Origin of the sequence: Vibrio sp. 1-2 (7-a) (assembly GCF_013048515.1) — a bacterium.
GTDB lineage: Bacteria > Pseudomonadota > Gammaproteobacteria > Enterobacterales > Vibrionaceae > Vibrio > Vibrio diabolicus.
Map to the genome: position 1 here is coordinate 1 of NZ_VHSQ01000002.1, position 230,686 is coordinate 230,686.

General features: G+C 44.3%; 195 protein-coding genes and 6 tRNA genes (1 of these 201 cut by a window edge). 66 read left to right on the plus strand and 135 right to left on the minus strand.

Annotated features, from left to right (window positions below):
• Positions 1-132 precede the first annotated feature (132 nt).
• From FKN08_RS07670 to FKN08_RS07705, 8 genes are all read right to left on the minus strand, one after another.
• Entirely contained in the window at positions 133-318 is a 186-nt protein-coding gene (locus FKN08_RS07670) for a hypothetical protein (protein ID WP_033905308.1), read from the minus strand.
• 213 nt (positions 319-531) lie between these two features.
• Positions 532-1,668: a zonular occludens toxin domain-containing protein gene (locus FKN08_RS07675; protein WP_170891710.1), complete on the minus strand. Its 1,137-nt coding sequence runs from the start codon at positions 1,666-1,668 to the stop codon at positions 532-534.
• The gene (locus FKN08_RS07680) at positions 1,665-1,979 is read right to left on the minus strand and encodes a DUF2523 family protein (protein ID WP_170891711.1); all 315 of its coding nucleotides are present in this window, start codon (positions 1,977-1,979) and stop codon (positions 1,665-1,667) included. Before FKN08_RS07680 ends, FKN08_RS07675 begins: the two co-directional genes overlap by 4 nt.
• A 1-nt stretch (position 1,980) precedes the next feature.
• Positions 1,981-3,612 (minus strand): DUF1542 domain-containing protein, encoded by a 1,632-nt coding sequence (locus tag FKN08_RS23795; protein WP_249373385.1) that lies wholly within the window; start codon positions 3,610-3,612, stop codon positions 1,981-1,983.
• A 132-nt stretch (positions 3,613-3,744) separates the two neighbouring features.
• Positions 3,745-3,975, minus strand: a complete 231-nt coding sequence (locus tag FKN08_RS07690; RefSeq protein WP_169573061.1) for a phage coat protein — start codon at positions 3,973-3,975, stop codon at positions 3,745-3,747.
• 7 nt (positions 3,976-3,982) lie between these two features.
• The gene (locus FKN08_RS07695) at positions 3,983-4,228 is read right to left on the minus strand and encodes a hypothetical protein (RefSeq protein ID WP_017636224.1); all 246 of its coding nucleotides are present in this window, start codon (positions 4,226-4,228) and stop codon (positions 3,983-3,985) included.
• 11 nt (positions 4,229-4,239) lie between these two features.
• A complete protein-coding gene (locus FKN08_RS07700; RefSeq protein WP_017636225.1) occupies positions 4,240-4,575 on the minus strand; it encodes a hypothetical protein in 336 nt (111 codons plus the stop codon).
• Position 4,576: 1 nt separating this feature from the next.
• Positions 4,577-5,656 (minus strand): replication initiation factor domain-containing protein, encoded by a 1,080-nt coding sequence (locus tag FKN08_RS07705; RefSeq protein ID WP_170891713.1) that lies wholly within the window; start codon positions 5,654-5,656, stop codon positions 4,577-4,579.
• Between the two features lie 129 nt (positions 5,657-5,785).
• On the opposite strand from FKN08_RS07705, the gene FKN08_RS07710 reads away from it, so the two are divergent.
• The 4 genes from FKN08_RS07710 to FKN08_RS07725 all read left to right on the plus strand — a co-directional run bounded on the left by FKN08_RS07710 (position 5,786) and on the right by FKN08_RS07725 (position 8,316).
• Positions 5,786-6,136, plus strand: a complete 351-nt coding sequence (locus FKN08_RS07710; RefSeq protein ID WP_017636227.1) for a helix-turn-helix transcriptional regulator — start codon at positions 5,786-5,788, stop codon at positions 6,134-6,136.
• A gap of 162 nt (positions 6,137-6,298) precedes the next feature.
• Positions 6,299-6,583: a hypothetical protein gene (locus FKN08_RS07715; RefSeq protein WP_249373387.1), complete on the plus strand. Its 285-nt coding sequence runs from the start codon at positions 6,299-6,301 to the stop codon at positions 6,581-6,583.
• 374 nt (positions 6,584-6,957) lie between these two features.
• Entirely contained in the window at positions 6,958-7,797 is an 840-nt protein-coding gene (locus FKN08_RS07720) for a LysR family transcriptional regulator (protein ID WP_170891714.1), read from the plus strand.
• Positions 7,798-8,103: 306 nt separating this feature from the next.
• Positions 8,104-8,316, plus strand: coding sequence for a hypothetical protein (locus tag FKN08_RS07725; protein WP_012842272.1), 213 nt, complete (start codon positions 8,104-8,106; stop codon positions 8,314-8,316).
• A gap of 106 nt (positions 8,317-8,422) precedes the next feature.
• Here FKN08_RS07725 and FKN08_RS07730 read toward each other — a convergent pair whose 3' ends face one another.
• The 10 genes from FKN08_RS07730 to FKN08_RS07775 form a co-directional block, all read right to left on the minus strand.
• Positions 8,423-8,812 (minus strand): universal stress protein, encoded by a 390-nt coding sequence (locus tag FKN08_RS07730; RefSeq protein WP_046875460.1) that lies wholly within the window; start codon positions 8,810-8,812, stop codon positions 8,423-8,425.
• 928 nt (positions 8,813-9,740) lie between these two features.
• Positions 9,741-9,902, minus strand: coding sequence for a YoaH family protein (locus FKN08_RS07735; protein ID WP_005394474.1), 162 nt, complete (start codon positions 9,900-9,902; stop codon positions 9,741-9,743).
• A gap of 41 nt (positions 9,903-9,943) precedes the next feature.
• The gene (locus FKN08_RS07740) at positions 9,944-11,065 is read right to left on the minus strand and encodes a conjugal transfer protein TraF (protein WP_170891716.1); all 1,122 of its coding nucleotides are present in this window, start codon (positions 11,063-11,065) and stop codon (positions 9,944-9,946) included.
• A 60-nt stretch (positions 11,066-11,125) separates the two neighbouring features.
• Positions 11,126-12,007, minus strand: a complete 882-nt coding sequence (locus FKN08_RS07745) for a DUF2861 family protein (RefSeq protein WP_005394478.1) — start codon at positions 12,005-12,007, stop codon at positions 11,126-11,128.
• 6 nt (positions 12,008-12,013) lie between these two features.
• Positions 12,014-12,676: a response regulator transcription factor VxrB gene (vxrB, locus tag FKN08_RS07750; protein ID WP_005394480.1), complete on the minus strand. Its 663-nt coding sequence runs from the start codon at positions 12,674-12,676 to the stop codon at positions 12,014-12,016.
• Positions 12,651-14,105 carry a sensor histidine kinase VxrA gene (gene vxrA / locus FKN08_RS07755; protein ID WP_005394482.1) on the minus strand — a complete coding sequence of 485 codons (1,455 nt, stop codon included), beginning with the start codon at positions 14,103-14,105 and terminating at the stop codon, positions 12,651-12,653. The genes vxrB and vxrA overlap by 26 nt, the downstream gene beginning before the upstream one ends.
• Positions 14,106-14,260: 155 nt before the next feature.
• On the minus strand, positions 14,261-15,637 hold the full coding sequence (gene pntB, locus FKN08_RS07760) for a Re/Si-specific NAD(P)(+) transhydrogenase subunit beta (protein ID WP_145535089.1): 1,377 nt from the start codon (positions 15,635-15,637) through the stop codon (positions 14,261-14,263).
• Between the two features lie 8 nt (positions 15,638-15,645).
• A complete protein-coding gene (locus FKN08_RS07765; RefSeq protein ID WP_005394487.1) occupies positions 15,646-17,202 on the minus strand; it encodes a Re/Si-specific NAD(P)(+) transhydrogenase subunit alpha in 1,557 nt (518 codons plus the stop codon).
• Between the two features lie 435 nt (positions 17,203-17,637).
• Positions 17,638-17,919 (minus strand): HlyU family transcriptional regulator, encoded by a 282-nt coding sequence (locus tag FKN08_RS07770; protein WP_005394488.1) that lies wholly within the window; start codon positions 17,917-17,919, stop codon positions 17,638-17,640.
• Between the two features lie 41 nt (positions 17,920-17,960).
• Positions 17,961-18,329, minus strand: coding sequence for a late competence development ComFB family protein (locus tag FKN08_RS07775; RefSeq protein WP_053808402.1), 369 nt, complete (start codon positions 18,327-18,329; stop codon positions 17,961-17,963).
• A gap of 254 nt (positions 18,330-18,583) precedes the next feature.
• Between FKN08_RS07775 and FKN08_RS07780 the strand changes: the two genes are divergently transcribed.
• Positions 18,584-19,822 carry a GGDEF domain-containing protein gene (locus FKN08_RS07780; RefSeq protein ID WP_012842268.1) on the plus strand — a complete coding sequence of 413 codons (1,239 nt, stop codon included), beginning with the start codon at positions 18,584-18,586 and terminating at the stop codon, positions 19,820-19,822.
• A gap of 24 nt (positions 19,823-19,846) precedes the next feature.
• Here the strand turns inward: FKN08_RS07780 and FKN08_RS07785 are convergent, their stop codons facing one another.
• A complete protein-coding gene (locus tag FKN08_RS07785) occupies positions 19,847-20,839 on the minus strand; it encodes a Solitary outer membrane autotransporter beta-barrel domain (RefSeq protein ID WP_170891718.1) in 993 nt (330 codons plus the stop codon).
• Positions 20,836-21,795, minus strand: a complete 960-nt coding sequence (locus tag FKN08_RS07790) for a diguanylate cyclase (RefSeq protein ID WP_012842266.1) — start codon at positions 21,793-21,795, stop codon at positions 20,836-20,838. The genes FKN08_RS07785 and FKN08_RS07790 overlap by 4 nt, the downstream gene beginning before the upstream one ends.
• Before the next feature lie 273 nt (positions 21,796-22,068).
• On the opposite strand from FKN08_RS07790, the gene FKN08_RS07795 reads away from it, so the two are divergent.
• Positions 22,069-22,506 carry a DUF3069 domain-containing protein gene (locus FKN08_RS07795; RefSeq protein WP_005394495.1) on the plus strand — a complete coding sequence of 146 codons (438 nt, stop codon included), beginning with the start codon at positions 22,069-22,071 and terminating at the stop codon, positions 22,504-22,506.
• Between the two features lie 71 nt (positions 22,507-22,577).
• Here FKN08_RS07795 and modC read toward each other — a convergent pair whose 3' ends face one another.
• From modC to FKN08_RS07815, 4 genes are all read right to left on the minus strand, one after another.
• Complete coding sequence (modC, locus tag FKN08_RS07800; RefSeq protein ID WP_104970716.1) at positions 22,578-23,684, minus strand: molybdenum ABC transporter ATP-binding protein ModC; 1,107 nt, start codon at positions 23,682-23,684, stop codon at positions 22,578-22,580.
• The gene (modB, locus tag FKN08_RS07805; RefSeq protein WP_170891720.1) at positions 23,684-24,370 is read right to left on the minus strand and encodes a molybdate ABC transporter permease subunit; all 687 of its coding nucleotides are present in this window, start codon (positions 24,368-24,370) and stop codon (positions 23,684-23,686) included. Before modB ends, modC begins: the two co-directional genes overlap by 1 nt.
• Before the next feature lie 27 nt (positions 24,371-24,397).
• Complete coding sequence (gene modA / locus FKN08_RS07810) at positions 24,398-25,153, minus strand: molybdate ABC transporter substrate-binding protein (RefSeq protein ID WP_047009192.1); 756 nt, start codon at positions 25,151-25,153, stop codon at positions 24,398-24,400.
• Between the two features lie 69 nt (positions 25,154-25,222).
• A complete protein-coding gene (locus FKN08_RS07815) occupies positions 25,223-26,674 on the minus strand; it encodes a cobyric acid synthase (RefSeq protein WP_170891722.1) in 1,452 nt (483 codons plus the stop codon).
• Between the two features lie 155 nt (positions 26,675-26,829).
• On the opposite strand from FKN08_RS07815, the gene FKN08_RS07820 reads away from it, so the two are divergent.
• Both FKN08_RS07820 and FKN08_RS07825 read left to right on the plus strand, forming a co-directional pair.
• Complete coding sequence (locus tag FKN08_RS07820; RefSeq protein WP_012842261.1) at positions 26,830-27,204, plus strand: NirD/YgiW/YdeI family stress tolerance protein; 375 nt, start codon at positions 26,830-26,832, stop codon at positions 27,202-27,204.
• Positions 27,205-27,357: 153 nt separating this feature from the next.
• A complete protein-coding gene (locus FKN08_RS07825) occupies positions 27,358-27,894 on the plus strand; it encodes a hypothetical protein (protein WP_005394515.1) in 537 nt (178 codons plus the stop codon).
• 113 nt (positions 27,895-28,007) lie between these two features.
• Here FKN08_RS07825 and FKN08_RS07830 read toward each other — a convergent pair whose 3' ends face one another.
• The 3 genes from FKN08_RS07830 to FKN08_RS07840 all read right to left on the minus strand — a co-directional run bounded on the left by FKN08_RS07830 (position 28,008) and on the right by FKN08_RS07840 (position 30,903).
• Complete coding sequence (locus FKN08_RS07830) at positions 28,008-28,691, minus strand: ATP-dependent zinc protease (protein ID WP_005394517.1); 684 nt, start codon at positions 28,689-28,691, stop codon at positions 28,008-28,010.
• An 11-nt stretch (positions 28,692-28,702) separates the two neighbouring features.
• Positions 28,703-29,890 (minus strand): amino acid aminotransferase, encoded by a 1,188-nt coding sequence (locus FKN08_RS07835; protein ID WP_170891723.1) that lies wholly within the window; start codon positions 29,888-29,890, stop codon positions 28,703-28,705.
• Positions 29,891-30,045: 155 nt separating this feature from the next.
• Positions 30,046-30,903, minus strand: a complete 858-nt coding sequence (locus FKN08_RS07840) for an AraC family transcriptional regulator (RefSeq protein WP_134645680.1) — start codon at positions 30,901-30,903, stop codon at positions 30,046-30,048.
• 120 nt (positions 30,904-31,023) lie between these two features.
• Here FKN08_RS07840 and FKN08_RS07845 point away from each other — a divergent pair, with 120 nt between their 5' ends.
• Positions 31,024-32,409, plus strand: coding sequence for an MATE family efflux transporter (locus FKN08_RS07845; protein ID WP_085343790.1), 1,386 nt, complete (start codon positions 31,024-31,026; stop codon positions 32,407-32,409).
• Positions 32,410-32,493: 84 nt separating this feature from the next.
• On the opposite strand, the gene nrdG is transcribed toward FKN08_RS07845, so the two are convergent.
• A complete protein-coding gene (gene nrdG, locus FKN08_RS07850) occupies positions 32,494-32,964 on the minus strand; it encodes an anaerobic ribonucleoside-triphosphate reductase-activating protein (protein WP_005394529.1) in 471 nt (156 codons plus the stop codon).
• Between the two features lie 84 nt (positions 32,965-33,048).
• Positions 33,049-35,169 (minus strand): anaerobic ribonucleoside-triphosphate reductase, encoded by a 2,121-nt coding sequence (gene nrdD, locus FKN08_RS07855; RefSeq protein ID WP_170891724.1) that lies wholly within the window; start codon positions 35,167-35,169, stop codon positions 33,049-33,051.
• A 309-nt stretch (positions 35,170-35,478) separates the two neighbouring features.
• On the opposite strand from nrdD, the gene FKN08_RS07860 reads away from it, so the two are divergent.
• The gene (locus tag FKN08_RS07860; RefSeq protein ID WP_021821699.1) at positions 35,479-36,345 is read left to right on the plus strand and encodes an endonuclease/exonuclease/phosphatase family protein; all 867 of its coding nucleotides are present in this window, start codon (positions 35,479-35,481) and stop codon (positions 36,343-36,345) included.
• Positions 36,346-36,433: 88 nt separating this feature from the next.
• Here FKN08_RS07860 and FKN08_RS07865 read toward each other — a convergent pair whose 3' ends face one another.
• From FKN08_RS07865 to FKN08_RS07885, 5 genes are read right to left on the minus strand one after another with little or no spacing between them, the layout of a single operon-like run.
• Entirely contained in the window at positions 36,434-37,489 is a 1,056-nt protein-coding gene (locus FKN08_RS07865) for an efflux RND transporter periplasmic adaptor subunit (protein ID WP_005460933.1), read from the minus strand.
• Entirely contained in the window at positions 37,486-40,794 is a 3,309-nt protein-coding gene (locus FKN08_RS07870; RefSeq protein WP_170891726.1) for an efflux RND transporter permease subunit, read from the minus strand. Before FKN08_RS07870 ends, FKN08_RS07865 begins: the two co-directional genes overlap by 4 nt.
• 28 nt (positions 40,795-40,822) lie before the next feature.
• Positions 40,823-41,281, minus strand: coding sequence for a YeeE/YedE family protein (locus FKN08_RS07875; RefSeq protein WP_005460965.1), 459 nt, complete (start codon positions 41,279-41,281; stop codon positions 40,823-40,825).
• 10 nt (positions 41,282-41,291) lie between these two features.
• Positions 41,292-41,711 carry a YeeE/YedE family protein gene (locus FKN08_RS07880; protein WP_170891727.1) on the minus strand — a complete coding sequence of 140 codons (420 nt, stop codon included), beginning with the start codon at positions 41,709-41,711 and terminating at the stop codon, positions 41,292-41,294.
• Positions 41,712-41,739: 28 nt separating this feature from the next.
• Positions 41,740-42,048, minus strand: a complete 309-nt coding sequence (locus FKN08_RS07885) for a metalloregulator ArsR/SmtB family transcription factor (RefSeq protein ID WP_005460911.1) — start codon at positions 42,046-42,048, stop codon at positions 41,740-41,742.
• Between the two features lie 178 nt (positions 42,049-42,226).
• Here FKN08_RS07885 and FKN08_RS07890 point away from each other — a divergent pair, with 178 nt between their 5' ends.
• Together FKN08_RS07890 and FKN08_RS07895 are read left to right on the plus strand one after the other, a co-directional pair.
• Entirely contained in the window at positions 42,227-42,412 is a 186-nt protein-coding gene (locus tag FKN08_RS07890) for a DUF2892 domain-containing protein (protein WP_012842250.1), read from the plus strand.
• A gap of 71 nt (positions 42,413-42,483) precedes the next feature.
• Positions 42,484-44,187, plus strand: a complete 1,704-nt coding sequence (locus FKN08_RS07895) for an FAD-dependent oxidoreductase (protein WP_170891728.1) — start codon at positions 42,484-42,486, stop codon at positions 44,185-44,187.
• Positions 44,188-44,263: 76 nt separating this feature from the next.
• Here the strand turns inward: FKN08_RS07895 and FKN08_RS07900 are convergent, their stop codons facing one another.
• The 4 genes from FKN08_RS07900 to FKN08_RS07915 all read right to left on the minus strand — a co-directional run bounded on the left by FKN08_RS07900 (position 44,264) and on the right by FKN08_RS07915 (position 49,148).
• A complete protein-coding gene (locus FKN08_RS07900) occupies positions 44,264-44,959 on the minus strand; it encodes an aspartate/glutamate racemase family protein (protein WP_170891730.1) in 696 nt (231 codons plus the stop codon).
• A 145-nt stretch (positions 44,960-45,104) separates the two neighbouring features.
• Positions 45,105-45,905, minus strand: a complete 801-nt coding sequence (locus FKN08_RS07905) for a PhzF family phenazine biosynthesis protein (RefSeq protein ID WP_170891732.1) — start codon at positions 45,903-45,905, stop codon at positions 45,105-45,107.
• Between the two features lie 141 nt (positions 45,906-46,046).
• Positions 46,047-46,526, minus strand: a complete 480-nt coding sequence (locus FKN08_RS07910; RefSeq protein ID WP_170891734.1) for a DM13 domain-containing protein — start codon at positions 46,524-46,526, stop codon at positions 46,047-46,049.
• Between the two features lie 297 nt (positions 46,527-46,823).
• Positions 46,824-49,148, minus strand: a complete 2,325-nt coding sequence (locus FKN08_RS07915; RefSeq protein WP_170891736.1) for an FdhF/YdeP family oxidoreductase — start codon at positions 49,146-49,148, stop codon at positions 46,824-46,826.
• A 665-nt stretch (positions 49,149-49,813) separates the two neighbouring features.
• On the opposite strand from FKN08_RS07915, the gene FKN08_RS07920 reads away from it, so the two are divergent.
• The 10 genes from FKN08_RS07920 to FKN08_RS07965 all read left to right on the plus strand — a co-directional run bounded on the left by FKN08_RS07920 (position 49,814) and on the right by FKN08_RS07965 (position 63,176).
• Positions 49,814-50,698 (plus strand): LysR family transcriptional regulator, encoded by an 885-nt coding sequence (locus FKN08_RS07920; protein ID WP_005460961.1) that lies wholly within the window; start codon positions 49,814-49,816, stop codon positions 50,696-50,698.
• A gap of 53 nt (positions 50,699-50,751) precedes the next feature.
• Entirely contained in the window at positions 50,752-51,582 is an 831-nt protein-coding gene (gene fdhD, locus FKN08_RS07925) for a formate dehydrogenase accessory sulfurtransferase FdhD (protein ID WP_145472954.1), read from the plus strand.
• Positions 51,583-51,988: 406 nt separating this feature from the next.
• Positions 51,989-53,383, plus strand: a complete 1,395-nt coding sequence (gene uhpT / locus FKN08_RS07930; RefSeq protein WP_104970731.1) for a hexose-6-phosphate:phosphate antiporter — start codon at positions 51,989-51,991, stop codon at positions 53,381-53,383.
• 138 nt (positions 53,384-53,521) lie between these two features.
• Positions 53,522-54,130, plus strand: a complete 609-nt coding sequence (gene uhpA / locus FKN08_RS07935) for a transcriptional regulator UhpA (protein WP_104970830.1) — start codon at positions 53,522-53,524, stop codon at positions 54,128-54,130.
• Positions 54,130-55,632 carry a signal transduction histidine-protein kinase/phosphatase UhpB gene (gene uhpB / locus FKN08_RS07940; protein ID WP_170891738.1) on the plus strand — a complete coding sequence of 501 codons (1,503 nt, stop codon included), beginning with the start codon at positions 54,130-54,132 and terminating at the stop codon, positions 55,630-55,632. The genes uhpA and uhpB overlap by 1 nt, the downstream gene beginning before the upstream one ends.
• 6 nt (positions 55,633-55,638) lie before the next feature.
• Positions 55,639-56,979: an MFS transporter gene (locus FKN08_RS07945; RefSeq protein WP_005376086.1), complete on the plus strand. Its 1,341-nt coding sequence runs from the start codon at positions 55,639-55,641 to the stop codon at positions 56,977-56,979.
• Between the two features lie 124 nt (positions 56,980-57,103).
• The gene (gene manA / locus FKN08_RS07950; RefSeq protein ID WP_170891739.1) at positions 57,104-58,339 is read left to right on the plus strand and encodes a mannose-6-phosphate isomerase, class I; all 1,236 of its coding nucleotides are present in this window, start codon (positions 57,104-57,106) and stop codon (positions 58,337-58,339) included.
• 264 nt (positions 58,340-58,603) lie between these two features.
• Positions 58,604-59,866 carry a hydroxymethylglutaryl-CoA reductase gene (locus tag FKN08_RS07955; protein ID WP_124007951.1) on the plus strand — a complete coding sequence of 421 codons (1,263 nt, stop codon included), beginning with the start codon at positions 58,604-58,606 and terminating at the stop codon, positions 59,864-59,866.
• Between the two features lie 406 nt (positions 59,867-60,272).
• Complete coding sequence (locus FKN08_RS07960; RefSeq protein WP_170891740.1) at positions 60,273-61,841, plus strand: DUF1800 domain-containing protein; 1,569 nt, start codon at positions 60,273-60,275, stop codon at positions 61,839-61,841.
• A 9-nt stretch (positions 61,842-61,850) separates the two neighbouring features.
• On the plus strand, positions 61,851-63,176 hold the full coding sequence (locus tag FKN08_RS07965; protein ID WP_170891742.1) for a DUF1501 domain-containing protein: 1,326 nt from the start codon (positions 61,851-61,853) through the stop codon (positions 63,174-63,176).
• An 86-nt stretch (positions 63,177-63,262) separates the two neighbouring features.
• Here the strand turns inward: FKN08_RS07965 and FKN08_RS07970 are convergent, their stop codons facing one another.
• The gene (locus FKN08_RS07970; RefSeq protein ID WP_170891743.1) at positions 63,263-64,357 is read right to left on the minus strand and encodes a ketoacyl-ACP synthase III; all 1,095 of its coding nucleotides are present in this window, start codon (positions 64,355-64,357) and stop codon (positions 63,263-63,265) included.
• A gap of 162 nt (positions 64,358-64,519) precedes the next feature.
• On the opposite strand from FKN08_RS07970, the gene trxC reads away from it, so the two are divergent.
• Positions 64,520-64,954 carry a thioredoxin TrxC gene (trxC, locus tag FKN08_RS07975; RefSeq protein WP_139059427.1) on the plus strand — a complete coding sequence of 145 codons (435 nt, stop codon included), beginning with the start codon at positions 64,520-64,522 and terminating at the stop codon, positions 64,952-64,954.
• A gap of 176 nt (positions 64,955-65,130) precedes the next feature.
• Complete coding sequence (locus FKN08_RS07980; RefSeq protein WP_012842235.1) at positions 65,131-66,291, plus strand: MFS transporter; 1,161 nt, start codon at positions 65,131-65,133, stop codon at positions 66,289-66,291.
• Positions 66,292-66,339: 48 nt separating this feature from the next.
• Here FKN08_RS07980 and FKN08_RS07985 read toward each other — a convergent pair whose 3' ends face one another.
• Both FKN08_RS07985 and FKN08_RS07990 read right to left on the minus strand, forming a co-directional pair.
• Complete coding sequence (locus FKN08_RS07985) at positions 66,340-66,729, minus strand: nitrous oxide-stimulated promoter family protein (RefSeq protein WP_005394584.1); 390 nt, start codon at positions 66,727-66,729, stop codon at positions 66,340-66,342.
• Positions 66,730-66,742: 13 nt separating this feature from the next.
• Positions 66,743-67,252 carry a GNAT family N-acetyltransferase gene (locus FKN08_RS07990; RefSeq protein WP_150916495.1) on the minus strand — a complete coding sequence of 170 codons (510 nt, stop codon included), beginning with the start codon at positions 67,250-67,252 and terminating at the stop codon, positions 66,743-66,745.
• A 136-nt stretch (positions 67,253-67,388) separates the two neighbouring features.
• On the opposite strand from FKN08_RS07990, the gene FKN08_RS07995 reads away from it, so the two are divergent.
• Positions 67,389-67,580 carry a DUF2986 domain-containing protein gene (locus FKN08_RS07995; protein WP_012842232.1) on the plus strand — a complete coding sequence of 64 codons (192 nt, stop codon included), beginning with the start codon at positions 67,389-67,391 and terminating at the stop codon, positions 67,578-67,580.
• Positions 67,581-67,629: 49 nt separating this feature from the next.
• On the opposite strand, the gene FKN08_RS08000 is transcribed toward FKN08_RS07995, so the two are convergent.
• Both FKN08_RS08000 and FKN08_RS08005 read right to left on the minus strand, forming a co-directional pair.
• On the minus strand, positions 67,630-69,801 hold the full coding sequence (locus FKN08_RS08000) for a TonB-dependent receptor (RefSeq protein WP_170891745.1): 2,172 nt from the start codon (positions 69,799-69,801) through the stop codon (positions 67,630-67,632).
• A gap of 89 nt (positions 69,802-69,890) precedes the next feature.
• Complete coding sequence (locus FKN08_RS08005; RefSeq protein ID WP_104970740.1) at positions 69,891-70,628, minus strand: siderophore ferric iron reductase; 738 nt, start codon at positions 70,626-70,628, stop codon at positions 69,891-69,893.
• Positions 70,629-71,048: 420 nt separating this feature from the next.
• Here FKN08_RS08005 and FKN08_RS08010 point away from each other — a divergent pair, with 420 nt between their 5' ends.
• A complete protein-coding gene (locus FKN08_RS08010; RefSeq protein ID WP_005394592.1) occupies positions 71,049-72,380 on the plus strand; it encodes an anaerobic C4-dicarboxylate transporter in 1,332 nt (443 codons plus the stop codon).
• Positions 72,381-72,468: 88 nt separating this feature from the next.
• On the opposite strand, the gene FKN08_RS08015 is transcribed toward FKN08_RS08010, so the two are convergent.
• Positions 72,469-72,957: an NYN domain-containing protein gene (locus tag FKN08_RS08015; RefSeq protein WP_170891746.1), complete on the minus strand. Its 489-nt coding sequence runs from the start codon at positions 72,955-72,957 to the stop codon at positions 72,469-72,471.
• A 117-nt stretch (positions 72,958-73,074) separates the two neighbouring features.
• Between FKN08_RS08015 and FKN08_RS08020 the strand changes: the two genes are divergently transcribed.
• Complete coding sequence (locus FKN08_RS08020) at positions 73,075-73,515, plus strand: DUF4174 domain-containing protein (protein WP_012842228.1); 441 nt, start codon at positions 73,075-73,077, stop codon at positions 73,513-73,515.
• A gap of 13 nt (positions 73,516-73,528) precedes the next feature.
• Here the strand turns inward: FKN08_RS08020 and cobA (FKN08_RS08025) are convergent, their stop codons facing one another.
• The 4 genes from cobA (FKN08_RS08025) to nirB (FKN08_RS08040) form a co-directional block, all read right to left on the minus strand.
• Entirely contained in the window at positions 73,529-74,287 is a 759-nt protein-coding gene (cobA, locus tag FKN08_RS08025; protein ID WP_170891748.1) for a uroporphyrinogen-III C-methyltransferase, read from the minus strand.
• Positions 74,288-74,459: 172 nt separating this feature from the next.
• On the minus strand, positions 74,460-75,311 hold the full coding sequence (locus FKN08_RS08030) for a formate/nitrite transporter family protein (protein ID WP_065646042.1): 852 nt from the start codon (positions 75,309-75,311) through the stop codon (positions 74,460-74,462).
• A 196-nt stretch (positions 75,312-75,507) separates the two neighbouring features.
• Positions 75,508-75,831: a nitrite reductase small subunit NirD gene (gene nirD / locus FKN08_RS08035; protein WP_046875391.1), complete on the minus strand. Its 324-nt coding sequence runs from the start codon at positions 75,829-75,831 to the stop codon at positions 75,508-75,510.
• A 13-nt stretch (positions 75,832-75,844) separates the two neighbouring features.
• Entirely contained in the window at positions 75,845-78,409 is a 2,565-nt protein-coding gene (gene nirB / locus FKN08_RS08040; RefSeq protein ID WP_170891749.1) for a nitrite reductase large subunit NirB, read from the minus strand.
• Positions 78,410-78,938: 529 nt separating this feature from the next.
• Here nirB (FKN08_RS08040) and rnk point away from each other — a divergent pair.
• The 3 genes from rnk to FKN08_RS08055 all read left to right on the plus strand — a co-directional run bounded on the left by rnk (position 78,939) and on the right by FKN08_RS08055 (position 82,802).
• Positions 78,939-79,346, plus strand: coding sequence for a nucleoside diphosphate kinase regulator (rnk, locus tag FKN08_RS08045; RefSeq protein ID WP_005394604.1), 408 nt, complete (start codon positions 78,939-78,941; stop codon positions 79,344-79,346).
• A gap of 238 nt (positions 79,347-79,584) precedes the next feature.
• Positions 79,585-80,538, plus strand: a complete 954-nt coding sequence (locus FKN08_RS08050; protein ID WP_053808498.1) for a diguanylate cyclase — start codon at positions 79,585-79,587, stop codon at positions 80,536-80,538.
• A gap of 479 nt (positions 80,539-81,017) precedes the next feature.
• Positions 81,018-82,802 (plus strand): Ig-like domain-containing protein, encoded by a 1,785-nt coding sequence (locus FKN08_RS08055; RefSeq protein ID WP_170891751.1) that lies wholly within the window; start codon positions 81,018-81,020, stop codon positions 82,800-82,802.
• 57 nt (positions 82,803-82,859) lie between these two features.
• Here the strand turns inward: FKN08_RS08055 and FKN08_RS08060 are convergent, their stop codons facing one another.
• The gene (locus tag FKN08_RS08060) at positions 82,860-84,455 is read right to left on the minus strand and encodes a hypothetical protein (RefSeq protein WP_005398290.1); all 1,596 of its coding nucleotides are present in this window, start codon (positions 84,453-84,455) and stop codon (positions 82,860-82,862) included.
• 679 nt (positions 84,456-85,134) lie between these two features.
• Between FKN08_RS08060 and FKN08_RS08065 the strand changes: the two genes are divergently transcribed.
• The gene (locus FKN08_RS08065; protein WP_249373389.1) at positions 85,135-86,421 is read left to right on the plus strand and encodes a DUF11 domain-containing protein; all 1,287 of its coding nucleotides are present in this window, start codon (positions 85,135-85,137) and stop codon (positions 86,419-86,421) included.
• Between the two features lie 72 nt (positions 86,422-86,493).
• Here FKN08_RS08065 and FKN08_RS08070 read toward each other — a convergent pair whose 3' ends face one another.
• From FKN08_RS08070 to FKN08_RS08080, 3 genes are all read right to left on the minus strand, one after another.
• Positions 86,494-88,176, minus strand: coding sequence for an Ig-like domain-containing protein (locus tag FKN08_RS08070; protein ID WP_170892044.1), 1,683 nt, complete (start codon positions 88,174-88,176; stop codon positions 86,494-86,496).
• Positions 88,177-89,158: 982 nt separating this feature from the next.
• Positions 89,159-89,232: transfer RNA gene (locus tag FKN08_RS08075), tRNA-Cys, on the minus strand.
• A gap of 37 nt (positions 89,233-89,269) precedes the next feature.
• A tRNA-Leu gene (locus FKN08_RS08080) sits at positions 89,270-89,356 on the minus strand.
• Positions 89,357-89,657: 301 nt separating this feature from the next.
• Here FKN08_RS08080 and FKN08_RS08085 point away from each other — a divergent pair.
• Together FKN08_RS08085 and FKN08_RS08090 are read left to right on the plus strand one after the other, a co-directional pair.
• A complete protein-coding gene (locus FKN08_RS08085) occupies positions 89,658-90,587 on the plus strand; it encodes a CHAD domain-containing protein (RefSeq protein WP_053808370.1) in 930 nt (309 codons plus the stop codon).
• Between the two features lie 68 nt (positions 90,588-90,655).
• Positions 90,656-91,444 carry a lipase gene (locus FKN08_RS08090; protein WP_053808369.1) on the plus strand — a complete coding sequence of 263 codons (789 nt, stop codon included), beginning with the start codon at positions 90,656-90,658 and terminating at the stop codon, positions 91,442-91,444.
• 74 nt (positions 91,445-91,518) lie between these two features.
• Here FKN08_RS08090 and FKN08_RS08095 read toward each other — a convergent pair whose 3' ends face one another.
• The 4 genes from FKN08_RS08095 to FKN08_RS08110 form a co-directional block, all read right to left on the minus strand.
• Positions 91,519-91,773: a hypothetical protein gene (locus FKN08_RS08095; RefSeq protein WP_012842214.1), complete on the minus strand. Its 255-nt coding sequence runs from the start codon at positions 91,771-91,773 to the stop codon at positions 91,519-91,521.
• A 130-nt stretch (positions 91,774-91,903) separates the two neighbouring features.
• The gene (amyS, locus tag FKN08_RS08100) at positions 91,904-93,427 is read right to left on the minus strand and encodes an alpha-amylase (protein ID WP_053808368.1); all 1,524 of its coding nucleotides are present in this window, start codon (positions 93,425-93,427) and stop codon (positions 91,904-91,906) included.
• Positions 93,428-93,735: 308 nt separating this feature from the next.
• Positions 93,736-93,809, minus strand: a tRNA-Cys gene (locus tag FKN08_RS08105).
• 36 nt (positions 93,810-93,845) lie between these two features.
• Positions 93,846-93,932: transfer RNA gene (locus tag FKN08_RS08110), tRNA-Leu, on the minus strand.
• 552 nt (positions 93,933-94,484) lie between these two features.
• Here FKN08_RS08110 and FKN08_RS08115 point away from each other — a divergent pair.
• The 4 genes from FKN08_RS08115 to FKN08_RS08130 all read left to right on the plus strand — a co-directional run bounded on the left by FKN08_RS08115 (position 94,485) and on the right by FKN08_RS08130 (position 98,887).
• Positions 94,485-96,116, plus strand: coding sequence for a methyl-accepting chemotaxis protein (locus FKN08_RS08115; protein WP_170891753.1), 1,632 nt, complete (start codon positions 94,485-94,487; stop codon positions 96,114-96,116).
• A 189-nt stretch (positions 96,117-96,305) separates the two neighbouring features.
• Complete coding sequence (gene alr / locus FKN08_RS08120; protein ID WP_139060618.1) at positions 96,306-97,535, plus strand: alanine racemase; 1,230 nt, start codon at positions 96,306-96,308, stop codon at positions 97,533-97,535.
• A 315-nt stretch (positions 97,536-97,850) separates the two neighbouring features.
• Positions 97,851-98,582: an AzlC family ABC transporter permease gene (locus tag FKN08_RS08125; protein ID WP_139060619.1), complete on the plus strand. Its 732-nt coding sequence runs from the start codon at positions 97,851-97,853 to the stop codon at positions 98,580-98,582.
• Positions 98,579-98,887: an AzlD domain-containing protein gene (locus FKN08_RS08130; protein WP_005396412.1), complete on the plus strand. Its 309-nt coding sequence runs from the start codon at positions 98,579-98,581 to the stop codon at positions 98,885-98,887. The genes FKN08_RS08125 and FKN08_RS08130 overlap by 4 nt, the downstream gene beginning before the upstream one ends.
• A 140-nt stretch (positions 98,888-99,027) precedes the next feature.
• Here the strand turns inward: FKN08_RS08130 and dld are convergent, their stop codons facing one another.
• From dld to FKN08_RS08160, 6 genes are all read right to left on the minus strand, one after another.
• Positions 99,028-100,734: a D-lactate dehydrogenase gene (dld, locus tag FKN08_RS08135; protein ID WP_139060620.1), complete on the minus strand. Its 1,707-nt coding sequence runs from the start codon at positions 100,732-100,734 to the stop codon at positions 99,028-99,030.
• A gap of 384 nt (positions 100,735-101,118) precedes the next feature.
• Positions 101,119-102,021 carry a LysR family transcriptional regulator gene (locus FKN08_RS08140; protein ID WP_139060621.1) on the minus strand — a complete coding sequence of 301 codons (903 nt, stop codon included), beginning with the start codon at positions 102,019-102,021 and terminating at the stop codon, positions 101,119-101,121.
• Positions 102,022-102,257: 236 nt separating this feature from the next.
• Positions 102,258-102,333, minus strand: a tRNA-Gly gene (locus FKN08_RS08145).
• 36 nt (positions 102,334-102,369) lie between these two features.
• Positions 102,370-102,443, minus strand: a tRNA-Cys gene (locus FKN08_RS08150).
• Between the two features lie 206 nt (positions 102,444-102,649).
• Positions 102,650-104,104, minus strand: a complete 1,455-nt coding sequence (viaA, locus tag FKN08_RS08155; RefSeq protein ID WP_170891755.1) for an ATPase RavA stimulator ViaA — start codon at positions 104,102-104,104, stop codon at positions 102,650-102,652.
• 9 nt (positions 104,105-104,113) lie between these two features.
• Complete coding sequence (locus tag FKN08_RS08160) at positions 104,114-105,775, minus strand: ATPase RavA domain-containing protein (RefSeq protein WP_005396405.1); 1,662 nt, start codon at positions 105,773-105,775, stop codon at positions 104,114-104,116.
• Between the two features lie 268 nt (positions 105,776-106,043).
• Here FKN08_RS08160 and FKN08_RS08165 point away from each other — a divergent pair, with 268 nt between their 5' ends.
• The 5 genes from FKN08_RS08165 (at position 106,044) to FKN08_RS08185 (ending at position 110,816) form a co-directional block, all read left to right on the plus strand.
• Positions 106,044-106,559, plus strand: a complete 516-nt coding sequence (locus tag FKN08_RS08165) for an NUDIX hydrolase (RefSeq protein WP_170891756.1) — start codon at positions 106,044-106,046, stop codon at positions 106,557-106,559.
• A gap of 22 nt (positions 106,560-106,581) precedes the next feature.
• Positions 106,582-107,586, plus strand: a complete 1,005-nt coding sequence (gene ltaE / locus FKN08_RS08170; protein ID WP_005396402.1) for a low-specificity L-threonine aldolase — start codon at positions 106,582-106,584, stop codon at positions 107,584-107,586.
• Between the two features lie 79 nt (positions 107,587-107,665).
• Complete coding sequence (locus FKN08_RS08175) at positions 107,666-107,986, plus strand: cytochrome c (protein ID WP_005396401.1); 321 nt, start codon at positions 107,666-107,668, stop codon at positions 107,984-107,986.
• 203 nt (positions 107,987-108,189) lie between these two features.
• Positions 108,190-109,722 (plus strand): putative basic amino acid antiporter YfcC, encoded by a 1,533-nt coding sequence (gene yfcC, locus FKN08_RS08180; RefSeq protein ID WP_170891758.1) that lies wholly within the window; start codon positions 108,190-108,192, stop codon positions 109,720-109,722.
• Positions 109,723-109,820: 98 nt separating this feature from the next.
• Positions 109,821-110,816: a succinylglutamate desuccinylase/aspartoacylase family protein gene (locus FKN08_RS08185; protein WP_170891760.1), complete on the plus strand. Its 996-nt coding sequence runs from the start codon at positions 109,821-109,823 to the stop codon at positions 110,814-110,816.
• A gap of 198 nt (positions 110,817-111,014) precedes the next feature.
• On the opposite strand, the gene FKN08_RS08190 is transcribed toward FKN08_RS08185, so the two are convergent.
• Positions 111,015-111,548 carry a lipocalin family protein gene (locus FKN08_RS08190; RefSeq protein WP_104970757.1) on the minus strand — a complete coding sequence of 178 codons (534 nt, stop codon included), beginning with the start codon at positions 111,546-111,548 and terminating at the stop codon, positions 111,015-111,017.
• A 314-nt stretch (positions 111,549-111,862) separates the two neighbouring features.
• Between FKN08_RS08190 and FKN08_RS08195 the strand changes: the two genes are divergently transcribed.
• Entirely contained in the window at positions 111,863-112,243 is a 381-nt protein-coding gene (locus FKN08_RS08195; protein WP_005396397.1) for a cystatin domain-containing protein, read from the plus strand.
• A 56-nt stretch (positions 112,244-112,299) separates the two neighbouring features.
• Here the strand turns inward: FKN08_RS08195 and FKN08_RS08200 are convergent, their stop codons facing one another.
• The 22 genes from FKN08_RS08200 to tagH all read right to left on the minus strand — a co-directional run bounded on the left by FKN08_RS08200 (position 112,300) and on the right by tagH (position 141,215).
• Positions 112,300-115,356, minus strand: a complete 3,057-nt coding sequence (locus FKN08_RS08200) for an SMC family ATPase (RefSeq protein ID WP_170891762.1) — start codon at positions 115,354-115,356, stop codon at positions 112,300-112,302.
• Between the two features lie 9 nt (positions 115,357-115,365).
• Positions 115,366-116,499, minus strand: a complete 1,134-nt coding sequence (locus FKN08_RS08205) for an exonuclease SbcCD subunit D (RefSeq protein ID WP_012842192.1) — start codon at positions 116,497-116,499, stop codon at positions 115,366-115,368.
• Between the two features lie 323 nt (positions 116,500-116,822).
• On the minus strand, positions 116,823-117,662 hold the full coding sequence (locus tag FKN08_RS08210; RefSeq protein ID WP_170891763.1) for an NAD/NADP transhydrogenase subunit beta: 840 nt from the start codon (positions 117,660-117,662) through the stop codon (positions 116,823-116,825).
• On the minus strand, positions 117,663-117,953 hold the full coding sequence (locus tag FKN08_RS08215; protein ID WP_139059995.1) for a PAAR domain-containing protein: 291 nt from the start codon (positions 117,951-117,953) through the stop codon (positions 117,663-117,665). It abuts the gene before it with no gap.
• Between the two features lie 11 nt (positions 117,954-117,964).
• The gene (gene tssI / locus FKN08_RS08220) at positions 117,965-119,800 is read right to left on the minus strand and encodes a type VI secretion system tip protein TssI/VgrG (protein ID WP_104973741.1); all 1,836 of its coding nucleotides are present in this window, start codon (positions 119,798-119,800) and stop codon (positions 117,965-117,967) included.
• Between the two features lie 48 nt (positions 119,801-119,848).
• Positions 119,849-120,328 (minus strand): type VI secretion system tube protein Hcp, encoded by a 480-nt coding sequence (locus FKN08_RS08225; RefSeq protein ID WP_005375967.1) that lies wholly within the window; start codon positions 120,326-120,328, stop codon positions 119,849-119,851.
• Between the two features lie 208 nt (positions 120,329-120,536).
• Positions 120,537-123,104: a type VI secretion system ATPase TssH gene (gene tssH / locus FKN08_RS08230; RefSeq protein ID WP_170891765.1), complete on the minus strand. Its 2,568-nt coding sequence runs from the start codon at positions 123,102-123,104 to the stop codon at positions 120,537-120,539.
• A gap of 10 nt (positions 123,105-123,114) precedes the next feature.
• Positions 123,115-124,080, minus strand: a complete 966-nt coding sequence (tssG, locus tag FKN08_RS08235) for a type VI secretion system baseplate subunit TssG (protein WP_046875360.1) — start codon at positions 124,078-124,080, stop codon at positions 123,115-123,117.
• The gene (tssF, locus tag FKN08_RS08240) at positions 124,077-125,900 is read right to left on the minus strand and encodes a type VI secretion system baseplate subunit TssF (RefSeq protein ID WP_170891767.1); all 1,824 of its coding nucleotides are present in this window, start codon (positions 125,898-125,900) and stop codon (positions 124,077-124,079) included. Before tssF ends, tssG begins: the two co-directional genes overlap by 4 nt.
• Positions 125,897-126,361, minus strand: coding sequence for a type VI secretion system baseplate subunit TssE (tssE, locus tag FKN08_RS08245; RefSeq protein ID WP_012842186.1), 465 nt, complete (start codon positions 126,359-126,361; stop codon positions 125,897-125,899). Before tssE ends, tssF begins: the two co-directional genes overlap by 4 nt.
• Before the next feature lie 7 nt (positions 126,362-126,368).
• Positions 126,369-127,163 (minus strand): type VI secretion system accessory protein TagJ, encoded by a 795-nt coding sequence (locus tag FKN08_RS08250; protein ID WP_170891768.1) that lies wholly within the window; start codon positions 127,161-127,163, stop codon positions 126,369-126,371.
• Positions 127,164-127,173: 10 nt separating this feature from the next.
• A complete protein-coding gene (gene tssC, locus FKN08_RS08255; protein WP_085343743.1) occupies positions 127,174-128,685 on the minus strand; it encodes a type VI secretion system contractile sheath large subunit in 1,512 nt (503 codons plus the stop codon).
• 52 nt (positions 128,686-128,737) lie between these two features.
• On the minus strand, positions 128,738-130,231 hold the full coding sequence (gene tssC, locus FKN08_RS08260; RefSeq protein WP_005396386.1) for a type VI secretion system contractile sheath large subunit: 1,494 nt from the start codon (positions 130,229-130,231) through the stop codon (positions 128,738-128,740).
• Complete coding sequence (gene tssB, locus FKN08_RS08265; protein ID WP_005396385.1) at positions 130,231-130,761, minus strand: type VI secretion system contractile sheath small subunit; 531 nt, start codon at positions 130,759-130,761, stop codon at positions 130,231-130,233. Before tssB ends, tssC (FKN08_RS08260) begins: the two co-directional genes overlap by 1 nt.
• 15 nt (positions 130,762-130,776) lie before the next feature.
• A complete protein-coding gene (gene tssA, locus FKN08_RS08270) occupies positions 130,777-131,895 on the minus strand; it encodes a type VI secretion system protein TssA (RefSeq protein ID WP_170891770.1) in 1,119 nt (372 codons plus the stop codon).
• On the minus strand, positions 131,888-132,682 hold the full coding sequence (locus FKN08_RS08275) for a protein phosphatase 2C domain-containing protein (RefSeq protein WP_170891771.1): 795 nt from the start codon (positions 132,680-132,682) through the stop codon (positions 131,888-131,890). The genes tssA and FKN08_RS08275 overlap by 8 nt, the downstream gene beginning before the upstream one ends.
• A 9-nt stretch (positions 132,683-132,691) precedes the next feature.
• Positions 132,692-133,387 carry a type VI secretion system-associated protein TagF gene (gene tagF / locus FKN08_RS08280; protein ID WP_170891773.1) on the minus strand — a complete coding sequence of 232 codons (696 nt, stop codon included), beginning with the start codon at positions 133,385-133,387 and terminating at the stop codon, positions 132,692-132,694.
• Positions 133,369-136,887, minus strand: coding sequence for a type VI secretion system membrane subunit TssM (gene tssM, locus FKN08_RS08285; RefSeq protein WP_170891774.1), 3,519 nt, complete (start codon positions 136,885-136,887; stop codon positions 133,369-133,371). The genes tagF and tssM overlap by 19 nt, the downstream gene beginning before the upstream one ends.
• Before the next feature lie 16 nt (positions 136,888-136,903).
• Complete coding sequence (tssL, locus tag FKN08_RS08290) at positions 136,904-138,196, minus strand: type VI secretion system protein TssL, long form (RefSeq protein ID WP_047009243.1); 1,293 nt, start codon at positions 138,194-138,196, stop codon at positions 136,904-136,906.
• An 11-nt stretch (positions 138,197-138,207) separates the two neighbouring features.
• Entirely contained in the window at positions 138,208-139,533 is a 1,326-nt protein-coding gene (gene tssK / locus FKN08_RS08295) for a type VI secretion system baseplate subunit TssK (protein WP_080955952.1), read from the minus strand.
• A 21-nt stretch (positions 139,534-139,554) separates the two neighbouring features.
• Positions 139,555-140,010, minus strand: coding sequence for a type VI secretion system lipoprotein TssJ (tssJ, locus tag FKN08_RS08300; RefSeq protein ID WP_005395676.1), 456 nt, complete (start codon positions 140,008-140,010; stop codon positions 139,555-139,557).
• Between the two features lie 11 nt (positions 140,011-140,021).
• A complete protein-coding gene (gene tagH / locus FKN08_RS08305) occupies positions 140,022-141,215 on the minus strand; it encodes a type VI secretion system-associated FHA domain protein TagH (protein WP_047009245.1) in 1,194 nt (397 codons plus the stop codon).
• Positions 141,216-141,527: 312 nt separating this feature from the next.
• Between tagH and FKN08_RS08310 the strand changes: the two genes are divergently transcribed.
• From FKN08_RS08310 to FKN08_RS08320, 3 genes are all read left to right on the plus strand, one after another.
• Positions 141,528-143,678 (plus strand): serine/threonine-protein kinase, encoded by a 2,151-nt coding sequence (locus FKN08_RS08310; protein ID WP_047009246.1) that lies wholly within the window; start codon positions 141,528-141,530, stop codon positions 143,676-143,678.
• 429 nt (positions 143,679-144,107) lie between these two features.
• Entirely contained in the window at positions 144,108-144,443 is a 336-nt protein-coding gene (locus tag FKN08_RS08315; protein ID WP_047009247.1) for an Hpt domain-containing protein, read from the plus strand.
• 34 nt (positions 144,444-144,477) lie between these two features.
• On the plus strand, positions 144,478-144,669 hold the full coding sequence (locus FKN08_RS08320; protein ID WP_170891776.1) for a hypothetical protein: 192 nt from the start codon (positions 144,478-144,480) through the stop codon (positions 144,667-144,669).
• A gap of 32 nt (positions 144,670-144,701) precedes the next feature.
• On the opposite strand, the gene FKN08_RS08325 is transcribed toward FKN08_RS08320, so the two are convergent.
• The 4 genes from FKN08_RS08325 to FKN08_RS08340 form a co-directional block, all read right to left on the minus strand.
• Entirely contained in the window at positions 144,702-145,115 is a 414-nt protein-coding gene (locus FKN08_RS08325; RefSeq protein WP_246833655.1) for an ATP-binding protein, read from the minus strand.
• Between the two features lie 107 nt (positions 145,116-145,222).
• Positions 145,223-146,416, minus strand: a complete 1,194-nt coding sequence (locus FKN08_RS08330) for a SpoIIE family protein phosphatase (RefSeq protein ID WP_170891777.1) — start codon at positions 146,414-146,416, stop codon at positions 145,223-145,225.
• A gap of 29 nt (positions 146,417-146,445) precedes the next feature.
• Positions 146,446-146,706 carry a hypothetical protein gene (locus FKN08_RS08335; RefSeq protein WP_005395662.1) on the minus strand — a complete coding sequence of 87 codons (261 nt, stop codon included), beginning with the start codon at positions 146,704-146,706 and terminating at the stop codon, positions 146,446-146,448.
• 213 nt (positions 146,707-146,919) lie between these two features.
• Positions 146,920-147,534 carry a glutathione S-transferase gene (locus FKN08_RS08340; RefSeq protein ID WP_047009249.1) on the minus strand — a complete coding sequence of 205 codons (615 nt, stop codon included), beginning with the start codon at positions 147,532-147,534 and terminating at the stop codon, positions 146,920-146,922.
• A gap of 145 nt (positions 147,535-147,679) precedes the next feature.
• Between FKN08_RS08340 and FKN08_RS08345 the strand changes: the two genes are divergently transcribed.
• Positions 147,680-148,255 (plus strand): TetR/AcrR family transcriptional regulator, encoded by a 576-nt coding sequence (locus tag FKN08_RS08345; protein ID WP_005395660.1) that lies wholly within the window; start codon positions 147,680-147,682, stop codon positions 148,253-148,255.
• Position 148,256: 1 nt separating this feature from the next.
• Entirely contained in the window at positions 148,257-148,661 is a 405-nt protein-coding gene (locus FKN08_RS08350; protein ID WP_170891779.1) for a PPC domain-containing DNA-binding protein, read from the plus strand.
• Between the two features lie 98 nt (positions 148,662-148,759).
• On the opposite strand, the gene nirD (FKN08_RS08355) is transcribed toward FKN08_RS08350, so the two are convergent.
• From nirD (FKN08_RS08355) to FKN08_RS08405, 11 genes are all read right to left on the minus strand, one after another.
• Positions 148,760-149,095 carry a nitrite reductase small subunit NirD gene (gene nirD / locus FKN08_RS08355; RefSeq protein ID WP_170891781.1) on the minus strand — a complete coding sequence of 112 codons (336 nt, stop codon included), beginning with the start codon at positions 149,093-149,095 and terminating at the stop codon, positions 148,760-148,762.
• Positions 149,096-151,615, minus strand: coding sequence for a nitrite reductase large subunit NirB (nirB, locus tag FKN08_RS08360; RefSeq protein ID WP_170891783.1), 2,520 nt, complete (start codon positions 151,613-151,615; stop codon positions 149,096-149,098).
• Between the two features lie 10 nt (positions 151,616-151,625).
• Complete coding sequence (locus FKN08_RS08365; RefSeq protein ID WP_104973758.1) at positions 151,626-152,462, minus strand: ABC transporter ATP-binding protein; 837 nt, start codon at positions 152,460-152,462, stop codon at positions 151,626-151,628.
• An 11-nt stretch (positions 152,463-152,473) separates the two neighbouring features.
• The gene (locus FKN08_RS08370; RefSeq protein WP_005375889.1) at positions 152,474-153,439 is read right to left on the minus strand and encodes an ABC transporter permease; all 966 of its coding nucleotides are present in this window, start codon (positions 153,437-153,439) and stop codon (positions 152,474-152,476) included.
• Positions 153,440-153,519: 80 nt separating this feature from the next.
• Complete coding sequence (locus FKN08_RS08375; protein ID WP_170891784.1) at positions 153,520-154,884, minus strand: CmpA/NrtA family ABC transporter substrate-binding protein; 1,365 nt, start codon at positions 154,882-154,884, stop codon at positions 153,520-153,522.
• 265 nt (positions 154,885-155,149) lie between these two features.
• Positions 155,150-155,731 carry an ANTAR domain-containing protein gene (locus FKN08_RS08380; RefSeq protein ID WP_170891786.1) on the minus strand — a complete coding sequence of 194 codons (582 nt, stop codon included), beginning with the start codon at positions 155,729-155,731 and terminating at the stop codon, positions 155,150-155,152.
• Between the two features lie 73 nt (positions 155,732-155,804).
• Entirely contained in the window at positions 155,805-156,722 is a 918-nt protein-coding gene (locus FKN08_RS08385; protein ID WP_170891788.1) for a dienelactone hydrolase family protein, read from the minus strand.
• A 170-nt stretch (positions 156,723-156,892) separates the two neighbouring features.
• The gene (locus FKN08_RS08390; protein WP_109169038.1) at positions 156,893-157,846 is read right to left on the minus strand and encodes a glycosyl transferase family protein; all 954 of its coding nucleotides are present in this window, start codon (positions 157,844-157,846) and stop codon (positions 156,893-156,895) included.
• Positions 157,843-158,748 carry a uroporphyrinogen-III C-methyltransferase gene (gene cobA / locus FKN08_RS08395; RefSeq protein WP_170891789.1) on the minus strand — a complete coding sequence of 302 codons (906 nt, stop codon included), beginning with the start codon at positions 158,746-158,748 and terminating at the stop codon, positions 157,843-157,845. Before cobA (FKN08_RS08395) ends, FKN08_RS08390 begins: the two co-directional genes overlap by 4 nt.
• A 20-nt stretch (positions 158,749-158,768) precedes the next feature.
• Positions 158,769-161,414 carry a nitrate reductase gene (locus FKN08_RS08400; protein WP_170891790.1) on the minus strand — a complete coding sequence of 882 codons (2,646 nt, stop codon included), beginning with the start codon at positions 161,412-161,414 and terminating at the stop codon, positions 158,769-158,771.
• A 292-nt stretch (positions 161,415-161,706) separates the two neighbouring features.
• Entirely contained in the window at positions 161,707-162,141 is a 435-nt protein-coding gene (locus tag FKN08_RS08405; protein WP_170891792.1) for an N-acetyltransferase, read from the minus strand.
• A gap of 381 nt (positions 162,142-162,522) precedes the next feature.
• Here FKN08_RS08405 and FKN08_RS08410 point away from each other — a divergent pair, with 381 nt between their 5' ends.
• The 5 genes from FKN08_RS08410 (at position 162,523) to FKN08_RS08430 (ending at position 169,154) form a co-directional block, all read left to right on the plus strand.
• The gene (locus tag FKN08_RS08410; protein ID WP_048625130.1) at positions 162,523-163,779 is read left to right on the plus strand and encodes an aromatic amino acid transport family protein; all 1,257 of its coding nucleotides are present in this window, start codon (positions 162,523-162,525) and stop codon (positions 163,777-163,779) included.
• Between the two features lie 616 nt (positions 163,780-164,395).
• Positions 164,396-166,309 carry a tetratricopeptide repeat-containing diguanylate cyclase gene (locus FKN08_RS08415; protein ID WP_170891793.1) on the plus strand — a complete coding sequence of 638 codons (1,914 nt, stop codon included), beginning with the start codon at positions 164,396-164,398 and terminating at the stop codon, positions 166,307-166,309.
• 7 nt (positions 166,310-166,316) lie between these two features.
• Positions 166,317-166,658, plus strand: coding sequence for a hypothetical protein (locus tag FKN08_RS08420; RefSeq protein WP_012842508.1), 342 nt, complete (start codon positions 166,317-166,319; stop codon positions 166,656-166,658).
• A 249-nt stretch (positions 166,659-166,907) separates the two neighbouring features.
• Positions 166,908-168,686 (plus strand): S8 family peptidase, encoded by a 1,779-nt coding sequence (locus FKN08_RS08425; protein ID WP_048625132.1) that lies wholly within the window; start codon positions 166,908-166,910, stop codon positions 168,684-168,686.
• 12 nt (positions 168,687-168,698) lie between these two features.
• Positions 168,699-169,154 carry a hypothetical protein gene (locus FKN08_RS08430; RefSeq protein WP_054868032.1) on the plus strand — a complete coding sequence of 152 codons (456 nt, stop codon included), beginning with the start codon at positions 168,699-168,701 and terminating at the stop codon, positions 169,152-169,154.
• 144 nt (positions 169,155-169,298) lie between these two features.
• Here FKN08_RS08430 and FKN08_RS08435 read toward each other — a convergent pair whose 3' ends face one another.
• The 3 genes from FKN08_RS08435 to FKN08_RS08445 all read right to left on the minus strand — a co-directional run bounded on the left by FKN08_RS08435 (position 169,299) and on the right by FKN08_RS08445 (position 172,198).
• Positions 169,299-170,228: an SRPBCC family protein gene (locus tag FKN08_RS08435; RefSeq protein ID WP_170891795.1), complete on the minus strand. Its 930-nt coding sequence runs from the start codon at positions 170,226-170,228 to the stop codon at positions 169,299-169,301.
• Positions 170,229-170,316: 88 nt separating this feature from the next.
• Positions 170,317-171,558 (minus strand): HAMP domain-containing sensor histidine kinase, encoded by a 1,242-nt coding sequence (locus FKN08_RS08440; RefSeq protein WP_065646685.1) that lies wholly within the window; start codon positions 171,556-171,558, stop codon positions 170,317-170,319.
• A complete protein-coding gene (locus FKN08_RS08445; RefSeq protein ID WP_005395631.1) occupies positions 171,530-172,198 on the minus strand; it encodes a response regulator transcription factor in 669 nt (222 codons plus the stop codon). The genes FKN08_RS08440 and FKN08_RS08445 overlap by 29 nt, the downstream gene beginning before the upstream one ends.
• 90 nt (positions 172,199-172,288) lie before the next feature.
• Here FKN08_RS08445 and FKN08_RS08450 point away from each other — a divergent pair, with 90 nt between their 5' ends.
• Complete coding sequence (locus tag FKN08_RS08450; RefSeq protein ID WP_170891797.1) at positions 172,289-173,488, plus strand: DUF5666 domain-containing protein; 1,200 nt, start codon at positions 172,289-172,291, stop codon at positions 173,486-173,488.
• Between the two features lie 158 nt (positions 173,489-173,646).
• Here the strand turns inward: FKN08_RS08450 and FKN08_RS08455 are convergent, their stop codons facing one another.
• Positions 173,647-174,696, minus strand: a complete 1,050-nt coding sequence (locus tag FKN08_RS08455) for a Preprotein translocase subunit SecY (protein WP_170891799.1) — start codon at positions 174,694-174,696, stop codon at positions 173,647-173,649.
• A 438-nt stretch (positions 174,697-175,134) separates the two neighbouring features.
• Here FKN08_RS08455 and FKN08_RS08460 point away from each other — a divergent pair, with 438 nt between their 5' ends.
• Positions 175,135-175,596, plus strand: a complete 462-nt coding sequence (locus tag FKN08_RS08460) for a hypothetical protein (protein WP_054868028.1) — start codon at positions 175,135-175,137, stop codon at positions 175,594-175,596.
• A gap of 93 nt (positions 175,597-175,689) precedes the next feature.
• On the plus strand, positions 175,690-176,163 hold the full coding sequence (locus FKN08_RS08465) for a copper chaperone PCu(A)C (RefSeq protein WP_005395626.1): 474 nt from the start codon (positions 175,690-175,692) through the stop codon (positions 176,161-176,163).
• Between the two features lie 302 nt (positions 176,164-176,465).
• On the opposite strand, the gene yegD is transcribed toward FKN08_RS08465, so the two are convergent.
• From yegD to FKN08_RS08480, 3 genes are all read right to left on the minus strand, one after another.
• Positions 176,466-177,818 carry a molecular chaperone gene (gene yegD, locus FKN08_RS08470; RefSeq protein ID WP_170891801.1) on the minus strand — a complete coding sequence of 451 codons (1,353 nt, stop codon included), beginning with the start codon at positions 177,816-177,818 and terminating at the stop codon, positions 176,466-176,468.
• Between the two features lie 112 nt (positions 177,819-177,930).
• Positions 177,931-178,554 carry a hypothetical protein gene (locus tag FKN08_RS08475; RefSeq protein WP_005395624.1) on the minus strand — a complete coding sequence of 208 codons (624 nt, stop codon included), beginning with the start codon at positions 178,552-178,554 and terminating at the stop codon, positions 177,931-177,933.
• Between the two features lie 325 nt (positions 178,555-178,879).
• Positions 178,880-179,200: a DOPA 4,5-dioxygenase family protein gene (locus tag FKN08_RS08480; RefSeq protein ID WP_005375836.1), complete on the minus strand. Its 321-nt coding sequence runs from the start codon at positions 179,198-179,200 to the stop codon at positions 178,880-178,882.
• A gap of 656 nt (positions 179,201-179,856) precedes the next feature.
• On the opposite strand from FKN08_RS08480, the gene pdhA reads away from it, so the two are divergent.
• Genes pdhA through FKN08_RS08495 form a run of 3 tightly spaced genes read left to right on the plus strand, consistent with a single transcriptional unit; the run spans position 179,857 to position 183,072 of the window.
• Positions 179,857-180,951 (plus strand): pyruvate dehydrogenase (acetyl-transferring) E1 component subunit alpha, encoded by a 1,095-nt coding sequence (gene pdhA / locus FKN08_RS08485; RefSeq protein ID WP_012842500.1) that lies wholly within the window; start codon positions 179,857-179,859, stop codon positions 180,949-180,951.
• Positions 180,944-181,927, plus strand: coding sequence for an alpha-ketoacid dehydrogenase subunit beta (locus FKN08_RS08490; protein WP_005395620.1), 984 nt, complete (start codon positions 180,944-180,946; stop codon positions 181,925-181,927). Before pdhA ends, FKN08_RS08490 begins: the two co-directional genes overlap by 8 nt.
• Entirely contained in the window at positions 181,924-183,072 is a 1,149-nt protein-coding gene (locus FKN08_RS08495) for a dihydrolipoamide acetyltransferase family protein (RefSeq protein WP_047009272.1), read from the plus strand. The genes FKN08_RS08490 and FKN08_RS08495 overlap by 4 nt, the downstream gene beginning before the upstream one ends.
• A gap of 66 nt (positions 183,073-183,138) precedes the next feature.
• Here the strand turns inward: FKN08_RS08495 and FKN08_RS08500 are convergent, their stop codons facing one another.
• Positions 183,139-184,104, minus strand: a complete 966-nt coding sequence (locus tag FKN08_RS08500) for an FAD-binding protein (RefSeq protein ID WP_170891802.1) — start codon at positions 184,102-184,104, stop codon at positions 183,139-183,141.
• 138 nt (positions 184,105-184,242) lie between these two features.
• Here FKN08_RS08500 and FKN08_RS08505 point away from each other — a divergent pair, with 138 nt between their 5' ends.
• Entirely contained in the window at positions 184,243-185,904 is a 1,662-nt protein-coding gene (locus tag FKN08_RS08505) for an electron transfer flavoprotein-ubiquinone oxidoreductase (RefSeq protein ID WP_170891804.1), read from the plus strand.
• Between the two features lie 159 nt (positions 185,905-186,063).
• On the opposite strand, the gene FKN08_RS08510 is transcribed toward FKN08_RS08505, so the two are convergent.
• Complete coding sequence (locus FKN08_RS08510) at positions 186,064-194,310, minus strand: VCBS domain-containing protein (protein WP_170891805.1); 8,247 nt, start codon at positions 194,308-194,310, stop codon at positions 186,064-186,066.
• A gap of 353 nt (positions 194,311-194,663) precedes the next feature.
• Here FKN08_RS08510 and FKN08_RS08515 point away from each other — a divergent pair, with 353 nt between their 5' ends.
• The 3 genes from FKN08_RS08515 to FKN08_RS08525 all read left to right on the plus strand — a co-directional run bounded on the left by FKN08_RS08515 (position 194,664) and on the right by FKN08_RS08525 (position 198,585).
• Entirely contained in the window at positions 194,664-195,977 is a 1,314-nt protein-coding gene (locus tag FKN08_RS08515; RefSeq protein WP_170891807.1) for a TolC family outer membrane protein, read from the plus strand.
• A gap of 5 nt (positions 195,978-195,982) precedes the next feature.
• Entirely contained in the window at positions 195,983-196,600 is a 618-nt protein-coding gene (locus tag FKN08_RS08520) for an OmpA family protein (protein WP_170891809.1), read from the plus strand.
• Between the two features lie 329 nt (positions 196,601-196,929).
• Positions 196,930-198,585: an ABC transporter substrate-binding protein gene (locus FKN08_RS08525; RefSeq protein WP_170891811.1), complete on the plus strand. Its 1,656-nt coding sequence runs from the start codon at positions 196,930-196,932 to the stop codon at positions 198,583-198,585.
• 74 nt (positions 198,586-198,659) lie between these two features.
• Here the strand turns inward: FKN08_RS08525 and FKN08_RS08530 are convergent, their stop codons facing one another.
• From FKN08_RS08530 to artP, 5 genes are all read right to left on the minus strand, one after another.
• Positions 198,660-199,232, minus strand: coding sequence for a protocatechuate 3,4-dioxygenase (locus FKN08_RS08530; protein ID WP_124008021.1), 573 nt, complete (start codon positions 199,230-199,232; stop codon positions 198,660-198,662).
• Between the two features lie 139 nt (positions 199,233-199,371).
• Positions 199,372-200,040, minus strand: coding sequence for an arginine ABC transporter permease ArtM (gene artM / locus FKN08_RS08535; RefSeq protein WP_170891812.1), 669 nt, complete (start codon positions 200,038-200,040; stop codon positions 199,372-199,374).
• On the minus strand, positions 200,037-200,726 hold the full coding sequence (artQ, locus tag FKN08_RS08540) for an arginine ABC transporter permease ArtQ (protein ID WP_170891814.1): 690 nt from the start codon (positions 200,724-200,726) through the stop codon (positions 200,037-200,039). Before artQ ends, artM begins: the two co-directional genes overlap by 4 nt.
• Position 200,727: 1 nt before the next feature.
• Positions 200,728-201,471 (minus strand): arginine ABC transporter substrate-binding protein, encoded by a 744-nt coding sequence (locus tag FKN08_RS08545; protein WP_170891816.1) that lies wholly within the window; start codon positions 201,469-201,471, stop codon positions 200,728-200,730.
• Between the two features lie 88 nt (positions 201,472-201,559).
• Positions 201,560-202,288, minus strand: a complete 729-nt coding sequence (gene artP, locus FKN08_RS08550) for an arginine ABC transporter ATP-binding protein ArtP (protein ID WP_104970792.1) — start codon at positions 202,286-202,288, stop codon at positions 201,560-201,562.
• Positions 202,289-202,715: 427 nt separating this feature from the next.
• On the opposite strand from artP, the gene FKN08_RS08555 reads away from it, so the two are divergent.
• The gene (locus FKN08_RS08555) at positions 202,716-204,950 is read left to right on the plus strand and encodes a hypothetical protein (protein ID WP_170891818.1); all 2,235 of its coding nucleotides are present in this window, start codon (positions 202,716-202,718) and stop codon (positions 204,948-204,950) included.
• 141 nt (positions 204,951-205,091) lie between these two features.
• Positions 205,092-206,087 carry an ABC transporter substrate-binding protein gene (locus FKN08_RS08560; RefSeq protein ID WP_170891819.1) on the plus strand — a complete coding sequence of 332 codons (996 nt, stop codon included), beginning with the start codon at positions 205,092-205,094 and terminating at the stop codon, positions 206,085-206,087.
• An 82-nt stretch (positions 206,088-206,169) separates the two neighbouring features.
• On the opposite strand, the gene FKN08_RS08565 is transcribed toward FKN08_RS08560, so the two are convergent.
• The 7 genes from FKN08_RS08565 to FKN08_RS08595 all read right to left on the minus strand — a co-directional run bounded on the left by FKN08_RS08565 (position 206,170) and on the right by FKN08_RS08595 (position 213,958).
• Positions 206,170-206,547: a nuclear transport factor 2 family protein gene (locus tag FKN08_RS08565; RefSeq protein ID WP_005390944.1), complete on the minus strand. Its 378-nt coding sequence runs from the start codon at positions 206,545-206,547 to the stop codon at positions 206,170-206,172.
• A 143-nt stretch (positions 206,548-206,690) separates the two neighbouring features.
• Positions 206,691-207,422, minus strand: coding sequence for a DUF3726 domain-containing protein (locus FKN08_RS08570; RefSeq protein WP_170891821.1), 732 nt, complete (start codon positions 207,420-207,422; stop codon positions 206,691-206,693).
• A complete protein-coding gene (locus FKN08_RS08575; protein WP_170891823.1) occupies positions 207,419-209,155 on the minus strand; it encodes a hypothetical protein in 1,737 nt (578 codons plus the stop codon). Before FKN08_RS08575 ends, FKN08_RS08570 begins: the two co-directional genes overlap by 4 nt.
• Before the next feature lie 101 nt (positions 209,156-209,256).
• Entirely contained in the window at positions 209,257-210,858 is a 1,602-nt protein-coding gene (locus FKN08_RS08580; protein WP_005390956.1) for a BCCT family transporter, read from the minus strand.
• 109 nt (positions 210,859-210,967) lie between these two features.
• Positions 210,968-211,957 carry a membrane dipeptidase gene (locus FKN08_RS08585; RefSeq protein ID WP_170891825.1) on the minus strand — a complete coding sequence of 330 codons (990 nt, stop codon included), beginning with the start codon at positions 211,955-211,957 and terminating at the stop codon, positions 210,968-210,970.
• 69 nt (positions 211,958-212,026) lie between these two features.
• Positions 212,027-213,487 (minus strand): aldehyde dehydrogenase family protein, encoded by a 1,461-nt coding sequence (locus FKN08_RS08590; RefSeq protein WP_012842493.1) that lies wholly within the window; start codon positions 213,485-213,487, stop codon positions 212,027-212,029.
• A 72-nt stretch (positions 213,488-213,559) separates the two neighbouring features.
• Positions 213,560-213,958, minus strand: coding sequence for a RidA family protein (locus FKN08_RS08595; protein ID WP_005375789.1), 399 nt, complete (start codon positions 213,956-213,958; stop codon positions 213,560-213,562).
• A gap of 155 nt (positions 213,959-214,113) precedes the next feature.
• Between FKN08_RS08595 and FKN08_RS08600 the strand changes: the two genes are divergently transcribed.
• Positions 214,114-215,004 carry a LysR family transcriptional regulator gene (locus FKN08_RS08600; RefSeq protein ID WP_170891827.1) on the plus strand — a complete coding sequence of 297 codons (891 nt, stop codon included), beginning with the start codon at positions 214,114-214,116 and terminating at the stop codon, positions 215,002-215,004.
• A gap of 105 nt (positions 215,005-215,109) precedes the next feature.
• On the opposite strand, the gene FKN08_RS08605 is transcribed toward FKN08_RS08600, so the two are convergent.
• The 14 genes from FKN08_RS08605 to FKN08_RS08670 form a co-directional block, all read right to left on the minus strand.
• On the minus strand, positions 215,110-216,495 hold the full coding sequence (locus FKN08_RS08605; RefSeq protein WP_170891828.1) for an FAD-binding oxidoreductase: 1,386 nt from the start codon (positions 216,493-216,495) through the stop codon (positions 215,110-215,112).
• A 527-nt stretch (positions 216,496-217,022) separates the two neighbouring features.
• Positions 217,023-218,126 carry an NADH:flavin oxidoreductase gene (locus tag FKN08_RS08610; protein WP_170891830.1) on the minus strand — a complete coding sequence of 368 codons (1,104 nt, stop codon included), beginning with the start codon at positions 218,124-218,126 and terminating at the stop codon, positions 217,023-217,025.
• A 217-nt stretch (positions 218,127-218,343) separates the two neighbouring features.
• Entirely contained in the window at positions 218,344-218,757 is a 414-nt protein-coding gene (locus FKN08_RS08615; protein ID WP_249373393.1) for a hypothetical protein, read from the minus strand.
• Between the two features lie 123 nt (positions 218,758-218,880).
• A complete protein-coding gene (cyoE, locus tag FKN08_RS08620) occupies positions 218,881-219,801 on the minus strand; it encodes a heme o synthase (RefSeq protein ID WP_085343639.1) in 921 nt (306 codons plus the stop codon).
• Positions 219,762-220,073, minus strand: a complete 312-nt coding sequence (cyoD, locus tag FKN08_RS08625) for a cytochrome o ubiquinol oxidase subunit IV (RefSeq protein ID WP_170891832.1) — start codon at positions 220,071-220,073, stop codon at positions 219,762-219,764. Before cyoD ends, cyoE begins: the two co-directional genes overlap by 40 nt.
• Positions 220,073-220,675: a cytochrome o ubiquinol oxidase subunit III gene (cyoC, locus tag FKN08_RS08630; RefSeq protein ID WP_170891834.1), complete on the minus strand. Its 603-nt coding sequence runs from the start codon at positions 220,673-220,675 to the stop codon at positions 220,073-220,075. Before cyoC ends, cyoD begins: the two co-directional genes overlap by 1 nt.
• Positions 220,665-222,701, minus strand: a complete 2,037-nt coding sequence (cyoB, locus tag FKN08_RS08635) for a cytochrome o ubiquinol oxidase subunit I (protein WP_170891836.1) — start codon at positions 222,699-222,701, stop codon at positions 220,665-220,667. Before cyoB ends, cyoC begins: the two co-directional genes overlap by 11 nt.
• Before the next feature lie 5 nt (positions 222,702-222,706).
• A complete protein-coding gene (cyoA, locus tag FKN08_RS08640; protein ID WP_005388604.1) occupies positions 222,707-223,588 on the minus strand; it encodes a ubiquinol oxidase subunit II in 882 nt (293 codons plus the stop codon).
• A gap of 791 nt (positions 223,589-224,379) precedes the next feature.
• Positions 224,380-225,138 carry an SDR family oxidoreductase gene (locus tag FKN08_RS08645; protein WP_074190874.1) on the minus strand — a complete coding sequence of 253 codons (759 nt, stop codon included), beginning with the start codon at positions 225,136-225,138 and terminating at the stop codon, positions 224,380-224,382.
• Between the two features lie 110 nt (positions 225,139-225,248).
• Positions 225,249-226,154, minus strand: coding sequence for a 3-hydroxyisobutyrate dehydrogenase (mmsB, locus tag FKN08_RS08650; RefSeq protein WP_005390978.1), 906 nt, complete (start codon positions 226,152-226,154; stop codon positions 225,249-225,251).
• Positions 226,155-226,165: 11 nt separating this feature from the next.
• Positions 226,166-227,305 carry an enoyl-CoA hydratase/isomerase family protein gene (locus FKN08_RS08655; RefSeq protein ID WP_170891838.1) on the minus strand — a complete coding sequence of 380 codons (1,140 nt, stop codon included), beginning with the start codon at positions 227,303-227,305 and terminating at the stop codon, positions 226,166-226,168.
• A gap of 8 nt (positions 227,306-227,313) precedes the next feature.
• On the minus strand, positions 227,314-228,099 hold the full coding sequence (locus tag FKN08_RS08660) for an enoyl-CoA hydratase (RefSeq protein WP_170891840.1): 786 nt from the start codon (positions 228,097-228,099) through the stop codon (positions 227,314-227,316).
• A gap of 38 nt (positions 228,100-228,137) precedes the next feature.
• Positions 228,138-229,292, minus strand: coding sequence for an acyl-CoA dehydrogenase family protein (locus FKN08_RS08665; protein ID WP_170891841.1), 1,155 nt, complete (start codon positions 229,290-229,292; stop codon positions 228,138-228,140).
• Positions 229,293-229,311: 19 nt separating this feature from the next.
• Positions 229,312-230,686, minus strand: partial view of a CoA-acylating methylmalonate-semialdehyde dehydrogenase gene (locus FKN08_RS08670; RefSeq protein ID WP_124008052.1) — the 3' portion only. Its footprint extends 119 nt past the window's final position; 1,375 of the gene's 1,494 nt are visible here — the last part of the coding sequence; the start codon falls outside the window, past its right edge; its stop codon occupies positions 229,312-229,314.

Below are 230,686 nucleotides of genomic sequence, written 5' to 3' on the forward strand. Positions count from 1 at the left end.
GGCTCTCACTTCAAAGCGATTCTCTTTCCTGGCATGTACGGCAAGCCGACAATGAGCAAGTCTCTCGCCCACCCTTTGTACGTTCTAGGCCAAAGGCGAACCACTCAACATAACACTCACCCATAATGCGCACTAAGGGTCTAATAAATCATCATCAGGGTCAGTAACATCATACCAACTACATTGGCCACAATAGTCATAACGACAATTATCTGAATCAACAAAAACCAAAAACTCAGATAGCTGCTTGCATTCTGGACAGGTATCTTCGTATTTTCTTAAAACTGTAAGATCTTCAGTATCTAAAGTTATCGACATTTCTATTTCCTCGCTAATCTATCAAATAAATCCCGTGTGAACGTGCCAAAGGTTGGCTGAATACATGTTCCGCTTCCTCGAAGCGATTTTCGCAAGCTCAATATCACTTCTTGCGGCGAGCGGTCTAACTAGAGGTTGCCCATCTAAATAGCATTATTGTTCCCCAGATGCAGAAGCCCCAGAACAAGGTCCAAAGAATGTTTATCAGCATGGCTATATCTGAACAGGAATATTTTGCTGGAGAATATCAGTTGGCTTTTCACGTTGGCCGCAAGTGAAGATCCTTTCTGAATCCTCCCAAGCTACCCGATAGACACAATCCGAAAGAACTTCAAACTGATAGCCAATATCAACCAAATCTGTATGGTCGAAACTAAAAAGCTTATCCGTACCATCGTAAACATCGATGTATATCTTATAGAAAGTCAGGTCACGGTTTAGTTCTCCCATTGATTTCAAGCTAGTAGTAAGCGCGATTTGCTTAGCGTAACCAGTGATAAAAAAGTCGTAACCATCTAAAGGACCAAAACCGGAACTGTTCTTTTTCTTGGGTGAAGTCTCCGTTCCTTGAGCTGTTGGCGTGCCAGCTGGAATTTCTACGTTAACATTTTGCTGCTTTACTGGTTCCGGTGCTTTTTCGGGTTCAGGCCACCAAGCCATGATGTTGATAGGCAAGCCAACACCCAAAAGCAAAGCAGTACCTATAACAGGCCATCGCTTCCAGAAAGGTCGAATGTCTTTTGCTTGCGCTTCCTGCACATGCTTGTTCGATTGAGAGTGGCTTTTGTAAAACGGAAAGTACTCTGATTTGTAAGAACGTATTGAAGTATTGACAACCTCACCGTTGCAACCATCTTGCACCTTTTTCGTGTATGAGTTGCTTGAGCCCATAGCCGTGTTTTTCGTGCATCGATAGGTCACTTCAATCATGTCCTTAATATCTCGATGCACTTTGCGGATGTTCTGAGTAAGCAGAATGATATCAACACCATAATGACGATGAATCGAGAACCACTCAAGAATCGCAGCAGGAAGCCCGCGAGACGGCAAACTCATATGAGCCTCATCGACAACGTACAAAGGCCCCTGTCCTTTCTCATTTCGCCATTCATCCGAGTAATCACCAATCTGACTAAATGGACGACTTGTAGAACCAAAATCCGTCAAACGACCATCAACAATCTTGATTAGGTCGCGAACGTGCTCACCAAATATCTTTACAAACCAATCAACATTAAGCGTAATATTGGTGATAACTTTGCGCCCTTCCTTGATGGCCGGAATGATGTGATAAGCCACGGCCTCGTAAGTCTTACCGCCTCCTGGTCTACCTGCTATTGCATAAATCATGAGCCTAACCTCGTAAACGGAATCAGTTGAAGCATTAAGCGAACCGTGATTGCTGCAAGAATGATAGAAAGGCACTGAGGTAAACCAACCGCAGCCATAACCCAAGACACTGTTGGAGGGATTGAAGTCATATACTGACTCATATCAACAGGCGCAAAGAGCGCGAACACGCCAGAAAGCAGCATGTTAACCATCTCCATGACCTGATCGACCGCCCAGAAAAATAAGTCCTTGAGCATGTTAAAAAGCGACACTAAGAGCTGATACAAAAAGACCAAAAGCTTATTAAATAAATCGACTAACCAATCCATATTAACCCCCAAAAATGATGCGACGTGCTGCAAAGATGGACGACATAATCAGAACTGCACGAACAAAACCGAAAACCCAATCAAAACTGATGTGCTCTTCAAAACTGAAGTCACCAAAGAACGGGACTGGAAGAACGAAAGAAGGACGCTGAGCATTAGATAAATCTATGTTGCCGAATGAATTAACAAAGTCGTCAATCACACTGGTTTTTAGATCATTCAGTTGACCAGACACCAAACCGCCTAACCCATCAGGATAAGCAGATTCATAAAAGCCAGTACAATTGCCAGCCTCGATACAAGTGCCGCCCGTACCAACGCCGGACGTATCAGTGTTGGCGATACCGTCCAGTGTTTCAGAAATACCAGCGACATCCTCAGCAATACCATCCATTGCGCCAGCAATTTGTTCAACATCATTACCAACACCGTTAATCGCATTGGTATTTTTATTTACCGCTGTTGTTATGTCAGCATTGGCCTGTTGAATCAGAGACTTTGTTTTACGATAGATTTCATTGTCGTTAGCTTGCTGCTTTTGAATGGCCTGCGTATTGGTGACAACTGAAGCATTAAGCGCAATGATTTGATTCTGAACGTCAGCACTTGCCTGATTAATGTCAATGTTCATCTCATTGAGCGCCTTGTTTACATCCTTATTCATTCCCGTTATTGCGCTAACCACTGCCGTATCTGTCGATTCATCTGTTGGAGGGTCCTCAACATCAGGTTCATCTGTTGGAGGGTCAGGAACGACAACATCATTGTCTGAATCTGGTAAAACGCTAGGGTCTTCGATGTCGCCACCTGTTGGGTCGTCAGGGTCATGAGTTGGGTCTGTATCTGGTTTTTCTTCAGTATCAGGGTCTTTAAAATTGGTACATAAAGGGTCGGAACAAAAGGAAGGACCGTTTGGAACGTCGCACGCAGGGCCAATAACCGTGTAGCTAGCATAACACCAACCCGACTCACCACACCAAGAGCTAGAGCTGTCAATTGAAGCACCGCAACCGCCGCCTTTTGAAGAACAAAGATAACTAGCGGGAGATGAATTGCCCCATATAGATGAATCCCAGGCGACAGAATCGTGTTCGCCCTCAACATCAGAGCAGTCACCACCATTACATTGAGATTCCCATGACTCAGTTTCATCACTACAGGAAGAAGAAAATTGTCTGCCTTGTGATTCACACTGAGTTCGGGCCGCATCTATAGCATCAAGTGTTGATTGACGCTCGCAATAAGGAAGAGGTGGTTCTTCACACCTACCAGTAGAAGGGTCATAAGTAGTACCGGAAGGACAGCTATCAGTCCTAACATAAAGCGTATCACCGAAAGACGTCCAGCCAGCATTACACTCACGATAATTTGACAAATAAACACCAGACCCCGTCCAACTTGCAGAAACGACACGAATCGTATGACCAGAAGGAGTACCAACACAACCCTTAGCTATAATCTCCTCAATCAACAAATCAGGAGTTGGTGCGCTTAAGCCATAAAAGGCCTGAAAATAGTTAGAAGGCTTAGTAACACTTGAGGAATAGACAGTGTAGTAAGGAGTTTGGGCAAAAGCACTAAATGAAAAACTAAGCAAAATAACCAATGACGCAATGCTTTGTTTAATACTCATATATAAACCTAATTAAAAAAGGGGACCGAAGCCCCCTATCCTCTAAAGTTTTGAGAGGCCACAAATCCAGCCATGCCACCCAAAAGCACAAAGACGATGAGAATGACGTCGTGAAGAATGGCCAACATAAACTTAAGCCTTGTTCACAGCACGCTTAGCAAGAGTGATGGATTTAAGAGCCATAGCGATACCAACAATTAGCAAGCCAGCCGCACCGATTTTGGTCGCAACGCCAGCAAGGTCGATTGCACTGAATGGGTCAGCACCTGCCTCACTTGCGAAAGCAGCACCAGAGAAAGCAGCCACAGCAACAGTAGCAGCACCACGTTTTGCGAATTTCTTCGCTTGATTGATGTATTTCATAAGTACCTCAGAGAAGTTTGATTAAACGTAAAGCCATCTTGATGGCATAGGTAGAAATGAAGCCCCCAAAGAACACCAAGGAAAAACCAAGGCCGAACATTTGAGTGGCTTCAGGGCCAGTAACCTGAGTGAAATCCATCAGCGAACCGTATTCTTGAGCCGTAACCATGACGTAACCGCTACAAGAAGCAGCATCAACCTCAGGAACGACAGCAATGAAACCGTCAGCGTTTGGAAGTGCGCACACAGGCATAATTAAAAACCTTACTTAGCTTTGTCAGAGACAGGATTGTCGAACAGGCTGCGAATCACTTTGAAGTCACAAACCAAGTTGCGGCGAGGGTCTTCTGGGTCAGGTTCGTACTCGAACTCAACAAGAGCCGGACACATCGTTGTTTCGAATTTAGCGAGAAGTGCATCGTTTGGCGCAAATGGAACCTCAACAGATTCAATACCAAACGCAATTTGAGAGCCGTTTTCGTTTTCCCAAGGCTTCAGCGCCTTACCAGCAAACAAACGACCAATTTCATATTTTTTACCAGATTGCTTACCAACGCCTTTTGAGTAAGTGCCACCTGTTAGAACGTAACGAACAGCCATGCTAATTCTCCATTATCTCTTTGATTAAGTGTTTGTATGTATCAGGCAAGTTGAGCAAATCACCCTGCGTATCCTCAGATATGAGCAACCCGAAAACTTTCTCCAAGTCACCATCCAAGTACTTAGCAATATCCGCTAACGTGCGGCCAACTTGACGACGAGCCCAACGAATGCGCCCGTGCATATCGAGCGCAACTTGTTTCTTTTTTGTAACCACCTTTACTGGAGAGCTGGATACGATAGATGCGCTATACGCACAAATTCCGGCGAAGTAACCGCTGATATTGAGAAGCACATCGATCGGCATCTCCTTCAGCTCACACTCACTTCTAAACCAAAACATATCGAGCCCAAGCTGAGCAGCCTTGTTATAAATACGCCAGTAAATACGAGATTTGCGGTTGCCAACCTCGAAGGATTCATTGATAACCTTGCCGGAAGGTTCAGCGAAATAACGCTCACCTGCACTAGGGCCGCAACCCCTATCAGATGTGCGAAACGCATTATCGGCATAGGCTTTTTTTGCATACTCACGACCGAACAGGCCGTGGAAGTCATCGACTGCAAGGTCGATTCGAGATAGACGGTTACAGTCGAGAAGCTCTAACCACCAATGCAAACGGAATGCACTTGTGTGCTCAAAAACGTGTTTGCACCCTAGCCCCTCAATTTGGAAATAACAGGTTCCACGGTTGCCACCCAAAGCAACAAATCCAACGTGCTTATTAGAGTGTTTGGTCATCAAGTGACATGAATCCTCGTAACCGTATAACCCCTTACCACGCCAAGGCGACATGCGAAGGCCAAGAACGTGCAAGCAAAAAACCTCCAAACGTTCCATCATTGCAACGTTCCATTGTTGTTTGTATCGCTCGATTAACTTTTCTTTTTGCTCAGGAGTTTTAGCCATGCGGTAATTTGGCTTAGGGATTGGAGCCCAGATAGCAGATGAAAGGTCGGACTTATGAGCGTGACGCAAAGATGAGTAAGGGATTGTCCAAGACAGGTAATCAACAAAAACAAAAGGACTCGCCTCAGTATCGATTTCCAATTCTTCAGGGGTGAATACTTGTTTTTTCATGTTCTCTGAAAACCTGTCAAGAGTAAATTTATTGCATATCTTGGGTAAATATTTTTACCTTGTCAAGATACTGTATGAAAAAACACTCCTTATAATGAGAAAAAACATGGACTCAATAAGGGGTTTAACATGCTAAATGAGAACATTAAGAGACTCCGAGAGGAAAAAGGAGTCACTCAACTTGAAATGGCTAAATCTGTCGGAGCATCGGCAAAAACCGTTATGAACTGGGAATCAGGCAAGACTGAGCCAAAAGCATCAGAGCTAGTTTTAATAGCTAAAAGACTTGGGGTATCAGTTAATGAAGTACTTGGAAGAGAACAGAATCCGCACGAAAGACTGATAGAGAAAATTAGTTCAGCGATTGGAGATTTCAACGACGCGGAGATCGAATCACTGTCGATAATGGTCGAAGGTTTGTATTTGAGGAATCAAAGCAACAGAGCTAGAAATAATTTCTCCTCAGATAAGACTCGCTAACGCTCAAACACTGGCGCGCTACGCTTGCGAATACACGGAGAACACTGATGGTTCAGTGGAATTTACCCCCGTAATACTAGACGGGGGTTTGGCTCCGCTTTTAGGTCCCTCCCGCTAAGCGGGCCCCTCCCAAAATGCTCGCTAACCGACGAAGTTATGACGATGAAGAAAATCATATTATCAATGGCCTTAATGAGCTCAAGTTCATTGGCAGACCCGACGATGGGCGAAATCATTGGTCGTGAAGAAGATCCAAACCGACCACTTGAAGAAGTCTATGGCAAGGAACGCATAGACAAAATCAGAAACGGTGATGATCTCTGCATGTATGAATACAAAACCGATGAAAGCGGAAAAATAAAAAGTATCAAACTAGAAGGAAGACCAGAAGACTGCAAAAGCCTCATAAACTACTTCATGTTTAAACACAAAGACAAACTAAAATGACATACTCAACGTTTGGTATGTCATTTCATTAGTGCAGCATTATGTGTGTTATGTTACGGGCTCTCACTTCAAAGCGATTCTCTTTCCTGGCATGTACGGCAAGCCGACAATGAGCAAGTCTCTCGCCCACCCTTTGTACGTTCTAGGCCAAAGGCGAACCACTCAACATAACACTCACCCATAATGCGCACTTTAGAGTTAGAAGATTAGCATTGAAGATGATAGCTTGGTGACGCCGTATTTGGCTTTTCGCTTTATAGACTGCAGTAGCCGATTAAGGTCCTGCACTGTATTGTCCCCCTCCGTTGATGCAAGTTATACTTTCCCTCCCGTTAAAAGACAACGTGACTCAGAGTTGCAAAAAGGTAACAATCATGGAATTGATGAACAATGAGCTGATCTGCTTTGCAGCCATTTGTAAACACCTCTCTCTTACAGAGGCATCAAAAGAACTTAGAAAGTCGAAAGCTCAAGTCAGCAGGCAGTTAGCGGCATTAGAAAAACAACTTGGTGTAACACTCGTCCACAGGACAACAAGAAAACTCGTTTTAACTGATCATGGTGAAAGCATTAGAGAGCTTGCCATAAAAACGTTAGAGAGCTTGCAGGAGTTAAATTACAGAGCTAGCTCGTTGAGTGAATGCATTAATGGAAAGTTTAAAATTACAATGCCCAACTCTATAGCCTCTTCTATTTTTGGTTCTGTTCTTAAAGGCTTACAAGAGCGATATCCAGCAGTGAACTTTGAAATATCATCAAGTAACAATGTTGAGAATTTATTAGAAAGCAACGTAGATTTAGCGATTAGGCTTAATAATATTATTGATGACACTCTGATTGCACATAAAATCGGTGATTATAACGATGTTTTAATATCTACAGTTAACAATGCCAATAACAACACGCTATTAATCTACAAGAATCACTCGAATAAGGAATCAATTAAAAAGCAGTACACTGACGTTATCGAAGTTGATAACACCTCTATTTTAATAAACTTTGTCTCTGAGGGGGTTGGGGTTGGCGTCATTCCAAATTACCTTGTAAAAGGTAACCATATAGACAACAATATCCAAATTTCACAAAATTTTGATATAGAACGCTCCATGTATATCGCCTACCCTTATCAAAACCCTTTACCAAGAAAGCTAGCTGAAATATCTACTTTTATTAGGTCTGAGTTATCAAAAATATTGAAAAATGAATCACTTTAGGATGGCTTTTCAGGTTTATAATTTTCCTTTGATAACTCATGAGATCTAGCGAGAAGCTTTGTAACGTATTGTTTCAAAGAGCCTCGTTAGGCATTTATGAAAATCCCCAACTTTATGCTTGTTATCACAACATGAGATGCTATACCGTTTCATTATCAAGGCTTTGCGTGGAATAAATCACGTGGGTTAAACGATAGATTGACTTACATTAAAAATTTAATCGAAAGCAGCTTTATATTAAATTGATTTCATAACGTTCTGCGTGTATCTTCTACCCATATCCCTACAATAACCAAGGAGAATGCCATGGATAAGCTACTCGCGTCTGCACTAGAAATTAAGCAGCGAACTATGGTGACTGGCTTTTTTGCTAGAAATGGATTCAAAATTGCTATGACCGATTTTGATGATGTCACTTTTGAGCGAGAAGGTGTGCAAGTTAACGTGCATTTTGATTTGCAGTCAAACGCAGAGTCTGCATCTATTTTATCCCAAGAGGCATCTGCCATTCCTGGTTAATTATTTTGTTGTCAATCATACATACGTAAAGCCGAACACAAACGTTCGGCTTTTTAATATACGAAAAACGGGATTACAGAAGATGTGGCACAAACCTGCGTTACTGTTACTCATCCAAGTAAACAATCAATAAATCCGCTTCAACCTCATTCGCTACCTTTGGTACCGATGAAAAGAAACGGCTCAGTAAATTATGATGATGACCGCAGACTACGAGGTCTATTCCCTCTTTTTTTACGATTCCCGACAATTTGATATGCAGGTCGCCGATAACTGCCATCGTCTCGTGTACTGGATATAGGCATTTATCAGCGAGTTCTTGTAGCTCCTTTTGCAACTTTTGTTCTTCTTTCGGCTCCATGATCACACGATCAACATCCACATAAACGAATGAAAGTTTGGCGTTCGAGTTCTTTGCTTGAGTTATTGCTTTTTCGATAACGACTTGGCTAGATTGAGATAAATCAACAGCGACTAAAACGTGCTTGTAACTCATTCTTTCTCTCCTAGTTAGTTTTCATGTGCTTATAGTAAGTCTAGTTCACTAAGAGCGAATGCAATGTCTAAACTCATATTTCATGAAAATATGGGAGTTTGATATAAGAATGTGGAAACAGCCGAGCGATCAGCTATCTAATAGCCATTGAAGGCTCGTGAAGTCAACTAGTGACTTAGGAACCAGTTATTGATATGTGGCCCATTTTGTTCTCCTCCTTAAGATGTACATAACTATGTAACTAAAGCAAACAAACCCACGTTACGCCGTCACTACGCTTCTAAACCCTGTCAATTTCTATTGCAGCTTGTTTTATATTCCTAATTACAACGTCGCCTAGTTTAGTAAAACCACTTGGCAATAAGTAATTTTTTCGTGTAATCCATCGATCAAGATTAAGAGTTATTTCATAGACAACACTGAATTAAAGACAAGATTTAGAGTTAAAACAGAGTCCAACACTCCTATGTTCAACCTAAAACCGACATACGTCTGCGAGCACTTACTGTCTATATAACGTCAACTATATAACTATATTCAGATTTTATTTTTCTGTTACAACGTGTCTTTTTTATCTTCACAGCATAATCCTCTACTTGAAAACATACCCAATCATCATCTTGTAATTTAATTACACAAAAAGATGATCGAAACATAACCACAAGACAAAAAACCAACACAAGTTACTGATTTTATTAATTTTAATTTAAAAAATGGCATTTCACCCCATATTCGTTCAAGCCAGAACGCATCAAGGTTAACTTAAGCAAGTAAAATTTTACTAACTGCTTAGTACAGAATAGAGGAAGTTGAATAAATTGAAAGGTATAGAAATAACGTTACGACGTAACTACGTTAAGGTATGAAAATATTTGAGGATAAATATGAGACCAAAAAAAAACAGGGCCAAAGCCCTGATATGAATTAATTAGTTTTGTTGCTGTTGTTTTTCTGCGTACTCAGATCGAATCTGTTCGGCAACAATTTTGATGGCTTCTGCTGTACTTGTGCCCTTCGCCATCAATTCTTGAATTTTCTCTACAGCTTGTTGTTGCTCTTGGTGAGATAGAGGGGGTAAATCGTCAAACATAAAAAGCTCCTCATTTTGAGGAGCAGACTATAACGATTCAATTAATAGGTCGCAAGGAAATTAATGGATGCCCCCATTGCGTTCTCGTTCGTGTACTGAGCAGCAATATCTAATTCGATCAACTTAAGTGGAGACAGTCCAATACCTGCAGTAATGGTACCTTCGTCGCTACTTCGAGCTAAGTTTTTCATATAACCCGCTCGCAATGCCATTTGACGCAAGATATCAAATTCAATACCAGCTCGAATCATTTGTGTATTATCATCAAAGGATGAAAAACGTTTTTCTTCATTAAGATCGTAGTCGACACTCATAGTAAAGTAATCGGCAACAACCCCTGCCCCGACCGTATATACGGGACGCATGCTGTATTCGTATGATTTTATCGTATCACTGCCATACATGAACGATTTTGTTTTAACGTCTCTTCCGATCAAGTTTTTTGCTGAAATACCGACACGATATGGGCCAAAGAACCAAAGCGCGCCCGCATCCAAGTTAAACATCGTTTCCGCTGTCTCATGTTCACGTAAGTCTTTGGTATCGAAATTCTGAAAACTCGTGGCGTAAGAGTACGTATAAATACGCTGAAGTTTAGGCGTAACACCAAATGAAAGGTGTTGATTCATAAAGTTGGTGTATTTAGCAAGTGATACACCTGCTTCAGCAACACCAATAGAAACACCTTGTACGTAGCTATCGTCTAACGGATTAGTACCTGACGTATCTACTTTTGGTTGTACGAATGATTCAGTGTATAACTTACCATATGCAGTTGCAGATAAAAATTTATTAGGAATACCTATAGCGACAACGCCACCAAGATCAAAGTCAGTTTTTTTTCCATCTATGGCATTCATCGATTTTTTGATTTCATCGACATCGGTCAATTTGCTGATGCGTTCGATTTCATCGACAAGATCATATTGATCATCGTAGTTGCCACCAAAACTTGGCACGATCATTCCTGCATCATCGTTTCGGCGATAAATTGCAGTAAGTGCGGGGTTGAAAAAAGGAGCAGTCAGATAAGTTGCTGATACCGTACCAACACCACCCATCGCATCGCTACGAGCTTCTATCGCATAAGTGGCAGCCGAAGCAAAGTTTGCGAAAAGTGTGGTGGCAACAGAGGTGGCTAGAATTTTATATTTGGTTTTCATACTACACTTGTGATTTTAGTTCTTCCTGAACCTTTATCGGCACAAATGGTATTTCTTTAACTATTCTTCTTGGGAAAGATCATAGGTTCGGCTAATAGTTTGAGCTTGCTCAACAATTATATCGCCCTGCCAACGACGACTGTTGATACTCACTGCTAGCACGTATCTATCATTTGGGACGCCCGCAAGCTCTAGTGAATTGGGATAGTTAGACTCGTAAGTCTTTTTCCACATTTGCTCGTATTGACCATCAATGTAGTCATATAAACCAACTTCAAGTTGCGGTAATGGACAATGGGGATTACGAAGTGCGCTCTTTTCTACTTTCCAATTCTCTTTAGATGTCCAACGAACATATTGCGAAGAATTGGAATCTCCTAATATTACCCAAGTTCGATACTCTTGTTTATCTTTAGAAACAATAGTTAAGTGATACAAGCCTGCTTCAAGCTTACCCGTGAGGTTATAGCGTTTCGAATAACTACGCTCATTGGCTAATTCCGTACCGCTCGGCTGTTCTTCATAACTGAATGAACTGTCTGCGGATATAGAATCATCCACCCATCGATTAAATGAAATATTTTCGATGTCAGTTGTAGCTCTTAGCTTGATCACTAACCTAAATGTATCTCGCCCAGGGCTTTGGATAGTCTGACGAATAACGTTCACGCCACTTATCCATTCAGGCAGCGTTACACCAGTGAGAGACTTGCCACAGTTTTTAGATAGTGACTGACCAAGAAGGTCATTGAGATGAGGAGTCAAATCTTTACTTGGTTCCGTTTGCCACAGTTCAACAAGAGAGTTGAACATACCGGCAAGATCATCTTCAAGTAAGTGTTGATGTGCCTGCGTTAAAGGCGTGTTAGTTTGAAACCAGTCCATTGCATGGACTGGTTTCACTAACGCTAATGAGAGAACTACGGGGAGTAGTGTTTTCATTATGACTTATGCTTTCATCTTGTAGCCAACACCGCGAAGTGTTTCAATTTCCAGTCCTGGCAGTTTTTGACGAAGCTGCAATACGTGCGTATCCACAGTACGTGTTGTTGGGAAGTGATTATAACCCCAAACGTGGTCAAGTAGCTCATCACGAGTAAACACGCGACCTAAGTTCGACGCTAAAAATAGCAGTAGATCAAACTCTGTACGAGTTAACGTAATTAGCTCATCTTTATAGGTAACTTCACGAGTTGAACGATCAATTTCTAAGTCTTTTGTGATCACTTTATCAGCGCTGCTTTGCTCTGCTGAATCCGGTGCTCGTAGCTGTGCACGGATTCTCGCAAAGAGTTCCGCTTCAGCAAAAGGCTTCGTTAAGTAGTCGTTCGCGCCGGAATCAAGGCCTGCAACTTTATCTTTTACGGTAACAAGTGCCGTTAGCAAGATAACTGGTACGTCTTTAATCTGTTTCCATTCTGGGAGACATTGTACAGAGTCACCATCTGGGAGTTGGCGATCGAGAATAACCAAGTCAGCTTTTTTCCATTGTGGTTCTACGTCTGCAATACGTTCCACATGTAAACACTCATATCCTGCTTGTTCCAGGCTTACTAACAGGCCATCAGCCAAGTTTTTATCGTCCTCAACGAGAAGCAGTGTCTGTTTCACAAGGTATCTCCAATATAAAAGTTGTAGGTGGTCCCATCAGGGACATTTTTCCGCCCATGCGGCCTACCATAGATTCAACGATTGTTAACCCAAGTCCTAACCCGCTCTTACTGACGAACGGTTTCTTCAAATTTGCCCAATCTTTAGCCGTTAGGCCACCAGCATCTCGGACTTGGAATACTATTTTTTCTTCACTAGTTGAAACATCCAATTCAACTGGTGCAATACCGTACTTAAGCGCATTACGAAGCAAGTTATCGATACAAGTTCCTAACCAGTACACATTAACTTTAGCAGCCACATCTTCATTGATGTTGAAAAGCACGGCACTATCAAATTCTTCTTCGATCTTAAATTCTAACCAGTCTGCGACAGACGGAACCCAATCTGTTGCAAGCATTTGGTTATCAGATTGCAAATAATCTTTACTCGCTTCTGCCAATTGACGCAAACGACGTGTATCTTCACACAATCTGCGGAACTCGTCATATACGCTTTCAGGTAGATGCTCGAATTCTCGGCGAAAGCCCTCAACCGTCAGTGATAGAGATGCAATCGGTGTTCTGAGCTCATGCGTTAAAATTTGCAACACAAGCATTCTACTACGGAGCTCTTCTCGCTTACTATTCCAGCGGTATACAGCCCAACCAATCACTAGAAGAATATTTGCGATTACCAGTATGATCATACTGATCCGCAAAACTTGTGAGTGATCTTCTACATCCCAACAAATATTGCCTCGTTTAACAAAGCAACTTTTGCTTTGAGACGCTAGAGCGTACGACAGACCCGCATTAGCGACGTTTTCTTCCCAGATATCTTTCTCGAAAACAAAGTAACGGTCACCACGTCGTAACCAAAGTTCGTTACCTTCGATAAACATGCTCGCGCCTGCAATCAAAGCATTAATGGCGTCGTCGTCCATGTTTTTCAAGCTTTCTAGCAACTCATCCCCTTCCTCATTGTCACGCTCTTTAATATGCATGTATTGAGCAAGCTTGGGTTTGAGTTCTGGATACTTATCCACATAGCGTGCAGCATAAGTCCCACCACCAGGGTGAATGAGGCCACTACGCGAAAACCAACGTGGTGTCAGTTGCGTCCCTTTACAGATAGCTCTTGTAAATACTAACGGCTCAGTAATTAAAGGACTTAGTGGCAATTTACCACGACAAGTATTCGCTAAGCTGTAAAGCTGTTGTATATCTTTTAACGGATAGTCAGACGTTTGCGGCAGAAGCGAATCTGGCGCAAGTAACTTGGTAGGATAATTTGATTGCAGAATACGAATATCATACGATTTAAGAGCTACTTCATAATTAAATAGCTCTGTAAACGTATCTATTCTTTCTGGTAGTGAATCGGAAAATGCAGGTGCCGAAAAAAGCGGCAATACAGTTGCAAAACCGAGCAAAAACTTTTTAATCAAACTGTTACCGTCACTTGTTACATTAGCCAAAACTATACATCAATCTACAAGCAATTGACATCTGCTAACAGAAGGATTTGCATTACTATAACATTGAAACGGAACAAAAAAGGGCCAGCGATTGCTGACCCTGTATAGTTTTAAATCAAGAATGGTTAGAGTGCTTTAAAAATAGACTCAACGCTTTCCTTCGCATCACCAAATAGCATTGATGTATTTTCTTTGAAGAACAGTGGGTTCTGTACACCTGCGTAACCAGTATTCATTGAACGCTTGAATACCACTACATTTTTCGCGTTCCAAACCTCCAGTACAGGCATACCAGCAATCGGGCTGTTCGGATCTTCCAGAGCTGCTGGGTTTACCGTATCGTTAGCGCCGATAACCAGTACTGTATCTGTTTCAGCGAAGTCATCATTGATTTCATCCATTTCAAGAACGATATCATACGGTACTTTCGCTTCAGCAAGTAACACGTTCATATGTCCCGGAAGACGACCTGCTACTGGGTGAATACCAAAGCGAACCTCAATACCTTTTGAACGAAGTACGTCAGTAATTTCATGCACTGGATACTGCGCTTGCGCTACAGCCATACCATACCCTGGGGTGATGATTACTGATTTTGAGTTCTTCAGCATTTCAGCGACTTCTTCTGCCGTTGTTTCGCGGTGTTCGCCCTGCTCTTCGTCACCTGAAATTACAATCTCTTGACCAAAGCCACCAGCAATAACACTGATAAACGAACGGTTCATGGCTTTACACATGATGTAAGAAAGAATCGCACCTGAAGAACCAACCAACGCACCTGTTACGATTAATAGGTCATTTGCGAGCATGAAACCTGCTGCTGCTGCTGCCCAACCTGAATATGAGTTCAGCATTGAAACTACAACTGGCATATCAGCACCACCAATTGAAGCAACTAAGTGGTAACCGAACGCGAACGCAATCAGTGTCATCACAATCAGAGCGAACATGCTGCCATCTGCTTTTACGAAGTAGATCATAAGAAGCGTAGAAATCACAACCGCTGCAAGGTTCATTTTGTGCTTGTGGCGAAGGTTAAGCGGCGAAGAAGAAATCACACCACGTAACTTACCAAATGCAACAATTGAACCCGTGAAGGTTACGGCACCAATGAAGACACCCAAGAATACTTCTACAAGGTGGATAACATGTTCAGCATGAGTTGCTGCTTCTGGCGCATCAAGGTAACTGTTGTAGCCAACTAAAACCGCAGCTAAACCTACAAAGCTGTGCAGTATCGCAACCAGTTCTGGCATTTCGGTCATTTCTACTTTCTTCGCATAGAAAATACCGATCGCCCCACCTATCGCCATCGCAATAATGATCCACCCAAAGCCTTGAGCATCAGGGCTGAAGATCGTCGCGATCAGCGCGATCGTCATACCTGCGATACCATAGTAGTTACCATTACGAGCGGACTCTTGCTTTGAAAGCCCCGCCAAACTCATGATGAAAAATAATGCAGCAACAATGTAAGCTGCTTGTACTAATCCTGCAGACATTGTAACTCCTATTTATCTTTGCGGAACATTTCAAGCATACGCTTGGTGACGGTGAAACCACCGAAGATATTGATGCTGGCGATCAATACAGCAATAAAGGATAGGAATGAAACGACCCCATTACCTTGCCCAATTTGCAGTAATGCACCAACCACAATAATGCCGGAGATAGCATTCGTTACCGACATAAGCGGAGTATGAAGTGCATGGGTAACATTCCAAACCACGTAGTAGCCGACAACACAAGCTAAAACAAATACAGTAAAGTGAGAAAGGAACGCTGCCGGCGCAACCGATGCAATCCAAGCAAAAGCACCTACTGCCGCGGCTACACCAATAATTTTCTTCGTTGGAGAGGTAGGTTCTTCTACTTTAGGCTCTGGTTTCGCAGGTTGCTCTTGTTTCACTTGCGGCTGCGCTGAAACCTGGATTGGTGGCGCAGGCCATGTAATTTCACCTTCTTTAACCACGGTGACACCACGGATAACAACATCTTCGAAATCAATATTGATGTTACCGTCTTTTTCTTTACACAGCAGTTTTAGAAGGTTAACAAGGTTTGTCGCGTAAAGTTGAGAAGATTGCGTTGGCAAACGGCCGACCATGTCAGTGTAACCAACAATTTTTACGCCATTATCTGTCATGATAACTTGGTCTTTAACTGTGTATTCACAGTTACCGCCATTAGCAGCTGCCAAGTCAACAATGACACTGCCCGCTTTCATGCTGTCGACCATTTCCTTGGTGATCAGCTTCGGAGCAGGTTTGCCAGGGATTAGTGCCGTTGTAATAATGATATCAACATCTTTAGCTTGCTCTGCATATAACTCTGCCGCTTTTTTGTTGAAGTCATCGGACATTTCTTTTGCGTAGCCGTCACCAGAACCAGAGTCTTCTTGGAAATCCACGGTCAGGAACTCTGCTCCCATGGACTCAACTTGTTCTTTTACTTCTGGGCGAACGTCAAATGCACGAACAATAGCCCCTAGGCTACCCGCAGCACCGATTGCAGCCAAACCAGCCACACCCGCACCAGCGACCAATACTTTCGCTGGTGGTACTTTACCGGCAGCCGTGATTTGACCTGTAAAGAAACGACCAAACTCATGAGCTGCTTCAACAACCGCACGATACCCAGCGATGTTAGCCATCGAAGAGAGCGCGTCTAAGGCTTGTGCACGAGAGATACGAGGAACGGAATCCATGGCAAGAACGTTAATGTTCTTACTTGAAAGTTGTTCCATCAACTCTGCGTTTTGAGCAGGCCAAATAAAGCTAACAAGCGTTGCACCATCTTGTAGTAGTGCGATTTCGTCAATGCCTTGTTCTTCATCTACGATTGGCGCATTAACTTTTAGAATAAGACCAGATGCCCAAACTTCTTCACTAGAAACGATTTTCGCACCAGCAGCTTCATAAGCAGCATCATCGAAACTCGCAAGCACCCCCGCTTGGGATTCAATCGCGATATCGAATCCCAACTTTATTAACTGCTCAACCGACTTCGGCGATGCAGCTACTCGCGATTCACCCGCAAGTATCTCTTTAGGTACACCGATTTGCAAAACGCATACTCCTTGTATACATATCAATAAATTAGTCCCAAAACAGAGCGTCGCTCTACTCTAACTCTTTTTTATTTCTATCTGTTTACCACGCAAGACAATTGCAAACGAAAGATGGTGTTTGGGGCCACCCATTTGCACAATAACACCTTGACTAACAGCCCTGTTATTATTCTGTTTGTATCGAACGCGTCTCATTACTTCAAGTGTTTTGTAATTTAAATACTAAATTTCATTACATATAACGCTAAGTAATGAATGATTGTCGCTCTGAGCACGAAAAATAACAACGCCATGCCTTACTAGACTGAGGTCTAACCAGATCATAATTAAATGCTGACTTAACAAACATTTAAGCTCTAAAAAAGAAAGAGCCATCAGCATATACACTAATGGCTCTTTTTAAGATGATTGGAATCAAGTTGCGGTGAATTGTTAGTCGAAGATTTTATCGCCCATTTGATCGATAAACATTTGAGATTTCTTCAACATAAGTTCATTGGCATCTTGTTCCGAGCCGAGCAAATCTGAACGAATAAATCGATGCGTTTTCACTTCATCGTCGTATTGCTTTTCTATTCGACCAGCAATGCGGTATTGCCCACCCTCTGAAAGGCTCTCTTGGTAAATAAGGAAACCTTTGTACTCAACTGGTTCCACAGTTTTTACTTCAGCAGTCTTTTCACTACCACCAAACAAACGCGAAAAAAATCCCACGGTTCCTCCTTGGGTAAGCTCATCGATAGATTAAGCTTGTATCACTTAATATTGACATTGAGGATTGGTTTTTCATACCAGTCCAATTCTTTGTCTTCATCATAACTGGTATGGGTAAAAATTACAGGTACATCATGATCTCGGTTTTTACGCCGGTCTTCTTTCACCATTTCTGTCGCGTTCTTCACCGCGATATCCGCACTTTGCTTAAATTGGGTGAGCTTTTGTTCCGGAAGCGAAGATAAAAAATCAATATCATGACGAATATAGACAGGTTTAAGCTGAATAAGTGCAAGGCACGCAATATCTGCGAGCTGCTCGTTGTCATACTGCTCTACAAACTGAGGCAAACTGAGCACTTGTCCAACAAGTGTTTCCATGTAGTTATGCACATCTGAACTTATCTGCATTGGCAAATCTCCCTTGTTCTATGAAAACAAGTATAGCAACGACTTGTTTATAACAACTTATTGATTGCTCTTAATTTAATCAATCTCTCTCTTTTTGTCGTAATGTCTCCCAAAATACTTGGGAAAATGAGCAAATAGACGTATTCTTGCTAGTTCTCGAAGCATGAAAATCGATAGCAGATTAATATCTATATTGATGAAACGCTTAACCTAACCAATTATATAATCAACTATTTTCAGGCAATTTGTAATAGATGTCCTCATCATCAATGACTTCATCAGGCTTTCGATTCCTTTTCCCATTTATGTTGCTGGGATTAGTGAGTTCGAGCATGAACAACATCATTCAGATGACTCAGTCAAACTGGGGTATTGCCGCAAATTTGCCGTACATACTGTTAGGCTGTGCACTGCTCCTTTGCTATTCATTTAAGCAAGGTAGGGAGTCAATGGTGTGCTTAGCGACGTTACTGGCCTATTTCGTGATACAGCACAGGCTACAAGTTCCACTTCAAAGTGGTACAGCCTTACTTGAGCTGACCATTTTAGCCACGCTACTTCCTGTTTCTTTTCTTGCGGTATTTTTGTTTAGTAAAGACGGTTTCGACTCAAGAGCGATGTTTACTTACCTCTTGATGTTAACGATGTTCGTTCTTTGGTCTTACCTTACGTTAGCGTATTACGTTGAAGGTGGGTTTGAACAATGGACAAGCGGCATTTTATTTATCGTACCTACGGTTTCTAAACTGCCTTTTATTCTAGTTTTATATTGTGTGGGTATTGTCTGCTTCCTCGGAATTCTTGTTTTAAAGAAGAATGAAATCATCCATGCTATGACCTACTCTGCAATGGTGCTGGCGTCCGCGACGTTCATTTTCTTTGATGTGCAATACATATCTAGCACCATGTTTACCCTAACGGGATTGCTTATCATTATTTATGCTGCCTCTGCCAGCCATCAATTGGCTTTCACAGATAGCTTAACGCGGGTCCCGAGTAGGCGCGCACTCGACCTTGACTTAAAACACATGGGCAAAAAGTTCACGATCGCAATGCTTGATGTTGACCACTTTAAAAAGTTTAACGATACCTACGGTCACGATACGGGTGATGACGTATTAAAAATGGTCGCTTCGCGTCTAACTAAAACTCCCGGTGGCGCAAAAGTATATCGATTTGGCGGAGAAGAATTTACCATCGTCTTTAAAGGCAAGTACGCAGATGAGTGTAAAGAGTTTTTAGAAGAAGCACGTAAATCCATTGCAGAGTATGAGATGATTTTACGTGATGAAGAATCCCGCCCAGATAACCATAAACAAGGTCAAAAAAAGCGTGGTAACGACAGTTCGAGGAGAAAGTCGGTCTTTGTTACCGCAAGTTTCGGAGCGGCCGACAGCAAAAACGGGCAAGCACCTCAGGACGTGATTAAGTTAGCGGACGAAGCGCTTTACAAAGCGAAAAAAGCTGGACGCAATTGCGTGAGGCTTCATTAATCCCCCAGAGCGAAAGTTAGCTGACTAATCTTGATTAAAGAACAAGACTAAGCTTCCTCCTTTTAACGCACTGCCATAATTGATCGTTAATCCGATCCCGATATTATCTATCCAATCGGAGTCAAATGGTGGTGTCATTAACCATCCAACACTAGCTTCGTAGTAGTGTACAGTATTCATGGGTTTTCTTGTATCACCACCAATATCAACTCGATTGAAGCTCGAATACACTGACTGCACAGTATCTCCAATGTGGGTAAAATCATAAAACACCTTTATTCCATTGACCCAATACCAGCCTTCCGGATTGCCAATATCACCATTATTTGCTTTACCCCAGCCAGTGCCATAAAAATAGTGAGGAGCCGACCAGAGGTACCATTTCCCCCACGATTCATGCTCTAGGTATTTGAGCTTTGTGTTGACTTCTCCAACAACGGCCCAAGCACTGGTGTTTAGGTATACACCTTCTAGAAATGGTTTTAGGTCATTCAGTGCATTACTACGATAACTATAATCGTTTTGATAGTACATTAAGTGTGAGCCGATTGCGCCACTAAGCGTTAGCTTATCAGTGAGGTGTTTTTCTCCAGCAAACTCAATATATCCGCCCATGACTAACTCTTTACTTTTATCTGGAATCTGTCCTTTTTGGTCTACATACACATCTTGCTCTGTACTTAAGGCATAAACTCGGCCATTTAATAGATCGTGAGTTTGTATTCCCTCTTGTTCAAACAAATCAAAACTAAATGGTAGCGTTGATACAGCGATCTTCTTTCTGAGATCAACCGAATCTTGAGTACCAATGTCTTCGTTATCTATGTTGAAGTATTCGTTCGGATCGAAATCATGAAATCCTACCGTAAAGACATCGCTATCTGACAGAACGATCCCAATAGCAAAGTTCCTTTCATACTCTTTTTGTATCTGATCTTGAATCGAATTAGCCTTAGAACATAATGAAAAAAGTGACAGTGTAGCTAAGGCATAACTATTGATAACAGTTTGTTTCAACTTGCATTTACCACCGTATGTGTATTTCTTCCTAAAGACTTTGAGGTATACAGCGCTCTATCCACCGTCGCATACAAATCAGACTGCTGCTCTTTTCCCGTTGGTTGAAAAACAAAAACACCCTGTGACACTGTCACCCTATTGGACACGCTAGAATACTCATGTGGGTAATCCAGAAAATACATGGCCTCTTGTATACGTTCTGCTTCTCTCTCTGCGGTTTGGGCGTCTGTGCAACCCAGTAACACCACAAACTCTTCTCCGCCATAACGCCCTACGTATTCGCCAGAGCGACAAAATGTTGCTTTAAGTTGGTTCGCAATAGCTTGCAAGCAACGATCTCCTTCTATATGGCCGTAATTATCATTAAACGGTTTGAAAAAATCGACGTCCAATAAAATCAAAGCCATTGGCATGTTGTGACGGCCATGCCATGCAACCATCGATTCTAACTTATGATCGATATAACGACGGTTATAGAGTTTGGTTAAGCCATCTTCATTCGCTTGCTGGGTCAAAAGTTGATTCACTTTCTCCAATTGAGCTGTCGCTTGTTTAAGCTCTCGTCTCATATGGGCAATACGCTGCATTGCGATAAGCTTAGAGTTCAGTACGAGTTTATCTACGGGTTTAATTAAATAATCATCACCGCCGGCCTCTATGGCCTTTGCAATCATTTCTGGTTCTTCGTGACTGCTCAGGAAAATTATTGGGATCCAGTCGGGAAAGGTTTCTCTGATATGAAGAGAGACTTCAAAACCGTTCATATCTGGCATCGATATATCGAGTAATACCAGTTCAGGATCAAAACTCTCGTAGGTGTTTAGTGCTTCTAGCCCACTACCCACCGCTTTTACAATATGTCCAAGTTGCTTAAGACGAATAGCCAACTGCATCCTATCTAGCTGAACATCGTCAACCAGGAGGATTCGCATTGATGTCCCTGTCGGTTGCATAACGCGTTCCATTTCTTATTTTGTCTTTATTAAACATATACCATACTCAAAGAGTTGTTGCATTCGACTCATAATTAAGTGCTATATTTTTGTTTAAATGTCACGGAATCAATTGTCTATAACGATTACACTGAAAATTGCCCTACCAAAACATGACCAACGAACGTTAGTTCAACAAACTCACGTGTTCTGGTCATCTTGCGGACACATGGGTATAGCTATTTGATGCATTTGGTATTAATATTCCCGCCTTTTTGTAATGAGAGACACACCATGTCAGAAGCAACTAACAGCGAAAGCAAAAAAATCGATCTAGCAACCATTTCTCCTGAACTACGTAAAGTTATCGAGTTTGACGAAGTTCCAGAGCAAATGTTCGAAATGGTTACCTCTATCCATGAAGTGTCTGAAGAAGCAGTGCGTGAGTCTTGGGACGAAATGCCTGCAAGTGCTCAGAACATTCTAGATAACTTCGAGCAATTTCATGCTCTAGTTTCTGTTGGCCAAGCATTTGCTGGTATCAACGTGATGGAAGAATTCCCTACTCTTAATCTGCCAGAAAACATGACAGATGAAGATAAAGAAGAATACCGCGCTCAATTACTTGATAATGTGCTTCACAACTGCGTGAAAGACATGGTTAAGCAACTTAAGAAAGCACGTCGCGACCCACTTCTTAAACGCGAATTCAAAGAAGTGTTCGCAAAATAACGTTTTTCCGACAAAATAAAGGCCGCGTTTGCGGCCTTTTTTGATCATTAAGCGTGCGTAGCTTTAAACGATTAATGCGGCGCTAATGCCACGTCTTTTTGCGTGACACTGACACCTTTAATTTGTGCGAATACACTATCACCTGCCTTTAAGTCGAGATCATCAAGCGCCCAAGGTGTTATCGTTGCCCACAAATAACATCCCTCATCTAGCTTTAGCGATACATTAATACTCTGTTTATCATCAGCCGCGTTAAACACCTCGATTGAATCGACCGTCGCAGGCAGGATATTTCGAATAGAAGTCGCCTTAGGTTGCTCTAGCGTAATAGAAACGTCGTTGGCACGCACTTGTAAGCGAATTGGCGTCTCTGGCTCACCATCAATCTTTTGCACCCATAGTGATGCATTAGGTGCAAGGCTGACACAAGTCAGCGCATAACGCTCATGATGTTCAGCAATTCGGCCTTCAAATAAGCTGCTTTGATCCGAGAAAGACTGCCATGGACGCATCGCATGAGAAGCCCACACTTCTTCAAGCTTACCTGAACTCGTAATTTTACCTTGATCGATAATAGCGAGGTGTTGAGCGAGTCTTAAGATCTCCTGCAGGCTATGCGTGACATAGATAATCGGAATATTAACCTTATCCGACAATTCCTCCAGAAATGGCATCACCTCACGTTTTCTCGGCATATCAAGCGACGCAAGTGGTTCATCCATCAAAAGCAAGTTGGGTTTTGATAGTAATGCGCGCGCAATCGCAACACGTTGCTTTTCACCACCAGACAGTGAGATCGGGAAGCGCTTTAGTAACGGTTTGATAGACAAGAGTTCGGTGACTGCATCAAAGTACTCGTCATCTTTTTCTTTAACGCCATACAACAAATTGCCTTGAACCGAATAGTGAGGAAATAAACGTGAATCCTGAAACACGTAACCAATACCGCGCTTGTGTGTTGGTAAGTTGATCCCCTTTTCACTATCAAACAAAACGTGATCACCAATCGCAACATGTCCCTGTTTTGGTGCCACTAATCCGCTGATAATATTAATTAACGTGGTTTTTCCCGCACCAGATCGCCCAAACAAAGCGCTAATTCCGTTACAAGGTAACTCAAGTTTGATATCGAAATCAGTATCACCAAGCATTTGTTTAAATTGAACTTTAATCGTCATTACTTTGCACCCAACCGACTTGCCGCTTTGCGATTTAGCCATTCAGAGATCATTAATGTAGACAAAGCTAGCGCGATAGAAATGATACATAGGCGAGCCGCCTGCATTTCCGCGCCTGGCGTTTCAATAAAGTTGTACATTGCCAGTGGAATCGTTTGGGTTTCTCCCGGAATGTTAGAGACGAAACTGATCGTCGCCCCGAATTCACCAAGACTACGAGCAAAGGACAGCATCGTCCCAGTAATAATTCCGGGAATGGTCAGTGGTAACGTAATGGTGAGAAAAGCTTTTAAAGGAGAAGCGCCTAACGTTGACGCGGCATGTTCCAGTTTAGGGTCAACGTTCTCTAAACTTAACCGCACAGACCGAACCATCAAAGGCAAGGCCACCACAATACAAGCGACTACTGCTCCTTTCCAATTAAAGCTAAAGACTAGCCCTACATGTTCATAGAGCCACTTTCCAAGAAACCCTTGCCGCCCAAGAGAAATCAACAACAAATAGCCGATAACCACTGGCGGCAATACCAGTGGTAAATGAATTAAGCTATCGAGAATCGATTTACCGAAGAACGTTTTTCGAGAAAGTAGCCAAGCAAGAAAAACGCCGAGAGGAATGAGCCAAAGTACTGCGTACGCGCCCACTTTGAGGCTTAACATTAAGGCTTGGTATTCCAGTTCTGTCACGCTTCGTTCCTATTATTGAAAGCCGGTTTATTGCTGAAAGCCATATTGAGCAAAAACGCGTGCGGCTTCGTCCGATTTTAGGTACTGGAAGAACTGCTCGGACTCAGTAGAATCATTCACAACTGCAGCCGGATAAACAATAGCCGCATGCGTATCACTCGCAAATTCACCGACAATTTTGACTTTGTCGGTTAACTGCGCATCGGTTTTGTAGACCACGCCTAAAGGTGCTTCTCCACGTTCAACCAACGCCAAAGCTAGGCGCACATTCTTTGCTGGTGCGATTTGAGTTTGAATCTCTTTCCATACACCCAGTGTAGTCAGTGATTCTTTCGCGTACATACCAGCAGGCACTGACGTCGGATTGCCTAACGCAAGGCGATTTCCATACAATGCCTTCTCCCATGCTGTTGCATCAGAGAAGTTAAATGAGGTTAATTCTGAAGACTGAGGAGCAATCAACACTAAGCTATTGCGCACCAAGCTTGTGACATTGTCACGAGAAATAACGTCTTTATCGACCAAATAATCCATCCATTTAGTATTCGCAGAAATGAATATATCCGCTGGTGCGCCGTTGATAATTTGTCGAGCGATAGAAGAAGAACCACCATAAACGGGAGTGATAGAAACGTCATACTTTTCTTCAAAGTTTTGTGCGATTTCGTCGATCGCATTCGTCATCGAAGACGCCGCATACACTTTGAGGTTCGTAGCTGCGTTAGCTGAAAATGAAATGCTTAATATTGCCGCGAGGCAAGCATGCGTTTTCCATGCTTTCATAGAGAAACTCCAATACAAGGCAAGCGAAAGAACTGGTTATTTGGGTAGAAAGTTCAATCAGTTAATGTGCTATTTAAACAAAAAATCAAGGTTCATATGTTGTTCTATCGCATCTGCAATACGATTAATTCCTTGCTCCTTTAACTCTTCAAAGTCTTGTTGTTTGATTTGAGTGCCGTTTACCCATTCTGACACCAGGCTTAAGACATCTGCCTCATCAAAGAACCCGTGAAGGTAGGTTCCCATGATTTGGCCACACTTGCTGATAGCCCCCTCTGCTTCACCGGAACTCAATATAAGAGGTTGAACGCCCTGCACTTCACTTTGTCCTACGTGGATTTCATAACCCTTTACATTGGCTGTTTTGCCATTAAGAGAAAGCTGTGCTTGCGTATTTGTAAGCTGTTTGCTGTTAGTTAGCGTCGTGGTGATGTCTAGTAAGCCAAGCCCTTCGCTTTGACCCGGCTGGCCTTCGACGCCATTTGGATCATCAATCAAGCTTCCAAGCATCTGGTAGCCACCGCAGATACCAATCACTTTTCCACCAAGACGAATATGACGTAAGATATCTTTATCCCACCCTTGGCTTCTTAGATACTCTAAGTCGTCTCTAACTGATTTGGTCCCAGGCAAAATAACAAGGTCGGCTTTATCTATTTTCTCGCCTTTGCCTACATAACGTAGATTGATGTCGGGATTCAATCGCAACACATCAAAATCAGTATGATTACTAATCCGGGTTAAAACAGGCACAACGACATTCAGTTTTACCTCAGAGTACAACTCTTGCTGCGCGGTGATCGCATCTTCTGCTTCTAAATTCAAACCATGAAGAAAAGGAAGCACGCCGAGTACAGGTTTGCCTGTTTTTTCTTCTAGCCAGTCGAGGCCCGATTGCAATAAACGAATATCACCTCGAAAACGGTTGATAACAAATCCTTTTACTCGCGCTTGTTCAGATTCAGAAAGTAACACGAGTGTTCCGTACAAATGTGCAAACACACCACCACGATCAATATCAGCAACAATGATCACCGGAACATCAGCGGCCTCCGCAAAACCCATGTTCGCAATATCGCCTTCTCTTAAATTGATTTCAGCAGGACTCCCTGCGCCCTCGATCATGATCGAATCAAATTCTTGAGTCAGACGGGAGAAGGAATCTAACACCGTATCCATCGCAACTTTCTTGTAATCATGAAAGCCAGCCGCATCCATATTTGAAAGCGCCTTGCCCTGCAAAATGATCTGAGCACCTGTATCACTGTTAGGTTTAATCAAAACCGGATTCATATGTACGGTTGGCTCAATATTACACGCCTGTGCCTGAACTGCCTGAGCTCGACCTATTTCACCGCCATCTCTGGTTACCGCACTATTTAGTGCCATGTTTTGTGGCTTAAATGGGGCAACGTTTATCCCTTTTCTCGCTAATACACGGCATAAACCTGCCACAAGGACACTTTTTCCGGCATCCGAAGTGGTGCCTTGAACCATTAAAGATGGGATCGCTGATTTCATGAACATTTGTAAGGAATAGAGGAAGATGAACAATCATAACGTCATCGTCCCCACTTACTCAAGCAAATGAATAGAATATGAATGTTGAAATCATCATTGGTTCAAACAAGCTCTGTTTTAATGAACCCATCAAAACAAACCGATGAGGATGTAACATGAAAAAGAATACAATTATCGCAACAATCGCCGCCTTAGTTATTGCTCCTTCTATCGCGTTCGCGAAAGATCACGCTCAAAACCAATCAAACTTGCAGTTTAATGGTCCTGTCACTGTGGAAAAATTGGACGCCTTGCTAAACGACTCCAATATGTTTACTGAAAAAGATGTAGTCGTTGAAGGTAACTTATTACGTCAAGTTCGCGCGGATAAGTTTGTCTTTAGCGATGGTTCCGGTGAAGTCATGGTCGAACTGGATGACGATATCCGACTAAACTCTCCGATTGATCACACGACTAAAGTCCGTCTGTTTGGCGAATTTGAAGGCGGAAATAAGCCAGAAATTGAAGTCGAGCAACTGGTGATCATGTAAAGCAACCCCAATTGCTTTGGATATCAGCATGATGTGGTGACCATTACAGCTAAATGGTGACGGCAAGCACTTAAAATGATAGCTTTATCAATCTTGGTCTGCTTTTTGCAGACCATTTTTTTGTTCATTTTAATCATCTTGCCCGGAGACACCATGCTAGGTAAAGCTCTAAAGGTTGCAGCCTTTGGTTTGTGCGCTGTTTTGCCACTTTCCGCACATGCAAATAATTTCAACTACAACACGATGGAATTTCGCATGGGCACTAGCCCTGGTACATTTGGTGGCGAGTTCAATACCTACTTTACGGAAAACACCCACTTCATTGCTCGCGCAGACAGTGAATTCAGCGGAGACTGGGACATTGCTGGTGGTATTGGCTTTAACGGTCCAGCAGGCCAATTTGCAGATATTTATGGCCAAATGTTAGTACACAACATTAAAGAAAACGGCAGTGATAAAGTGGGTGACGAGTGGCGCACTGAGGTGAATATTGGTACTCGTATTTGGTTCATGCAAAATGTTGAGCTACATGCCCGTATCGGTCAAATAATGGATAACGACGATTCCAATACCGTTTATAATTTTGGCGCAAGATTCCACTCTACTCAGCAACTATCACTTGGCGCGGATTTCAAAAATAATGGTGTCTATGGCCAACAAATTGTGATGTCTGCTCGTTTTGCATTTTAATTAAGTAACTAAGCAGTTGCATTAATAAGTGTGTGATTCAATAAAAATGGCCTCCGGTTTCGGAGGCCATTTTTGTTAAGTACCGATTGTTAGCAGGAACTAGTAACAAGGCTTTAATTTTTGCCGGATTTTTTAGGTTTATCTTGGACATACTTTTTCGATACATCCACAACGGCGATATCTCTAAAAAAGCTTCGACCAAGTAAAATTGGAAACTTCATATGCCCACGCTCAGCTAACGTAAACTCTGTCTTTTCTTTGTGGTCACCGACGGTAATATACGCTTTTACTACCGCTCGTTTATCCACCTCTTCTGACGATGACTGCTTGATTTTAGCCCAGCGCTCTACAGGTACTTTAAACTCTTTAGTTTCTTTATCGCCCAAGTCGATCTTAAACTGAACCCAATCTTTACCATCACGCTCAAACGGAACAATGTCTGTCGCGCTAATTGATGATGTTGTCGCCCCTGTATCGACCCTAGCTTTGAAGGTTTGATCAATTTCAGGAACGTAAACCCACTCTTCAGAACCAAGAATCAACATGCCGTCTGGTGTCTTTGTCACTTTGGCTGGTTTTGTCGGTTTTGGCTCGGGCTTTTTCTCAGGTTTTACTTCAGGCTTAGGCTCAACCTCAGGCGTTGGATCAACCTCTGGTTTCACTTCTGGCTCTACTTTGACAGGTTCTTCGACCTTCGGCGACTCAGGCTCAGCAGGTTCCGGCGTCGTTTGAGTTGACGTACAAGCAATTAAACTGCCGCTCATCATAAGCGGCAGAATCAGTTTCCAGTTTTTCATCCACACTCCAATTAAGCTTGAGATACTTTCTTAATTGCGTCCGCTACGTATGGAATATGAGTTTCGGTAAGTCCAGCGATGTTAATTCGACCATCGCCAACACCATAAATGCCATAATCTTCACGCAGTTGCGCCATTTGGTTTTCACTAAAGCCTAGCACAGTAAACATGCCTTTGTGACCCTCAATGAAGTCAAATTGATCGGTATTATGGTTGTTTCTCAATTCGTTACACAAACTTTGACGAAGACTAACCAAACGATGTTGCATTTCACTCAACTCTTGCTTCCAAACGGAAGTCAGGTTGTCATCTTGAAGAATCGTCTTAACCAAAGCCGCTCCATGATCGGGTGGCATCGTGTAAGTAGAACGCGCTAACGTAAGTAACTTGCCTTTTGCGTTGGCCACGTCTTGCATGTTCTTACCAACGACAATCGCCGCACCTGTGCGCTCGCGATATAGGCCAAAGTTCTTCGAACATGATGTCGTAATTAACATCTCTTCAACGTTATCTGCCATGAAGCGAAGCCCTTTTGCGTCTTCCTCTAGGCCATTACCAAAGCCTTGGTAGGCAATATCAACAAATGGTGTGAAACCGTTCTTCTGTGACAATTCCGTAATGGCTTGCCAAGCAGAAAAATCGATATCTGCGCCTGTTGGGTTGTGACAACAACCATGCAGCAATACAACATCAGAAGGCCCTGCTTTCGCAAGATCATCCATCATTTTTGCTGTGTCTACTTGTTTCGTTTCTGGAGAAAAGTAATGGTAGAACTTAACTTTAAGACCTGCCGCTTCCATCACTGGTTTATGGTTTACGTAGCTAGGGTTTGAAATCCAAACCGTCGTATCTGGCTGTGCGACCTTCATCAGGTCACCTAACATACGCAGCGCACCACTTGCACCTGGCGTTTGAATGGCAGCAACACGATCTATTGCTGACGTTCCCGTCAGTAGCAAATCGATCATGCTTTTATTAAATTCTTCGCAACCCGCAAGACCAACATAAGATTTGGTTTTTTGAGTTTCAACAACGACATCCTGCGCCATTTGAATGGCTTTCATGATCGGCGTTTCGCCTGCGCTGTTCTTATAGACGCCAATACCAAGGTCAACCTTGTTTGGACGGTCATCGTTACGGTATGCAACGGATAGAGATAAAATAGGATCTAATACGGGAGTTGGGAGATTAGAAAACATGAAAGTCATAACCCTTTGAAATTCAAGTACCGAACCTCACGTTAACACCATCGCAAAAAATGGCGAAATGATTTTTCACTTATTTCATCAATTAGAGAACAAAATTCTGGGTTACGATAAGTTTTGTGCGCTCTATCGGTTATAAAAAGAACGATTCACTCCTCAATATACCAATCCACTCTTCCGTTTTTCCTAAATTCTCTTGGCGTCATGCTCGACCACGCTTTAAAACGTGTACTAAAGTTGGCACTAGTTGGATATCCGACTATCTCTCCAATATGTTGAATCGGCCATTCTGTTGAACGAAGTAGCCTAGCAGCGTATTCCATGCGCATACGTGTTAAATGTGCCATCGGGCTTCGACCAAACTGCTTTTGAGTCAGACGGTGCAAATGTGGCTCCGAACATGGATATAAAGCTGCCACTTGCTCGACACTCCAATCCTTATGCAGCTGACGCTGGACAAGATCGAATACGCGCCGAAGCCTCAATTGGCTGCGTGATATCGACTCTGAGGGCGGCATGTTTAACATCAGCTCTAACTGAGCCACGCTATGTGCACCAACCGCACCACCATAATCAATAGGAAGATTAATACTGCGTAACAACGTTTGGATACACGCATACATCACCTCAGGTGCAGATGTGAGCTGGTAACTAATATTACTCTCTATCATTGGCCATGCTCTATCAGGAGCAAGAAAAAGCCATGCGATCTGCCAGGGTTCCTCTTCCATACCAAAACCGTTTTCAACACCTGCAGGCACCGTGATCAACGAGCCAGGCTCCAAATCATATCGACACGCCCCACTTTCTAACCAACCTTTACCGCGCACGGTGTAAAGCAGCATGTGTTTTTTTTGGTTTTTACGATAAACAGAGAAGAAGTCACGACAGGTTGCAATTCCGCACTGCACAATGCCTCTCTCCTCCAATGCCAGTACTCGACTGTGATCAATAAACTCTTGATAGGTTTTTTCTGAAATCGCGTAGCGTTCTTGTTTATCTTCCATGATTTATTGGCTCACATATACACTAGTGGAGAGTTTTACAAAGGTTTTGGATGCCTTTGAAAAATACACCGCCAAATCATAGGGATAAACTACTCGCATTAATCTTTAAGGAGAAATGCGATGCTCTTAACACGCGAATACATCGATAAAGCATTTTGGCAAAAGCTGATTGCGATTGGCCTTCCTGTTTCACTTCAATCCATGCTTTTTGCGTTACTCGGCGTCGTGGATATTTTCATGGTGAGCCAACTCGGCGAATCCGCCACTGCAGCCGTTGGAGTCGGAAATCGCATTTTTTTCTTTAACCTTGCAGTCATTTTCGGTCTTTGCGGTGCAGTAACAGTGCTGGCTTCTCAATATTACGGTTCAGGGAATCTCGCAGGAATCCGCAGAACGTTGGCGCAATCTTGGTTTATTTCCATTTTAGTGACGCTGCCGTTTATTGTTCTTTATGCGATTTTTGATAAAGAGATCGTCTCTTTCATGTCAGACGATCCCGAATACGTCACTTATGCACGTGATTATCTTGTGGTTACGGGCTTTAGTCTCATTGCAACGGCGATAGTGGTACCTATTGAAGCGGTATTGCGCTCCGTAGGCCAAACCAAACTGGCAACCAACGTTAGTATCTCCGCGATTGTCGTGAACGTCGTGCTTAATTATGTTTTGATTTTCGGTTTATTCGGCTTCCCTCAATGGGGCGTATTTGGTGCAGCCGTTGGCAGCTTTGTTTCTCGATTTTTCCAAACGGCAGTGTTGATTTACTTTTTCTGTAAACGCTACGCATACCTTATTCCGACCAAGTTCGATTGGGCGCAAGGCCGTTTAAAGCAGTATCGTCAAAAATACTTTAAGGTTTCTCTACCCATGCTGGTCCACGATGCGCTCTGGACTGGTGGACTGATCGTTTACAGCATCATCTATGGTCAATTGGGCGTTTCAGAACTTGCGATCATCTCATTCTTATCACCAATTGAAGGTGTACTGATTTCAACCTTTATGGGATTTGCGGTCGCAGCATCCGTTCTTCTTGGTAATGATATTGGCGCAAAACATTATGACCGGGTCGAGAAAACGGCATGGTGGTATGTGTTAACCAGCGCAATCTTAGCCACCTTACTGTTTTTCCTAGTGTGGTTGAGCTCGCCTTTGATTCATCATCTATTGGTACTAAGCCCATTAACCGATGCAGAAATGGCACTTAACGTATGCTTAGTCATGGCGCTGGGTATGATTTTGAGAGTGTTTAACATGGTAGGGATTGGCGGCGTACTAAAGAGTGGCGCAGATATTCGCTACAGCATTTTTATTGATACGTTCGGTCAGTGGGCTATTGGTATTCCCCTTACCTATTACACTGGTATGGTACTCGGGTTGCCTTTGCATTTTGTCTTGATGTCTTTGCTAGCTGAAGAATTTGTGAAAGGCGTACTGACGACTTATCGTATCCAATCTAAACGTTGGATAAACAATATGGTCGAAGATGACCAAACAGTGACAGCGTAACTGAAAATACACTGACGAACTCACACCAAAAGGGCTCACACGTTATGCACGTGTGAGCCCTTTTTATGTTTGGAGAATGCCTGATTAAATATCCGTAAAGCGATGAATGATTTGGTTTGAACTGCCACGCCATTCGAGATTGAGATCTTTCTTGTCTTGTTCAAACTTACCATCAATCAAAACATCGATGTATTGCACCACTTCTCTTTGCGCGTCATCCAGTTCAGCCAGTGTGTAGCCTGTCCAAACCCAGATGTCTTTACCGGGACACTCTTCTCTCACCCTTTTCACGATCTTTAAAATATGAGGTACATTAGCAGGATGAAGCGGATCTCCGCCCGACAACGACAAACCGCGACGCTTAATGCGCGTGTCATTCAAGTCATTGATGATCTTGTCTTCCGCTTCTTGCGTGAACAACACTCCCGAATCCAAGCGTTGCGTCGACTGGTTGTAACAGCCACGACACTGATGTACACAGCCCGACACAAACAATGTGCAGCGCGTACCCGGTCCGTTAACAACGTCAATTGGATAATATTGGTGGTAGTTCATAATGCGTCTCTTTGTTATCGCGAAAAAGAAAATCAACCTAAAGCAGGTTGATTTTCAAAGTGTTGAATCGAGTGGTAATTAACCTTATAGGTGTTTCACTCGACGTTTAACTTCTTCTTGTTTGCCGAAGTTAAACGGACGTGCATCTGGGCTGCCCAAGTAGCCACATACGCGACGTGTCACCGATACTTTGGTTGAATCGTGGTTGCCACAACTTGGGCAAGTAAAGCCTTTGCTTGTACATTCAAACTCACCGGTGTAACCACATTCATAACACTCATCAATCGGAGTGTTGGTTCCGTAGTAAGGAACGCGGGTGTAACTGTAGTCCCACACGTTTTCTAGCGCTTCTACGTTACGTTGCATGTTCGGGAACTCACCGTAACAGATGAAGCCACCGCTTGAGATTTCTGGGTAAGGCATCTCGAAGTCGATCTTGTCGTAAGGGTTAACCTTCTTCTCAACATCCAAGTGGAAGCTGTTGGTGTAGTAACCTTTGTCTGTTACGCCTTCAATCAAACCAAACTCTTTGGTGTCGATGCGGCAGAAACGACTACATAGGTTTTCACTTGGTGTTGCGTACAAGCTAAAGCCATAGCCAGTTTCGTCAGCCCATTGGTTCACCGCATCTTTTAAATGTTTGATGATCGCGACCGCTTTTTCACGCAATACGGCATCATCGTAAACGTGCACTTCAGTACCAAACAACGCGTTGATAGTTTCATGCACGCCAATGTAGCCTAGAGAAATTGACGCACGGCCGTTTTTGAAGATTTCTGCAATCGAATCGTCCGCTTTCAAGCGCACACCACATGCACCTTCCATATATAGAATTGGTGCAACGCGCGCTTTTACGTTCTCTAGACGAGAAATACGCGTTTCCAGTGCTTTACGAGCAAGACGTAGACGATCATCAAGCAGTTCATAGAACTTCGCTTCGCTGCCTTTTGCGCGAAGTGCGATACGTGGCAAGTTCAAGCTAACTACACCAAGGTTGTTACGACCTTCATGGATAAGTTCGCCATCCTCTTCGTAAGTACCTAGGAAGCTACGACAACCCATAGGTGTTTTGAATGAACCCGTTACTTCCACGACTTTGTCGTAGTTAAGAATGTCTGGGTACATACGTTTTGAAGCACACTCAAGTGCAAGCTTCTTAATGTCGTAGTTAGGATCTTCTGCCTTGTGGTTTAGACCGTCTTTAATACCGAACACCAATTTAGGGAATACGGCGGTTTTACGGTTTTTGCCAAGACCAGCGATACGGTTTTTCAAAATCGATTGCTGAATAAGACGAGACGCCCAGCTTGTACCAAGACCAAAACCAAACGTTACGAATGGGGTTTGCCCGTTCGCCGTGTGTAGTGTGTTTACTTCGTATTCAAGAGATTGGAATGCGTCGTAACACTCTTTCTCTGTGCGCGCTTTAGCAAACTCTTCTGGCTCAGCAATGTTCCACTCTTTCGCGATTTCTAAATGCTTTTCATAGCTCGTGATGACGTAAGGTTCTAACACTTCGTCAATACGGTTGATAGTTGTACCGCCATAAATGTGGCTCGCTACTTGAGCAATGATCTGTGCCGTTACTGCTGTTGCTGTTGAAATTGATTTAGGAGTATCAATCTCAGCATTACCCATTTTAAAGCCGTGCGTTAGCATGCCTTTAAGATCGATAAGCATACAGTTAAACATTGGGAAGAACGGAGCGTAATCCAGATCGTGGTAGTGAATGTCACCCACTTCGTGTGCTTGAACCACATCACGAGGCAGGATGTGCGTTTTCGCGTAGTGCTTCGCCACGATACCCGCTAAAAGGTCACGCTGAGTTGGGATAACTTTACCGTCTTTGTTCGCGTTTTCGTTGATCAAATCAAGGTTACTTTCTTCAATCAAGCCTTCAATTTCACGAGTTAGTGCACTTTGCTTTTCACGCGCGATGTCGCGGTCATGGCGATATTCAATGTAAGAACGTGCTAGGGCTTTGTAAGGACCTTGCATGAGTTCATTCTCGACTAAGTCTTGAATCTCATGGATGTGAACTTCATCGTGATCTTTTAGCTGTAACTCGACAGCAAGAGCGACATTAAGAGCATAAATGGCGACATCTTTATCTTTGTTTTCCGCTGCCGCTTCAACTGCTGCTTGGATACGATCCCTGTTGAACGGAGCTCTTGAGCCGTCACGCTTGATTACGATTGGTTTCACTTTCTTCTCCTTACCCCAGCATACTCACAGAGTTATCCACAAACACACTATATGGGGTTATTTTTTATTCTGCTAACACAATATATTGTGGCGTATTTAACGAAAAGCACCACTTGAAAACATTGATTTTGATCAATAAAGATCGGCTAGCGGACAAGAACAAATCGATCTTATTGGTACTGATCTCAGTTGCGAAGAAAACCGTGAAAATTGCAAAATTGGAACTAAATCTACTTGCTTTTTTGGGATGTCTTATAGAATAAAGGTTGGAAAGGAATACGCTAAAAACCAGGAGTGAAACAAGCCAATATGCGATCACTATTTGTTACTGCCTTATTAATTTTTAGTTCAACGTCACTTGCTCAAAACTCCATCAACTTAACCAGTTGGAATATAGAATGGCTGTCTATAAATGGAGGTAAGGTTTCGAGAACCAGTGACGATTTCGTCAAACTCAACCAATATGTGGATAAAACTCAAGCCGACATCATCGCCTTTCAGGAGGTCGACTCCAAAGCCGCGGTTCAAAAAGCCGTAGGCGATGGCTACGCGATTTATCTCTCTGATCGAGCTCAATCAAACAATAAGCACCTTCAGTTTTCTGATACCAATCAGTACACTGGTTTTGCTGTGCGTAAAGACATTGAAGTGTCTGACCCAGCAGACTTCTCAATCACGCGTGGTAATAGCAAGTTGCGCTTTGCCAGCTACATCGTCGTTAACCCAAACCAAAAGGACGAGCTTCACCTGCTCTCTGTGCATCTAAAAGCAGGATGCAGCGGAGCGTATAAAAACAGTCGTGATTGCCAGACACTGAGTCAACAAGGAGAAGCACTTGCGAAATGGATGAGCGAGAGAGAAAAGAAAAAAGAGCAGTATGCCGTAATGGGCGATTTCAATCACAACTTGTCGTATCAACGTGATTGGTTGTGGGCGATCATGACGCTCGGTAACGATGCACAATTGGTAACGCGAGATACCCAAGCCGATTGCAAGGTTCGCTCAAATAAAAACCCAAGCAAAACACACCAATTCCGCTCTTTGATTGATCACATTATTGTTAGCCCGCAAATAAAAGCGAAAAACGCGCATCAAACGCTGTTTAGCTCACAAGATGTTTTAGATTACAAACTGAGTGACCATTGCCCTGTAAACGCAACGGTAACGCTTAACTGAACGAACAAAATAGCCCAGCATGATGCTGGGCTATTTTATGTTGTTTGCTAGATAGACGTTTAACTAGTTAACAAGAGAAACCGTTCTATCAAAGCGCTCTTGGATTCAGCAGCACTACGTCCCCCTGCTTTAACCCAGTTCGCACTCTCCCCAACTCTCCAAGCTGAATAAGCCGAGTTTCTACCTCACCGCTGTCTTGCACCACTTTTACGTAGTCCAATTGGCCAACTTGGTAAACCGCCTCTTTTGGCACGCGAAGTACAACATCGTCGGTCAAGGTCAACGCGACTTTGGCGTATGTACCTGGATAGATAGCCGTTGGCGGCTCAAATTGAAGCTTTACGGTATAACTGCGCGAGTTGGCATCTGCCGACGGCGTCACTTCTTTTACAGCCGCTTGCGCATTGAGATTGTAAGACGGAAAAACAACGTCCACTTCTTTATCATAAGTCACATAAGGCATGACAGACTCAGCAAAGTTCACCTCTATTTCTAACGAGTTTGGATTGTACATTGATAAAAGCAAAGCCCCCGGCGTCGCGGTATCACCTTTGTTGATGGGCTTTTGCGTGATCAGACCATCAAACGGTGCAGTAATGATGCTGTAGCCAAAGGTCGTTTCCGCCTCAGAGACCGCCGCCTGAGCTTTATTGAAGTTGGCTTGTGCGGTTTGCAACGCACTTTCCGCTTGGTCAAATTGCGATTGAGGGATCAGTTTTTTGTTTAAAAGCGCTCTGACACGAGAAAACTCCTTTCTCGCCGCATTGAGCTGCGCTTGTGCAGAGGATAAAGCCTGCTCACTTTGACGAACTCGCGCGTCGAGATCATCGCTTTCTAGCCGCGCCAACACGTCTCCTTGCTTCACTCTATCGCCAACCTTCACCAATACCTCCATCACCGATGCCGTTAACCGTGCAGCGATATCGGCGTGCTGCTCTGCAACGACGACGCCCGGAAACTCTCGAACAACCGGTTCGCTGGTTAACATCAGTTGATGTGTCTCTGCATTATTTACATCAATCTGGTTAGTTTTCGCGTCATGTTCGGTCGGCAACTTTTCTGTAAAAAATCCAGCCATATAGAGAAAAAGAAGCGCGAGTATGGCAAACAGAATCACGCCTAACCATTTGGTATCTAATTTCATTGCTCTTCCTCCATCTGAGGTAATCCATGTCCTTTGATGTTTTGGTATGCAAGGTTGTAAACCACCGGAACCACAAGCAACGTAAAGATGGTCGAGGCGGTAATACCGAATATGATTGCCCAAGCCAAACCGTTAAAAATTGGGTCTAACGTAATCACGACGTTACCCAGTAACGTTGTACCCGCAGTCAGCAAGATTGGCCGCATACGAACAACGCCAGATTCAATCAACGCATCATGCAAGCTACGACCTTCAGCCAGCGATTGCTGAACAAATTCAATCAAAACGAGTGAGTTACGCACCACAATCCCAGCTAGCGCAATCATGCCGATCATCGCGGTCGCCGTGAACAGAGCTGGGTTGGGGTAATTACCGATGTCACTGCTTAACACATTCAAAATCCAGAACCCCGGCATAATCCCAATCACAGTCAGAGGTATCGCCAGCATGATGATGCCCGATACCGCAGGTAAACCAGTTTGAATCAACATCACCACAAATACGCCAAGCAGCGCAGCGCCATAAGCAATGCCTAAATCGCGGAATACGTCCACTGTGATTTTCCACTCTCCCTCACCACTCCAAACCACTTCGATGTTGTCTGGCACGCTCCAAGTGACACCAGCGCCATTGCTCAAGTACGTGCGATCTTGCCAGTGACGATGCACATCTTCCGCGTGAGTTGTATCTTGGTCAGCCATCACATCGGCAATCACTTCACCCGGAACACGCCCAACTACCTCGGCGTAGACATACACAACAGGCTTGAGGTTTTTATGGAAAATCGGTTTGTCCGCTGCGCGTTTCACAAAATGACCGACTTCAGACAACTGCACGATAGGCTGAGGAGCATCCACAACAGCCCCATTGGATTCTACTTTTGCAATGCCCGGACGGCCTCGCACATAAAGCTGCTCTAGTTGATTCAGGTTATCTCTGTCTTCGCGTCGGAGCTGCACTTCGATAGGTAGTGGATCCACTTCTCTTGGATCGGCGATATAACCGAGCACTTTGGCGTTCGCGGCGGTAATAAGCGTGTTATTGATATCAGCAACAGAAACACCAGATAGCGCCGCTTTTTCTTGATCAACGATGAATTGCCACGTTTCTAAATCACCTTGGATGCTGGTATCCACCTCAGAAACCAACTGTTCTTTGCGAAGCCTATCCGCGACTTTCTCTGCTTGGCTCATCAGATCTTCATAAGATGTCGCTTCATCACCGTAAACTTCTGCCGTAATGGTGGCGATAACAGGCGGGCCTGGCGGCACTTCGACTAGCTGCACGTCAGCGTCAAACTTATCTGCAATCTGCTCTAAATCCGCCCTGAGTCGTGTCACCAGTTCGTGTGATTGCATTGCGCGGCGATTCTTTTCTGCAAGAACGACTCGAAGCTCGCCTTGGTATGGTTCGCTACGCATAAAGTAGTGGCGCACCATGCCGTTGAAATCCATTGGGGAAGCGGTGCCTGCAAAGCCCGACACACTTGTCACTTCCGGCACCGACATTAAATAGTCCGTAAAGCTCGACAGCGCGTTGGAGGTATCCACAAAGCTTGAAGACTCTGGCATGTTTAATACCAATTGGAACTCGTTTTTATTGTCATAAGGCAGCAACTTGAGTGGAACTAAGCGAAGTGCTGGCAACAATGCTGCCAAGACGAACAACAAGGCAACCAAACCAAGGAAAAGCCACGCTTTCTTGCGACTTTCAAGTAGCGGAATCAACACACCACGATACAAACGATACATCGGCGAAGATTGGATGTCATAGTGGCCGTTTTCCTCAGCACCTTTGAGTAGCTTCTTGGCAAGCCAAGGCGTGATCATAAACGCGACAACGGTACTAAAGATAACGCTGATCGGAACGTTGAACGCCAGTGGCGCCATGTAAGGCCCCATCATCCCAGTGATAAAAAACATCGGCGTAAACACGATAACAATCGCGACCGTCGACATTAACAAGGCGCTACGAATTTCTGCCATGGCGAGAACAATCGCATTGGTTCGTGTTAGATTTTTTCGTTTGAGGTAGCGTTCAATGTTGTCGATACTCGCGATCGGATCGTCCACGATCAAACCTAGCGCCAAAATCAACGCAAAGAGTGTGACTCGGTTGATGGAATAGCCAAATGCCAAGTCCATCCCGAGCGCGGCACCATAGCTAATCGGAATCGCGATACCAACCACCAATGCGCTTCGCCAGTTCAAGAACAAACCGACAAACACCACGACCGTTAGAATAGAGATGCCAAGGCTTGATACCAAGTTGTTTACTTTCGCATTCGCCGTTTCGCCATAGTCTCGAATGACTGCAACTTGCACTTGTGGAGGAAATTGCTCGGATTGAAGCGCCGCCAGTTTATCCCGAACAGACTGAGCGACGTTAACCGCGTTCGAGCCTTTTTGTTTAGCGACAGAAATGAACACCGCTGGGTATGCTTCATCGTGGTTTTTATCGCGATACCAAGTATCGGATGTTGCCTCACCTTCACCGTCGTAAATACGCGCGACATCTTTCAAATAAACGGGTTTGCCATTGAGCACCGCGATAACAAGATCGCCAACCTCTTCGGCGTTAGTAAGAAACCGTCCCGACTCCAACGTATAATTTTGCCCGTTTACGCGAACGTTCTTGCCTTGGGTTTTGCTATTACTGAACTGAATGGCCTGTTCGAGGTCATCGATGGTTACTTTGAAGTTTGCCATCGCAACGGAATCAAGCTCTATCTGGATTTTTCTCGGCTCACCGCCAATCACTTCCACCTTGTTGGTGGCATCCAATGATTTAATGCCTAACGTGGCTTGGTCTGCAATACGTCTCAACTGATGGCGATCGAGAATGTCTGGATCGGTGGAATAAATTGCGGCAACAACAATGGGTACATCATCGATCTCAACAGGCTTTACAAGCCAGTTAGTGACAGAAGGAGGAACTTTGTCTTGGTTGGAATAGAGTTTGTTATACAGCTTGACCAGAGCATCTTCGCGGTTTTCGCCGACATAGAAACGAACGATGACTTGCGCAGCACCTTCCATTGACGAAGAATAAACGTATTCCACACCGTCAATTTGGCTAACAAGCTTTTCTAATGGTTCAGTGATTTGATTTTCGACTTGAGAAGCGCTGAGTCCGGGAGCCGAAACCAATACATCTGCCATTGGCACAACGATTTGCGGGTCTTCCTCTTTCGGGGTCAACCACAAGGCCGCGGCACCGACCACAAGCGCGAGTAAAATCATGATCGGAGGGAAAAAGCTGTTCATCACAGACTGAACAAAACTTCGCTTTAGTTTGTCGGGCATCCTTTCCCCTCCATATCAGATTGATTGTTTACGCGTTCGCGGTTTTCATCTTCTTCGCGTTACGGTTAGTAATGATCGCTTTCGCGAACAGAGATCCAACTAACATCGCAAGGAAGAACACTACAATGCTCACGTTGCCTAATGCCAGACTCGCAACCGCAGGGCCAGGGCAAATACCGGCCAAACCCCAACCTAAACCAAAGATCGCCGCACCAGATAACAAACGTCCGTCGATGTTCTTATTGGTTGGTGTGCAAAACGCTTCACCGCTAACTGATTGTTTTCTCGGCTTGATGATTAAAAAATAGCTTGGCATGAATACCGCGAGTGCGCCGCCCATCACAAAAGCCAAACTTGGATCCCAACTGCCAGAAATATCTAAAAATCCAATGACTTTAGCTGGGTCGATCATGCCGGACACCGCCATGCCCATACCGAATAACACACCGCTCAAAAGAGCAGAAAAACGAAAAATAGTCTTGTTCATGGAATCTCTCTTAAACTAGGTGAAGTCGAACGAATACCGTTAGGCCAGCGACAGCCATAAATACACAGGTCGCCACAATAGAGCGCTTAGACAAACGGCCCATGCCACAAATGCCGTGTCCGCTAGTACATCCGTTACCCAGTCTGGTCCCGATTCCTACCAATAAACCAGCGGCAATCACCACCCCTAAAGAAAGGTTCGCGGTACTAGGAACCGCAACGCCCAACATCAGAACGCTAATCAAGCCACCAGCTATCATTCCAACCGCAAAAAGCAATCGCCACGAATAATCACCTTTTTTCGGTGACATAATGCCATTCATAATTCCACTGATTCCGGCAATTTTACCGTTAACCAACAACAATATAGTGGCGGAGATCCCTAACAAAATGCCACCAAACAACGATTCCCATGGAATAACGTTTAACATTATTTACCTCTAAAATCTTAGCTACGAATTAGTTACAGAAAACGCCATGAAGCGCTTTAATTAATGACTCAACTCTCGGTTCTGACAACGAATAAAACACTTGCTGTGATGCCTTACGAGCCGTGATCAATTTGTGTTTGCGAAGCACCGTTAAATGCTGTGAAAAGGCGGATTGGCTAAGGAACGAGTTCTTTTGCAGTTCCCCAACACCAACTTCACCTTGGGTCAGTTGGCACAACACCATTAGCCTTTCCGGATGTGCCATTACTTTTAGGAGATCAGCAGCTTCATTTGCATTGCCTTTCATTGCTGCTACATCCATATCTGTATAGCTCATGACTCACCTCTATATTAAAAACTAAATTAGATATTACTAAAGCAACATATTTAGTCAACACTAAATTAGCAATGATAAATTTAGATAAATTAACATTAGACATTTCTAATTTAGATAATTATAGTGATGAATATCAAAGGATGGCGTTCTCAGTTTGAGAGTACGAAGGAGAAGAGTTATGACGTTAGAAAATGCAGTACGGATTTTTGCAGGCACGATGGTATTGATCTCGGTCATACTAACCGTGTTCGTTCACAGTAACTTCATTTGGTTCACCGTGTTTATCGGCGTTAATCTTATTCAAAGTGCTTACACGGGAATCTGCCCTGCTGCTTATTTTTTAAAGAAATTTGGTTTTAGATAATCTAGAGCGTAGTGACCTTTCACACTGGCTATTCGTGAAAGGTCAGTTCGCCCTAAAACTTGGAGTTAAAAATGACTAAGATCTTAATCGTCGGTGGTGTTGCAGGTGGTGCATCTGCGGCGGCGCGTGCTCGTCGTCTAAGCGAAGATGCCGAAATCATCATGATTGAACGTGGCCCGTTCGTTTCATTTGCCAACTGTGGCTTGCCTTATCACATCGGCGGCGATATCCAAGAACGCAGTAAGTTACTACTACAAACGCCAGAAAGCTTTTTAGCACGCTTTAACGTTGATGTTCGCGTGATGAATGAAGTGGTTTCTATTAACCGACAGGACAAGACCGTTACGATCAAAAACCTGTTAGATGAGTCTGAATACGTAGAATCGTACGATTTTCTGCTGCTTAGCCCAGGTGCCGGCCCTATTGTTCCGCCAATTCCAGGTCTCGATAACCCGCTCACCCACTCGCTACGTAACATTCCAGATATGGATCGCATCATCGAAACGATCCAAATGAACAAGCCAGAGCATGCGACGGTTGTTGGCGGCGGTTTCATCGGTTTAGAAATGATGGAAGCCTTCCACCAACTTGGCATTAAAACCTCTCTGATCGAAATGGCAGACCAAGTCATGACGCCAGTAGACCGTGAAATGGCAGGCTTTGCTCATGCAGAAATTCGTGACAAAGGTATCGACCTAAAACTTGGCGTCGCGCTTGAATCTGTGAAATTCGTACCTAACGAGCACGTTGCAAGTTTCGACTCTGGTGAGAGTGAGAAACACCAACACTTAGAAGGTGAATTGGAGTTAACACTAAACAACGGTGAAAAACTCACTACCGATATTCTGATCATGGCAATCGGTGTACGTCCTGAGACAAAACTGGCGCAAGAAGCTGGCCTTCAAATTGGCGCGCTAGGCGGTATTTACACGAACGAATACATGCAAACCAGCGATCCTTCGATCTACGCTGTCGGCGACGCGATAGAAGAGAAAGACTTCGTGACTGGCGAGCAAACTCTAGTGCCACTTGCAGGCCCGGCAAACCGTCAAGGCCGTATGGCAGCGGACAATATGCTCGGCCGCAAAGAAGCCTACCAAGGCACACAAGGGACAGCGATTTGTAAGATCTTTGACCTTGCAGTGGCTTCTACCGGTAAAAACGAGAAGCAACTAAAACGCGCTGGTATCGCATACGACAAAGTGTACGTGCATACCGCAAGCCACGCGAGTTACTACCCTGGCGCTGAAGTCGTGTCGTTCAAAATGTTGTTCGATCCAAAATCAGGCAAGATTTTAGGTGCTCAAGCAGTTGGTAAAGACGGTATCGACAAACGTATTGACGTTATGGCTGTTGCACAACGTGCTGGCATGACGGTTGAACAACTACAGCATCTTGAACTGACTTACGCGCCACCTTACGGCAGTGCAAAAGATGTGATCAACCAAGCGGCGTTTGTGGCAAATAACATCATCAAAGGTGACGCAGCGGCGATTCATTACGATGAAATCGACAACCTGACTGAAGATCAAATTCTCCTCGACGTTCGTAACCCGGGTGAATTGGAGTCTGTTGGTTATCTTGAAGGGGCAATCAACATTCCGGTTGATCAGCTACGCCATCGTATGGGTGAACTACCAAAAGATAAAGAGATTGTAATTTACTGTCAGGTCGGCTTGCGTGGTAACGTGGCATACCGTCAACTGGTCAACAATGGTTACAAAGCCCGCAACTTGATTGGTGGATACAGAACACTCAAATTCTCGCGCTTATAACGGGATAATAAAAACAGAGAAAACCGAGGGATTGGTTTTCTCTTTTGTTTATTTACATGGACTCAAATCTAACTCATTAACCCTCTATCGCCAAACGGACTGCTGCTTGAGCATGGATAGAAGTGGTATCAAGTAGCGTAACATCGGTGTGACTTTGGTTTACAAGTAAGGCAATTTCAGTGCACCCGAGAATCACAGCTTCAGCTCCCCGCTCTTTTAGTTTTTCAATGATTTGCAGGTATATCGTTCTCGATTCCTCTTTGATTTCACCTTGGCATAACTCTTTATAAATAATGTTATGCACTATAGAGCGATCATCTTGAGCAGGAGTTATGACATCCAGCCCATAGAGGTCGGAAAGCCGTCCTTTGTAAAAGTCTTGCTCCATTGTGAATTGAGTACCAAGGAGTCCGACCTTTTGAACCCCTTTCTCACGAAGTAACTCAGCAGTCGCGTCTGCGATATGTAGTATGGGGATATTAATGCTGGCTTCAATTTGAGGAGAAACTTTGTGCATTGTGTTCGTACAAATAAGAATAAAATCAGCGCCCCCTTTTTCTATTGAAGATGCAGCATCAGATAGAATACTTGCCGTTTCTTCCCATTTACCTTGGTGTTGAAGTTTCTCTATCTCTGAAAAATTCACGCTATACATACAAATTTTTGCGGAATTTAGGCCGCCTAACGCCTCTTTGACCCCTTCGTTGATCAATTTGTAATAACTAAGCGTCGACTCCCAGCTCATGCCGCCTAGAAGACCGATAGTTTTCATATAACTCTCCAATCGTTATACACCACCGTGGCAGGGGTGTTTTTACAAACAAAATCAACTACGTGAATAGACAGCCTTCTAGCTTTGTCACTAGTGAAAACTGGATAAACCTACAATCAGAAAAAACGAGAACCAAAAAGGACGACTACGCGATTCTCATATCTCCTCGCAACATTGTTACCGCACTTCCAGAAAGCTTAACGCATTCCGGACTCAATAATTCTGTATAAACAACTCCACTTCTCTTGGATGCTTGGAAGCCTTTTAATTGCGCTTTACCGAACTCCTTAGCCCAGTAAACACATAAAGCGCAATGAGCAGAACCTGTCACTGGATCCTCATCAACACCAACCCAAGGGGCAAAGTAACGAGAGACAAAATCAGCGTCAGTGCTTGATTGAGCAGTGATGACGACTCCACGACCTTTTTGTTTAAGCAGCGCACTAAAATCAGGTTCGAGTTGCTCTATCAAAGACTCATCATTGATGACGATCAACTGCTTATTATCAAACTGACCATAAGCGATTACATCAACCACATCGAGCCCTAAGCCGTGAAGCAAGTCTGTGTTAATACTTGCTCGCATATCTAAAATAGGAGCAGGAAGCACCAAATGAATGTCGTCATGATCAAGTTGTGCAGTTAAAACGCCGGATAGCGTGCCAAACTCAATGGTATCACCTGTACTATATAACCCTTGCTCTCTCAGTACGTGCGCCGTGGCCAATGTGCCATGTCCACACAAAGCGACTTCCGTTTCAGGTGTAAACCAACGAAGTTGCATTGTATTTAATGACAGAAACGCGGTTTCAGATAGTGACATCTCTGCCGCTATGGCCAACATCATTTCCTCATCAAGGCTTGATTCTGTGATACACACACCTGCAGGATTGCCTTTGAACACATCTGATGTAAACGAGTCGACCTGAAAAATTTTAACTTCCACAAAATATCCTTAAGTTCTATCAACCACTGTAGAACCATTAGCAGCACTTAGTGCATTTGTACCACGTAATGTATTGCACCAGTTCTTTGAGGAGTAAACCTTTATTAACTAAGAAGAAACCACTTTTTCTCCTGATGGGATTTATTGGTATTTTGCCGAAGTAATGAACTCACCGAATGTTTCACACCAAACAACAACAGTATTGTATTCAGAAATGGAAATCCCTTGAGGAACCTCAACAACGAAGTTATTGAATGTTTTGACATCACCAACCAAGCTCATCTCAGATTTAAGGTCATTAAACGCTTGTTCAGTCTCGACAAATTTAGGAGATAAATAGAGTTTATAGTCAGGCCCGGGAGCGAGTTTTCCTACCAGCGTAATAGCTTGAGAACTCAAATGAATTTCACCTTCTCCCCAATGAAAAGCGTCGCTATCTTTGAGGTCCCTCGTGACAACTGCACTGTATTCTGCACCTTGCATGCTCTCAGAAACTTGCTCATCGGTGGTCGGCGCAGGCGGTGCAATAAGAATCGGTAAAGTATAGATACCTATCGCAATACCAATCGCAACAGCCACTAAGTGGCTTAACGTTAATTTAATTATACTTTTCAAAGTCATCTATCTTCTTATTAGTTTCATCAGCTTAGATCTAGGCTCAAATACAGACATCCGTCAGGTTATACGTCTAATAGCCTAATTTCATTAATATTATACACAAGCTGGACCAATGCGCCTTAATTGCTGCCTTTTAGAGTGCTATCCAATAACCCCGTTATTAACGAAAATAACTATTTTAATTCAGCCCCCTACACGCCTTCGACGAAATGATCTAAAGGCAAAGTGAGCAATTAAAAACGGCTGATAATTGATATCAGCCGTTTGCTTATCGGGAATGTCGTTGTACTGGTTTGGTCACTATTCTGCTTCCACCAAAGCGATCTTATCGGATGTCGATTTTTCCAATTTGATCGCAATAAACTTAGAGGTTGGCGTAAACGTTCTATCCCCATAACTATCTAAAGGAACCAATGGGTTCGTTTCTGGATAGTAAGCCGCCGCCTGACCTGCTGGTACGTCATAGGCAACAAGCGTAAATCCGCTCACGCGACGCTCAACGCCATCTTCCCATAATGACACCATGTCCACTTTGTCGCCCGGTTCAAAACCGAGTTTACGAATATCCACTTCATTGATAAACAGCACTTCGCGCATACCAAATACTCCACGATAACGGTCATTCAAGCCGTAAAGTGTCGTATTATATTGGTCGTGTGAGCGCATGGTTTGCAAAATCAAATCTGGCTTTTGGCCTTTTTCGAGTATCGCTTCGCAGATCAATTGTTTCGGCAACTCGCTAGAGCTGAACTGTGCTTTACCGCTTGGTGTATTCCACCGACGCTCGGCTGCTGGGTTTACCAAGTGGAATCCACCCGGGTGTTTAAGCTTATGGTTAAAGTCGGTAAAGCCCGGAATCGTGTCGGCAATCAAATCGCGAATACGGTCGTAATCTTCAATCGCCCACAGCCAATCAATTGGTTTTTCCCCGAGTGTAGCATTGGCAATACCGGCAATAATCGCTGGTTCTGAACGTAAATGCTCCGAACGCGGTTTTAGCTGACCAAATGAGATATGCACCATGCTGAAGGTATCTTCAACCGTCACGCCTTGTGGGCCAGTCGCTTGCTGATCAATCTCGGTACGGCCTAAGCACGGAAGAATAAGCGCATCTTTACCTGTGACAAGGTGAGAACGATTTAACTTCGTCGAAATGTGTACGGTTAAATTACAGTTTCGCATCGCGTTGTGCGTACGTTCTGTGTCTGGCGTTGCTTGTGCAAAGTTACCGCCCAAACCGATAAATACTTTCGCTTGCCCTTCTTCCATCGCTTTAATGGCTTGCACAGTGTTGTGGCCTTCACCACGCGGGACGGCAAAGTTAAATCGACTTTCAATGCGATCCAACAACAGATCTGAAGGTTTTTCATCAATGCCCATCGTACGGTCGCCCTGAACGTTACTGTGACCACGCACTGGTGAAAGACCCGCGCCCGGCTTACCAACGTTACCTCGTAACATTTGCACGTTTGCGACTTCTTTAATGGTTGGCACAGAGTGACGATGCTGAGTCAACCCCATTGCCCAACACATGATCACACGTTCTGCACGTCGATACATGCTCGCCACCATCTCGATTTCACTTAAATCAAGACCCGATTGTTCCGCGATGTGTTCCCAAGAGGTTGCGTCCACTTCAGCCAAATACTCATCAATACCTATCGTGTGTTGCTTGATGAATTCACGGTCAAATACCGCTTTGCCACCGTTTTGCAATGCCTCGCGTTCCCATTGCAACAAGAATTTCGCGATGCCACGAAACACTGCCATGTCTCCGCCTAAAGCAGGACGCAGGTACGCCGTGTTGGTAGGCTCTGAGCCGTTGCTCAACATCTCAATCGGCATTTGTGGGTTTTGGAAACGCTCTAATCCGCGCTCTTTCAGCGGGTTTAGACAGATAACCTGTGCACCACGTTTTACCGCTTCGCGCAGAGGTTCAAGCATTCGTGGGTGGTTCGTGCCCGGGTTTTGACCAATCACGAAAATCGCATCAGCTTCTTCAAAATCATCAAAGATCACTGTGCCTTTACCAACGCCAATGGTGTCTTTCATCCCGATTGCACTGGCTTCGTGGCACATGTTGGAACAATCTGGGAAGTTGTTGGTACCGAATGCGCGCACAAATAGCTGATACAAAAACGCCGCTTCGTTGCTTGCACGACCAGAGGTATAAAACTCCGCTTGGTGCGGTGAATCTAATTGATTGAGATGTTTCGCGACAAGTGCAAAAGCCTCATCCCAAGAGACTGGCACATAGTGATCGGATTCGGCATCGTATCGCATTGGGTGCGTGATACGACCTTGGTATTCCAACCAGTAATCGGTTTGCGTTGAGAGAGAAGAAACGCTGTGATTGGCAAAAAACTCAGGATCAACCAGACGATTGGTCGCCTCCCAGTTTACCGCTTTCGCGCCATTCTCACAGAAATTGACTTTACCACTATCTGGCGACTCGCCCCATGCACATCCCGGGCAGTCGAAACCGCCATTTTGGTTGGTTTTGAGCATAGTGCGAATGTTTTTAACTGCATTTTCACTGCCCCACCAACTTCTGGTTACGGCTTTCAGTGCACCCCAACCACCAGCTGGACCTTTGTATGTTTTTATTTGTTCTTTTTGGCTCACGACTTTACTCCTCGCAGATATACCAGCAAGCAGGGTGCCCGTGAAAACAAGCGCGTTATTTATTGAGATAATGCGGAAGTATTGAAGGGCTTAGTTTCTAATCCATGTATTTTTTAATCCAAATAAGTAACCACTCAACATGCTCTCGCTTGTCCGAGCGTTTACTTATCTAGATTCTTGATATCGGATACCCGCCTACTGTTTCTAAGACTGTTAGATTCAATTTGCATTGTTGCGCCTTGATCTAAATCAAAGATTAAGTCGTTATTCAATATGCGTCCAATTGATAATCCTGACCGAGTGATAAATAAAATCTATGACGAATTTTTCCACTACGGTCATCACATTTTTAATCAATACAATTTATGAGGTTAATCGTTTTCCCATTCGATTCCACCTAGTTCGCTTAACGAACTCAATAAAATCAGCACTCTTGATAATAGATAATATCTATCACACTATAGATACTTTAAATTTGACCCTAATTAATATCAGGAATAGCCTTGATTCAGATCAATTTTGAGTGTGGTTTTATTCTTGACTTGGTTTTGGTTTTCCATTCCCCAGTTAAAACGTTCCAGCGCTTAAAAAGTACGGTAGTGCTGTGCCCTTTTTAGGGAGTTCCCCCGTACATGTGACTCACAACGCAAGGTGAACAAGCCATTATGGATATCAAACAACTTAAATATCTCATCGCACTTGAACAGACCAAACACTTTGGTCAAGCCGCCGCATTGTGCCACATTACGCAGCCTACCTTGTCCATGAGAATCCGAAGCTTAGAGGAAGAACTCGACCTCGAATTAATCCAGAGAAGTCAAAGATTTGAAGGATTTACTGAAGCCGGAGAACGCATTTTAGCTTGGGCGAAAACCGTCTTAGCCGCTCATGATGGATTGCAAGCCGAGGCTGCTAACTGCCGTGGTCAGTTGGTCGGTTCACTTCGGCTTGGAATGGTGCCACTCGCCAGCCAAAACCCGATGCAATTGCTCAAACCATTAGCTCAACAGTTCCCTGAGTTACGCTTTCAAATACTCTCCATGACGACCGAACAGATCATAGACCAACTCAATCGCAATCAGCTTGATTTGGGGATGTGTTATGTCGATCAAGTCAACACCGCTTACTTCGATGTTATCGAACTAGATTCAACCAAGCTTGGCGTTTTATTCGATGAGCGTCATTTTGATTTTGCCGAATCTGAAGTGTTGTGGGAGTCACTCAATAACATTCCGCTAGGGCTGCTTTCGAAGGGCATGCACTATCGCCACTCGATTGATCTTAGCTTTGTGAGTAAAGGGTTAGTTCCGCAAACCGTCATTGAAAGTAACTCCACCTTTCACTTGATCCAAGCAGTAACCAGTGGCCTTTGTTGCGCCATTATGCCGCTAAATTGTGGATTGGAAGAGTTGAACGATACGCTTCGCATTATTCCTATCGAAGAAGCCGCCGTTCACGCCCCGCTAGGTTTGTTAAAGAGAAAACAAGAACCCTTCTCCGCGCTAACCGATCAGTGCTTTGCAGAAGCAAAAAACATATTCAATCGATAACAACAATCCACACGTCAATGTTTGGCATACACAACGGCTTATGAGGTGATTTCATGAGATGTACTACTCAATCTTATTTTGAACTGTCCGATTTCAATCAAGCACCACCTCAACCAAGTGCGTTCAATTATCGAGAATTGATTGATGGCCGCCCAGTGCAACAAATGTCGCTGGCGAGTGAATCCGCCTTAGCTATCAGCTACAACGGCATTAGCCAAGCGGTCATGATGGTGACGCCAGGCCACCTGGAAGACTTCGTGAAAGGATTTAGCTTAAGCACAGGCATCGTCCACGACTTCAAAGAGATCAAAGACATTGAAATTGGTGGCGATCACGAATCTCACTATGCGGAAGTGGAAATCAGCAACCGCGCTTTCTGGGCGTTAAAAACACAACGCCGAAATCTTGCTGGCACAACCGGATGCGGCATTTGTGGCGTCGAGGCTCTTGAACAAGCTTTGCCTGATTTGGTGCCGCTGACACCGTCTCTTCCTCCGCGCTCCGATGTATTCGAAGGGCTGCGAGACAAAGTCGCACAGCATCAAGAAGCCGCACGTGAATCTGGCGCGTTACACGCCGCTTTATTTGCAGATTTACAAGGCAACATCAAGTTGTGCCGAGAGGACATCGGCCGCCACAACGCGCTAGATAAGTTGATTGGCGCATTGGCCAACAATCACATCGAACCTCAAATTGGCTTCGCAATAATGACCAGCCGTTGCAGCTTAGAGTTGATCCACAAAGCCGTTCGCGCGCGTATCCCCACTCTGGTTTGCTTATCTGCACCCACAGCGTTAACCGTCGAATGGGCAAGAAGAAACCATTTGAACCTAATTCACTTGCCAAAACACGGCTCGCCGCGTCTATACAGCCCTGCGCCTTAACACGTCAACCTAGCCGAATTCCTAATATTTCTAACAGAGACCTCCGGGTCTCTGTTGCTTGCTTCTCGTTCCCAATTGATACTTAGCGACAAGACACTATTCTCTCCAACCAAACGTGCTCACCCCTTGTCAGCACTAAGCTTATGCATATTAATCCGTTTGCATTTAAACGCTTTCTAATCCGATAAGAACCCTGTCAAAAACCCATAAATTAGTGAGGACTTTGTGTGACTCTTTTCACGCTTTTCCGCCTTCCTAGGCATTTCTAGGAATTTTTCCTAGCCGATCTAGGCAACCATCTCATGTGCCTCACAAAACCACTCTCTAGAATTCCGCTCAGTCAAAGGTAACAAGAGCGCATAACGGTCTCCGTTGTGTTTCTAAAACAATTACAAGAGAGTTCATCATGTTAAAATTCCTCGAACAGGTGCGGAAGCCGACCCTCGATCTTCCTGTCGAAGTTAGAAGAAAGATGTGGTTTAAACCGTTCATCCAATCTTACTTGGTCGTATTCATCGGCTACCTAACCATGTACTTGATTCGTAAGAACTTCAATGTCGCGCAAAACGACATGATCTCAACTTACGGTTTGAGCATGACAGACCTAGGTCTTATTGGCCTTGGCTTCTCCATCACATACGGCATCGGTAAAACCGTTGTGTCTTACTACGCTGACGGTAAGAACACCAAGCAATTCCTACCTTTTATGCTGATCCTTTCTGGTCTTGCAATGCTTGGTTTCAGCTTCAGCATGGGCGGCGGTAGTGCAAGCCTGTTCTTGATGGTGGCTTTCTACGCTCTGAGTGGTTTCTTCCAAAGTACTGGTGGCCCTTCTAGTTATTCAACCATTACAAAATGGACACCTCGTAACAAACGCGGCTCTTACCTAGGCTTGTGGAACATGTCACACAACGTTGGTGGTGCAGGCGCTGCGGGTGTTGCTCTTTTCGGTGCTAACTACCTATTCGACGGCCACGTAATCGGCATGTTCGTGTTCCCTTCTATCATCGCGATCATCGTTGGTTTTATCGGTATGCGCTTTGGTAGCGACTCTCCAGAAGCTTACGGTCTAGGTAAAGTAGAAGAACTTTTCGATGAAGCAGTGAGTGAAGAAGACACCGCCGCTGAAGAAAACCAGATGACCAAAAAAGAAATCTTTGTTGAATACGTTCTTAAAAACAAAGTTATCTGGCTACTTTGTTTTGCCAATATCTTCCTTTACATCGTTCGTATCGGCATCGACCAATGGTCAACGGTATACGCGTACCAAGAGCTTGGTCTGTCAAAAGAAACGGCAATCTCTGGCTTTACTCTGTTCGAAGTCGGTGCGCTTGTGGGTACTTTGATGTGGGGTTACCTGTCTGACCTAGCAAACGGTCGCCGCGCATTGGTTGCTTGTGTATCTCTTGGTTTGATCATCGTATCGCTTGAGTTCTACCAGCACGCCACTAGCGAGTTCATGTACTTGGCCTCACTATTTGTACTTGGTTTCTTGGTGTTTGGTCCGCAACTTCTTATCGGTGTTGCCGCGGTTGGTTTTGTCCCTAAAAAAGCAATCAGTGTGGCTGACGGCGTAAAAGGTACATTCGCTTACCTAATCGGTGACAGCTTCGCGAAACTTGGTCTCGGTATGATTGCCGACGGTACACCTATCTTCGGCTTAACAGGTTGGAAAGGTACCTTCGCAGCCCTAGATACCTCCGCCATGATTTGTATTGTTTTGCTTGCTTTCGTTGCTATCGCGGAAGAGAAGAAGATTCGACACGCGAAGAAGCTTCAACTTGCACAAGACCAAGCCTAACTTCTCTGCGCGCTTTACTTCGGTAAAGCGCGCAAGATCATTAAAAAGCATGGTTCAATTCAGTATCATTAAAGATTTTTCTATTGGCTCCTGTTGGAGCTTATTGTTGTTAGTCGTCTGCTCTATTTGGTTGTAATAATGATTCATGTTGCTTTAGTTGATGATCACGTCATCGTGCGTTCAGGTTTCGCACAATTATTAAATTTAGAAAGTGATATTACCGTTGTTGGTGAATTCGGCTCTGTCGCCGAAGCACGCACAGGCTTGCCTTCGGTACACCCTCACGTCGTCATCCTAGATATTTCCATGCCAGATGAAAGCGGCTTAAACTTTCTCAGCGAAATACCAACTGGCATTGCCTGCGTGATGCTTAGCGTGCATGACTCCCCTGCGATGGTGGAAAAATCACTAAAGCTAGGAGCAAAAGGCTATCTTAGTAAACGCTGTAGCCCAGACGAACTTATTCAAGCCGTGAGAACCAGTGCTTCTGGCGGCTGTTACCTCACATCAGATATTGCACTTAAACTTGCAACGCCTAGCGACAACACCACCTCTCTATGCCAACTGACAAAACGTGAAAACGAGGTCTGTCAGCTACTTGCGACCGGGTTGGATGTAAAGTCAGTCGCGGCAGAGCTTGGCTTGAGCCACAAGACCGTGCATGTTCATCGTGCAAATGCCATCGACAAACTCGGCGTGAAAAACAACGTTGAGCTCGCCAAACTATTTTCTCAAGAGTCCTTTTAATGCGAGCTTACGCTGTTACTACCATTTGCGGACTATTTGTTATGGCTTGCGCCTGGTTTTGCTTGTGGGTGATTGCCTATTACTTTGTCAATGATCCCGAGCTGGCGATCTTATTGTTTCCTTTCGCTTTACGATTAGGTGTCGCCCTGCACACTCGCACCGCTTATTGGCCGACGATTTACCTTTCTGAGTGGGGGCTTTCCATCGCACTTGCGATGTTACTGGGTCAACCGCAGTGGCTTACCGTGCTGATTGCGAGCATTGCCAGTATCCCGGTCACTCTGATTGCGAAAAAATACTACTACGGAGACCAAAACCGCCATTTAGCCGTGATGAGCGCAGTCATTATCATTAGCGCGTTTATTAATGTGATGGCCGTTGGTTTTCACGTTCCTTCGGTTTACATGGTATGGCTGGCTAGCATTTCTGGAGGCTTGCTCGTGGTGCCTATGTGCTACTTGTTATGGAGTTATTTGTTCCAAAGTCGTTGGTCTCCGCTTAGCTCTCTCCTACTTAGTAATACCGTTGTATTTCAGGTGCGTCATATCGTGCTTTATGCGCTGCTTTTGATCGGCAGTATTTTGGTGCAAACCAGTTTGCCTGAAGAGCTAAAACGATTTGCGCCGTTTTGCATGGCGATTCCAATCATCGTGCTTGCTCTGCGTTACGGCTGGCAAGGTGCTCTACTCGCCACCATGCTCAACAGCATTGCGCTGATTGCGGCTCGTAGCGGCGTATCGAATCTAGAAATAACCGATTTGTTATTATCTCTCTCAGCGCAAACCATCACTGGCATTATGCTCGGCTTAGGGGTTCAGAAACAAAAAGACCTCAATCACAAACTGCGCGGCGAACTTGCACGCAATCAGAATTTGTCTCGCCAGCTTATCAAAGCGGAAGAATCCGTAAGACGCGATATTGCGCGCGAGCTACATGACGAAATCGGCCAGAACATCACGGCGATCCGCACACAAGCCAACATCATTAAGCGGGTAAATAACGCAGAAACAAGCGTGGGTTGCGCCGACATGATCGAAGGGCTTTCCCTCAACGTGTACGACACCACTAAGCGACTGTTAAGCAAGCTAAGACCAAAAATGCTGGATGATTTGGACTTAAAAGAATCCGTCGAGCAACTAACGCGAGAGATGGAGTTCGCCAATCACGGAACCAACGTTCAACTGAACTGGCAGGGCGATTACACCAGCCTGAGTGACACACTCAAAGTCACCCTATTCCGTTTATGCCAAGAGTCATTGAATAACGCAGCCAAGTACGCAGAAGCGCAGTTGATCAATATTGAACTGACAATTGGAGAAGCTGCGGTGTCACTGATGATTCACGATGATGGTGTCGGCTTCAAAGTTCAGGACAGCATGAAAGGCATGGGCGTTCGCGGCATGCAAGAGCGTGTGCACGCGTTAGGTGGAAAAATGGTTATCTACTCCACCAGCGATCAAGTGATCGGCACACAAATCAGCATTACTTTACCTAAGGTGTAACTCAAGATGTTTGGATTTTTACGTTCACCTAAATTTACTCAACCGAGTCTGAGCAACGAGCAAATCGACCAGCGTTACCACCATTGGCGTTTGCACATTATGTTGGGGATGTACATCGGCTACGCAGGTTTTTACTTTACCCGTAAGACCTTTAACTACGCCGCACCAGCGATGATTACCGATCTTGGCTTAGATAAAGGCGATTTGGGTCTTATAGGCACGCTTTTCTACATTACCTACGGCTGCTCGAAGTTTATTTCTGGCACGATTTCGGATCGCTCTAACCCTCGTTATTTCATGGGGCTAGGCTTGATTGCGACAGGTCTGGTCAATATCGCGTTCGGCTTTTCTAGCTCACTCGCGGCTTTCATTACTCTGTGGATCTTAAACGCGTGGTTCCAAGGCTGGGGCTGGCCTTCATGCTCCAAGCTGCTAACCACTTGGTATTCACGCTCCGAGCGTGGCTTCTTATGGGCGATTTGGAACACCGCACACAACGTTGGTGGCGCGCTGATCCCTATTTTAGTGGGCTATTTAACGTTGCACTACAGCTGGCGTGAAGGCTTTATTCTACCCGGCATCATCGGTGTATTACTCGGTCTATTCGTTTGTTGGCGATTGCGCGATAAACCCACAACAATGGGTTTACCAAGTGTCGGACAATGGCGCAACGACGCGCTAGAACTTGCGCAAGAAAATTACGGACGTGGCCTCACCTACCGCGAAATTCTGAAATCGTACGTATTTAACAACAAATATATCTGGCTACTCGCGTTCAGTTATGTGTTGGTTTACATCGTCCGAACCGCAATCAATGACTGGGGAAACCTGTACTTGACCGAGCAGCATCACTATAGCCTGATTAACGCCAACGCTGCTCTGTCGATGTTTGAAATCGGCGGTTTTGTTGGTTCATTGGTTGCGGGTTGGGGCTCAGACAAACTCTTTGGCGGTAACCGTGGGCCAATGAACTTGCTGTTCGCGATTGGGATTTTCTTATCTGTCTCCGCGCTTTGGCTGATGCCTCTGACCAACTTTGCATTCCAAGCGGCGGGATTGTTCTCCATCGGGTTCTTTGTCTTTGGGCCACAAATGCTGATCGGTATGGCGGCAGCGGAGTGCTCTCACAAAGATTCTGCAGGCGCGGCAACAGGATTCGTGGGCTTGTTCGCCTACATGGGCGCAGCATTGTCTGGCTATCCACTGGCGTTAATTCTTGAAGAATATCATTGGACGGGTTTCTTCATCACCATTTCAGTTTGTGCAGCCGTCATTGGCCTTTTGTTGCTGCCATTTTTGCAAGCGCAACCATCACGAAAACCACTCGAACCAAAACCTCGGTTGTAAATCGACTTATCGCCCTTCGGGCAAATTGGCGAGTGACCTAACCGCGCTCGCCATCCTTATTTAACGTATCTCTGCTCAATTTTTCTTCCGATTAAGTTCGGAGGGTTAACTATGGGAAAAATTCATGAATTTGAACACTATTTCATCGCATAGCTTCTTTCAAATGAACAACAAAATCCAAAACTACGCTTGGGGAAGTACCTCTTCTATTCACGATTTGTTTGGCTTTTCTAACGAAACGAATGAGCCTCAAGCAGAAGTATGGATGGGGACTCACCCAAACGGCTGCTCTGAAGTTCAGATTGAGCAAAACACGCTGCCTTTGTCTGAACTGATCAAACAAAACCAACCCGCTTACTTATCAACAGAAACCGCAGCGAAATTTGGCGACCTGCCCTTTCTGTTTAAGATCTTAGCGGCCGAACATGCACTGTCGATTCAAGTTCACCCAAGCAAACAAGATGCCGAAATAGGCTTCGAAAAAGAGCAAAGTGCTGGCATCCCACTAAACGCGAGCCATCGTAACTACAAAGATCCAAACCACAAACCTGAATTGGTGTACGCGCTGACAAGTTACCAAGCCATGAACGGTTTTCGCTCGTATGCCGAGATTATTGAGGCATTTAGCCTTTGCGATATCGATGAGCTACGCGCGCCTCTTGACACATTCAAACGCGAAATCAACTCACAAGGTTTACGAGATTTCTTTGTGCACATTCTGACCATGGAAGGCGAAACGAAAGAAAGAGCACTGAAACAGCTTCTTGCCCACGCTTCACGTCAATCGGAACAAGGCACTGACTCGGAGCAAGGCACTTACAGCGATGTCTTCCAGCTCATCTTGGATCTATCCACTCAATACCCCGGCGATGTCGGCTTGTTTGCGCCATTACTGTTGAATGTCATCACGCTGCAACCTGGCGAATCGATGTTCCTGAGCGCAAGAACGCCACACGCTTACATTAAAGGTACGGGATTAGAGATCATGGCGAACTCAGATAACGTTTTGCGTGCAGGACTCACACCGAAACATATGGATGTTGAAGAACTGGTTAAATGCACAGACTTTGTGCCTAAGGCGTTTAACAGCCTTGTTCTTGAACCCAATGCAAATGGTTGCCAGAGCCTTTACCCCGTTCCAGTGGCAGACTTTAGTTTCAGCATTCTTAACCAACCGAATAATGAAGTGGTTGAGGCAAACAGCGCAGAGATTTTGATGGCGATTGATGCCAACCTGACACTCATCAGTGATAACGGTGAGACGTTAACCGCCGCGAAAGGACAATCTGTATTTGTTCCTGCTTACGTTGGTCATTACCGTATTCAAAGTGCGGGACGTGTGGCTCGCGCCTTTAACTAACTTCTGAATAACGTATTCAAGCTAGCGTCTGACCCAAGGGACTGGGTTAGACAATTTATTGCTTTCATAGATTGAGCCTGTCCGGTTTTAAGGTACTCATTGTCAAAACTCATTTATTTCCGGTAAATTCGCCGCTCCAATATCAAATCACTTGGATAACAAAGGCGCTTGCAAAGTGGTATTTGTTGCAAAACGTATAATCAACGTTGTAATCAAAGCCTCAATCACTACAATCTCTGGTTCGATTTTTCAGTTAACGTTTGTATGCCGAAGTTAAACCAAGATAACCCTGTTCAAAGCTCCGCCCTTTCCGATATCGAAACCAGCAGTAAGATTCAATCGGCATTAGAACCGAAGTTTCACAAGCCAGAGAAACGTCTCTGCTTAAGCCCTGGTCTATCGGATAAGCATTTGGCGCGCCGTTGGCAAGTATTGGAACACGTGACCAATAAAGATCATCTTCTTGATCCTTTCACGCAGTCACATTGCGACGCTTACTCCAACAACATCGAGCACTTCATTGGTACTGTCAATGTGCCGGTCGGCATCGCAGGCCCTTTGCGCGTCAATGGTTTGTATGCGAACGATGACTTTTTGGTTCCGCTCGCAACGACAGAAGCCGCGTTAGTCGCTTCCTACAACCGTGGCGCAAATCTTATTACCGCCGCTGGTGGCGCGAGCGCATTGTTGCTGAGTGAAGGGGTGAGCCGAACGCCAGTGTTCGCCTTTAATAATCTTGCCGACGCTGGCCAGTTCGTCAGTTGGGTTGTGACCCAGTTTGACGCATTTCGTCAAATAGCGGAATCCACCACCTCACATGGCAAACTCAAAGACATCAATGTAAACATCGAAGGAAACCACGTTTATTTGGTCTTTGAATACGTGACAGGTGACGCTTCCGGACAAAACATGGTGACCATCGCAACAAACGAAGTGTTCCATCATATTTTGGCGACCAGCCCAATCAAACCAACTCAAGCATTCTTGGATGGCAACTTATCAGGCGACAAAAAACCAAACGCGCACACACTGCGCTCGGTACGCGGTAAGAAAGTATCCGCCGAAGTGACCATTCCTGCTGAGTTGGTGGAGAAATATCTGCATACCACGCCAGAGTCTATGGTTCAATTTGGCAAAATGACCACGGTGGGTGGTTTACTCAGTGGGACGATTGGCGTAAACGCGCATTACGCGAATGCTCTTGCCGCGCTGTACATTGCTTGTGGTCAAGATGCCGCTTGCGTTGCAGAGTCTGCTATTGGTATCACTCGTATGGATGTCGACGCTCAAGGCAGCTTGTACGCGTGCGTGACCTTGCCAAACATCATGGTGGGAACGGTTGGCGGGGGCACAGGCCTTCCAACGCAAAAAGCATGTTTGGATATTTTGGGTTTGCACGGCAACGGCAATGCGAAAGCCTTAGCCGAAGTCGCAGCTGCGCTTTGTCTGGCCGGTGAACTCTCAATTGTCGGCGCATTTTGTGCCGATCACTTCTCCCGAGCTCACCATAAACTTGCTAGAAAATAATCCTTTTACTTTGTACAAGAGAACACCCATGCGGTTTTCTCTTGTGCCAATAAAGCAACTTTATTTATTAGCTCATAAATTAGTTTGAGTTGTATTGTAGACTTAATGATTACACCACTCTCACGTTGACCGCATTATTGCAGTATCACCACACATTCCTCGCTATATCACTGTTTGACCCTATTCTCACGCAATATTAAATATCAGTACGTTACCTAAATAAATATCAAAAACATCTAGCACTAAAGTACCAAATTCATAGATTGAGTTTTTTGTTAGTCACTTATAGAGACTATACTCGTTCCTGCAGCTGCTTGATTTTTCTAAATTTATTATTTAGCTCAAATGAGCTTAATCACTCCCGTTAAATGGATTTAAGTCGTTCCCTCGGGTAAGCGAGTTAACTATGAGACGTCAGAAACAGAATGAAATCTCTTGTTGGGTTCTAGGGTTGATTATCTTATTACTAAGTTACGTCCCTTCAGTACCAGCAGAAATGGAACTAACGCCCTCCGAGCAAACCGTTGCGCGTTTCCTCTATCAAAGCACTTTTGGGCCAACACCAACATTAATTAATGAGGTAGAAGAAATCGGGATGGAAAGTTGGATATCTCAACAAATCTACCTTCCTGCCACCTATCATCAACCGCTCTATCGGACACCTTTTTCCAAAGGCGCACAATCCAATCGAGAAAACGCTTGGTATCAAATTGTTATTACCGCTGATGATCAACTCAGACAGCGCATGGCGTATGCATTAAGCCAGATCTTAGTGGTCTCTCGCTATGGCGGTGTCCTTTCCAGTAAGCCCACTGGTCTAGTCGACTACTATGATGTATTGATTGCTAACGCTTTTGGCAACTACCGAGATTTATTATATGACGTTTCCATTCATCCTGTTATGGGCAGCTATTTGTCCATGCTCGGTAGCGCAAAAGAGAACAACACGACGGGGGCATTACCTGATGAGAACTTCGCTCGAGAGTTGATGCAGTTGTTCACCCTAGGCTTGTATGAACTGAATATCGATGGCAGTAAAAAGCTTGATCGTACAACGGGTAAGCCTATCCCCACATATACCCAAACGGATATTCAAGAGCTCGCTCGAGCATTAACTGGGTGGAAAAATGCCGATTTAGCGTTTGTCGAACCGATGCGAGTCATCAACCACCGACACGATGATGGCGAGAAACGATTGCTTGGTAACACAATTCCTGCTGGTTTAACTGCGCAAGAAGAGCTTTTAAAAGTGATCGATATTTTGATGTCTCATCCAAACATGGCGCCCTTTGTTTCTAAGCTACTTATCCAACGTTTTGTAACTTCGAATCCAAGTCCGGAGTACATCGCACGTGTTGCTTCGGTATTCAATAACAATGGCGAAGGAGAAAAAGGAGATTTAAACGCGGTCATTCATGCCATCTTGCTCGATTCTGAGGCTCTAGGCATGACAGATACCCCGCCAATAAAAGTGAAAGAGCCAATACTGGTCCTAACTAATTTTCATCGATCAGCGGGTTTTACAATCAAATCTACACGTTACGAAGACGCTACTACGATGATGAATATCGCCAATCAAGGACCTCTTCGTTCTCCTTCCGTATTTAATTTTTACTCTCCTGAGTACCAACCATCTAACGAGTTTACGGAGTCTGGTATTAGCTCTCCGGAGTATGAGCTACTGAACTGGTCCGTTTATACCGATTTGGTCAACTATATGTTGACCAGCACTCGCAGAGGCGGCGGTGATTCCTACACTCTCGATCTTGGCGAGTTTTATCTTCTTTTGGATGATCACGATGCCTTAGTCGAGCTGGTTAACGAACGCTTCTTTGCAGGAACGGCGTCGGCGGAATTAAAAAAACTCATGCTCACCGTGTTAGATGAATATCGTGAGGACTATGTGCCAACAACAAAGCTCGCCTTGGTGATTTTTACCGCCATTTCCGGCGATGAATTCTATATTCAGGATTAGGAGTGGATTATGGATATTTCACGACGACATTTTATAAAAAGCACTGTATCGATGAGCGCTTTAGCTTCGCTTGGTCTACCGGGTTATTCTCTCGCGGCGCCATCCAATGACTTTCGAGCATTAATATGTGTCTATTTAGCAGGTGGAAATGATGCGTTCAACACTGTACTGCCGTTGTCTGACGCGCACTATAACCAATATGCCAAAGTCAGAGGTGCTCTTTCTGTCGCCAAAGACGACATACTCCCTATCAATTTGCGTACCGCCGATAGCTCGGATAATCTGGTAGAACTTGGCTTACACCCCAAACTAAAGGCGCTGTCTTCAATTTTCGAACAAGGCGATGCCAATATCGTGCTCAATAGCGGCATTCTCAACCATCCCGTTACAAAACAAGCGATTGAGCTAGGTGAAGCGTCACTTCCCGAGCAACTGTTTTCCCACAATTCACAAACTGACGCTTGGTTACTTGGTGGTATGCAAGAATCTAGCAACTTGGGTTGGGCAGGAAGAATGTTGGACGTATTAACTTCTGAATCAGAAATAACCCCACTATACAGTGTGCACGGGAACTCGCTTTGGTTACGAGCGATGGAACACCGCCAAACCGTGCTGAAAAAAGACCGTGCGGTCCAGCTTACCGCGATTGATAACCCGCTATACAAGGGGATCTATGACCAACTGCTTTCTCATCAAACAGAGAATCCGTTTAGTGGTCACTTTAATTTGATGGTTGATGAGTCGATGATGATGAGCCGCGTGCTAAGCGAGCAACTCAATCATATTGATGACGCGCCGCTGTTCACCTCATCAACACTCGGCAAGCAGATGCAAACCGTCTACAAATTGATCGCAAGCCAAGATGTGTTAAAGCAACAACGACAAGTCTTCTTCGTTAAACACTCTGGCTACGACCTACACGATTCTCAATTAGTTCGACACCCCGTACTACTCGAAGATCTAGCGACTAACCTCTTAGCAATGTATCGTGCGATTGCGCGGTTGGGGCTAAACAAGCAAGTCATCTCTTTTACAATGTCTGACTTTGGTCGACGGATGACAAGCAACGGTAACGGCACCGATCACGGTTGGGGTGGTCATCAACTATTAATTGGGGGCGCAGTGAATGGTCAGCGACCAATCGGTACATGGCCTGAACTAGTATTGGGTGGAAACGATGACTATTCTCAAGGTCGACTCATACCCCAAATTGCAGCTGATCAAGTGGGCTCAACCCTCGCGCAATGGATGGGCGTGAGTGATAACACGGCATTGGAATACGTGTTCCCGAATATCCGCAACTTCGCTAATTCAAACCTTGGCTTTATGGCTTAAGCTGCTTTAATAAGCTCTTAATTAACGTGTCATGAAAAAGGGAGCATTTACGCTCCCTTTTCAATATCATTTCCGCTGAATGTCCGTTACGCTTCGTCGCGACGACGCTCGTTACACAGCTTAATGGCACGCTCAAGCAATTCTAGCGCGGATTGCTCACATTCAGGCAGAACCGCATCACTTTCATCAATTGGCGTTACGCGGTCACCCCATTTCAATACTGCCGCCCCCCATGTCAAACCTGCACCAAATGCAGCAAGAAGCATGTTATCACCTGGGTTAACTCGGCCTTGCTCTACCGCTTCACACAATGCAATTGGCACCGTCGCTGCGGAAGTATTGCCGTAGTTTTGGATGTTCACAAACGCTTTGTCGTGTGGGATCCCAGATAGGTCACATAGGGTTTGAATAATACGAATATTCGCTTGATGAGGAATAACAACGTCGATTTGGTCGGTAGTTAACTGTGATGCTTTAAGCACGGTTTTCGCAGCTAGCCCCATGCCTTTTACCGCACGTTTGAAAATTTCTTGTCCTACAAAGTTGAAATCCCAGTAACCGTTGTCTTCCGCAAAGCGATCCATACAAGTACCAAACTTTGGTACGGAAAGAATATCGCGACCTTTAGCGTCACAACCGATTTGAGATTGCAGTAGACCCGTTTCTTTTTCTGTTCTTGATAACACAACGGCGCCCGCGCCATCACCAAATAGAACTGCGGTATCTCGCATGGCCCAATCGATGTAGAAAGACAATCTTTCCGCGCCAATAATAATCGCGTTGCGATAGTTACCTGATTGAATCAAACGTGTGCCCGTTTCAAGGCCGTAGACAAATCCCGTACATGCGGCATTTAAATCAAAGGCCGCCGCAGAACGAATGCCCAAGTTCTGCTGTATTTTAGATGCGATGTTTGGAATAAGTGAATCCGGAGAACAAGTCGCCACAATGATTAAATCAACGTCGCTTGCGTCAACGCCCGCGCGCGCCAATGCGTGTTTGGCAGCAACGGTTGCCATGTCTGAAGTATTTACATGGCTAATACGGCGGTTTTCGATACCGGTGCGGGTACGAATCCACTCATCTGAAGTATCAAGGAAAGTGCTAAGATCATCGTTAGAGAGCACGGCAGGAGGAACACATTTCCCCCAACCTGTAATTTCAGCGTAGTAATTTGTCATCGCAGACCTATTTATTGTTGTATTTTAATAAAATTTCTTAGAACCTTAGGCTCAAATACAAACCTGCTCTGCGTTATTTCGGCAGGTTAAAAAATAAGTATACAAATAATGAGGCTGACTGGTAAGTCATGTTTTCATCAATACGTAATAAAGGAAGAAGTCATGTCATCGTTTAAAACTCGCTGCCCTTCATGCGGCGGTCTGAATCGTGTCCCTAATGAGCGTGTTGCAGAGTCTGCAACTTGCGGTAAATGTAAAAGTGCACTTTTTGATGGCGCGCCTATCGAAGGAACGCAAGATAACTTTTCTGCCCTATTACAAAGTGATACGCCTGTTGTCGTCGACTTTTGGGCCCCTTGGTGTAATCCGTGCGTCGGTTTTGCCCCTGTTTTCTCGGATGTCGCTCATGAACAAACAGGAACGGCTCGTTTTGTAAAGATTGATACAGAAGCACAACAAGCGCTCGCTGCACAATTTGGCATTCGAAGCATTCCTACCATCATGGTTTTCAAGAACGGTCAACGCGTTGATATGATCAATGGTGCGCTACCGAAAAGTCAGTTTGATCAATGGTTAAATCAAGCACTTAATAAGTAATTCTCCACGCCAACCTCACTGGTAGGTTGGCGTTTTTATGCAACTTATCGACCTATCTATTTAACAAATATTATTTGTCGAAACGACTTAAATTAATCATTTTACTTGCCTAACTATTAGCCTCATATTCGCGCCGAATAACCCATAGATTTCATTTAACTTATAGGCGCAAAACAGTGGAAAACACAGTCGTTCCTGCAGCATCACCACGAGTTACAGTTCCAGTCGTCGCACTGTCTCTTTATGCGGTGGCTTCGGGCTATTTAATGAGCTTGATCCCTCTCATGCTCGGTGAATACAACATCTCAGCAGATTATGCGAGTTGGTTGGCGAGTGTTTTTTATGGCGGCTTATTGGTCGGCGCGATGTTTATTGAGCGTGTCGTGCGTCAAGTTGGTCACCGTAAAGCGTTTATTGGCTGCTTAGCGGCATTCTCGCTAACGATTGTCACGCTACCCGTTTTTGCTAATGGGTTAGTGTGGCTTGCTGCTCGTTTTATCGCAGGTATTGCCGTTGCGGGCGTTTTTGTCATTGTTGAATCTTGGCTAATGTCTGGCGACGAAGCATCGCGTGCGAAGCGTTTGAGCTTGTACATGCTATCGCTTTATGGCGGTTCAGCATTAGGCCAATTTGGTATTGGCGTGCTTGGCGTAAGTGGCGGCGTTCCGTTTATCGCGATCACGACGTTGATCCTAATGGCGATGTTGGTGCTAATGTTTATTGAGTGTGAACAACCAAACAGCCATGAATCAACCGCTTTGTCATTTAAGCAAATTGCCAAGCTAAACCATGCTGCAATTATTGGTTGTGTTGTATCAGGTTTGACCTTAGGCGCGATCTACGGATTAATGCCTGTTGAGCTCACTAACCGTAAAATCAACCATCAAGACATTGGTACATTGATGGCATTAGTGATCCTAGGTGGCATGTTGGTTCAACCAATGGTGACCACATTGAACAAATACATGAGCCGCACAGTGTTAATGGCGTTCTTCTGTATTTTGGGTATTTTTTCGATCGGTTTGACCTTTATTTCATCGTCAGCCGTGGTATTAGCTGCTGCTTTATTCTTTTTAGGTGCAGCTACTTTTGCCTTGTACCCAATTGCGATCAACTTAGGTTGTGAAGGACTTGATGAGCGCTTTATTGTCTCTGCCACACAAGTCATGCTGTTCAGCTACAGCATTGGCTCTGTTGCTGGCCCGGTTGTGGCTGATAAATTTATGGGCCAAGAACATGGCTTACTAGGCTACTTGTTTGCCGCTTTGGTTGCGACTGGCGTATACATGCTACTTGCAGCGAGTAAAACTAAGCAGCGTATGGCGGCTGGCCTCTAACCACACAACTTCCACTCAACGAAAACGAGGGCATGTCGCCCTCGTTTTTTATTCTTCGCTTTTTTGTTTAGATAAACGTTTGTGACGGTTTGACGCGTTCGCTGCAGGTTTTTCCGGTACCGCGCGCTTTTCATGAAGTAAATGACGAACCGCCAAGATGGGATGTTTCAGTAGCATTCTGGGGCCAGAGTAACGCATGACCAAACGCATTTGCTCTTTCGGGTCCGGTTTATAACAGTGAATCGGACACTTGTTACACGTCGGTTTATTCTCTCCGTAAGGACAACGGTCAAGACGAACTTCTGCGTATTCAAGCAGCTCACGACATTCTGAGCACAAGTCACTTTTTGTTCCATGGTGATCGTGACAGTAAACCTCTACCATGGCTTTTACCGTCTTAAATTCAGTGGCGAGCTTGCCAAGTAAAATATCGCTCATGAGCTTCCAAAAATCACAACGTCATTGTGTAAAGTTCTAACGTTCGACCATTATCGTATTGCTGCTCAACTCGTTCAAACTCAAAGCCCAGTTTTTTGAGCAAACTTATACTACGAATATTGTCATTGTTGGTGATGGCAGCCAACTTATCGAGTTTCATTTCCTCTCGAGCATATTCCAGCACCGCGGTTGCCGACTCGACTCCGTAGCCGCAACCATAAGCAGAAGGTAAAAAACCATACCCAAGATCGTAGTGTTGCAATGTGTCACGCTTAACTAGCCCACAAATACCGATCGGCTGTCCATCGTCCTTTTTCTCTACTACGAGTAAACTCACGCCTTTAACTTTTTGCATGCGTAGCATGTTTTCTTTTATATAACGCGCCGCTTCATATTCAGTACGAATTTGTTTATCTCCGACAAAACGGTAAAAGTCTGGGTGGTTATAAAGTTCTAATATGAATGGTGCATCATCTACACTCACAAGACGTAATATCAAACGTTCAGTGATCAGTGTTTTCATTTGGACTCCATTAAAACGCGAGAGATGATTGGACATAGAAACGTACTTGAATCTTGCGACCGACGTAAGGGCTTATTTAGTTGTAACTTGATAAAAAAATAACTATCCTGCCCCGCTAAATTAAAGGACCACCACCATGAACCGCAAGAAGAAAATCAATCAGATCTTAAAAGCGAAGCAGAAGAAGCATAACGCTAAGCTACATAAGAGCAATAAGCCGCGTTATATCTCCAAAGCTGAACGTGCAAAAATGGAAGCTGAAGAGCAAAACCAAGCTTCGGAAAGCACGGAAAATGTTGTAGACACAGTGCCGACAGATCAAGCCTAAAAGAAAAGCCGCTTTAAGCGGCTTTTTTGATACTCGAAGAGAGTTAGCTTTAGTATTCAACACTGTAGTTCAGTGTGAATGTGCGACCTCTTCCTTTGTAGTCGTACGCTGCTGCATCGTAGTGTGCTGCATAGAGAATCTGCGCACGTTGACCCCAAGCGGTTGTGTAGTCTTCGTCAAATAGATTTTGAATACCAAAGCCTAACTGCCCAACAGGTAGTGTTACATTACCCAGAAGATCAAACGTGGTGTAGCCCTCCAACTTATTGTTGGCGTCATCTTCGTAATCAAACATCGTCTGACTTTGTAGACGAATCGAGTACGAATCTTGGTAGTATGCAGCCCATGCATTAGCCTTAGACGTACTGGCTTTACCTGCGCTCAAATCTTCCCATTTACCATCGGTTTTCAGCTCAGAAACTACGTAGTGTCCTGATGCCCCTAACAGGATATCGCGGGTCACCCAGTAATTGATGTTTGCTTCTGCACCGTAAACACGCTGCTCGTCGTCAACATTCGTAATCAACAACGTTTTTCTATCATACTTGATGGAGTTGTCTGAAAGCGAGTAATAGCCTGCCGCCTGAAGCGCAAGAGAGTTGGTATCAAGACGGTAACCGATCTCATAGCTGTCCGTTTTAATACCTGACATTTTTGAGTCAGACACATTAATGCTGTTGTTCAACGCATAATGACCGTTTGCATCCACAGCATCATAGCTGCCTTGACCATAGTACTTCGCAGGGTCAGCAAGTTCGAAACCTTGGGAGAAGTTTGCCCAAAGTTGAGATTCATCATTAATCTGATAAATGGTGCCCAAATTAAACAGACTTACAGAGTAGTCGGTGCTGCCACCTGGTACCGCATCCGCTGACACCCCCTTACCCGAGGCAATCTTCTTTTGTACGCTATAGGCAACAAAGTCATCAATCTTGTTGTCCATGTATTGATAGCGGTAGCCTGCTTGAACAGACCAATCTTGATTAATTTGATAGTCACCTTGAACAAACATTGCGTAAGACGTTACATCTACACCTGGGTAACGACCAACTTCGGCGTACGTTTTATTAATCAAGTTTCCAGAGTTGTTTGCAATGCTTGGATCGAATAGAGCTTGATTGCTCTCAAAACGGTCTAAATACGCATCAACACCATAAACAAGGTTGAATGATTCCCAGTTTTTTGCCAGTGCCAAACGTCCAGCAAAAATCTCTGTCTTTTGCTGAGAAGCACCTTGGTAATAAGGAGTAAACGTTTGGTCTTCACTTCGGTAAGACAACTCGCCAATCAGTTGATGGTCGAATACGCTGTCGTGAGCGTAGTTCGCACTTAAGAGAACTCGCTCTGTACCGTGTTCACGATCGGAATCGAATCCCTCTCGTACATCAACAAATTTATTGTTAACAATGTACAAGCCGTATGGCGAATCTTGCTGGCTGTCATAGTATTGTGCGACAAGGTTTAACTTGCTGGCATCGGAGATTTGAATCTCTGTCGATCCCATCACATCAAGCGTCGAGTTGTATTGCAGAGAACCTTGGGAAATATCTGGGGTGACAATGTCGCCATTTGCGTCAAATGCATCTTGTGTCTCGGTGTACACAACCGAACCCCTAGCGGCAATTCGCTCATTACCACCTGAGATAGACTGCGCTAGTTTATAATCAAAGTCATCGCTGCTGTTAAAGCCTGAAGTCCCACTCACGTAGGATTCAAATGACAAGTAATCGGAGTAAGCTTTCTTGGTGATAATGCTGATAACACCACCTGTAGCGCCAGCCCCATAAATGGAGGTTGCACCAGATAGTACTTCAATTCGCTCGATGTTGAATGGGTCAATCGCATCAAGCTGACGACTAATTGGGCGAGAAGACTGCAGTGAGACACCATCAATCATCACCAACATCGCTCTGCCACGCAGGTTCTGGCCGTAGTTAGTTCGACCACCCGTACCAACGTCTAACGAAGGAATGGTCGCAGAAAGAATGTCACCAAGTGTCTTGCCCGCGCGATATTGTTGGGCAATTTCCTCTTGCCCTACAAACCAAACCGTTCCTGGAATATCAGAGATCGATTTCGGCATCACACTGCCCACGACTACCATTTGTTCATCACTTGGTGTTGATGTTTGTTGAAGTTCTTCCGCAGCTATTGAGCTAACTGCGTATCCACTGCTCATCGCAAGTACGATGAGATTAAGAGAAAACGTCCTTTTTATCATTGTATTTATCTTTTTGTTGTCAACAAGAGCATGCAATGATACTTATTCTCACTCTCAAATCGAGCACTGTTACATAAGTTAACCAAATGTTAATTAGGATTATGCTTGCTCATAAGCTGTCGATTTTTTTCTAAACGAGGACAATCTTCACAAAGCTTTCTGCCTTCACACTTATAGACTAAACAACAGCTTTTTCTGACCAATTTTAGCGGCTGATCCAGTGACGTCTCATAAAGTGAATGACTATTGTTGGCATCTAAACCCAATGCCTGTAACCACAAGATGGCATGTTCACGCAATGTCGTGTTGGTCATTTGCGGAAAACGCTGTTGAAGACGAATCAAACAAGCCATGATCCCATCCGACATCAATTGATGAGTGAAGCCTGGGCGAATGCGCGTCCATTGACTCATTTCTTGTTGGTAGAAATCGAACAACTCTCGAATTTGACGTCCGGCCTCTTTTATTAATTCTTCTGGCTTACCATGTATATGTGTTTCATCAGCGAATCGATATCCAGACACAAAACAAGGCTTGAGTTGCTGCGCCATCTCACGAATGTTTGGCAACGTGTGGAAACCGTAAATAGAAATGAACGCAACATAAACAGGCTGCCAACACAACAAATCCCACGTTCTCGTCAACCAATACGCTTTTCCCGCTTCCGGATGAGCCTCAGACAACTGTTGGTAAAGGCCTTGAATGATCGGATTGATATCATTTTCGATATGAATAACTTCTTGCCCTATTTCGCCAATATCACCGTGCAGGTAAGGCGTAATCTCACTCGAAGTTTGAAATAGTTGCGGGAAAAATTGCTCAGACATGATGGTTTATTGTTGGTGTAGTCATTCTGACACCTTTATACCCAAGCACTAATCGCAATGCAAACTATTATCCTTTGTGTTCACATAACAAAAGCCTATTCTCATCTGTGGTCTCTGCCTCTATTTTCAAGCTCTTTGCGCCCGTAAGGTCTGGTTACGTATGCGATGAATAGCAACAAACTCTTAAACCTCTTCGCATTTAGCGCTGACATGATCGCAAAAATACACAGCATAAAAACACCCTGATAAAACTGTGTTAACAGTTTCCCTGTGTAGCGTGAGTTATTGCCAATAATTGAATATTGCTGTTTCTTATCCAAAGGAGTGTGAACAACATGAAGTATTTTCTTTCTGAATATCGGGACAATGTAATTAAGTAATTTGGCTATATAGCCCCCTGTTTTGAATAAGGAAATCCACATGTTGTATCTTGAGTTTCTATTTTTGCTCGTGATGCTGTATATCGGCTCACGTTATGGTGGTATAGGCCTTGGGGTCGTATCTGGTATTGGTTTGGTGATTGAAGTCTTCATCTTTAAGATGCCGCCAACCTCCCCTCCTGTCACCGTTATGTTGATCATCCTAGCAGTGGTAACATGTGCATCCATTCTTGAAGCGGCTGGTGGTTTGAAATACATGCTGCAAGTTGCCGAACGTGTGCTTCGTAAAAACCCAAAACGCGTCACCCTGATCGCTCCTTTTGTTACTTACTTTATGACCTTCTTGCTCGGTACAGGTCACGCGGTTTACTCCATCATGCCAATCATTGGCGACGTTGCACTGAAAAACGGCATTCGTCCGGAACGTCCAATGGCAGCCGCTTCCGTCGCTTCGCAAATCGCGATTACGGCCTCTCCAATTTCAGCGGCAGTGGTTTACTACTTGGCACAACTCTCTGATATTCAGCACGAGATCACTCTGCTTTCTATTTTGCTCGTTACTGTTCCAGCGACGCTATTCGGTACGTTGCTGATGTCACTTTACAGCCTAAAACGCGGTAAAGAACTGGAAGACGATGAAGAATACCAAGAGCGTTTAAAAGATCCGGTGTGGCGTGAAAAGATCCTCAACACCACTGCAACGTCTCTTGATGAAGTGCTACCAACAAGTGCTCGTAACTCTGTGTTGCTGTTCATCGCGTCTATCTTGGTTATCGTCGTTATCGCGATGTGGCCGGACATTCGTACCATCGTAGATGGCGCGAAACCAATCAGCATGGCCGTTGTGATTCAAATGATGATGCTCTGCTTCGGCGGTATCATTTTGCTTGCAACCAAAACTGATCCACGTGACGTACCAAACGGCGTAGTATTCAAATCAGGTATGGTGGCTGCCATTGCTATCTTCGGTATCGCTTGGATGTCAGATACTTACTTCCAATACGCAATGCCTCAGTTCAAATCTGGCATCGTTGAGATGGTAACCAACTACCCTTGGACGTTCGCGCTTGCGTTGTTCATTGTGTCGGTTGTAGTGAATTCTCAAGCAGCGACTGCACGTATGATGTTGCCTGTCGGTCTTGGCTTGGGTCTGGATCCTGCACTGCTTATCGGCCTAATGCCTGCGGTATACGGTTACTTCTTTATTCCGAACTACCCTTCAGATATCGCGACAGTGAACTTCGATACGTCAGGTACCACTAAGATTGGTAAGTGGTACTTCAACCACTCATTTATGTCGGTAGGTTTGATTGGTGTGATTGGTGCTTGCTGTCTGGGCTACTTGTTAGGACAAATGATCATTCCTTCATAATTAGCCAAATCAACAATAAATTAGAGGCGAGTCATTGTACGTTAGCGTACAGCCTGAATGACTCGCCTTTTCTTTGTCACGTTAGTGATTACAGTAAGAAGTCATCATCAATCGCGACAAAGTTATCTGCATAATCAATCAGAGTTTGGGATGTTAGCTTAGGTACACCATAAACGGTCACCGTTTTATTGAAGCGCTGCTGAATTCGTTCCACCAGAAGACTAAAGTCCCCATCTCCAGAAACGAGAATCACTTCCTCAACTTCAGGGGCAATTTCAATCGCATCAAGAGTAATACCGACATCCCAGTCGCCTTTCGAGCTGCCGTCACGACGCTGAATATAGGGTTTAAGCATTACCTCGAACCCAACACCGCGTAAAATGTGATGAAACTGACGCTGTTTTGGATCGTTACTCGCGATGGCATAAGCACGAGCACTCACCACCTCTTTCCCTTGCGTCGCAACATACCAAAACTGGTTGTAATCAAAATTACTGCGATACGCTTCGCGACAGGTGTAATACACATTCTGTACATCAACCAAAATGGCGATCTTTTGTTTTCTTTCTGAATTCATCTTTTCTACGCTTGATTTATTTGCTGCCTACCCTAAGTCAGTTTTGGTAAAAGCACAATGAGCCAATTCCACTAAACTTAACGTATAAACGGTATTTGGGTTTCTAGGGGAACTGTCATGGGCGGAAAGTTACTAGTGATACTACTTTCTTGTATCTTGTCATCGACAGCATTCGGTTATCCAGCACATTCAAAGTACTGGCCGCATCGGAGTGTGCTTTACTTCGCTCCAGAAAACGATGAATACGTTAAACAATTCTTGCTAGAAACACTTATGAATGAGTGTGAGTTGGAAGACAGAGATGTGGTCACATTAGTCATTACAGAACAAGGCTATACGTCTCCAGCTTGGCTCAAAGAAGAATTTGATTTGAAAATGCTTGCCAAGCTGTATGAAATTGAAAAAGGTTCACATACCGCAATTTTACTTGGTAAAGATGGCCAAGAGAAATACCGATGGGGCGCAGAAACGGATTGGCCATTTATCAACAACTTGATTGATCAAATGCCAATGCGTAAGCAAGAAATGCAGAGACGTCATAGCCCCTGCAAAATCTAACCATTAGACGAACTTATTTTCTAAACCAGTCTAGTTTGTTGTGCAACTGAGTCACGCTGCCAACGACGATCAATGCTGGACTGATCGCCTTCTCAGCCATTTCAGAAAGTTCGTTCAATTTTCCTTGGAACACGCGCTGCTCTGGGCGGGTACCGTTTTCAATAATTGCGCATGACATCTCAGGATCTAATCCATGAGTGATCAGGTTATCCATGATATGACCGCTTTGCTTCAAACCCATGTAGAACACAAGTGTGTTGTTAGATTGCGCTAACGAATGCCACTCAATTTCGCGACCGTCTTTTTGCACGTGACCCGTAATAAATTGAACGCTTTGCGCGTGGTCACGGTGCGTTAATGGAATACCCGCGTAAGCCGTCGCGCCCGCCGCCGCGGTGATCCCCGGCACCACTTCGTATTTGATGCCAAATTCGGCTAGCTCTTCTAGCTCTTCACCACCGCGTCCAAAGATGAAAGAATCACCACCTTTTAGGCGCACAACGCATTTACCTTCTTGTGCTTTTTGTACCAAGATTTGGTTAATTTGATCTTGAGGTACACAGTGAAAGTCCAGTTTCTTGCCTACATAGATCATCTCAGCAGATGCGTGAGCCAGTTCAAGAATGTCTTTCGACACCAATCGGTCATACACCACAACTTCAGCCACTTGAATCGCTTTCAAACCTTTGACCGTCAGCAAGTCTGGATCGCCCGGACCTGCACCAACTAAAGAAACAAAGCCGCTGTTTAAAGATGAGTTCGCAGTAGTCATATCAACGCCTATCGGAAATTTGGATATAAAGAGTAACACTCACGTTATTAACTTAAGGTTTAAACTACCCCAAGGAGTTATTACTTTTTATAGCTAAATCAATACAATATCTATTGAAAGTTAAATGAGTTGAATAGCCCCACCCGCAAAAGATAGGGCCATATAAAGCGGTTTATTTTGCGATTGCAGGTTCTGCTTTTACTTCTTCTTCAACTACGCAGATAGAAGGCGCTGTTTTCGCATGAGTTAGATACAGTGGCAGACAAGTCATTACGAGACCACCAACGATGTTACCTAAGATGGTTGGGATAAGGTTGAAGTTCAACCAAGTCGCGATACCAAAATCCGCACCTAAGATCATACCCAGTGGGAATAGGAACATGTTTACTACTGTGTGCTCGAATACTAGCGCGAAGAAGATGAAGATTGGGAACCACATCATCGCTACACGACCAGATACTGAACGTGCCGTCATGTTGCCGATCACGCCTAGGCACACCATTAGGTTACAGAAGATAGCGCGTACAAAACACGTGATCCATCCGTCCATACCCATGTTTTCGAAACCAAGGCTACGGGCAGTCGATACAGCGACAAACTTCTTCGCTACCGCGTTGAGCTCTAGAGAGAAGTTACCGGTTAGAGAGATTGCGACTAGGTAAGCCACAATTAGAGAACCAATCAGGTTACCCAAACCTACCAATCCCCAGCAACGGAAAATACGACCCCAAGTGATACCCGGACGGTTAGCAAACTTAGCCAAAGGAGCAAGACCAAAAACACCTGTGACAAGGTCGTAACCCATCACACTGAGAATCACAAAGCCCACAGGGAAAACAAGCGCCCCCACAAGGCCAATGCCCGTTTGTACAATCGCGGTAATAGCAACCACCACCGCAAGAGACAGAATAACGCCTGCCATCGTGCCGCGAAGCAGAAGATCTCGTGTGCTGGTATTAATTTTCGCTTCACCCACGTTGATCATGGTTTGCACGAATTCAGCAGGTTTAAAGTCTGTAGACATGAATGTGTCCTTATTCAAAATTGAAAGTTAAAAAGTTAAAGATTGAATAGAGAAAGGCTTCCCGTTGACACCCACTGCTGTCGACATCATCTCGCTTCCCTGTTCCCCCAAGATGACGCTTGGAAAGCCTTTGTCTATTGAATCTAAGTACTCGGTGCATTCCCTCCCCTTAAGGAGGAGGGAATGCAAACCAAGCTTATGCAGAAATTTCTACTTCACCGTTGGTTACGCGCGTTTTATACGCTTTCACGTTAAAACGCTCGTCTTCCATGCACGCACCTGTTGTCAGGTTAAAGCGTTGCTTTTTAAGTGGGCTTGCTACCCAAAGTTCGCCTTGGTGCTCACAAATCAAACCGCGAGAAAGCACGTTTGATTGGAAGAACGGGTCTGTGTTGCTGATCGCCAGCACTTCTTCTGCTTGTGTTGGGCGGAATACCGCAACTTGCTGACCATCAACCAGTGCACAAACGCCAGTGCCCGGTACGATGTCGTTGATTTGGCAAATCTTTTCAAATGACATGTTCAACCTTCCCTTATGCTTCAGTGATCGCTACGTGTAGGATGTCGCCTTTCGCTTCAGGATGTTTCTCCGTGAAGGTCGCTGGACGATGCTGTTCGCGCTCTTGAACAAACACAACATTGTCATCGCGCTTGTCAGAGTTGATGAAGTGTGCGAAACGAGTCAGTTGTGATTCGTCGTTGATAGTCGCAGTCCACTCACACTCGTACTCGTCTACAAGCTTCGCTACGTCAGCTTCTAGTTGAGCGTTGATGCCAAGCTTGTCGTTAACAATCACTTCGCGTAGGTAGTCAACGCCACCTTCCATGTTTTCCATCCAAACTGATGTGCGTTGTAGTGGCGCAGCAGTACGGATGTAGAACATCATGAAGCGGTCGATGTACTTGATTAGCGTTTCTTTATCTAGGTCACTTGCAAGTAGGTCTGCGTGACGAGGTTTCATGCCGCCGTTACCACATACGTACATGTTCCAACCTGCGTCAGTCGCGATAATGCCAAGGTCTTTACCTTGTGCTTCCGCACACTCACGAGTACAGCCAGAAACACCGAACTTCATCTTATGAGGGGTACGAATGCCTTTGTAACGGTTCTCGATGTAAGAACCCAGACCAACAGAGTCTTGAACGCCGTAACGACACCACGTTGAGCCCACACATGTCTTCGCCATACGAAGTGCTTTTGCATACGCTTGACCTGTTTCGAAACCAGCGTCGATAAGCTTGCGCCAGATCTCTGGAAGATCGTCTTTTTGAGCACCAAACAGACCAATACGTTGAGCACCGGTTACTTTGGTGTATAGGTTGTACTCTGCAGCAACGTTCGCTAGCGCACCCAATGCTTGAGGTGTAACTTCACCACCCGCCATACGTGGGATTACGGAGTAAGTACCATCTTTTTGAATGTTACCTAGGAAGTTATCGTTGGTGTCGTGCAGCTTAACCAGTTGTGGCTTAAGAATGTGCTCACCCCAGCAAGAAGCCAAGATAGAACCAGCCAGTGGTTTACAAACTTCACAGCCGTAACCTTTACCGTATTTCTCTAAAAGCTCATCAAACGTTTTGATCTCTTCGATACGGATTAGGTGGAACAACTCTTGGCGCGAGTAAGCGAAGTGCTCGCAGACGTCGTTCTTCACTTCAATACCCGATTTAGCAAGCTCTGCGTTTAGAACAGAAGTGACTAGAGGAATACAACCACCACAGCCTGTGCCAGCGCCAGTCACTGCTTTGATGTCGCCCAATGTATGGTGGCCATCAGCAACCGCTTGTGCGATCTTGCCTTTGGTTACATCGAAACATGAACAGATCACTGCGCTTTCTGGTAGAGCGTCGGCACCTAGTGCTGGTTTCTCAGCGCCTGCGTATGCAGGAAGGATCAAGGCATCTGGGTGTTCTGGTAGGTCGATTTCGTTCAACATCAATTGAAGCAAATCGCCGTAGTCAGACGTATCACCCACTAATACCGCACCAAGCAGTTTCTTGTTGTCTTCAGAAACGATAAGACGTTTGTAAACTTCTTGTTCTTCGTTTTGGTAAACGTAACTCTTACAACCTTCAGTGCGACCATTCGCATCACCGATAGAGCCCACTTTCACACCAAGCAGTTTTAGCTTCGCAGACATATCAGCGCCTTCGAATTTGCTTTCTGTGTTACCTAGTAGGTGATCAACGGCAACCGTCGCCATCTTGTAACCCGGAGCAACAAGACCGTAGAACATGTCGTTCCAAGACGCACACTCACCAATAGCGTAGATGTTCTCATCAGAAGTCTGGCAGTGGTCGTTGATGGCAACACCACCACGAGGGCCAACTTCTAGCTCCATTTGACGAGCTAGTTTGTCTTGTGGACGAATACCTGCAGAGAATACGATGAAGTCTGTTTCTAGCTCTGAGCCGTCAGCAAAACGCATAACATTGCGTGCGTTTGTGCCTTCTGCCGCAATCTCAAGCGTGTTTTTGCTGGTGTGAACGTTCACGCCCATACGCTCGATCTTTTGACGAAGTTGGTTACCACCAGCAAGGTCAAGTTGCTCAGCCATCAGCTTTGGTGCGAACTCAACAACGTGTGTTTCTACACCCAATGCTTTTAGTGCGCCTGCTGCTTCAAGACCGAGTAGACCACCACCGATAACCACGCCGGATTTACTGTTCTTCGCACACGCTTCGATCGCTTTAAGATCTTCGATAGTACGGTAAACAAAACAGTCTTTGCTTTCGTGACCTTTGATAGGTGGAACAAATGGGAATGAGCCAGTAGCAAGAATCAGCTTGTCGTATTGAACTTCGCGACCAGTGCTTGAGTACACGATGCGGTTGTCACGGTTGATGTTAATCGCGCGTTCGCCGATCAGCATGTTAATACCGTGTTTCTCGTAGAAGCCTTCTTTCACTAAAGAAAGTTCATCTGCAGTATGGTGAGAAAAGTAAGAGGAAAGGTGCACACGGTCGTATGCGACACGAGGTTCTTCACAGAAAACCGTAATGTCCATATTAGACATATCAGCTTTCTCGACTAAGTCTTCAATATAACGGTGCCCTACCATACCGTTACCGATGACTACTAGCTTCAACTTGCTCATTATAATTCCTAAGGGTTAGGTTCTTATCACTGAGCTCATTGTTAATTGTGAAAGAAAATTAATACATGATGTAAATCAATTACAATTTCAAACTACCCCAAAGGGGTAGATAAACGTTTTTATCTTGATATTGAAGAATAAAAGGTAATTTATTAACGGATGTTGGTAGTTTTTACAAAATGAGATAACCGCAGTCATGCTCACAAAGGGCTATACAGTTTTGGCTTTTACAGAATGGCAATGATTGTCGAGTTAAACCACGCTAACGATAAACCCTGCTTTGTTTAAAAACAAAGCATTCGTTTTAACCTAGCCGTTTCAAGGCTATTAAAGGTGAACAACTGAAGTGACTGAAAGTTTTAGAAAAATCAAGTCTCACAACAAAAATCTTTTACTAGCTAAGTCGCACTATAAAGACTAGAATCTGATTTAGTTCATATGGAATAAAATCCATATGATTGATACCGTAATTGACATATAGAGTGCCGTCCCATGTTTGTGAGGCGGCCTTTTATTTGGGAGTCATAAAATGTCAGAAAACAATTCTATCTACATTTCAAGCTTAGATATGAACCGAATCACGGCTTTGTTGGATAAAATGCCAAACATCGCGGCGGAGCTTGTTGAGCTAGAAGCAGAGCTAGACCGTGCGACGGTTCTTGAGCCAGAACAAATGCCAGATAATGTGGTCACGATGAACTCAACTGTAGAGTTTAAATTTGCAGGTGAAGATAGAACCATGACAAAGACACTGGTTTACCCATCTGAGCTGAAAAGCAGTGATGATATTTCCATTTTTGCGCCCGTAGGCAGCGCACTGATCGGTTTGTCTGTTGGTCAAAAACTTGAATGGCCAATGCCAAATAATCAAGTGAAGACAATTGAAATTGTCGATATCACCTACCAGCCTGAGCGTTGTGGTGCACTAAACCGCTAACCCTCAGTAGTCCCGGTGCAAAGGCCTCATTTATGACTTTGCACCAGGAGAGCCTCTCGCTTATCCCCTATTTCCTTCTTTGTTTTTCCAAGCATTTACTTTGCTGCTCTTAAGTAACATCACCGATTCTTTATTATTTACCGCATATTCAATGCCTATATCTCCAAGCTCAATCATAGAAATTGCAAAGTATTTTTCGTATATTGTCGCTCCGAAAACGACGTAAATTATGCGCAAAATGGAAGAATATCTAACTCGAATTGCCGTCTTAGAAAAAGAAAATGAAGAGCTGAAGCGGAAGAATGCGCGACTACAAGAAAAGTTGAATGCTGCACTCGACAGTAATGGACTGTGTTTGTGGGAGCAGCATATTCCTTCAGGTACTTTGACGATATTCAATATGCAGTGGGGCAAAATGCTAGGTTATCAGCCCCATGAGTTAACCGCGACGGTTGAAACGTGGAAAAACAATCTCCACCCTGAAGATTATGATCTTGCGGTGGGTGCATTTGAAGGTCACCTAGCTGGCAAAACCGACCTTTATGAGGTAGTTCATCGCATGATTCATAAAGACGGCAGTGATAGTTGGGTCTACGATCGAGGGCGCATCGTCGAGTATGGTTCTGATGGCGAACCACTACGCATGATGGGCACTCATATCGATATTACAAAAGAAAAGCGATATGAGCAGCAACTGGCTAAGTTAGCTTCGAGTGATCCATTGACCGGACTGTTAAATAGAAAAGCAATTGAGGAAAACTTTAATCATCAACCTCAAACCAAGCCGTCTCAGCAGTCTGCCTTAGTGTTTGTTGATATAGATAATTTTAAAGCAGTTAACGACCAGCTAGGCCATCATACTGGTGATACTCTCCTCATTAATATCGCCAATAGCTTAACAGAGCTTGCGCCAAGCAAGTCTCAAGTCGGACGCATAGGAGGAGATGAGTTTGTCGTTTTAAGCTCTTATTCAAATCAAGAAGAAATATCTCAACTTTGTGATCGACTCTTAAGTTCCATCATTCCTGCGATAAATCAGGACTTAAATAAAGTAACGATTGGAATGAGCATCGGTGTTTGTCTATTTGATAAAGGAAAACAACAGTTTAATGAAGTTTATCAAAAAGCCGATCATGCAATGTATGAGATAAAGAAAAATGGCAAAAATGGCGTTGCCTATATCCAGATATAATAAGTCTCTTGTTTTTTGAAATTAATATTTCTTTAATTTGACAATTTTCTCTATGGAATTGATAGCGTCTTATTTTTAATAAGTCATTTATATAGGAAACAAAAGAAATAACAAACAATTAAGAGTGTTGCATACTACACGGTGTAATATTACTACTGTCTTTGTAACTACTTTTGTTGCATACAATATTATTTCTTATTATTTTTATAAAAACCACCAGTAAAAAGTAGTTAAACATTATAATTCATGAACTTATAAAAACCGAAATGCATGGTTGAATTTTAACCACCCCTTCTGCTAATATCTCGCCTCGTGGTTAAAAGTAATAAACACACACAAATATAAAACAAACTTTATAAAACATAATGCACACTTGATAATTACTGGTTCTATTTGGGTAGAGCTCGGTATTTATTTTATTTAAAACATTATGAATTTGTAATTTCATTTAATATCAAAATATTAAGTAGGTATATAAATTGAAGAAGGTCATCCTCCCTCAATTGGGCTTTGTTGCGTCAAATTTACGCTTGCTAGCTCTTGGCTTTGTAACCCTCGTGTCAGCATATTCTTTTTCATCAGAGGTTTATGCTGAGCAAGTGGCTAGTGGTGAACAAAAAACATTAGTTGTACTCGTCAATTTCCAAGAAAACCCTCAAGAGATCCCGCTCTCTAAAGAAGACGCCCATCATGTTGTTTTTAATACCGTTAGCGACTTCTATTCGCAAATGTCCCAGGGGCAACTTTGGCTATCTGGTGATGTTGCTGGAACATTCACCTTACCGATATCAAACCAAATTTGCGATGATGATACTGTAGCAGCGGAAGCCAACAAAATGGCTGAAACTGCGGGATATCAACTATCAAACTATGACCGTTTTATCTACTTAACAACCAAAACTGGATGTGCATCAGAAGGCTCTGGTAGCCAAGGAGTAACTCCCTCTAGAGCGTCAATAAATGCGGTTTTCGAGCCTCGAGTTATCGCCCATGAATTAGGACATAATTTTGGATTGCATCACGCTTCCGCACTCGACTGTAAAGACGGTACGTTGGCTGGTGATTGCCGTGTCATAGAGTACGGTGATAGCTACGATACAATGGGTAACTACGATATGGGTTACTTTAGCGCCTTCCAATTGGAAAACTTAGGGTGGCAGACCTCCCCTGCTCAAATCATTTCTAGTGATGGTGTTTACTCTATTGATGCCTATGAAGACTTTGAAAGTACTTCATCAAAAGTTTTAAAAATCCCAAGAGGTACCGATCCAATTACAGGTCAGCGCCAATGGTTTTACGTTGAATATCGACAAGCTCTTGGCTACGACAGCTTTTTACGTGACCGTTCGTACATCGTATACCGCCAAGATGTGACAGAAGGTGTGGTTGTGCGCCTAGCGACAGACGGTGATCTTAAAAGTAGCCGCTTGCTACACATGAAGCCTGACTCCACTTTCAAACAACTATTTGGGAGTAATGACTGGGAAGACCCTGCTCTTCCAATTGGTGGAACGTTCACCGATCCAAAAACAGGCGTGTCGATTACTTTGGAAAGTGCTAATGGTCAAAACGCACAGGTCAGTGTCATATTTGGTGGTGAATCCGGGCAATGTGTTGCGACATCGCCTCTACTCTCTCTAACCCCACTATCAGGTTCTGATGCAAATGCTGGAGAAACGTTAGCGTATAATCTTAAAGTGACGAACCAGAACAATACAGAATGTGCAGACGCGACCTATACAACGGCTTTAAGCGTTCCTGACGGGTGGAATTATGACGCAAGTGCCTTGACGGTTCCTTCCGGCATGAGTGCAGAAACGACGGTCATGGTTACGTCAAACAGCGATGCTCAGCCGAACTCTTACAGCATAACCGTTGACGTTATAGATGCTGAAAATGAACAATCAGCCAAAACCGAGCTATCTTACACTGTGTTGTCTGAGTCGACGTCACCACTTGAGGCGGTGAATGATAGCGTAACGATCAGTGATAAATCTGTCGTTCGCATCGAGCAGTTAAATAATGACTCGTTTGAACAATCAGCCTCTTTTGCCATTACGGTCGCTAAGCCAAACAAAGGCAGCGCCCGTGTACTGAGCGATGGCTCCATTGAATACACACCTTCGAAGAAGTTTAAGAATAATGATTCATTTACTTATACGATCAGTGACGGTCAATCTTCTTCAACCGCTACGATTAGCATCACCTTACAATCGACTTCTGGTGGGAATGGTGGTGGAAACGGTAAAGGGAAACCGAACTAAATCACGCAATTCATATGAAAAAGCCTGGAGAATACTCCAGGCTTTTTATTCACAAGACTAGTTGCTTGGTGCAGGACAAATGTCACAGTCTGCAGAAGCTGTATTCGTCGCTTGAGTATTATCGATTTTCAAGAAACCAACCGCTGTAACAGTATCACGGAAAGATTGCGTTTCTGCATTGCTAAATGCCGTTGGGATATAACTACCAGTATAAGACTGACATTGATCCGAAGCGAGTTCGATATTATCCACTACTGTCACGTCATCAGAAGCATCCTCAGGCGTACCTGAGTCATCCACAACAGAAACATTCACTAAAGTAAGTCCAGGCGTTGTGTTACATACCATTCCCGAGAAGCTCACTTCTGCAATGATACCGTTTTCAGTAAGTTTGAAGCCGCTTTCACATGATTTCGTTACACTAATCATTGGAGACAAGCTCAATGACTCACATGGATCACTTGCGGTATCAGTAATGGTCGCTTGGCCACCCGGAGTCGCAGCTGCTGTGACTTTCACCGTATTAGTTAGACCATTGCTTGTACTTTCAAAACTGCCGCTGTATGAAGCACTGTCACCTGAAGCAATGGCACCTAAGCTATGTGTAGTACCTGCTTCTAAATCCTCTACAACAACATCGTAGAGCGTACCGACACCATCATTAATCACGTCGCCGCTGTATGAGTAAACGTAACCATCTTCTGTTTCATTCACGACCGCTTGATTACATGTTTTAGTGATATCAACACTACACAACTCAAAGTCACCAACCACAAAGTCTTTCAACTGAGCGGTAATACTGCTTGATGCTCTTGTTTCGGCTGCAAACGAGCTAAAACAGGTGTCTGTTTGTAGAAGTTCAGTAAGGTTTACACCACCTTCAAAAAAGGTTTCTGGAGGGAAGACATTTTCGACACCACTTTTTGGCGTATACGCCCATGGTGCAGGTGAGTCAGTTGTATTGGTTGAAGCACACACATCTTGCGCGCCTGGTGAACACAGTGCATTTGTCTTAACTTTCAAACGTAAGTTTGTCGCAGCACACTGACCATCTTGTGGATTATTGTTATCAGCTTTCGCACAAGTTGTGTCCCATTCAAGAACCAAAATTTCTGGCCCCTCATTTGCCCCTTGCAAATAATTCACCTGAATCAAAAGGTCGCCAGCAATATGTTGACCAGTGAATGTACCGTCTGGGTTTGTACTGACTGAGTCTTGATAAAACCAAAAACCTAAGAAGGCATCACCGCTGTTACCAAAACGGTCTGCACCAAAGGTGAGTACAAGGTCATTATTAATGTTGTATGCCGCTGCATACGCATGAAGAATGTCCCCTTTATCAAGTACCGTACCAGTCTTCCAACCGAGTTCTGGTATGTCTTTGATGTCTTTATTACCACCAGTAAAGATTGTATCCGGTGTTGCCGTGTCATTCTCAAAGCTAAATACTAATGCTCCACCACTGTTTGGCGGCGTTGACCAGTCATCTGGAGCACCTACTCCAGAGTCATCTATCGCATTAGCATTTGCTTCTAACTCAAATACGCCATCTGTTGGTGTTGCAAATGCAGAGCTACCTATTAGCAAGCTTGTAAATATTGCATAAAGAAAGCTCTTCATCGTATGCCAGATACCTGACTTACAAGAATTCATAACCTACTCCTTAGAACGCTTCTAAAGCTAGACGAAGGTCCCTATGTCATTAATTGCCTTTTAAGAAAGAGTGAAAGCGAGATACAACTTTCGTTTCGAGCTCGTATAACGCATAGAGCATGCCACTACTTAAGGTTATGATTTTATTAAACTAAATATTTTCAACAGCGAAGAGAATGAACAGAGTGTTCAATTTTAAAGAAAGAGAAAGAAAACAAAAGAGACAAAAAACCTACGATAACAAAGATATATACGTGTTCTAGGATAATGTTACAGATTGACACTTTATTGTTTACACCTGTGGCAGATACGCAAAAGCGACGGTATTGAAACTGTCCACTATGAATATGAAACAGACGCTTACTCATCTGCTCCCACTAATGTGAAGGTGATGTGTAACACCTGTTTGCATAGTGTTACATCCTTTACACATCTAATTGAATACTCATTTAACTAAAACATATTCAGTCGTTTAGCGAATAAGTTTTAGCTCAACCATTTATGAAAATATAAACAAACTGTTCACCCCTCTGTACAAAAATAAAAAATAATCAACAAATACAAAAGGTTAAATATGGAACACTCTATGCTAGTCAACTGGCGCAGTCTAACTCTGTGAGAAAACTATCACGTATGTGGGCTCAAGGACGTAGCGAGCCCACTTACACAAGGAGGTTTTATGAAAACCATATTTAACTCTTGGTGGGGCAATAAGAGTTGCCGTTGTTCCACTTTATGTAGCCAGAATATACTTACAGCGATCAATATCAGCAGCATGTTTAAGCTGTTTACTTGGGTCATAGCGGTTAGCTTAGTGCTGAGCTCTCAAATTGTTTACGCATCCGCTGGCGACCCTTCAAGCCGAGGCGTGCAACCAATATTTGTTGAAGGGAATAACACCTGTCAACAATTACTTCCAGGGATCGATGGTTTGATAGAATACAAGCTTGAGCCAGTTACAGACGGCACTTTCGGTGATGGCATGCTTGAAGTGGTTATTGATCAACAACCTGGGGCAAAAACCTTCAGTTGGGATCAAGGTGATAGCCCTGTGATTATGCAAGCTATCTTCGTAAAAGGTGGTCCTGACGGAAACCTATATAACTACTTTACAGATGGATTATTGTATCAAGATGATGCCTTACTACATGCACCTGTGGGTAAAAACGGTAGATACTATGGATTAAGTCATATTTCATTCTGTTACACACCAGGCGTACCAGACATCAAAATCACTAAAACTTGTACATTTGGTGATGTTGTCAATGGTAACACTTTGAAATACAACTATAAACTCACTGTAGAAAACACCGGTGACTTTGCATTGTATGATGTTGTGGCAACAGACACTACAGCCGTTGACAACGATATGGCTGCTGGTGACCATGTGTTCAATTTAGCGATGCTCGCCGTTGGACAAACGCAAGAGTTTAATGGTTCGTTTATTATTGACCAAAACGGTATCACTAACTACGCAGAAGTAAGCGCAGCACTTGAAACTGGTGGTGGTGTTGCGGTTTCTGACAACGCAGATTGGGAATGCCCAAGCCAAAACATCCCTGGTTCATTGTCTCTAGAGAAAGACTGTAGTGTCGTCGTCGTGAATCGATTTGAAGATACTGGTATTAATGAATACGGTCTTCAAGTCAATTACAGTGGTAGTGTATGTAATACCTCCAATATCACCATTGACGGCATTGTCGTAATCGACAACAAAGACTCGAATCCAATCCAGGTTGGTATGCTTGCGCCTGCTGAGTGTTACGACTTTACTGGTAACTACGAGCCAATCCCAGGAGATGGTGAAGGCCTTCCATTACCGGGTGAAGAAGTCAGAGCGTTTACAGATACTGTGGATGCGAGTGGTGAAACTATCTTCGGTAATGTTGTCGTAGAAGCGATAACAGCGTCTGCAGAATGTACGCTATGTCCAACTTGTCCAGAGCCTGTTAACTGCCCTGAATAAGGTCTACTTACAACTTAATAAAACAACGCCTGACGTTAACTCGTCAGGCGTTTTATTTCGAACTATATCGTTCTATTTATTCTTACCTTTCCCATTTTTACCAGAGTTGCCAGAATCGCCACCAGATGAGGACTCTAACTTCACTGAGACCTGAGCGGTCGAGCTGCTTTGACCATCACCTATGGTATAGGTAAAGCTGTCGTTATTTTTGAATTTCTTCTCAGGTGTGTAACGCAGGGTGCCATCTGATAACAGCTCTAGTCGCCCCTTACTTGGTCTAGTAAAAGAAAGCACGCTTGCAGAGTTTTGCTCTCCAACAACATCGTTTGCCATCACATCGATAATCACCGACTGTTTCGAAGACATAGTCACCTGATCATCAACAGCAACGAGCTCTGGTGATGGCGAGATTTCAGTAGTTACAGAGTAATTCACGGATGCTGCGGTTTGCAGACTTGAGTCCTCTCCGTGCGTCACGATCATATTCAAAGCATAGTCTTTATCACTAGCGTCAACCGAAGATACGACTGATATCATTACTTGTCCGGTTTCACCTGCTGCTAGCGTGATTGCATTGCTGCTTGCTTTCCAACCAGTTGGCACTGACGCGTTTACAGAAAAACTGCTCGCTGAACAATCTGCACTATCTTTGTTGGTAATAGTGACCTGATATTGAACCTCATCGCCGGCTGCAACCGAGTTGTTTGTTGCAGCTTTCGCAGTCACTGATGGAGCATTTACAGTACAAGTCCCGATATTACCGTTGTCAGAGCCGTCAAAGACAACGCTTACTTCGGCGATGCCGTTCGCTGCACTCACCAAACTCAATGTTACACCTGAGTCTGGGTCAGTATAGCTACCACCGACCGGCATAGATGGGTCAAACCAGTCATTTCGGCCAAAAACCGCACGATATTCAGAATCAGTTTTAAAGTGAAGCAGATTACTGCTGCGCCCATCGCCTTCTACAGCGCTTCGAATGATGATGCCATCCGTAACGTCCCCACGATAGAACGAGTAAGAACGAGCATCTAAAAAGTCGTCAAACCCAATAGACTGGCGGTATTCAATGTAAAACCATTTTTTTGCACCTGTAGAAGGATCAGTACCACGAGGTACTTTTATCGTAACTGGCTGATCACTAGTCGTCTCGTAATTCGCGATGGAGTAAGTACCATTTTGAGTAACTTCCAGTGTCTTTGAGGCGTGCTCTCCCTCTAGCCATCCTAGTCGCTCGCGCTGGAAAGTATTCAAATAGCCGATGTCTGGACCACCCATTACATCATAGGTATCACCGTATTCACGCAACGTACAGTTGTCTGAAAGCGTATGCTCGCCACAATCAAGAGCACGAGAGTGATGCAAACCAAAGTTATGTCCAAGCTCATGAGCGATATTCATCGGAGAAAAATCACCATTGATGTGCGCGCGTGAAGGCATGCCATCAATAGTTGCGGATCCAGCGACACCACATGCCGTTTTTGTCATCAAGTAAACAATACGATCGTACTCTTCAAGCTTCACTCCCGCTGCGATGGCTTCTTGATCCGCTGCATCTTGAACAGCGGTAAAATCACAAACCTGATTAGACAACGGTAAATTAAACCAACCCACGACTTTCCCAGACAGCCACATTTGCTCAAAAGAGCTTTCACGGTAGAAGTCATTTACTATGCCAAAGATTAGATTATTTGCTTCTGACAAAGTTAATGGCTGCTCATTTGGGTTTTCTTTGAAGTTCAGCAGGATAACCAATGTATTTTGCTGTCCCGTCGTACTTCCTGCTGCACTGGCATAATGGATGCTCTGTAAACAAGCGAATATTACTAATAAAAATGACAACCCTTTATTTAGGATTGTTCTATTTATTTTAATATTTTTTATCACTGCTTCACCTAATTTTAAATTAATAACTAGTTCACCTTCCCGCCAATATAAGCAGAAATGGTAGGGTAAAATAATATAAATTTTAGGCAATAAAATGCCCTAGCTTATAAAGCCAAATATGTTCCTATATACATCAACATGGTTATAAAAGGATAACCACCAAAAATATAAGAGCCGGAATCATAGCAAAGCAACCGGTCAAAATTCAACCAGAGCGATAAGTAATTTAGGTTAAGTTTGTGTAATAATAAATTTATCCATTTTTGTCAGTTACTTAAAATAACCTTATGATTGTTTTATATGAACAACCTTTGTATTCAACAATGACTTTAATAAATCACTTGCACTACAGCCAATTTAAATCATTAAAAATCAAACAATTAGAAATTTAACTAAAACAACCTCAATTTCATCGCATAAAGTTATAACTTTTAAATTCATTAACTTAATAACGAGTCATTCGAATAATATACCTCAACAACTCATGAGTAATATTATCCACCTTTAATTGTTAAATTTACGTTAAATTAAAGTGGTGGAAAATCTTTTTGCTCACCTAGTTTTATACTCGATTAAAAGACAGACTGAGCGATACAGTGCAATATCAACTAGAGACATATAGAGAAACAAGCAGGATATATGTGCAACTTTATTTTCAGTATTGAACTAAAATCACGTGACAATATGACGCTATAGATAGCAATTCGGGAAAACTAGTTAAAGGGTGATTAACTGATAATTGAGGTTGGTATTTGTACAAAAATTAATTATTCAATAAAAAATGTGTATTAGAATAGTTTGACAATACCAGATAGTAAAAAACCGGCACAAGGCCGGTTTTTAGAAATAGTGGAGGCGCCTCCCGGAGTCGAACCGAGGTCCACGGATTTGCAATCCGCTGCATAGCCACTCTGCCAAGGCGCCTTTCTGATTTTTATATCTCTGTTACCAAAGATTTTGATGGTGCCCCGGGCCGGACTTGAACCGGCACAGCGCGAACGCCGAGGGATTTTAAATCCCTTGTGTCTACCAATTCCACCACCAGGGCAACGCAATCATGCGATGGGTTAGACACCATCTGTCTCAGCGGCCTTTGCCGTGAGAACGAGGCGTACTTTAACGGATTAATTTATCTGGTCAACAAAAAATTAGTCTTTTTTATTCAAATGGTTAAAAAGCCAACTCAAACGAACAAAGGGCGATCATTTTGCTCACAAGAACATCAGCTTGTTTTGCTCTCGTTTACTTTGCTTCATCACTTAATGTCAACGAGGAATCGACAAGTCGCACAAATTGACAGTATGGGTATAAACTTAATTCGTACTGCAGGGGACAAATAAGCGCTCATCATGTTTCGAAAGTCATCATTTCAATTACCGCTACATACTGATTCCGAACTCGACTTCGTAGTGCCCTACTTCTTACTTACTGAATTTGATTATGCACGCTCTCTGGAACAGGGGATCGTCCATGACTTGGACCCTGAATATACACACCAGTATCGCGTCACACTGAGGCGCATACGCTCACTATGCGTGCTACTTCGCGAACTGATACCTCCTTTTGAACAGCGTATTTTGAAACCTCATTTAAAAATAATGATGAAGAAAACAAATAAGCTGCGTGATTTGGACGTATTTATCTTGGACAAAAGCCAATACATTGAAATGCTCCCAAACCACAAACCCTCTCTTGAGCAGCTTTTTGGCTTTATAGAATCCGAACGTGCTTACGAACAGGCAAAAGTTGCGCGTTGGCTAGCGACACAAGAATACACTATGCACTGCACTTTGGTCAGGAATAGTCTGCTGCGAAGTACAAAGCACGCACGAGTGGATAACAACGTACCTGCGTTACTCTTCGCAAGCCAAAAAGTCTCCGAACAATTTAAAAAGGTCGACAAAGCACGGCGCAAGATCTCGGACAAAAGTCGTGACAGCGTGATTCACTCGATGAGGATAAAGTGCAAAGCGCTGCGTTATTTGCTAGAAGGGTTTTCCGCACTCTCCCCTTCCCCACAGCACAAAAACAACGTGAAACAATTAAAACTATTGCAAGACAAGCTCGGTGATTTTAACGACACTTCAAGTCAAATTGAATTTTTCACACAGATCAAAGAGGCAGTAAACCTCAATAAACAAGATCGTAAGACCCTGAAAAAGCTGCTTAACGTGCTTAATGAGCATCACGATACTTCGCGCCAGACCATCTTAACGCACTTAGACCAATTTGAGGCTTTCATCCACGATACCAACACACAAAGTCTCTACCAGCACTAACCTAGGTTCACGTATTTTTAATATTCATTAATTACAGTCAGTCGTTAGGCTCCATAAAGAAAGATAACGTGAAACCATTAAAACGATACCAATATGAGCGCTATGCCGTACTCTGTAATCTCGCCTATCCTCGCGTCTTCAGACAAACTCAATACGGATTCGATCCTAATGGGCAACGAGTCATTAGAAATGAACACGGTAAGATTATGATTCGCGTGCTCTGGAGTAAAAAACAGAGTGAAGTGGTCGTAGTAATTAAAGGCTCACACAGTATCAGTGATTGGTTGTTAAACTTCGCGATGTGGACGAGAAGCTGTCGAAGGTTGGGACTGAATTACCGCATTCACGCGGGTTTCTATCATCTGCTGTTTCAAGAAAGTTTACCGAGCCGAAATGAAGATCGGTTGGGGTTGACCGTGCTCGAGCGCCTCGAAGGTATCGTTGTACCGCTCATTCTTAGGGGAAAAAGAATCACCATTACTGGTCACTCTTCAGGTGGCGCAATTGGCAGTGTTTTTGCCGACTATATTGAGAAAAAATATCCAAAAAGCATTAAACGCGTCGTGACTTTCGGTCAGCCCGCAGTTGGAGATTGGACCTTCAAAAAACGCTACCGTTTGGGGCACAAAACTTACCGGATTTGTTGCGATATCGACATCGTGACATTCATGCCGCCAGTGCCTTTTCTCTATTGGCATGTAGGCAAAATGTTATGGTTGTATAACGGGAGAATATACGAGAATACGCCAACGTTCATTCGACTTGGCCGTTCTCTATTTAGTTGGTTAATGCGACCATTCTCTTATCACTTTATGAGTAAATACATCCGCGATAAAGACTTCTTTGACGAACGCTGAGTTAAGTACCCTAAAACTATGATGTACAGGCACTAAAAAGCCGGACTTAGCCGGCTTTACGTTTTTGTAGTGAATTACAGAGAGGCAATTTCTTTTTCAAGTTGATATTTGCTATCTGTGACTATGCGCTCTAACACTTCAACGCGTCGCTTCAAGTCACCAATTTGCTTGTTAAGGTTATCTTGTTCTTCTTGGCTCATCGTATTACGTTCAGATATCTCCAAGGCTCTTACTTCTTTACGATGATTCAAAATTAACTTAATTATCCCGCCCCCAAATATGGCACCGAACACAATAGCCACAACCAATACATCAGCAATAGATTCCATTCTTCATCTTCCTCTAGATAATGCTCAAATATAAGTTACTCATTTGTTATATGAATATCAAATAACGTATTGATTCACTGCAAAGTTTCATCAAAATTTGCCTGTTCTGTATCAAAATCACAAGAATAGATTACTCAACGCTAACCCAAACCGAGACAGATCCACCATTTACAGGGAACTCAGCCCACCCGTTCGCATCTGTCCAAATGTCTTCAGTTCGGATGCCCAACTTGTCGACATAGCGTGTACTTGGCTTGCCCGTATACATCCACTTCGAGCCACCTGGTCCATCGCTCATGATCACTGCCATTGAATGTGGATGTTCTGCATCGCCCTCGCGAGTCCAGCCAATTACATCCCAATGGTCGAGATAAGAATGTTGTTTGCCATACGCATAGTCTTTACGCAGTGTTACGAGCTCTTCGATGTAAGGCACTTTGACCATATTGATGTCATGCCCTTTATCACTGTACTGCGCGCCGTAGTAATCTGCATAAAACACGGATGGATAACCTTCTTCACGCAATAAGATAAACGCGTAAGCGAGCGGCTTAAACCACCAATCAACCGTCGACTCCAACGCCTGCAAAGGTTGAGTATCATGGTTTTCTACTAAGGTTACCGCTTTGACTGGATTGTCCTTCATCAGCGTACCATCCATGATTTGACGCATATCGTAGCTACCACCCGATTTAGACGCATTGTAGAAGTTCATATGTAACGGTGCGTCGAATAGAGACATGCTGCCAGAAGTTTTGGTGATAAAGTTATGCAGCTGATTCACATCGTAGTTCCAGTACTCTCCGACCGTGAATAGTTCTTTCCCTGTTTTCCAACGTAGGTGATCAATCCATTCTTGAAGATATTGGTATTTGATGTGCTTCACCGCATCCATTCTAAAGCCATCAACACCAGTCATGTTGATGTACCACTCACCCCAATCTTTCAGTTCTTGTTTAACTTCAGGATGATCCATGTCTAAGTCAGCATACATAAGGTAGTCGTAATTCCCCTTTTCAGAACTGACTTCCCAATCCCATGCCTTACCTTCACCTTTGAATTTAAAAATGGCTTTTTCTTTACCTGCATCATCCCAGTCCACGCCATCAAAATGGTACCAAGTCCAATGGAAGTTAGAGTACTTATCGTTGCGTCCAGGGAAATCAAACTCCACCCACGCTTCAATCCATTTATCACCAAGTTCAATGTTGCGGTTGTTCCAATCTACCCGCTTAGTATCAACCCAAGATTTCCCATCTGCACCACCACGGTGGTTAAACACCACGTCACCATAAACCTGGATATTGTTATTGTGAGCGGCGTTGATAGCGCTAAGATACTGATCTTTCGTGCCGTATTTGGTGCGCACTGATCCTTTTTGATCAAACTCTCCCAAGTCGTACATGTCATAAACGCCGTAGCCGACATCATTACTGCCACCCGCTCCTTTGTATGCAGGTGGTAGCCAGAGCGCTGTGAATCCGTTTTCTGCTAGCGTTGGAGCGTTATTTTCCACTTGAGTCCACAGTGTGCCATCGTTAGGCACATACCAATGGAAATACTGCATCATTGTGCCATTCTCAGCAGCCAATGCAGATGAACTTAGCAGCAAGGTTAAAGGTAAAATAGTGCGTTTTAATTTAAATGTTTTCATTATTTTTCTCTCACGTTAAGGACTAAAATCCTCCTTTCTGCTCATACACACCAAGCATTGCCAACGGTCACGCTAGCCAAGTTGCTGCCTGTGATACAAAAAGTTCGGATTACAATCGAAGAGAAATTAGCACCAATCACCCTATACAATTATTGAGTTATTTAACATTTATAAAATCAATGACTAGCGCATTGAAAATATTGAATGGTGATCAAAACATGGGAGGAATTTAGAGAAGCGTGAACGAGTATAGATTGATGGATTTAAAACGAAGAAAGCCAGTCATTTAAGACTGGCTTTCGAAATAGTGGAGGCGCCTCCCGGAGTCGAACCGAGGTCCACGGATTTGCAATCCGCTGCATAGCCACTCTGCCAAGGCGCCTTTCTGATTTTGTCTCTCTGTCACCAAAGATTTTGATGGTGCCCCGGGCCGGACTTGAACCGGCACAGCGCGAACGCCGAGGGATTTTAAATCCCTTGTGTCTACCAATTCCACCACCAGGGCAACGCAATCATGCGATGGGTTAGACACCATCTGTCTCAGCGACCTTTGCCGTGAGAACGAGGCGTACTTTAACGGATTAATTTATCTGGTCAACAATAAATTTTATCTTTTTGATTTAAGTGCTTAAAAAGCGATCCAGACGGTACAATTGGCATTCAATTAGGCCAAGAAACACTCGTTAGCTTTCATCAACTCTAAGTCACACACATGTTGATGCCCGTAACGGCTTAGCTTGTAAACGCCTGACTAACGCGGATCGTAGTCACCACTCTCTTCAGCTCTGTAACATCTGTAACAATTGGAGTCCCTACTCTTGGCACTATTTCACACGAAATATCATATTTTGTTACCGATAACTTTGCATCGAATGTGGTCGTACCTTTATAAAATCATTGACATTTTTTATTTTCAAAAAAAGCTCAATTCATTATCGAAAATATCAATAAATAATGATAGCTTACACTCGTTGCAGTAATTTAATGGACATATATCACATATAAGGACGTGGTTTACTTTGGCGACACACCATAAGAAAAACAAGGTATATCACTAATGTCTATCAAGAATCTTTCTATAGCGAAAAAGATATCGCTATCGTTTTTACTCATTGCCATCGTCAACATTGCGTTTGGCGTGTTTTTATCTACAGAGCTCAAAAGCATTAAATCTGAGCTTTTAAACTATACCGATGATACGCTTCCTGCTATGGAAAGAGTAGATTCGATCCGAGATCACTTGTCTCGCTGGCGCCGTGCTCAGTTTGCGACATACACTTATGAAGACGCAGACCAAATCAGAAACAAAATTGCCAGCAACATTCGCGAACGTGAAAAGATCAGCAAAGAGCTCGATTCTTACGGTGAAACGATTTGGCCTGGTGAAGAGCAACAAACTTACCAGCGCCTTATGCGTCAGTGGAAAAAGTACTTGGTTACTATGGATCAGTACAACGAAGCGATGCTAGCCAACGACAAAAGCAAGGCCCACCCTATTTTGGCGAACTCTTTACCTGCTTTCGAAGCGGTTGACTCTGAGCTCGGTGAACTGATCCATCTACTTAAAAATGCTATGGACAGTAACAAAACTCATATTCTTTCTTCTGTAAATGGATTGAGTAACTCGTCAATTGCGAGCAACGTGATTATTCTACTTATCATGGTAGGCATGACGTACGTGCTGACACGCCTTATTTGTGGCCCACTAAAACTTGTTGTCGAGCAAGCAAATGCCATCGCAACAGGTGACCTATCAAACGACATCGATCGTAAAGCCATCGGCAATGACGAGCTAGGTGAGCTGGCAGATGCGACCACTAAGATGCAAGATGACTTGCGCCAAGTTATCGACAACGTGATTGCTGCGGTCACACAGTTAAGCAGTGCAGTAGAAGAGATGAATCAAATCTCTGATATTTCTGCGTCTGGTATGAAAGATCAACAACTGCAAATCACACACATTGCTACGGCAATGACAGAAATGAAAGCAGCAGTAGCCGATGTTGCACGTAATACTGAAGATTCAGCGAACCAAGCTAACGAAGCAAACCGTCGTACACAACACGGTGTTCGTGAAACGCAAGGCATGGTTGACGCGATTCATGAAGTTTCAAACGTAATTGGTGCTGCGGGCGATACTGTGGCAGAGCTTGAACAGCAATCAAATAAAATTAACGTTATTGTTGATGTTATCCGTGACATTGCCGATCAAACCAACCTACTTGCGCTTAATGCAGCCATTGAAGCTGCGCGTGCTGGTGAGTCTGGTCGCGGTTTTGCCGTGGTTGCGGACGAGGTTCGAACGCTTGCAGGCCGTACGCAAGATTCAACCAGCGAAATTACGTCGATCATTGAACAGCTACAATCGCTTGCAAAAGACGCGAAATCTGCGACAGAACTTTCTAGAACCAGTATCTCAGAATGTGCAGAGCAAGGCATTCAATCAAAACAGCTGATGAGCGACATTGAACACTCGATTTCTGATATCTCAGACATGGGCACCCAAATCGCCACGGCTTGTAACCAGCAAGACTCTGTTGCAGAAGAGCTTAACCGCAGCATTGAAAACATACACTTGGCATCTCAAGAAGTATCACAGGGCTCAGAGCAAACCGCACAGGCTTGTCGTGAGCTAAGCCAGCTGTCAATTTCTCTTAAAGATGTAATGAGCCGCTTTAAACTGAGTTAAACTCAGTGGATACCTTAGTTGATATTGAATCAACCTCGATTTGCACAAATTGAGTGCAATCACTGAGGTATATTGAATCATGATCTTCAAAAACGCTCCAAAGCACTACTTGGAGCGTTTTACTTCGTCAGGTACTTTCCCCAAGTACTCAATAACATAACCAATACAAAAAACGCGTACGGAGACTTTATGCGCTTAAATAAAACCTTACTATCACTGACTATCGCTGCTGCAACCGTTGCTCCTGCGATGCAAGCTAATGCTGCCCCTCTTCAAATTAGCAACACTGTAGTAAAAGCAGAGCAAGTTCAAGGCGCTAACGCTTGGCTGGAAATAAACTTAGGTCAATTCCGCGATAATATTGAGCAGTTCAAGTCGCACATGGATGGCAAAACGAAAATCTGCGCCGTGATGAAAGCCGACGCATACGGTAATGGCATCGCAGGCCTGATGCCGACTATTATCGAACAACAAATTCCTTGCGTTGCCATTGCAAGTAACGCCGAAGCACAGACCGTTCGCGACAGTGGCTTTAAAGGTCAACTTATGCGTGTACGCTCGGCGGATATTGGCGAGATCGAAGCTGCAATCGACCTAAATATCGAAGAGCTGATTGGCACTGCAGAGCAAGCCAAAGCACTGTCTAAGCTAGCAGAGAAAGCGGATAAAGAAATCAAAGTTCACCTTGCTCTTAACGACGGTGGTATGGGACGAAATGGCGTTGATATGACAACAAAAGCGGGCAAGAAAGAAGCGCTAGAAATCGCTCAACAAGATGGCGTTAATATTGTTGGCATCATGACTCATTTCCCTAACTACAATGCAGACGAAGTTCGTCAAAAGTTATCTTCGTTCAAAGACAGCTCTGCATGGCTGATTAAAGAAGCGGGCCTAAAACGCGAAGATATTTTGCTGCACGTGGCCAACTCTTACACTGCACTTAATGTTCCTGAAGCACAGCTTGATATGGTTCGTCCTGGTGGCGTTTTATACGGTGATCTGCCAACCAACCCTGAGTACCCTTCTATCGTGTCTTTCAAAACACGCGTGGCATCCGTTCACCATCTGCCAAAAAATAGCACTGTCGGTTACGACAGCAGCTACAAAACGAGCAAAGAAAGCCTAATGGCGAACATTCCTGTTGGTTACTCTGATGGCTACCCACGAAAAATGGGCAATACGGCAGAAGTACTGATCAATGGCCAACGAGCAAAAGTGGCGGGTGTTGCTTCAATGAACACCACTATGGTTGATATTACAGGTATCAAAGATGTTGAGCCTGGTTCTGAAGTTGTACTGTTTGGCTCTCAGCAAGGCAAAACGATTTCGGCAGCAGAAATGGAAAAACATGCAGAGGTCATCTTCCCAGAACTATACACGGTTTGGGGTGCTGCGAACCCTCGTGTCTACGTAAAATAAACCCTTTCAGTTGTTCGTAACAGAACGAAAAAGCGAGCCTCGTGCTCGCTTTCCTACTCATATACTAATCTGTAACAATCCATGCTCTTCTCAATTGAACAGAGCTTGCTATTTGCGTTGCGTTACTTTCCTTGAGCCCTAGCAAGTGACAAATCCTCTAACCCCTTCATCTTAAAACCGTTCAGGTATACTTGTTTTTTATATAGCACTTAGTGTTTGAAAGCCCTTTCAATTGATGTTAAACATGAAGTTTACAAAAGAATAACAAACGCATTCATATGGCACTGCCCTTTTGCCTGCTGGCTAGGTATCTCTATGACAGAAAATACTCAACATCTTCAGCGTTCCTCATCTGAGTTGCACGAATTTACTCGGGTCGACGTATTGAACGGTTTCACCCAACTTTTACCTCTGTCCATGTTTGTGGTCATATTTGGCCTCGCATTCGGTGTTGCCGCCGTACAAACTGGACTAGATGTATTTCCCACTATGTTGATGAGCACACTGGTCTTCGCCGGTGCTTCACAATTTGCCACGCTAGAAATGTGGGGAGCAGAAGTACCTCTGATTCCAGTGCTTATTACTGTATTTGCTATTAATGCTCGTCACCTCTTGATGGGCGCCACGCTTTATCCATGGTTACGACAACTCCCACCGACAAAACGTTACGGTGTAATGCTAGTGGCATCAGACGCGAACTGGGCAATGGCACTCAATGCATTTGGTAGAAAAGAACCAGGTTTTGGTTTGCTTGTTGGCGGCGGCTTAGCGATGTGGTCGTTTTGGATTGTCGGCACCTGGATCGGCATTTATTTTGGTAACGCAATCAAAGACCCGGTGAGCCTCGGACTCGATATGGTTATGGGATGCTTCCTGCTGTCTATGGTGGTGGCAGGGCCGAAAGACTTAAGAATCTTTGCGATTTGGGCCACAGCAGCAGCCTCTTCTATGTTGGCGTATTGGTATTTACCAGAGAATAGCCACGTAGTGGTTGGCGCCATTACTGGTGGAGTCTTAGGTGCTTGTTGGAAGGAGAAAAAAGCATGAACATCGAAACGAGCGTAGGTGGAACACTGCTTATCATCATCGCTATGGCGTTAGTCACGCTCATAACCCGCTGGGGCGGAGTATATGTCATGTCATTCATTCCAATTAGCGAACGGGTTCAACGTTTCATTACTGCGATGTCAGGTTCCGTATTGGTTGCCCTTTTAGCCCCACTAGCGGTTGAGGGTGATTACGGTGCTAGAGCAGCACTTTTTTCTACTGCTGTCGTCATGTTCATCGTGAAAAAGCCTCTGCCCGCAATTGCAGCTGGCATCATCGCAGCCGCCGCGGTACGCGCTATTTAACCGTTGTTTCGACGTCAATACCAGTCATCAATAAAAAGCCCCAAAACACGAAGCCCTGATGTCACGAGTGTCATCAGGGCTTATCTTATGCTCATTATTTTAACGATGATCAACGATATTAATCACGGTGAGATAGCAAATTACGCACAGCAGTTACAATTGCGCTTATATTTGTCCATTTTGCCAATACCAGGGTTAAAGGTGTTGGTTGGATCTAGCTCGTGGTAAAACTTCTGCAGCGAATTTTCAGCTTCGTACAAGTGACCCACATTATGTTCTGCTGGGTATTTAGCACCACGGCTATTGAGGTGTTCTAGCATCAACTTTTTCATCAACTTCGTGTCGGTCCCTTTTTTGAAAATGTAATCTTGATGGAATACATAACACATAAAGTGACCATAATAGAGCGCTTGAACAAGGTTCTTACTCACCTCTTCTGGTAAAGTTTCTAGCCACTCTTCATCATTACGTCGCAATGCGATATCAAGTGCAACGATGTCTTCTACGTCTTTTCGGTGAATCGTCTCGTAACGAATTGCTGCACCTGCTGCTGCAAAGCGATGTAAATAAGCTTTTTTACCCTCTTCCGGCGTACACTCGAAGAAATCACAGTCGTCTTCAACAGCCCAAACTTCTTTGAGGTATTTTTGTGCCTCAGCAATACCACTATCACTCATTTTTAATACCAGGTGATGCTCATACTTGTCGCGGAAATCCAGCATTCGTTCTGGTAAATGTTGTGGGAACAACTTACTCGCGTAGTACAAAATGGTATCCGGCAGGTATTTACTAACAAACGGGACGCGCTCTAAGAAATTTTCTACTTTAGCTTTAAGTGCAAACATTTTTGGCAGCTTATCTGTGCCTAATAAATCGATGGATAAGAAGACATCTTTGCCGTACTTCTCTGCCATGTTGAAGATATCTCGATGCAAGTATTCTCCCATCTCAGGCAAGTTCTCAAACGTAGATAAGAAATCTTTTCGCAGCTTCGTCAGTTTCGCGGGATCATTGGTGCCAAGGTAAAAAACCTGCTCTTTTTCGGGTACTGGGTAGCTATCAACTCGAACGGCGAAAACACCCAATTTACCAGCGCAGCCACTGGCTTCAAATAATCGACGTTCATCGGCATTAAAACGAGAAGGAATGTCAGAAGTCACGTCTCGAACACGTTCATCGTATTCTTTGTCTGATGCCATTCGCTCGTCATGAATGATCTTCGCTGGGTCAAAGTTTCCCTCTTGCAGGTTTGTCAGAATTTCTTCTGGCGTTTCACCTAAACCTTCAATACCAAGGTGGTTAACCAGGTGTAATTGGCCTTGCTTATCGACCTGCGCATAGATCGCCAGTTCGGTGTAAGCAGGACCGCGCTTGACTAACGCACCGCCTGAGTTGTTGGCGATACCACCAACCACAGTGGCACCTAATGATGAAGAACCGATGATAGAGTGCGGCGCTCGGTTCACCGCCTTCAATTCTTTTTCCAATGAGTGCAGACTTGCACCAGGCAAGCATACTGCCTGCTTACCGCCATCTAATAAGTGAATCTTCTTGATTTTGGTAATATTGATCACGACCACATCACGGTCATAATCATTACCACTTGGAGCTGAGCCTTCTGTTAAACCTGTTTTGGCAGCCTGCATAATAATAATGCAGTTTGCTTCAACGCACTGTTTAATGATCTTCCATTGTTCTACAAGAGTATTAGGAAACACGATAGCAAGCGCAGTGCCACTACCTGAGCGAAAACCCGAGCGGTAGTATTTTGTTTTAACCTCGTCGGTTAGGACATTTTCTTCCCCAACGATAGTTTTAAATTCGTCAATCAGCTGCTTTTGTTTCATATCCGTATCTCTCGTTATTGTACTTCGCTCACATCACCGTTTAGTGACGGTAATGGGCGTTTGAGCCACTATAAGCAGTCCATTTATCGGCGTCTATGTCAGGCAGGCGAACAACACTTAGCCAACAGACAACAAACAAAATAATTCTTTTATTTTTCTGTCACTTATCTTTCACATTCGGAAAATTTAACGCAAGAAACAGACCGTTTCTTAAAAGAAACAATAGCAAAACCATTTGTTAACAGTTGTGCGCAGCATCTTGTTATCAATATTAGTGATAAAACAAGGAGAAGGCTTAAGCTTCTAAATTTATAAGAATTATTAGAAATGAAGGTGGAAACAATAACTCAACACCAACATAACGATTGGTGTTGAGTTATTGTCTTAAAATCGATGATTTTGACTTTGAAAGCTGGTGTATAGATGATCAATGAAGATCTTAATTTTTTCTGGCTGTTGACGAGTGTAAGGATACACTGCATAAATACCCAAACATTTGGCGGTTTCGTCTTTGAACAGTTGAATCAGGCGGCCTTGCTTTAAGTCTTCATAAACTAAGACACGTGGCACATAGATGATTCCCTGCCCCAACAGTGCGACGTTTCTCAATACCGAAGAGTTGTTGGTACAGAGGTTACCGTCGACTGTAATTTGATACACCTCGTCTCCCTCTTTAAACGCCCACTCACGCGCCCCGGTTTCTTGGTAGGAATAAACCAAACAATTGTGCTTATCCAAGGCTTGAGGTTGCTTAGGAATGCCATGTTTAGCAAGGTATTGAGGTGACGCACAAACAATCCAATTGGCATCCACCAGCTTTCTTGCGATCAGGCTAGAATCTGGCAACACTCCCGTTCGAATGGCTAAATCAAAGCGTTCATTCACGATATCGACAAAACGATTATCTAGATCCATATCGATATTGATATCAGGATATTTCTGATTAAACTCATTGATCACTTGAGGAAGAATTAACTCACCAGAGATAGTGGGTACAGAAACTTTAATGTTTCCAGATAAATTCTTACCCAACCCCACAATGGATTCTTCTGCCGTTGCCACCGCTTGATAAACGGCTTTTGCATGAGTAAAGAACGCTCGCCCTGCCTCCGTCAACGTTAACGTTCGCGTTGTTCGGTAAAGAAGCTGTACACCAAGCTCTTGCTCAAGCTTCGCGATGCGTTTACTGACAACCGATTTGGTCAATGACATGTGTCTTGCTGCAGCGCTAAATGAGCCTTGCTCGATCAGGTGATAGAAAATGATGTAATCGTCGGTATTTCTCATGCGTCTTCGTCAAATCCTTTGGAGACCGACATTGTAAACGGATATTGGTCAATCTGCGAAATATCGGGTCACACTTAACAGCATAACTGGTGAAAGAAACAAGGGTTATACCCACAATTCAAGAAATTGAGATGGCGTAAATTTATCAATATTCAGATACAAAAAAACCAGCTTTCGCTGGTTTTAAGTTGATGCACTTGGCATCGAGATACCGCAATTGCCATATCTGAATAATTTGGAGCGACACACGAGGTTCGAACTCGTGACCTCAACCTTGGCAAGGTTGCGCTCTACCAACTGAGCTAGTGTCGCATTGATTCTCGAAAGCCATTCACTCTCAAAGAATAATGGAGGCGCCTCCCGGAGTCGAACCGAGGTCCACGGATTTGCAATCCGCTGCATAGCCACTCTGCCAAGGCGCCCTTTTTACTTCGCTTCAGGGCTCTTCCCCGTTGCGTTGGTGGCTACTTTACGGATTGAGAGAAGATAGTCAAACAAAAATCTTTCATTTTCTGTTTGTTTGATTTCTTTTAAGCCAATTAGACCAAAGTTCGATCTTATCGGCTTAAAACGAAGCAATATAAATCTAGCTTTCTGTACGTTTTACTCAATAGAATTTCAATGTCACTTAGTAATTACCGACTCGTTTAAGCAGCCTGCCCACAACATTAGGATGATAAGACCACGTGTGATCAAACATCGACATCAATGCCGGGTTTCCGTATTTAGATAGGCTGATCGCGTGAAAACGGTTTTTCTTCGCTTTAAGCGCATCCACTTTGGCAAGCAACTCGTCTTGTTGTTTTGGCGCGATAAAGTCGGAAATGACCACCATATCGGCATTATTGTACTTATCACCGCTCATCAAGTCGATAGATTTGATCAAAGTTGGCTCTAAGTCTGTACCACCATGGAAGCTATAAGTTAAAAAGTCCGCCGCCTCGCGCAGACCATCTTGTTTGGTTAGCTCGTACGTAATGTGTTCCGTCGAAAAGATAATGACATAGCAATCACGTTGCTCCGCTAATGCAATTTGCATCAGCGCATAGGCCATGGCTTTGGCGCATTGCTCAGGAAACCCGCTCATTGAGCCGGACGCGTCCACACACACAATAAACGGTCCTTTTTCGATATCTACCGCTTTGTTGTCAGGTCGGTGAGCTTTAACTTTACGTAACGTGCGCGATTTGCCTTGTGTACGGTAGTTCATAAGTCGTTTATCGACTAAGTGTTTATAGAACACGACTTCGAGTTCAGGATACGCCAAAAACATCGTTTCGTTGGGAAGTAGCTTATTTAAATCATCGCTTTCGTGAATGCCGACAATATCATCTGTCGCTTCATCACTCTTCTCTTCGATCATTTGTAGCTCTTCAGTAGGTGCGCGGTTAAGTTCAGGATCATTCACTTGCCCCGCCATACGACCAAGTTGCTCGGCTATTTCTTGCAAGCCTTGGTGCTTCTTCAGAAACTCCGCATGGCGTTTCATCACTGTTAAGTCAGTTTTGCTCAACTTGGCAGATGCCATATCCCATAAGCGCCCTACACTTTCAGCATCACCCGACTCCGTGACCTTATCCATATTACGCATGGTCTCCATACGCTGATACAGGTCATTCAGCACTTTCTCTTTATTGGCCTCAAGCTCGCTTACTTGCGCTTGCTTAATCGCATCGGCTAGGCTTTGGTACCATTGATCACAGAAGTAATGTGGGAACATGGGATTATTCATCCCCTTGTTCTTCTCCATCATTCGGCGAGCCTGCATATAAAAAGCGGAGTGCCACTCAAGCTTTTTAATCACATCTTCGATGTTTTCGAAAAACGCCTCTTCATCCCAGTGAATGACCTCTTGATATAAAGACAGCTCTTGTTGGAAACGCTCTGTCTCACATACTTTGGTAATCCGTTTTTTAACACTGCCTCGCCACTTTAATAAGTGGCCTTTAACCGAAGATTTAACGCCTCGGTTTTCCGCCATCATCATGACTTGTGAACGCGCCATTAAATCATTAACTGCGCTATCGATGATGCCAGAGTCGGCTACCATCAGCGCGAGGTTAAGTCCGTCTGCACCTAGCATGTCGTCTCCTTATGAGAAAAACTGATGTAAGTTTTTAAAGCGTTGGATAACTTTCTCGCTTTCAGCTTGGATAGACTCAAGTCTCTGACTGACCTGCTGAAGACTCGACTCCATTAGGCGTGGTAGTTCAGGATCAACAAAGCTATGCGGAAGCGCATCATGGAAATTCGCTTTTACCTTGCGCATATGGTGCTCTGCTTCACTGAGTTGATTTACGGCTTTTTCACTCTGCGTTAACCACTTTTGGTAAAGCTCTACATCCAAGCCCTCTTGAGTCACTAAGCTCACCAGAATGCCTCGGTTTGCGATATCACGGATAACTAGGTTATTTGCGGCATCAACATCAAATCGTAAACGACACATGTTGGTGTTTTGATTGACGTAGCCATACACATCACCGTGTCCTTCTTTGATGACTCGGTCTAGTTCATCTTTTGGCACGTAAACCCAGCGGCTATCGCCTTTCTCTGACTCTGAAACCGACATGTTGCTTTGCAAAATAACCAGTTTAACTAAGTTAACGGCTGCGCCAACTTTGTAGGTCTTAGCTTTAGAGGTATCAAAACGCATGGTTTCTTTGCGCAGAATACCCGTTGCCGCTTCAGACGTTAACGTCATGCGGTAGGCATCTTCAAGCTCATGCTGAACATCGACCAAAGACTCGCGACAGTATTCAATTTCCTGTTCGGCGTCTTGTTGGTCAAATGCATGTTTTAGGGCGAACTCTTGGACCACTTCGCGTACCACGTCTCGCGATTCAGGGCTGTTCCATAAACAATCTTGCAGCAACAGTAGATCAAGTGGGTTGATTTCATCGCGTCCATTAAAAAACGCGCTCGCTTTTAGCAATTTCACGGCTTTCTTCCAGCGGCGGTCAGACACATACATGTCGGTATTAGCGACATCGCCAAACTGAGCTTCGACTTTGCTTTCTAACATCGTTTTAAGCTGGAAAAGCTTCTCGAATGCATTATCGGTTAACGTCAGCTTGTCGAGCTGCTGTTGCCATTGATGATATTCTTCATCTGTTATTGCTAGCCCTTCTGGCACTTGTGCCTCTTGTGACGTGCCTACCGTCAACATCGACTTAAAGTTTTGTTTATTCTGAATTCGATTCACAAACACGCGCACCAACATGCGGTCGTAAAGTGCATCCAAACCACTGTCTTCATCTGGCAGTTCATTGGACGCCGATACCAACAAACGCATTGGCACACGCTCAATATCGCTGCCATTTTTGAACGTTTTCTCATTGACCACTGTCAGCAATGTATTCAGAATGGCGGGGCCCGCCTTCCAGATTTCATCTAAAAATACGACTTGTGCGGTTGGCAAATACCCTTTAGTTAAGCGAACATAACGACCGTTATCTTTGAGTTCTTGAATACTCAGTGGCCCAAAAACTTCTTCAGGTGTTGAGAATCGCGTCATCAGGTATTCAAAGTAACTGCTATTATCGAACGCTTGGATAAGTCGCTTGGCAATTAAGCTTTTTGCAATGCCAGGTGGGCCTAAAAGAAAAACACTTTCACCAGCAAGTGCCGCAAGGAGGCAGAGCTTGATGGTATGTTCGCGTTCATAAACGCCATCCGTTAACGCTTTAGCCAACTTGTTGATGCGTTCTGAGAGAAGCGCTTTTTCGGCATTTGAGGCAAATAAGGTTTGTGTCATACGTTCTCCGGCTGCTGAACTGGTATTGCGTTAACATTTTTATACACTTGTTATAACTTTGTTACAAATGTATTTTGTTGAATTCCCCTTATAGCAGATGCTTACCCCCTTCTTTAGCCAGCAATCAAAGTTTCCATTTATGAGATACAGCTCACTGAAAGTGCAAACGCTTTCGTCGTGTTGCAACATTTTTTGCTTTTGTTTCCCACCATTTGTGGTTAATGTCGAAAAACGTCAAAATGCGGTAACAGCTAGGGTTAATAACTGCATGAGCAAAATAGTTCATAAATGGAAGCAAATTTCTCTGATTGAAGAAGAGGTTATGCTTCCTACAGGACAGGCAATTACGCACACCACAATCCATCATCCGGGCGCTGCGGTGATTCTCCCTATTACAACGGAAGGTGAGGTAGTTCTTGTCCATCAATTTCGCCCTTCACTTAATAAATGGCTTTTGGAGCTTCCTGCTGGTACAAGAGAAGGCAATGAAGACCCTCTCTGCTGCGCGAAAAGAGAGCTAGAGGAAGAAACGGGCTATAGTGCAGAAAAATTTACCTCTCTCGGCCAAGTCACTCCCCTTGCCGGGTTTTGTGATGAGATACAGTACCTATTTGTCGCTGAGAAGCTCAGCCAAACCAACCGTTACGAATGTGATGAAGATGAAGTGATTGAGGTTGTTACCTTGTCACTCCAACAACTCGAAGACAAGATTATTGATGGCACAATTACCGATGCCAAAACGATCGCTTGTTTAAGCAAAGCGCGCCTTTGCGGATATATTTAGGACTTTGACCAAGGAGACATTCATGGATTTTCGATCAGATACCGTTACACAGCCTACCCAAGCCATGCGAGAGGCCATGTTTAAGGCCCCCGTTGGGGATGATGTTTATGGTGATGACCCTACGGTCAATGAGCTTGAGGAGTTTGCCGCAGAGCTTGCAGGATTCGAAGCGGCTTTGTTTACCACTTCAGGCACGCAAGCCAATCTGCTCGGCCTAATGGCGCATTGTGAACGCGGAGATGAATATCTGTGTGGGCAGCAAGCACATAACTACAAGTACGAAGCCGGCGGCGCAGCAGTACTTGGGTCAATTCAACCTCAACCAGTCGAAAATAACCCAGATGGCACACTCCCATTTGACAAACTGGCAGCGGCGATTAAGCCAGATGATTGTCACTTTGCTCGTACCAAGCTGCTCAGCTTAGAAAACACGATTAATGGTAAAGTATTACCTCTGTCTTATTTAGCAGAAGCACGTGATTTCGTGAATAAACATAACTTGCAGATGCATCTAGATGGCGCTCGCGTTTTTAATGCAGCCGCTGCGCTTGATGTTCCGGTAAAAGAAATCGGTCAGTATTTTGATTCAATGACGATTTGTCTGTCGAAAGGTTTGGCTGCCCCTGTTGGTTCGTTACTGCTTGGTAGCAAAGAGTACATCGCAAAAGCACGTCGCTTAAGAAAGATGGTCGGCGGTGGTATGCGTCAAGCGGGTATTCTTGCCGCAGCAGGCAAACTCGCCCTTACCGAACAAGTGGAACAGCTAAAACAAGATCATACCAACGCAAAAACCTTAGCGGAAGGTTTAGCTGAACTGCCTGGTTTTTCAGTCAACCCTGAATTTGTTCAAACGAATATCGTATTCGCGAAGCTTGATCCTCAAGTGGACATAGTAAATATCGCTGCGAAACTAAAGGAACAAAATATCACGATAACACCTGGAAACCCCATTCGTTTCGTGACTCATAAAGACATTTCAGCGCAAGATATCGACAATTTCTTATCAAGCATTAAATCTCTGCTTTAGTTTGATTTTGATCATTGAGCTTCCCCTAAGGGGAAGCTTTATTGTATCGATATGACTTTTTAGCGAATAGACAATCTTCATGTTCAGATTTGTACTTCTAACCTCTCTTATTTTCTCTTCCGCTAGCCATGCCGCGCCTTTTGGTGATGCTGATAAAGGTAAAATCAAATCCCCTAGCTGCGTCTATTGTCATGGTGCAACAGGCGTCGCAGGTAATGATGCCTATCCAAATCTTGCAGGTCAAAATGCCCAGTATCTATACGATGCGATGAAGTCTTACCAAGCAGGCGAACGTAAAGGGCCGCTTGCCGAAATGATGGGCGCACAATTAAGAATGTTAAATGATGAGGATCTTCGTGATGTCGCTGCATTTTATGCAGAACAGACGCAAGACAAATGATTTGTTTATCTCGGCTCACAACAAGAGCTTGTGAGCCCTCGACCCGAGCCAAAACATTTAACCAAACTTTGCTTGTAAAATAATCACAATGACTTCACTTCAAATATTTGATGAATTTATAGTTCAATATTTCCAATAATGTTGACTTTTTATTCTGTTTTATTGATATTTCATGCTTCATTGAATTTAACGTGAAGTAAGTTATGTCTCACACACATGCGCAACCAATGGACTCGGTTGCTACACCCAAATCATGGCAGATGCCAGATACCCTCATTTTGATCTTCATTGTTGGTATTCTCGCTGCGATTCTTACCTACTTAATTCCTGCTGGCCATTTTGACAGTCAGCAAGTGACTTATATGGTCGATGGTGCAGAAAAAACTCGCACGGTTATCGATCCATCTTCTTTCTCTTATGCAACCGACGAAAACGGTGAATTGGTTTACAACAAGGTTGGCCTGTTTGCTTCTGGTGGTGGCATTGGTTTAATGAACTTCCCATTCGAAGGGCTAGTTTCAGGCTCTAAATGGGGCAGCGCGATCGGCGTGATTATGTTCATGTTGGTTATCGGTGGTGCTTTCGGCGTTGTAATGCGAACAGGCACCATCGACAACGGTATCTTGCGCCTTATCGATAAGACCAAAGGTAACGAAGCGCTATTCATTCCAGTGCTATTTTTGCTGTTCTCTCTGGGCGGTGCGGTATTTGGTATGGGTGAAGAAGCCGTAGCATTTGCGATTATTATCGCTCCGCTTATGGTTCGCCTTGGTTACGATGGTATCACTACGGTAATGGTGACCTACGTGGCGACTCAAATTGGTTTCGCAACATCTTGGATGAACCCTTTCTCTGTTGCTATTGCACAAGGTATTGCGGGAGTACCTGTTTTATCCGGCATGACAGTGCGCATGGGGTTATGGGCTGGCTTTACGTTAATCGGTATCGCCTTCACCATGATCTACGCCGCTCGCGTGAAGTCAAACCCAGAACTTTCTTACAGTCACCGCACAGACAAATATTTCCGTCAGCAAGAGCTTGGCAATCAAGATTCTCGTTGGAATATCGGCGATACACTCGTTATTCTTACGGTTATTGCAACCACAGTATGGGTTGTTTGGGGCGTGGTCGCTAACGCATGGTACATCCCAGAAATCGCTTCTCAATTCTTCACTATGGGCTTTGTTGTCGCGATCATCGGTACGATTTTTCGCTTAAACGGTATGACGCTCAACTGCGCAGCCGATGCGTTTAAGGAGGGGGCGGCTATTATGCTTGCTCCTGCTCTATTGGTTGGTTGTGCGAAAGGTGTGTTACTTATCCTAGGTGGCGGTACGACTGATGAAGCGAGTGTACTGAATTCTATTCTGAACAGTGCTGGCGGCGTGATCAGTGGGCTTCCTGACGTAGCTGCGGCATGGTTAATGTATGTATTCCAATCTATCTTCAACTTCTTCGTTACTTCCGGATCTGGACAAGCGGCACTGACGATGCCTTTATTAGCACCATTGGCGGATATTGCAGGTGTCACGCGCCAAGTTGCCGTTTTGTCATTCCAACTTGGAGATGGCTTTACCAACGTTATCGTCCCTACTTCAGCATCCTTGATGGCAACGCTTGGTGTCTGCCGCATCGACTGGGGTGATTGGGCAAAATTCTGCTGGCGATTTATCCTATTACTCTTTACCCTGTCGAGTGTCGTCGTTATCGCAGCTCATATGATGGGGTTTGCGTAAAACGAAATCAATTGGCACTAGTTCTCGCCTTATTAATACTCTTCGTATGGCGACGTTAAGGTTTTAGATTGGCTTATGGTTTTGGAGTGGTAACTTTAATGGCAACACAACTTCTCGATGACATGATTCAAGGTCATCAAGTGATTCAATCTCTCAATGTAGCAGACCTAGGTCCGGGTGAGCATAACTTTTGGTTCCGCATCGCGACCAACGCGCTCTCTCAGTGGCAACATCTTCCTGTTTTGGTATTCAAAGGTGAAAAACCTGGCAAGAAAATCATGATCACCGCAGGGGTTCATGGTGATGAATATAATGGTGTGTTAGCAGCGCAGAAGACCGCTAGAGAACTCATTGGCACTGAAGTCGCTGGTACTGTCACTATTGTTCCAACCATTAACATGCCAGGTATGCTAAACCACAGCCGCGATTTCTATTCCGCAGACCCGGATGCGTCTCCTGCAAACTTAAACCGTTTTTTCCCTGGTGACCAAAATGGCAATGAGGCACAACGCTACTTATATGCATTGTGGAATGATCTGCTCAAGCCAAATGCTGATTTAGCCATTGACCTTCACACTCAAACCAGTGGTGCGGCCTATCCACTATACGTGTTTGCAGACTTCCGAATTGAGCAATCATTAGAAATGGCTCGTCTCATTAATCCTGATGCGATTTTAAATGATCCTGGAGATGCTGGCGTCCTTGAAACAGTTTGGAATAACCATGGTGTCCCAAGCATTACGGTTGAAGTGGGTATGGGGCGCTACACAGAGCAAAAACTCATTAGTCGAACCGTATCAGGCATTTTAAATGTGTTGAAGCAGCATAACGTCGTAGAAGGTGAGATAGAGCCTATCACTTCATGCTTGGAAGGAAACGAGATCGTCAGTGTGAAAGCGACACATGGCGGCTTTGTACTACCTCATGTCGGTTTGATGGATTTTGTCGAGCAAGGCCAACTGGTTGCGATTCAATACGACAGCTTTGGCACTGAAGTTGAGCGCTACACCGCCCCTACAAGTGGTACAGTGCTCAGCCACAATGTGGAATCTATTCGGGCGCCTGGCTCTCTGATCGTTCGTTTGATTAAGTAAACCATAACCGTTTGTCGATAGATCTACCTTTCGACGCTCACTCAAATTTATATAAGCCCCATCACGAGTAATCACAAATGATGGGGCTATATTTTTGACCACATGAGGTTACAAGGTAACAAAAATATTCCAAGCAAAACTCAAAACCGCGAGACAGAAACTTCGCTTCTGTTGATTTTAGAAGTCACATTGATGAACTTAAAACTGTCGTCCACTCTCTTGATCAACGAGAATTAGCTCATCTAACGCGAAACCTTTCTCTTTAGCAACCTGCTTAAAACGCTCCAGGATTTTCTCATCAACGTTGGGTGTTCTAGACAATAGCCACAAGTAATCGTGGTTGTAACCAGAGACAAACGCATAGTCATAGTTTTCACCTAGCTCAAACACAATGTAAGAAGAATAGATTGGCCCAAAAAAGGAGACTTTTAAGTGCGCAACCGTTTCGTCTTCAACAAAATAAGCTTTACCTTCAGCTTCGGACCACTGTTGATCTTCTTCTGAATATCCGCGGTTTGTCACCTTAACCCCACCATCCTCGCGAAGCCGATAATCGGCCGTAACGTTGGATAGACCACGCTCAAACGAATGATCGAGCCGTGCGATTTCATACCACTTGCCTAGATAAGGCTCTAAATCAAAATTGTTAACTGGCTCCACCCCATCAGGTTTAGAGGTACAGCCAAATAAAGTAACAAGTGATAAAAGTAATAATGTTTTTAGCGATTTCATACAACACCTAAATTTGATTTAGTGATTGATTTTACTGTAGAAGGTAGCAAATCGATCACTAAGTCGCACCACTGTCCCAAAGGTACGTAGCTAGACATCACAGTTCTTCATTGTCAATAGTATGCTGAACACCAAAACCTCGTTATGTCAGCAATTCCCTAACAATATTGTTTTATGTTTTACTTACAAGTTGGTCATACTTGTCTATTTTGTCAGCATTTAACCGTATGCATATAGAAACTTTGCACAATATAGACATACGCTGTCATATCCCCCTCCTATAATACGTCGCGATATAGACAGAGGTTATTGTTATGAAATTAAAAACAGTGTCAGTTTGTGCACTTTTGGTATTGCTTGCAGGTTGCCAGCAGGAAAACCCAAGCCAAGCGACACAATTAACAACCTCGGCAGATGTATGTAATACACAAGGAAACATGCCAGGTGGGTGGAATGAGTTTAATGCTACCCCTGATGCACAAAAGGCAATGGCTTTTGTTTTGAAAAGAATGGACACAATAGCGTCGTTCAAACAAATACTGAACGTTCACGCGCAAATCGTTAGCGGCGTCAACTATGCCATTGAGTTTGAATTGGATGATGGCTCTATTTGGAATACAGTTGTTTATCGCAACCTAGATGGTGAGTATGCGATTACCCAGTCGCCAAAAGAAGGCCACTTTTGCGAACAGTAGCGATTAAGTAAGAAAGCCCCTAGATAGGGGCTTTGGGTTTTGTGATAGCAACTGAATTAGACAGCGAAGCTACATTGAGATTTGACCGATACTGTCGAACCGACTCTTGATGGTTCAACATCAATCCTCTGCGCCATTTGTTCTTTTAACTCAGAAACGTGAGAAATAACACCGATCATGCGTCCAGTCTGTTGTAAATCCACTAGCGTTTGAATCGCGAGATCCAAAGATTCTGGGTCTAAACTACCGAACCCCTCATCAATGAATAAAGTGTCTAAACGGATACCACCACTATAGGATTGCACAACATCCGACAAGCCAAGCGCCAAAGCGAGCGCTGCCATAAACGATTCACCACCGGAAAGTGTCGCAACATCACGTGTTTTTCCTGTGTAGCCATCTTCAACCATTAAATCTAAGCCGCGACCCGCAGCGCCTTTGAAGCCCTCTGTTTTTCGAGCAAGGATATAGCGCCCTTTACTCATGAGGCTTAAACGTTGAGAGGCCTGAATCAATACATCATCCAACAGTACACCAAGAACAAAGCGATGCAGGCTAACCCTGCTGCCTGTTTTACCGCTGGCAACGTCGTATAACGTACCAAACACTTTGTACTCTTCTTCTAACTTGCTATTTTTCTCATGCAGCGTAGCAATATCTTTACGAACTTTTTCAATTCGCTCAAAGGTTGAGCGCGTGGTATCGAGCTGATTCCTTACTTCAATATACTGCGCCTGCAGAGTGGTTAAGCTGTCGTTAAGCGAATCCAAGTCCGGTCTTTCAAGCGCTTTCAATGCATGGTTTAAATCATGTAGTGTTTGTTCAAGCTTGGTTTGTGCCTGTTTGAAGTTGTCTATTTCTTTCTGCCACACTTGAAGCTCATCATCTGTCACTCTGCTATTTAGATAACTGCTTTCATCCTCAAATTTACTCGCCTGTAACGCCTCATTCCACGCTAATTCTGCTTGGCTAAGCTTTTGTTCTGACTCAGATAGCCACTGCTTGTTCGTCACTAACTGACTTTCAGCATTCGATTGCGCTAATACCGCTTGCTGCAAAGCGTTTTGTGCCTTTTCTAAACCTGTATTCAAGGTCAGAATTTGCTCTTTTGTGAGCGAAATGTCACGCTCAAGCGCATCAACGGAACTGTATTTCGGATCAATGGAAGCTTGTAATTGAGTCAATTGTTCTTGGTTTGCTTGAACGGTTGATTCATTTGCCGCCATTTGATTCTGCAGCTCATGAATTTTATTTTCACCCACTAAGCAGCGTTGATTAAGCTGTTCAACGTTCTTTTCTAGCTTTTCAATATCAATAGATTGTAGACGTAGAAGTTGATCATTAAGCGCCTGCAACTCAGTTTGAACCGTTGAGATCTCAGATGCTGCATGCTCACCAAGCTCTTCTTTCAACTGGTTACATTGATTCTGATACTGACTAATAACAACGTTATGTTGCTCTAGCTGATTACTTAGCTGGTTCAATGATGCTTGAGCTTCTCTTTCTTTCACTCTGGCAGCCTGAACTTGCTCTTTTGTAACGACTTCTTCAACAAACGTCGCAGGGTTAGGATGCGCTTGGCTGCCACATACCGGACATGCTTCACCTGCCTTTAGTCGCTGCGCTAATACTGCCGCTTGAGCGTTGTGCCACTTAAGCTCTATCGTATCAGCGGCTTGTTGACACTGCATATAGCGCTGACTGGCCTCCTGTAATGACTGCTGCTTGCTTACGGTTAACGCCGTGAGTTTAGAGAGCTCCAAAGTAAGACCATGCAGCTTTTGTAGATCCTGTAGTAGTCGTTGTTTTTGTTTTATTTCCGCATCGATGCTGCCAACAAGCGCAACATCTACTCGGGCTTGCTCTAGATCTTTCTGGCCCTGTTGCGCCTGAAACGCCAACTTGTCTTTCAGCTCTATGTACTGTTTTAACGTTGCTTCAAATTGTTGCTTTTGTTGATGACCTGCCGTTATTTTTCTTTCCAAGTTGGCTTTTTCAACCAACTTGTCTTTCATGCTTTCAAGTTGATACTGCAGTTGCGTTAACTGTGGGACTTTTGCCGCGGCTTCTTTTGCACTTTGCTGCAAGTTTTCTTTTTCTTTCGTAACAGCATTGGCTTTATCAAGGCTCTCTTTCAAAGCTACGATTTTTTGTCTGAGCTCTTGAGTTTGAGTTTTTGCATTTTGTAATGAGACGTAGGGTAATTCTATCTTATTGGCATTTTTAGCATTTTCTAATTGCTGTTGACGAACTTTTATCGAGTCTGAGTGTTCTAGATGCAGCTTGAGTGCGTTTTCTGCTTGCTCTCGTTTCGAAAACTCTCCATTAATAGTTTCCGCTTTTTGCAATTCAGATTTAGCAACATTTAGCTTATCTAACGAAGCTTGTTCTTTCTTTCTATCGACCTCTAGCTGCTCAGTTGCTTGTTCAAGCTGGTGTAATAATTCCTGCTCTGAACTCACTCCTGCAACTTGTAAAGCGCCTCGAATTTGATTATCAAATTCATCTTTCGCTTTACTGATTGCGCTCGCTTTATCTTTGAGCGCGTACTCAATTTTTTTATATATGTCCGTTTGAAAGAGCTGACCAAAAATTTCTTCGCGCTCTTTAGAACTAGCAAGCAACAGCTCCCGGAATTTTCCTTGAGGCAATACCATTACTTGGCGAAATTGCGTTTCATTCAAACCAATAATATTGCTCACTTCTGTTTTAACTTGAGTCGTCTTGCTAGTGATGAGCTTTTCGGTCTCGCCGAGTTCATAAAGAGCCGCAGTGTGCTTTTTTACCGTCATCCCTTCACCACGCGCTTTGGGCGCTTCCTGCTCTGGAGATCGCACAACTCGGTATTGTTTGCCATGTAACGAAAATTCTAGAACGACTTCGGTTGGTAAGTCTTGCGCCGATAAGTCACATCGCATCTGGATGCCTTGCCGCTCATTACCGGTAGTTTCACCGTAAAGGGCAAAGCAAATGGCATCTAAGATCGACGTTTTACCTGAGCCTGTAGGACCATTAATCAAAAACAGAGGGTTACGGCCAAGCTTTTCAAAGTCAATGACTTCGGTTTTTGCAAACGGACCAAAGGCTTGCATGGTAAGTTTAATTGGTTTCATCTTTGGTCCCTATTGCTGTGATAATTGCTTAATAATGTCAGTAACGGCTTGTTCTTGCTCTTGGGATAATTGACTATCTTGTGCCTCAATAAAAAAGTCTCGGAACATATCAATTTCGCTTCGGGCCAACTTTGCTTGCGCCATTTCCTGCTCTACCCCAATTAACATACCCGGTTTCTCAAGATGTAAAACGTTTGGATACACCGAACGAAGCTTTTCCATTGGATTTAAAATCGCATGTTTATCCATCAAACGAACTAACAAATAATCTTCATTTTTAGGGTCAGTCTTGCCCTGCTCTATGACTTTATCTAGCTCTCCCTCAACAATGCGCATTTCATGAGGGGCAATTAGCTCAATATGTTTAGCAGAGACAAATCCTTTCTTGTCTAGTTCGACTAACGTGAAGCCTTTCTTCTGGTTCTGTTCACCAAAACTATACTTCATAAGTGAACCAGAATAACGGATATGCTCTGCGCCTTTCTTCTGAGGCTGATGTAAATGACCAAGTGCGACGTAGTCGAAATCTAAGAAATGCTCATGACTTACGCGATCAGAGCCACCAATAGATAGTGGTCGTTCAGAGTCAGACTCAATAGCACCATCAACAAAACAGTGGCTAACGAGAACACGCCTTTGCTCTGAAATGAAATGCTCTCTTATTTGCTCTACAAGCAGTTGATGTGCCTCATCATGAGTTGATACCGAGGTTTTGTAGGCAAATCTGACCTGTTCAGGGTCGTTATAAGGCATGCCATAAAACGCTACCTCACCCGCAGAGTCCGTTTTTATGATGATGGGAGTTAGCATATCTTCAAAGTTACTAACAATATGAAGGCCTGCATTTTTCATTTGCTCTGAGCCAAAACCTAATCGTTCTGCACCATCATGGTTGCCAGATATCAATATCATCGGTGTTTTCAGTTCAGTACAAATACGCTTCACGACTCGATTTAGCAGTTCTATTGCAACCGTTGGTGGCACCGAACGGTCATAAATATCTCCCGCCACTACAACGGCATCGACGGGGTTGTGTTCAATATAGTTAATCAGTTGTTCGAGTACTGCTTGTTGATCTTCGAGTAGTGATACATTGTGGAATTGTCGACCAAGATGCCAATCTGAGGTGTGGATAAACTTCATTCGAATTCACTTTCTGCCAAATCTTTAAGCCAGGTTTGCTTCTGCAAGAATCCGAATTTCAGCCGTGTAAACATCAGAGTATTACGCGACTGGCTGAATCTGGCACAAACCAAAGCTCAATATATTTAATTTGGGTTAGGATATCTTGAGTCGAACAGCTTTTCATGTAGTTTATGTTCTATGGTTCACTATTTCACCGGAAAGCGAGAAGAACGTTGTATAAACACCTTTTAAGCAACATTAAGCGATGGTCTCGAATAAAAAAACCGTCACATTTAAACCATTAAAAACCAACGTTTAGAAGGGACAAACTAGCTCAAGAACTACTCGTTATGCCAATTGTATAGAACTCCCACCGTATAACCATCTGGCTCGATATCAGCTTGCAAAACGTGGAAGTCTGAGTTGAGGCTGCTTCTTTGATGCTCCTCAATCATTAACACTTTTAGAACACCTCCGCATGCGCCCAGCCCTCCTAGTTTAACATCAATAAATTGATACTGAGTTTGATCGGTCACCCAGGGAGACAAGAATTGCATAGCATTTAACCATCGAGGCTCATCTCCATCAACGGATAAATGCAACTCACTAAGTGAGTGATCACACCCTACTCCAAGTTGTTTAAACACTTTATCGACAGCAATGCTTTGTTGTTTGGTATCTAAATCAATTCTAACATCATCAGTAACAAGGCCGGAGTGTTGAAAAAAGCACTTCGTCAAAATGATCGAGTTTTGAGATTTGGCATGCTCTTCTGCATCGCGAGCAATTTCTATAGCCAGTATCCAAGTTGCTTGTGTTTCGTTAACTTCACGGTTTATCCGATTTAGCGCCATCAAAAACGCCGCTTGACCATAAGGATAAAAATAAATTTCTCTATTGGCAGAGTTACCAAGGATAAGAGAAAACTCGTTTATCAATGCCTTAAGCAAGCTTTTATCTACCGAAGACGGTAAAAGAACGCAGATATTCCCTTTGATATCACTTTGCTCCAGTATCTCGCGCTTAGAGCGCACAAGATTTAATATCTGCTCATACAGTGATTGATCAGGATAGGATCTTGGTGTTTCTGCGGGCAATCTAAAACATTCGTTAGCTATCTCACGAACAGTGTATGGCCTGCCATTAATAGCAAGAAGATGAGTTTGAAATGCGAGTGGCATCTAGCCTCCGATTAAAACCGTAGGCATGCCAGACAGAATTTTACCACCATGAGACGTTGAATCCCCGAGCCTTGCAGCTGGCTTACCGTTGATTGTAACGCTAGAAGAGCCTGCTGAGATGCTATCCGGAGGACCTATACATATAAGCTTATCTCCCTGCCTAGCCGCTGGAATGCCGCCAATTGTCACGTTTGGCGAGCCAACTACGACGGGGCCACCTACATGAGGAATTTTTCCTGTTTTTTTAGGACAAAGATGAAAGCTGCCCAATATCGCGGCTGGTTTACCCACTTTAAATCACCTTAGTTCAATGAAATTTGCCCAGCTTTAAGAGCGATAGCAGAGCCGTTAATAGATATTTTATTGCCTTTGATGTTGATTTCTCCGGAACTAGACATCTGAATCGAAGCGCCACCGACTTTGATCTCGATACTCTTTCCTGCATTAAAAGACAACACTTCACCCGTTTCATTAGAAAAGTTTTTACCTACTTTCAAGGTCGCATTCTTGCCAATCTCTTGATTGACATCGTTCGTCACTTTTTCGGTTTTACTGTTTTCAACGGCAATATCAACACAGTCTTCAACTAGCATTTGGAAAAGTTTTTCGGCATGAAGATAGATGTGTTCTTCACCGGGTTTGTCATCAAAGCGCAACTCATTAAAATTAGATGTGCCTTTTTGTACAGAACGCGATTTATAACCACTTTGAGAGCTTTGCTCTGGTAACGTGTAGGGAGGGAGTTGACTACCATTGTACAGTGACCCCGTAACAATTGGCTGGTCAGGATCGCCATTGACAAACTCGACGATGACCTCTTGTCCTACTCTAGGATGAAACACCGAGCCCCATCCGTTACCCGCGATATTTTGCGCAACACGAATCCAACATGAGCTGTTTACATCGTATTTACCAACACGATCCCAGTGAAACTGAACTTTAATACGACCGTGTTTGTCTATGTAAATTTCGCCATCTTTGTTTCCCGTTACCACTGCGGTTTGCAAACCTTTCATCTGAGGTTTCGGATAGTTCACTGAAGGGCGAAGGATTGTTTTTGAGTCAACACAACTAAATGATACTTTAACACCTTGCGCAGCAGTGCCACCTTGACCAGTCTGATTATAAACAGCCGCAGATAAAAAAACGGAGGACAGTACGTATTCTTTGCCGACTCGAGACTTATCTTCATGCTTTTTAAACTTAAAGCACTTTCCCACACTGAACGTTCGACACGTTGCCTCGCCACGGCACAGATATGCGTTTTGCTGTAGTGCTTCTATAGCGTGCGTGTTTCTAAGTGCGTATTGGTCATCACTTTCCGTTTCACCCATGTATTCAAAATACTCGCTTTCAGGCACGGTAAAAAAATCACTTTCACCCTTGGCAGTATTTTTAGGATTAGACGAAGGCTTAAGCATGTTATAGCCAGACTTTTGGCTTGCTTTAGTCGTCAAAACTTGGGTTTCATGCCAAGAAGAAATATGACTAGACTTAGCCGTACCTGTATCAAAATCGACTAAAAACTCTGTACCCGGCTTATAGAAACTGATGTCGTCAAAAATCTTAAGCGTGTGGACAGACTTAGTGTGTGTGAAACAGAACGATAGCCCTTCTTCTGACAATAAGCGTCGGACAAATTCAAGGTCTGACTCTTCATATTGCACTTTGTATGTGTATTTAGGGTACGACTTAGTTAACTCAAAACTAAAGGCGACACTATGCTCCGAGAGTACTTCGGAGATAATTTCTTTTATATCTTTATGCTGAAATATTCTGCAATTTTTTCTATAATCGGCGAAACGTAATTTAGGCTCTATTAATAACTCTATATTTTTATAATTCTCACCATTATGAGCATTAGAAACTCGTTGCCCTTCCAATCTTGCAGCAGATACATAACCATGTATATAACGAGGTTTTGAAGAAACATCCTCACTATTTTCAAGGATAATTGTTACTTCTTTACCAATTATTTCGTTTAACTCACTTCGTTGATCATTAAAGTAAGCTTTAGCACGCAATGAAAAAAGTTCTGAGATCTCTTCTCTATACTCAAATGAGTTTAGTATGATGGCATCTTTTCCGAATGGAGAGGAAATTCGGATGAAATTGTTATCTTGAGTTGCTCTTTTCATTAAATACTTCTTTCAAAAAATGCGGGGGAATATCCCCCCGCATAAAAATTACATTTGTTGACCTTTAACACCGCTGTAGCCGTAAACCAATGGCGCAGAAGTGTTGTTTTTATCGTCAGTAGGAGTCACTGTCATCATCATTTCAGTGTAAGAAATAGTGATGGTTTCAACTGGACGATCATCCTGAATAGAAACTGAGTAGTTAGAAATCATCGCATCAGTCAGTTCGATCTTCATGATTTCTTCAACTTTCTCACCCTGCTTAGTAATATGGAAAACCGCAGGTTTACCTTTACCAATTGTCGCTTCTTTAAATAAGTCAGGAGAAGAACGGTCTTGAAGTTTAGTGATAGTCAAATCATATAGACGAGTAGCGCTCGCTTCACGGTCCATCGCTGTACCAGTGTATGATGAGATCTCACGACCTACACTCCAATCTACAGATAGTAGTGTAATCAAATCTTTGTATTGCTCGGCTGTTGCCTCACCCTTAATATCTGCGTATTTAAGATACGTATTAGACTGCATGCTAATCTCCTATAGCATTATTAATTGACATATATCGTAGTAATTTAATTATCTGACGTTTGGTGATAATTAGTGATTAATGTATCAAAAACTTCATTTTAAATACGCCCTGTTATATCTTTAAATAAGATTTAATTTAAGCGTTTTTTATAAAAAATAATAGTTAATATGAACCAACTCCCAATTATTATTGAGAGTGTAAAGGATGTTAAACTATTGAGACATCAAGTCCACTAGTTGTACCTTTAACAATAATTTCATCAAACGTCTTATCATTAAGAATTGCATGCAATATTTCATGAGAAATCTTCGGAAGCAATGTATTTTCTATGGTTGTTTGTACCACACGCGCACCACTCCCAGACTCATTACTATTGTCTACAATATCATTAATTAGTTCTTCATCAAAAAATAGGTCAGCGCCGTAATTTTTACGAATGCGATTCGTAACTTTGGCTAATTTTAATTTTGTTATTTCTATCAATATTTCTCTTGATAGAGGCAAATAAGGTAATACATTAACACGTCCTAAAAATGCAGGTTTAAAGTCAACCAACAAATCGTCACGCAAAGCATCTTTTAGTGCTGAAGGTTCTGGATACAAATCAGGATCAGAATACAAAGACATCGTCGTTTCGGTCCCTGTATTCGCGGTCATAATAATAATAGTGTTTTTAAAATCTATATCGCGACCTTCACCATCTTTAATTGAGCCTTTATCGAATACCTGATAAAAAATATCTTGAACTCCAGGGTGCGCTTTTTCCATTTCATCCAAAAGAATCACACTATAAGGTTTGCGTCTGACGGCTTCAGTAAGTACGCCACCTTCGCCATACCCAACATAACCTGGAGGCGAGCCTAATAATAAGGAAACTTTGTGCTCTTCTTTAAACTCGGACATATTGATAGTTGTGACATTCTCTTCACTGCCGTACACTTTCTCTGCAATAGCTAAAGCAGACTCAGTTTTACCCACTCCACTTGGTCCCGTGAGAAGAAATACACCATTTGGTCGTGTCTCATCCGTGAGCTGTGCACTGGCAGTTTTTATCACTTCAGACATGACTTCCAAAGCGTGATCCTGTCCGACAACTCGTTTACACAAACTCTCTTTCAAACTCAGTACAGCTTGGATTTCATCATCCTGAAGTTTGCCCAGTGGTATCCCGGTCCAATCTGAAATTACTTCTGCAATAAGCGCTTCATTGACATGCGAAAATACTAATGGCTGCGAGTTAGCGGAGAGGCTACTTTCGAGCTCCTGTAACTTGTCCTTAGCAGTCTCAGAACCCTCCTTGATTATTTGAGCTCTAAGTGACTTAGCTTCACTTACCCACTCTTTTTCTTTCTCCCACAGCATCTCTAGTTCAACTATTTCACTAGATAGAACATCAATCTCTTTTCTGACATCTTGCAACTGCATATCAAGAGGTGCACCTAGCTGACTTTCTTGGCTTAGGTGCTCATACTCAGCTTGCTTAGCTTTTAGTTTATTCCTTTTCGCATCTAGACCTCCCGGTGTAGACGATTGACTTAACGCGACTCGCGAGCAGGCTGTGTCTAAAACAGACACAGCCTTATCTGGCAGTTGTCGGCCATTAATGTATCGAGCTGAGAGTTGAACGGCAGCATTGAGAGCCTGGCTAGTGATGTGGACGTCATGGTGTTGTGCCATTACATCAAGTAAACCACGTAACATCTCGACCGCAAGCTCAGGCGCTGGCTCGTCGACCTTCACTACTTGAAAGCGTCTGGTAAGAGCCGCGTCTTTTTCAAAATACTTTTTATATTCTGCCCAAGTTGTTGCTGCGATCGTTCTGAGTTCACCTCTCGCTAACGCTGGCTTTAGAATATTCGCTGCATCACCTTGTCCTGCTTGTCCCCCACCACCAATCAGACCATGTGCTTCATCGATAAACAAAATAATGGGTTGTGGTGCGTCGTTAACTTCTTTCACAAGGTTTTTAAGTCTGTTTTCAAACTCACCTTTCATGCCAGCACCAGCTTGCAATAACGCCAGATCCAAAGACTTAATCGCTACATTTTGTAGAGCAGGAGGTACATCGCCATCGATAATCTTTTGCGCCAAGCCTTCAACAACGGCTGTTTTTCCAACGCCAGCTTCACCAGTTAGAATCGGGTTGTTTTGTCGACGTCTTAATAAGATGTCGATCATTAAACGGATTTCATTGTCTCTACCAATAACCGGATCTATCTTACCTTCCCTAGCCTGCTCAGTAAGATCTGTTGTAAATTGATTCAGCGCAGAGTTCGCGTTTGATTTCCCTAGGTCATTCGATCCTGATTGACGCGTATTACTTTCTTTAAAGTTCAATAACCGAGATGGTTCTATCTTGTTTAGCTCAGGGCTAATCGAACCAGCCATGTTGACTAACGTATTATCGGACAAGTAGGCAAATAAAAGATGAATGCAATCCAACTGCTCCTGATTGAATTCAATCGTTGCCGATAGCAAAGCATTTTGCATCACAGTCACTGTGTGAGCTGAAAGACCTGGGACCGATTGACATCCCGTTTTGTATTTTTCAAGTGTCTTTTGAAGATCAGTTTCAACCTTGATTTTATCGACATCAAATTCGTCGAAAACTTCCGAGTAAATATCGGCAGGGTGTTGAATAATCGTCATTAACCAGTGAGATATTTCAATACTGTGATGGGTTCGAGAGCTTGCCATCGCAGCTGCTTGTTCAAGTGTTTCCTTAGCCTGAGGAGACAATCTTTCGACCAACGCTGAAAGTGAGAGTGAAGCCATTATGTTTCCTTTAAATAGTAATTGTTATGGTTCGATCTTTTGTGCGTTTATGTTTTTTAAGTACAGAACCAACACCCAACTGACCATGTTTTTTTGATAAACAAACTTGAGGTAATAAACTATGTTTGGTGGTGAGCTGCCATTTCACTTGCTTATGCTTACCAATAAATTCATAAGCCGCACGTTTAATAATTTCTACATTTGGATGGTTAGGCAGTAATTTACTAACCAGATCTTTGTGCTTTGGCAGAAACTCGATCGTTGTTCCTGCGTTTATATTCCAAGCTTTCGAGCCTAAGGATGCTCCGGAACCAAGTTGAGCAAACTGCCCTTCAGGCATAGTTCGAGATGAAAGACGTGTTTGCTCTTCTTTTGCAAGATGTAGCCACTGCCCTTGAAACTCATGAATCTTTACTTGGCATCCAGATAAACATTCAAGAACACTTTTTAGTCCAGCTTTGCTTCTCGTCGGTGAAGCAAAAACACCACCATAATGCAGGGACAACGAACTACCCTGGCCAGTTAATGCCGACTTACAATCTTCTAAAGGTGAACGTAATCCCTGTGCATGAGCACGAGACTGAACGGTCAATTGACTTAGTTGCCAGCATCGATAGTAAAGAGACAGTAAACGATGGTTAAAAATATCGTAGAAGTCCACCATTGCTGTATCGCCTTCTTTTTGACGATGCAAAGCTAACTCGCTGTAGTGCTGAGGAAGCACCCCCTGCTCACCCGTTAGGCCTATCAGATTAGTTTCTAGTGCTAGCTTGTGGCTATCAATATGTTTCAGATCGCAAAGCTGCGCATTTTCAAAACCTAACGATGGGTTGACCTTTAGGTTTAGTTTTTCATGCTTAGGTAGAGCATCTGTCCCTATTTGTGCCTCGGCTTGCAAGATCTCGTGTTCGATAAGGTGAATTGCTTCAAACAACGGATGTTGCTTTAGATCTCGATAAAATTGCTCCGCGATCATAGCAACACCTTATCGCCAGTTAATGCAGGCCATAAGTGGAAGGGTTTTCCCGTTGACTTAAGTCTTATTTCTAGCTGCGTAAAAATGTTAATTTCAGCATATTGTGCAAAGTAAACGGATAAAACACTACCTAGGAGGAAGATTTGCTCTTTAGGTAAAATTTGATCAGAAACCGTCAAAATGATTTTTATACCGTGCGCAAAACCAACTTTACCTTTCTGACTTACTCTGCCGGTAGTCGGCTCGAACTCTAACTTCGCTAAAGCATCAATTACCGCTTTCGTTTCTGCGGTCCCAGAAAATGCATAGAGATTCAGAGTTTGCTTCAAAGTTGTTAATCCATCTTCTTCGGTAAAGTGGTTTAAAGTTAGAAGCTTAGTTAACTGCCATCGTGTACTTTCATCCATTTCTGGCCGGAGGGTTTCTGATATAGAAACTAAACAACGAACTGACTCGAAGTTGTCATTTACTTCCGGCAAAGAGACTTTTGGAAGACCGCCTCCAAATGGAAGCTTCTGCGCTAAATTACGATTGCAGCACTCCGCTTCAACGTACATTAACCAGTTTTCTCGGCTCTCTGGACTGAACAATTGATGCCTTTTATCAACAAAAGAAATGTAAGTTTCCCTGCCCGGCTCATCGTATCCACCAGCCCAGTTTTTATCCTCACGTCTCATCAACCAATAAATTTCACTGGCGTTTATATAATGCGTGTGCTCACCAGCGTGATAACATGGCAGGTTGTGATACGTTTTGTTCCAGTTTCTCAATGTTACGTCAGAAATAGAGACAACCTCGTTACTCTCGGCTTCCTGGTATTGCGGTGATAAGTGGTAATCGTACTCGGTTGGTAGAATACGCTTGGGCTCCATAACACTTTTAAATAAGTTGACGACTGGCACACAACCAACCATCAAGCTCTCTTCATCCACTTGCTTAGGAAGCCAATCATCATCGGTATCAAAGTAAAAATACAGTTCAGCTTGCTCTCCAAGAGCTAGCTCTGATAATCCAAGTTCAGTGATATCAAAGAACATGAACTTCTCAGGAAAGTGCAGATACTCAACAATTAATCTTGCTCCCGAAAAGCTTCTCTTACTGTATGGAACAACCTTCTCATCTTCTGAAAATCCCACTTCAATAAGATGCCTTTTCGTTAAAGCACGAACTTCTTTGCCACCCGCAACGACAGATAAACCAATTAGATTTTGAAATAGCATTTGGTAAAGTTTAAACGTCAACTGAGATTGCCCGTTTAAATAAAAGCGCAACCGTTCTAATCCCATGTCACTCAGAGATGTCTCTTCATCTTGGGCGGTGAGCTGGATTTTCAAAACTGAATGAGCATGGCTTTCCCATTGGGAGCCCACCGATTTAAGCGGTGCGTTTTTGAAAGCGCCAGAGGTCACATCAACAGGGTACATTCTGACCGGATAACAGGTTCTAAACTCGCATTCGTGGTATCCAGGAGCACCGATAACGACTCGCTCACCTTCTTCTACGTCAAAAAAAGAGGAAGTGGAGCTAGAGCAGTTCATCTTAATGACGGACATTGATGGAATTGGTGCGTGAAAATCCGGATATAACTGCCCCATCAAAGATTCAGTGAACTGAGGATAACTATTGTCTAAACTTTGTCTAATCCTTGCCGTTAGAAATGCACAGCCTTCTAGCAATCTTTCTACATGTGGATCGTCAACCTGCTCCTCACTGATACGGAGCCTCGCGGCGATCTTAGGATACTGCTCCCCAAACTCTTGTCCTTTGTGACGTAAATAAGCTAACTCGCGATTATAGTATTTGAGAAACTCTTCACTCATTTCGCTCTACTCAGTTTCATACCTAAATTTACCGGCTCTACTTCAGAATTGAATCGCACTTCATGAATGCTGTTATCAATTAAGCAAGTGGCGCTGATTTGTAACCTCAACACCCTATCAATAGCGTTTTTCTCGTCCGAAATCTGGACATAAGGATTCCTTAACCTCGGCTCGAACTCTTTAATTGCATCATGAACAATGTCACAGAGCTGATTCTGCCCCTCTTGGCTGCTATAAGGCATCGAGGAAAAATCTGGCAGACCATAATTCAATATTGAATAGCGAACCTCTAAAAGGTCATCAGGAATGTTTTTCCATCCGATACGACTATTTAACATAGACTCCAGATCTCTAAGCAAGCTGTTCAACATCTGTTGTTGGCTCGTAGGGAAATCTTTTTCATCTCTAGTTGAAGGATCACTATCCATCAATTTGTCCAGCAGAGAAACGGTTAAAGACATGTTCTTGTTACGCTATTTGTTTCGATTCTAACAATGTAGTCAAGTCACAGATTGGGAGGGCTGAATCACCAACTAGCCAACATTTTTGGCCTAAACCCACGAAGGATTCTTGCTCACCAAGCTGTTTCCAATCTGTTTCTCGACCTAGCTTTTGTGCGTCAGTTTCTGAGTCAACATAGGTCAATGGCATATGGCCTTCTCCTTCGCCAAGTCCGTCAATATCAAACTCTACAGGTCGCCAAATACTTTCTAATAAAGAGGTAGGTGCTTTTATTTCTAGCGCTTGAATGCTAGAAATTGGAACAAGAAAATAGTTACCCGCGGTGGAAAACAGTTCAATGTAACCACCTAAACGATCATCAATATCCCTAGCATCTTCATAGTTTGTACCGTTTATGTTAAAGCCTTTAATAGTACGATGCTCTTCAATGCTATGCGCTAGGTGTGACGCTTCTGCATAGTCTTGATTTTTGAGAGCGAGGTTAAAGCGAACAAGCTCTTTAGTGAATTCCTCGTCATCTAATACCTTGGCACTAGCCGCACCGTCGATAAAATCTTTTCTAGCCTGGGCCGCTTTCACTAAATGTCGCAACTGACTTGCACCAGGTAGATACTCAGGAAACAATTTGATCGATTGCATAAGTTGCTCATCCGCACGCTCGAAGTCTCCATCAATGCAAAGCAGCTCAATGAACGAGCTTCTCAAGCTTGCATCTTTAGGCGCCGCTTTAATTTCATCAATTAATAGCTCTAGAGCTTGTTGCAATTGGCCTTGGGACAAAGCATTTTTCCATTGGGTCATTGTTATTTCCTTACACCAAGTGCTCTGGTGATAATTCAGTAATTAATTTAATGCTAGATACCATTTGATCGAGCTGGAAGTGCGGTCGCAAATGGATGACAGAGTAATAGTGTCCTGGAGTTTCTCTTTTCTCTCGAACCGTAATTTTCGCTTCATTTAAGGGGTACTTCGCCCTAAGTTCATCAGATGCTTCATCCGACGCGGTAGTGTACTGATGCAACCATCGTTGAAAGTCCCGCTCTAGGCTTTCTGCATCTTGATACCCACCAATCTTGTCACGCCCCATAACCTTGAGATAATGTGCGACTCGCGACACACACAACGTGTATTGCAACATCGACGTGAGCTTTGCATTCGTTGAAATGTGTTTTTCTGCATATTGCTTAGGCTTGTAGAGAGATACATTCGAGGTCATTCCTACCATATCGGTTTCAGGTACAGGAGAAATAGAAATGAAACCGCATTCAGACAACTCTTGTTCTTTTCTCTCAGAGATCTTTAAGTTTAAAGGGCATCTTTCACGGTCATTCTTGCCATTAACGCGCATTTTGTTCCTAGTAGGAGCGACGATAATACCCTGACTATAATCCCCTTGCTTAATGCCTCGCATGTGCGTAAACCACCCATGCTCCTGAAACGCTCTAATTGATACGGCCGCAAAACAATACGCGCTACTCCCCCATAGCAAATCGCGATTAGAGTCGTAGACATGCTCTTGAAAGTCGAACTGATCGTTGCGCGAACCATCACTTTTATATGGCTGACGGAATAAAACATTCGGCGCAGTCAGGCCAATAAATTTGGTATCATCGTTGTCTCTCAAACTGCGCCATTTTGCGTAATCTGCCTGTTCAAATTGGGCCGCAATATCTCTTATCGCAGAGAGCTGTGAAAAACTGTCAACACCAAACATCTCCGGCGATGCTGACATAATGAACGGGCTGAATGCTGCCGCTGCAGACTGAGAGATCTTGCTGAGCACAGACAGATCTCTATCAAAATAATTTTTACTCGCATCACAACGAAGTTGATAATCGCCAACTACCACGCCAAAGGGTTCTCCCCCGGCCATGCCATATTCATTTTGATAGAGCAGCTTAAATAGTGCTGATTGGTCAAACTCGATGGCTTTTAGTGCATCTTTACTGACTTCATTCCATGTTGCCGCCAACACCTTGACTTTGACGGAGTCCGATGAGCGAGTGTCGACCTGTTCGCATAAATACCTCACGCCGATCCAACCTCTTTCGAGTTGTTGAAACTCAGGATGATGTATTATTTCGTTTAATTGAGATTCTAATAGCTCATCAATTCGGTTTATCGTGTTCATCACACTATGACGAAAACTGTCCAAATCTCTTGAACGCGTACCTTCTAGCCAAATTCGAGCTGACTCTACAAGATCAGAAGATTCATTGAATCGAGTCAACCACGGGCTATCAAGCTCAGCATAGCCTCCTGTGCTGAATTCATGCTTTAGCTTACTGGGATCGCGAAAGTTAAGTGACACTGCTATTTCCATCTAGAACATAACGATTTGGTATGGCTGGCCTTACGACCAGCCAATTCATCTCTTATCCACCCGACTGAGGGATCTTTGCAACAAGTCGCAAAGATGTCGTCAATTCTTCCATTTGCAGCCAAGGCTTAAGCCATGCTACAGCATTGTAAGAACCTGGTGCGCCAGGGATTTCCTTAACCTGGACACGAGCATCTGCTAGAGGGTATTTCGCTCGGATCTCTTGACCACCACCCTCTGAAGCATTTACATAGCCTAGAATCCAGCGGTTCAACCAAGACTCAACGTCTTCTGCTTCCATAAAGCTACCGATTTTATCTCGAGCCATTACCTTCAAATAATGCGCAAAACGAGATGTCGCCATCATGTAAGGTAGACGTGCTGAAATCGCCGCATTAGCCGTTGCTTCTGGAGATTCGTGGTTCGCCGGTTTTTGACAGGTTTGCGCACCGAAGAACACCGCATAGTTGGTGTTTTTGTAGTGACAAAGCGGTAAGAAACCAAGTTTACCCAGCTCTGCCTCACGTCGGTCGGTAATACCAATCTCTGTTGGACACTTCATATCAGGATCGCCATCATCACTCATGAAGAAATGTGTTGGCAAATTATCCACTCGACCACCACCTTCTGCACCACGGATAGCTGTACAGAATCCATATTTTGAGAAGGCGTCTGTTAACTTAACACCAAGAACATACGAAGAGTTCATCCAACAGTAGTCATTATGCTCAGCATTGACAGCAATACCTGACACTGGATCTACTTCGAACTCTTCAAATCCAAATTCCTCAACTGGAGCAGTGGCTTGTCCGTATGGCAAACGAGCCAGAACTTTCGGCATAGTCAGACTAACAAAACGTGAATCAGCACTCTCACGGAACGAACGCCATTGAGCGTATTCTAGCGACTCAAAGACCTTGTCTAGATCGCGTGGTTTTGACAGTTCAGTCCACTCATCAAAGCCAAATAGTGCTGGTGAGGCCGCGGACAAGAAGGGGGAGAAGCCTGAAGCGGCTACATTTGACATTAGGCGCAGCGACTCAATATCCTCTGGGTGGTTGGTAAACTCATAGTCACCAATTAATGCACCATAAGGTTCACCACCTGCACTGCCAAACTCAGACTCGTAAACTTTCTTAAAGATCTGGCTTTGGTCAAATTCAACCGCTTTACTCAAGTCTTTATGTAACTCTTTCTTAGTCATACTCATCATGCGAATTTTCAGAGTAGAGCTCGTCTCTGAGTTCATCACTAGATAATTTAAACCACGCCAAGAACCTTCAAGTTTCTGTAATTCAGGATGATGCATTACTTCAGACAACTGATCAGAAATCTGTTTATCAAGTAAATTAATCGCTTCACGAAAAGTTACCGTTAGGTTTTTGTTCCAAGTAACCGTCCCTTTCATCGCTTCTTCAGTGAGCGTTTTAATTAGCTCTTCAGCACGAGAGGCTTCTGTCTGCTTAGTTGCACCAATAGCTTGATCTAAAAATGAAGTTGTTTGTTCATTAACAGTTGGATCTAACTGCTTTTCAGCTTCAGTCGTCATTATTCCGCTCCTTCAGTACTGTCTGACTTCGCTTTCTTGCCAAGATCTAACTCGCCCGCAAGTTTTGCCAGATTGTCTGTGTTGTTCAAAACATCCTCTAAGATGTTTTCAAGCTCTTCAGAACGGTCAACTTTTGTCATCAAATCACGCAGTTTATTACGCGTTTCCATCAGTTGGCGCAGTGGATCAACTTGATTTACGATCGCAGCGGGCTCAAAGTCTTGCATTGATTTAAAGTTCAAATCCACCTCAAACTGTGAATCGTCGTTCGCAAGCTTGTTCGCAACTTTGAACTTAACCGATGGGTTCATCTTTTTGAGCACATCATCGAAGTTGTCTCGATCGATCTGAATAAAACGGCGGTCTTTCAATGGCTTCAACGCTTCAGTGTTTTGACCAGCGAAGTCACCCATTACACCTACAACAAAAGGTAGCTCTTTCTTAAGAGTTGTACCTTCAGTTTCAACATCATAGGTAATGTGGACACGAGGCTTCCGTACTCGTGACAGTTTCGAGTGGATACTCGTCATACCATTCTCCCTTTATTAATTTTCATTTTGTTCTGCTATGCCAACCAAACGGAAGTAGCTTTTCTTTGCATCTCCGTCGGAGATAAGTTCCGCCAGTAACTCCGGCAGAGGCATTCCACACCAACGAATGATCTGTTCGATGGAGTAAGAAACTGGTGAGTGAGGCTCACTCTCTCTGAAGAAATCAGCCACTAGCTGCAATTGTCTAATCGCCTGCTCTCGTGATTTCATGTTTGTCGCTAATAGTGCATCAGAACTTTGTGAACTCACTTGTTGTTCCGAAGAAGAAGATTCATCCACCTCCTCCAGTTCTTCAAACACAGCTTGTGGTTGATTAAAACGCTCTCCAAGGAGATGCTTTAATGCCGAGTGTATTGATTCAAGCCTTTTTGATATATAAGAGCTAGGAGTGACATCACCTACCGCTTCATCTAATCGCTGACTGAATTCATTAAATGACTCTGTGGCGAACTCCAGATCAGCGATTAGCTCACGATAAAAGGCATCAGAGGTAGATTTAACTGTAGTTGTAATATCAGATAGCTCTGTAGCGCCAAGATCGACTCGATTTCGGCGCTTATCTTCATCTAAACGCTCCAACTCAATAGCTTGCTGATATTCCCAGTAGGCATACGCTTGCTCAACGCCTACGTCAGTAAGCGGGATACAAGCAATAGGGAAAATAAGTGTTCCTTCGCTATCGATACCATTGAGGCCAGTAATCGCCGATATTCTTGTTTCAATGCCATCCTCATCAGGCATTGGATAGAGAGCATCCCAAAACTTCTCGATGAACTCGGTTGCGAGTTTGTACCCAACGCCCATACCACGAAAACCATGCAATCGAGTTAGGGCTTCTATAAGCCAAGCAACAAATTCCAAATCTTTAGACTGATTTGTAAGTATCTCTGGTACTTCCTCAATAAATACCCGCCATAAGTTACTGTGGGTATAAATGCTTTCTTCTTCTATAAGCGCATTGCGCTCTGCATTTCGCGCAGCCATACGCTGATCTTTTAATCGGTAATAAGCGGACTGTGGCGAGACATCTTCTCTAGGATCAACACCTGTGGGATTCTCTTGAGATATAGGAGCCAACGCTTGTTCATACCAATCGAACATCTCACTATTCATAAGACCTCCCTCTAAGAAAAACGGGGATCGTCGCGTCTTCTCTCGTTACTGCTTCAAATTCCGTCTGCGCTTGGCGAACTTTGACTAACGCACAAGTAACGTTATCACTTGCACCCCTCACTAACGCCGAATGCATGAGTGCTAATCCTGCTTGATTTACTGAGTCCGCATACAATGTCCGGTGAATTTCATCACTCGTTAATTCTTTAGAAAGCCCATCACTACACAGAAGAAATTGGTCTCCATCAGCCAACTGCCCTGAAACTTGATCAATAGTGATACTCTCATCTACCCCAACAGCTCTGGTAATAACATTTGCGAGAGGATGTGACTCAGCATCTTCAAATGCCAATAACCCTTGCTCGACTAAATCCATAACTTGACTATGATCGCGTGTTTTTTGAGAAAAATGACCATTTCTAAGCTGGTAAATTCGGCTATCACCGACCCAAAGACAGTGGTAATACCCGTCCTGGATAAACAACAAAACGAGAGTTGTTCCCATCGTTTTACCGTCTAAGTGATTTTGTGCGTATTGATAAATTTCTAAATTCGCGGCTTGAACCACACTCCGGATATCATCGATATTGGTATTTGGGACATCCTGCATATGGCGCGCGATTCTATCCACTAGCATCTGGCTTGCTATGTCGCCAGCACTATGCCCACCCATTCCATCGGCTACAACCCAAATATGCTGCTCTGTCATATCTAAAAGAGCATCCTCGTTATAAGGGCGTACTTTTCCTGCGTGCGATTTAGCAAAGGTAAAATAGTTCCAATTCATTCTTCTATCCTACCAATTCCACTTTTTCCAACCGCCATCAAGCATGGCAGAAAATTGACCAATAGAAGGGAAACCGCTGGTCATAAACATACATGGTTCAACTAGAGTCGAGCCTTCAGTCCACCAAAAGCATGGCTTACTCAATTTTTCTTTAATGAGGTAATTCAAAAGTGCGCTTTGATCTGCTCCACCTTGATCATGAAAAATCGTAGATATTTGGCTTTGATAAAGAAACTTAAGAGGCCGCACTTCACTTTTTACATTCGCCACTAAATCGTTTTTTTCTTGCATGCTCTTATGCCAAACATCAAATACAAAGTCGTCCTCAAGTACTGCTAGGGCAAGAGATGCACTGTCCGCGGTCCAAGCTTTGTCCCCCCAATATTGCGCAGCTTCACCTTTTACGGCACGAGCTATAGTAAAGAAAAAGTATCTACCGCATGCATCTACACTAGGAATCATGCTACCAATGTATGTCGAGTCTTCTAAGTAACTAACATCCAGAGCAAAATGCCACACAGGTGCGGTTAAAAAGTGCTCATTCCAACTTTCACCCAATTGTTCTCTGCTGACTGCAATAACAGCCTGCTGCCAGTCATGCCAGCGCTCGGAAAAATCTTGTGATAAGCCATCTTTCACAAAGTCTCCTTTTGCAGGCATTTTACCGATATAACCCCAGGCTGATGTTACAAGGTTCGTGGACATCTGAACCTCTCCATTTCATTTGACCAAAACGGATTAATAGCACTAGACGGAATAAGCTCTAGTTGCACCTTATTTCCCTTTAAATCAATCATAACTATGTTGTCTTTACGTGATTCTGGTCTTGCTTTAAGTGATTGATCTAGCAGTTTGAATATGCCCCACTCACCTTCATAAGTATGGGCAATCTCACGTTTAGATTCTGGCGGTGTGAACACTATTCGAGTCTGGTCTTGACCCGCAGGCCAGCTCAAGGATTTAGCTCGTGCTGGTCCATGCTTATAAACCAAATCTTGCTTACCTAGCTCTAGAACAAACCGAGTAATGTGCTGATCCAGATACACTGGTTTCATACCGAACTCTACGCGCAATGAATTATCAGATTCAAAGAAAGACTGCCTGATACGCTTCGCTCTTTGAAAGACCATCAGCGTTTCTGGACGAACTCCAATTTCCTTTTCTAATCGCCAACGACTTTTCGAAGTATCGACAAACGGTTCAAGATACTCTTGGAAGAATGAGTCAAGCGTACCTCCATAACCAAAGAAACGTTTGAAGTCCTTCAGCCTTACTTCTCTGCTTGCATTTGGCTCGAATGGGTATCTACCCGCAATAGTCCGCTGATAAGGGCGCACCACTTGCGTAACCCAAAGCTGATTTAGATGATCTTTCGACCCGCTCTCCGCAAACTTAACTGACTCTTGAGAAAGTTCACCTAGCCATTGATTAAATGGCCTAGGCAAAAGTTCTTTAGCGCGAGCAAAGGAAGCAGCCACATCTTGTGTAACGGTCCCATTTAAAATACTTTTGTAAGCAATTTTCTGATTATTACCTGAGCTTGATAAATCGCTTAAATACGAGCGCAAGTTAACCATAGCTTGTTGAATATCATCAAAGTCTTGTTCGCCGAGACGTAAGATCTCCGAAAAATGAGATTCGACTTCTTTACCTGGCAGTGCAACATTGAAACCATTTTCTTCAGGCAAGTACATGTCTAGTCTATCTGCCGTATTCGAAAATTTAACTTTGGCAACCTTACCAGCGACTTCAGAAGTGGCCTTCTGATTTTCTGACAATGATACTTTCGACAAACCAACTTCTTTTTGGATTGCCCTCAACAACGATTCGATTGGCCTTTCAACTCCAGATAGAACTCTAGCTTGTTCTGTTGCAAGCTCTAGGCTCGGAGCCTGCTTAAGTTGAATATCTTCGATCAGAGTTTTCCATTCATTCACATAATCTTGATAGTATCGAGATTGGACTCCTTGAATAGCGCTATCTTGATCAATTTCATGAGCCTTAAGATCGTCACCATAAACCCAGTTCTCTTCCATTAGGCTTTTTACTGTACGGTTAATCTGAATCTGAAAAATGCTATGAAAACCATTGTATGTATAAAAGCCCGAAATGCCTTGTGATAAGGGCTTTCCACTCGCTCGTTCAAACTGCTCAAGCCCTTTAGGCCCCAAGACATCAGTCAAACGAAATGAAGGAACATGACTCTTCGAAAATTGTATCTTCATTCGCTGGTAAGCACGTTCTGGTAGAGACATTTGTGTCAAAACCTCGCGAGCATTAGTCACGGCAGCAGTATTATAAGAAAAGCCTTGTCCATTATTCTCTAATAAATTTTGAGTGTGCTGTAACAGACCTTTTCTTAAGTCTAGATTTAGTTCACCCGGATATTGACGTTCAAAATAGAAGTTAAACCAAGCCAACACTTCATCTTGTTGGTATTTGTCTGGATTAAATAACATCAAATAAGTTTTCAACGTTTCATACAAATACTCTCGATGCTGTTGATTACTTTCCATTTCCGTCACCAAGCTATCAAGAAGCAAGGGAGCGTAATATTGGGTCAACGCATCAGAATATGCATTGTTCGCCGCCTGTGAGACTTTATCTCCTTGATAGAGACCAAACCTTTTTACGGAATCAGCATCGCCGTAGTTGCTTTGCTTTCCTAGAGGAAGCGTCATCAATCGGTCTAATGTCTCTACGGCTGAGAGAATATCCGCCTCAAAATCTAGGCTCTCAGCACCAATCATTGCTTCAATATGGCCGGCTTGCTCATTGGTATCGACAATCAACTGAGAATTCCACTTGTAGCTCATAAGCCAAAGTGCAGACGCACCTAGCAGTAGAGAAGCACAGCCAATGTAAACACCTCGGCGCATCCACCCTGACTGCTTTTGATAGTGACGATTAACCGTTCCTAACAGTTGTTCCTTGAAAATAACCTTATCAAACAAGTTCTTCACGAAATAACTATGAGATCCTGTTGGGCTTTTTGCTAGAGCGAGGCGATTTAGTCCAAGTCCATTGGTCGATTCATTCATTAACTTATCGACTGGTAAGCCTTCTTGGACCGAGCTCAACATAAACACACCACGAATCAAGGCTGGCTCTTCAAAACTATTTTGTGCAAATATTTCCGCTAAAAATTCATCAAGGTTAGCTTGCAATACCCTTAGCTGTTTAGGAAATTCAAAAATAAGTGCTCGCTTCTCTAAATCATCTTCAGTTTCAAGGATTCTCAGCATTCGCGCATCAAGGCGCTCCAACATGCCATGAAATTCTTTATTGAATAAAGAAATAACCCCTCTTTCATCAGCCACTTCACGCGGAAACATGAAACCGAACAATTCCTCACGCTCTTCCTTACTTAGATCAGAGAAGAACTCATTGAAACCCGCAACTAAATCCATTTTGGTCAGTAGTACGTAAATAGGAAATTGCATCCCTAACTGATTCTTCAGTTCTTGAAGGCGCGACTTGATAGCTCGGGCATGAAGGCTTAGCTCGGTTCTTGTCTGCGACATCACACTGGCTAAACTGATCGTGACAATTGCACCATTAATTGGCCTTTGCGTTCTATATTTTTTCAACAACCCTAAGAAGCCGTGCCATGCTTTAGAGTCGACCTTTTCTTGACTGTCTTGTGTCGTGTATCGACCGGCCGTATCAATCAGAACTGCTTTATTTGCAAACCACCAATCACAATGACGAGTTCCACCGACACCAGCAATAGAGTCAGAACCAAAGCTATCCGCTAACGGAAACTCCAGCCCTGACTGCTTTAACACTGTTGTTTTCCCTGTCCCTGGAGGGCCGATCAACACATACCAAGGCAAGTCATATAAGCTTCGCTTTCCTTTATGTGTTTTCGTTACTACTTTGACAGCTTGCTCAATACGCTCGCGCATTAAGTCAATTTCACTCGCCGCTTCTTTATCTGACTGACTATCAACCTCAAGTAACGTTTGAATACTTTCGTCTTCTTTAACTTTTTGCTTGTGCTGCTTAGTCACGTTGAATAAAGCCCACACAAACACCAGCACCAAAATCGTGACGAGTCGTTGGAAGTCGCTCTTTAGTGGCTCATATCCCGCTATCGTGATAAGTGGACCAACAACCCAAATAAAAATTGAACAAGCAGCGACACCGATAAGACCGAGAAACCACCTTTGAGTAAATATTCTGCCAATTTCTTTAATACGCATCTCTATCTACCTGTTATTAATTCGTGACAAGGAGGTCGATTTCAATTCGACGGTTAATAGCTCGGTTTTCGTCACTATTGTTTTCAACCAATGGTCTTGCATCACCCAGCCCTTCTGGTATGACTCGACCTTCTAGTGCGCTATTCGAGATAAGTTGTTCAGATATAGCAGTAGCTCGAGCTAATGATAGATGCCAGTTCGAAGGATATTTACTCGTGAAAATTGGCCTATCATCGGTATGACCTGTCACAATGATCTTGCCTTGGGTAGACTCCAACGTTCTAGCGAGTTTAGAAATTACGGGTTGGATATACGCAACAACATCAGCACTACCTGATTCAAATAGATCTTGCGACTTTAACGAAATTCTTACCCTGTCTTGCAACGGCTCGACGTTAATTAGCCCCTTCCCGATCTCAGTTGCCAGATACATAGAGATCCTTTCTGCAATTGGCGTTGATTTTGATTCTGACGTTGTATCTTGGTTAAGCTGTTGCGGTTGAACCAGATTGACTAATTGAGAAAAGGTGCGGTTGGAAGCCTTGTTTAGCTCATAGCTAAAATACATAAATATACAAACCAATAATGCAGCCGTTACGGAGCACACAACCCAGAGAGGAGCTCTGTCGGAAGCCTTAGAGCCATTCAAAATGTGTTGTTCGATACTATTGCTTAGCTCTTGAGGTATCCCTCTTCCGTAAGACTTAAGAATAGCGATAATCTGCCTTCTCAGTTTTCGGTGAGACTCCAGTCCGTTTTTTTCCAAACGATATTGGCCGAGAAACCCAAGCGATAGGCACACGTACATCAATTCAAGCAAATCTAAATTTGTATCTGGTTGCGCCATGCATTTATCAAGGTACTTAAAGAACGCTTCCCCACCCTGGCTGCTGGCATAGAAAGAACTAAGCAATGAGTCATGGCTCCAAAATGAATGCCCCCCCCAATTAGTATTGAGCACCGCTTCATCTAACGAGCAACACAAACAGTAACGAGCCGTATCAATAGTGTCCAAATCAACGTCGTGGTGGCGTAGTCGGTTCTCATAATCTCTAAGTTTTTGTGCCAACGTCTCTTTTAGAAACAACGGATCAGAATGAGTCGCTGTCGCTCGAATTTGACCAATAATGGATAAAAGACCATTCGCTTCTGCCAATAAAGGGTTGTTCCCATAAGCGACCACTGAATCGTTATTCACCAATTCAGGACTTTTTGAGATAACTACCGTATTATCTGCTGACTTTTCTGATTGTGGTTTCGGTGCGGGCGCTCTTCCACCCGGTGTTGGTTTTACGATCGTTTGTTCCATACTGAGCACACCTATTGACTAATACTCCACAGCTCAAGGTCAGCATTCGGAAAATGCCCCGATAAATGCAGTGCAATACCACCACTGTCTTTCAGCCTCATCCAAAACGGGCCTTTCTTGACTACTTCGAAGTAGACATAACCCGTTTGGTAAGGGATCTGCCTCGGTACTACACTCAATGGCGCTACGTTTATGCCATTAATCTGATTGTTGATCAGATCACGAATCTGCTCCGCTGGTCCAAACTTGAGCTGCGCCGGGACTAAACGTCTGATTTCATCTGTTGTCGTATCAGCTTTGACCGCAAGCACAAACTGGCATGATTCAAGTAAACGCTTATCTGGAAGTGGCGTCACTTGAATTCCATATTGTCGTGGCTCCAAAGGAAGTTTGCTTGCTGTTTGATCAAGGACAACGCTCAGATATTGACTCAGAACTTGATTCAATTCGCTATAAACACTTGATACATCTAAGTGATCGTATGTAAGTAAGCTTGGCATCCTCTTAGTTTTGTCAGAAAACGTAGCTAATTCACCAATATAACCTTTCAGGGTCGTAGCTAATTCCAATGGATGTAGCCTGTCTAGGTCACTAAAGTGCTTTAACATCGCCTCATACCTGTTCAACATTTGTAGCATGATGAAATCAACAGCAGATGCAGATGCGGCTTTGCCCTTAATCAATCGCTGCGCAATAACGTCGGCACGCATCTTTGTCATCGCAATAACGTTACGCAAGTAAGCCGACATAACTTTGTCGCTAAGTAAATTGATAAGCGGTGGAACATACGAATCGTCTAGTATTACTTCGCCTTCTGCCGTTACCTCTTTTATTTTCAAAATCGGTAACTCAACATAACCCGCTAATTTGTCATTGCTGGCTTTCAGTTCCAGGTTTAGGGCTGCGACTTGAATCGTTTCTTCATCCTGCCCAGTGAGATTATCTATAACGTCAACGTCTTTAAGTACATAACGAGAAACGATCGCCTCACTTACATCAGAAACATTTTTACCTTTGACATTTGAAAGGGGAAGAGTGATTTTTACTAACGTATTTTCTACGTCTTTATCAATAGATAAAGGCACAACCGAATCGCTGGCTGTTAAGGTATTAACCAGAGTCATATCTGGCAAAACTGCCTCAAAGTGATCTAATTCAATCAGACCATCTTTTAATGCATGTTCTTTTACTCGACATTTCCAAACCCCCCAATTATAAGCCCCACCAAACTGATGTAAGCCTTTGAATTCTTGAGAGGTTGCGCGTTCATGTTGTTGAAAGTGCTGGGGACGTAAAAACATCCCTTCGCACCAAGCCGTCTTGGAGTATTGCGTCATTTATAATTAGCCAACTAAACGTTATTTTACGACCAAAGACAGATCTTCTAACAGAATTTGATAGGTGTTGTAACCGGTCTTATCCACTTCAATGACTTGTCGCCAATTTGAATTTTCAATATCTCGAAACGCTGCGACAATGCCTAAGTATTCAGTCTTTGGAGACATACTTGCCTGATATGTTTCTTTCTGACCTGGAGTTAATGATATTTCATATTTATTCACTAAATCAGGGCCTAAGACTTTTTCACTTTCTTCATAAATTGAAAAAAAATCCTGACTTTCAAAAAGGGTATTTGATGTTAATTCAAAAACATACACGACTACAGGGGATGGCCTACCATTGGAGTCAGGGTTAATATTGTGATTTGCTGTTATTTCTAAATCTGAATATGGATCAACAACTAAATTGGCTGCTGAGCATCCAAATAAAACCATTGAAATTAATAACAAAATGTACTGATAAACTCTTTTCATCACCCTATTTCCTAGCTTTTATTTTTTAATGCTAACTCATAGTGTTTAGCGAAATCTTCTAAATAAAATGGAGATTCTTTATTGATAATGTCATCGGATAGCTTTTCATGAATATCCTCAAACCGCTTCCAACTTTGAGCATATTTCCTTGCTGGAATAACCTTATTAATAACCGTGTCTTTAGCTAAAGCTTCTGAGTATATCGACGTAGGTTCAACAAGCGACATAACACTTGAAACCGTACCCTCAACACCTTTCATTAACGCTTGTTCATGACTTTCTATATCACTAAACGCTTCTTTAATGGCTGCACTTGGCTTTAGGAAACTTGCAGTTTGACGGTTATATAAGTTATGAATTGCATCTTCTAAATTCGCAGAGAACTTCAGAGGATTATTTTCTGACTTCCGAAACGCAGTATGACTAAGTCGATTTGTTTGTTTAAATACCGCGCGATTGTGCAGCGTTTCCATTAAACCAACTAACATCAAAGAAAATGATTCCCCCAGCTGTTCAAACCATTGTTCTCTGTTGTCGCTGGGAATCATCGTTGGATCAATACCCGTTCCTTTAATGAACGCCGCAAGCTCGCTCCCTTTACTATCAAATTTGGGAGTTGGCTGACGTTCTAGCTGACGTGGGGTTTCCGGTACAGGTGTAGGATCTACACTCTGTTTTTCTGGTTTGGGGATATCAATGAAATCATCGACTAATCCAATATCTAATTGAAAGTCAGAAGGAACACTCTCATTCAAAAGCTCACTGGCACTAAGGCCGAGGTCTACAAACTCTGCTTCAGATGAACTCGAGAATGCTTCAGGTTCTGAACTGGAACGAAAGTTACTTTCCTGATTATTGAATGCCTCAGTGCTCGTTTGAATACTTACTGAAATTTGGTAATCCCCAAAACTAACCGTATCGTCGTCGCTTAGTGCAATCTCATTTCCTTGGCCCACAGGTGTCACAGCGTTATTAACAAACGTGCCATTAGTTGATAAGTCTTTTATCAAGTATTTATCACCAAACTTGATGAGCTCTCCGTGAGTTCCAGATACTACTCTTTCAGGGTCTGGCAGTGTCCAATCACATTGTTCAGACCGACCAAATGTAACCTTGGCATGCTCATCACTTGATTCAAACACAAACTCACTCTCTATCTCTGGAGTAAATTTGTGAAAACTTGTTATGGTTAAAACCAACTTCATGTAAACCTCGCCAAAGACCTGCTAAATATTATTTTTAATTTTATTATTAGTCACTTTCTTATTAACAGTAAGATTAATAAAAATCTTAAATCTGCCATTGAAAATCATGCACGGAATAATGAATCATTTTTTTATCAAAGCAATCACGTATTGTTCAACAATTTTAATTATCCAACCAAGTTCAAATTTTTGACACTTAGACTTTCATCAATAAAAAAACGAATGTTAGTTTGGCCGCGAAATTCTAACATAATGACTTTTCATTGAGCAGAAAGGTATATATTCCCCCATCATTTATACGGAGTTCTTGTGATGGAAGACAGCAATAAAAACAATTCTATAAATAATAAAGATAGCGGAGACAAAACTAAAATTGTAAAGACTCAAAAACGAGACAATGCAATTCAATCAAATAAAGTTGCTAGCAATGAAGGCTCCGTTCAAAATAAAAATGAAACAAATACAAAACTGTCTCAAAAAGAAAACACTCCGTTAGTTAATAAGAAAGTAAACAATAAAAATAACACATCAAATAATGACAAAGATGTTATTAATGAAAATTTAATAGGCACAACTGTCAAAAATCGATATGAAATCGAGTCGGTTCTTGGCCATGGCGGACTTTGTGATGTTTATTTGGCAAAAGATAAGATATTAGAATCTTCAGGTTCAGAAGCCCCTTACGTAGCATTAAAGATTTTACAAAAAGAGTTTGCATCTCAACCAGAGACTGCACGCATGTTGATACGTGAAGCTCAGCAAACACAAAGATTAAGCCACCCTAATATTATTAGGGTTTTTGATTTTGGTGTCGATGGCGAAATATATTTCTTAGTGATGGAATATATTAACGGGGAAACATTAGAGAATTTAATACAACGATCTAGGCCACATGGGCTGAAGTTTAACGCAACTTTATCGATTCTAAATCAGGTACTTGACGCGCTGTCTTACGCCCATTCACTTGGTGTCGTGCATGCCGATTTAAAGCCCGCTAACGTCATTTTAACGTCTGAAGGTAATGTTAAATTACTCGACTTTGGTGTATCTAAAACTCATCAATTAAAGCAAGATCAATACGCAGCTAAACGTAAATCCGAAAATGTGGAGACTCTTGGCTATACTCCAAACTACGCATCGCTCAACTTGTTGTCGGGTAAAGAGCCAAACTTAAGCGACGATATGTTTGCGCTATTTTGTATTGCTTACGAGTTATTGAGTTGCAAGCATCCTTATTCAAGAACTCCTGTTGATGAAGCTCTCAAAAAGAAAATGAAGGTCTCGAAACCTGCTAATATGCCAGCATCTAAGTGGCCTATCTTTGCACGCGTTTTTTCAACTGGCATCATCCCCAAAGACCTTACCCCAGAGCAGTTAAAACAAAAGTTGAACATGCGATATTGGCCTATCGTTAGCGGTGTAGCTGCAAGCGTACTATTGGTTACCGGAATCGTATTTGGCTATCAACAACAACAAGAAACCATCTCTGATTTAGAAATAGCTATTAACAAGCAAAATGATCAGATTAATGGGCAGGAATGGTTGCTTGATACACCGCCAGAAAAAAGCTTGTCACTGATTAATAGTGAGAAAAACTTACACCCGGTGATTAAAGCTGGCTTACTACGACAGCACAAGAGCTACCTTCTAAGTGAGTTTGAATCTGAGATTGATCAGGTTCTGAATTCCGATGCTAACAACTATCCAAATTATGATGAAATCGAGTCTGTACTAAACAAAGCAAAAGCCTACTACCCTGACTCACATAAAATTGAAGTTCTGGCGTTAGATATTCAATCAAGCAAGCACTCCACATTGCTTTCGATAGCCAGACAAATCAATAGCCAACTGGAAAAGTCTCGATACAGTAAAGAAGAAGGCAGTAAGTCCGTCTATGAACTGAAAGATGAGTTAAATCAAATTCATCAGGATTACCCATTTACACCAAGCTCATTATCTAGCGATGTTTTTGGTAAACACCTAACTGAAGCACTCAAAAATAAAGATGCTGCAGCACTTGTTGCGCTAATTAAGGTTGGGAATACTTTCTTCTCAAACGTTGAAGAGCATCAAAACAACTTAAAAATAAGCAACGCGATGAAAGATGCAGTTCTCGAAATGAAACTGTATGAGACCGCGCTAGACTCTAACGATCCTCTACCATTTCCGGACGAGGCTGCTCGAATTTTGTTCCAAGAGGAATTTGAAAACTTCTATTACCGCCTAGAAAAGGCAAGAACAACAACTCACCTCGATAACTTAGTGAAAGATGTTGATCAGTTTTCGAAGAACTTTCCTATCGGTTTTCAAGATATTAACGATTTGAGATTCAAAACTGCAGATAAATACCTGCGCTTCTCCGACATACTGCTCAATAAGAGAAGGACCACAAGCGCAAGGCGCGCAATGAAGAAAGCGAACGAATTAATGAGACAGGTAGAACAGGACTCCAAGCAAAGCTAATTGTACAAAAGGGGCGCAAGGCCCCTTTTTTGCGTCAAGCTACTTGCCATTATGCAACTAGGTTGCTAGCTTGTATTTGTACTCGATTAGGAGAGTTGACCTTGACTGAAGGAATAGTCAAAGTTGGCGAGCGCTTGGCTTACTTGTTTGATGATTGCTTTAAACTAGGTAGACAAGACTGTTCCCAACCCAGCATTTTATTTGTAACCCACTATCACGTAACTTGTGTTGCCACGACACGAGTGCAAAATGCTTTGCATAAAAGATTAGATCATAGACACTTGTATATAAGTCAAAGTGTACCGAACAATAACTTTGTTTTTATGAGTCTAGCTCAAGTGATAAGCACACTGGTCAGCGCTCAACTCCCCCCATTTCAACGTTCCTATCCGATACATTTTTCTACCTCGCGGTTAGTCAGAGGTAAACATGATTAATTTTGATGTTCTCAATAAATACATGGATAACGACGTAGATCTTATCGTCACCGTTTTTTCCACATACTTAGAAGACCACGCCAATGACATACAGCGTATCAATGAGTTGTACGCACGCAAATGTTGGCCGGAACTCTACTTATTGGCTCACAGTCTAAAGGGCATTCTAGAGAGCTTTGGTGAAGAAACCGCTGTCATTGTTTTCACAAAAATAGAAGCAGAAACAAGAAACGATAACGAGCCAGATAGCTCAGATATAGCTATAGTTACTAAAGAGCTAGCTGCCATTAATCAACAAATCTTTGCTTACTTGAAGAATATGCAATAAAACAAATTAAGGCTTAACTGGGGGAAATATGGCAATGAACAATAGCAATTTCAAGGAGCTGATTGAGTCTCTCAAAGACTTAACGCCAACTCAAAAGAGGTACTTGCTTAGTCGTACAAAGATGGCGTTAGATGATGAGAGCAATATGCTAAACGTCAGTGATATACTGACACCAGAAGAGTTGGAAGCATTATTGTCGCCTTCACCAACCACAAATACAAAATAACAATAATATACAACGTAACCGTCAGATTAACGCTAGGGACCAGGTGGGGTGAATAGATCTTGCTTGGTTGTTAGTTTTTCTCCGCTCCTCTTCACTAAAACAAACGTGTTTTTTCCAATCTCTTTTTCTAACTTGAACTGGTCAGATAATTGAGCGACTAACATCAGTCCACGACCTGAAGCCGACCAACTATCATCATCCATTAAGTTAGGAGCCTCAATCTGTTTATTTTTATGTTGGTTGAATGTCATTTCATTGATTGACGCTCCGTAGTCAGAAACCCTAAGTTCAATGAAATCTGACATTTGGTCGCATCTAATCCTACATTCCACGTCTATCGGCTTGTCTTCAATTTCGCTGTAAGAATGGATGTAAGCATTGTTCATAAGCTCAACAACACAAAGCTCCAATGACTGAGCCGTACTTAACGATACTTGATTATCCATTAAAAACTTAGCAACCTCTTTGCTCGCACTTCGAGAGCGAGTAAGGGATCCACCGTAAGTTCGTTTAAACTCGCTCTGGAACATTCTTTTCCTTTATCCCTAGGCTATCAGCCACGCCACCTTACTTGTAAAAGACTCGCATCATCATCAAACTCATCTTTGTTCTGCCAAGATTGTACTTGTTCAAAGACACATCTAGCCTGCACTTCTGCTTCTAATTGCGAAGTACAAACAGCTTTTATACTTGATGCCAACCTTTGTACTGAAAACATCGCCTCGCCTCGCCTCGCTTCTATCAAACCATCCGAATAAAGCCATACTACATCCCCCTCACTCAGAATAATTTGATTACCAACGTACTCCATCGGCTGCAAAGCGCCAATCATAAAGTTGTCTTCACCCGCCAGCTCTGTAGTTTCGGTGCTCGCTCGCCAAACAAGGAACTTAGGATGACCAGCAGTACAATAGCGAAGTTGTCCTGATTCTGTATTAAGAATGGCATAAACCATGGTGAAATAAAGCTGACTGTTCCTAGTTTGCTGATACCGTCGGTTTAGCCGATCAATAACGGCTGCTGGTTCACTGATACAGTAGTCGCCATCTCTTAGCTCCATGGTTATCGAATCAGGTCCCAGATTTTGAGATAACGTCTGTTGGATAGAAAAAGCCATCAAAGCAGACGAAACACCATGACCTGAAACATCGAAAACATAAAATGCGACATGTTGTTCATCAAGCTCAAAATACCCCAACATGTCACCACCAATCTGGGAGCACGGTTTGTAGGCGTAACTAAATTGCATGTTCTGGATAGACGACTCCGCTGGGAGTAGTTGCTCCATCAGATGACTAGCAGACTGTAGGTCTTGGTGGATTGTTTGATAGGCCGCATCTAGCTCTTTATTTCTCTCAACGAGTTTGTTGTGCAGCTGCAGAGTGCGAAAACCTGCTCGAATTCTCGCTTGAAGTTCTTCGACAGACGTCTTCTTATCCACAAAGTCATCTGCGCCGGCATCGATGCCTTTCACGATCGAGCTTTGGTCGTTTCTAGAGGACAATAAAACAAAGAAAATGTAACGTTCGCTAACTTGCGATTTTAATTGCCGACACAGCTCAATACCATTAATGCCTGGCATCATTAAGTCACTAAGTACAAACTGAATATCTTTGCGATAAGTCAGCACTTCAAGTGCGGATTGTCCGTCTTCAACAGCAATAACTTCATATCCCTGCTTTTCTAATGCACTGCTGATATAAAGTAGTACTGTTTTACTGTCATCGACCAAAAGAATGGATTTCATTCGCCTCCTTAAGACGGTAGTCGGGCACGCTAACGTAGAACACTAGTCACTGATTGCTCATTTCTAAAACGACTATAATCTTCAGCTAATAACTGGTGTTGATATCGAGTGTAAGACAGCGCCTCATTGGAGATTAATATCTGATGCTCTTTCTCTATTAACTGACTTTGCAGTTTTTCAATCTGTTCATTCTGCTGTGTGTTATTGAGGTACAGCGCGACGAGACCAAAGACCGAAACCATTAAAAGAGCAATAAGAACATTATTGATAGTTTTAACTTGAATACGCATGACCTCTCCTTGTCTATTAATAGACTTCCCACTATGAAAAGAACGTCTACAGACTAAGAGCGCTAGGCTCTAAAACGCATTGAAGCCCATTGAGGTTGTTTTTCCAATTATAGGCGATAGGAGACAAAATAAGAAAAAAGCTGAAGAATTTGAATATCCTTGTGAATTCGAAAGGCAATAGCAGCGAGCAATGATCTACTCGCTGCTGGTACATCAACTTAGAAATGCAGGCCGAGCTGAAACTTGCTCATACCAACGCGCAATGTTTGGTGCAGTAGTAAACACATCGATTTCTAGGCCTTTAATTGCAAAACCAATCAAAATAAAGCCTGTAATATCGACGATAGTAAAATGGTCAGCGGCAATGAACTCGCTTTCACCAAGTCGCTTATCTAACAACGGTAAAAACTCTTGCACGCGTTGCTTGGACTCTTCGCCCCACTCTTTAACACAACGCTCTCTATCTTCATAGATAGCTGTGATGTTTCTAAATGCTTGAAAAGCAGCATACAGACCTTGAAACTCCACCACGCGATGCCACATTTCCACTTGCGCGCGCTCAAGTTGGTTTGCCCCAAACAGAGCTAAATTATTTTCAAACGCTTCATCGAGATAGCGGCAAATTGCGACGCTCTCACAAATCGTCGTGCCATCTTCAAGCTCAAGCAATGGCACTTTTCCATTGACGCTTTTTTGCTTGAAATCTTCCGCTAGATTTTCGCCGTCACGTACATTTAAAGCGATGCGTTCAACATCGCCACCAATTTCCTTTAAAAAAATGCTAACTCGCTTACAACTTGGAGTTATCGCAGTTTCGTAGAGCTTCATTTTATATCCTTTTTTCTTTTTCTAACCGATTGGTTAGGATATACTGTAGCCAGTTTATAAACGATCAGTCAAGAACTTCATTTCCCAAAAGTTGTTCAATAAGTTTAGGAGTGGTTTGAGAAAAACCGCTCAGGTAGGTACACATATGGCAAGAAAAGCCAACTTCGATCGAGAAGAAAAACTATTAGTCGCTATGGACGTTTTTTGGCGCAAAGGTTTCGCTAATACATCCATCTCGGATCTCACCGACGAGTTGAACATCAACCGCTTCAGTCTTTACAACACCTATGGTGACAAGCAACAGCTCTACTACGAAGCGCTCGATACCTACTTGAAAAAGGTCTCGCTACCGTCACTGAATGATTTGGAAAAAGACGACGCGTCTTTACCTGAGTTAGAATCGTTCCTCAAATCCTTTGCTGAGCTGCAGCGCAAACGCAACTGTGGGTGTTTTATCCAAAATGCGTTGATTGAGCACGCTGGTGAAGACGATGATGTACTGCGTAAAGGGCATTTCTTATTTGACCATCTTATCGACATCATTGCAGATGCGTTGACCAATGCGCAGAAAGAAACCTTAGTGCCGAAAACGCTGAAACCAGAAGAGCTTGCTCGTTTTGTTCTCAACAACATGCAAGGCATGCGCGTACTTGGCAAAGCCAAACGTTATGCCGATTTGGATACGGCGCTTTCCTGCTTACTGGTTTTAATTAGGAAGTAACATGTCGATTGAAGTGATAGCAGTACGTCTTACCAAAGGCATGGACTTAAAGCTGAGCCTAGCGAAATTGGTCGAGCAGCACGGTATCAAAGCTGGCTCGATTGCTTCATGCGTTGGCTGTATCTCTCACCTCAACCTTCGTTTGGCAGGTGCAAAGAGTACGTTAACCAAACAAGAGCCATTTGAAATCGTCTCTGTGATGGGAACACTAACGCCTAAACATCAACACGTTCATATCTCGGTGTCTGATCGTGAAGGGCGAGTCTGGGGCGGGCATTTGCTGGAAGGTACAGTGATTGATACCACAGCAGAGTTGATTATCCATTCTTACTCAGAATTTGAGTTTACTAGAGCGATGGACGACTCGACTGGCTATACCGAACTGCAAGTGAATCCTTCCAAATAGTAAAAAGCTCCAGAGCCATACTGTGCTGTCTCTGGAGCTTTATTCGCTTGTCTCTTACGCTAAGAATTTACTCATATCGAGCAAGCTAATTTCGAGGATCATTCTTCGGCTAAATAACAAACCTGATTATCGTCTACCGTTACTTGCCACGTTTTTAGACCGTGCGCTTCGTCTTCTAAACACTGCCCGCTCTTTAAACTGAAGTGCTGTTTATACAGTGGTGATGCAACACACATCTCACCATCAATATCACCGACAATCCCTCGACTCATCACATAAGCCTTACCAATTGGATCCCAATCTTGAACGGCGTAAACACCGCTATCAGGAATGTAGAACAACGCGACATGCTCGCCTTCAATCAACACCGTGGCACCGATGAACGGCATTAGGTCATCAAGCTGACACAATTTCACTTTGGTTAACGCTGCCATTTACACCTCCTGTTTCACTGGAATACGCTGACCGCGCACACGTTGGTACGGCAAGACTTTGCTGCCCGACGTGCTGTTCAAGAAAGGACGGAAGCGTTGCAATTTTTGAGGATTATCCAACGTACTCTTCCACTCACACTGATAGGTATCTACGACTCGTGCCATTTGCTCATCCAATGAATCACATAGATTCAGAGAGTCATCCAAAATCACTTGTTTAAGGTAGTCTAAGCCCCCTTCCATGTTCTCCATCCACACTGACGTACGCTGCAAGCGATCTGCGGTGCTGACGTAGAACATCAATACTCGGTCAATCATGGTGATCAACTCTGATTTGGATAAGTCGGATGCAAACAAATCAGCGTGTCTTGGTCTCATGCCGCCATTACCACAAACGTATAGATTCCAGCCGTTTTCGGTGGCGATCACCCCAATGTCTTTACTTTGCGCTTCTGCACACTCGCGAGTACAGCCCGATACGGCAAACTTAAGCTTATGGGGCGCTCGCAATCCTTTGTAGCGGTTCTCTAACTCAATGGCTAATCCAACTGAATCATCAACACCATAACGACACCAAGTAGAACCCACGCACGATTTCACGGTGCGCACCGATTTACCGTAGGCGTGCCCTGTTTCAAAACCAGCATCAATTAAGGTTTGCCAGATTTCAGGAAGCTGTTCTAACTGCGCGCCAAATAAATCCACGCGCTGACCGCCAGTGATCTTGGTGTACAGATCGTATTGCTGAGCGACTTCACCAAGTACGATGAGTTTGTCTGGTGTAATTTCGCCCCCCGGAACACGAGGTACAATCGAGTAAGAGCCATCTTTTTGCAGGTTAGCCATAAAGGCATCGTTAGAATCTTGCAGAGACTGATGCTGCGGCTCCATGATGTGTTCATTCCACAAAGAAGCAAACACAGATGCCGCTGTCGGCTTACAAATATCACACCCATGCCCTTTGCCATGCAGTGCAATTAAGGTGTCGAAGTCTTTGATTTGTTCCACTTGGCAAATATGGAACATCTCTTGTCGACTGAGCTCAAAGTGCTCACAAAGGTGATTGTTAACCTCTACCCCCATGGCTGCCAATTGAGTATCCAATACCGACTTCACCATATTGCTACAGCCACCACAGCCAGTACCGGCTTTGGTGTTGGCTTTAAGGTCCGTCAGGTTGGTAGTGCCAGCTTGAATCTCGGCAACTAAGTCACCTTTTGTGACGTTGTGACAAGAACAAATGATGGCGCTGTCTGGCATCTCTCCATCAAGCATTCCGGTATCAAACAGTAGGTTCGCCGCGTGGTCTGGCAGGAGCGTTTTGTTCAAATAACACTGCAAAAGCGCATCGTAGTCGCTGTTGTCACCAACGAGAATCGCACCAAGCAATTGAGTGCCACTCGCATCAACCACCAACTTTTTGTAGATGCCTGCAACCGCATCTTGCAGCACCATTTCTTGAGCGCCTTCGGTTTGCATTTGTGCATCGCCGATAGACGCCACATCCACCCCAAGTAGTTTGAGTTTGGTGCTCATGTCTGCACCTTTAAAACCTTCGCTCGGCATACCAGTCAAGACATCGGCAGTGGTTCTCGCCATGGTGTAACCGGGTGCGACTAAACCGAATATCTTCTGCTCCCAAAGGGCACATTCGCCAATCGCATAAATATTCTCATCGCTGGTTTGGCATTGGTTATTAATCACAATGCCACCTCGCTCGCCTACTTCTAACTCAGCCAACCTTGCCAACTCATCTTGTGGGCGAATGCCTGCGGAGAAGACAATCACATCCACTTCGAGAGGATCTTTGTCTTTAAACACCATACGATGCTTAGACGTTTCACCATCGCAGATTCGTTCCGTACCCGTTGAGGTGTGAACGGTTAGCCCTAGCGCTTCAATCTTCTCTTTTAGCACTAAGCCAGCACCATCGTCTAACTGCACGGGCATCAGGCGGGGAGCAAATTCAATAACGTGAGTTTCTAACCCTAATAATTTAAGTGCGTTTGCCGCTTCTAAACCCAACAAGCCGCCGCCAATCACTGCGCCCGTTCTTGCGCCTTCACATGCTTTTTTGATTTGTGAAAGGTCATCAAGCGTGCGGTAGACAAACACGTTGTCTCGGTCTTTACCTTCAATTGGAGGCACAAACGGGTAAGAACCGGTCGCGAGCACAAGTTCGTCGTAACCCAGCACATCTTCACCATCAAGCAGAATGCGCTTTTGCTCTCTGTCGATGCCTGTTACTTGGCTGCCAAGTACGAGTTGGATGCCATGCATGTCGTACCATTCTTGGTTACTCAGCATCAAATCATCATGAGACTTACCCGCAAACAAAGAAGACAACTGCACACGGTCATACGCGATAAAACGCTCTGCACCAATCACGGTAATTCGGTGCTCCAAATGCGCGTTTTTCTGCACTAATTGCTCGACAAGGTGTTGCCCGACCATACCGTTGCCTACCACAACGATGTGGCTCAATGCGTTCTTTACTGGGATCGTTAAAGGACTGTTCATCGCTGCCTCCTTATGCCGTTTGCGCTGCAGTTTTGGGTTTGTCTTCTTTCGAAGCAGGAATCTCGACTTTGGATTGCTTCTCGTAAAGGAACTTCAACACCGCTTGTCGACACTTCTGATACTGCGCATCATCCGCCAGTGCTACACGCTCACGAGGACGCGGTAGATTCACTTCTAACACTTCACCAACGGTTGCTGCCGGTCCGTTAGTCATCATCACGATTTTGTCAGATAGCAGCACCGCTTCATCCACGTCATGGGTAATCATGATGACGGTATTGTTTAGCTCGGCTTGGATCTTCATCAATGCATCCTGTAAGTGCGCACGTGTTAACGCATCCAACGCGCCAAATGGTTCATCCATCAGCAAAACCTTTGGTTGAAGTGCCAGTGCTCTGGCGATGCCGACTCGCTGTTTCATACCGCCCGATATTTCATCCGGCTTTTTGTGCGCGGCATGCTGCATTTGAATCAACTCCAAGTAGTGATTCACTTGTTCCTGAATCCACGCTTTGCCCTTTTTGCCGGCAATTTGTTTTACTGCGAGCTCAACGTTTTGATACACGGTGAGCCAAGGCAATAATGAATGGTTTTGGAACACCACTGCGCGGTCTGGTCCCGGTCCAGCTACTTCTCGTCCATCGACGATCACGCCACCGTCTGTTGGCATGTGTAGCCCTGCGACTAAGTTCAATACCGTTGATTTACCGCAACCAGAGTGACCAATCAGCGATACAAACTCGCCTTTATTGATTTGCAAATCGACGTTCTTAAGCGCGATGAACTCACCATCTGGCGTTGGGAATCGCATCCCTAATCGCGTTAGATCTAATAATGCTTTTTCCATGATCTTTTCCCTTATCTCAACGCTTGTTGTTTATTCCAAGAAAGCCACTTTTGAAGTTGCAGCATGCCTCTATCGAGCATCAAACCGATAAAGCCAATGGTGATGACCGCCACCATGATACGCCCCAATGATGCTGAACTGCCGTTCTGGAACTCATCCCAAACAAATTTGCCTAACCCTGGGTTCTGCGCGAGCATTTCTGCCGCAATCAATACCATCCAAGCGATACCTAAAGAGAGACGTAAGCCGGTAAAAATCATTGGAATGGCAGAAGGTAAAACGATGGTACGAATGTGCTGCCACCACGAAAGTTGAAGCACTTTACTCACGTTGATTAAGTCTTTATCAACGCTCGTCACACCCACAGCGGTGTTAATCAGCGTCGGCCACAAGCTACACAGCGCCACTGTGATCAGAGAGTTAATGAACGACTTAGCAAACATCGGATCATCACTCACATAAGTGGCACTCACCACCATGGTAACGATAGGCAGCCAAGCCAAAGGTGATACAGGCTTGAGCAATTGAATGATTGGGTTGAACGCTTGATACAGCCCTTGATTAAGACCAAGCACGATACCAAGCGGAATCGCGATGACCGTCGCCAGCAAAAAGCCCGCAGTCACAGTCACTAAGCTTGTTATGATTTGATCGAAGAACGTCGGCTTACCTGTGTAAGGACGAATCTTCACTTCCGCGTCCGGATTCTTGGCTAACTTCGCAGCATTGCGCTTTTCCTGACGCTCGATAAACGCTTGTTCTTTTTCTCGCTCTTGCCAATGGTCATCGACAAGGTTGCTGAACTGCTGAAAAGTTTGCACAGGTCCCGGTAGCGTACCTAATGAGGTTTGCACTTCTCTCGCCGCTAAGTGCCACATTGCCAAAAAGATCAGCAAGCCAATGACGGGCAAAAGCACCAGCCGACTTCGGTTCACTACCTGCTTTGCAGGAAAAAGGGAAATGACATTACTAGACATACTCACTCCTAAGAAATTTACATCCTTGTTATTGCGGGCAGACTCTCCTGCCCGCTGTATTTTTAGTAGGACTGCTCATCCTAAACTTTGTCTTTTCCTTTAAGCCCAATAGAGAACTTCTCTAGATATTTGTTTGGCTCGCGACCGTCATAAACGATGTTGTCGATAAAGTGTGTTTGTGGCGCACGAAAACCATCTTCAGCACTGAAATCTGGGAAGTCTTTTTTGCTCAACACACCATCTTCAATTAGCGCTTGAGCCGCTTGTTGGTAGATATCTGGACGGTAAACCTCTTTTGCGACATCCATGTACCAATCATCGGATTTCTCGCTTGAGATCTGTCCCCAGCGACGCATTTGGGTTAGGTACCAAATCGCATCGCTGTAATACGGATAAGTAGCGTTATGACGGAAGAACACATTGAAGTCTGGCACGTCGCGTTTATCACCTTTCTCGTATTCAAATGTGCCGGTCATTGAGTTAGCGATAACTTCGGCATCGGCTCCCACATACTCGCTTTTTGATAGCATCTTCACTGCTTCTTGGCGGTTGGCATTGTCGTTTTCATCCAACCAATGTGCAGCTCGAATCAAGGCTTTCACTACGCGAATGTGCGTGTTTGGATACTTCTCAGCCCAAGCTTTGGAAACACCAAATACTTTCTCTGGGTTGTTCTTCCAGATTTCGTAGTCGGTCGCGACGGGCGTACCAATGCCTTTGAATACGGCTTGTTGGTTCCATGGTTCGCCTACGCAGTACCCTTTGATCGTGCCCGCTTCCATTGTCGCTGGCATTTGTGGTGGCGGTGTAACACTCAAAAGAACGTCAGCATCCAACTGGCCACTGTTGTCACCGGATTCTGGAGCATAAAAGCCTGGATGAATCCCACCTGCCGCTAACCAGTATCGCAACTCATAGTTGTGCGTCGATACAGGGAACACCATACCCATGTTGAACGGTTTACCTTTATCCAGATAGCTGTCCACAACTGGTTTTAAGGCATCCGCTTTGATTGGGTGAACAGGTTTGCCATCTGGTTGTTTTGGAATGTATTGCTTCATCTGCTCCCAAGTATCCTTGGAAACCGTGATTGCGTTGCCGTTCAAATCCATACTGAACGCGGTAATCACTTCCGCTTTTGTGCCGACACCAATCGTTGCGCCCAATGGCTGACCAGCAAGCATGTGCGCACCAGCAAGCTCACCATCGATAACTCGGTCTAAAAGCACCTTCCAGTTTGCTTGCGCCTCTAAAGTTACATACAAGCCTTCGTCTTCAAAAAAGCCTTTCTCATAAGCAACCGCCAGCGGTGCCATATCGGTTAACTTAATAAAACCAAACTTCAGGTCTTCAATTTCTGGCTCACCCAACTCTGCCTTTACGCTGACCGCGGTGAATACCGATAACGAAATTGCTGACACTTTCAGCATCGAACTCCATTTCATTGGTTTGCTCCCATAAAAAAAGCGCCACTACTCCGAAGAGCAGTAGCGCCGTTGCTAAGTCTACAATTACCGCCGTTGATAATTGAGATAAGCGATTCAACAATAAACCCGTTTTAACTAATCCAAGTACTGTGCCAACTTATTTTCTACTTTAAATACAGCACATTAGAGTTTACCCCGATTACCAAACAACTGTTTTTGCTTGCTGTTAGTGCAACACGCACCACGGTAGAATTTCTGCCATAACTCCAAAGTAGTAGAGAAGTTAATCCATTAACTGCAATGCCGTAATCAGATTCTTCGCCACTTGAGAGAGCGTTTGACTCGATTGCATGGCGGAGTTTCTTAACGCTTTATAAGCCTGCTCTTCATCAACGCTGTGCATCTTCATCAGCAGACCTTTGGCTTTTTCCACCAGCTTGCGCTCTTCGATCTTATGGGTCAGCAACTCAATTTCCGATTGCATACTTTCGAATTTCGCTCTCACTAATGTCGCATGTTCAATCCAAGGTTGAAGTGCAAACTCGCTATCGTTCGGCATGAGAACATAGTCCATTTTTTCTGATAACCGATTGATGTCATTCGATGATAACTGCTTTAAGACGATAAGAAGTGGTGCCGATTTTCTGCGACAGAAATCCACAATTAAACGCAGTTCCGCCGTCGGCTGCTGCCATCCAACAACAACGCGTGCCGATGGTTCTCGCTGCATCAAAGTTTCTAGTTGTGCCAATTGGCAGCCAACGATGTTGTCGTAATCTTTGCTCAACAAGCCGGACAGTCGAGCCTGCTCTTGAAGGCTATCACAGCACACTATGATGGGTGTTTTTGACGTTGATCGAGTCATGCACATTCCTTGTTTATATCTCACTCACTAAGAGAGACATAACAAGGACTGTGCCAATTAAAGTTGAAGCGTTTTAACTAGAGGCGAGATGTTCTTTGAAGAAACCTAGTGTGCGTTCCCACGCGAGCGCCGCTTCTTCTGGTGCGTAGCGAGCCGTTGAGTCGTTATGGAAGCCATGGTTGACGTTTTCATACATTAACGCCTGATATTGCGCATCGTTCGCGATCAATTGCTGCTCATAGGCAGGCCATGTGTCGTTGACGCGCTTATCGAGCCCTGCGAAGTGAATCATCAACGGCCCTTTGACCTGCTTTTGAATCTCTTGCGCCGCTGGTGTTCCGTAGAAAGGCACACCTGCATCCAGCTCTTCTGGCATTACCGCTGCAAGCATATTGACGATGTATCCACCGAAGCAGAACCCAACTGCGCCCAATTTACCGTTCCCACCCTCGTAGTGTTTAATGAAATTAGCAGCAGCAATAAAATCTTGTTCGATCTTGGCTCTGTCCATCTCTTTCTGCATGGCGCGACCTTCATCATCGTTCCCCGGATAGCCGCCGAGTGGATAAAGCGCGTCAGGAGCGAAAGCAATAAAGCCATCTTTCGCGAGTCGCCTGGCGACATCTTTGATGTATGGGTTTAGACCTCGATTTTCATGAATCACCAACACGGTCGGCGATTTTAAGGTCTTTTTTTGTGGCACAACCAAATAGCCGCTACCTTCCCCATGTCCATTGGGCGAGGCAAAGGTTTCATAGGTTGCTTTGATCTCAGGATCATTAAAGGAAACTTGCTCTGCGAGTGCATAATTTGGAGTCAGAGCATCAACCAGGGCCGTCATACTAAAACCTAAAACAGCGAGGCCACCAAGACGGTTGAGAAACTCTCGACGAGAGATTTTGCCATGTGCGTATTCGTCATACCAATCGAAAGCTTCTTGTGGAATGGGATGTGACGCCTTGTTGTTAGAGTTTGAGTGCTTTAGAACCATTATCCTTGTCCTCATTTCTTATCGAAAAGTAAACTCATCAGGCCTCACTGATGGTTGCCCCAACCAGCTGTGAGACACTTCAAGTGATAAATACATCACTGACAAGCTTACACAAACAATAGATAAAGGATTCCGATCCAACAACGTTTCGCGGTTAGCTCGTCACAGGATTAACTGCCACAACAATAGTTTTCCCAATAAGTAAACGCACGTTCAAAGGCCTGTTCCCTATCGTGCACTTGAGCAAAGAGCACAACGGTCATCGTTGCCAAAACCGTATTCGCCATTTGGTTCATGTCATCTTCTGACGTCCCAAACGGACAGTTCGTAGGCATTGGCACCTCAGACAGCATTTGCTCCGTCCAGTAGTGCGATGTCACGCCGCTTGTTTGGCTTAGCCAAACAGTTTGACTTACTTTCGGGTTGTATTCTGACTCACCCGATTGTCCTTTGAATGACACAACGGCGTGAGCGGTTTGACCGATTTCATATTCAACTTCAGCATGAAGTTGTTGGAATCCAGGATGGAAGCTACCACGAATACCAACCGTCGCCTGCCCCGGATTCAATGCACGAACCACGGTATTAATCGGCGTTCTAAGCCCATAACGATTCTTCCAACCGATCATGGTTTCTGCTTGAGGAGCAAATGCACTGAGCGGTAGATACACGATGTTTTGTGTTTCTAACACACGCTTTGCGTCTTCTGCTGATTCCGCTTTCGTAATAGCAAATTTGCCGAGGTAATCTTCGGCGTGTAAACGTCCAGATTGACGGTCGTGATAGCCATGCATCAGCACTTTATGACCATTATCGGCAAGGATCTTCGCTGCCAACAGGTGCCAAGGCTGACCTGCCGCTTCACGTTTGCCTGCGTAACATGGCCAGTCGATGTCTGCACCAATAGCAGGCATGCGGGATTGGAATGCTTTTACAAAGCCAGCGATTTCTTGTTGAGTCTCGTTTTGTACGCGGATCAGCATCAGCAGCATTGCCATTTGATCATCATCGCACTCTCCGTTTAGGTATTCATCCATAACTCGAAACGCTTGATCAAAGTTCAGTGGTTTTCTACCACGTTCGCCACGACCGACTGTTCTGATACATTCCAAAATGCTGCTCATATTCCCTCGTATTCCGTCACTGACTGTACGGTTTCTATTAGTTGTTCGCGCAGTTTGACAACTTCTCCCATCACAATCAATGCTGGGCTGATGCCTTTAAGTGTAATCGATAACTCATTGAGCTGATTGAGTTGGGTCACATGAACTTGCTGCTGAGGGCTGCAACCATGAGTGATGACCGCAACAGGGAAATCTTGGTTCAAACCAGCGCCGACTAAACCGATTTGTATGTCTGCCGATTTTTCTAATCCCATGTAGAACACCAATGTTTGTCCGCTTTGCATCAGTTGGCTCCACGCTTCAAATGCGCCTGTTACCACTTGCCCTGTAACAAAGGTAACGCTGCGAGCAACGCCACGATGAGTCAGCGGAATCAAGCTGTTTGCTGAACATCCAATCGCAGCAGTAATACCGGGGATGACTTCGTAAGCGATAGAGTGTTTGACGAGTGCTAATGCTTCTTCGCCTCCACGACCAAATACAAAAGGATCTCCCCCTTTTAAGCGCACAACTCGCTTTCCTTGTAGAGCGAGCGACACCATCAAATCACAGATTTCCTCCTGACCAATACTAGGTTGTCCGCATCGTTTGCCCACGTAAATCCAATCGGCTTGTGGCGAAGTCAACTCCAAAATATCTTTGCTAACCAGACGGTCGTACAACAGTACCTCTGCCGACATAATCGCTTTCACTGCCTTCACGGTTAACAAGTCTGGATCGTGCGGTCCTGCTCCGACAATCGAAACAAAACCTTTTTGATTCGCATCTAGATCTGCGGAGTGATTTTCTAAAAGTTGGTTCAGTTTGCTTGCTTGGTCATGCTTAGAAAAGCGAGACGAGCGTTCTTGATTCTGACTCGCTTGTCCTTTCTTAAACCAAGACTTTTGATAAGGCGCTTCCATGTGCTTATCCTCTTTCTGATTTACTTTATTTGCATCGCCAGACTTTGCTGGCTCGCTTGCTGTTTGCCCTTTTGATGCTGATGGCTGTCGACCATTTGTTTGATTTGAGAAACGCACGAACCACAGTTAGTACCGCATTTGAGTTTGTTTTGAAGCTGGGTCAGTGACGTGCAATCTTGTTTCTCCATCGCGTCATGTATTTGTTTATCGGTGACACGGAAACAACTACAAACCAGTTTAGCGCTGCTTTGCGATTGAGTAATGGTAAGCAGTTGCGATAGCTCCATCGGTTTGCCAATCAAGCCAGTAAAGTTGGTGTAGTCGGTTTGAATCGGTTCACTAGACACCACCAAAACAGAACGAATGATACGAACATCTCCAACAAGATCGTAATCCACCGCTAGCCAACCTTGGGCAATATCAATCGTGATCCTGCGGCTCTTTTCCGTTCGACAAAAACTCTGCTTTTTTGGTCGTTTATCGTGTGCGAAGCGCCAGATGCCCAAATTACTTTCTGATTGAAATGCGCTGTAGAGAAACTTGCCGGAATCAAACTGTGTCCCGATGAACATACCGTAGGTTTTTACCGCTGCGTCTTGCACTTCAACATAAGACGACTTAAATGCAGGTTGCCCAGAAATAGGGTCTTTTGCGCTGTTTATTATCGCGTTAACATTGCTTTCACCCCCATATCGGCCCGCCCAGTGCATTGACATAAACAGCTCCTGAAAACCCAAACCTTCATCAATGGCCACTTTGGCATAAATACTGGTGTTTGAAGTAGGCTGGAACAGCTTGGTGAGTTGTCCTGCTTTTAAGCGATTTTGAGTGGCGGAGAGTGTGTTCATGTACACGGTTGGTTCTAACTCTGAGGCGGCAAGGTGTGCGATATGCCCTGTACGCGTCATGGTATGCCATTGGTCGCGTTGTCTGCCCGTATTGAGCCACCAGCCTTTTGTTCTCTCTAAGCGTTGAGGCAATTCACTGGTCACGACAAAACGCGCTTTACCATCTGGGTGCGAATAGATTCCTTCAGCAAAAGGGCGCTCTCCTCCCCATTGTGTCGGCACCCACTCCTCGTATTCTTGCTCGGTTAAGTTCGCGTATTGAGACAGGTCGAGCTTCAATGGCGAATCAGTATTCATGCCTGTCATCGCCGCATATTCCCTGAATACCGCCCGCTCAGAAGTAAACGCAAAGCCATTTTGTGTCTTTTCCAATGTACACAGAGCTTGTCCGACTTGGCTTATCGCCCACCAATCTGGTTTTGCTTCACCAGGAGGCGTTTGAAACTGACGCTGCCTTGAAAGTCGACGTTCAGAGTTGGTTACCATACCTTGTTTCTCACCCCAACCAGCGGCTGGCAGCAACAGATCCGCGTAATGCGCTACATCCGAATCCGCTGTAATATCGGAAACAATCACAAACGGACAAATCTCTAGTGCACGTTTTACCAATTGGTTATCTGGTAAAGAAACCACGGGATTGGTTGCCATGATCCACAGAACTTTAATCTCACCACGCTCTACCGCCTCAAACAGCTCAACGGCTTTTAAACCGGGCTGAGTGGCAATTTCGGGTGAATCCCAAAACGCCTGCACTTGCTTGATAGACTCTGAGTCAAAAGCACGATGAACCGCTAACTGGTTGGCCAATCCACCGACTTCTCGTCCGCCCATCGCATTCGGCTGACCTGTAATAGAAAACGGCCCGCAACCTGACTTGGCAATTTTACCTGACGCCAAATGTGCATTAATAATGGCATTGCCTTTATCGACACCATTTTCGGCTTGGTTAACCCCTTGGCAAAACAGCGTGATTGCGGTTGGGCTTTGTGCGAACCATTGGAAGAATGTCGTGAGTTTTTCTTCTGAAATACCAATGGAAGACGTTAAATTAGTGACATCGTAACGCAAATCAGAAACTTCTTCTGCAAGCGCATCAAACCCGTCGGTGTGGGAATTTATGTATTCAGAATCAATACATTGCTGCTCGATAAGAAACTTGAGCAGCCCATTAAAAAGTGACACATCCCCATCGTTTTTAATCGGTAGATGCAAATCCGCTTGCTGCGCGGTGACCGTCTCACGCGGGTCAATGACCACCAGCTTGAGGTTAGGATTGCTCTCTCTCGCTTGTTGAATACGTCGGAATAACACGGGATGCGTCCAAGCGGTATTCGCACCGCAGATGATCAACAGCTCGGTATTATCAATGTCATCGTAATTGACTGGAACCACATCTTCGCCAAATGCGCGTACGTGAGCAGCAACCGCAGAAGACATGCATAAACGGGAATTGGTATCGATGTTCGCGCTACCCACATAACCTTTCATGAGTTTGTTGGCGACGTAATAGTCTTCCGTCAACAACTGACCAGAAACATACATCGCAACAGAATCTGGTCCAAACTCTGCTTTCGCTTGATGGATCTCTTGTGCAATTAAGTCTGTGACCGACTGCCATGATACTTCTTTTTCCCTTAGCTTGGGGTAGAGCAATCTTGAAGGCATTTGTAAGCTTTCTGCTAATGCGACACCCTTTACACACAGTGAACCGGAATTGGCCGGATGAAGCGCATCTCCAATAATCTTGTTATTGCTGATTTCAATTCCGCAGCCTACTCCGCAATACGGACAAGTTGTCTTTCTACACCCTTGTGACATAACGCCTCCTGCGCGACTAATCCTAAATTACAGGCAAAAAAAAGCCTCTCCCGAATCGAGAGAGGCAGCAATGCCTTTAACGCTGTTAGTACATTTTCAAAAGTAATACCCTATCCCGCTCTCGCCTGCTATAGAGAGCGGCGCATCGAGTTAACGATGAACATTTATCTCAAAGCAAACGAGATGCCAAGATTGAAAATTTTTAATTTACAAAACGTTAGAATGTAAACAACTATTGCAAAGTAATACCGCGCACTGATTGAGTGCAAGTTTCGTTCATTATCGTGCAGGGTTACTTTACTAATTCCATGACCAATCTAGACTCTTCGTCGCCGAAATAATGCGCTTCTTCTTTTAATACTTTGAAGCCAAGGGAGAGGTACAAAGACAATGCAGGCTGATTATTCGGATCGACCGTCAACTTCACACTTGAACCCAACTTCAACGGCGCGATGGTACTTTCAATCAGAGAACGCGCAATACCCTTACCACGATGTTGAGTATCGACAGCCAGTGACATGATCCAATATTGCTGTGCATTTGTGCTTGTCGTCAGCAAAATATACCCTGCGACTTGCTCCCCCTCTTTCGCCACTAGTAAGCTTTCCCCCCAACAATCAAAAGCTTGCCGAAAGAAAAATTGAGGATAGGCATGTTCTCCAAATAAAGTATTTTCAAGCGTATACACAGCCAATAAGTCGTCTTTATGTGCAGACAGAATGTCCATTCAATGATTCCTCCTTTAACATTTGTGGCGGCAGTATATACCTAAAGCTAATCTAAATGCAGGACTCATAGACCTGCCACTTGCTAGCCCTCCAATATGCACCATGGCTCATTAAGTAAGAGCAAGCTTCTTTAGCATATACATCCATGATTAAGTTTTAACCACAAAATCAAAAACCACCCATTAGTAAAAATTTGAAACATAACACCAATTTATTGCTTAATTTTCAGATTAAAATTCTAGTTTTTAAAAAAATTCATAGTTTGATAAGTTACAACCACCCCTTATCTTCAGCATGATTCACCACACTTCCGATGTGATAACAAACACCAAAACCTATACCATTCTCCGCATTATTATTTTTATAAAAGCGAGTTTTAAGTGAAAGAATCTCGAAATACGTTAAATTCCAGTGAATTAAACACAACAACATCTTGGTCAAAACACGATACACATTGGGTCCTTAGTCTGTTTGGAACAGCCGTTGGTGCAGGCATTCTATTTCTGCCGATCAACCTTGGTATTGGCGGGTTTTGGCCGTTAGTCGCAATGGCTGTGCTTGCTTTCCCAATGACTTATCTTGCCCACCGTGGTTTAGCTCGCTTTGTACTGTCTTCCAAGATCAAAAATGCAGACTTTACTGATGTAGTAGAAGAGCACTTTGGCGCAAAAGCGGGTCGCTCTATTTCACTGCTGTATTTTCTTTCGATCTTCCCGATCCTGTTAATTTACGGTGTCGGTATTACCAATACCGTAGACAGTTTTATGGTTAACCAAGCTGATATGGCTTCTTTGCCTCGCCCTCTGCTTTCAGGTGCACTAGTGTTTGCATTAATTGCCATTATGATGGCGGGCGAAAAAGTCATGCTACGGGCTTTTGCCATTATGGTTTACCCATTAGTGGCTATTCTTGCCTTTCTTTCATTTTACTTGATACCAAACTGGACCATGCCAATCATGGACGCCCCTGAAGCGTCTGCTTTTGCTAGCACTATGTGGTTAGCGGTTCCTGTGGTTATTTTCTCGTTTAGTCACGCGGCTGCGATTTCAAGCTTTGCAAATGTGCAACGTCGCCATTATGGCGATCAAGCGGATGCGAAATCCGAAATAATTCTTCGACGCACTAGCATCATGTTAATTGCGTTTGTGCTTATTTTTGTCTTTTCGTGTGTATTAGCGCTGTCACCAGAGCAATTGGCTCAAGCTAAAGAACAAAACGTGTCGGTGCTGTCTTATTTAGCCAATGCAACAGACAACCCATTTATCGCAACGCTTGGTCCTTTGGTGGCTTTTGTTGCTATCACTTCCTCTTTTCTTGGGCACTTTTTAGGTGCACGCGAAAGCTTAAATGGTTTAATTACTAAACATTCTAAACTGTCTGAAAAGCGAGTTGATCGTATCAGCGTTGCAGTACTTTTCTTTTCAATCTGGGCAGCAGCGATCATGAACCCAAGCATTCTTGGTATGATGGAAGCGTTGTCAGGGCCTGTTATCGCGATGATCTTATTTATTATGCCAATGTTAGCGGTATACAAAATCGATGCATTGAAACAATATCGTGGGAATGGCTCAACTTACTTTGTTTTAACTGCGGGCATTGTAGCGGTAAGTGCATTGATTTTTAGCTTCTTCAGCTAAAAAGTAGTTATTAGGTTGGATTTTCAGGGGAATACCTTATACGAGATTAAGGTGATTCCCTGAATTTTCTTACTCTTAAGCGGGTAACCATCGTTACCATTGACTCTTAAATAAGAGCAAAAACGCCCGCAATCATAAGTACTGAAGCGATACAAGTGCGGCCAATAATACCGAAGTGTGAAGGTTGAATCATTTCATTATGCATAGTTAATCTCCTGTTTATTATAAAAGCCATTTTTTATTGGCTTAATAACACTATGTCTAATATCGAGTTTTTTAACAACCCATACAAACATTAAATATTTATGACAGAAAGATAATTTTTTAGCGAACCAGCCATCTTTCGAGATGCGAATCGCACCGACTAAATGATGAAACTTACACCACTAACAATGTTCGACACACTAGATTCATCGCACTGTTTATCTTGTCGTTAAATCAATCCTTCCACTTTTGAACAGATTTATCATTATAAATCAGAATATTAGCCTCACCTTTCGCGAAACTTTCTTCACAAGCCGTTTGTAACTCGGAATCCATCCGCACTTAGCCAATAAGAAGTGATAGACTTACCTAGTATTAGGGTTAAACGAGATCACATTTTATTAATAAGCTCATGCACTTTCCGATTAAAACGCTAACTTGCGCGCTGTTCTCAGTACTTGGATTCTTCCTCCATCCAACCCATGTACTTGCCAACACAGAAAAACAGGGCTATTTGGAAGAACACATTTCTCCTCAAAGCAGCTCCATGCTCAATCTCTATTTTCGTTCAATGGGTAAGCCGCGCTCAATTGAAGAAGATGAATTAGTTGCGCCACAGAATGCGTCAGCGGAATCTCTTGCCCTTTATTACTTTGCGCGCCTTTACCTAAAGCGCTACGAAGGCGTTCCGCTGCCCAAAGATATGCCTGATTTAATTGAGTTTGGGAAAGCGCATCATTTACCATGGGTAGTCGCTGAAGCACAGCTTAATAAAGCGGTAACCATGATTGAACTAGACGATAATTGGAATGCAGAACTTGTACTCCATGACATCATCGCTGAAGCCCGCGATCTCGGCTACTTAGCGCTAGAAGGAAGAGCATATCGCTGGCTAGGGAACTTAGAGGTTTCACGGAATCAACTACGTAGCGGACTCAAGTATTACCGAACCGCCTATGAGTTGTTAGAGAGAACCGTGTTTGAAATGCAAGTTGCCATGACGCTGAATAACATCGGTACCGTCTATATCGATGCATCCGATTGGGCTCGCGCCAGTAGCTACCTTACGCAAGCACTCGATACCTATTTAAACAGCAAATATCAATATGACAACAGCCTTTTCATTGGGGTTATCTACGCAAACTTAAGTATTGTTCACTTAAGCAGTGGAGATAGCGAAAAGGCAGAATACTATTTTAATGAAGCAATCCGACTCTCAATGCAAACGGGGTCAGACGTCATCAAACACTATTCATTATCCAGCTTCTCACAAATGTTAAGTTCGATAGGGAAAATTGATGAAGCGTTGATGGTTGCACAGCGTTGCGTAGCTCTCCCTATCACGGGAAACGTAGAGGCGAAGAAAATGCCTTGTTATGAAGCATATGCAGAAGCATACCTCGCAGATGAACAATACGATAAAGCTATTTCGACAGCTATCAACGTACTTGAGCAAACTAAATCAACCGATGAGCTAGAAATACGACAGCGCATTGATATGCTGTCGGTCCTAGTAAACGCGAATCAAACCCTTAATAATTTTGAAGCGGCTTTTCGTTACTTAACTCAATTAAGAGAGCTAGAAGCTGAATTTTCTCATCATATTCACGGCGAAGAGATGATTAACATTAAGTTTGACCTCGAAGCTAAGTTAGCCCAGAAAGAACTCAAGCTACTAGAAACGAAAAATGCGTTGCAAGCTTCAGAGCTGCGTTCACAACGCTATAGAGAAATGTTCTACTTTATCGCTATCGCAGCGATTGGTGTCGTTGGCTTTCGTTACGTACTACGCGTTAGGCGTATTAATAAAGCACTCACTCAAGAAAATACTACCGATCCATTAACTCAATTGCACAACCGTCGCTACCTTCCCATTTGGCTGGATAAAATGGCTCGTAGAAGCCCAGATAGAACGTTTGCCTTAGCCGTATTAGATATCGATCATTTTAAAACGTTTAACGATGAATATGGGCATGATATTGGCGACAAGATGTTAATTCATATTGCCAGGTTATTTAATGAATCGACTCGCTCTGGGGACCTACTCATCCGTTGGGGTGGAGAGGAGTTTGTCTTATTATTTGAAGTAAACAGAACTGAAGATTGCGCTAAATTCTTGGATCGATTGAGATATATCGTGGAAAACACGCCACTAGTGGTTGACTCTAAGTCATTAAACGCGACAATTTCTCTCGGGGCTGTCGACAGACTGTCCGTAAAAACTATTCAACAAGAATGGGATCAATGGTTTTTCTTCGCAGATCAAGCTTTGTATGACGCAAAGCAAGCAGGAAGAAATCGCTTCGTTATTCACCCGACGTCATAAGAGCAAAATGAAAAAAATCCTAACCATCGCTATTTTTGCGCCTGCACTTCTCACTGCGTGTAGTAACCATCAAGCCTCTCAACTGGGAATGCGCAGCAGCAGTGTTAACGTATATGCCCAGCAAATGAGTAACACTCAGTTGTGCGAGACCCTCTACTACAACCGTGCAACCAACCAAACCAAAGTTGCGATTGGCGCTGAGTTTAACCGACGTGGTTTAAACAAGAAGTGGTGTGATAGTGAGTTCAATAAGCTATACATCAAAAAGTGGATTGATAACGTGTTACCCAAAGAAAAGGCCAAACCGAAGAAACCAATGGCGACAATTCAACCCGCTTCAACTAAATAATCCTTCCTCTCAAAGCAGACAGTACGACCGTATTTTCTGCTTTTTACTTTTCATGCGTGCGCTATTCGACATTAAAAAACCCTATAATTTCAGTGAATTAACACTGACTCATGTTGTTCGTCGAACTTTTGATGTAAACAAGTTGTAAATGGTTTTCGTCCTTATTCTTTGTCGTTAGCTTTGTTTATTCCTGTTAGAGGAATATGAAACAGGAGCTAAAAAATTCCAAACAAAGACATGAGGTCAAAAATGGAAATACGCATTAACCGCCTATTTGCTGCTATGTTGGCAGTAGGCATTGCACCTGCCGTCTCGGCGTTTGATCCACTCTATTCTGAACAATGGCACTTAGACAACACAGGGCAAACTGCTTTTGCAGCTAACCCAGCTGTTGCTGGGAACGACCTAAACACCAAGCTCACTCAAGCAATGGGTATTGCGGGTATTGGTGTAAAAGTCGCGGTCATTGATTCTGGAGTGCAGATCGATCACCCAGATCTTGCAGGTAATATAGTTACAGGTAGCAGAAATTTCGTCGAAGACTCTTCTTTCCCATTAAGTTATCCGGTTGATACCAATGGTCACGGCACTGCTGTAGCCGGTTTGATCAGCGCAGTCGGCAACAATGGTGAAGGTGGACGCGGTGTTGCTTCTCACTCTTCTCTTATTGGTTTTAACTGGTTAGCCAACCAGACATTAGAAGGCTGGCTAATCTCTCACGGCATGGACCCTGCCACACGCGATGTTCGTGTATTTAACCAAAGCTACGGTTTCAGCCCGATCAACCCAATAACTTTTGATGAAAGCGATCCTCAACTTAAACTTGAAATGGACGTGATAAAAAATGTCAGCGAGAGTAACTCATGGGGACGCGGTGCTGTATTTGTTAAGTCAGCCGGCAATGGTTATCGCTATTTCAATGCGGGAAGATTCTTCGTGTTGCCAAGTAACTTCTTTGCTGGTGGAGACAACCAAGGCTTGCCGATGCACAACTCCGCTCAGTCTTATGACAACGCCAACTACTTTAATTTAATCACCAGTGCACTACGTGCGGATGGCACGCGAGCGAGTTACTCATCGGTGGGATCTAACGTATGGGTTGCCGCACCAGCAGGTGAATATGGGCAAGACTTCCCTGCCATGGTCACCACCGATTTGATGGGTTGTGAAGAAGGGCAAAATACCAGCGACGGCCTTGGTATCAATGGCTTACACGGCGGTACGGAGCTAGACCCGAACTGTAACTATACCAGTACAATGAACGGAACCTCGTCGGCTGCGCCAAACACGTCCGGTGCCATCGCGGCAATCATGTCCACAAATCATGCACTTTCTGCTCGTGATGTACGTGCTTTACTAGCAGAAACAGCAAAAGTAACGGATAAAACGCATCCAGGCGTACAACTTGAATTTACTAACCACAAAGGTGAACAGGTTAGCTACGAGGCTATTTCTCCTTGGCAGAAAAACGCTGCAGGCGTAGATTTCCATACTTTTTATGGCTTCGGCGCTGTCGATTTGGATGAAGCAATGCAACGTGCTCGCATGACGAATCGTGTTTTACCGCCTCAAGTTATTACGCCCTGGGTTAATAATGCTAAAGAAGTCAGTGTACCCGATGCGAGTCTGGCTGGCGGTTCATCAAGTATCGCTATTGCCGATGATCTGAAGGTAGAATCCGTTCAAGTGAAATTGACATTAGACCACTCTCGCCTGCCCGACTTAGCTATCGAGCTCGTTTCGCCATCAGGGACTCGTTCCGTTTTGCAAACACCACGTAATGGTCTTGTTGGTCAATCTCTTGACCCAACGATTACTGGCTACAAAGACCAACTAATGTTGTCTAACCAGTTCTATGGCGAAGATGCAAAAGGCGAATGGACATTACGAGCAATCGATACGAATGGCGACGAAGTCTTTTCTTACATTGCATATTTTAACTCTTCAACCATCTATGACGTTCCGATGGCAAACAACGCTCAGCCAGGTGTTATTAAGAACTGGTCGATGCGCATCTTTGGACACTAAGGAGTCAATTACATGAAATACATATCATTTTCTATGCTGGCTCTTTCTATGATGACGGCTAGCGCATACGCTGAGCAACAACTCTCTCAACAACCCGCACCTGAACTGTTTGTGCCTTCAGAAGCGGTTGAGATTAATGGCCAAGATTATCGCAAGGTGCAAACGGGTACAGCTAGGAGCCTATCCGAAGAAGTAAAACTTCAAGCCGGTGATGAAGTGTTTAAGAATGCGTTTAGCAATGTATCCAAGGCCACTGGACTGGTTTACATCACGGTAAACAACTCTAACGAAGCGAAAGCGGTCGCCAAAGAGCTAAAGCTGGAAGTTGTCTTCGCAGAGGGAGAATCTGCGGTGTTAAAAGCATCTCAAGATCAAGATCTACTGAGCATTAGCGACTATCTAAACGCAGACAGCCGGGTAAAAGCGTCTAAAATTGAACTAAACAGCGGTAAGTACCGTGCACAATAATTCTCTAGCAAGAGAAGTTGGCTGATAAAACCATGCCTCGGCAATTGCTGAGGCATTTTTATAGGTGGGTATAGAAACCCTCTTTTTTTGTAGATTACTACGGAACTAGCATGATATTTAGGGGAGCATGTCCGGCAACGCCTGTCATTTCTTAAATAAAATAACTTCGGTTCTTAGTTTATCCTGCGTGGTTTCTTGCGGGTTATCTAAGTAGCGCTCAATCCCTAATGGACTGGTTTTGGCTTTCATACCACTCTGGCGAACCAAGTTCATCGCTAAAGCCCACGCATTTCCCAAAAACTGATATTCCCCACGGTGCTCGACGACAAATGTTTCACTCTCAGGTATGGTACCAGTAACCGCCCCCTCTGGCGCAGTTACCGCGTTATCAAGTGGTAAGCAAGTGATAAACTCAAACATACCTTTCTGCATATCCATCGACTGGTAATAACAAAATAACTCGCCGTTCACAGATAAGCCCTTGTCATCAACTATCTGCTTTAACTTGTGAACTTGTTCTTCTATTACCGGACCTAATTCTGGAATGCTGGCCTCGCCTTTTATTCCGATGTAATGAACCTGAGGCTGGGTTCGATTACCAATTTCAACCAAGTCTGAGAGCACTTGTCCGGTTTCAAGTTTGCTTTTGAGCATGCGTAGCCCACGTTGATAATCCATCTCTATCATCGACTTAAACATACTTTTCAAAAAGAACAGATACCAAGGAACGCGTGATTGCATTTGCCATTCGACTAAACAACCACCTTGTGACGGCGTCACTATTAAAGTCACCTTTCCGTGACTCTTGATTGGGCGAAAGAAATGAAGCTCCATATCTAACCGATGTTCTTGAGTGCTTTCAAGTACGATGGCACCAGTCCCAATACGCTGACCATTCCATTGGTAACCGGCTCCAACGTGACCTTGATTATCGCTGAATGTCAGCTCGCAGCTTAGTTCAAGAATGATCCAAGGTGACCAATCAGGCCAGTTATTAAAATCCTTGAGATAGCCAATAATCTCGCTTTGATTCTTATTAATTTCAATACTTCTGCTGACCTGATAAGAAAGCATAACGGTTCCTCAAGTTTCCGCGTCACTAACTTCAGTCTAATTCAAATTCCAGTTTTTTCTTGTTTGACTGTGGGTTAGACGCACAAAGCTAGGAACGGAATTCCACTTTCGCACTAAATCGAACACCATCATCGTCCAGTATTAACGCCCATCCCATCCGTTCACATATGCGTTGTACGATAACAAGCCCACAACCGTAGCCGGCGTTGTACGTCTCGTTACCATCGTGACGATTCAGGATCTTAAGAGCATGACCTTTCAACTCAATTTCAATATCCCCTACACTATAGCTAAAGGCGTTTTTAATCAGATTGTTGATAACAATGGTCACAAAACTCTCTGGAGCCGTCACTACACCACTATGTTGTTCGTGCAAAGCGTAATTCGAATCTTGCTTGGCAAATAAAGGAGCTAGCTCTTCCAACTGTTTTTGTAAACAAGTGAGAAGCTGATGCTCTCCGTAATGCTGAGGCTCTATTTTCTCTTTACCGAGCAAGAGAAACGCTTCTGTTAGTACGCGCATGTCTTCACAAGCTGACTGCATTCTCGCGATGGCTTTTTGCGCGACTCGAGGTTGTTCTGGGATACGCGTTAGAATGTCTGTTGAGCCTTTGATCACCATGATTGGCGTTCTCAACTCATGCGATGCAAAACGACTAAATTCTTGTTCTCGTTTGAAATAGCCTGCGATATCGTTTTTATTATCCAGCAAAGTTTGCTCTATTTGGCGTGTCTCGCTGAACTTAGTTTCAACTTGGAAAGCGGGTTGATCCGGTGACATTTGGCTGATTTTGTCTTCGATTTGCGCTAGTGGTCGAGACAATATTCGCACCATATAAATGCCATACCCGACCATAACAAATGAAAATAAGCCACCGAGCAGTAGCGTAAACTGATGCAGCGAACTTTCGTATTCGTCGAGGTAATCATCGGAGTCATCTTGAAACACAATGTACATAAGCCCCTTCCCTGAGGGGTGTTTCAATACGACAAAGTGTTTGTCTTCTTCACCAAGCAGATATTCGTAAAAACCGGGCGAAGTAAAAGAGAGCAACCAATCCGGTGTCGGTGCTTCACTCCAATATGAGTTGAACTCCAATACGTTTGGCAATGGCGCATCCCAGCCCTGTTTCTCGAAATTCTCACTATAAAGCGCAGCTTCAGTATCAAGCCAGTGATGTAAACTCAGCACTTCGAGTTTGTTTTCTGCCACATAAATCAGCGACCAAAAAAGAGTAAACATCACAAGCGTCATTACCCCAAAACCCCAACGGATCTTGCGATAAATACTTGGATATTCGTTATGCTTTAAGTCGGTAACCTTGTCCATGAATAGTCTCTAATCGTGATTCTTCAAAACCTTTGTCTAACGCGGTTCTTAAACCATAAATATGGCTACGAAGTGCATCACTTCCGGGTGGTTCGTCTCCCCACACACTATCGATCACTTCTGTGCGCGAAACCGATGCTGGAGCACGTTGGAGAAGTAACTTTAAAATCTTGGTTTGAATTCGGCTCAGCTTAATTTCTTTGTCTTTTCTCGTCACTTTGCCTGTGCGCGCATCTAAACAAATGTCCGCAAACTTAAGCGTTCCAATATCTTGCCTTGGACCGCGATTAGCCAAAGCATGAACACGTAAACTAAGCTCTTCCATCGCAAATGGCTTCATTAAATAATCATCTCCTCCCGCTTTAAATGCCGCGATTTTGTCATCTAACGTATCTTTTGCGGTTAGGAAGAGGATTGGCGTTCCACAGAGCTGATCTTGTCGAAGTTTCTGTACCGTACTAATGCCATCGAGCTTAGGCATCATGATATCCATGATGATTACATCGTAATGATTATCCTCGATTAACTTCAGTGCGGCCTCACCATGATACGCACAATCGATAATCATGCCTTCAAGCTCAAGATAGTCCGCAATCGTCTCCGAGACATTGTGGTTGTCATCTACAATTAAAATTTTCATAAAAATCACATTTCTTCACGATCTCTTCACGATATGCCCAATAAGATACAGGCAATTTCCTAAACTAGCTCGTAAATTGAGGTTAATACAATGAAAAAACTCGCTCTTATTTCTGTAGTAGGTTTGGCATTGTCTGGTTGTGGTGGTTCAGGTGGTGGCAGCAATAGCGATAGCACACTAACTCAACCAGTAGTGAAACCAAGTGTAGCGATTGGCTCTGTTGAAGCGGTCAACGCTGAAGAAAACACGTTAACCGTCAATGGATATACATACCATGTATCTGGGGTGGTTTATGGCGATACATCAATGCAATTAGCCGATGTAGAACCCAAAATGATGGTTCAAGTAGGAACAGATGTTCGTAAAGCGTCTGACGATGGCTTCTTAGTAACACTTGAGCCAACCATTACCGGACGTGTTACAGCAATTGATTATGTGAAGAAAACATTTACGGTAAACGGCGTAGATCTGCAGTTTGACGGTTTAAGTGATGATATAGAGATCAACGACTGGGTGATGGTGTCATCCTTGCCGACTGCTGATGCGGGTTATCGAGTGTTGTCTGTGGTCGAAATCGACGTAGATAACGATTACCCAACTCTTGGAAGCTACTACGAACTGGAAGGTCGCATTACTAGTATCGATGAAAATGCTGCCATGTTTAAGCTTGGTTCAAATATAACCGTATCTTACGACAACATTAGCCAACTTAGCATCGGCCAATGGGTGGAAGTAGAAGGTGAAATGCAAAACGGCGTCTTCATGGCAAATGAGGTAGAAGTTGAAGGCTACGACGTCATAAGCAATGACAGCGATGTGGAAGGCATCGTGACTTGGGTTGCAAATGATTACAGTGAGTTTTCATTAAACTACCGAGGTGCATTCTTCATCGATAACGCAACACGATTTGAAGATGGCAGCAAAGCGAACCTAAAACAAGGCCAAGAAGTGGAAGTAACGTCTGTCATGAAAAATGGCAAACGCATCGCTACCGTTATTGAGTTTGAGCAACCAGACTTTGACGATAACAACCAATGGCAAGGTAAAGAATTTGAATGTGAAGGATACGTATCAAACTACGATGCTGAAGCAAGAACATTTAACATCGAGAGTTGCGAAAACGACGCAGATCAATTGCTAAACAACACTACCGTTGTGATTGATGTACACACACGCTTCCAAGGCATCGAAGAACTTAACCTAAATGGTGCTCGTGTCGAAGTCGATGGTGTAATCATCAACGACCAAAATATTGCCCTTGAAGTTGAGTTGGACGTTTACGACAACTGATCCCTTCTACGCTAAAGAAAAAGTGTCACTTCGGTGGCACTTTTTTGTTTTTCTATTTTTAAATCCTCTCTCTTCTTTTGGCTCACTTTAGTAGCGAAACCTTACAGTAAAAAAAGAGCGCCGATTGACGCTCTTTCCGATCTCTAATTGATAACCAATTATGCGGCCTCTGTCTGACCTATCCAATGATAATGGTGGTTGGCTTTTTTACCCACTAAACCGAGCTCTGCCAATTCCTCAAACACCTTGTCTACCTCTTCCGCAGATAACCTAAATTGTTTGGCAACGGCTTTTTTTGTGCACGTAATTTGATGCGTTTTAAGTGCATCGCTCACTTGCTCTAACAGAGTTTTCGGTTCTTTTGGCTCTTCAGGCTCCGGCGTTACTGGTATTTCTTGCTCTTCCTCCTCTTTGATATGAGGAAGATATCCCGCTGGCTCTGGTTCGATATCGCGAACCGTTTTCAGTATCATGCCCTCATTTCGGCGATAGAAATGTCTGAACCGTTGCTCTTCACCAATCAGGCCGACAAAAAATGCAGCAAAGAAATCCAACAGAATCGAAAGAAATACAACCAAGCCAAGCTGAGCTTGCTGAGAGGTAGTACCAAATGCGTTAGCTAGGCTATCAATCAAACCAATAACTGAGCCTTGCGTGACCGGTGGTAAGCTATCACGTTCCATAGCCAAGCGTTGCTGCTCTTCGCGTAAGGTTTTGTTTTGCTCCTGAATGCGAGTTACACCGGTCGCGATACGCTCCATCTCGATGTATTTCTGCGCTGCCATATTGTTGAGCTCAATCTGTTTATCGATTGCCGCAATTTGGCGATTAAACGCGTCCACTTTCGCCTGCTCTACCGAAATATGGCTTTGTGCGCTGTTTGTTGCACTGTTAATGCCACCAATACTACCGCCAATGGAGATCGCAGCTAAGACTAAATAAAACACGAGAGCGGTTGCCGCCCCTGTATAGTTGCGATGGGCTCGGCGCTCACCGTATTCATACCAGGCGTAGAACTTACCCGCTTCAAAAATAATCGCTAAACCACCAAATAAGGTTTGCATCATCGGGTTTTCGTCGATCGACAAAAACAGCAATAGAGAAAAAATAGTCGATGCTAAAATCGCAGCACCAGTGAATGCGTATACACTCACCATGGCAAATCGACCTTTAGGGTATCGATATCCAATCTGTTGTTCGTATTTCATTTGAGAAATTTCTTAAGATTAATCGCCCCTCCGACTAAGTAGGACGGACGTTCTGGCATGTACAAAGGAGCGCAGAATACCGTATCCTTTATTAAATTACTGTCATAATTCCGTTAATGGAAAACAAGTGAAGATTCGGTGTGCATTTTGAATCGATATCAGCCAAATCTAGCACGTAAAAACACCACCACGACACCCACTAACCGAAGCTTCAGTGACATATAAGAGAGATTAATTCGGTATCTTCAAAAGCGACTAGACAAGACTGACAAGTTGAATTGGAGGTTGTGAATGCCAGCCGAATCAAGACATTAAAGCGTTAATAACAGGCAATAAAACAAATAATGCACACTTGCATCACCTTTTAGTAAACTGATAATTACATTGTTTGGTTAATTTGTTAGTATCCCGCGCCGAAGAAGATAAGCACTCAATTGTATGGAAAACACTCTAATACAGCATAAACACCATCGCTTGCACGCTATTGCGGTTATTATCGCGGTGTTGTTTCAGTTGTATTTAGCGTCCACAGCGACTCTTAACCCAACACAAGTTCACAACACAACATGGCTTAACAACGTTCAAAGTGAAAAGGTCTTACTGTGTACCGCAGATGGTTTCAAATGGGTGGATATCAATACGCTGATTGAAGCTAACGCTCAACCTTCTTCTACGCTCATTCAAGATCTTAATTTACATGAAGGCTTTCAGTTTGAGTGTCCGCTTCTTCAAGCAGTTCAATTCTTTCTTTTGGTTGCGATTGGGCTATACCTGACTACCATCCATTGGCAGCGCCGAGTCAAGAAAGCTCTGACGCCTTACCGATTTTCAAAATGCGATAAGCTCGTTTACAAACACATCGCGCCTAAGCACTCTCCGCCGAGTGTTTTTCCTGCCTAACAGGCATCTAATCATTAACAACTTTATTCAAAAATAACGATGACTCTGTTTGTTGTCCATTCAGAGAAGCTATTCATTCAAAAGGAAAAACACATGCTTAAATCATTTAAAACCGCCGCTATCGCGCTTATTGCTGTCATCGCTAGCCCACTGAGTTTAGCGCACGATTATGAAGCAGGAAAAATTCATATCGACCATCCATGGAGCCGCGAAGCGCCACCAAACGCACCTGTTATCGGTGGTTTTTTTCAATTAACCAACCACGGTGACAGTGAAGATGCATTGATCGCAGCAGAAAGCCCAATCGCAGGACATGTCGAAATTCACACGCATAAGAAAGAAGATGGTGTGATGAAAATGATTAAGATTGACGAAGTGCGCGTTCCCGCCAATGACTCAGTCTTGTTTAAGCCAGGCAGCTTCCATTTAATGATTTTCAATCCAACACAAGCGCTCAAAGAAGGTGACCGCTTCCCTATGACGTTAACATTCAAAAACGCGGGTAAAGTGGAAGTAGAAATGGCGGTTGAAAAACAAGGTCACATGGAAAAACACATGCACCATTAATGACGTAAACAAAAATGCCCGCTGATTTAGCGGGCATTTTTATTTCAGCTTAGTAAAAATCATTATTCCGATAGATCATAACCCGATTCTTCAGAATAATGGCAGCGAGTAGCGCTTAGCGAGACGAAGTCATATACATAACAGCATGCTCGGACAATAGATTCTGAATCACGCTCGTCCCTCGTTGTTCAGAATGACATTGAAAGATTTAAGAACCCTAAAAAGGTTCCCTGCTCGCATGAAACTCAATCTCTCAGCGAAGTCATAAATTTGGTATTCCCATAGCACAATTAGTTTTCTTTCTACTTGAAACAGACCTCAGCCCAACGAACTAGGCCAGCAGTTACCGAGCCAAAATAATTTCCACTGACAACCGGAATATTTGGCAGTACGGTTTGCACCGCATCGCGCAAGATTGGCGAGCGTGCCGAACCACCAGTCATAAAGATAGCATCGGGTTTCACCCCAGCTTGCTCTACCGCTTCTGTCACCAACGCCGTCATTTTATTCTTCGGCGACTGAATCGCTTCGATCATTTCGTCTCGTTGCACATCGACTTCAATCAGTTCTGACAGTAAGTTGATGCCAGTTAGGTAAGATGCTTGTTCTGAAAGCGCCACTTTCGCTTCTTCGGCACGGCGAACAATGTTGTAGCCTAAAGACTCATGATACACCTCTAGCAAACGAGCAAGCTTTTCTGGCTCTTGAGCCTGCTTTTGAAGCAACTTCAACGCGGATAGATTCTCTCGAGAATAGAAATCACTCTGCGCTTCTACATTGTTGATTGCTATCGGGTTCCAGAATTGGGTGGTCGGCATCACAATACCTGACTCCATTTTGCTTTCCATGCCAAACGGGAACATGAGCTGCTTAAATGCTAACGCGATATCAAGATCATTCCCGCCGACGCGCTGGCCACTATGAGCCAACAAGCTTGCGGTCCTATCCGCTTTGCCACGCCAAGACGGCCCCATTTGAATCAACGAGCAGTCCGTTGTACCACCGCCAATATCGACCACTAGAATGGTTTTGTCTTCACTGAGTGTCGCTTCATACTCTAGGCCCGCCGCGACAGGCTCAAACTGAAACTCCACATTTTGGAAGCCCGCACGTTTCGCTGCCCGCAACAAAATGCGTTCAGCCTGAATGTTAGCCGTTTCACCGCCACGCCCATGGAAGTTAATTGGCCGGCCGATAACAGCATCGGTAATACTTTGCTGCGCATCGTTTTCGGCTTGCGACTTAATATTGTCCATCATCGCGCAGACAAGATCTTCAAAGAAAGCCAATTGCACGTCACGCAAGCCAGAAGCGCCAAGAAAAGACTTCGGCGACTTTACGTAATAGATATCACGAGGATCTTCCAAATAGAGATTAAGCGCCGCCTGACCAAATGCAATGTCGTCAGATTCGAGATCAATACTTTCTTCTCGGTTTAAATTGATTGCCCGGCGTAAAACCTGCTCACCAACTTGATCTAATGGTTTAATATCTCGATGGCGAAATAAGTGCTCGGATACCGACTCACGAGTCGGTGCAGCAAGGGTGGAAGGAATAAATGGACTGTTCCCTTCTAGGTTAAGCATTACTGGCTCACCCGATTCCATTTTTGCCACTGAACAGTTTGCAGTGCCATAGTCAAAGCCGATAAACATAGTTCCTCCCACTAATAAGGGCCTGTAGACCGTTAAAAAGCCGGCAATGCTAACTTAATGGCATAGGAATTACTATCCTAAAATCGTGTGTAATTTAACGTGGCAAGTCTATCTAAGGTTTATTGCTCTCTTTTTTCATAGATGGCAAAACAACCGCAACCAATAACGCTAATAATAAGAATACAGGAGTAAGCGTTAACCCGTGCCAGATCGAATAACCGTCATGGAACAACCAGAAAATACCAACAGTCAAGAGATACGCAAAGTAACTGCAAAACACTAAGCTAATCGCAACAAAGCGAGTTCGATTGATAATAAGAATCCGCACTAGATACTGACTAAGAATACCAGAACAGTGCATGGCAAGCTGCCAATTGATGATAAAGAAAGCAAGCGCAATAAACCCTGCAACCACTAGTGAATCGTGAGTATTTAAAATAAAGTAGCTACCAAATCGGCTTATGATGATCGGGTAATCCCCTTCATATACTGTTGACCAAGATATCGCATTTGCTGCTGCAATATAATTCGCAAAATAAGCGATGGCGTAAAAAGTCGTTTGAGAACTGAACGGCTGAAATACATCCGTACAATATCCTCGCCATTCTTCTTTGTTGGCGGTAGGTCCAACCCAGTTACGTTTTTGATGAGCGACGCGCTCGGCGAATGCTGGTCCGTTGCGAAACAACAACCAAAATATATACAGTGAAAGTATGACCAAGAGTATCGAAAACATACCCTTCCCCCTCAGAAATTATCGGCTCCACTGCCAATGGCGTTGGGGTCGTAAACTGCACTTCCCTGCTATACCTATTTCATTTATCTGAACTTATTATTTTATTGCTGCCAAAACTTATTTAACGACATGCTAAACAGAAACATGGTCTCACTTGATGTTTAAGCTCAAAAGCCTACTTGTAGGTTTAGCACACAAAAACAGGGCCTGCAGAATGGAGAAAAGGAAATCGCGACTTATTAACGAACATGAAAACGCTAACTTGCTACGGTGACCGCGATGAGGGGAGAAGCATTCAAAGCGGTCATACATGCGGGAGGAACAGCTATTTCTCTAGCTTCTCTTCAAATACACCAATCTCTCTACCCAGCCAAATCGCGCGTTCCGTATGATCGAGCAACTCTTCTTCACTCACAGGATGGATAAGCACAGAAAAATCACCTCGAATCGTATCGAGCCAAGCCAAAAACTCTTCACTCAATGACTCTAGGTGAATTTCAAACATCGGCATTTTATGTGGGCCAACCAATCTTCCAACCAAAGGAAACACACGCAGCACATCTTGACGCTCTTGACGGATGATCTCGTTCAAGGCTTGCGCTTTATCTTGTTCTCTTAAAGGAAAATAAACATGAGCGTGATACATAATTTCTCCATAATCACTTCGACTTGAGCACCATCTACTGTTGATAAGCTCAAGGACCGCCGAGGGTATACATTTGTAATGCCGTCACCCTACCCTGATTCCACTCTGTTGGGAAGAAGTTATGTATTCTCATAAGGCCGGAGTTTCGGGCACAACAAAAATCTCAATACAACACATAACAACTACTTGAGTTGATTCATTAATAATGACTCACTTTGTCAAATTTTACAGCCAAATTTTGTTGCAAATATGTTTCATTAACCAGTAATTAAATTCGAGTTTAAAAATACCAATAGCAAAATAACAGCACATTACTCTGCCAAATTAGGGTGTAAGCAAAACTTTACTACTGGTCAAAAGTCAAAATGAAGCACAATTTAACAATTTGTTTACACTTATTGTATCTGGCTATACCACGATTTAGTTAGAGGGTTAGATGCAGAAAAAATGTTTCTCTGTGTCTTGCGATGAAATAGCCGCAGCGGTGTTATCGGAAAATAGTTTAAAGGACGTACAGATGCCTACAGCTATAGAAAACACAAGCAACCTTAGGTATGGCCTTTGCGCTGATATCAGAGTTTGAGTACCCATACAAACTCTGGTTTGATATGAACAGCTGCAGTCCAAAAGACACGCAGCGTCAAAAGGAGCTTGAGATGAACGTTCAGGCATTACCCATGCATCGGTTTATCGACCATCATGGGGACCTAGTCGGCCAACTACCCAACTGGGCTGACACTGAAACTTTGGTCGGGTTTTACCGAGACATGGTATTAACTCGCACTTACGACAACAAAGCCGTTGCGTTGCAACGCACCGGCAAGTTAGGGACCTACCCTTCGCACCTAGGTGCTGAAGCCATCGGCATTGCGGTCGGCAGAGCGCTGAAAGCCGATGATGTATTTGTCCCTTATTATCGCGATATGCCTGCAATGTGGTGTCGTGGTATTGGCATGGAGAAGAATCTTCAATACTGGGGCGGTGATGAGCGCGGTAGTGATTTTGCTCCTGAGGGCAGCCCAATTCCTAGCCGAGATCTTCCATTCTGTGTCCCCATTGCGACGCAATGTACGCACGCTGTCGGGGTGGCTTCCGCACTGAAAATTCAAGGTAACCATGAAGCTGCGCTAGTCATGTGCGGCGATGGCGGTACATCCAAAGGGGATTTTCTAGAGTCAATAAACTGTGCGGGTGCTTGGAATATTCCACTTGTTTTCGTTGTGAATAACAACCAGTGGGCAATTTCAGTGCCGCGTAGCCTTCAATGTGCTGCCGATTTCTTATCAGAAAAAGCGCAAGGCGCTGGTATACCGGGCATTACGGTAGATGGTAACGATGTCGTCGCCGTTTATGATGCAACCAAGACCGCACTTGAGAGAGCGAGAAAAGGGAAAGGCGCAACACTCATCGAAGCGGTCAGTTACCGATTAAGTGACCACACTACTGCCGATGATGCGACTCGTTATCGTAAAGAGGACGATGTTCAAACCGCATGGCAATACGAACCTATAGCACGTCTTAAAACGTATCTCCTTAATCAAGGAGCTTGGAGCGATGAACAAGAGCAACAATGGCTAGAATACTGCAAGGAACAAGTGGAACTGGCAGTTGAGCGCTACCTCAGCTTACCGTCACAAGCACCAGAAACTGGGTTCGATTATTTGTATGAATCGCTTCCCCAAGAGCTTCACGCTCAAAGAGATGAACTCATCAACAAAGCAATGCGAATGCAGGGAGGCAAACATGGCTGAACTAACGTTAGTTGAAGCAGTAAACCTCGCTCTGCACCACGAAATGCAACAAGACCAAAATGTTGTCGTGTTAGGTGAGGACGTAGGTGATAATGGTGGCGTATTCCGTGCCACCGTAGGACTCAAACAAGAGTTTGGTCTCAAACGAGTGATCGATACGCCCCTCGCTGAAGCGTTAATCGGCGGTGTTGCGGTCGGTATGGCAACGCAAGGATTACGACCTGTCGCCGAATTTCAATTTCAAGGTTTTGTTTTTCCGGCAATGGAGCACTTAATGTGCCACGCGGCACGCATGCGTAACCGAACTCGCGGTCGCCTCACTTGCCCTGCGGTTTTTCGTGCGCCATTTGGTGGCGGTATTCACGCTCCAGAGCACCACTCAGAAAGTGTAGAGGCGCTATTTGCGCACACTGCTGGCTTTAAAGTAGTGATTCCTTCTTCACCTCAACGCGCATACGGCCTGCTTCTCGCCGCGATTCGAAGTAATGATCCTGTCATGTTCTTCGAACCGAAACGCATTTATCGAACCGTAAAATCTGAAGTCGTTGATAATGGCGAAGCACTTCCACTCGACACCTGCTTCACCTTACGTAAGGGGCGAGATATCACGCTTGTTACTTGGGGCGCATGCGTCGTAGAGTCACTTCAAGCCGCACAGACCTTATCTAGTCAAGGAATTGAAGTCGAGGTGATTGATTTGGCGAGCATTAAGCCAATTGATACCGCAACGATTTTCAGCTCACTAGAAAAAACCGGACGTTTACTCGTTGTTCATGAAGCGAGTAAAACTTGTGGTGTGGGCTCTGAGCTTTTAGCTCGAACAGCCGAACACGCCATGTGCTTACTAAAAGCCCCACCTAAACGAGTAACTGGAATGGATACCATTATGCCTTATTACCGTAACGAAGATTATTTCATGGTTCAGGAAGAAGACATTGTGACCGCAGCGCGCGAACTCGTGGAGGATTGGAAATGAAGACGTTTAACTTACCCGATCTCGGCGAAGGCCTCGCTGAATCAGAAATTGTAAAATGGCACGTTAATGTCGGTGACATGGTTAAGTTGGATCAAGTGATCTTAACTGTCGAGACAGCAAAAGCGACGGTCGACGTTCCCGCCCCCTACTCGGGCCGTGTAGTCAGCCGTCATGGGGAAGAAGGTGATATCGTCAATATTGGCGCATTGCTACTCGAAATTGACGAAACTGGCGCAGAGCGCGGGGCAACGGTAGAGAAAAAAGAGACCGCTGACGCCGCAACCGTTGTCGGCAATGTTTCTCATCAAGCGCATCACGTTAACGTCGATGACTTCTGGATTGGAGGCAATCACAACACGACTGAGAGTAATCTAGTTACTGCTCTACCGTCGGCTCGTCTATTGGCACAAAAACTTGGAGTAGATCTTAATCTCGTGTCAGGCAGTGGTCCAAACGGTCTTATCGTTGATGCCGACATTTACGACGAAGCCGGAAAACAGCGTCCGGGCACAGAAGTATTGAAAGGTGCTCGACGCACCATGGTGTCCTCGATGACTGAGTCACACGAGCACGTTGCTGCCGTGACCATTACAGAAGAAGCGTTGCTGGAAGACTGGCTGCCGAACGAAGACATCAGTATCCGTCTGGTTCAAGCGATTGTTCATGCGTGTCAGGAAGAGCCCGCTTTAAATGCTTGGTTTGATGCAGAAACCATGACACGTTGCGTGCACAATACAGTTAACCTTGGTATTGCTGTAGATAGCCGTCATGGCTTGTACGTACCCGTATTGCGCCACGCAGATGAATACGAGCCACAAGATGTTCGTCGTTGGCTCGATCAAACTGTTGAAGGGATCAGAGAGAGAAAAATCGGTCGAGAGCAATTACAGCACGCGACGATTACGCTTTCCAACTTCGGAGCGATTGCCGGCATTTACGCGACACCTGTCGTCACACCTCCGCAAGTCGCTATTGTTGGTGCTGGTCGAATACTCGACCGAGTGGTGATAAGAAATGGTCAAGCAATTTCGGTGAAAGCAATGCCGCTATCCGTAACGTTTGATCATCGCGCTTGTACTGGTGGTGAAGCAGCAAGGTTTACTAAAGTGCTTGCAGAACACCTTCAACGCCCGAGCGAAAAGTAACTGGTAAAAACCAAATGATAACGGCTTCCAGTTCGGAAGCCTTTTGTTTGAGAGAACAGATTATATCTACAGCTTCTCTAGCAACTCCGGCATCACCTCAAATAAATCGCCGACCAACCCATAGTCAGCGATGTCAAAAATAGGCGCATCGGGATCGCTGTTAATTGCGACAATCACCTTTGAGTCTTTCATTCCCGCTAAATGTTGAATAGCACCAGAAATTCCGACGGCAATGTATAATTCAGGTGCAACAATTTTACCAGTTTGCCCGACTTGATGGTCATTAGACACATACCCCGCATCAACCGCCGCTCGGGACGCTCCTACCGCTCCACCTAGCTTGTCAGCCAATTGTTCGACTAAAGCAAACTTCTCTTTACTCCCGAATGCACGACCACCCGATACCACCACTCTAGCCGCTGGCAATTCTGGTCGCTCACTTTCTGGCGTTTGCTGCGAAATAAACTCACTAAGTTTGTTGATAATAACCGTATCGACTTGAGTAACCTTAGGGACAACTGGTGTGTCTGACAGCTCTACGGCATCAAAAGCCGTAATTCGTATGGTCATCACTTTATAGAGGTCGTTCGACGTGACTCTCGCCAATGCATTCCCGGCATAAATTGGACGAATCACCGTATCGATAGACTCGATTGTCATCACGTCCGAGAGTTGCCCTACATCGAGCAACGCCGCCACGCGAGGCATTACATTCTTACCAAACGTACTAGCAGGAGAAAGAATATGTGAGTAATTTTTGGCTACTTGTGAGATCAAAGGCGCAATGTTTTCCGCTAACCCATGCTCGTATTCCTTCGCGTCAACCCAGATAATTTCTGCAACGCCCTTAACACACTTCAACTCATCCAAAACTGATTGGCACTGATAACCAATAAGCAATACAGACACAGAAAGCGATTTATCACCATCCTTGATATCAAATGCCGCTTTAATTGCACACAGCGTCCCTACAGCCAAGGACTGGTTGTCATGTTCCGCAATGACAAGTGTTGCTAATGGTCGGTCGTCCATGGTCATGCCTCGTATAACACGTCAGATCCATTACTTGAGCTTAGTTCACTTCACGTTAACGTCAACTGAGCTATAGTTTTCTGTATAGAAACCAAAAACCTGTCACGCAGATGACGATAATAGAAAGGAAGCAGATAGATGGAACGAGAATGCATGGAGTTTGATGTCGTGATCGTGGGAGCCGGACCTGCGGGCTTAAGTGCCGCTTGTCGCCTAGCTCAACTCAACCAAGATAGTGAAGGTGACGCACTTTCAATTTGCGTTGTAGAAAAAGGCTCAGAAGTGGGCGCACATATTTTATCTGGCGCTGTTTTTGAAACCAATGCCTTGGATGAACTTTTCCCCGATTGGAAAGAAATGGATGCCCCGCTATCAGCCTCAGTTCAGCAAGACCATTTCCTTTATCTTACTACTGAGCAAAACCATATTCGCGTCCCTCATTTCCTTACGCCACGTCCAATGATAAATGGCGAAAATAATTATGTAATTAGCCTTGCCAACCTTTGCCGTTGGCTCGCTAACCAAGCAGAAAGTCTTGGGGTGGAAGTTTTTCCTGGCTTTGCCGCTGCAAACATCAATTATGATCAGAGTGGCGCCGTGACAGGCATTAATACGAGCGATATGGGACTAGATAAGGACGGCCAAGCCAAATCTAACTTTGAGCCAGGTATCGAGCTAAAGGCAAAATACACCCTTTTTGCTGAAGGTTGTCGCGGACATCTGGGTAAAGAACTTATTCAAAGGTTCGACCTAGACGCAGGCAAGCAACCTCAGCACTACGCGCTTGGCCTAAAAGAGATATGGGAATTACCCACTGACAGCAAGGATGTATCTGGCAGTGTTATCCACTCCGCTGGCTGGCCTTTGAGCGAGACAAGTACCACTGGCGGCGGTTTTCTATATCATATGGAAAACAACCAAATCGCGGTCGGTTTGATCGTAGATTTAAACTACAGCAACCCTTACTTAAGCCCGTTTGACGAATTTCAACGCTTTAAGCACCATCCAGCTATCAAGCAACATCTTAAAGGTGCACAACGTATCGCATATGGCGCAAGAGCCATTGCAAAAGGTGGACTTTCTTCTCTGCCGAAACAGCAATTCCCCGGCGGTTTATTGATTGGTTGTGATGCAGGAACTTTGAATGTCGCTAAAATTAAAGGTAGCCACACAGCGATGAAGTCCGGAATCATTGCAGCAGAAGCAGTACATACTGCCCTACAAACTGGGGCTTCTGAGCCAGACTACCAGTCATTGTTTGAATCATCATGGTTGTATGACGAGCTCGCCGAAACACGTAACTTTGGTGCGAACATCCACAAGTTTGGCAGCATACTGGGCGGTGCACTTTCGACCTTTGAGCATAACCTATGGCAACCACTGGTTAAGAAGCCGTTACCTTGGACTGTCAAGGACTATTCGTACGATCACGAACAGTTAAAACCTAAACAAGAGTGCCAACCAATTACATACCCAAAACCAGATGGTGAAATCAGTTTTGATAAGCCTTCGTCGGTATTTTTGTCGGGAACACAGCACGAAGAGAATCAACCTTGTCACCTTGTTCTGACTTATCCTCACATTCCAATTGATGTGAATTTGGGTATGTATGACGAGCCGAGCCAGCGCTATTGCCCTGCGGGGGTTTACGAAGTGGTGGAAGTTGAGAGTAAGTTGAAGTTTCAGATAAATGCCGCCAACTGCGTGCATTGCAAAACCTGTGACATCAAAGATCCTTCACAAAACATCACATGGAAAGCGCCAGAAGGTGGTGGCGGACCAAGCTATCAAAACATGTAACCAAAGAACCACTTAAAGTGCGAAGCAGTGCATTTACTACTGCCAATTTTTGAAGTGGTTAGGCAAAAAGTCGGTAACTAACAACAGCAGAAAAGAAAAACAGCACCTGATGATTCAATCAGGTGCTGTTTACTAAAATAACTTTATCTTCAGGTAATACTAATCCACGTTAAAAACTTGGTGATGGAACAGCTGATCAACAATTTCATGAGATGTCGCTGACGACCCTAGCTCCAACCCTGATAAATCAAAGTTCTCTAATGCCACTGACATTGTGTTGCTGCCTTCTCCAGTAATCGTCAAATTCAGAGTATCTTGGGCACTATCGTAGTCTGCGCTTACGTGTTCCAACAAGTTATCCATATCCGTTGTGTCGTCACCGACAAACTCAAGAATGTCACTCAAATCCAACTTGTCTTCATCCAGCCTAAAGTCTTTAATCACATCTCTTGATGACGTCATGTCCAGTGATTCTTGAGTAAAGGTGAAGGTGTCAATACCCTCTCCACCTGTCAAGATGTCACTGCCTAGACCTCCCGTCAGGATATCGTTTCCAAGCCCACCAACCAGAATGTCATCGCCTGCGCCACCACTCAACGTATCTTCACCTGCTTGTCCTAGCAAAATATCAATGCTTTCGCCACCAGTGATACTATTCGCAAACTCATCTCCCACCGACGCATGGCGCTCAGTTTGGGCAATATCGGTGCCAGAATCGTTCAATGTAAGTGTAAAGACGTTTTCACTTATGCCACCTTTACCATCAGACACTTTAAACAAGAAATGCATATCCGCCTGCTGGTCACCCTGTAGAGTAAGCTCATCGCTTTGAGTAAAGCTATAACTGCCATTGGATGACACTTCCAAGGTGCCGAACGCTGTCTGGATATGAAGCTGACCATCTACGTCACTGGATGAAGAAACTAACGGCTGATTTACGCTTACACCGTGCAGTTCTGCGCCCAACAGAGTGAAATCGCCTTCTGCCAAAGAAACGGTCATGCTATCACCATCAGCGTCCTGGCTTCCCGCCAGTAACTCACCGGCAATTGGATCGGGAGAGAACTGGTTTAGGTACTGCCCCAAGTCTTCACCTGAGTCGATAAACACCACTTTGTCGCTAAGCTCATCTAGAGCCTCTGCTGCTTTGACATTATCAGAGAGAGCAATACCAATCCCATATACTTTGGCGTCATGAGTCTGTTTGTAATCCTCCCAGCGCTCGGCTAGATCAGGAGAAGTAACAGCGCCCTCGCTAGGGTTGGGTTCGCCATCTGAGATAAAGAATATGGTGTCCTTACTCTCAGACGGTTTTTCTGGACCGAAATAGTCCCAACCATCCTGCCAAGGGTAAACGGCATTACTCGCCTCACCAGGCTCCATTACAGCCTCTAAAGCTTTATCGTAATCCGTATTAGTACCGTATTCTACGTCACACCAGTTACGCACATATTCTGACACTTCATTTTGGAAACTTAAATCGTTTGAATCACGGCCATTCATCTCTGGTGGGCGTGTCATCAACTCAACTTCACTCAAGGTCAGCCAGCTATGTGTGGATGTATCACCGTCGAAACGTACCAGACGGATATAGGTGTTTGATTCTCCTCCATCGGCAATCATGTTTTCAACCATGGAATGTAACGCTGCTGCTGCTTTGTAAGCTCTCGATTCAGTTTTCGGTGCGGTTGCATCACGACCCACGGTATTCTCACCGTCAAAGGTACGGGTCATGCTGTTCGAGTGGTCGAACACTACCGTCACTTTATTGATCGGTAAGTCTTCCATCTGAGCAAAGCCCTGAACTGGAGATGAGGTTGGGGCATGGTTCTCAGTGACATTCAGGATAACCTGAGTTGTATCGGTATCAACACCATCGCTTGCAGACACTTCCAACTGATACGTTTGCTGAGTCGAGTGATCCAGTTTTACACCATCTTTTAGCCAAATCTCACCACTATTAGAGTCAACACGGAATAGATCAGCATCACCACCACTCAATTCATACTTTCTGGTGTCACTGCCATCCGGATCAAACGCTTCCACCTGGCCGACTAATACCCCAACTTCTTGCTCAGCGACGTCAAAGCTTGCTGTATCTTCTGTTGGCATACCGTTGGCATCGGTGCCTTGGGTTTGGTCTGTATCACCGACACTGATGAATTCTGGTGCGCGATCTCGGATATCAATGGTAACTTCACTATTTGTAGTATCACCGTCAGCATCGATAACCGTAACGTCAAGCTTCTCTTGTTGATGACCTACAACATTGCTCGCTTGATAGTCGTAGTGACCATTTTCAAAGTTAATGGTCAGCTTGCCGTGGTTGGTATCAATTTGCGCCAGAGAATGATCCGATATTTTCGTGCCATCGCTGGTAGTGACATCACCGTTTATTTTGTTGTAGTAATATATCTCGCCATCGATAGTGATGTGATCTACCCACTGAGCATCACCGCCATTGTCATCCAGAAGGTTACCTTGCAACTGGCCTGAGACCGTTTTGCTAAGCAAATCCCCAATCTGAGAATCATCTACAACGACAATAGCACTGCCTTTATCTGTCGCGATCGACTCCAGGTGTTCCAGAGACGCACCATTACCGATACCGACAGACCAGATATTTTCAACATCCTGACCGCTACTGCTGATGCCATTTTCCATCGCATTTTGCAGAATGATGCCCTCTTCTTCAGAAGTAGGCTGAACCCGACCATTCACTATGTCCTGATAACGCTGTTCACTTTCAAAATCATCTGATGTTGACCACTTAATCAAGTTTTCACGGGTTTGAACTTCTCCCACGTTCGTTTGATTTGTCCAATAGGTAAAATCGGAAGGTCGACCATCTGAGATAAAGTAAAGCTGGGTATCGGTATTACTAAGTAATGCATCATCTTCTGGATCACTAAGTATTTCATTTATTTGGTCAACGGCCTGGTTATATGGCGTCGATGCATATGGATGTATACCAGAGATAAAGGCATCAATGGCCTCGGCAGAATCTAGCCACTCAGAAATCTGGCCAGATGGTTTTCCGCTGTAAGTTGCAATTCTAAAACTTACTGGACCCAAATCTTGGTATTGCTCAAACATTGACTTAATAGAGTCTTGAGCAAGTTGCCAGCGAGTAACATATTGTCCGTCTGCATCTGTTACCCAGTCGAGCATTGATTCTGACGCATCAAGTGCAATCACAACACTATTACTTTGTGAATCAACATCATTTATTTCGTAGTGAGCTGAAGACGATGACGGTAATGAATCCGTTACATTCAGATGCAAGGTGGCACTCTCAGACTGACCTCCGGCATTCACCTCGACGCTGGCGCGGATATCCAGCATGTCCGCCCCCTGCTCCGCATGATCAAGAGGCATATGTTGATCAACTGTGAAATGACCCGTTTTGCTATCTATGTTGGCTTGAACCACCCTGATGCGGTCGGCACCTGTTCCTGTATAACCAGTTAGAGTGCTCTGATCTGCACTCACTTCAAACACGACCTCTTTACCATCGCTGATGAAACCACCTAGGTTTTGCTCGGCGTTGAAGTGATATTCAGCCTCCGTTGCAGACCCGAGGTTTGCGATAAAGTTGCCTTCAGCATGTACGCCAGTATCCGTACCAACTTGAGATTCATCCAATGCTGCGTGTGCATCACTGAGCGACATAGGCTCACCCATCACACTAACGGTAACTTCTGCTTTATCAGTCAGGCCGTCGTCATCACGGATGGTGTATTCGAAAGTATAATCTTTCACTTCACCCGTTTTCAGGGTTTGTTGATCAGCTGGCAGTGACTCTAGGTACTTGGCCGCATCAAAGACCAATTTACCATCTTGCAGACTAAGGAAGCTTTCTGATGGATAGTCGATAATAGTCAGAGCGTCACCATCCGGGTCGCTGTCATTCGCTAGAACATCCAGCTCTAAAGTGCCTGAGCCGTTGGTCTGGTAAGCTTCATCAAAGGTCGTCAGGTCCGCTGATACCTGAGTAATAAAGTACTCTGAGCCTTTAGGATCAATGACACCGTCTTTATAGCTGGTAGTAGACATTTCAATACTATCGAAGAAACGCCCATCTGCATTGATGTTGACTACTTGATTACCACCACGGGTACCTTCAAACACACCTGTCGCAACCAAGTCACCTTTGTAGTAAGCCTTCCAAACACCGCGCTCAATACCAGGCTCCCAGCTACCGTTCGAAGTGTCTGTCCATAGGTTTTTCACTTCAACTTCAGCATGATCGGCAACCTGACCATTAGCGAAGGAGAAGCGCATTGCTTCACTTTGTCCGGTTGCATCATCATATCGAATCTGACCGTCTTGAACCCGGTCTGAGCCGCTATCTAGCGCAGAACTAACGCCATATTTGTGGTCACCGTCACCAATATAATCAGCTTTCGATGCATCAGAAACCTTGTTTCCAGATCGAGTATCAATCACATAGTAATCGACTGTGATATCAGCACTGTCATCCCAGTTGCTCTGGTCAAGTGTCTTGGTCGTTTTTTCAAGGCCCTTATCATCTTCAGCAAGAGGGGCTTCATTAATATCGCGAACCAACACTTCGACCTGAGCGGTGTCTTTACCACCAAACTGGTCACGAGCTTCCACTTCTAGCTGGTAGTTATCGATAGATTCATGGTCCAGATTTGCACCATTTTTGACACTGATCTCACCGGTAAGACTGTTGATTTCAAACAGTTCGCTATGACCGTTTAAGTGATACGTTATCTGACTGTCCTGATCGACATCGAATGCATTTACTTTTCCAATTACACCCGATTGACTGTTTTCATCAACGCTAAACTGGTAACTATCGATGTCGGTTTTACCTTGGGCATCCAAACCAAAGTTGTCATTACTCCCACTAACAAATTCAGGAACATCATTAGTGCCCGTAATATCAATCACGATCTTTTGTTGAGTGCCATCGGTCGCCGTGAGAGTGATGGTGTCTTGCACCTGCTCACCCTCATCTAACTCTTGAACCAGACTTTGGTCCAGCGTATACGTCCACTGCCCATCCACCAATGCTAACTCACCATAGGTGCCCGTAACGGTAGTGTTGCTGAACACTGGCTCATCGCCATTATCAACATCAGAGATGGTGATGGTGCCTGTTGCGGTCGCGACATCACCGAGATTACCTTCGGTCACCTTGCCGGTAAACATACCGTCAACCATGGGCGTGTCTTCGGTGCCCGTAATATCAATCACGATGCTTTGTTGTGTGCCATCGGTCGCTGTGAGAGTGATGGTATCTTGCACCTGGTCACCCTCGTCCAACTGTTGAACCTGGCTTTGATCCAGCGTGTACGTCCACTGCCCATCCACCAATACTAGCTCACCATAGGTGCCCGTAACGGTGGTGTTTGCAAAAATCGGATCGTCACCATTATCAACATCAGAGATGGTGATGGTGCCTGTTGCGGTCGCGACATCACCGAGATTGCCTTCGGTCACCTTGCCGGTGAACGTGCCGTCAACAATAGGAGTGTCTTCGGTGCCCGTAATATCAATCACGATCTTTTGTTGGGTGCCATCGGTCGCTGTGAGAGTGATGGTGTCTTGTACCTGGTCACCCTCGTCCAGCTGTTGAACCTGGCTTTGGTCCAGCGTATACGTCCACTGACCATCCACCAATACCAACTCACCGTAGGTGCCCGTAACGGTGGTGTTGTTAAACACTGGCTCATCGCCATTATCAACATCAGAAATAGTAATGGTACCTGTTGCGGTCGCGACATCACCGAGGTTGCCTTCGGTCACCGACCCCGTAAACGTGCCCGTCACAACGGGCGTGTCTTCGGTGCCCGTAATATCAATCACGATCTTTTGTTGGGTGCCATCGGTCGCCGTGAGAGTGATGGTGTCTTGCACCTGCTCCCCCTCGTCCAGCTGTTGAACCTGGCTTTGGTCCAGCGTATACGTCCACTTTCCATCCACCAATACCAGCTCACCGTAGGTGCCCGTAACGGTAGTGTTGCTGAACACTGGCTCGTCGCCATTATCAACATCAGAGATGGTGATGGTGCCTGTTGCGGTCGCGACATCACCGAGATTACCTTCGGTCACCGACCCCGTAAACGTGCCCGTCACGACTGGCGTGTCTTCGGTGCCCGTAATATCAATCACAATGTTTTGTTGGGTGCCATCGGTCGCCGTGAGAGTGATGATGTCTTGCACCTGGTCACCCTCGTCCAACTGCTGAACCTGGCTTTGATCCAGCGTATACGTCCACTTCCCATCCACCAATACTAGCTCACCGTAGGTGCCCGTAACGGTAGTGTTGCTGAACACTGGCTCGTCGCCATTATCAACATCAGAGATGGTAATGGTGCCTGTTGCGGTCGCGACATCACCGAGATTGCCTTCAGTCACCTTGCCTGTGAACGTGCCCGTCACGACTGGCGCGTCTTCGGTGCCCGTAATATCAATCACGATGTTTTGTTGGGTGCCATCGGTTGCCGTCAGGGTGATGGTATCTTGTACCTGATCACCCTCGTCCAGCTGTTGAACCTGGCTTTGGTCCAGCGTATACGTCCACTGACCATCCACCAATACCAACTCACCGTAGGTGCCCGTAACGTTGGTGTTTGCAAAAATCGGATCGTCGCCGTTATCAACATCAGAGATAGTAATAGTGCCTGTTGCGGTCGCAACATCACCGAGGTTGCCTTCGGTCACCTTGCCTGTGAACGTACCGTCAACAATAGGCGTGTCTTCGGTGCCCGTAATATCAATCACGATGTTTTGTTGGGTGCCATCGGTTGCCGTCAGGGTGATGGTGTCTTGCACCTGGTCACCCTCGTCCAGCTGCTGAACCTGGCTTTGATCCAGCGTATACGTCCACTTTCCATCCACCAATACTAGCTCACCGTAGGTGCCCGTAACGTTGGTGTTTGCAAAAATCGGATCGTCACCATTATCGACATCAGTAATAGCAATGGTGCCTGTTGCGGTCGCAACATCACCGAGGTTGCCTTCGGTCACCTTACCCGTGAATGTGCCCGTCACGACTGGCGCGTCTTCAGTGCCCGTAATATCAATCACGATGTTTTGTTGAGTGCCATCGGTCGCCGTGAGAGTGATGGTGTCTTGTACCTGATCACCCTCGTCCAACTGCTGAACCTGGCTTTGGTCCAGTGTATACGTCCACTGCCCGTCCACCAATGCTAGCTCACCATAGGTGCCCGTAATGGTGGTGTTTGCAAAAATCGGATCGTCGCCGTTATCAACATCAGAGATAGTCATGGTGCCGGTTGCGGTCGCGACATCACCGAGATTGCCTTCGGTCACCTTGCCGGTGAACGTACCGTCAACAATAGGCGTATCTTCGGTGCCCGTAATATCAATCACGATCTTTTGTTGGGTGCCATCGGTCGCCGTGAGAGTGATGGTGTCTTGCACCCGGTCACCCTCGTCCAGCTGTTGAACCTGGCTTTGGTCCAGCGTATACGTCCACTTCCCGTCCACCAATGCTAGCTCACCATAGGTGCCCGTAACGGTGGTGTTTGCAAAAATCGGATCGTCGCCGTTATCAACATCAGAGATAGTAATGGTACCTGCTGCGGTCACAACATCACCGAGATTGCCTTCGGTCACCTTGCCCGTGAATGTGCCCGTCACGACTGGCGCGTCTTCGGTGCCCGTAATAGAGATCACAACTTCATGCTCAGTGCCATCTACAGATAAAACGGTAATACTTCTGATGACTGGGTCACTGTCATGATCCAAAGCCTGCACTTCTTCGTGCTCATTATTCAGCTGATAATTCCAGTTACCGAAAGCATCAATTGAGAAGACGCCCCAATAACTATCTTGAACCTCACTCTGTGATTGGAATAACGCTTCACCTGTATTTGGATCAGTAACACTGAGGTTGCCAGAAGTTCCAAGCGTCACGTCTTCTTGAACGGCACCTCTATCTTCACCATCAATCAACGCTTCAGTTTCACCAAGCTCTGAGGTTGTGAATCGAGAAATATTAAATAGCGTTGTACTTTGCTCTGTCGTCACGCCGGCGGTTTCAAAAAAAGTACTTGCTAGTACTTCTGCCCCCGTTCGTTCAACAGTACCAGAGGCTGTCAAACTTGAACCCGTAACTTCACCAGCTTCAGTAGCATATTCATCACCTAGTTCGCTCGGGTCTTGTCCTTTTTCGATGGCCTCTAATATTTTCGCAAGCTTGTCGGTAGAATCAGTTTGAGCTTCACCTTCTGTGTCAGCAATATATACATGCTGAGGTTGGATCTTCCCCTCTACTAATTCAACGACCACTTCTCCCGGTAACAAGTTTTCTTTAGACGCAAAAGCTTTAATTTGACCATCTAGGCCGATTACAACATAGGTTTGTGCGGTTAATTTTGATGGTCCAACCAAGAGCTTATACCTCATTTAGTAAATACAAAAATCTCAAAGTCCATAAAACTAAAAAAGTAATAAGACTTATTTTCAAGAAGCGATATACACAATTGGGCGTAAGCTAGCATCAATTAACCCATCTAAAACACGCAATTATCCTATCAATAATTTTCATGTTTTAAATTTGTTTTATTTTGCACCGTAAAAACATATGTTATGCGACCTATTTTTAATATTCTTTAAACTTGTCATTAAATTTTCATTGAAATAGCAGCTTACATTCCGAAAAAGCAAGCAAAGGGAAACGTTTGCCTTGGGTAACATTAGTAATCTTTAATATTTATTTTTGAAAAATAACTGGCGTTAAATTATTTGGGGAGATTTTAGTGAAGCTAAGTAATATTAGTATCGCGTGTTTTGGTTTGCTAATACCACTGGTTTCTAGCGCACAAACTTTAGAACAAGCAATAGCGACAACATTTGCAACGAACCCTGATATCAAAAGTGCGTTTAACGAGTATATGAGTAATCGTTATATTATCGATAAATCACGTGGAGCATATAAACCTAGTCTCGATATTGACGCGGGTATCGGTTACGAGAGCATTCACCCTTCCGACTCTACTGGTAAGAGTGATACCGAGATGACCCGCAAAGATATGGCAATTACTCTTACCCAGTTGATCTGGGATGGTTCAAAAACCCTATATGACATTGATCGTACCTCTGCAGATGCAGAGTCTGTGCGTTATCAGTTACTTGCAGATGCCCAAAATGTTGCGTTAGAAGTCATCAAAGCTTATTTGGATGTAGTAAAAACACAAAAGCTGACTGCGCTTTCCACTAGCAACCTAAACACACATAAGCGAATTTATACTGATATTAAAAAGCGTACAGAGTCAGGAATTGGCTCAGTTGCCGACCTTAACCAGGTTAAAGCTCGTTTAGCAAAAGCTCAAAGTAATGTTTTAGCTGCACAAAATAACCATAAAGACGCTCAAACAGCATTCTTTCGCTTAGTTGGTGAAGCACCAACTAACCTTATTTTTCCGCACGCAGACCAAAACTTTATCCCCAATTCTCTAGACGAGGCCCAATCGCAGGCTTTTGACAATCATCCTGTCATAAAAATAGCACTCGCAGATGTCGATTCTGCCAGGTTCCAATATAAACAAGCAGATGCAAACTATTTCCCAGTCATCTCATTTGAAGCGAAACAAAGCTGGAACGATGATGTAGGAGGAGTAAATGGTCTCAACTCTGAAACACAAGCAATGCTCCGTGTCCGATACAACCTTTACAACGGTGGCCGAGACTCTGCAAACAGTGACAGTATGGCCTACCAACTCAATAAAGCGAAAGACCTCAGAGAGCGAGCATACCGAAGTGTGGAGCAAGAGCTCCGCCTTTCTTGGAGCGCTCTTGAGCTGACTAAACAACAAAAGTCTTTTTTAATACAACACGTTGATTCCATGTCAAACACCGTTATTGCATACCAAAAACAATATCGTATTGGAAAGCGCACCCTACTTGATCTGCTGAACACTGAAAACGAGTTGTTTGAATCACGCAAAAACTACTTAGAAACACAATTTGCGCAGCAATACGCACAATATCGAACCCTGACTTCAACCGGGCAGCTTTTAGACGCATTGCGCGTCGACATACCGGAAGAGTGGACTCAATCGGTGGAGTACTAAATACAATGAAAAAGAATCTTCTAATCACTCTGGCTTTAGTCATAATGAGTCATCATAGTGCATACGCAAAAGATGAGCTGGCGTACATTCCTATACCAAAGGCGAATCAGATTGCTGACCTAAACGACTTGGACCAAGATGGTGTGATAAACGCTCGTGATCTTTGCGTAGGTACTCCAATAGGGGCAGAAGTGGACAATGATGGTTGTGAAACCTATTTGCATAAAGAAGAGCAATACCAACTTAAGATTTTGTTTGATAATGACTCTGCTCTTATTAACCAAATTTTTAAAAACAAGATAGATGAGTTGGCTGCATTTCTTAAAAAGTATCCAACCACTTCTATAGAGATACAAGGATACGCAAGTAAGGTAGGACGCGCAGAATACAATTTAAACCTATCTCGCCATCGTGCAGAGAATGTACGCGATCTATTGATAGAAAAAGGAATCCCGGGTGACCGCCTCGCAATTATTGCTTTTGGCGACACACAGTTAGCAGAGCCGGGTATGGATCGTGTCAGCCACGCATTAAACCGCCGCGTTACTGCCACTGTTGTCGGCCAGCAAGGAATGGTTAAAGATGAGTGGACGATATTCACTACCTTCCCAGAAGTAAAATAAACTTATACCCCTGCTTATTTGCATAGATGAGTGGGGGTATTTTCATGTCATTACGCCTAACTAATTAGACACAACTAATAAAACAAACACTAACATTAATCATAACTCACTAATATTATGGCAAAAATTAAAAAGTGAGCCTTTACTCTATATTAGTAGTAATATATTAGAGTCAAAATGAAAACCACCAATACTTTTAAATGGGAAGAAGATAAGCCAATCAATAACACTGAGGGGTTTAAGCAATCACCTTTCTTCACCACAATATGAAATCAATTTATTATATAGCTTTAATAAATCAATCATCTATTGAGGAAACATAATAAAACATGACAGAAACATGTCTTCGTAGATTGAGCCAGTTATTAAAACATTACAAACACTCTCAAACGTATCAGGTAAACCTCGACGATTTAGAACTGGTTTTTTCAACTTCTAGACGCAACATATCTAATATACTGAGAATACTTGACAGCTACAATTGGATCCATTGGGAGCCAGGTCGTGGCCGTGGGAAAGCCAGCACACTAAAAGTGACGGTAACAATACATCAAGCCCTCTACTTTACGATTCGTAATGAAATCAACAATGGTAGCTTTGACGTCATCTCGAGGTTACTTGAGCATTACCGTAGCACTGCTGTAAGCGCACTTAGCCAAGCACTCGCAGAAGTTTCAGAAGAAAACAAAGATTCAAATACACTCATCGTCAGCCAGTATCCTTGGGTAGATGAGCTAACCCCTTCACTGACTTATCGCTTTTCAGAACTGCAGGTAATACGCAGCTTGTATGACACCCTATTTACCGTTGATCACTACGGTCAATTAAAAAATCACCTCGCTTGTGAGTACAAAAATGAAGGCAGTTGTATATATATTTGGCTCCGCCCTGATATCTACTGTCACGATGGGCTAACATTACAAGCAGAAGATGTCGTACACTCTTTAAATAAGCTCGTTACAACAGATGGCCCCGTCCAAAAATTACTTCAGCAAGTCACTCGTATCAGCTTCGATAATGCCAAACAAGCTATACGTATTGACTTAAAGCAGCCTAATAACTTATTCATTTACTGCTTAGCAACCGCAAATGCGTCTATCACTACTCGACGTCAGAAGAGCTTTAAAGGTCGCAGTATCACAATAGGTACTGGCCCATTTGTACTTAGGCATTGGGATACCGACAAAATAGTACTGAAGAAACATCATAACTATTTCGCAAAAAAGGCATTATTGGAGCAAATCACGCTCTCTCATCAAGGGACTGAGCTGGCTCAATACATCAGTTATAATCAGGAAACTGACGATACCGAATGTTATATGATTCAGGCATTTTCTTTTCTAGCACGTAATCGTCGCGCCGAGTGCTCACTAAGCGAGCAAACTTGGCAGCGCCTATTTTCTTTTATCGAGAGTCGTAGATTTGAATTTGCCAAAGCGAATAGCTTGGAAACGATGCAAATTCTCGATGACAGCTCTCACAATGAGAATATTCCTCAGCTTGAGGGAACGTTGGTCATAACCCATCCAAAGTGGACGATTGATTATTTAAGTAAAGCGAACCAATGGATCGTAGATTTAATCCGTCAAACTGGGTTGCATGTAGAATTTGTGGAGCTAACTGACGCTAGTAATCCTCAACTTGTAAAAGAACAAGCCGACTTGCTCTTTGTCGAAGATGTCATTGAGCCACCTTTAACCTATGGAATTTATGAGTGGCTATTAACAGGTACAGGTATTCGATTTGCTCTTCACTCTGATGAATTTGAACAGCATGTTAATCACGTACACGATGCAGTCTCAGATCCCACGCCTGAAAAACGTTTGGAGGGAATACTCTCGGAGCTCAGAGCTGATACAACAATCTTACCATTGTTCTGGGGGCAAGAAAAAATCACCAGAGCGAAAGGTGTAAGCGGTGTTCAACTCCGTAAATCTGGGTACAGTGATTTCTACAAACTAAGAGTCAGAGCCGGACAAGACTAATCTATTAGAAGCTTCTGTTTGCTAATTACTTTGGTAATCTACGATGTGAGTTTTCAAAATAATGCTTAATCACACTAAGCGAGCACAAAATTGAACTCACCGACGACTCGACCATCAATGTTGACAGGCTCAAACTGCAAATAATTACGGGCTTTTCCGCCCCACCACTCGTTACCAGTTCGCCCTTTCAAATAAAGCTGAGTCGTTAACAGCTCTTTCTCTCCACGCCATAGTTTGACGTGGATGTGGGGAGGTCGAGAGCTATATGGAACCGGAAATAACGTTTGAAAAAGGTAATTCCCATCTTCGTCAGTTAAAACTGCACCAAAGCCTGCAAAGTGAGGATCAAACTTATTATTGTTAGGTTGATTCGGGTGTTCATAGATGCCTTGTCCATCACATTGCCATATTTCTATTTTCATTCCAGACAATGGGTTTCCTGCTGTATCCATTACCTTACCCTGAAGAAAAATGGGCTCACCAATAAGACCTTTCGACTGCAAAATCAAATTTTGACGAAGTGGCACTGGAACCACGGGATAAAATGGCCCTTCCGTTTGAGGCGGTGTCGGCTTCATTGGGCTAGCGGATTTTAGCGAAGGCACAAATATTAGCGACCATAAAGCTAAGAAGTGTCGACGTTCCATATCATCACCAGTGATTGTTTACCTTACTTAAGTTTGGTGATTCTTGATGATTTTTCCAGCATAGCAGCACACTAAAACAAATATGCCTCTGTTCAGGGCAACGCTTGAACAGAGGCATTTACAAATTAGCTACTAATAATTAAACGGCTTCAAAGGCTAGTGCTTTCTTCTCTACCTGACGAAAAATAAGAGTGAGCACACCATTTACCGTTAAATAAAATGCGCCCGCAATACCAAATACCGTCAACGTATCGTAAGTTTGTGCGTTAATGCGCTGCGCGTAACCCATCAGATCCATGATCGTAATCGTGCTTGCTAGTGACGTCCCTTTGAAGACCAAAATCACTTCGTTTGAGTAAGCAGGAACGGCACGACGAATGGCGTATGGCAGCAGCACTTTTAGCGTTGCGGTTTTGTTCATCCCCAGAGTACGACACGCTTGCCATTGACCAGAAGGAATCGCGTTAAACGCCCCTTTAAACAGCTGAGTGCTGTACGCCGCGGTATTAAGCGCTAACGCTAACATCGCACAGAACCAAGGTTGGCTGAACCATGTCCAAAAAACACTTTCTCTAACTGCATCAAACTGACCCGGACCGTAGTAAACCAAGAAGATCTGTACCAACAAAGGCGTACCAGTAAACAAGGTGATGATGCCACGGCTTACCCAATGCAAACCCGGAGTACGTAGGATCAGAGTCAGCGTCATCATCAAAGCTAAGAGGCAGCCGACAACCAAGGAAGCGGCGGTTAATTGAAGGCTAGTGCCCAAGCCATTCAGCATTTGCCAAACGTGTTGTTCGTTCATGCGGTTGCCTCCTGTCCCATGCTCATGCCTTGAATTGAGAACTTCTTATCAATCAGTTTGACGGCACGTTGCGTAATCAAAGTAATGCCTAAATAAATCGCCGCAGCGGTTGCGTACCATGTAAAGGCTTCATGAGTTGCTGCCGACGTTAGCTGCGCTTGCTTCAACAAATCCGTTACGCCAATCAGTGATACAAGCGCGGTATCTTTCAACAGAACCAACCATTGGTTAGTTAAACCTGGTAGCGCGTGTCTTACTGCTTGTGGCAAAACAATGCGAACAAAAGCATGTGCCTGACTGATGCCGAGTGCACTTGCTGCTTCTCTCTGCCCTCTTCCAACGGCTTTTAACGCGCCACGTAGAGTTTGAGAAGCATAAGAAGCGAAGATCAATGACAACGCCACCACCCCAGACAAGAACGGGCTAACTTCAATAAAGTTGCCGGTGATTAAAAACAGAACCTGCGTCGAACCAAAATAGATGAACAACACGACAAGGATTTCTGGCAAGCCACGCACAATCGTCACAAATGCCGTCATTGGCCATTTAACGAAAACGCGGCGAGACATTTCACCACTGGCGAATACCACTGCCAGAATCAAACCGACTAAAAGGCTTGTGAAGGCAAGCTGGACAGTCATCCAACTAGCTTGAACAAGCGATAAAGAGTAACCCGTTAGTGCCATATTACTTACCGAAGTACTTGTTGTAGATTACGTCGTATTCGCCGTTCGCTTTCACTGTTTTCAGTGCCGTGTTCAGCTTGTTCACTAGCTCATCGTTACCTTTGTTTACTGCGATACCGAAACCGTTACCGAAATATTTAGGGTTGGTTACGTGCTCGCCCACGTATGCTAGATTGTCTTCTTTCTTGAACCATTCAGCTACGACAGCTGTATCGCCGAATACAGAATCAATACGACCGTTCTTCATATCGATGAATGCGTCTTGGTAGCTAGAGTAAGGAACCGCTGTTACGCCCGGCATTTGCTCAATCAGGTAACTTTGGTGTGTTGAACCGTTTTGAACACCAACGCGCTTACCTTCTAGTGCTTTTTGATCAGCAACTTTTTCTTTGATAGAAACAAACGCTGCTGAGTTTTCATAGTATGCATTCGTGAAATTCACTTGCTCCAAACGCGCCTCAGTAATATCCATTGCAGAGATCGCCGCATCGTAACGTTTGAATTTTAATGCAGGGATCAGGCTGTCAAAAGATTGGTTATGGAAGGTACATTTTGCTTCGATTTCTTTACATAGAGCGTTCGCCAGATCCACATCAAAACCTTGGATTTGGTTGTTTTCATCCATGTATTCGAATGGTGCGTACGTCGCTTCCATCGCGAATTTGATCTCTTCTTGTGCTGCTGCGTTTGCTGCCATAGTTGCAGAAGAAAGGCCGATTAGTGAAGCTAGTAGAATCTTTTTCATTGCAATACTCCGTGTGTACTTAGTGGGCTGACACTCGCAATGACAGCCGAGCTTATCTGTTAAATAGACTGAACTTTAAAAACGTAATTTAGTGATTTAGGTAGTCAGCAAACTGGGCGGTTTGCGGGTTAGAAAACGAATCATTTGTGCCGTGCTCGACGATGTGTCCTTTTTCTAGATACAGTACGTGGCTAGCGATTTTCTTAGCAAAATCGACCTCATGCGTTACTACGACTTGGGTGATGCCAGTTTCGCTTAAATCTTTAATAATCTTAACGACTTGGTTAGTAATTTCCGGATCAAGCGCTGCGGTCGGTTCATCAAAAAGCAAGACTTCCGGTTTCATCATCAATGCACGAGCAATCGCCACACGTTGTTGCTGACCACCAGAAAGCTGCATCGGCCATGCATCCGCTTTGTCTGCCAAATGCAGTGTTGCGAGAATTTGCATTGCTTGGTTCTTCGCTTCTTCTTTATCCATGCCAGATACTTTTACCGGAGCCTCAATCAGGTTCTCCATTACTGTCATATGCGGCCATAAGTTGTACTGCTGGAACACCATGCCTACTTTACGACGAAGTGCTAAACCTTGTTTCTCTTTGATTTCAGTAGAGAAATCAAAAACATCATTTGCGATGTTTAGCTTGCCGTTATCCGCCCCTTCAAGAAGGTTAAGAACACGCAGTAGAGAGCTCTTACCTGCGCCACTTGGACCAAGTAACACCAGTGTTTCCCCGCTTTCACACTTAAAGCTGACATCGTGAAGCACTTGTGTCTCACCGTAGGATTTATTGATTCCGCTTACCTGAATAGTCATGCTGACATACCGCATTAATTGTCACTTGGTATTTATATTACTAAACTGGACTTTTTATGCAATAAAAATGTATAAAAATTTAATTTGTTAATTTTTTGTATGATCTGCAACCACCAAGACAGAGTATCTGACTGGTTTGAAGAGTTAGTTTTAACTGAATTTGTTGAAGAAAAATCCAACAACATGGTGACGACCGAAACAAGGTTAAAATGGTGGTTATTTTTGTGCTGACGTGTAGAGGAAGTTTTGAGTCTATGAGGATGATCTATTCCAAGTACAGCCGCTCATTTTTGCACAGCATCCCCTGTTAGTTTTCCTGTAAAGTCCTCTATGGCAGGGTCCTGATTACGACTTCGCGAATGGACTATAATTTCTTTTTGTATCTGACTCTTAATTTGAGTCATCTAAGTATTAATGGGATAACTCCATGTTGAAGTCGCATTGTTTTTCTCTCGTTACACTCATTTCTTTGAGCTTGCTTTCTGTACCCAACGTTTGGAGTAGAACAGCAATCGTGTTACCTGGGTTGCATGAACAGGGTATTGATCTTCAAGATAAGCCTATCTCTGCTGCCGCTGCACTTGAATGGGAGTTGGATAATGCCGATATCGTGTTTGGAGCTTACGAAAATAAGAGTGATAACGAGCGTGTAAAAGCGCTTGGTTACATGTACAACCAAAAGCTGGAACTTAACTCAGGTTGGCTGGAAAACGATATACGTAACCAAGCAGAACTGAATGGAGTTGACTACGAAGATTTCTTTCTCCACTTTTCTGAAGACACTATCATCGCAGAGGTTGACTCAAGCCATGGCGAGAATACTCTGCTCAATCGAAAACCGATGATTGTTGGTTATACGGCTAGTGCTGACCACGCCGGTTTTTGGCTATATCAACCACCGCCATGGGATGCTGATGTATTCGGTCAGGCGAATAATGGTGGTGCCCTCTATGTTTATCACTCAGAGAAGTTCGACCGCTTAACCCTTACGTTTTCCCAGTTTGCTCAAGGTGGCAACTTCATAATTGAATACCCTTCTGCCATCGATTCATTCGGTCTGGTAACAGAATGGAAAAACTTCTCAATTAAAAAAGACAAGACTGAGAACATGACTAAAAACCAAACGGTAAACTGGTCTGTTCCTTCGGATTGGGTTCGCGCTACGACACACGATGGTAGCGGACAAACCTATGGTGGCGGTCAGTATTTTGGGTCCACTTTTTTACGCGACGGCGGCCGCCTTTACGTTGCGAAAATTACTTGGCATGAAGACAACATAGAAAACCGCCCACACCTCGAAAACATTCAACTCAAAGATAGCTTCCCTGTCGTCAATGTCTCAGGAGCACCAACGGAGACACCTGAAGGTCAAACCATTCAGCGCTGGCGACAAATTCGAGGTTTTGACGAATCAGCTGATCGAAACCAAGATAATTATCTTTCTTGGCAAGAGTTCAAGAGCCGCTCAAATAAGAATGCAACGGCACGATTTCGTTGGGAGTCACGCGTTATTCCATTTGGTCGCATGTGGAATCAAACCTCTTCTTGGGCATTGACTAATCTCGGCAATCCCGATTTTGCCAATACAATGCGCCACTATTATCAAGCTGAATGGGCGAAACAAGGTTTAAACGGTGCGTACAACGATGATACGAATAAGTTACTCGGAGAAAATCAGTTCTACGTTTATTCTGGTGGTACGGTGGATGAGCTTGGTTTGGTGGCGGGAAGCCAAGCCGCTGATGATGCATACAAAGCGCAATTCTCGGCGTTCTTAAACAAATTGGCGACGCTGGATGCGGATGCGTTAATTGGCCTCAACATAGGCACGGCCAACTTATTCGGTCGTAACGGCCAAAACCACTTGGTTGATGCTGGCTCCTTGTATTTGCGCGAGCACTACCTTTTCCCTTCCACTGGCTTTAGTGGCTATGCTGGCTTGGCTAAGTTTTGGGATAACTCTGCTCTCGCCAAAGTTGGCCAGAACGTGATTTATCAAGCAACAACGCGTTATGGTCGCGTCCAATACTTTGGTAACACAGAAAACAGTTGGAAGCAGGACCAATATTCTGCACTAGCGGTGTTCTACTTAAACTATCACCCTGAGCGCAGTTACTTTAGTCAGTGGAATAATGGTTACGTATATGGAAGCAATAACACCACCGTTAACAACTTCTGGAAGGCAGGCGTACCAAAGAATATTGCTTATCAACCTAGCACCTTGCTTGCCATCGATTTAGGTACGCCTGCCAATCAAATCCCAGATGGGTATCAGGCGACTCCGCTAATGATGTCCACCAGCACGCCCTATTCCGCCGATTACACGATGATTGGAGATGCTTCTATGAGCAAAGTGGCTCATCCTGACTTGTCTAATGGCGCTATCGATTTGTTACCAACCCATACGTACTTTGCGTATCGCTCAGACGATACGGTAGTGATGCATGGCCCTACGGAGATGGTGTTAGCCCGCGAATTCACCAAAGGCCGAGTGCTGTATCGGACTGATTTCTTTGGCAAGAATATCGATTATTTCTCCTCACCGAAGATAACTATCGCACTTCCAGAGCCTATGCGACCTGTAGATCAAGACGGTAACATCGGCGACTATGTTTCTCACATTGAGATCGGCGGCTACGAAGGGGTGTTCTTGCTGTATTAACTCCCTTTCAACCACTCTCACTAAACGCTTCATAAATAGCCGTTTTTATGCTTAACGTCACTGAAAAAACCTTGTTCACTGAATCTTTATAAACCGATGTATATACTGAAGTAAATGACAACGACAAGGAAATTCAGTCACATGAAGACGACACCTTCAATGCTCCCTGTTCTGCTGCTATCAGCATTATCAACTCATGCAAATGCGGATGAATGTGGAAAAATAACCATCGCGGATATGAATTGGAATTCGGCCAGCTTAATGGCGCACATCGACCAATTTGTCTTAAATGAAGGCTACCAGTGCGATGCGGAATTGATCCCTGGTGATAGCGTTCCTACGGGCACCTCTATGATTGAAAAGGGACAACCTGACGTTGCGCCAGAGTTATGGACAAACGGCATTAAAGAAGCGCTTGATAAAGGCATTGCTGATAAACGCTTGCGCATCGCTGGTGCGTCGCTTGTCAATGGCGGTGAAGAAGGCTTTTGGGTTCCCGCCTATCTGGTAAAACAGTATCCAGAGCTCGCGACGATAGAAGGCGTCATTAAACACGCCAAGTTGTTTGAACACCCTGAGGATGATGACAAGTTCGCCTTTTATAGCTGCCCTGCTGGTTGGACATGCCAAATCACCTCCGGTCACTTGTTTAATGCATTAGGGTTAAGTGAGCACGGCTTTGAGATGGTTGACCCAGGCTCTGGCGCAGCATTAGCTGGCACCATCGCCAAAGCCTATGATCGCAAAATGCCTTGGTTTGGTTACTACTGGTCACCAACACCCGTATTGGGCAAGTATGATATGGTCAAAGTGGATTTTGGTAGCGGAACAGATTTGGAAGAGTATCGCAACTGTACCACCCAGCCTGATTGTACTTCTCCCAAAGTAACAATGTACCCACCTTCTCCAGTTCGCACAGTAACAACTGAGGCATTTGCGAACAAAGAACCCCAAGCATTCGCGTACTTGCAGAAACGCGGATTTACCAACGAGCAAATGAGTGAAATGCTGGCCTGGATGGAAGATAACTACGCAGATGGTGAAGAAGCGATGTTTTACTTCTTTAATACCTACCCTGACTTATGGAAAGGTTGGGTATCTGAAGACGTAGCGATGAAGATCGAAAAAGCGCTCTAGTGATTGACGTCTAACTCGTACCAAATATTTTAGCCTCCCATACCGTTTGAATAAATAGTATTGGAGGCTAATCAACGATTCGTTAATACATGGTGTGACCATTCAATGTTTCTTTAGGAATCTCTTGCAGAGCGTCCCAATGTTCGACTATTTTCCCATTATGATCAAAACGAAAGAAATCCATCGTCACGTATTCAATATCATTAGGCCATGTTTGGTGAGTGTGTAGTGCCACCAAATTCCCCTCAGCAATGGCTCGCACAAACGTAATGTCTTTATTGGGATACTCGTTTTGCATCCGCTCAAAATACTCGATAAAAGCCTCGGGGCCATTTCCAACTAATGGATTGTGCTGGATGTACTCATCGCCAACGTAGTCTTCAACCGCCTTTCTTGGGTTACCTCGATAGGCGGTTTCGTAAAACGCAATGGCATTTCTTTTGTTCTCTTGCAGGTCCATTTTCTTCCCTATGCCGCTCTACTTAGTATTTAACGATAATCATAGCCTTAGAACCTAAGAAGTGACCGAACATCGCGCACAAAAAAGGCCGCTAAACCGCAGCCTTCATCACTTGAAACTTGGAATCGCTGTCCCTTCAGAGCTTAAACCACACCACCAGCGCCCTGCATGGAACGCTCACTGTTCTCCACTAGCAACGCGGTTGCGGTTTGTTTCAGTGTTTCCCACTCTTGGTCTTCGACAAAAATACCATTTTGCCAAGAGGCTTGTTGCGTGTTGCTTAACTCATCGCCTTCAATGTGAATGGTGTATCCTTGTGCGCTTTTCTCGATATCGAAATCGTTCACAGAGAGTTCGATAACCATACTATGCAAATCCGTATCATGCCCATTAAACTGATCCGAGAAAAAGACTTCTGGCGCGATTCGTCCACGGTTTAACACATAAAGCGTTCGCTTGGGACTAGAGCCATTGACCCATTGTGCACGGCACGCAATGCCTTTTGCAGAGAGCTTCAACAACTCACTAAAACCTAGCCAACGGTTGTGGCACCGCTTCAACGTGATAGTAATCGACTTTCTGTTAATCATTTTCTCAAGTGCGAAATCCAACACGGCGGGTAAGTGGCACGCCACACTGCCATTGTGCAAATCCATCTCGATACTCGCTGACGTGCTGTTGGTCACCGATACGGCGCAGTCCGAATCTAACCCAAGAAACAGGCTGGCGTTATTAAAGTGACGCACCCCGTGCAAGCCAACCATTTGCAAGTCCGCCACCATGTTCGCAATGACATCCGCCTCACCACAGTGACGGCGCATGCCAAGAAATGCCTTATTAACGGCGGCCACCAATTCGTTGTGAGAGACGATCATAATGCAAATCCTCCGTTGATTTTTTGATTGTCACTTTGCGCAATTTCGTCACGTTCCGGCATGCTTGGGAAAATCCATGTGTCTGCCAGTTTAGGATCGTGAATTTCATCTAACAGCGGCGCGCCCTGGAAGAAAGTTACTCGAACCCAACGATCCGAGCGTGGATCAAATTTAGTCGCACCAAAGATAGCCAACTTACAGCGCAATAAGTGCATTGGCAGTGCATCTTGGCGTAGCACGTTCATTTGAATATCACCCATTGCTCGGTTGCCTAACGTCCATACGCGACGTGTGATCGAACGGTAAGTCGGATTTTGCAACAGAAACTCTGCTACGGACATTTCTTCATCACAACCAAGCAAAGCGTGGTACAAGCGATTCACTTGTCTGCCGATATCAAGCGGCAGCTCTTTTTCTTCTCCTGCTTCCTCGCCACGAACACCAAGCCTTGGCTCTTCTTTGTCTTGTGAGCGATACCAGAACCAGTAGTTGTTCTCGGCTAGTGAGTAATCCGTATCAATCGCCCAGCGGTATTTGCTTTGCAACACTTCCAGTAAATCTTGGATCTTTTTCCCGCCCGGAATAGATAACGTTTCATCCGTATTCATTTGGCTAGCAAATTCATCCACTAAAGATGGGTAGAGTTCAATCAAGCAAGAGGTGAGGATCTCTTGGGCTTCCACTCTCATTGTTTTCTTTTGCTCGACCAAACTCGCCCAGTTCGGATGTGATGCCATTAATGTTGGTAGCTCCGATAGCAGTTGTTTGATGTCTGCTGTCGCTTGATGATTGAGCCTGTCTTGATTTTCATTGATGGTTATGACTTGCTCTAGATGACGCTGTGCTTTTTGCAGCAATCCTTGCAAAGGAGCATGGAGTGAGGCTTCACACGGCATCGCAAAGACTCGCGCTACTGCACGCTCGCGAGAGGTCATCCATTGGTCAACGATGCACGGGTGATTAATCAAGTATGGAGCCATGCCTAAACCAGTAGCATTTCCGACACCAAGGTAGCGCTGCAAGCCACGGTGCAATGCCACCGCGTTGTCGTGACCTTGCTGAAGTGCTAGGTAGTGCACCCAATCCAAGCTGAATTCACGCAACATATATACTGCGCACATTTGCGCACTAAAAGACAGGCTGAAATCTGAGTTGTTCTCTAGCAGTTTGAAATCGGCGATGCCAAACTTGCCGTTCCCATAAACAGCTGTGGTACGCAGGATATAACCCACTTCCGCCAGCTCTTTTGGCTCGGGCTGCTTGCCTTGAGAAAGGGCGCTAACAATATGTTCAAACACACGCACGCTTTTGTTTGCGCGAGCCAGAACAAGCACGTTATTCGGATTGCGTCCCGCTTCTTGCAGCGGTACATTTGCTCGCAATCTTTCCAACAAAGTAACATCAACATCGCCTTGAACCAGTGCGAATGTGACGTCCCACTTTTCAGCAATGACGCGGTCATTACGCTCGTCATCAGCAATTTCATCACAGAACACCACCAAATGATAAACGTGCTCTGGCGTGGTCAACTTGTAAATAACGTGACCATAACCACGCGGACAAAGTTGCCACTCATGCTTGGTTACTTGCCAGTTTTGGCTTGCCATATTACGAATCAGACTACGAACAAAGCTGATTCGGTTTTGGTGCATTGCGCCAAGCCTTTCGGCTGCCATGACAATCGCTGCGTCGCGCATAGTTGCTTCCGTATAAGTAGAACGATGTGCATCCATTTTGCTCACCACCTATTTGTTATTGTAAGAATACTAGGGTTTGTGCGGATGTAGGAGGAAAACACCCGCACAAGCTCCACGTTGTTTGAATTAGATAATTGTTATAGCCCTTGCTCTTTCGCCATTTTGATTGCGATTTGCGGTGCATTCCAAAGTGACGGCAACAGAATCAGCGAAACCGGAACCGCGGTAATCACAATGAAAGATTGCAGAGCGGATATACCGCCAGAGCCAAGCGAAATCAGGATCAGTGCCGTGACACCCATCATTACGCCCCAGAAGGTACGGATGATCGCATTCGGCTCCGTTTCACCACTGATCACGACACTGATTGTGTAGGTCATTGAGTCGCCCGTCGTGACGATGAAGATCGTGGTTAAAATCAGAAATAGAATTGAAGTCAGCATTGGCATTGGTAGTTGCTGAGTCACCGCAAGCAAAGCACCTGGCAAGTTAAAGCCTTCAAACGCCGCACTCACACTACCTGGTTCAGCAATTTCAAACGCAAGGCCAGAGCCGCCTACAATCGTGAACCAAAAACAGGTGGTGAGCGGAGCAACAATGCTGATGGTGGAAATAACTTGGCGAATAGTGCGACCACGAGAAATACGCGCAATAAAGATTGCCATCATCGGACCATAACCAAGGAACCAGCCCCAGAAAAATACTGTCCACCAGCTTAGCCAACCTTCGTCACCGCGATAGGTCGCCATTGGGATAAAGTTATCCAGCATGCTCCCTACACCTTGAATGTATCCGTTAAAGATAAAATTCGTAGGGCCAAAAAACAGGATGTAAACCATCAATGCCATTGCCAGAATCACGTTGTAACGACTAAGCAGTTGCATGCCTCGGCTTAATCCACTGAGTGCTGACAAGGTGTAAAGCGCAATCGCAAACAAAATGATGATAAGCTGAGTCGTAAAGCCATCAGGAATATCAAAAAGCGCATTTAACGCGTAGCTAACCTGCAAGCCTAGAAACCCAATTGGCCCGATGGTGCCCGCGGCTACCGCGATAATGCAGCACGCGTCAATCAATGCACCGAGTTGGCCTTTAAGTGCTCGTTCGCCCAAGACTGGGTAAAGCAAAATACGGGGTTTTAGTGGTAAACCTTTGTCGTAATGTAGGTGCATCACCACGATGGAAGTTAAGCTACCTACAATCGCCCAAGCTAGAAAGCCCCAGTGCATAAAGGATTGCGACAACGCATTCACCGCACCTTGCTGCGGGTTATCTTGCGCGCCGTATAGAGGAGGTGGGCTAACATAATGCGCGATAGGCTCAGCCGCGGCCCAGAAAACACCACCACCAGCCAATAAGGTACAGAAAATAATCGCCATCCAGCGGAAAGAATCCATTTCTGGTTTTGCAATCCCGCCCAACATCACCTTGCCTGTTCGCCCTGCAGCTAAACCAAGACCAATAAGAAAAGTGAGAAGCAGCAGTAACTGCCAGTAAGGACCAAACACCTGAACTGCCCAGCCAAAGCCGGCGTTAACGATCGTAGATAACAACTCGCCGTCATAAAGTGCAATAGCAACGAACAACGCGATAAAACCACCGCTATACCAAAAGGCCGGGTTATTCAGTCCTAATTTGTCCGTCGTGTTTTCTGTTGTTGATGTGTTGTGTGTTGCTTTTGACTTGCCCGATGACACGCTCATCGTGGAAGCTTTCATGCTATTGGTTAAATCAGACATACTCTGGCTCCAGAGGTTCTTTGCAGCTGCCAAAGACTGGCTACAAATGTGAGTTTTACGCCTGCCGTATTGTTGTTATGTAGGCAGGCGGTTCCTAATTTTGGGAGTACTATGAAATAGGCTCTAATCCTTCTTTGAGGAAGTTGAACCAGTTTTCACCCAATACTTTTCCTGCCTCAGATTCACTGAATCCGTGACGCATTAATCCGTTGTAGATGTTCTCCATCCCTGCACTGCCGCAGAACCATGGCAGCGCATCTGGCCATCCCGAGTTACTTGCTGAACCTTCGCCGTAATCCATCGCTTTTGACCAACGACCGTTGCGCATCCACTCCAACACTTGTTGCGGCTGGTTTAGGCACAGATCGCTACCGATACCTAAATGGTCAACGCCAAACATGTCTGCGGTTTTCGCAACCATCTGGCAGAAATCATCCAGCGTGCACTGGCTGCCATTTGGTAAATGGAACGGATATAAACTGAATCCGATCAAACCGCCGCGCTCCGTCAATGCTTTGATCACGGTGTTGGACTTGTTGCGCAGTGCGTCATGCGCAAATGTCGGGTTAGCATGGCTGATACAAATTGGACGCGAAGAGAGCTCGATAGCTTCCAACGTTGAACGCTCTGCGCTGTGGGACATATCAATGATCATCCCGACTCGGTTCATCTCTTCAATCGCTTGTTTACCAAAGCGAGTTACGCCGGAATCGTTTTGTTCGTAACAACCTGTCGCCAGTAAGCTTTGGTTGTTGTAGGTCAGTTGCATGATCAGCAGACCTTGGCGGCGCATCACTTCAATCAGACCAATTTCATCATCAATCGGTGAGCAATTCTGCGCGCCGAAGAAGATGCCGACTTTGCCTTCTGCTTTGGCTTTTTCTACATCTGCCATTGAATAAATAGGCATGATGAGGTCCGCATTTTGCTCGAAGCGCAAGTTCCATTCAGCAAAACGCGTTAAGGTTTCGCGCGCAGTTTCGTGGTAGACGATGGTGGCATGAACGGCGGTAATGCCACTCGCCTTGAGTGTTTGGAAGTACTCTCGATCCCAATTGCAGTACTGCAATCCGTCAATCACAATCCGTTGTTGGTACATAACCACTCCTTAAACAATTTCTTAGCCTTTCAGTGCGGGTAGCTGACACCATCAGCTACCCTGCTGTTCTTAGTAAGGGCGCTGATAAGCGGTTTTCACCACGGTGTAGAACTCTTTGGCGTACTGACCTTGCTCACGAGGACCAAAGCTAGATTCTTTACGGCCACCAAATGGGACGTGATAATCTGTACCCGCAGTTGGCAAGTTAACCATGACGCAGCCCGTTTGGACTTGCTGTTTGAAGATCGCGCTATTGCGCAGGCTTTGCGTAATAATGCCGCCTGTCAGGCCAAAGCGCGTATCGTTCGCGACTGCAATCGCCTCATCCAGATCAGACACGCGAATCACGCTTGCCATTGGTGCAAAGACTTCTTCTTGATTCACTTCCCAGTTGTTTTGTGTGTTCAAGAACAGGGTTGGTGACATGTAGTAACCGTCATGCTCTAGGCTCAGACGCTCACCACCGAAAGCCAGCTCCGCGCCTGCTTGGCGTGCGTTTTCAATCCACTCAAAGTTCGCATTCAGCTGGTTACCATCAACAACAGGGCCCATAAATACGCCCTCTTCTAGTGCGTGACCCACTTTTAATTCGCTCATGCGTTTGATTAGCGCTTCAACATACGCGTCGTGAATTCCGTCCATAACCACAAGACGAGAAGACGCGGTACATTTTTGACCTGCACCCGAGAATGAGCCTGCGATTGTGGCTTCAACGGCAATTTGAATGTCTGCATCATCTGCCACTACGAGCGCGTTTTTGCTGCCCATCTCTAGCTGACAACGCACAAAGTTTGGTGCCGTAGCCGCTGCAACTTTACGGCCAGTGTCCACAGACCCAGTGAAGCTCACGCCGTTCACATCTTTCGAATTGATAAGGGTATTACCTACTTGCGAACCGCTACCCAAAACGAGGTTAAACGTGCCAGCAGGTAAACCTTGGCGATGGATAATCTCAGTCAGCGCGACGGCACTTGCTGGGGTTAGGTTGGCAGGCTTCCAGACGACGCTGTTGCCAAACGCAAGTGCTGGCGCGATTTTCCAAGCCGCTGTTGCTGTTGGGAAGTTCCAAGGAGAGATAATGGCGATAACGCCGACGGCTTCGCGAGTAACTTCAACGGAGACACCTGGACGGACGGAAGCAGCGTTATCGCCAATTTGACGCAGTACCTCAGCAGCAAAGTATTGGAAGAATTGGCCAGCACGGTAAATCTCACCTCGACCTTCAGCAAATGGCTTACCTTCTTCACGCGACAGCAAAGTGCCCAATTCGTCACATCGTGCAATGAGCTCATCACCAATCGCTTGCAACACTGCTTGTTTGCGCTCGATTGGTGTTTTTTCCCACTCTGGCTGCGCTGATTTAGCCGCTTGAATCGCTTGCTCTACTTGCGACACACTCGCTTGTGCGAAATCGCCAATGTTTTCGCTGATATCAGAAGGGTTAATATTGGCGATGGTGTCCATGCCCGATTGCCATTCACCTGCTATATAGAGGGATTTTTCTGCTTGAACATTGTTAATAAAAGTCATGGTTCTTTCCTTGTTCTTCCGATTTGTGATGGCAAGCCACCCACTCACTGATCTCAATTATTCTTGTTGGATTTATTCTGGTTGGCTTGCCGACGCGTAGACGACAAACTCCACCAACATTTCTTCTCGTGCTAACCCTGCAACCACCATGGCGGCGCGATTTGGGTACGGCGCTTCAAAATATTCCGCGTACACTTGGTTAACGGTTTTTAAGTATTCTCTGTCGGTCACGTAAATCAGGACCTGCAATACAGAGTCCAAAGACTCCCCTGCACACTCCAGGGTGTGAATGAGATTGTTAAAGGTTTGACGTGTTTGTGCTTCGATGCCGCCTTCCACAACCGCACCTGTGTCATCAATAGGAATTTGAGCCGTATACAGAGTTCCATTGTTAACAATCGCCCATTCAAGCGGCGCTTTAGAAGCAAATAGACTGGTTTTAACTGGGTGTTTTTTAGTAGGAGTATTCACGTGCCTTTCAACCTTTGTAACAGCTTTGTTTCAATATGGTTAAATGATGCACATTGACAGGCGATAAATCTAACGGTAAATTTTTTACATTTGATAAATAAAACTTATCACCTCATTGAGAATAACGTAAATAAAGGGATTAAGAGGCATTAGGGATGAGTATTAAGCTTCAACAATTAATGCATTTTGTGATGGTAGTCGAGGAAGGTGGGTTTCGAGCCGCTTCACATCGTGCAAATCGATCTCAGGCTGCACTCTCCACATCGATAAAAGAGCTTGAGAAAATGCTAGGGCAAACTCTGTTTGAACCCGGCAAAAAAACCAAATTAACGCCTTTTGGTGAAATTTGTTTGCCCAAGGTGGTTCAGTTTCTCAATATCTACAGTGCGCTGGACAACGATCTCAAAGCTGCCGCGGCCGGACAGCAAGGGAGAGTGCGAATTGCGAGCGTTCCTTCTGTTGCAGCGAAACTCATCCCGAGCGTGTTGGGTGCCTTTTGCGAGCAGTATCCAAATGTAGAAGTAAGCTTGATCGATGACAACGCGGCGGGCGTCGAGGCTCGCTTACTCTCCGGTGAAGTCGACTTGGCGCTCGGTAACCCCTCTCACCTTGATGAGGGCGGCATTGACTTTACACCGCTGTTGTCCGACCCCATTGGCGTGGTGTGTTTAAAAGATAACCCGATTGCCAATAAAACAGAGGGAATCGAGTGGCAAACTTTGCTCGAACAACCTTTTATTCGTAACGGCACCTGTACGCTTCTCGATCCAACCCCAGCCAGAGCACTGAGTGAGCAAGCGCTCTATTCGGTCGAGAATATCACTTCGCTGTTTTCTGTCTTAGAACTTGGGATTGGTGTCACGACCCTACCGAAGCTTGCTTTCCCAACCAATGAAACACGCTTGGTTTGGATCCCACTTATCGATCCACCGCTTGAAAGGCAAATTGGTATCTTTACGTTGACCGACCGCACGATCTCGCCTCAAGCAAAAGCGTTTCATGATTTGTGTGTACGTTATCTAAACTATCAAGATGAAGAAACGTAGTTCGAAGGTTTTAGCTAACAGTGGCTCCATTAGATTTTAGAGCCACTGTTATTTGATATTAAGTGACAGATCCGGTCATATGAAATGACGACGCTCTTATTGCACTTATTCTGGCTTGATATTCTGATTCATTCTGAACAAGTTATTTGGATCAAACTTCTTCTTCACTGCTTGTAAACGCGCAAAGGTTGGACCGTAGGCCGACTCTGTACGTTCAGCTTCGTCTTGTGTAAGGAAATTGATATACGCTCCGCCACTTGCATAGGGCTTAGTCTTGGCAAAAAATTCCCTTGCCCAGCTGATGCAAGCTTCATCATCTTCTGCTAAATCCCATCTTCCATGCACATTTAATACATAGTTTGCATCACGGCTAGAATAAGCCATAGACTCAGGCTCAGGTCTAGAGGCAGCGCAGGCAAGAGAGGCGATAAAAATCTCACACTGAGGCGATGGTAACTTACCTGCGTATTCTATCGCTGCATCAATCACACCTTCGCTTAGCGAGTTAAAATTGTGCGATTTCCAATAGTTACGTGCGCCCGGAGTAAGCAATGGATCAAACGCTTGCTGCCACGCCACAAATGGCTGTACACCAACATGCTCACCATGTGCATCACCAAACTCTCTCAACGGTGCAATTAACTTCTCACCTTCAGCCGGGTCACCCGCATAACATATCGCGAGTACAACCACTTCTTTTCCGTGAACGCTTTCAGGTAAGAAAGGGAGTGGCGGCGCTTTCCGACTCACCATCCAGACACTTAGATCATCAGGGGCCGACTCAGTGAATTTCGCAAACTGGGTGATAATGGATTTCGCTTGCTCAAATGGAAAGACAATGAGACCACTTAACACCTCTGGACCGACAGGATGTAGCTGGAATTCAAAACGCGTAACGATACCAAAGTTACCGCCGCCCCCACGTAACGCCCAGAACAAATCGGCATTTTCTGTCTCATTCGCGAGCAGTTGACGACCATCTGCAGTTACGACATTTGCAGAGACCAAGTTGTCTATCGTCATACCATATTTTCGGCTCAACCAACCAAAACCACCACCAAGCGTTAACCCCGCAATTCCCGTGGTTGAATTAATGCCGACAGGCGTTGCTAATCCATATTTTTGTGTGGCCTCATCGACATCTGCCAACGTACAGCCAGGTTCAACGAAAGCCCTTCTTTCGCTTTCATCCACTTGAACATGATTCAAAAGCGACAAGTCGATCATCACACCATGATCGCAAACCGCATTGCCCGCAATATTATGCCCACCACCTCGGACCGAAAGTAGCTGATTGTTATCCCGAGCAAAGTTAACCGCCATCACGACATCATCGGCAGACTGGCAGCGAGCGATAACACCGGGACTGCGATCTATCATGCCATTCCAGATTTGACGAACTTCGTCGTACGTAGGATCTCCGGGCAAAACAACATCACCCTGAAATTGATTTTTAAAGTGTTCAATGGTTGCATTTTCTAGACTATTCATATTAGTTGCCTCTCACGTTTTACATGAGGCTTGCAAAGCACAATGCAACGACAAGCTAATACAAGTCCCTCACAATTAAACGTGACGTTTGAGTAGCTATTTTCAGAAAATAAACAAGGCCCCACAGTAACGATACCGTAGGGTCACAAATTCCCTTACTCTCTTGGGTTCGATAAAGCTGAAACACAGTTATAAAAATCAGATAGTTATCGCAATGATACCGCACCTCAAAACACCTTCTGTATTCTTTACCCTGTGTGACACTCGCACCTAATTATTAATAAGTTCATTGTAAGTTTAGAATGCAATTTAGTTTCAGATATGAAACTTTGTCTTATAATTAACATTTTTAATAATTAATTATATTACCTTTATTTATCAATTAAATAGGATTATAAAAATATTTCGGACTGCGAATAGTGAATAGCCGTTAGAGGCAGTGATATTGAATTAAATTGAATAGCCTTCTTAGTGTTTTAGAAGGCTATTGCGCTATTTATCAGTGACATACCGCCACTTAAGATGGGTTATTTACGACGATTTCGGTTCTTATACACCACGCAAAAGTTACCACGTTTGGTTCGGCATTTTGAGCAACGCTCGCAATCCACTGGCGCTCGGTTACCCTCTTTCCAGCGCTTTATTAACTGAGGCTCAGCCAATAAAGGACGTGACACAGCGAAAAATTGGATATCTGTGTTTTCTGCAATTTTCTCAATCGCATCAATGCCACTCAATCCGCCGACAGTAATCACCGGTATGTCAACGTCCTGACTGATCACGTGCCCATATTCGTGAAAATAGCCTTCTTCTTGTAGTGTGTAACCATCGAACGTTTCACCAACAAGCTCGTTTGCTTTGCCGTGAATATTGCCAGACACGATGATCGCATCAACACCCACTTCTTCGAGTTTCTTACAAACGACGCGAGTTTCATCGAACGTTAAACCGCCGTCAAAGAATTCTGTCGCGGTAAGCTTCACAAGGATTGGGAAAGTATTCCCAACCAGCTTTCTGGTTTCAGAAAAAATTTCTAAAAGGAAACGCATGCGATTTTCTAAGCTACCACCGTATTCGTCTTCGCGACGATTATAGTACGGGCTTAAAAACTGGTTAATTAAGTAAGTATGTGCCGCATGTATCTCTACGCCGTCAAAACCAGTGTCTTGAGCACGTTTACTCGCCAATGCGAATGCCTTTACGATGTAGTCAATTTCGTCTTTTGTCATCGCTTTGCCTTGCGTATTCGTGCCACGCTCAGGCACGTCACTCGGAGCGAAGATGACACGCTCACCTACGTTGTAGGTGGTTTTGGTTCCACCGTAAGCAATTTGCATTACGATTTTAGAATCGTGTTGATGTACTAGCTCTGTTAGCTTTTTGTATTCTTCAATAAAAGAGTCGTTGTAGATCCCCATCATCCCAGCGTTGGGTTTCTCTTCTTCCACGATATTGGCATAACCGGTAACAATTAGACCCACTTCACCTTTCGCCAACTCTTCGTAAATATCGTAAAGCTTATCCGTCATGTGGCCATCTTCGGTCGCCATGTTCTCCCACGTTGCGCTGCGCACAAAACGGTTCTTTAGGGTCATGTTGCCAATGCGGGCTTCGGAAAACAAAATGCTCAAAACCAGTCCTCTTAATGTTGTCTTTATGGTTCTATCTTTTCCCAAGTAACCAAGAACAAAAAAGGAACAGCGATACACAACGTATGGCTGTTCCTTCTCTGAATCCGTGAGACCTGCAAACTACAGGCGCACCTTAATGCCTCGTGGGCGGCAAAACTTTAATCTGGATTAAGGTTTAGTGAGATAAGCTTGTAAGCAAAGCAACTCAGCCGATTTCTCAGTTTACCTTCACTCTACATTCTGGGGGTAAGATCTTCTCTTTTTCGAATGAGACTTCACAATCCACAAGAACGCTTCCTCCCCCATGTAGGTAAAAGTAATCAAGCACGAAAAATACTTTATTATCACGCTCTCCATACTCTTCTACAAAAACGCCAGCACTCTGGTTGAAATCCAGTTTTTCATTATCTAGAGAAATGGAGGCAACTCGAAATACATCATTTATTTCATAATCTGAACGATTAATTGTATCGACTTCAATCACTGGATTAACCTCCATGTTGTGGATAATAAGCCTGACAAGAATATCTCCAATACGATAAGTTTCCACGGAGCTAACCGAGGACGGAACTTGGGCTAATACGTATGAAGAAATTGCAACAATTGAAAGAAGAGTAAAACGACGAAACATGAACCAAGACCATAGTTAGAAGGGATAATCATATTATCTCTTTTAGGCATGAATTCGAGTCTAGCAAAGCATGTAGCTCTCAGAATGGGAGCTACATAGAAGTGATATTAAAGAATTTCAAACTCAATAAATAAATGGCAACGGAATAAGCTCTAATCCTAGTACACCACTGATCCCCATCACCACTAGCAGTGAGACTTTAAACACCGACTTTGACCAAGCGATGTAGTTGCTGTCATCAATGCTGCGAAAGGTCACTTTCGTCCACATAAAGCAAACAACCGCTGCAACCGCTAAATATTCATACCCAGCTTCACCAAGTAAAAATAATCCCAGCGATACTGCCCCAAACGCCACGACATACGCTTTCATGTGTCGATGCGCTTTATGAATGCCTTCTTTAACTGGCAATACGGGAATCCCGGCTTCTCGGTAGTCTTGCATGCGGAACATGGCAATCGCGTACGAGTGCGGCATTTGCCAAAGACAGAACATGGTAAAGAGTAAAATCGCTTCCAAGCTAATGAAGTTTGTTACCGCCAAGTAACCCACCAATGGCGGGACTGCGCCTGAAATACTTCCCACTAAGGTTCCATACACCGAGTTACGTTTGTACCACATCGTGTAAAAGAACACGTAATACACGTAGCCAAGCAAAACGACGACAGCGGATAGCGGGTTCACTCGGATAAATAACAGTGCGGTGCCTACCAGCAATAAAGCAAGCGCATAAACAAACGCAATATCGATATTGATGTTGCCTTTCACGGTTTCACGATTTTGTGTACGTGCCATCTTTTGGTCGATATCACGATCAAAAATATTATTTACCACACAACCTGAAGCGATGACTAACCCCACACCAACTAACGTTGTAACGAACAACATTAGACTGGCTGGTTCTGTTTTTGCGGCGAGGAAGAACCCCGCCGCAACAGAAATCAGGTTGCCGAAAATAATGCCCGGTTTAGTAATAGACAAATAACTTTTCAGCATACCTTGGCCTACAACTTCATGTTGACGTTCATGTTGTAGATGATCCATACCGAGCCAGCGATAAGGATAAGTACAACAATGGCGGTAAACATCAGTGATACAAGGTTCCAACGTCCGTCGGATGTTTTTGTTTCCATATGCAAGAAGTATTTGAAGTGAACAAGTATCTGCACTAATGCACATCCAAATAGAATCGCATAGGTTGTTGTATCTGGTAATGATTTCGTCCAAACAAAGTAGAACGGAATTACCGTCAGAATCAGTGAGGCAATGAAGCCTTTCACGTAATCTGATGCACTGGTTTCTACATGTTGATCCATTACATTACCCCCAGTAAGTAAACGATGGTAAAGACACAAATCCAGACGATATCTAGAAAGTGCCAGAATAGACTTAGGCAGTTAAAGCGCATTGCCATATTGTCGTTCAGACCTTTCATCGACAGTTGGTGATATGCTACCGCTAACCAAATCAGACCAAAGGTTACGTGCAGGCCGTGCGTACCAACCAACGTAAAGAATGCCGATAGGAATGCACTTGTTTGTGGACCATAGCCTTCTTCAATCAGGTGATGGAACTCATAGACCTCCATACAGATAAAGCCAAGACCAAGCGCGAACGTTACTAACATCCAACGTTTGAGACCAGCAACGTTGTTGCGCTTCATCGCGATAATGCCAAAACCAAATGTGATACTGCTAAACAGCAGCAGCATGGTTTCGACAAACACGAATGGGAGTTCGAAAATGTCTTTACCTGTTGGGCCCGCAATTGAATTGCTCGACAACACAGCGTATGTCGCGAACAAGGTCGCAAACAGTACGCAGTCACTCATCAGGTAAACCCAGAAACCAAATAGCTTGTTGCCATTCGCGTCATGGTGGTGATCATGGTCGTGATGTGCTGCGATATTAGTTTGCATACGTCACCTCCAGATCATCTTTACTTTCGCTGTCTTTCACTGAGTTTTTCTTCGCTTCTTCAAGCTGAGCTCGACGCTCGGCCTCAATTGCTTTGATCTCTTCAACTTCCACGTAGTAATCCACGTCATCGTTGTAACTGTGCTGAATACACGTCACGATAATACCGACCAAACTTGCTGCCGCTAGCCACCAGATGTACCAAATCATGCCGAAGCCAAATAGGAGCGACCAAGCCGACACGTAGATGCCTGTTGCCGTGTTTTTTGGCATATGAATACGTTCGTATTCCACTTCTTTAGTTGGATCGAACTCGCCACTTTGTTTCTGGTACCAGAAGGCATCCAGCACATCACCTTTTGGCAGGTGTGCAAAGTTGTAGAACGGCGGTGGAGACGATGTTGCCCACTCAAGAGTACGACCACCCCACGGATCACCAGTTAGGTCACGGTTTTGCTCGCGGTCACGGATACTCACGTAAATTTGGATGAACTGAGACAATACGCCCAGCGCAATCACAACCGTACCTGCTGCGGCAATCGATAACAGTGGGAAGTATTCAGGGTTGATGTCTTGGCTTAAACGACGAGTCATACCCATAAAGCCCAGCGCGTAAAGCGGTAGGAACGCCATTAAGAAACCAATAATCCAAAGATAGAACGCACGTTTGCCCCAAGTTTCATTCATGGTGAAACCTGTCGCTTTCGGGAACCAGTAAGTGATCGCAGCGAAACATCCAAACACCACACCACCGATGATAACGTTGTGGAAGTGAGCAATCAGGAATACTGAGTTATGCAGAACGAAATCTGCGCCCGGAACAGCCATTAGTACGCCTGTCATACCACCAACAGTAAAGGTGATCAGGAAGCCCACCGTCCACATCATTGGCGTCGTAAAGCGGATGCGGCCTTTGTACATGGTGAATAGCCAGTTGAAGATCTTCACCCCTGTTGGGATAGAAATAATCATCGTGGCAATACCGAAGAAGGCATTTACGTTCGCGCCAGATCCCATCGTAAAGAAGTGGTGTAGCCAAACGACAAACGCAAGAATCGTGATAACTACGGTAGCCCAAACTAGCGATGTGTAACCGAACAACTTTTTACGTGAGAAGGTTGCGGTGACCTCTGAGAACACACCAAAAATTGGCAAGATCAAAATGTACACTTCTGGGTGGCCCCAAGCCCAAATCAGGTTGACGTACATCATTACGTTGCCGCCAAGATCATTGGTAAAGAAGTGCATGCCTAGGTATCTATCCAGCGTTAGCAGAGCGATAGTCACCGTTAGGATTGGGAATGAAATGATGATCAAAATGTTTGCACACAGAGACGCCCAAGTGAAAACTGGCATCTTCATCATTGGCATAGACGGTGTACGCATACGCAAAATGGTCGCGAAGAAGTTCACGCCTGTTAACGTCGTACCGACACCTGATATCTGCAGCGCCCAAATCCAATAGTCGACCCCGACTCCTGGGCTGGCCTCAATACCTGAAAGCGGCGGATACGCTAGCCAGCCGGTGCGACCAAATTCACCTAAGCCGAGAGACATGTTTGTTAGAATGACACCAACAACAAACAGCCAAAAGCTCAAGTTATTCAGATACGGGAAAGCTACGTCACGCGCACCAATCTGTAATGGCACGATGATGTTCATCAGACCAATAACCAATGGCATCGCTACGAAGAAGATCATGATCACGCCATGGGCAGTAAAAATTTGATCGTAGTGATGCGGTGGCAAGTAACCTGCTTCACCCGCAGAAGAAAGGAGTTGCTGACTACGCATCATGACTGCGTCAGCAAAACCACGAACAAGCATCACCATCGCTACTGCGATGTACATGAAGCCAAGTTTTTTATGGTCTACTGAAGTAAACCATTCATTCCACAAATATTGCCACTTTCCGGCTTTAGTTACCGCGTAAACTACGGCTAAACCAACCAGCGCCACAAACGCTAAGGTGATGACGATAATAGGTTCGTGGAATGGAACTGAATCAAGAGTTAATCTTCCAAACATTACGATTATCCTTGGTTTTCAGGCAAACAGTTCATTGAACCAGGATGCTGAGTCACAACGTCGGTGAACAAGAACGGAGGAACGCTAGAGAACAAAGTGACTGGCTCTGCGATACTTGGCGCTGCCAGTGAGCTGTATTGCTCCCAATCTTCAATACGATCAGGGCTCGCCTTCACTTTCTGCACCCAATTTAGGAACGCAGCACGATCAGACATTGCTGAAGCTGTGAACTTCATTTGCGAAAAGCCTTCGCCGCTGTAGTTCGATGCAAAACCCTTGTAGTCACCTTCGTGGTTCGCTATCAGGTTAAGCTTGGTAACCATGCCTGGCATCGCGTAGATCTGTGTACCTAAGCGAGGGATGAAAAACGCGTTCATGATGTTGTCCGAAGTCAGTTTGAACTGCACTGGCACATCTTTCGGGAACGCCACATAGTTCACCGTCGCAATGTTTTCTTCTGGATAGATGAACAACCATTTCCAATCGAGTGACACCACTTCGATGGTCATTGGCTTAACATCACTTTCCAATGGTTTGGAGGGCTCTAGTTCATGAGTCGAACGCCATGTGATCGTCGCAAGAATCGCAATGATGATGATTGGAATTGTCCATACCACCACTTCGATTTTGGTCGAGTGTGACCACTCGGGTGCGTACTCTTCTTCAGTGTTAGAGGCGCGGTATCGGTAAGCAAAGTAAATCGTCATTAGAATCACAGGGATTACAACGATCAACATCAGCAAAAGAGCAGTAATAATTAGCTCTTTTTCCTGCACACCAATGGCACCTTTGGGGTCAAGTAAAGCTGAATTACATCCTGAGAGCATAAGTATGACGGACGCCAAACTTCCCCTCGACAAGATGCGTTTATATCTTGAGGCTTCCATTAACTTTCTCGATGGTTGTCTGGTTTCAAAACAAATGCCAATCACAGTAAATAAGGGCTCAGAAACAGCGCAGGGGAAATGTTTGATAAAAAGGCAAAAATTTTGATAAGTAGTTATTCTACTTACAAATTTTTCAGCGCCGTTATCAAGCATCTTAACCAGCTAGAATGAACAATTACTTGCTACGATTGGTATCAAGCTAAGAACCAGTTGTTATAGTCATTAGAATGTTTATGTGTTGAGCATGAGTAACGTCGGGATCAGAGCGAAACAAAACGGAATTGAGTGGAGATCAAAACCACACTATTAGTGTGAGTTTATTGTTACACTTTGAAACACAATGTTACATTTGGCGCATTATGAGGAGTAAAAAGTTAAAGCTCATTAGCCACAACTGGAAACTAACCTTCCATTAATGAAACTCACACTCTTTCAATAGGACATTAACCTCAACACGAACTTCACGTGCTTCAAAGTTAATGTCTTTTGAAACAGACAGTTGCAAATTCATTTTGATGAGACTGACTATCAACTGCATTTACATAGATAGCTTGAGTACGAAGGGGAAATTAAAAGCGGAAAATTGTGATCAATATCAAATTAATGATTTCACTTAGTATTTGAGTGGTATTTACTTCTCATTATTTACTTTTGGCAAACCATTCGCAGGGCGAATCCAAATATGAGTAATAAACACTTACGTTGCCCAGAACTGGCTCTCGGAAAAATAGGAAATGTTGAAAGGGAAAGAAGCTTGTCATTCCGGTCTGTGGGACCTAACCCTAGAGCTTTTACATACGAATGCCGCCATCCACTTCTAAAACTCTGCCAGTAAAGTAATCACTCTCAAGAATGTATTTTACTGCATGCGCGATTTCACTTGTTTCACCCATCCTTCCAATTGGGATCATCTTTTCTAGCCGTTCTATGGCTTCTGGTTTCATTTGCTCTGCCATCGCGGTATGTACCACACCTGGTGCAATCGCCGCCGCGCGGATACCGTATCTTGCTAACTCACGGGCCCACGTTGTCGCCATGGTTGCGACCGCCGCTTTAGATGCAGAATAATTGGTTTGACCGATATTCCCTGCTCTCGCGACACTAGAAATATTGATGATAACGCCTTGTGAACCGCTCTCAATCATCTTGACGGCAGCTTCACGCCCACACAAAAATGTCCCCGTAACGTTGACGTTCATGACCAAGTTGAATTGATCCAAAGACATCTTACTGATCACGCCGTCTTTTGATTTTACAAGTAACCCATCTCTTAGCACGCCAGCATTATTGACTAGCCCATTGAGTTGGCCAAAATCTTGGATAACCGCGTCAAACGTGTTTTCAACGTCGATTTCGCTCGTTACATCCACTTGATAAGTCAACGCTTTTGCACTCAGCATTCGGCACTGCTCTTGTGTTTCCATTAAGCCACTAGCGTTTACATCCAATAATGCTAAATCTGCACCGGCTTGAGCAAGCGTAATTGCCATCATTTGCCCAAGTCCTTGCCCTGCACCTGTAATGGCAATGACACTATTTTTAATATCCATAGTTACTGCACTCCATCGCTAATAATGTTCCCTATTTCAAGCCTGTTTCGGTGGTCCGAAATGATGAGTTTTACTTCACCATTTCAGACGGCTTTGTAGCAAAACTCAGTCTAGCCTTTCTTACTCTTGTAAAACTCAAACAAGCTTGAGAAGTCGAGCTCGCCGTGGCCGCTCGCGTTGTGGAAAGAATATAAATTACGCGCCAGTGAGCCCATCGGAACCGAAGAGTGTGTTTGTAACGCCGCATCTAACCCCAAGCCGAGATCTTTTAGCATGAGTTTGCTCATAAAGCCCGGTTGGTAATCGTTGCTGGCTGGTGCACTGTCCATCACGCCTGGGCAAGGGTTGTAAAGCTCCAATGCCCAATTTCGGCCAGAGCTTTGCAACATGATGTTTGATAACACTTTGGGATCGAGCCCATGATCGATACCTAGATTTAGCGCCTCGCACGTACCAGACATTAAAATGCCGAGCATCAGGTTATTACAGATTTTCGCCATTTGACCATCGCCCGCTTTACCGGCATGGAAAACATTTTTGCCCATGTACTGCAAAATGGCATTGGCTTTAGAAAATGCTTCATCCGAGCCACCAACAATAAAGGTTAATGTCGCCGCTTTAGCGCCGGCAACACCACCCGAAACGGGCGCGTCGACAAACAGCACGCGTTTATTTGCCGCTTCATTGGCGACTAATCGCGCAGAGTCCGGATCAATGGTTGAACAATCAATCATCAAGGTACTTGGCGAGACAAGATTGAGGACACCTACGCCGCCGTGTAAGTCACCAAGATACACGGAACGAACGTGAGAACCTGCTGGTAGCATCGTGATGACTGTGCTTGCACCATCCACGACTTCCTCAATAGAGCTCGCCACCACCGCACCAAAAGGTGCAAGTTGCTTTGCCGCTTCGCTATCGACATCAAATACTTGCACGTTAAATCCAGACGCTAATAAGTTTTGCGCCATCGGATGCCCCATTCTTCCTAAACCGATAAATGCGATGGTACTCATGATCATTCTCCTTATTGACCAAGTGTTTGTTCACCCAAATCAGCAAGCGGATGTTCGTCATCCGGCCAAAGTGAGGTAAACAAGGTATCGATGACATCTTCATCGACTTCACTGACACTGTTAAACATCCAGTTAGGTTCGCCATCCCGGTCAATAAGCCGAGAACGGACGCCCTCTTTAAACTCACCTAATAAGGCGCTGCGAACCGATAAACTCAGCTCCAAGCGGAAGCAATCTGCAAGTGGTAAGCTGTGGCATTCTTTCACTTGTCTGAAGCAAATATGCGCGGTGATCGGACTGCCCGCGGCGAACGTTTGTTTCGCGTTTTCTATCCACTGACTGTTCCCTTCGATAGCCATGACTCGCTGTGCTATCGCATTAAGATCAAAGCCTTTGCACGCTTCCTCTATCTGATCTAAGTATGGACAAATTTGCGTGGTTGGTTTGCTATCAATAACCTGTTCTTCCATTAATTGTAGTAGCGCAGTTACCAACTCTTTCGCATCTTCTTTGCCCCACTGGAGCCGCTTTAGCTCATCCAGTAAGGTGGGATACTGCTCTTCCAACAGTAACCAATCGGCCAAACCAATAGTGACAGCGTCACTTGAATTCACCATTGAACCTGTCAATCCGAGGAATAAACCCACTTGCGGATCTATATGGCTTAAAAACCATGTACCTCCCACATCGGGATACAGTCCAATATTAATTTCTGGCATAGCAAGGCGTGATGTTGTTGTCACAACTTTATGGCTGGTTCCCATAAAAAGTCCCATTCCACCGCCCATGACAATACCTTCTCCCCAACCGATAATAGGCTTGTTGTAAGTGTGAATTAGATAGTCACACTCATACTCCAACGCGAAATAGTCCGTACAGAACTCTACGATTTTTTCTTTACTCTCGTTATGCATGACGTGATACATAGCTCGAACATCGCCACCAGCGCAGAATGCTTTTTCACCAGCGCCAGTGAGTACCACACAAGTCACATGCGGATCGTCTTGCCACTTGATAAGCTGATCGTTAAGTTGGACTAACATGTCATACGTCAATGCATTCAATGAAGCGGTGTTGTCTAACGTTGCGATACCAATGCGGTGCACGCCATCTAAGCACTCTATTTCACTGATGGTTACCATCCCTGCCATGTGGCCTCCTATCGGTTTTTCCATTGCGGTGGGCGTTTTTCTAAAAAGGCGCGAACACCCTCAACTTGATCTTCCGTATCAAAAAGATTCAGAAACAACTCTCGCTCTTTCATTAAGCCGTGCTTAAGTGGCGCTGAGCGCATATTTTGAATGAGCGCCTTACATGCAGCGACAGAAGATGGTGACTGGTTCGCAACAGATTCAGCAAGCTCCAACGCTTTACTTAACGCTTCGCCTTTGGGAACCAACTCCTCAGCCAAGCCTAGTTCTTTTGCTTTGTCAGCGCTAACTTGTTCTCCACATAAAATGATGCGCTTTGCCCAGCCTTCTCCTACTAACGCTGTGAGGTTTTGGGTACCGCCAGCGCAGGGCAAAAGTCCGACTTTGGCTTCAGGTAAAGCAAGTACCGCTTGCTCTTCAACTACTCGAATATCACAAGCTAATGCCACTTCTAAACCTCCGCCCATGGCGTAACCATTAATGGCGGCAATGGAAACACCACGGAATTCCGAGAGTGTTTCAAACGCTTCACCAAAGCATCGCGCCATGTCTAACGCAACCGCTTTGTCACCATCAGAAAATAGCTTGAGATCCGCACCAGCAGAGAAAAACTTTTCTCCACTGCCGGTTAAAACCAGTGCGTAGACCTGCTTATCATTGTTAAGTGTGAGTATCAGCGACTTCAATACCTTGAGGCTCTCTGCTGTCCACGTATTGGCTGGCGGGTTGTTCATCATCACCACCGCAACGTGATTAGTGATCGTATGTTGAATGGCTTCTTGGGTTAATGGCATATCTGAATCCTTTCTCAATGAGCAAATCCAATACTTCGCTACAGCAAGGCCGATTCCTCAGAGAGCAAACGGCGCGCGATGATCAAGCGCATGATTTCGTTTGTCCCCTCCAGAATTTGATGCACACGCACATCTCTGAAATGACGCTCCATTGGATACTCTTTGATATAACCATAGCCGCCATAAAGCTGCAGCGCTTGGTCGCAAACCTGAAAGCCCACATCGGTTGCGAACCGTTTTGCCATCGCGCAATAAGCAGTGGCATCTGGGTCATTTCGGTCGAGTTTACTGGCGGCATAGCGCACCAACTGCCGCGCAGCCACTAGCTCTGTCGCCATGTCTGCCAATTTGAATTGTAAGGCTTGAAACTGCGCAAGCGGCTTGCCGAACTGCTTACGTTCTTGAATATACCGTGCCGCCTGATTAAGGGCCTGTTGCGCCGTACCGACGGAGCAGGTCGCAATATTTATACGCCCTCCATCAAGCCCTTTCATCGCAAAGACAAAACCTTGACCTTCTTCGCCAAGTAAATGGCTAGCTGGAACAACGACATTTTCAAAAGTAACCGCTCGTGTTGGTTGGCTATTCCAACCCATTTTGGGTTCTTTGCGCCCATAGCTGATACCACCTGTTTGAGCAGGAACAACAAATGCAGACACGCCTTTGGCACCCGCTTCTCCGGTTCTCGCCATCACGACCAAAACATCTGTCTCTCCTGCGCCAGAGATAAAGGTTTTGCCACCGTTGAGGACATACTTATCTCCCTTTTTTGTAGCGGAAGTGGTCAGTGCAGCGGCGTCTGATCCTGCGTTGGGCTCGGTTAAGCAATAGGAGCCTAACCATTCCCCCGTAACTAACTTCGGGCAGAACTGCGTTTTGGCTTCATCGGTAGCAAAACTGGCTATCATCCAACTGACCATGTTGTGAATCGTCATAAACGCCGTAGTGGACGTACATCCCATGGCCAGTTGTTCAAAGATAATTGAAGCATCCAAGCGACTCAGCCCTAGGCCACCTTGCGCTTCTGGAGTGTAGAGACTGAGAAACCCCAGTTCTCCCGCCTCTCTCAATACGTCTTTGGGGAAGATCTGTTTTTCATCCCACTCCGCCGCCATCGGTGCTAAACGCTCATCGGCAAATTGCTGAGCGGTATCGGCAAATGCACGTTGATCTTCATTAAGTTCAAAGTCCATAAAAGCTCCTTCTATTCACTCAGCGCAGTTGGATGGTCAAATTAGGCCCCGTTGGAATATCGTCATCAAACCAACGTGCCGTCACCGTTTTAGTCTCGGTATAAAAACGTACCGCTTGTTTACCATACGCATGCAAATCGCCATAGAAACTGCCTCTCCAACCAGTAAAGGAGAAAAATGGTAAAGGGACTGGAATTGGCACATTGATCCCCACTTGACCGACTTGAATGTCATGCTGATATTTTCTTGCAGCAGCACCATTAGCGGTAAATATGGAAGTGCCGTTACCGTAAGGGTTGCGATTCACCAACTCAATGGCCTCTTGCAACGTTTCGACTTCCATACAAACTAAAACGGGGCCAAATATCTCTTGCGTGTAAATCGACATATTCGCTGTTACACCGCTAAACAAGGTTGGGCCAATCCAGTTTCCATCGGGAAAGCCTTCCACTTCACACTGACTGCCATCCAGTTCACACACTGCGCCTTGTTGTTTGCCATCTTCAATTAAGTCCAATACGCGTTGTTTAGCTTGCTCACTGATGAGAGGACCATAAGCAGCTTGCTCATCGTCCCAAGGCCCTGGGTGTACTTTCGCCATTGCCTGTTTGAGGTCTGTAATCCATTGTTTTGAATCGCCGACAAATACCGCAACAGAAATCGCCATACAACGCTGCCCCGCCGCCCCAACGGAGGACCCCACTAGGTTATTCACCACTTGTTCTTTGTTCGCATCAGGCATGATCACCATGTGATTTTTAGCACCAGCAAAAGCTTGAACGCGTTTAAAGTGTTTCGTACCCGTGGTGTAGATATAACGGGCAACAGGAACCGAGCCAACAAATGACACCGCTCGAATGTCAGGATGAGCCAGCAGAAAGTCGACTTGGTCTTTGCAACCGTGAACGATTTGCAACACTCCTTTCGGCGCGCCAGCTTGCTCAAATAGTTCGGCTAAACGAATAGAGGTCAACGGCACTTGTTCGGAGGGTTTAAGCACAAACGTATTACCCGCAGCGATGGCGATTGGGAACATCCACAACGGAATCATGGCAGGAAAGTTAAACGGCGTAATGCCGCAACACACACCTAGGGGCTGAATCATTGAGTAACTATCAATATCCGTGGCAACATTTTCGACGGTTTCGCCCATCAAATTGCTGGCAATGTTTGCAGCCTGCTCAACCACCTCTATGCCTCGCCACACATCGCCTTTAGCATCCACTAAAATCTTACCCGTTTCATGAGAAAGCAGTGTGGCAAGCTCATCATGATGTTCTTTGAGAAGGTGCTGATAACGAAGCATGACTCTGGCACGCTCGGATACTGCCACTTCCTTCCAGGATTGGAATGTCTCTTTCGCATTATCAATGGCGGCTTCCATCTCGTGATCC

Coding starts and splice junctions, on each gene's coding strand:
- FKN08_RS07670 (WP_033905308.1), bottom strand. CDS start 318: ATGTCGATAACTTTAGATACTGAAGATCTTACAGTTTTAAGAAAATAC.
- FKN08_RS07675 (WP_170891710.1), bottom strand. CDS start 1,668: ATGATTTATGCAATAGCAGGTAGACCAGGAGGCGGTAAGACTTACGAG.
- FKN08_RS07680 (WP_170891711.1), bottom strand. CDS start 1,979: ATGGATTGGTTAGTCGATTTATTTAATAAGCTTTTGGTCTTTTTGTAT.
- FKN08_RS23795 (WP_249373385.1), bottom strand. CDS start 3,612: ATGAGTATTAAACAAAGCATTGCGTCATTGGTTATTTTGCTTAGTTTT.
- FKN08_RS07690 (WP_169573061.1), bottom strand. CDS start 3,975: ATGAAATACATCAATCAAGCGAAGAAATTCGCAAAACGTGGTGCTGCT.
- FKN08_RS07695 (WP_017636224.1), bottom strand. CDS start 4,228: ATGCCTGTGTGCGCACTTCCAAACGCTGACGGTTTCATTGCTGTCGTT.
- FKN08_RS07700 (WP_017636225.1), bottom strand. CDS start 4,575: ATGGCTGTTCGTTACGTTCTAACAGGTGGCACTTACTCAAAAGGCGTT.
- FKN08_RS07705 (WP_170891713.1), bottom strand. CDS start 5,656: ATGAAAAAACAAGTATTCACCCCTGAAGAATTGGAAATCGATACTGAG.
- FKN08_RS07710 (WP_017636227.1), top strand. CDS start 5,786: ATGCTAAATGAGAACATTAAGAGACTCCGAGAGGAAAAAGGAGTCACT.
- FKN08_RS07715 (WP_249373387.1), top strand. CDS start 6,299: ATGAAGAAAATCATATTATCAATGGCCTTAATGAGCTCAAGTTCATTG.
- FKN08_RS07720 (WP_170891714.1), top strand. CDS start 6,958: ATGGAATTGATGAACAATGAGCTGATCTGCTTTGCAGCCATTTGTAAA.
- FKN08_RS07725 (WP_012842272.1), top strand. CDS start 8,104: ATGGATAAGCTACTCGCGTCTGCACTAGAAATTAAGCAGCGAACTATG.
- FKN08_RS07730 (WP_046875460.1), bottom strand. CDS start 8,812: ATGAGTTACAAGCACGTTTTAGTCGCTGTTGATTTATCTCAATCTAGC.
- FKN08_RS07735 (WP_005394474.1), bottom strand. CDS start 9,902: ATGTTTGACGATTTACCCCCTCTATCTCACCAAGAGCAACAACAAGCT.
- FKN08_RS07740 (WP_170891716.1), bottom strand. CDS start 11,065: ATGAAAACCAAATATAAAATTCTAGCCACCTCTGTTGCCACCACACTT.
- FKN08_RS07745 (WP_005394478.1), bottom strand. CDS start 12,007: ATGAAAACACTACTCCCCGTAGTTCTCTCATTAGCGTTAGTGAAACCA.
- pntB (WP_145535089.1), bottom strand. CDS start 15,637: ATGTCTGCAGGATTAGTACAAGCAGCTTACATTGTTGCTGCATTATTT.
- FKN08_RS07775 (WP_053808402.1), bottom strand. CDS start 18,329: ATGCAGATAAGTTCAGATGTGCATAACTACATGGAAACACTTGTTGGA.
- FKN08_RS07780 (WP_012842268.1), top strand. CDS start 18,584: ATGTCCTCATCATCAATGACTTCATCAGGCTTTCGATTCCTTTTCCCA.
- FKN08_RS07790 (WP_012842266.1), bottom strand. CDS start 21,795: ATGCAACCGACAGGGACATCAATGCGAATCCTCCTGGTTGACGATGTT.
- FKN08_RS07795 (WP_005394495.1), top strand. CDS start 22,069: ATGTCAGAAGCAACTAACAGCGAAAGCAAAAAAATCGATCTAGCAACC.
- modC (WP_104970716.1), bottom strand. CDS start 23,684: ATGACGATTAAAGTTCAATTTAAACAAATGCTTGGTGATACTGATTTC.
- modA (WP_047009192.1), bottom strand. CDS start 25,153: ATGAAAGCATGGAAAACGCATGCTTGCCTCGCGGCAATATTAAGCATT.
- FKN08_RS07815 (WP_170891722.1), bottom strand. CDS start 26,674: ATGAAATCAGCGATCCCATCTTTAATGGTTCAAGGCACCACTTCGGAT.
- FKN08_RS07820 (WP_012842261.1), top strand. CDS start 26,830: ATGAAAAAGAATACAATTATCGCAACAATCGCCGCCTTAGTTATTGCT.
- FKN08_RS07825 (WP_005394515.1), top strand. CDS start 27,358: ATGCTAGGTAAAGCTCTAAAGGTTGCAGCCTTTGGTTTGTGCGCTGTT.
- FKN08_RS07830 (WP_005394517.1), bottom strand. CDS start 28,691: ATGAAAAACTGGAAACTGATTCTGCCGCTTATGATGAGCGGCAGTTTA.
- FKN08_RS07835 (WP_170891723.1), bottom strand. CDS start 29,890: ATGTTTTCTAATCTCCCAACTCCCGTATTAGATCCTATTTTATCTCTA.
- FKN08_RS07840 (WP_134645680.1), bottom strand. CDS start 30,903: ATGGAAGATAAACAAGAACGCTACGCGATTTCAGAAAAAACCTATCAA.
- FKN08_RS07845 (WP_085343790.1), top strand. CDS start 31,024: ATGCTCTTAACACGCGAATACATCGATAAAGCATTTTGGCAAAAGCTG.
- nrdG (WP_005394529.1), bottom strand. CDS start 32,964: ATGAACTACCACCAATATTATCCAATTGACGTTGTTAACGGACCGGGT.
- FKN08_RS07860 (WP_021821699.1), top strand. CDS start 35,479: ATGCGATCACTATTTGTTACTGCCTTATTAATTTTTAGTTCAACGTCA.
- FKN08_RS07865 (WP_005460933.1), bottom strand. CDS start 37,489: ATGAAATTAGATACCAAATGGTTAGGCGTGATTCTGTTTGCCATACTC.
- FKN08_RS07870 (WP_170891726.1), bottom strand. CDS start 40,794: ATGCCCGACAAACTAAAGCGAAGTTTTGTTCAGTCTGTGATGAACAGC.
- FKN08_RS07875 (WP_005460965.1), bottom strand. CDS start 41,281: ATGAACAAGACTATTTTTCGTTTTTCTGCTCTTTTGAGCGGTGTGTTA.
- FKN08_RS07880 (WP_170891727.1), bottom strand. CDS start 41,711: ATGTTAAACGTTATTCCATGGGAATCGTTGTTTGGTGGCATTTTGTTA.
- FKN08_RS07885 (WP_005460911.1), bottom strand. CDS start 42,048: ATGAGCTATACAGATATGGATGTAGCAGCAATGAAAGGCAATGCAAAT.
- FKN08_RS07890 (WP_012842250.1), top strand. CDS start 42,227: ATGACGTTAGAAAATGCAGTACGGATTTTTGCAGGCACGATGGTATTG.
- FKN08_RS07895 (WP_170891728.1), top strand. CDS start 42,484: ATGACTAAGATCTTAATCGTCGGTGGTGTTGCAGGTGGTGCATCTGCG.
- FKN08_RS07900 (WP_170891730.1), bottom strand. CDS start 44,959: ATGAAAACTATCGGTCTTCTAGGCGGCATGAGCTGGGAGTCGACGCTT.
- FKN08_RS07910 (WP_170891734.1), bottom strand. CDS start 46,526: ATGACTTTGAAAAGTATAATTAAATTAACGTTAAGCCACTTAGTGGCT.
- FKN08_RS07920 (WP_005460961.1), top strand. CDS start 49,814: ATGGATATCAAACAACTTAAATATCTCATCGCACTTGAACAGACCAAA.
- fdhD (WP_145472954.1), top strand. CDS start 50,752: ATGAGATGTACTACTCAATCTTATTTTGAACTGTCCGATTTCAATCAA.
- uhpT (WP_104970731.1), top strand. CDS start 51,989: ATGTTAAAATTCCTCGAACAGGTGCGGAAGCCGACCCTCGATCTTCCT.
- uhpA (WP_104970830.1), top strand. CDS start 53,522: ATGATTCATGTTGCTTTAGTTGATGATCACGTCATCGTGCGTTCAGGT.
- uhpB (WP_170891738.1), top strand. CDS start 54,130: ATGCGAGCTTACGCTGTTACTACCATTTGCGGACTATTTGTTATGGCT.
- FKN08_RS07945 (WP_005376086.1), top strand. CDS start 55,639: ATGTTTGGATTTTTACGTTCACCTAAATTTACTCAACCGAGTCTGAGC.
- manA (WP_170891739.1), top strand. CDS start 57,104: ATGAATTTGAACACTATTTCATCGCATAGCTTCTTTCAAATGAACAAC.
- FKN08_RS07955 (WP_124007951.1), top strand. CDS start 58,604: ATGCCGAAGTTAAACCAAGATAACCCTGTTCAAAGCTCCGCCCTTTCC.
- FKN08_RS07960 (WP_170891740.1), top strand. CDS start 60,273: ATGAGACGTCAGAAACAGAATGAAATCTCTTGTTGGGTTCTAGGGTTG.
- FKN08_RS07965 (WP_170891742.1), top strand. CDS start 61,851: ATGGATATTTCACGACGACATTTTATAAAAAGCACTGTATCGATGAGC.
- FKN08_RS07970 (WP_170891743.1), bottom strand. CDS start 64,357: ATGACAAATTACTACGCTGAAATTACAGGTTGGGGGAAATGTGTTCCT.
- trxC (WP_139059427.1), top strand. CDS start 64,520: ATGTCATCGTTTAAAACTCGCTGCCCTTCATGCGGCGGTCTGAATCGT.
- FKN08_RS07985 (WP_005394584.1), bottom strand. CDS start 66,729: ATGAGCGATATTTTACTTGGCAAGCTCGCCACTGAATTTAAGACGGTA.
- FKN08_RS07990 (WP_150916495.1), bottom strand. CDS start 67,252: ATGAAAACACTGATCACTGAACGTTTGATATTACGTCTTGTGAGTGTA.
- FKN08_RS07995 (WP_012842232.1), top strand. CDS start 67,389: ATGAACCGCAAGAAGAAAATCAATCAGATCTTAAAAGCGAAGCAGAAG.
- FKN08_RS08000 (WP_170891745.1), bottom strand. CDS start 69,801: ATGATAAAAAGGACGTTTTCTCTTAATCTCATCGTACTTGCGATGAGC.
- FKN08_RS08005 (WP_104970740.1), bottom strand. CDS start 70,628: ATGTCTGAGCAATTTTTCCCGCAACTATTTCAAACTTCGAGTGAGATT.
- FKN08_RS08010 (WP_005394592.1), top strand. CDS start 71,049: ATGTTGTATCTTGAGTTTCTATTTTTGCTCGTGATGCTGTATATCGGC.
- FKN08_RS08015 (WP_170891746.1), bottom strand. CDS start 72,957: ATGAATTCAGAAAGAAAACAAAAGATCGCCATTTTGGTTGATGTACAG.
- FKN08_RS08020 (WP_012842228.1), top strand. CDS start 73,075: ATGGGCGGAAAGTTACTAGTGATACTACTTTCTTGTATCTTGTCATCG.
- cobA (WP_170891748.1), bottom strand. CDS start 74,287: ATGACTACTGCGAACTCATCTTTAAACAGCGGCTTTGTTTCTTTAGTT.
- FKN08_RS08030 (WP_065646042.1), bottom strand. CDS start 75,311: ATGTCTACAGACTTTAAACCTGCTGAATTCGTGCAAACCATGATCAAC.
- nirD (WP_046875391.1), bottom strand. CDS start 75,831: ATGTCATTTGAAAAGATTTGCCAAATCAACGACATCGTACCGGGCACT.
- nirB (WP_170891749.1), bottom strand. CDS start 78,409: ATGAGCAAGTTGAAGCTAGTAGTCATCGGTAACGGTATGGTAGGGCAC.
- rnk (WP_005394604.1), top strand. CDS start 78,939: ATGTCAGAAAACAATTCTATCTACATTTCAAGCTTAGATATGAACCGA.
- FKN08_RS08050 (WP_053808498.1), top strand. CDS start 79,585: ATGGAAGAATATCTAACTCGAATTGCCGTCTTAGAAAAAGAAAATGAA.
- FKN08_RS08060 (WP_005398290.1), bottom strand. CDS start 84,455: ATGAATTCTTGTAAGTCAGGTATCTGGCATACGATGAAGAGCTTTCTT.
- FKN08_RS08065 (WP_249373389.1), top strand. CDS start 85,135: ATGAAAACCATATTTAACTCTTGGTGGGGCAATAAGAGTTGCCGTTGT.
- FKN08_RS08085 (WP_053808370.1), top strand. CDS start 89,658: ATGTTTCGAAAGTCATCATTTCAATTACCGCTACATACTGATTCCGAA.
- FKN08_RS08095 (WP_012842214.1), bottom strand. CDS start 91,773: ATGGAATCTATTGCTGATGTATTGGTTGTGGCTATTGTGTTCGGTGCC.
- amyS (WP_053808368.1), bottom strand. CDS start 93,427: ATGAAAACATTTAAATTAAAACGCACTATTTTACCTTTAACCTTGCTG.
- FKN08_RS08115 (WP_170891753.1), top strand. CDS start 94,485: ATGTCTATCAAGAATCTTTCTATAGCGAAAAAGATATCGCTATCGTTT.
- alr (WP_139060618.1), top strand. CDS start 96,306: ATGCGCTTAAATAAAACCTTACTATCACTGACTATCGCTGCTGCAACC.
- FKN08_RS08125 (WP_139060619.1), top strand. CDS start 97,851: ATGACAGAAAATACTCAACATCTTCAGCGTTCCTCATCTGAGTTGCAC.
- FKN08_RS08130 (WP_005396412.1), top strand. CDS start 98,579: ATGAACATCGAAACGAGCGTAGGTGGAACACTGCTTATCATCATCGCT.
- dld (WP_139060620.1), bottom strand. CDS start 100,734: ATGAAACAAAAGCAGCTGATTGACGAATTTAAAACTATCGTTGGGGAA.
- FKN08_RS08140 (WP_139060621.1), bottom strand. CDS start 102,021: ATGAGAAATACCGACGATTACATCATTTTCTATCACCTGATCGAGCAA.
- viaA (WP_170891755.1), bottom strand. CDS start 104,104: ATGCTAGGTGCAGACGGACTTAACCTCGCGCTGATGGTAGCCGACTCT.
- FKN08_RS08160 (WP_005396405.1), bottom strand. CDS start 105,775: ATGACACAAACCTTATTTGCCTCAAATGCCGAAAAAGCGCTTCTCTCA.
- FKN08_RS08165 (WP_170891756.1), top strand. CDS start 106,044: ATGAGCAAAATAGTTCATAAATGGAAGCAAATTTCTCTGATTGAAGAA.
- ltaE (WP_005396402.1), top strand. CDS start 106,582: ATGGATTTTCGATCAGATACCGTTACACAGCCTACCCAAGCCATGCGA.
- FKN08_RS08175 (WP_005396401.1), top strand. CDS start 107,666: ATGTTCAGATTTGTACTTCTAACCTCTCTTATTTTCTCTTCCGCTAGC.
- yfcC (WP_170891758.1), top strand. CDS start 108,190: ATGTCTCACACACATGCGCAACCAATGGACTCGGTTGCTACACCCAAA.
- FKN08_RS08185 (WP_170891760.1), top strand. CDS start 109,821: ATGGCAACACAACTTCTCGATGACATGATTCAAGGTCATCAAGTGATT.
- FKN08_RS08190 (WP_104970757.1), bottom strand. CDS start 111,548: ATGAAATCGCTAAAAACATTATTACTTTTATCACTTGTTACTTTATTT.
- FKN08_RS08195 (WP_005396397.1), top strand. CDS start 111,863: ATGAAATTAAAAACAGTGTCAGTTTGTGCACTTTTGGTATTGCTTGCA.
- FKN08_RS08200 (WP_170891762.1), bottom strand. CDS start 115,356: ATGAAACCAATTAAACTTACCATGCAAGCCTTTGGTCCGTTTGCAAAA.
- FKN08_RS08205 (WP_012842192.1), bottom strand. CDS start 116,499: ATGAAGTTTATCCACACCTCAGATTGGCATCTTGGTCGACAATTCCAC.
- FKN08_RS08210 (WP_170891763.1), bottom strand. CDS start 117,662: ATGCCACTCGCATTTCAAACTCATCTTCTTGCTATTAATGGCAGGCCA.
- tssI (WP_104973741.1), bottom strand. CDS start 119,800: ATGAAAAGAGCAACTCAAGATAACAATTTCATCCGAATTTCCTCTCCA.
- FKN08_RS08225 (WP_005375967.1), bottom strand. CDS start 120,328: ATGCAGTCTAATACGTATCTTAAATACGCAGATATTAAGGGTGAGGCA.
- tssH (WP_170891765.1), bottom strand. CDS start 123,104: ATGGCTTCACTCTCACTTTCAGCGTTGGTCGAAAGATTGTCTCCTCAG.
- tssG (WP_046875360.1), bottom strand. CDS start 124,080: ATGATCGCGGAGCAATTTTATCGAGATCTAAAGCAACATCCGTTGTTT.
- tssF (WP_170891767.1), bottom strand. CDS start 125,900: ATGAGTGAAGAGTTTCTCAAATACTATAATCGCGAGTTAGCTTATTTA.
- tssE (WP_012842186.1), bottom strand. CDS start 126,361: ATGTCTTTAACCGTTTCTCTGCTGGACAAATTGATGGATAGTGATCCT.
- FKN08_RS08250 (WP_170891768.1), bottom strand. CDS start 127,163: ATGACCCAATGGAAAAATGCTTTGTCCCAAGGCCAATTGCAACAAGCT.
- tssC (WP_085343743.1), bottom strand. CDS start 128,685: ATGGAAATAGCAGTGTCACTTAACTTTCGCGATCCCAGTAAGCTAAAG.
- tssC (WP_005396386.1), bottom strand. CDS start 130,231: ATGACGACTGAAGCTGAAAAGCAGTTAGATCCAACTGTTAATGAACAA.
- tssB (WP_005396385.1), bottom strand. CDS start 130,761: ATGACGAGTATCCACTCGAAACTGTCACGAGTACGGAAGCCTCGTGTC.
- tssA (WP_170891770.1), bottom strand. CDS start 131,895: ATGAATAGTGAGATGTTCGATTGGTATGAACAAGCGTTGGCTCCTATA.
- FKN08_RS08275 (WP_170891771.1), bottom strand. CDS start 132,682: ATGAATTGGAACTATTTTACCTTTGCTAAATCGCACGCAGGAAAAGTA.
- tagF (WP_170891773.1), bottom strand. CDS start 133,387: ATGTCCACGAACCTTGTAACATCAGCCTGGGGTTATATCGGTAAAATG.
- tssM (WP_170891774.1), bottom strand. CDS start 136,887: ATGCGTATTAAAGAAATTGGCAGAATATTTACTCAAAGGTGGTTTCTC.
- tssL (WP_047009243.1), bottom strand. CDS start 138,196: ATGGAACAAACGATCGTAAAACCAACACCGGGTGGAAGAGCGCCCGCA.
- tssK (WP_080955952.1), bottom strand. CDS start 139,533: ATGACGCAATACTCCAAGACGGCTTGGTGCGAAGGGATGTTTTTACGT.
- tssJ (WP_005395676.1), bottom strand. CDS start 140,010: ATGAAAAGAGTTTATCAGTACATTTTGTTATTAATTTCAATGGTTTTA.
- tagH (WP_047009245.1), bottom strand. CDS start 141,215: ATGAAGTTGGTTTTAACCATAACAAGTTTTCACAAATTTACTCCAGAG.
- FKN08_RS08310 (WP_047009246.1), top strand. CDS start 141,528: ATGGAAGACAGCAATAAAAACAATTCTATAAATAATAAAGATAGCGGA.
- FKN08_RS08315 (WP_047009247.1), top strand. CDS start 144,108: ATGATTAATTTTGATGTTCTCAATAAATACATGGATAACGACGTAGAT.
- FKN08_RS08320 (WP_170891776.1), top strand. CDS start 144,478: ATGAACAATAGCAATTTCAAGGAGCTGATTGAGTCTCTCAAAGACTTA.
- FKN08_RS08325 (WP_246833655.1), bottom strand. CDS start 145,115: ATGGATAATCAAGTATCGTTAAGTACGGCTCAGTCATTGGAGCTTTGT.
- FKN08_RS08330 (WP_170891777.1), bottom strand. CDS start 146,416: ATGAAATCCATTCTTTTGGTCGATGACAGTAAAACAGTACTACTTTAT.
- FKN08_RS08335 (WP_005395662.1), bottom strand. CDS start 146,706: ATGCGTATTCAAGTTAAAACTATCAATAATGTTCTTATTGCTCTTTTA.
- FKN08_RS08340 (WP_047009249.1), bottom strand. CDS start 147,534: ATGAAGCTCTACGAAACTGCGATAACTCCAAGTTGTAAGCGAGTTAGC.
- FKN08_RS08345 (WP_005395660.1), top strand. CDS start 147,680: ATGGCAAGAAAAGCCAACTTCGATCGAGAAGAAAAACTATTAGTCGCT.
- FKN08_RS08350 (WP_170891779.1), top strand. CDS start 148,257: ATGTCGATTGAAGTGATAGCAGTACGTCTTACCAAAGGCATGGACTTA.
- nirD (WP_170891781.1), bottom strand. CDS start 149,095: ATGGCAGCGTTAACCAAAGTGAAATTGTGTCAGCTTGATGACCTAATG.
- nirB (WP_170891783.1), bottom strand. CDS start 151,615: ATGAACAGTCCTTTAACGATCCCAGTAAAGAACGCATTGAGCCACATC.
- FKN08_RS08365 (WP_104973758.1), bottom strand. CDS start 152,462: ATGGAAAAAGCATTATTAGATCTAACGCGATTAGGGATGCGATTCCCA.
- FKN08_RS08370 (WP_005375889.1), bottom strand. CDS start 153,439: ATGTCTAGTAATGTCATTTCCCTTTTTCCTGCAAAGCAGGTAGTGAAC.
- FKN08_RS08375 (WP_170891784.1), bottom strand. CDS start 154,884: ATGAAATGGAGTTCGATGCTGAAAGTGTCAGCAATTTCGTTATCGGTA.
- FKN08_RS08380 (WP_170891786.1), bottom strand. CDS start 155,731: ATGACTCGATCAACGTCAAAAACACCCATCATAGTGTGCTGTGATAGC.
- FKN08_RS08385 (WP_170891788.1), bottom strand. CDS start 156,722: ATGGTTCTAAAGCACTCAAACTCTAACAACAAGGCGTCACATCCCATT.
- FKN08_RS08390 (WP_109169038.1), bottom strand. CDS start 157,846: ATGAGCAGCATTTTGGAATGTATCAGAACAGTCGGTCGTGGCGAACGT.
- cobA (WP_170891789.1), bottom strand. CDS start 158,748: ATGGAAGCGCCTTATCAAAAGTCTTGGTTTAAGAAAGGACAAGCGAGT.
- FKN08_RS08400 (WP_170891790.1), bottom strand. CDS start 161,414: ATGTCACAAGGGTGTAGAAAGACAACTTGTCCGTATTGCGGAGTAGGC.
- FKN08_RS08405 (WP_170891792.1), bottom strand. CDS start 162,141: ATGGACATTCTGTCTGCACATAAAGACGACTTATTGGCTGTGTATACG.
- FKN08_RS08415 (WP_170891793.1), top strand. CDS start 164,396: ATGCACTTTCCGATTAAAACGCTAACTTGCGCGCTGTTCTCAGTACTT.
- FKN08_RS08420 (WP_012842508.1), top strand. CDS start 166,317: ATGAAAAAAATCCTAACCATCGCTATTTTTGCGCCTGCACTTCTCACT.
- FKN08_RS08425 (WP_048625132.1), top strand. CDS start 166,908: ATGGAAATACGCATTAACCGCCTATTTGCTGCTATGTTGGCAGTAGGC.
- FKN08_RS08430 (WP_054868032.1), top strand. CDS start 168,699: ATGAAATACATATCATTTTCTATGCTGGCTCTTTCTATGATGACGGCT.
- FKN08_RS08435 (WP_170891795.1), bottom strand. CDS start 170,228: ATGCTTTCTTATCAGGTCAGCAGAAGTATTGAAATTAATAAGAATCAA.
- FKN08_RS08440 (WP_065646685.1), bottom strand. CDS start 171,558: ATGGACAAGGTTACCGACTTAAAGCATAACGAATATCCAAGTATTTAT.
- FKN08_RS08445 (WP_005395631.1), bottom strand. CDS start 172,198: ATGAAAATTTTAATTGTAGATGACAACCACAATGTCTCGGAGACGATT.
- FKN08_RS08450 (WP_170891797.1), top strand. CDS start 172,289: ATGAAAAAACTCGCTCTTATTTCTGTAGTAGGTTTGGCATTGTCTGGT.
- FKN08_RS08455 (WP_170891799.1), bottom strand. CDS start 174,696: ATGAAATACGAACAACAGATTGGATATCGATACCCTAAAGGTCGATTT.
- FKN08_RS08460 (WP_054868028.1), top strand. CDS start 175,135: ATGGAAAACACTCTAATACAGCATAAACACCATCGCTTGCACGCTATT.
- FKN08_RS08465 (WP_005395626.1), top strand. CDS start 175,690: ATGCTTAAATCATTTAAAACCGCCGCTATCGCGCTTATTGCTGTCATC.
- yegD (WP_170891801.1), bottom strand. CDS start 177,818: ATGTTTATCGGCTTTGACTATGGCACTGCAAACTGTTCAGTGGCAAAA.
- FKN08_RS08475 (WP_005395624.1), bottom strand. CDS start 178,554: ATGTTTTCGATACTCTTGGTCATACTTTCACTGTATATATTTTGGTTG.
- FKN08_RS08480 (WP_005375836.1), bottom strand. CDS start 179,200: ATGTATCACGCTCATGTTTATTTTCCTTTAAGAGAACAAGATAAAGCG.
- pdhA (WP_012842500.1), top strand. CDS start 179,857: ATGAACGTTCAGGCATTACCCATGCATCGGTTTATCGACCATCATGGG.
- FKN08_RS08490 (WP_005395620.1), top strand. CDS start 180,944: ATGGCTGAACTAACGTTAGTTGAAGCAGTAAACCTCGCTCTGCACCAC.
- FKN08_RS08495 (WP_047009272.1), top strand. CDS start 181,924: ATGAAGACGTTTAACTTACCCGATCTCGGCGAAGGCCTCGCTGAATCA.
- FKN08_RS08500 (WP_170891802.1), bottom strand. CDS start 184,104: ATGGACGACCGACCATTAGCAACACTTGTCATTGCGGAACATGACAAC.
- FKN08_RS08505 (WP_170891804.1), top strand. CDS start 184,243: ATGGAACGAGAATGCATGGAGTTTGATGTCGTGATCGTGGGAGCCGGA.
- FKN08_RS08510 (WP_170891805.1), bottom strand. CDS start 194,310: ATGAGGTATAAGCTCTTGGTTGGACCATCAAAATTAACCGCACAAACC.
- FKN08_RS08520 (WP_170891809.1), top strand. CDS start 195,983: ATGAAAAAGAATCTTCTAATCACTCTGGCTTTAGTCATAATGAGTCAT.
- FKN08_RS08525 (WP_170891811.1), top strand. CDS start 196,930: ATGACAGAAACATGTCTTCGTAGATTGAGCCAGTTATTAAAACATTAC.
- FKN08_RS08530 (WP_124008021.1), bottom strand. CDS start 199,232: ATGGAACGTCGACACTTCTTAGCTTTATGGTCGCTAATATTTGTGCCT.
- artM (WP_170891812.1), bottom strand. CDS start 200,040: ATGAACGAACAACACGTTTGGCAAATGCTGAATGGCTTGGGCACTAGC.
- artQ (WP_170891814.1), bottom strand. CDS start 200,726: ATGGCACTAACGGGTTACTCTTTATCGCTTGTTCAAGCTAGTTGGATG.
- FKN08_RS08545 (WP_170891816.1), bottom strand. CDS start 201,471: ATGAAAAAGATTCTACTAGCTTCACTAATCGGCCTTTCTTCTGCAACT.
- artP (WP_104970792.1), bottom strand. CDS start 202,288: ATGACTATTCAGGTAAGCGGAATCAATAAATCCTACGGTGAGACACAA.
- FKN08_RS08555 (WP_170891818.1), top strand. CDS start 202,716: ATGTTGAAGTCGCATTGTTTTTCTCTCGTTACACTCATTTCTTTGAGC.
- FKN08_RS08560 (WP_170891819.1), top strand. CDS start 205,092: ATGAAGACGACACCTTCAATGCTCCCTGTTCTGCTGCTATCAGCATTA.
- FKN08_RS08565 (WP_005390944.1), bottom strand. CDS start 206,547: ATGGACCTGCAAGAGAACAAAAGAAATGCCATTGCGTTTTACGAAACC.
- FKN08_RS08570 (WP_170891821.1), bottom strand. CDS start 207,422: ATGATCGTCTCTCACAACGAATTGGTGGCCGCCGTTAATAAGGCATTT.
- FKN08_RS08575 (WP_170891823.1), bottom strand. CDS start 209,155: ATGGATGCACATCGTTCTACTTATACGGAAGCAACTATGCGCGACGCA.
- FKN08_RS08580 (WP_005390956.1), bottom strand. CDS start 210,858: ATGTCTGATTTAACCAATAGCATGAAAGCTTCCACGATGAGCGTGTCA.
- FKN08_RS08585 (WP_170891825.1), bottom strand. CDS start 211,957: ATGTACCAACAACGGATTGTGATTGACGGATTGCAGTACTGCAATTGG.
- FKN08_RS08590 (WP_012842493.1), bottom strand. CDS start 213,487: ATGACTTTTATTAACAATGTTCAAGCAGAAAAATCCCTCTATATAGCA.
- FKN08_RS08600 (WP_170891827.1), top strand. CDS start 214,114: ATGAGTATTAAGCTTCAACAATTAATGCATTTTGTGATGGTAGTCGAG.
- FKN08_RS08605 (WP_170891828.1), bottom strand. CDS start 216,495: ATGAATAGTCTAGAAAATGCAACCATTGAACACTTTAAAAATCAATTT.
- FKN08_RS08615 (WP_249373393.1), bottom strand. CDS start 218,757: ATGTTTCGTCGTTTTACTCTTCTTTCAATTGTTGCAATTTCTTCATAC.
- cyoE (WP_085343639.1), bottom strand. CDS start 219,801: ATGGATCATCTACAACATGAACGTCAACATGAAGTTGTAGGCCAAGGT.
- cyoD (WP_170891832.1), bottom strand. CDS start 220,073: ATGGATCAACATGTAGAAACCAGTGCATCAGATTACGTGAAAGGCTTC.
- cyoC (WP_170891834.1), bottom strand. CDS start 220,675: ATGCAAACTAATATCGCAGCACATCACGACCATGATCACCACCATGAC.
- cyoB (WP_170891836.1), bottom strand. CDS start 222,701: ATGTTTGGAAGATTAACTCTTGATTCAGTTCCATTCCACGAACCTATT.
- cyoA (WP_005388604.1), bottom strand. CDS start 223,588: ATGGAAGCCTCAAGATATAAACGCATCTTGTCGAGGGGAAGTTTGGCG.
- FKN08_RS08645 (WP_074190874.1), bottom strand. CDS start 225,138: ATGGATATTAAAAATAGTGTCATTGCCATTACAGGTGCAGGGCAAGGA.
- mmsB (WP_005390978.1), bottom strand. CDS start 226,154: ATGAGTACCATCGCATTTATCGGTTTAGGAAGAATGGGGCATCCGATG.
- FKN08_RS08655 (WP_170891838.1), bottom strand. CDS start 227,305: ATGGCAGGGATGGTAACCATCAGTGAAATAGAGTGCTTAGATGGCGTG.
- FKN08_RS08660 (WP_170891840.1), bottom strand. CDS start 228,099: ATGCCATTAACCCAAGAAGCCATTCAACATACGATCACTAATCACGTT.
- FKN08_RS08665 (WP_170891841.1), bottom strand. CDS start 229,292: ATGGACTTTGAACTTAATGAAGATCAACGTGCATTTGCCGATACCGCT.